179 protein-coding genes (2 of these 179 cut by a window edge) are annotated in these 230686 nt (G+C 60.7%); 92 read left to right on the top strand and 87 right to left on the bottom strand.

The genetic code is table 11. The features are described 5' to 3' along the window. Window positions 1–298, bottom strand: partial view of a LysR family transcriptional regulator gene (locus CLU80_RS01510; protein WP_099756564.1) — the start only. 596 nt of this gene lie to the left of the window's left edge; 298 of the gene's 894 nt are visible here — the first part of the coding sequence; it begins with the start codon at window positions 296–298; the stop codon falls past the left edge of the window. Window positions 299–395: 97 nt separating this feature from the next. Between CLU80_RS01510 and CLU80_RS01505 the strand changes: the two genes are divergently transcribed. Continuing rightward, the gene (locus CLU80_RS01505; RefSeq protein WP_099756563.1) at window positions 396–872 is read left to right on the top strand and encodes a (R)-mandelonitrile lyase; all 477 of its coding nucleotides are present in this window, start codon (window positions 396–398) and stop codon (window positions 870–872) included. A gap of 198 nt (window positions 873–1070) precedes the next feature. On the opposite strand, the gene paoC is transcribed toward CLU80_RS01505, so the two are convergent. From paoC to CLU80_RS01485, 4 genes are all read right to left on the bottom strand, one after another. Beyond that, complete coding sequence (gene paoC, locus CLU80_RS01500) at window positions 1071–3269, bottom strand: aldehyde oxidoreductase molybdenum-binding subunit PaoC (protein ID WP_099756562.1); 2199 nt, start codon at window positions 3267–3269, stop codon at window positions 1071–1073. Next, a complete protein-coding gene (locus CLU80_RS01495; RefSeq protein ID WP_099756561.1) occupies window positions 3266–4222 on the bottom strand; it encodes an FAD binding domain-containing protein in 957 nt (318 codons plus the stop codon). The genes paoC and CLU80_RS01495 overlap by 4 nt, the downstream gene beginning before the upstream one ends. Further along, window positions 4219–4842: an aldehyde dehydrogenase iron-sulfur subunit PaoA gene (paoA, locus tag CLU80_RS01490; RefSeq protein WP_093440843.1), complete on the bottom strand. Its 624-nt coding sequence runs from the start codon at window positions 4840–4842 to the stop codon at window positions 4219–4221. Before paoA ends, CLU80_RS01495 begins: the two co-directional genes overlap by 4 nt. Window positions 4843–5132: 290 nt before the next feature. After that, window positions 5133–6887: an L-lactate permease gene (locus tag CLU80_RS01485; RefSeq protein ID WP_099756560.1), complete on the bottom strand. Its 1755-nt coding sequence runs from the start codon at window positions 6885–6887 to the stop codon at window positions 5133–5135. Window positions 6888–7130: 243 nt separating this feature from the next. Between CLU80_RS01485 and CLU80_RS01480 the strand changes: the two genes are divergently transcribed. Then, on the top strand, window positions 7131–7334 hold the full coding sequence (locus CLU80_RS01480) for a hypothetical protein (RefSeq protein ID WP_095124556.1): 204 nt from the start codon (window positions 7131–7133) through the stop codon (window positions 7332–7334). Window positions 7335–7449: 115 nt separating this feature from the next. After that, window positions 7450–8514, top strand: a complete 1065-nt coding sequence (locus CLU80_RS01475) for a hypothetical protein (RefSeq protein WP_095047968.1) — start codon at window positions 7450–7452, stop codon at window positions 8512–8514. A gap of 71 nt (window positions 8515–8585) precedes the next feature. Here the strand turns inward: CLU80_RS01475 and CLU80_RS01470 are convergent, their stop codons facing one another. Further along, window positions 8586–8861: a hypothetical protein gene (locus CLU80_RS01470; protein ID WP_099756559.1), complete on the bottom strand. Its 276-nt coding sequence runs from the start codon at window positions 8859–8861 to the stop codon at window positions 8586–8588. A gap of 306 nt (window positions 8862–9167) precedes the next feature. Between CLU80_RS01470 and CLU80_RS01465 the strand changes: the two genes are divergently transcribed. Then, window positions 9168–10250, top strand: a complete 1083-nt coding sequence (locus CLU80_RS01465) for a hypothetical protein (protein ID WP_099756558.1) — start codon at window positions 9168–9170, stop codon at window positions 10248–10250. Window positions 10251–10252: 2 nt separating this feature from the next. Then, window positions 10253–10606 carry a DUF1428 domain-containing protein gene (locus tag CLU80_RS01460; RefSeq protein ID WP_093440829.1) on the top strand — a complete coding sequence of 118 codons (354 nt, stop codon included), beginning with the start codon at window positions 10253–10255 and terminating at the stop codon, window positions 10604–10606. Between the two features lie 116 nt (window positions 10607–10722). Here the strand turns inward: CLU80_RS01460 and CLU80_RS01455 are convergent, their stop codons facing one another. Then, the gene (locus CLU80_RS01455; protein WP_093440824.1) at window positions 10723–10914 is read right to left on the bottom strand and encodes a hypothetical protein; all 192 of its coding nucleotides are present in this window, start codon (window positions 10912–10914) and stop codon (window positions 10723–10725) included. A gap of 107 nt (window positions 10915–11021) precedes the next feature. On the opposite strand from CLU80_RS01455, the gene thpR reads away from it, so the two are divergent. Continuing rightward, complete coding sequence (thpR, locus tag CLU80_RS01450; RefSeq protein ID WP_099756557.1) at window positions 11022–11543, top strand: RNA 2',3'-cyclic phosphodiesterase; 522 nt, start codon at window positions 11022–11024, stop codon at window positions 11541–11543. A gap of 249 nt (window positions 11544–11792) precedes the next feature. On the opposite strand, the gene CLU80_RS01440 is transcribed toward thpR, so the two are convergent. From CLU80_RS01440 to CLU80_RS01420, 5 genes are all read right to left on the bottom strand, one after another. Continuing rightward, window positions 11793–12890 (bottom strand): polyamine ABC transporter substrate-binding protein, encoded by a 1098-nt coding sequence (locus CLU80_RS01440; protein ID WP_034155530.1) that lies wholly within the window; start codon window positions 12888–12890, stop codon window positions 11793–11795. A 98-nt stretch (window positions 12891–12988) separates the two neighbouring features. After that, window positions 12989–13864: an ABC transporter permease subunit gene (locus tag CLU80_RS01435; protein ID WP_038365610.1), complete on the bottom strand. Its 876-nt coding sequence runs from the start codon at window positions 13862–13864 to the stop codon at window positions 12989–12991. Next, window positions 13861–14775 (bottom strand): ABC transporter permease subunit, encoded by a 915-nt coding sequence (locus tag CLU80_RS01430; RefSeq protein ID WP_034155532.1) that lies wholly within the window; start codon window positions 14773–14775, stop codon window positions 13861–13863. Before CLU80_RS01430 ends, CLU80_RS01435 begins: the two co-directional genes overlap by 4 nt. Beyond that, window positions 14772–15914, bottom strand: coding sequence for an ABC transporter ATP-binding protein (locus tag CLU80_RS01425; protein ID WP_077572275.1), 1143 nt, complete (start codon window positions 15912–15914; stop codon window positions 14772–14774). The genes CLU80_RS01430 and CLU80_RS01425 overlap by 4 nt, the downstream gene beginning before the upstream one ends. A gap of 363 nt (window positions 15915–16277) precedes the next feature. Further along, window positions 16278–17039, bottom strand: coding sequence for a gamma-glutamyl-gamma-aminobutyrate hydrolase family protein (locus tag CLU80_RS01420; RefSeq protein WP_099756556.1), 762 nt, complete (start codon window positions 17037–17039; stop codon window positions 16278–16280). 282 nt (window positions 17040–17321) lie between these two features. Here CLU80_RS01420 and CLU80_RS01415 point away from each other — a divergent pair, with 282 nt between their 5' ends. The 6 genes from CLU80_RS01415 to CLU80_RS01390 all read left to right on the top strand — a co-directional run bounded on the left by CLU80_RS01415 (window position 17322) and on the right by CLU80_RS01390 (window position 24233). Then, window positions 17322–18698, top strand: a complete 1377-nt coding sequence (locus CLU80_RS01415) for a glutamine synthetase family protein (protein ID WP_093440801.1) — start codon at window positions 17322–17324, stop codon at window positions 18696–18698. A 268-nt stretch (window positions 18699–18966) separates the two neighbouring features. After that, window positions 18967–20457 (top strand): aldehyde dehydrogenase, encoded by a 1491-nt coding sequence (locus CLU80_RS01410; protein WP_099756555.1) that lies wholly within the window; start codon window positions 18967–18969, stop codon window positions 20455–20457. Window positions 20458–20506: 49 nt separating this feature from the next. Beyond that, window positions 20507–21790: an NAD(P)/FAD-dependent oxidoreductase gene (locus tag CLU80_RS01405; RefSeq protein WP_095124565.1), complete on the top strand. Its 1284-nt coding sequence runs from the start codon at window positions 20507–20509 to the stop codon at window positions 21788–21790. Between the two features lie 414 nt (window positions 21791–22204). After that, window positions 22205–22753 (top strand): cupin domain-containing protein, encoded by a 549-nt coding sequence (locus CLU80_RS01400; RefSeq protein ID WP_007950154.1) that lies wholly within the window; start codon window positions 22205–22207, stop codon window positions 22751–22753. A gap of 265 nt (window positions 22754–23018) precedes the next feature. Continuing rightward, window positions 23019–23561 carry a hypothetical protein gene (locus tag CLU80_RS01395; RefSeq protein WP_099756554.1) on the top strand — a complete coding sequence of 181 codons (543 nt, stop codon included), beginning with the start codon at window positions 23019–23021 and terminating at the stop codon, window positions 23559–23561. 75 nt (window positions 23562–23636) lie between these two features. After that, entirely contained in the window at window positions 23637–24233 is a 597-nt protein-coding gene (locus CLU80_RS01390) for a hypothetical protein (RefSeq protein ID WP_099756553.1), read from the top strand. 77 nt (window positions 24234–24310) lie between these two features. Here the strand turns inward: CLU80_RS01390 and CLU80_RS01385 are convergent, their stop codons facing one another. Next, the gene (locus CLU80_RS01385; RefSeq protein ID WP_099756552.1) at window positions 24311–24604 is read right to left on the bottom strand and encodes a fructose-bisphosphate aldolase; all 294 of its coding nucleotides are present in this window, start codon (window positions 24602–24604) and stop codon (window positions 24311–24313) included. 580 nt (window positions 24605–25184) lie between these two features. Between CLU80_RS01385 and CLU80_RS01380 the strand changes: the two genes are divergently transcribed. After that, on the top strand, window positions 25185–25469 hold the full coding sequence (locus CLU80_RS01380) for a hypothetical protein (RefSeq protein ID WP_095124568.1): 285 nt from the start codon (window positions 25185–25187) through the stop codon (window positions 25467–25469). 78 nt (window positions 25470–25547) lie between these two features. On the opposite strand, the gene CLU80_RS01375 is transcribed toward CLU80_RS01380, so the two are convergent. Further along, entirely contained in the window at window positions 25548–25979 is a 432-nt protein-coding gene (locus CLU80_RS01375; protein WP_099756551.1) for a hypothetical protein, read from the bottom strand. 164 nt (window positions 25980–26143) lie between these two features. Between CLU80_RS01375 and CLU80_RS01370 the strand changes: the two genes are divergently transcribed. The 3 genes from CLU80_RS01370 (at window position 26144) to CLU80_RS01360 (ending at window position 28156) form a co-directional block, all read left to right on the top strand. Beyond that, on the top strand, window positions 26144–26542 hold the full coding sequence (locus CLU80_RS01370) for a hypothetical protein (RefSeq protein ID WP_099756550.1): 399 nt from the start codon (window positions 26144–26146) through the stop codon (window positions 26540–26542). A 15-nt stretch (window positions 26543–26557) separates the two neighbouring features. Continuing rightward, window positions 26558–26980 (top strand): HD domain-containing protein, encoded by a 423-nt coding sequence (locus tag CLU80_RS01365; protein ID WP_093440765.1) that lies wholly within the window; start codon window positions 26558–26560, stop codon window positions 26978–26980. A gap of 153 nt (window positions 26981–27133) precedes the next feature. After that, window positions 27134–28156 carry an AbrB family transcriptional regulator gene (locus tag CLU80_RS01360; RefSeq protein ID WP_099756549.1) on the top strand — a complete coding sequence of 341 codons (1023 nt, stop codon included), beginning with the start codon at window positions 27134–27136 and terminating at the stop codon, window positions 28154–28156. Window positions 28157–28486: 330 nt separating this feature from the next. On the opposite strand, the gene CLU80_RS01355 is transcribed toward CLU80_RS01360, so the two are convergent. Then, a complete protein-coding gene (locus tag CLU80_RS01355) occupies window positions 28487–29263 on the bottom strand; it encodes an NAD(P)H-dependent oxidoreductase (RefSeq protein ID WP_099756548.1) in 777 nt (258 codons plus the stop codon). Window positions 29264–29348: 85 nt separating this feature from the next. On the opposite strand from CLU80_RS01355, the gene CLU80_RS01350 reads away from it, so the two are divergent. Next, entirely contained in the window at window positions 29349–30242 is an 894-nt protein-coding gene (locus tag CLU80_RS01350; RefSeq protein WP_286079689.1) for a LysR family transcriptional regulator, read from the top strand. 255 nt (window positions 30243–30497) lie between these two features. Next, entirely contained in the window at window positions 30498–31283 is a 786-nt protein-coding gene (locus CLU80_RS01345; protein WP_099756546.1) for a DeoR/GlpR family DNA-binding transcription regulator, read from the top strand. 133 nt (window positions 31284–31416) lie between these two features. On the opposite strand, the gene CLU80_RS01340 is transcribed toward CLU80_RS01345, so the two are convergent. From CLU80_RS01340 to CLU80_RS01320, 4 genes are all read right to left on the bottom strand, one after another. Beyond that, the gene (locus CLU80_RS01340) at window positions 31417–32700 is read right to left on the bottom strand and encodes an NAD(P)/FAD-dependent oxidoreductase (RefSeq protein ID WP_099756545.1); all 1284 of its coding nucleotides are present in this window, start codon (window positions 32698–32700) and stop codon (window positions 31417–31419) included. A gap of 149 nt (window positions 32701–32849) precedes the next feature. Continuing rightward, window positions 32850–34214 carry a glutamine synthetase family protein gene (locus tag CLU80_RS01330; RefSeq protein ID WP_099756544.1) on the bottom strand — a complete coding sequence of 455 codons (1365 nt, stop codon included), beginning with the start codon at window positions 34212–34214 and terminating at the stop codon, window positions 32850–32852. Window positions 34215–34623: 409 nt separating this feature from the next. After that, on the bottom strand, window positions 34624–35967 hold the full coding sequence (gene chrA / locus CLU80_RS01325) for a chromate efflux transporter (RefSeq protein ID WP_099756543.1): 1344 nt from the start codon (window positions 35965–35967) through the stop codon (window positions 34624–34626). 293 nt (window positions 35968–36260) lie between these two features. Then, window positions 36261–37196 (bottom strand): LysR family transcriptional regulator, encoded by a 936-nt coding sequence (locus tag CLU80_RS01320; RefSeq protein ID WP_099756542.1) that lies wholly within the window; start codon window positions 37194–37196, stop codon window positions 36261–36263. Between the two features lie 289 nt (window positions 37197–37485). On the opposite strand from CLU80_RS01320, the gene moaB reads away from it, so the two are divergent. Further along, entirely contained in the window at window positions 37486–38025 is a 540-nt protein-coding gene (gene moaB / locus CLU80_RS01315) for a molybdenum cofactor biosynthesis protein B (RefSeq protein ID WP_095047943.1), read from the top strand. Continuing rightward, complete coding sequence (locus CLU80_RS01310; RefSeq protein ID WP_099756541.1) at window positions 38022–39227, top strand: molybdopterin molybdotransferase MoeA; 1206 nt, start codon at window positions 38022–38024, stop codon at window positions 39225–39227. The genes moaB and CLU80_RS01310 overlap by 4 nt, the downstream gene beginning before the upstream one ends. Before the next feature lie 673 nt (window positions 39228–39900). Here the strand turns inward: CLU80_RS01310 and CLU80_RS01295 are convergent. The 3 genes from CLU80_RS01295 to CLU80_RS01285 all read right to left on the bottom strand — a co-directional run bounded on the left by CLU80_RS01295 (window position 39901) and on the right by CLU80_RS01285 (window position 43006). Further along, the gene (locus tag CLU80_RS01295; RefSeq protein ID WP_099756540.1) at window positions 39901–40797 is read right to left on the bottom strand and encodes a bestrophin family protein; all 897 of its coding nucleotides are present in this window, start codon (window positions 40795–40797) and stop codon (window positions 39901–39903) included. Window positions 40798–40833: 36 nt separating this feature from the next. After that, window positions 40834–41832, bottom strand: a complete 999-nt coding sequence (moaA, locus tag CLU80_RS01290; protein ID WP_099756539.1) for a GTP 3',8-cyclase MoaA — start codon at window positions 41830–41832, stop codon at window positions 40834–40836. Window positions 41833–42154: 322 nt separating this feature from the next. Continuing rightward, window positions 42155–43006, bottom strand: a complete 852-nt coding sequence (locus CLU80_RS01285; protein WP_099756538.1) for a CAP domain-containing protein — start codon at window positions 43004–43006, stop codon at window positions 42155–42157. Window positions 43007–43205: 199 nt separating this feature from the next. On the opposite strand from CLU80_RS01285, the gene CLU80_RS01280 reads away from it, so the two are divergent. Beyond that, complete coding sequence (locus CLU80_RS01280; RefSeq protein ID WP_034155563.1) at window positions 43206–43826, top strand: cell wall hydrolase; 621 nt, start codon at window positions 43206–43208, stop codon at window positions 43824–43826. Here CLU80_RS01280 and CLU80_RS01275 read toward each other — a convergent pair. Then, a complete protein-coding gene (locus tag CLU80_RS01275; RefSeq protein ID WP_099756537.1) occupies window positions 43823–44710 on the bottom strand; it encodes a LysR family transcriptional regulator in 888 nt (295 codons plus the stop codon). The two genes, CLU80_RS01280 and CLU80_RS01275, sit on opposite strands and share 4 nt — an antisense overlap. A gap of 103 nt (window positions 44711–44813) precedes the next feature. Here CLU80_RS01275 and CLU80_RS01270 point away from each other — a divergent pair, with 103 nt between their 5' ends. Beyond that, window positions 44814–46226: an MFS transporter gene (locus CLU80_RS01270; protein WP_099756536.1), complete on the top strand. Its 1413-nt coding sequence runs from the start codon at window positions 44814–44816 to the stop codon at window positions 46224–46226. A 1659-nt stretch (window positions 46227–47885) separates the two neighbouring features. Here CLU80_RS01270 and CLU80_RS01220 read toward each other — a convergent pair. Further along, window positions 47886–48599, bottom strand: coding sequence for a murein L,D-transpeptidase catalytic domain family protein (locus tag CLU80_RS01220; protein WP_093442598.1), 714 nt, complete (start codon window positions 48597–48599; stop codon window positions 47886–47888). A gap of 151 nt (window positions 48600–48750) precedes the next feature. On the opposite strand from CLU80_RS01220, the gene CLU80_RS01215 reads away from it, so the two are divergent. Further along, the gene (locus CLU80_RS01215; protein ID WP_099756534.1) at window positions 48751–50367 is read left to right on the top strand and encodes a L,D-transpeptidase family protein; all 1617 of its coding nucleotides are present in this window, start codon (window positions 48751–48753) and stop codon (window positions 50365–50367) included. Between the two features lie 3 nt (window positions 50368–50370). On the opposite strand, the gene CLU80_RS01210 is transcribed toward CLU80_RS01215, so the two are convergent. Continuing rightward, window positions 50371–50886 carry an HvfX family Cu-binding RiPP maturation protein gene (locus CLU80_RS01210; RefSeq protein ID WP_099756533.1) on the bottom strand — a complete coding sequence of 172 codons (516 nt, stop codon included), beginning with the start codon at window positions 50884–50886 and terminating at the stop codon, window positions 50371–50373. Window positions 50887–51278: 392 nt separating this feature from the next. Between CLU80_RS01210 and CLU80_RS01205 the strand changes: the two genes are divergently transcribed. From CLU80_RS01205 to CLU80_RS01195, 3 genes are all read left to right on the top strand, one after another. After that, a complete protein-coding gene (locus tag CLU80_RS01205; protein ID WP_034155572.1) occupies window positions 51279–52163 on the top strand; it encodes a LysR substrate-binding domain-containing protein in 885 nt (294 codons plus the stop codon). Between the two features lie 104 nt (window positions 52164–52267). Continuing rightward, the gene (gene aguA, locus CLU80_RS01200) at window positions 52268–53377 is read left to right on the top strand and encodes an agmatine deiminase (protein WP_099756532.1); all 1110 of its coding nucleotides are present in this window, start codon (window positions 52268–52270) and stop codon (window positions 53375–53377) included. 2 nt (window positions 53378–53379) lie between these two features. Continuing rightward, window positions 53380–54477, top strand: a complete 1098-nt coding sequence (locus tag CLU80_RS01195) for an extracellular solute-binding protein (RefSeq protein ID WP_099756531.1) — start codon at window positions 53380–53382, stop codon at window positions 54475–54477. 334 nt (window positions 54478–54811) lie between these two features. On the opposite strand, the gene CLU80_RS01190 is transcribed toward CLU80_RS01195, so the two are convergent. From CLU80_RS01190 to CLU80_RS01180, 3 genes are read right to left on the bottom strand one after another with little or no spacing between them, the layout of a single operon-like run. After that, entirely contained in the window at window positions 54812–55441 is a 630-nt protein-coding gene (locus CLU80_RS01190) for a DNA-3-methyladenine glycosylase family protein (RefSeq protein WP_099756530.1), read from the bottom strand. Beyond that, a complete protein-coding gene (locus tag CLU80_RS01185) occupies window positions 55442–56239 on the bottom strand; it encodes an isocitrate lyase/PEP mutase family protein (protein ID WP_099756529.1) in 798 nt (265 codons plus the stop codon). 32 nt (window positions 56240–56271) lie between these two features. Next, on the bottom strand, window positions 56272–57354 hold the full coding sequence (locus tag CLU80_RS01180) for a bifunctional transcriptional activator/DNA repair enzyme AdaA (protein WP_093442572.1): 1083 nt from the start codon (window positions 57352–57354) through the stop codon (window positions 56272–56274). Window positions 57355–57564: 210 nt separating this feature from the next. On the opposite strand from CLU80_RS01180, the gene CLU80_RS01175 reads away from it, so the two are divergent. Beyond that, entirely contained in the window at window positions 57565–57978 is a 414-nt protein-coding gene (locus tag CLU80_RS01175) for a VOC family protein (RefSeq protein ID WP_099756528.1), read from the top strand. On the opposite strand, the gene CLU80_RS01170 is transcribed toward CLU80_RS01175, so the two are convergent. Continuing rightward, window positions 57975–58595: a LysE family translocator gene (locus CLU80_RS01170; protein WP_099756527.1), complete on the bottom strand. Its 621-nt coding sequence runs from the start codon at window positions 58593–58595 to the stop codon at window positions 57975–57977. The genes CLU80_RS01175 and CLU80_RS01170 overlap by 4 nt on opposite strands. A 275-nt stretch (window positions 58596–58870) precedes the next feature. Between CLU80_RS01170 and CLU80_RS01165 the strand changes: the two genes are divergently transcribed. From CLU80_RS01165 to CLU80_RS01155, 3 genes are all read left to right on the top strand, one after another. After that, on the top strand, window positions 58871–59485 hold the full coding sequence (locus CLU80_RS01165; protein WP_099756526.1) for a biliverdin-producing heme oxygenase: 615 nt from the start codon (window positions 58871–58873) through the stop codon (window positions 59483–59485). Next, the gene (locus CLU80_RS01160; RefSeq protein WP_099756525.1) at window positions 59482–61719 is read left to right on the top strand and encodes an ATP-binding protein; all 2238 of its coding nucleotides are present in this window, start codon (window positions 59482–59484) and stop codon (window positions 61717–61719) included. The genes CLU80_RS01165 and CLU80_RS01160 overlap by 4 nt, the downstream gene beginning before the upstream one ends. A gap of 330 nt (window positions 61720–62049) precedes the next feature. Next, window positions 62050–62637, top strand: coding sequence for a LysE family translocator (locus CLU80_RS01155; protein ID WP_099756524.1), 588 nt, complete (start codon window positions 62050–62052; stop codon window positions 62635–62637). A 117-nt stretch (window positions 62638–62754) separates the two neighbouring features. On the opposite strand, the gene CLU80_RS01150 is transcribed toward CLU80_RS01155, so the two are convergent. The 5 genes from CLU80_RS01150 to CLU80_RS01125 form a co-directional block, all read right to left on the bottom strand. Further along, window positions 62755–63063 (bottom strand): antibiotic biosynthesis monooxygenase family protein, encoded by a 309-nt coding sequence (locus CLU80_RS01150; protein ID WP_099756523.1) that lies wholly within the window; start codon window positions 63061–63063, stop codon window positions 62755–62757. A 22-nt stretch (window positions 63064–63085) separates the two neighbouring features. Further along, window positions 63086–64069, bottom strand: coding sequence for a zinc-dependent alcohol dehydrogenase family protein (locus CLU80_RS01145; RefSeq protein ID WP_099756522.1), 984 nt, complete (start codon window positions 64067–64069; stop codon window positions 63086–63088). Window positions 64070–64130: 61 nt separating this feature from the next. Next, window positions 64131–64433, bottom strand: coding sequence for an ArsR/SmtB family transcription factor (locus CLU80_RS01140; RefSeq protein ID WP_077572353.1), 303 nt, complete (start codon window positions 64431–64433; stop codon window positions 64131–64133). A gap of 191 nt (window positions 64434–64624) precedes the next feature. Then, window positions 64625–65458, bottom strand: coding sequence for a helix-turn-helix transcriptional regulator (locus CLU80_RS01130; protein ID WP_099756521.1), 834 nt, complete (start codon window positions 65456–65458; stop codon window positions 64625–64627). A 35-nt stretch (window positions 65459–65493) separates the two neighbouring features. Beyond that, window positions 65494–65997 carry a VOC family protein gene (locus CLU80_RS01125; RefSeq protein WP_099756520.1) on the bottom strand — a complete coding sequence of 168 codons (504 nt, stop codon included), beginning with the start codon at window positions 65995–65997 and terminating at the stop codon, window positions 65494–65496. A gap of 313 nt (window positions 65998–66310) precedes the next feature. On the opposite strand from CLU80_RS01125, the gene CLU80_RS01120 reads away from it, so the two are divergent. After that, window positions 66311–66562, top strand: a complete 252-nt coding sequence (locus CLU80_RS01120) for a transmembrane sensor/regulator PpyR (RefSeq protein ID WP_099756519.1) — start codon at window positions 66311–66313, stop codon at window positions 66560–66562. 117 nt (window positions 66563–66679) lie between these two features. Here the strand turns inward: CLU80_RS01120 and CLU80_RS01110 are convergent, their stop codons facing one another. The 3 genes from CLU80_RS01110 to CLU80_RS01100 all read right to left on the bottom strand — a co-directional run bounded on the left by CLU80_RS01110 (window position 66680) and on the right by CLU80_RS01100 (window position 68900). After that, window positions 66680–67348: a class I SAM-dependent methyltransferase gene (locus CLU80_RS01110; protein WP_099756518.1), complete on the bottom strand. Its 669-nt coding sequence runs from the start codon at window positions 67346–67348 to the stop codon at window positions 66680–66682. Window positions 67349–67476: 128 nt separating this feature from the next. After that, window positions 67477–68388 (bottom strand): carboxymuconolactone decarboxylase family protein, encoded by a 912-nt coding sequence (locus tag CLU80_RS01105; RefSeq protein WP_286079688.1) that lies wholly within the window; start codon window positions 68386–68388, stop codon window positions 67477–67479. Between the two features lie 146 nt (window positions 68389–68534). Further along, complete coding sequence (locus CLU80_RS01100) at window positions 68535–68900, bottom strand: DUF6124 family protein (protein WP_093442511.1); 366 nt, start codon at window positions 68898–68900, stop codon at window positions 68535–68537. 558 nt (window positions 68901–69458) lie between these two features. Here CLU80_RS01100 and CLU80_RS30095 point away from each other — a divergent pair. From CLU80_RS30095 to CLU80_RS01090, 3 genes are read left to right on the top strand one after another with little or no spacing between them, the layout of a single operon-like run. Continuing rightward, window positions 69459–69605 carry a hypothetical protein gene (locus CLU80_RS30095; protein WP_163004822.1) on the top strand — a complete coding sequence of 49 codons (147 nt, stop codon included), beginning with the start codon at window positions 69459–69461 and terminating at the stop codon, window positions 69603–69605. 6 nt (window positions 69606–69611) lie between these two features. Then, complete coding sequence (locus tag CLU80_RS01095) at window positions 69612–70031, top strand: type II toxin-antitoxin system YafO family toxin (RefSeq protein WP_093442506.1); 420 nt, start codon at window positions 69612–69614, stop codon at window positions 70029–70031. A 27-nt stretch (window positions 70032–70058) separates the two neighbouring features. Next, complete coding sequence (locus tag CLU80_RS01090; protein WP_099756517.1) at window positions 70059–70451, top strand: GFA family protein; 393 nt, start codon at window positions 70059–70061, stop codon at window positions 70449–70451. A 170-nt stretch (window positions 70452–70621) separates the two neighbouring features. On the opposite strand, the gene CLU80_RS01085 is transcribed toward CLU80_RS01090, so the two are convergent. Beyond that, complete coding sequence (locus CLU80_RS01085; protein ID WP_099756516.1) at window positions 70622–71461, bottom strand: alpha/beta fold hydrolase; 840 nt, start codon at window positions 71459–71461, stop codon at window positions 70622–70624. A gap of 266 nt (window positions 71462–71727) precedes the next feature. Here CLU80_RS01085 and CLU80_RS01080 point away from each other — a divergent pair, with 266 nt between their 5' ends. From CLU80_RS01080 to CLU80_RS30090, 5 genes are all read left to right on the top strand, one after another. Next, window positions 71728–72183, top strand: coding sequence for a (2Fe-2S)-binding protein (locus tag CLU80_RS01080; protein ID WP_003224136.1), 456 nt, complete (start codon window positions 71728–71730; stop codon window positions 72181–72183). 22 nt (window positions 72184–72205) lie between these two features. Continuing rightward, a complete protein-coding gene (locus tag CLU80_RS01075) occupies window positions 72206–74368 on the top strand; it encodes a xanthine dehydrogenase family protein molybdopterin-binding subunit (RefSeq protein ID WP_099756515.1) in 2163 nt (720 codons plus the stop codon). A gap of 1 nt (window position 74369) precedes the next feature. Further along, window positions 74370–74948 carry a hypothetical protein gene (locus CLU80_RS01070; RefSeq protein WP_099756514.1) on the top strand — a complete coding sequence of 193 codons (579 nt, stop codon included), beginning with the start codon at window positions 74370–74372 and terminating at the stop codon, window positions 74946–74948. Between the two features lie 55 nt (window positions 74949–75003). Then, window positions 75004–75969 (top strand): GGDEF domain-containing protein, encoded by a 966-nt coding sequence (locus CLU80_RS01065; RefSeq protein ID WP_099756513.1) that lies wholly within the window; start codon window positions 75004–75006, stop codon window positions 75967–75969. A gap of 514 nt (window positions 75970–76483) precedes the next feature. Next, window positions 76484–77365, top strand: a complete 882-nt coding sequence (locus tag CLU80_RS30090; RefSeq protein ID WP_286079687.1) for a hypothetical protein — start codon at window positions 76484–76486, stop codon at window positions 77363–77365. 100 nt (window positions 77366–77465) lie between these two features. On the opposite strand, the gene fabI is transcribed toward CLU80_RS30090, so the two are convergent. The 8 genes from fabI to gloB form a co-directional block, all read right to left on the bottom strand. Further along, complete coding sequence (gene fabI / locus CLU80_RS01050; protein WP_007910591.1) at window positions 77466–78260, bottom strand: enoyl-ACP reductase FabI; 795 nt, start codon at window positions 78258–78260, stop codon at window positions 77466–77468. A gap of 19 nt (window positions 78261–78279) precedes the next feature. Beyond that, window positions 78280–79890 (bottom strand): ABC transporter ATP-binding protein, encoded by a 1611-nt coding sequence (locus CLU80_RS01045; RefSeq protein ID WP_007910589.1) that lies wholly within the window; start codon window positions 79888–79890, stop codon window positions 78280–78282. A 1-nt stretch (window position 79891) separates the two neighbouring features. Then, on the bottom strand, window positions 79892–80911 hold the full coding sequence (locus CLU80_RS01040) for an ABC transporter permease (RefSeq protein ID WP_093430714.1): 1020 nt from the start codon (window positions 80909–80911) through the stop codon (window positions 79892–79894). A gap of 1 nt (window position 80912) precedes the next feature. Beyond that, complete coding sequence (locus CLU80_RS01035; RefSeq protein ID WP_007910584.1) at window positions 80913–81986, bottom strand: microcin C ABC transporter permease YejB; 1074 nt, start codon at window positions 81984–81986, stop codon at window positions 80913–80915. A 4-nt stretch (window positions 81987–81990) separates the two neighbouring features. Continuing rightward, the gene (locus CLU80_RS01030; RefSeq protein WP_099756512.1) at window positions 81991–83832 is read right to left on the bottom strand and encodes an extracellular solute-binding protein; all 1842 of its coding nucleotides are present in this window, start codon (window positions 83830–83832) and stop codon (window positions 81991–81993) included. Further along, window positions 83829–85661, bottom strand: a complete 1833-nt coding sequence (locus CLU80_RS01025) for an extracellular solute-binding protein (protein WP_099756511.1) — start codon at window positions 85659–85661, stop codon at window positions 83829–83831. The genes CLU80_RS01030 and CLU80_RS01025 overlap by 4 nt, the downstream gene beginning before the upstream one ends. A 313-nt stretch (window positions 85662–85974) precedes the next feature. Next, window positions 85975–87438 (bottom strand): transglycosylase SLT domain-containing protein, encoded by a 1464-nt coding sequence (locus CLU80_RS01015; RefSeq protein ID WP_093430717.1) that lies wholly within the window; start codon window positions 87436–87438, stop codon window positions 85975–85977. A gap of 99 nt (window positions 87439–87537) precedes the next feature. Beyond that, window positions 87538–88305 (bottom strand): hydroxyacylglutathione hydrolase, encoded by a 768-nt coding sequence (gene gloB, locus CLU80_RS01010; protein ID WP_093431663.1) that lies wholly within the window; start codon window positions 88303–88305, stop codon window positions 87538–87540. A gap of 66 nt (window positions 88306–88371) precedes the next feature. On the opposite strand from gloB, the gene CLU80_RS01005 reads away from it, so the two are divergent. The 5 genes from CLU80_RS01005 (at window position 88372) to CLU80_RS00985 (ending at window position 93658) form a co-directional block, all read left to right on the top strand. Further along, window positions 88372–89130: a class I SAM-dependent methyltransferase gene (locus tag CLU80_RS01005; RefSeq protein WP_093430718.1), complete on the top strand. Its 759-nt coding sequence runs from the start codon at window positions 88372–88374 to the stop codon at window positions 89128–89130. A 91-nt stretch (window positions 89131–89221) separates the two neighbouring features. Next, window positions 89222–89692, top strand: coding sequence for a ribonuclease HI (rnhA, locus tag CLU80_RS01000; RefSeq protein ID WP_099756509.1), 471 nt, complete (start codon window positions 89222–89224; stop codon window positions 89690–89692). 190 nt (window positions 89693–89882) lie between these two features. Then, complete coding sequence (gene dnaQ / locus CLU80_RS00995; RefSeq protein WP_093430720.1) at window positions 89883–90641, top strand: DNA polymerase III subunit epsilon; 759 nt, start codon at window positions 89883–89885, stop codon at window positions 90639–90641. A 132-nt stretch (window positions 90642–90773) separates the two neighbouring features. Beyond that, window positions 90774–93029, top strand: coding sequence for an Orn/Lys/Arg family decarboxylase (locus CLU80_RS00990; protein ID WP_099756508.1), 2256 nt, complete (start codon window positions 90774–90776; stop codon window positions 93027–93029). 14 nt (window positions 93030–93043) lie between these two features. Further along, window positions 93044–93658 carry a GNAT family N-acetyltransferase gene (locus CLU80_RS00985; RefSeq protein ID WP_099756507.1) on the top strand — a complete coding sequence of 205 codons (615 nt, stop codon included), beginning with the start codon at window positions 93044–93046 and terminating at the stop codon, window positions 93656–93658. Here CLU80_RS00985 and CLU80_RS00980 read toward each other — a convergent pair. Further along, window positions 93624–94517, bottom strand: coding sequence for a LysR family transcriptional regulator (locus tag CLU80_RS00980; RefSeq protein WP_099756506.1), 894 nt, complete (start codon window positions 94515–94517; stop codon window positions 93624–93626). The two genes, CLU80_RS00985 and CLU80_RS00980, sit on opposite strands and share 35 nt — an antisense overlap. An 85-nt stretch (window positions 94518–94602) precedes the next feature. Further along, window positions 94603–94833, bottom strand: a complete 231-nt coding sequence (locus CLU80_RS00975; protein ID WP_093430724.1) for a hypothetical protein — start codon at window positions 94831–94833, stop codon at window positions 94603–94605. A gap of 185 nt (window positions 94834–95018) precedes the next feature. On the opposite strand from CLU80_RS00975, the gene CLU80_RS00970 reads away from it, so the two are divergent. Together CLU80_RS00970 and CLU80_RS00965 are read left to right on the top strand one after the other, a co-directional pair. Beyond that, the gene (locus tag CLU80_RS00970) at window positions 95019–95576 is read left to right on the top strand and encodes an NADPH-dependent FMN reductase (protein WP_038366013.1); all 558 of its coding nucleotides are present in this window, start codon (window positions 95019–95021) and stop codon (window positions 95574–95576) included. Window positions 95577–95741: 165 nt separating this feature from the next. Then, on the top strand, window positions 95742–97025 hold the full coding sequence (locus CLU80_RS00965; protein WP_099756505.1) for an arsenic transporter: 1284 nt from the start codon (window positions 95742–95744) through the stop codon (window positions 97023–97025). A 104-nt stretch (window positions 97026–97129) separates the two neighbouring features. Here CLU80_RS00965 and CLU80_RS00960 read toward each other — a convergent pair whose 3' ends face one another. Further along, window positions 97130–98080 (bottom strand): DUF1853 family protein, encoded by a 951-nt coding sequence (locus CLU80_RS00960; protein ID WP_099756504.1) that lies wholly within the window; start codon window positions 98078–98080, stop codon window positions 97130–97132. Window positions 98081–98195: 115 nt separating this feature from the next. Here CLU80_RS00960 and CLU80_RS00955 point away from each other — a divergent pair, with 115 nt between their 5' ends. Genes CLU80_RS00955 through pepN form a run of 6 tightly spaced genes read left to right on the top strand, consistent with a single transcriptional unit; the run spans window position 98196 to window position 104712 of the window. Continuing rightward, the gene (locus tag CLU80_RS00955) at window positions 98196–99086 is read left to right on the top strand and encodes an NAD(+) kinase (protein ID WP_003224174.1); all 891 of its coding nucleotides are present in this window, start codon (window positions 98196–98198) and stop codon (window positions 99084–99086) included. After that, window positions 99086–100057 carry a metallophosphoesterase gene (locus tag CLU80_RS00950; RefSeq protein WP_093430727.1) on the top strand — a complete coding sequence of 324 codons (972 nt, stop codon included), beginning with the start codon at window positions 99086–99088 and terminating at the stop codon, window positions 100055–100057. Before CLU80_RS00955 ends, CLU80_RS00950 begins: the two co-directional genes overlap by 1 nt. Next, window positions 100054–100923 (top strand): rhomboid family intramembrane serine protease, encoded by an 870-nt coding sequence (locus CLU80_RS00945; protein WP_099756503.1) that lies wholly within the window; start codon window positions 100054–100056, stop codon window positions 100921–100923. The genes CLU80_RS00950 and CLU80_RS00945 overlap by 4 nt, the downstream gene beginning before the upstream one ends. 33 nt (window positions 100924–100956) lie before the next feature. After that, entirely contained in the window at window positions 100957–101217 is a 261-nt protein-coding gene (locus tag CLU80_RS00940) for a YeaC family protein (protein ID WP_007919229.1), read from the top strand. Beyond that, window positions 101214–102044: a DUF2797 domain-containing protein gene (locus CLU80_RS00935; RefSeq protein WP_093430729.1), complete on the top strand. Its 831-nt coding sequence runs from the start codon at window positions 101214–101216 to the stop codon at window positions 102042–102044. Before CLU80_RS00940 ends, CLU80_RS00935 begins: the two co-directional genes overlap by 4 nt. Window positions 102045–102054: 10 nt before the next feature. Then, the gene (gene pepN / locus CLU80_RS00930) at window positions 102055–104712 is read left to right on the top strand and encodes an aminopeptidase N (RefSeq protein ID WP_099756502.1); all 2658 of its coding nucleotides are present in this window, start codon (window positions 102055–102057) and stop codon (window positions 104710–104712) included. Window positions 104713–104997: 285 nt separating this feature from the next. Here pepN and katG read toward each other — a convergent pair whose 3' ends face one another. Continuing rightward, the gene (gene katG, locus CLU80_RS00925) at window positions 104998–107268 is read right to left on the bottom strand and encodes a catalase/peroxidase HPI (RefSeq protein WP_099756501.1); all 2271 of its coding nucleotides are present in this window, start codon (window positions 107266–107268) and stop codon (window positions 104998–105000) included. A gap of 151 nt (window positions 107269–107419) precedes the next feature. After that, window positions 107420–109630: an LTA synthase family protein gene (locus tag CLU80_RS00920; protein ID WP_099756500.1), complete on the bottom strand. Its 2211-nt coding sequence runs from the start codon at window positions 109628–109630 to the stop codon at window positions 107420–107422. Between the two features lie 419 nt (window positions 109631–110049). Here CLU80_RS00920 and CLU80_RS00915 point away from each other — a divergent pair, with 419 nt between their 5' ends. After that, window positions 110050–111066, top strand: a complete 1017-nt coding sequence (locus CLU80_RS00915) for an ABC transporter substrate-binding protein (RefSeq protein WP_099756499.1) — start codon at window positions 110050–110052, stop codon at window positions 111064–111066. A gap of 104 nt (window positions 111067–111170) precedes the next feature. On the opposite strand, the gene CLU80_RS00910 is transcribed toward CLU80_RS00915, so the two are convergent. The 3 genes from CLU80_RS00910 to CLU80_RS00900 all read right to left on the bottom strand — a co-directional run bounded on the left by CLU80_RS00910 (window position 111171) and on the right by CLU80_RS00900 (window position 112241). Continuing rightward, on the bottom strand, window positions 111171–111491 hold the full coding sequence (locus CLU80_RS00910; RefSeq protein WP_099756498.1) for a hypothetical protein: 321 nt from the start codon (window positions 111489–111491) through the stop codon (window positions 111171–111173). A gap of 181 nt (window positions 111492–111672) precedes the next feature. Next, window positions 111673–111870: a helix-turn-helix transcriptional regulator gene (locus CLU80_RS00905; RefSeq protein WP_099756497.1), complete on the bottom strand. Its 198-nt coding sequence runs from the start codon at window positions 111868–111870 to the stop codon at window positions 111673–111675. Then, entirely contained in the window at window positions 111867–112241 is a 375-nt protein-coding gene (locus CLU80_RS00900; protein WP_099756496.1) for a hypothetical protein, read from the bottom strand. Before CLU80_RS00900 ends, CLU80_RS00905 begins: the two co-directional genes overlap by 4 nt. A gap of 221 nt (window positions 112242–112462) precedes the next feature. Here CLU80_RS00900 and CLU80_RS00895 point away from each other — a divergent pair, with 221 nt between their 5' ends. Then, window positions 112463–112960, top strand: coding sequence for a cupredoxin domain-containing protein (locus tag CLU80_RS00895; protein ID WP_099756495.1), 498 nt, complete (start codon window positions 112463–112465; stop codon window positions 112958–112960). Window positions 112961–113040: 80 nt separating this feature from the next. On the opposite strand, the gene CLU80_RS00890 is transcribed toward CLU80_RS00895, so the two are convergent. The 4 genes from CLU80_RS00890 to CLU80_RS00875 form a co-directional block, all read right to left on the bottom strand. Then, window positions 113041–113520: a copper chaperone PCu(A)C gene (locus tag CLU80_RS00890; protein WP_099756494.1), complete on the bottom strand. Its 480-nt coding sequence runs from the start codon at window positions 113518–113520 to the stop codon at window positions 113041–113043. Next, complete coding sequence (locus tag CLU80_RS00885) at window positions 113520–114125, bottom strand: SCO family protein (RefSeq protein WP_007915980.1); 606 nt, start codon at window positions 114123–114125, stop codon at window positions 113520–113522. The genes CLU80_RS00890 and CLU80_RS00885 overlap by 1 nt, the downstream gene beginning before the upstream one ends. Window positions 114126–114281: 156 nt before the next feature. Further along, window positions 114282–115676: an efflux transporter outer membrane subunit gene (locus tag CLU80_RS00880; RefSeq protein WP_099756493.1), complete on the bottom strand. Its 1395-nt coding sequence runs from the start codon at window positions 115674–115676 to the stop codon at window positions 114282–114284. A 33-nt stretch (window positions 115677–115709) separates the two neighbouring features. Further along, window positions 115710–116504, bottom strand: a complete 795-nt coding sequence (locus CLU80_RS00875; RefSeq protein WP_095047888.1) for a helix-turn-helix transcriptional regulator — start codon at window positions 116502–116504, stop codon at window positions 115710–115712. 486 nt (window positions 116505–116990) lie between these two features. On the opposite strand from CLU80_RS00875, the gene CLU80_RS00870 reads away from it, so the two are divergent. The 7 genes from CLU80_RS00870 to CLU80_RS00840 all read left to right on the top strand — a co-directional run bounded on the left by CLU80_RS00870 (window position 116991) and on the right by CLU80_RS00840 (window position 159075). Next, window positions 116991–123401 (top strand): non-ribosomal peptide synthetase, encoded by a 6411-nt coding sequence (locus tag CLU80_RS00870; RefSeq protein WP_099756492.1) that lies wholly within the window; start codon window positions 116991–116993, stop codon window positions 123399–123401. 259 nt (window positions 123402–123660) lie between these two features. Further along, entirely contained in the window at window positions 123661–136677 is a 13017-nt protein-coding gene (locus CLU80_RS00865) for a non-ribosomal peptide synthetase (RefSeq protein WP_099756491.1), read from the top strand. Then, window positions 136674–154517, top strand: coding sequence for a non-ribosomal peptide synthase/polyketide synthase (locus CLU80_RS00860; RefSeq protein WP_099756490.1), 17844 nt, complete (start codon window positions 136674–136676; stop codon window positions 154515–154517). Before CLU80_RS00865 ends, CLU80_RS00860 begins: the two co-directional genes overlap by 4 nt. A 66-nt stretch (window positions 154518–154583) precedes the next feature. Beyond that, on the top strand, window positions 154584–155732 hold the full coding sequence (gene macA / locus CLU80_RS00855; RefSeq protein WP_099756489.1) for a macrolide transporter subunit MacA: 1149 nt from the start codon (window positions 154584–154586) through the stop codon (window positions 155730–155732). Window positions 155733–155734: 2 nt separating this feature from the next. Beyond that, a complete protein-coding gene (locus tag CLU80_RS00850) occupies window positions 155735–157693 on the top strand; it encodes a MacB family efflux pump subunit (RefSeq protein WP_093430744.1) in 1959 nt (652 codons plus the stop codon). A gap of 675 nt (window positions 157694–158368) precedes the next feature. Next, window positions 158369–158734 (top strand): DUF6124 family protein, encoded by a 366-nt coding sequence (locus CLU80_RS00845; RefSeq protein WP_099756488.1) that lies wholly within the window; start codon window positions 158369–158371, stop codon window positions 158732–158734. Window positions 158735–158835: 101 nt separating this feature from the next. Then, window positions 158836–159075 (top strand): DUF6124 family protein, encoded by a 240-nt coding sequence (locus CLU80_RS00840; protein ID WP_460092239.1) that lies wholly within the window; start codon window positions 158836–158838, stop codon window positions 159073–159075. Between the two features lie 240 nt (window positions 159076–159315). Here the strand turns inward: CLU80_RS00840 and CLU80_RS00835 are convergent, their stop codons facing one another. After that, entirely contained in the window at window positions 159316–160062 is a 747-nt protein-coding gene (locus CLU80_RS00835) for a response regulator transcription factor (protein WP_099756486.1), read from the bottom strand. A gap of 320 nt (window positions 160063–160382) precedes the next feature. On the opposite strand from CLU80_RS00835, the gene ycaC (CLU80_RS00830) reads away from it, so the two are divergent. Next, window positions 160383–161015: an isochorismate family cysteine hydrolase YcaC gene (gene ycaC, locus CLU80_RS00830; RefSeq protein WP_007916011.1), complete on the top strand. Its 633-nt coding sequence runs from the start codon at window positions 160383–160385 to the stop codon at window positions 161013–161015. Window positions 161016–161100: 85 nt separating this feature from the next. On the opposite strand, the gene CLU80_RS00825 is transcribed toward ycaC (CLU80_RS00830), so the two are convergent. Beyond that, on the bottom strand, window positions 161101–162123 hold the full coding sequence (locus tag CLU80_RS00825; protein ID WP_099756485.1) for an alpha/beta hydrolase: 1023 nt from the start codon (window positions 162121–162123) through the stop codon (window positions 161101–161103). A 181-nt stretch (window positions 162124–162304) separates the two neighbouring features. Beyond that, window positions 162305–163561, bottom strand: coding sequence for an MFS transporter (locus tag CLU80_RS00820; protein ID WP_099756484.1), 1257 nt, complete (start codon window positions 163559–163561; stop codon window positions 162305–162307). A 265-nt stretch (window positions 163562–163826) separates the two neighbouring features. On the opposite strand from CLU80_RS00820, the gene CLU80_RS00815 reads away from it, so the two are divergent. Continuing rightward, entirely contained in the window at window positions 163827–165374 is a 1548-nt protein-coding gene (locus CLU80_RS00815) for a sensor domain-containing diguanylate cyclase (protein ID WP_099756483.1), read from the top strand. Here CLU80_RS00815 and CLU80_RS00810 read toward each other — a convergent pair. The 4 genes from CLU80_RS00810 to CLU80_RS00790 all read right to left on the bottom strand — a co-directional run bounded on the left by CLU80_RS00810 (window position 165336) and on the right by CLU80_RS00790 (window position 171667). After that, window positions 165336–167798, bottom strand: coding sequence for a hybrid sensor histidine kinase/response regulator (locus tag CLU80_RS00810; RefSeq protein ID WP_099756482.1), 2463 nt, complete (start codon window positions 167796–167798; stop codon window positions 165336–165338). The two genes, CLU80_RS00815 and CLU80_RS00810, sit on opposite strands and share 39 nt — an antisense overlap. A 136-nt stretch (window positions 167799–167934) precedes the next feature. Next, the gene (locus CLU80_RS00805; RefSeq protein WP_099756481.1) at window positions 167935–169473 is read right to left on the bottom strand and encodes a cryptochrome/photolyase family protein; all 1539 of its coding nucleotides are present in this window, start codon (window positions 169471–169473) and stop codon (window positions 167935–167937) included. Between the two features lie 288 nt (window positions 169474–169761). Continuing rightward, window positions 169762–170886 (bottom strand): alkene reductase, encoded by a 1125-nt coding sequence (locus tag CLU80_RS00795; protein WP_099756480.1) that lies wholly within the window; start codon window positions 170884–170886, stop codon window positions 169762–169764. 103 nt (window positions 170887–170989) lie between these two features. After that, entirely contained in the window at window positions 170990–171667 is a 678-nt protein-coding gene (locus tag CLU80_RS00790; protein WP_093430769.1) for a type 1 glutamine amidotransferase domain-containing protein, read from the bottom strand. A gap of 212 nt (window positions 171668–171879) precedes the next feature. On the opposite strand from CLU80_RS00790, the gene curR reads away from it, so the two are divergent. From curR to ycaC (CLU80_RS00775), 3 genes are all read left to right on the top strand, one after another. Further along, a complete protein-coding gene (gene curR, locus CLU80_RS00785) occupies window positions 171880–172464 on the top strand; it encodes a TetR family transcriptional repressor CurR (RefSeq protein WP_093430772.1) in 585 nt (194 codons plus the stop codon). Window positions 172465–172628: 164 nt separating this feature from the next. Further along, entirely contained in the window at window positions 172629–174755 is a 2127-nt protein-coding gene (locus CLU80_RS00780) for a TonB-dependent siderophore receptor (protein WP_099756479.1), read from the top strand. A 474-nt stretch (window positions 174756–175229) separates the two neighbouring features. Next, window positions 175230–175862 (top strand): isochorismate family cysteine hydrolase YcaC, encoded by a 633-nt coding sequence (gene ycaC / locus CLU80_RS00775; RefSeq protein WP_007916011.1) that lies wholly within the window; start codon window positions 175230–175232, stop codon window positions 175860–175862. A 73-nt stretch (window positions 175863–175935) separates the two neighbouring features. Here the strand turns inward: ycaC (CLU80_RS00775) and CLU80_RS00770 are convergent, their stop codons facing one another. The 6 genes from CLU80_RS00770 to CLU80_RS00745 form a co-directional block, all read right to left on the bottom strand. Then, window positions 175936–176856, bottom strand: a complete 921-nt coding sequence (locus tag CLU80_RS00770) for a LysR family transcriptional regulator (RefSeq protein ID WP_099756478.1) — start codon at window positions 176854–176856, stop codon at window positions 175936–175938. Between the two features lie 93 nt (window positions 176857–176949). Then, window positions 176950–177660, bottom strand: coding sequence for an SDR family NAD(P)-dependent oxidoreductase (locus tag CLU80_RS00765; protein WP_099756477.1), 711 nt, complete (start codon window positions 177658–177660; stop codon window positions 176950–176952). A 49-nt stretch (window positions 177661–177709) separates the two neighbouring features. Beyond that, window positions 177710–178366 (bottom strand): DsbA family oxidoreductase, encoded by a 657-nt coding sequence (locus CLU80_RS00760; protein ID WP_099756476.1) that lies wholly within the window; start codon window positions 178364–178366, stop codon window positions 177710–177712. After that, window positions 178363–178578, bottom strand: coding sequence for a tautomerase family protein (locus CLU80_RS00755; RefSeq protein ID WP_016987787.1), 216 nt, complete (start codon window positions 178576–178578; stop codon window positions 178363–178365). Before CLU80_RS00755 ends, CLU80_RS00760 begins: the two co-directional genes overlap by 4 nt. Before the next feature lie 168 nt (window positions 178579–178746). Then, on the bottom strand, window positions 178747–179442 hold the full coding sequence (locus CLU80_RS00750; RefSeq protein ID WP_286079813.1) for a tRNA (adenine(22)-N(1))-methyltransferase: 696 nt from the start codon (window positions 179440–179442) through the stop codon (window positions 178747–178749). Window positions 179443–179565: 123 nt separating this feature from the next. Beyond that, a complete protein-coding gene (locus CLU80_RS00745; RefSeq protein WP_093431666.1) occupies window positions 179566–180615 on the bottom strand; it encodes an NAD(P)-dependent alcohol dehydrogenase in 1050 nt (349 codons plus the stop codon). Between the two features lie 188 nt (window positions 180616–180803). Between CLU80_RS00745 and CLU80_RS00740 the strand changes: the two genes are divergently transcribed. After that, window positions 180804–181730 carry a Gfo/Idh/MocA family protein gene (locus CLU80_RS00740; RefSeq protein ID WP_099756474.1) on the top strand — a complete coding sequence of 309 codons (927 nt, stop codon included), beginning with the start codon at window positions 180804–180806 and terminating at the stop codon, window positions 181728–181730. A 78-nt stretch (window positions 181731–181808) separates the two neighbouring features. On the opposite strand, the gene CLU80_RS00735 is transcribed toward CLU80_RS00740, so the two are convergent. The 7 genes from CLU80_RS00735 to CLU80_RS00705 form a co-directional block, all read right to left on the bottom strand. Next, window positions 181809–182747 carry an AraC family transcriptional regulator gene (locus CLU80_RS00735; RefSeq protein WP_099756473.1) on the bottom strand — a complete coding sequence of 313 codons (939 nt, stop codon included), beginning with the start codon at window positions 182745–182747 and terminating at the stop codon, window positions 181809–181811. Between the two features lie 11 nt (window positions 182748–182758). After that, window positions 182759–183592, bottom strand: a complete 834-nt coding sequence (locus CLU80_RS00730) for an oxidoreductase (RefSeq protein WP_099756472.1) — start codon at window positions 183590–183592, stop codon at window positions 182759–182761. 172 nt (window positions 183593–183764) lie between these two features. Next, window positions 183765–185027 (bottom strand): NAD(P)/FAD-dependent oxidoreductase, encoded by a 1263-nt coding sequence (locus tag CLU80_RS00725; RefSeq protein ID WP_099756471.1) that lies wholly within the window; start codon window positions 185025–185027, stop codon window positions 183765–183767. Then, complete coding sequence (locus CLU80_RS00720; RefSeq protein ID WP_099756470.1) at window positions 185017–186609, bottom strand: aldehyde dehydrogenase (NADP(+)); 1593 nt, start codon at window positions 186607–186609, stop codon at window positions 185017–185019. The genes CLU80_RS00725 and CLU80_RS00720 overlap by 11 nt, the downstream gene beginning before the upstream one ends. Window positions 186610–186681: 72 nt before the next feature. Beyond that, window positions 186682–187629, bottom strand: a complete 948-nt coding sequence (locus CLU80_RS00715; RefSeq protein WP_007916052.1) for a dihydrodipicolinate synthase family protein — start codon at window positions 187627–187629, stop codon at window positions 186682–186684. Window positions 187630–187684: 55 nt separating this feature from the next. Beyond that, a complete protein-coding gene (locus tag CLU80_RS00710; protein WP_093431672.1) occupies window positions 187685–188611 on the bottom strand; it encodes a 4-hydroxyproline epimerase in 927 nt (308 codons plus the stop codon). Window positions 188612–188633: 22 nt separating this feature from the next. Then, a complete protein-coding gene (locus CLU80_RS00705) occupies window positions 188634–190259 on the bottom strand; it encodes an APC family permease (protein WP_099756469.1) in 1626 nt (541 codons plus the stop codon). A 231-nt stretch (window positions 190260–190490) separates the two neighbouring features. Here CLU80_RS00705 and CLU80_RS00700 point away from each other — a divergent pair, with 231 nt between their 5' ends. The 12 genes from CLU80_RS00700 to CLU80_RS00645 all read left to right on the top strand — a co-directional run bounded on the left by CLU80_RS00700 (window position 190491) and on the right by CLU80_RS00645 (window position 205318). Further along, window positions 190491–191261: an AraC family transcriptional regulator gene (locus CLU80_RS00700; RefSeq protein WP_093430807.1), complete on the top strand. Its 771-nt coding sequence runs from the start codon at window positions 190491–190493 to the stop codon at window positions 191259–191261. 108 nt (window positions 191262–191369) lie between these two features. Next, entirely contained in the window at window positions 191370–191987 is a 618-nt protein-coding gene (gene lexA, locus CLU80_RS00695) for a transcriptional repressor LexA (protein WP_093430810.1), read from the top strand. Further along, on the top strand, window positions 191987–192604 hold the full coding sequence (gene imuA / locus CLU80_RS00690; protein WP_093430813.1) for a translesion DNA synthesis-associated protein ImuA: 618 nt from the start codon (window positions 191987–191989) through the stop codon (window positions 192602–192604). Before lexA ends, imuA begins: the two co-directional genes overlap by 1 nt. Window positions 192605–192611: 7 nt before the next feature. Continuing rightward, complete coding sequence (locus CLU80_RS00685; RefSeq protein WP_099756468.1) at window positions 192612–194027, top strand: Y-family DNA polymerase; 1416 nt, start codon at window positions 192612–192614, stop codon at window positions 194025–194027. Next, window positions 194003–197101 carry an error-prone DNA polymerase gene (locus tag CLU80_RS00680; protein ID WP_218251728.1) on the top strand — a complete coding sequence of 1033 codons (3099 nt, stop codon included), beginning with the start codon at window positions 194003–194005 and terminating at the stop codon, window positions 197099–197101. Before CLU80_RS00685 ends, CLU80_RS00680 begins: the two co-directional genes overlap by 25 nt. 256 nt (window positions 197102–197357) lie before the next feature. Further along, a complete protein-coding gene (locus CLU80_RS00675; protein WP_161986630.1) occupies window positions 197358–198044 on the top strand; it encodes a CsgG/HfaB family protein in 687 nt (228 codons plus the stop codon). A gap of 28 nt (window positions 198045–198072) precedes the next feature. Further along, entirely contained in the window at window positions 198073–198444 is a 372-nt protein-coding gene (locus tag CLU80_RS00670; protein ID WP_093430820.1) for a DUF4810 domain-containing protein, read from the top strand. After that, a complete protein-coding gene (locus tag CLU80_RS00665) occupies window positions 198441–199100 on the top strand; it encodes a DUF799 domain-containing protein (protein WP_093430822.1) in 660 nt (219 codons plus the stop codon). Before CLU80_RS00670 ends, CLU80_RS00665 begins: the two co-directional genes overlap by 4 nt. A 229-nt stretch (window positions 199101–199329) precedes the next feature. Beyond that, on the top strand, window positions 199330–200019 hold the full coding sequence (locus tag CLU80_RS00660) for a GntR family transcriptional regulator (protein WP_095047854.1): 690 nt from the start codon (window positions 199330–199332) through the stop codon (window positions 200017–200019). Between the two features lie 134 nt (window positions 200020–200153). Further along, the gene (locus CLU80_RS00655) at window positions 200154–202265 is read left to right on the top strand and encodes a hybrid sensor histidine kinase/response regulator (protein ID WP_099756467.1); all 2112 of its coding nucleotides are present in this window, start codon (window positions 200154–200156) and stop codon (window positions 202263–202265) included. Window positions 202266–202296: 31 nt separating this feature from the next. Then, on the top strand, window positions 202297–204930 hold the full coding sequence (locus CLU80_RS00650; RefSeq protein ID WP_095126638.1) for an excinuclease ABC subunit UvrA: 2634 nt from the start codon (window positions 202297–202299) through the stop codon (window positions 204928–204930). Between the two features lie 124 nt (window positions 204931–205054). Beyond that, window positions 205055–205318 (top strand): hypothetical protein, encoded by a 264-nt coding sequence (locus CLU80_RS00645; protein WP_099756466.1) that lies wholly within the window; start codon window positions 205055–205057, stop codon window positions 205316–205318. Window positions 205319–205684: 366 nt separating this feature from the next. Here CLU80_RS00645 and CLU80_RS00640 read toward each other — a convergent pair whose 3' ends face one another. Then, window positions 205685–206206, bottom strand: coding sequence for a DUF4142 domain-containing protein (locus tag CLU80_RS00640; protein ID WP_099756465.1), 522 nt, complete (start codon window positions 206204–206206; stop codon window positions 205685–205687). A 205-nt stretch (window positions 206207–206411) separates the two neighbouring features. On the opposite strand from CLU80_RS00640, the gene CLU80_RS00635 reads away from it, so the two are divergent. Together CLU80_RS00635 and CLU80_RS30085 are read left to right on the top strand one after the other, a co-directional pair. Continuing rightward, on the top strand, window positions 206412–206654 hold the full coding sequence (locus CLU80_RS00635) for an HP1242/YdcH family protein (protein ID WP_099756464.1): 243 nt from the start codon (window positions 206412–206414) through the stop codon (window positions 206652–206654). A gap of 107 nt (window positions 206655–206761) precedes the next feature. After that, a complete protein-coding gene (locus CLU80_RS30085; RefSeq protein ID WP_007912545.1) occupies window positions 206762–206926 on the top strand; it encodes a hypothetical protein in 165 nt (54 codons plus the stop codon). 161 nt (window positions 206927–207087) lie between these two features. On the opposite strand, the gene CLU80_RS00630 is transcribed toward CLU80_RS30085, so the two are convergent. The 4 genes from CLU80_RS00630 to CLU80_RS00615 all read right to left on the bottom strand — a co-directional run bounded on the left by CLU80_RS00630 (window position 207088) and on the right by CLU80_RS00615 (window position 212247). Beyond that, a complete protein-coding gene (locus CLU80_RS00630; protein WP_099756463.1) occupies window positions 207088–208164 on the bottom strand; it encodes an SMP-30/gluconolactonase/LRE family protein in 1077 nt (358 codons plus the stop codon). Beyond that, entirely contained in the window at window positions 208161–209306 is a 1146-nt protein-coding gene (locus tag CLU80_RS00625) for a sterol desaturase/SRPBCC family protein (RefSeq protein ID WP_099756462.1), read from the bottom strand. The genes CLU80_RS00630 and CLU80_RS00625 overlap by 4 nt, the downstream gene beginning before the upstream one ends. Window positions 209307–209416: 110 nt before the next feature. Then, window positions 209417–210280: a LysR family transcriptional regulator gene (locus tag CLU80_RS00620; RefSeq protein ID WP_007912548.1), complete on the bottom strand. Its 864-nt coding sequence runs from the start codon at window positions 210278–210280 to the stop codon at window positions 209417–209419. A gap of 254 nt (window positions 210281–210534) precedes the next feature. After that, window positions 210535–212247 (bottom strand): hydrogenase maturation protein, encoded by a 1713-nt coding sequence (locus CLU80_RS00615; RefSeq protein ID WP_099756461.1) that lies wholly within the window; start codon window positions 212245–212247, stop codon window positions 210535–210537. 297 nt (window positions 212248–212544) lie between these two features. Here CLU80_RS00615 and CLU80_RS00610 point away from each other — a divergent pair, with 297 nt between their 5' ends. The 10 genes from CLU80_RS00610 to CLU80_RS00565 all read left to right on the top strand — a co-directional run bounded on the left by CLU80_RS00610 (window position 212545) and on the right by CLU80_RS00565 (window position 226823). Continuing rightward, entirely contained in the window at window positions 212545–213051 is a 507-nt protein-coding gene (locus tag CLU80_RS00610) for a sigma-70 family RNA polymerase sigma factor (protein ID WP_064120628.1), read from the top strand. Continuing rightward, window positions 213048–213995, top strand: a complete 948-nt coding sequence (locus tag CLU80_RS00605; protein ID WP_095126379.1) for a FecR domain-containing protein — start codon at window positions 213048–213050, stop codon at window positions 213993–213995. Before CLU80_RS00610 ends, CLU80_RS00605 begins: the two co-directional genes overlap by 4 nt. A 91-nt stretch (window positions 213996–214086) precedes the next feature. Beyond that, window positions 214087–216996 carry a TonB-dependent receptor gene (locus CLU80_RS00600; RefSeq protein WP_099756460.1) on the top strand — a complete coding sequence of 970 codons (2910 nt, stop codon included), beginning with the start codon at window positions 214087–214089 and terminating at the stop codon, window positions 216994–216996. A gap of 271 nt (window positions 216997–217267) precedes the next feature. Further along, on the top strand, window positions 217268–217744 hold the full coding sequence (locus CLU80_RS00595; protein ID WP_286079812.1) for an antitoxin Xre/MbcA/ParS toxin-binding domain-containing protein: 477 nt from the start codon (window positions 217268–217270) through the stop codon (window positions 217742–217744). Next, window positions 217741–218244 carry an RES family NAD+ phosphorylase gene (locus CLU80_RS00590; RefSeq protein WP_095047842.1) on the top strand — a complete coding sequence of 168 codons (504 nt, stop codon included), beginning with the start codon at window positions 217741–217743 and terminating at the stop codon, window positions 218242–218244. The genes CLU80_RS00595 and CLU80_RS00590 overlap by 4 nt, the downstream gene beginning before the upstream one ends. A gap of 119 nt (window positions 218245–218363) precedes the next feature. Beyond that, complete coding sequence (locus CLU80_RS00585; RefSeq protein ID WP_095047841.1) at window positions 218364–221018, top strand: TonB-dependent receptor; 2655 nt, start codon at window positions 218364–218366, stop codon at window positions 221016–221018. A 314-nt stretch (window positions 221019–221332) separates the two neighbouring features. Beyond that, window positions 221333–223174, top strand: a complete 1842-nt coding sequence (locus CLU80_RS00580) for an extracellular solute-binding protein (protein WP_099756459.1) — start codon at window positions 221333–221335, stop codon at window positions 223172–223174. After that, window positions 223161–224225, top strand: coding sequence for a microcin C ABC transporter permease YejB (locus tag CLU80_RS00575; RefSeq protein ID WP_099756458.1), 1065 nt, complete (start codon window positions 223161–223163; stop codon window positions 224223–224225). The genes CLU80_RS00580 and CLU80_RS00575 overlap by 14 nt, the downstream gene beginning before the upstream one ends. After that, window positions 224225–225247, top strand: coding sequence for an ABC transporter permease (locus CLU80_RS00570; RefSeq protein ID WP_099756457.1), 1023 nt, complete (start codon window positions 224225–224227; stop codon window positions 225245–225247). Before CLU80_RS00575 ends, CLU80_RS00570 begins: the two co-directional genes overlap by 1 nt. A gap of 1 nt (window position 225248) precedes the next feature. Then, window positions 225249–226823: an ABC transporter ATP-binding protein gene (locus CLU80_RS00565; protein WP_099756456.1), complete on the top strand. Its 1575-nt coding sequence runs from the start codon at window positions 225249–225251 to the stop codon at window positions 226821–226823. A 157-nt stretch (window positions 226824–226980) separates the two neighbouring features. On the opposite strand, the gene CLU80_RS00560 is transcribed toward CLU80_RS00565, so the two are convergent. Then, complete coding sequence (locus CLU80_RS00560; RefSeq protein WP_007912567.1) at window positions 226981–227298, bottom strand: SCP2 sterol-binding domain-containing protein; 318 nt, start codon at window positions 227296–227298, stop codon at window positions 226981–226983. Window positions 227299–227347: 49 nt separating this feature from the next. Next, window positions 227348–228058, bottom strand: coding sequence for a histidine phosphatase family protein (locus CLU80_RS00555; protein ID WP_095047836.1), 711 nt, complete (start codon window positions 228056–228058; stop codon window positions 227348–227350). A gap of 204 nt (window positions 228059–228262) precedes the next feature. On the opposite strand from CLU80_RS00555, the gene sohB reads away from it, so the two are divergent. Next, window positions 228263–229294: a protease SohB gene (gene sohB / locus CLU80_RS00550; protein WP_093430860.1), complete on the top strand. Its 1032-nt coding sequence runs from the start codon at window positions 228263–228265 to the stop codon at window positions 229292–229294. 62 nt (window positions 229295–229356) lie between these two features. Here sohB and CLU80_RS00545 read toward each other — a convergent pair whose 3' ends face one another. Continuing rightward, window positions 229357–229851 (bottom strand): DUF934 domain-containing protein, encoded by a 495-nt coding sequence (locus tag CLU80_RS00545; protein ID WP_093430863.1) that lies wholly within the window; start codon window positions 229849–229851, stop codon window positions 229357–229359. Beyond that, window positions 229835–230686, bottom strand: the 3' portion of a protein-coding gene (locus tag CLU80_RS00540; RefSeq protein WP_095126375.1) for a nitrite/sulfite reductase. The gene runs 807 nt beyond the window's last position; 852 of the gene's 1659 nt are visible here — the last part of the coding sequence; its start codon lies beyond the right edge, outside the window; the stop codon is at window positions 229835–229837. Before CLU80_RS00540 ends, CLU80_RS00545 begins: the two co-directional genes overlap by 17 nt.

The raw sequence follows: 230686 nt of genomic DNA, 5'->3' as shown, positions 1-230686 counted from the left end.
CGTTGAGGCGGATCTTGCCCGCCGGGGTGTCGCGCAGGTTGCTCAGGGCGGCGAGTTCCAGTTCGATCTCTTCAAAGCGCGGGCCGATGGTTTGCAGCAGGTGCTCGCCAGCCTCGGTGGGCGAGACGCTGCGGGTGGTACGGGTCAGCAGACGCAGACCCAAACGGGCTTCGAGTGCGCGGATGGTATGGCTCAACGCGGACTGCGAGACACCGAGCTTGGCCGCGGCCTTGGTGAAACTGCGCTCGCGGGCCACGGCGAGGAAGGCGAGCAGGTCGGTGGCATTTTCACGCAGCATTGATGAGGGTCCTGCATAAGTTTTTTCGAATTCTAGTCGATTATCTGAAGAGTTGGTGCCGTTAGAGTAGTGGCACTGTTTATTTGGAGACATTGCCATGAACCCGATCGCCGCTTCTGCGTTGACCCTTTCCCTGTTGGCGGGTGAGGTGCAGGCCAATGAAACGCCACGAGTGACCGTCACCCCGAATGGTTCGCAACCTTCGGCCAAGGGCCCGGCAGATTGGTTCACTGGCACTGTGCGGGTGGATGCGCCGTTCAAAGGCTCCGACGCGGCGCGGATCAGTGGCGCGACAGTGACGTTTGAGCCGGGCGCGCGTACCGCGTGGCATACGCATCCGTTGGGGCAGACATTGATCGTCACGGCCGGTTCCGGGTTTGTGCAGGAGTGGGGGCAGTCGGTTCGTGAGATTCGTCCAGGGGATACGGTGTGGATTGCGCCGGGGGCCAAGCATTGGCACGGTGCGGCGCCCGGTACGGCGATGACTCATATCGCGATTGCTGAAGTGCTCGATGGCAAAGTCGCGGATTGGATGGAGCAGGTGAGTGATGAGCAATATCCGTCAACCGAGTGAGGCTTTTCCCTCACCCCAGCCCTCTCCCGAAGGGAGAGGGGGCCGACCGAGGTGTCTGGCGTCATACATCGACCTGAGAGACCGAGACGATTATGGATTCACAGCAAAACGTTCAAGTCGGCGCAGCTCCCGAATATCCCCGGATCGGTCCCCTCTCCCTTTGGGAGAGGGCTAGGGTGAGGGGCTCTTTTCAGGCGTTTAGATCATCTCCGGCAGTGAAGAAAGGATTTTATCGAGGGTAATCGGATACTCCCGCACCCGCGCTCCGGTGGCGTTGTAGATCGCATTCGCCACCGCCGCACTGACCCCGCAAATCCCCAACTCACCGACACCCTTGGCCTTCATCGGCGAAGACACTGGATCAGTCTCATCAAGAAAAATCACCTCCTGATGCGGAATGTCGGCATGCACCGGCACCTCGTACCCGGCCAGATCATGGTTGACGAAAAAGCCCAGCTTCTTGTCCACCGCCAACTCTTCCATCAACGCGGCACCGACGCCCATGGTCATTGCGCCGATCACCTGACTGCGTGCCGAAGTCGGATTGAGAATCCGCCCTGCTGCACACACCGCCAACATGCGCCGCACGCGCACTTCACCGGTGGCCGCGTCGACGGCGACTTCGACGAAATGCGCACCGAAGGTCGACTGCTGATACTTCTCGGCCAGATCACCGAACTCGATGCTGTCCTCGCCGACCAGCGCGCCGCCTTCAGCCGCGTTGCGCAACGGTACGCTCTTGTTGCCGAGCCGCACCTGACCGTCGACAAACTCCGCCTGATCCGCCGCCATGCCCAGCTTGCCCGCCACCGCTTCACGCAGTTTTACGCACGCGGCATAGACCCCGGAGGTCGAGCAGTTACCGCCGAACTGGCCGCCGGAGCCGGCCGACACAGGGAAGTTCGAGTCACCCAGCCGCACCACCACCGCGTCGAGGCTTACGCCCATCATCTCGGCGGCAGTCTGCGCGATGATCGTATAGCTGCCGGTGCCGATATCGGTCATGTCGGTTTCCACAACAATCTTGCCGTCACGCTCCAAATGAACGCGGGCGCCGGACTTGACCAGCAGGTTGTTGCGAAACGCCGCCGCCACGCCCATGCCGATCAGCCAGCGACCTTCACGACGGCTAGCCGGTTGAGCCTTGCGCTGGTTCCAGCCGAATTTCTCGGCCCCGGTCTGCAGGCACTTGATCAATTGCCGCTGGGAAAACGGCCGTTCGGTCTTCACTGGATCAACCTGCGTATCGTTGAGAATGCGGAATTGCACCGGGTCCATCTTCAGTTGCTCGGCCATCTCATCCATGGCGATTTCCAGCACCATCAACCCCGGTGCTTCACCCGGTGCACGCATGGCGTTGCCTTCGGGCAAATCGAGCGGCGCGAGGCGCATGCTCACGCGACGGTTTTCGGCGGCGTACAGCAACTGGCTCGGTTGTGCGGCGAGCTCGACCTTGCCGTCGGCGAGGTTGCCCGACCAGCCCTCGTGGGCGATGGCGGTGAGCTTGCCGTCCGCCGTGGCGCCCATGCGGATGCGCTGAATTGTCGCCGGACGGTGCGTGGTGTTGTTGGCCATCTGCGGGCGGGCGAGGGCCACTTTCACCGGTCGGCCAGCCATGCGCGCACCGAGGGCGGCAAGAATCGCGTCGGCGCGGATGAACAGCTTGCCGCCGAAACCGCCACCGATATACGGCGAGACCAAACGAACTTTTTCCTTCGGTAAACCGAGGGTTTTCGCAATGTCGCCGACACTCCAGGCGACCATCTGGTTGGAGGTCCACAAGGTCAGTTGATCGCCTTTCCACGCTGCCAATGTCGCGTGGGGTTCCATCATCGCGTGGGACTGGTCCGGGGTGGTGTAAGTCTGATCGAACTGTACCGGCGCGGCGGCAAAGGCCTTGTCGAAGTCACCATGATTGACGTCGGGCAACTCGTCTTTCGGCTCGACGCCCAAGTCTTTCACGCTGGCCAGATCGAACTTGCCTTCGACGGCTTCGTAATCGACCTTGACCCGTTGCGCGGCGGCGCGGGCCTGTTCGAAGGTCTCAGCGACGACCAACGCGACGGCCTGCTGATAATGCTGCACTTCGGGACCGGCGAGCAGGTGGGCGGCGTTGTATTGACCCTTGTCGAGCTTGCCGGCATTGGCGGCGGTGACAATCGCCAGCACGCCCGGCGCGGCTTTCGCCTCGTCCAGATGAATGGCTTTGATCCGCCCTTTGGCGATGGCCGCATCGACCATGACACCGTAAGCCTGATTGGCGGCCGCTTCATGTTGCTCGTAGGCATACGTGGCCTGCCCGCAGGTTTTCAACGGGCCTTCGATGCGCTCGGTGGGTTGGCCGATGACCTTCAACTGGTCGATCGGGTTGGTGGTGGCGGGCGTGTCGAATTTCATGCCTCATCCCTCGCTTGCGCCAACACCGAGCCGAGCGTGCGCTCGACCAGGGTCAGTTTGAATTGGTTGTCGTGGGTCGGCGTGGCGCCGTCGAGCAGGCGTTCGCTGACGGCTTTGGCGCCTTTTGGCAGCAGCGCTTCGGCCTCTTCAATTCGCCACGGTTTCGGCGCGATACCGCCGACCGCAACGCGGCCACTGCCGTCCTTTTGCAGGATCAGACCAACCGAGACCAGCGCGAATGCGTAGGACGAACGATCACGCACCTTGTGATAAATGTGGGTGCCGCCGACGGGCGCGGGCAGTGTCACCGAGGTGATGAACTCGCCGGGCGTCAGGCTGGTTTCGATGTTCGGCGTGGTACCGGGCAACTGGTGAAAGTCGGCCATGGCGATGCTGCGGGTGCTGCCGTCGGGTTTCACCGTGTCAATCTGCGCATCGAGAGCACGCATGGCAATCGCCATGTCACTCGGGTGCGTAGCGATGCAGGCGTCGCTGACGCCGATGATGCCCAGTTGCCGACTGACCCCGCCAATCGCCGAGCAACCGCTGCCGGGATTGCGTTTGTTGCAGGCTTGATGGGTGTCGTAGAAATACGGGCAGCGCGTGCGTTGCAGCAGGTTGCCGGCGGTGCTCGCCATGTTGCGCAACTGTCCGGAAGCCCCGGCGAGCAAGGCGCGCGAGAGCAGGGCGTAGTCTTGCCGCACGCGCATATCGGCCGCCAGATCGGTGTTGCGCACCAGCGCGCCGATGCGCAAGCCGCCCTCGGGTGTGGCTTCGATCTGATCCAGGCCGAGGTGGTTGACGTCGATCAGGTGCAGCGGGGTTTCGATGTCGAGTTTCATCAAGTCCAGCAGGTTGGTGCCGCCAGCGATGAAGCGTGCGCCCTCGACCTGTGCGGCTTGCGCAGCGGCAGCGGCGGGGGAGTCGGCGCGGCTGTAATTGAACGGTCTCATGCCGGTACCTCCGCGACTTCGGTGATGGCTTCGATGATGTTCGAGTACGCACCGCAGCGGCAGATATTGCCGCTCATGCGTTCCTGAAACTCTCTGGCGATCAACTGCGGCGCCTCGGTGAGGCTCTCACTGACGTGGCTGGGGATGCCGTCGCGGATTTCCTTGATCACTGACACCGCCGAGCAGATCTGCCCCGGTGTGCAATAGCCGCACTGATAGCCGTCGTGCTTGATGAATGCGGCCTGCATCGGGTGCAGATTGTCCGGCATGCCGAGGCCTTCGATGGTGGTGATCTCGCTGCCTTCGTGCATCACCGCCAGGGTCAGGCAAGAGTTGATGCGTCGACCATCGGCGATCACCGTGCAGGCGCCGCACTGGCCGTGGTCGCAGCCTTTTTTGGTGCCGCTCAGGTGCAGGTGCTCGCGCAAGGCATCGAGCAGGGTGGTGCGGGTGTCGACGTCAAGCGCACGCGGCTTGCCGTTGACGTTGATCGTCACTTTGCTCATAGCCGGTTGCTCCAGATTGGCCGCGTAGGCCTTGAGGCTGATAAACGGCGGCATCGCGAACGCGGTGGCGGTCACGGCGCCGAGGATCAGAAATCCGCGTCGGGAAATCGTCATGGTTCGATTCCTTTTCTCTCTTCATCAGGGCAGCAGGGTCGTGAATGGCCCAAGCGGGCAGCCAGCGTCATCGCCGGTCTCGTAAAGGAGTGACTGCCGAAGAGAGGAAAAGGTTTTTGCGGATTTGCGCTATAGAGTTATGCGTGTGGTTCATCAATCGCCTGACTTGGCACAAATCCCTGTGGGAGCGAGCTTGCTCGCGAAGAGGCCGGCACATTCAACCTCTTCATCGACTGAACGGACGCCTTCGCGAGCAAGCTCGCTCCCACAGGGGAATGGGGTCTACCTGGCTAATGCGAGCCAACCACCATATGCGTAAACGGCGCCACATACGCCTGCAACGTCACCAGTCCGCCGACCAGAATCGCCAGCACAATCGAGTGGAAGAACACATAGCGCAAAATCTCGCCCTCATGCCCGTACCAGCGGGTCGCGGTGGAGGCGACCACGATCGATTGCGCATCGACCATTTTGCCCATCACCCCGCCGGAGCTGTTCGCCGCCGCCATCAGGATCGGACTGATCCCGAGCTGTTCCGACGTCACCCGCTGCAAGCCGCCAAACAGTACGTTCGATGCGGTATCGGAACCGGTCAGCGCGACGCCCAGCCAACCGAGCAACGTGCCGAACATCGGGTAGAAAATCCCCGTCGCGGCAAACGCCAGGCCCATGGTCGCGTCGAGTCCCGAGTAGCGCGTGAGAAACCCTAGCGCCAGCATCGCCGCAATGGTGATCAACGAAAACCGCACCACCCACAACGTGCGCAGGTATTGCTTGATCAGTTGCGGGATCGAATAGCCCATCAGCAAACCACCGACAATCGCCGCCAGCAGAATCCCGCTGCCGGTGGCGGTGAACCAGGTGAATTTGTACACCGCTTCCTCGGCTTTCGGGGCGGGTACCACCGGCGGGACTTTTTGCACTTGCAGGTGCAGGGTGGTGAAAGTCACGGCTGGGGCGAAGATCGGATTAGCCTCGTTCAGCGGCTTGCCAGTCGGGTCGAGTTTGGCCGAGTGGGTGACCGGATCGATCGCCGGCCGGACATCGAAGATGTTCTTGAAGCCCTGAGTGCCCCAGGCAAACACGAACACGGTGAGGATGATCCACGGCATCCACGCGCGCATCACCGCCGGGCGCGCCTGATCGCTGAACGCGGCGCTGGCAGTGATTTTTTCTTCCTCGACTTTGGAGTTGTCGACGCGCCCTGACAGCGCTGCTGAGGTGTGAATGGTCGCCGGTTTCCATACCTTCAAAAACAGCGTCAGACAGGCCATGGAAATCAGCGCGGCGATCACGTCCACCAACATTGGGCCGTGGTAGTTCGACACCAGAAATTGCGGGATCGCGAAGCTGACGCCGGCCACCAGAATCGCCGGCCAGATCTCCAGCATCTTGCGCCACCCGGCGAAGGCCCAGATCAGCCAGAACGGCACTAGCACCGAGAAAAACGGCAACTGCCGACCAACCATCATCGACAGTTCCATTTCATCCAGCCCGGTAACTTTGGCCAGCGTGATGATCGGCGTACCGAGTGCGCCGAATGCCACCGGCGCGGTGTTGGCGATCAGCGCCAGACCTGACGCGGCCAACGGCGAAAACCCCAGCCCGATCAGAATCGCCCCGGTCACCGCTACCGGCGTGCCGAACCCCGCCGCACCTTCGAAAAACGCACCGAAGCAGAACGCGATCAGCAACAACTGCAAACGGCGGTCATCAGTGATCCGCGCAAGGGAATCCTGCAGCACTTTGAACGAGCCGTTCTCGGTGGTCAGACGGTGCAGAAAGATGATGTTGAGGACGATCCAGCCGATTGGCAGCAAGCCATTCGCCGCACCGAACAACGCCGCAGAACCGGCCATGCTCGCCGGCATGCCGAAGGCAAAAATCGAAATCAGCAGGGCGGACGCCAGCGCCAGCAGCGCCGCGAGATGCGCCTTGACGTGGAAGAACGCCAGCGCCGCAAGCATCACCACCACCGGTACGGCGGCCATGAGCGTGGAGATCACCGGGTTGCCGAACGGGTCGTAAATTTGCTGCCAGACCATGGTCCACCTCTGCTTGTTGTTATTGAGGGCGCAGATCCATTGCGTGGTGCTTGGTTGCAAGGAGTATAGGTGGCGTTTCGCCGCCGCTCGGTCAGCGCGGGCTGGGCGACAAACGGTCGATAGTGGCCACTGAATCAAAGGCGTTTTGCCCGGTCGTATCTGCGGCTGCGCGCACCGCGTCCTGAAGGCGCGGGCAGCGTCGCCGATTCCGTCGTCAAGACCTTGGTTTTAGGGAAGTGTTGAATGAAGCGTGCAACAACAATACTGCTGACCGTGACCGCCGCCGTATTGCTCGGCGGCTGTGTCGCGGATTTTGATGATGACCACCGCCATGGCCGGCATTACGACCGCGATCATGGCCGCAATTACGACCACGACCGGCGCTGGGACGACCGCGATGATCGTCGCGACGGGCGTCGCTACTACCGCGATCGGGATGATGATTGACTGAGTTCTGCGCGCCCCATTAGTAGAACAGTCGCGCAGACGCGGGGGAGTGGACGCAATGATGGCAATTCAGTAGCATCGCCGTTTTTTTTCCCCTTCTCCCCCAAGGATGATCATGTCTGTGGCTTTGCTGTCGCGCCGTATACCCGTTGTTATCAGTGCAGTTCTGTCGGGCCTGCTGCTGTCGGGGTGCACCCAGTTGGGAACCTATCAGGATTCGGTCGCACCTGATGCCGCTAAGCTGCGCTTTGTCGCCAGCACCGATAACGCGTCGGTGGATTATTACGATGCAGAGCATTGCGATGGCCAGACCACCGGCTTGCTCAACAACCTGTTCATCGTCGACAGTGCGCGCCGGGTGGGCATGAGCGTGGCGCCCCCGGAAAAGGCCAAGAGCTACCTGGAAATCAAGCTGCCGCCCGACAAGGAAATGTACCTGAAGGTCAACACCCAGACCGGTTATGCCGTGTGCGGGTCGGGTTTCAGCTTCAAACCTCAGCGCGATACAGAATATGAGCTGACCTTCGACCTCAAGGGCCGCCAGTGTTCGACGCTGATGCAGCGCGTGCAGCGCATCGATGGCAAGGACGTACGCACGCCGCTCCCGATGAAACGCGAGGGGCTGGCGGCCTGTGCCGGGCGCAACCCGATCTTTCCCAAGCCGCCAGTGCTGCTGCCGGATACGCCGGAGCGGACGGTCATGATCGACCGCATCGTCAATGGCAGCCTCTTCGTGGTGTTGAAGTCCGACGCGAAGACGCGCGCCGCGACGACGTTTACGCCGGAAAAACTCGATTCGCTGGTCAGCGAGCGCAAGGCGAAAATGGGCTTTGAACTGCCAGACGATTACTGGGCGCTGTACCGTCAGAATCTAGACGCCTTCAACATTGAGGGTTCCGCGATTCCCAGCGAGGCGATCACCCGTTCCAGCGACGAGTATCGCAAACGTCTGCGCAGTATCGACGACAAGCGCTTGAAAGAATGGTCTGCCGTCGATGGTACTTCCGGCAAGCGTGGCAATGCGGTGCAGGCCGACATGGAAACCGGCATGATCACGTACTACTTCCAGTCGTCCAAGGAGGTCATGGGCGAAACCGTCATACGCCATCTCGACCGTATGGCCAAAATGGATGCGCAGTACAACGTCTGCTCGCGTTACGCCGAGTGCTGGAAGCGCTGAACGGCGCAATCCTGATGTGAAAAAGCCCGCTGCGCCGATACGGCCAGTGGGCTTTTTTGTGCCTGTTGCAATTAAAAATGAGCGCTCGCCCGGACGCTGGATCGCGCAGGCACAGAGGCCTCGATGTCCAGCAAATGGGTGGCGAGAATGTCGCTCAGAAAACGGAACTGATCGTTGATGCCGACCACTTCATTGTTGAAATGATTCGTGGCGGCGGGCATCAGCAGATCTTCGAAATCTTTGTTGAACACCAGCGCTTGAGCCTTATGCGACACGGCGTGCTGGTCGTAATAGTTGCTGCCGAACACCGGGAAACTCACGGAGAGTGTGACGTGGGTGTGAATCATGTTGTGAACTCCTCGTTGTGTTTCGGATGGGTCAATCGTGCCTTTGATGGGCGGTGGGCGGAAGGCAATCGTGGCGATGGTGAATATCGATGGCAGTGATGGTTAGAGTTTTTGGGGTGTTGCTGATGGCCTTATCGCTGGCAAGCCAGCTCCCACAAGTTCTGAGGCGATCACAAAATCTGCGGCTGCTGGAAATCCTTGTGGGAGCTGGCTTGCCAGCGATGAGGCCGGTACATCCAAAATCAGGCTCAATTGACACACCTATACTCAAATCTGCATCCCACTCATCTCAAGGACACCGCCACCGTGAACTCGCGTGCGCTGCTCGTCGCCGCACTGTTGCTGCTGGCCGGCTGCGCCACTTCGGCGCGGGCGCCGGTGTCAGCGCCGCAAGCCGTGTTTGTCTCGCCGCAGACCTGGCAGCAGATCGACCGCGAAATCGTCAGCGCTTCGCAGCAAGCCACCGAGCAAGTCAAAGTCTTTGCCCGTGGCTCGATGGAACATTGGCGTACTCGCGTCTATCAGCAAACTGAAGAAAATTTCATTCCGTGGTTCAGCAGCTACTGGACCCAGGAATGGCTGTCGATGAAAGTCAGTTGGTACACGATCAATGCCGGCGGTGAGCAGGACGCCTCGGCCAAGCGGCTGGCGGCGTATCTGCTTGAGCAATATCAGGAAAGGGTGCTGGCGCCGGTGGCGGTGGAGATCGATCCGGATGCAATTCTGGGGCAGGCGACGGCGTTCTATGCGCAGTTGATGGCGCAACAGATGCCGCTCATCGCCCAGCGTCATGGTGTGCCTGTCGCTCAGCTCAACGGGCGTTTGCAGAAAATCCCCGCCATTGCACTGGGTCCGCCGCCAGCGCGGGATGCTTCGTTGTTTCAAGTGATCAGCACGGAACCATTGAACACCTTGCCGGCCTATGCCGCGTTGATCGACAAGATTCACACTGACGGCGGCGCCAAGGGCATTGCCTCGACCGATGCCGGCATGGCCCCGGTGGCCAAGCGCGCCAGTCAGCGGATGGAAGCGGAAATGGCGCCGCGCGGGGCCGCCAGTGCTGTAGCGGCTGCGGCGGGGAAACTGGCTGGAGGGCTGATCTCGGTCGGTGTCGCCGGCATTCGCGCCATCCTCCAGGCCAATGACCGGCCCGACAGCGAAGCGCTGATTCGCAGCAGTCTGGGCAGCACCTTTGACAAGGCCTGGCTGAAACTGGTGCAAAACCCGACGACCGGGGTTATGGCCGGCACGTTGCACGTGGCCGGGCAGGTCGAGCGCAATCTGGGTGGGGGTGATGAACCGTCGGTCGGCTTGGGCGTGAATCCTGTCGAATGGCAGCCGCCGCAATCGACTAACCAGCAGATCGAACCCAACGTGCAAGGAGAGTGATCATGGCTTACATCGATATTTTTGTAGCGCCGGTGCCAACCGCCAATCGTGAGCAGTACAAAAAACACTGTGAAATCGCCGCGAAGCTGTTCAAGGAATACGGTGCACAGGATGTGATGCAGTGCTGGGGCGATGACGTGCCGGAGGGCAAGGTCACGTCATTTCCGATGGCGGTCAAACTCAAGGAAGGCGAGACGGTTTCATCCGGCTGGCTGATCTGGCCCGACAAGGCCACTCGCGACGCTGGCATGGGCAAAATGATGGAAGATCCGCGCATGCAACCGGACGTCAACCCGATGGGGTTTGATGGCCAGCGGATGATCTTTGGTGGCTTTAAAAATATCCTCGAACCCTGAAACCAGCGTAAATCTTTTGTAGGAGTGAGCCTGCTCGCGATCGCGGTGGGTCTGTCAATGAAGCATTGAATGTGCGAACGCCATCGCGAGCAGGCTCACTCCTACAGGTATTGTGTTCACTCCGAGGGGGTGATGCGACAGCTTTTACGGTTGCGGATCTGCTCGTCCGTCGGGCGTTCGCGGACGAATTCGAAGCGCGGCTCACCTTCGCTGTAATGCACCAGCCAGCCCCATTCCAGTTCACTTTCATCCTGCCCGGGATTGGGCGGGCGGGCCCACCACGGTTCTTTGCTGAGGATCGCGCGCATGGCGGCCTCCGGTTGATGGCAATCCTTGAACTATAGCTTCCTGTCACGAGTCGTCAGATCAGGCTGTGTAGAATCCGGCGGATCACTTTGAACAGGGGAGCAGGGCCATGACCGAAGAAGCGAAGCGACTGTTTTTCGCCCTCGATTGCCCGGCGGTGCAACGCAAGGCAATTGCTCAGTGGCGCGGGGAGTTGGGTTTACGCACCGGTAAGCCGGTGCCGGCGGACAATTTTCACCTGACGCTGCTGTTTCTCGGCGCCGTGCCCTTGGCGCAGATCAACGAAGTCTGTGAGGCCGCCGGACAAGTGCGTACGCCGGGAGAGGCCTTGAGAATTCCGCTTGATCGACTGCAGGTCTGGCATCGCCCCGGGGTGTTGTCGCTCGCGCCCGAGCAGGCACCGCCGGCGTTGCTGCGCCTGGTCTACGCGCTGGAACAGGTGATGTTGCCGTTCGGTTTTGAAGAGACGCCCCGCGAGTTTCGTCCGCATCTGACCCTGGCCCGAGACTACCGTGCGCCAGAGCCGGAATCTGCTACGCCGCCAGAGTTTTTCCTGCGCGCTGAACGTTTTGCCTTGTTCGAATCGCACAAAGGGCGCTATCGGATCCTGCAGGACTGGTCGCTGATCTGAGGCACAAAAAAAGGCGCCCGAGGGCGCCTGAAATTCACCTTGACCGAGGAAGCCAGGTGAGGCCGTTCATTGCAGGGTGCAGCGGTGGTAAGGCGCTGCGTGAACGGGAAATCATAAATTTCTTCGAGTCAGCCACTGACCCTGTGGGAGCGAGCTTGCTCGCGAAGGCGTCGGCACATCCAACATCTTTAGCGGTTGTTCACCCGCTTTCGCGAGCAAGCTCGCTCCCACATTTTGATTTTCGCTGGCTTATTTACCGAGTTTCACTCGGGTCCAGCCACGGGTCATGATTCGCTGTGTGGCAATCGGCTGATCCGGCACCGCATACAACGTCGCCATCACCGCTTGCGACGGGTACGAACCCGGGTCGTTGCGGATCGCTTCATCCACCAATGGCGTCGCCGCCGCATTGGCGTTGCTGTAGCCGTTGCTGTTGGTGATCTCGGCAATGATGTCCGGACGCATCAGAAAGTCCATGAACAGGTAGGCGTTCTCGACGTTCGCCGCATCGCGCGGGATCGCGACCATGTCGTAGAAGCTGCCGGCGCCTTCCTTGGGAATGCTGTAGTCGATCACCACGTTGTTGCCCGATTCCACCGCGCGGGCCTTGGCCTGCAGCACGTCGCCGGAGTAACCGACCGCGACGCAGATGTTGCCGTTGGCCAGATCCGAGATGTATTTCGAGGAGTGGAAGTACGCCACGTTCGGGCGGATTTTCATGAACAGCGCCTCGGCTTCCTTGATGTGCGCGGTGTCCTTGTCGTTCACCGGGTAGCCCAGGTAGTGCAGGGCGGCCGGGATCATTTCAGTCGGCGAATCGAGAAAACTGATGCCACAGGCTTTGAGTTTTTCAGCGTTTTCCGGTTTGAACAGCAGGTCCCAGGAATTGGTCGGGGCGTTGGCGCCGAGCACTTCCTTGACCTTGGCCGGGTTGAAGCCGATGCCGATCGAGCCCCACATGTACGGGAACGCGTGGGCGTTGTCCGGATCACTGGCGGCGGCGTTTTTCAGCAGCACCGGGTTGAGATTCTTCCAGTTCGGCAGCTTGGATTTGTCCAGCGTCTGATAGACGCCGGCCTTGATCTGCTTGGCCAGGAAACTGTTCGACGGCACGACCAGGTCGTAGCCGGATTTGCCCGCCAACAAACGCGCCTCAAGGGTTTCGTTGCTGTCGAAGACGTCGTAGGTCACGCGGATGCCGGTCTCGTCTTCGAACTTCTTGACCGTATCCGGCGCGATGTAATCGGACCAGTTGTAAACACGCAGCACCTTGTCGTTGGCCTGGGCGCCCATGACCATCGCGCCCATTAAGGACAGTGTCAGCAGAGTCCTGCCAAACATTTTCATCGGTACAACTCCATTCTTTTTATTCACGTTACGCAAAGCCCCCTCACCCTAACCCTCTACCAGGGGGAGAGGGGACTGACCGAGGGGCTGACTACAGGTTAAGCGGTTGCTGCGGATTGCTGAGGCTGCCACGACTCGTTTGCGGTCTGATCCATCGCTTCCTGAATCGCTCGTTTGCGATTGGCTTCTGCCTTGCGGCCGAAGTACCAGACCAGGAAGGTCACCAGCGACACCGCCAGCAGAATCAGGCTGGCCACGGCGTTGATCTCAGGCTTGACGCCCAGACGCACCGCCGAGAACACTTCCATCGGCAGGGTCGTCGAACCCGGCCCGGAAACGAAGCTTGCCAACACCAGGTCATCCAGCGACAGAGCGAACGACATCATCCCGCCCGCCGCCAGCGACGGCGCGATCATTGGAATGGTGATCAGGAAAAACACCTTGAACGGTTTCGCGCCGAGGTCCATCGCCGCTTCTTCGATCGACAGATCCAGTTCCCGCAAGCGCGCGGAGACTACCACCGCGACATAAGCGGCACAAAACGTGGTGTGGGCGATCCAGATCGTGACGATGCCACGCTCCTGTGGCCAGCCGATCAACTGCGCCATGGCCACGAACAGCAGCAACAGCGACAGACCGGTGATCACTTCAGGCATCACCAACGGCGCGGTGACCAGACCACCGAACAGCGTGCGACCCTTGAAGCGCGTGACGCGGGTCAGCACGAAAGCGGCGAGGGTGCCCAACGCTACAGCGGCGATCGCGGTGTAGCAGGCGATTTCCAGCGAGCGCACCACTGAGCCCATCAGTTGCGTGTTGTCGAGCAAACCGACGTACCACTTCACCGACCAGCCGCCCCAGACTGTCACCAGTTTGGATGCGTTGAACGAGTAGATCACCAGAATCAGCATCGGCAGATAAATGAACATCAGGCCGAAGATCAACATGAACTTGGAAAAACCGAAGCGTTTCATCCCCGTGCCTCCATCTCTTTGGCCTGGCTGCGGTTGAACAGCAGAATCGGCACAATCAGGATCAACAGCATCACCACCGCCAAGGCAGACGCCACCGGCCAGTCGCGGTTATTGAAGAACTCTTGCCACAGCACGCGACCGATCATCAGGGTCTCCGGGCCACCCAACAGTTCCGGAATCACGAACTCACCGACCACCGGAATGAACACCAGCATGCAGCCGGCAATAATCCCGTTCTTGGCCAGCGGCACGGTGATTTTCCAGAAGTTGTTGAAGTTGCTCGAACCCAAGTCCTGCGCGGCTTCCAGCAGACTGCCATCGTGCTTGACGAGGTTGGCGTACAGCGGCAACACCATGAACGGCAAGTAGGCGTAGACCACGCCGATATACACGGCCGTGTTGGTGTTGAGGATCTCGATCGGGTGATCGGTCAGCCCCGTCCACATCAGAAACGCGTTGAGCAGACCGTTGTTGCTGAGGATGCCCATCCACGCATAAACGCGGATCAGGATCGCGGTCCAGGTCGGCATCATGATCAACAGTAGCAGGACGTTTTGCGTTTCCTTGCCGGTCTTGGTGATCGCGTAGGCCATCGGGAAACCGATCAGCAGGCACATCATCGTGCTCAGTGCCGCCACCTTCAGCGAACCGAGGTAGGCCGACAGGTACAGCTCGTCTTCGCCGAGCATGGTGTAGTTGCCGATGTTGAGCATCAGCTGGAATTTCTGTTCGGCGTAGGTGTAGATCTCCGAGTACGGCGGGATCGACAGCGCGGCTTCCGAGAAACTGATCTTCATCACCAGAAAGAACGGCAGCATGAAGAACAGGAACAGCCAGATGAACGGAATGCCGATCACCAGTTTTCGCCCGCTGGGCACCAGGCGCAGGAATTGCTGATTGAAGGTTCTCATGAGCGCAGTACCACGCCGCTGTCGTCTTCCCACCAGACGTAAACCTTGTCGTCCCAGGTCGGACGCGCGCCACGGCGTTCGGCGTTGGCCATGAACGACTGGACGATTTTGCCGCCGGGCAATTCGACGTAGAACACCGAGTGACCGCCGAGGTAGGCGATGTCATGCACCTTGCCTTCGGACCAGTTGTAGCGGAATTCCGGTTTAGTGGTGCTGACGAGCATTTTTTCCGGACGGATCGCGTAGGTGACCGACTTGTCCTGCACCGAAGTGCTGACGCCGTGACCGACGTAGATCTTCTGCTGCAAGTCCGGGCTGTGGATGATCGCGTGACCTTCAAGGTCTTCCACCACGGTGCCATCGAAGGCGTTCACGTTACCGATGAACTCGCAGACCATGCGGCTGACCGGCGCTTCATAAATGTCGACCGGGCTGCCGATCTGGGCGATCCAGCCGAGGTGCATGATCGCGATGCGCTCGGCCATGGTCATGGCCTCTTCCTGGTCGTGGGTCACCATCACGCAGGTTACGCCGACGCGTTCGATGATCTGCACCAGTTCCAGTTGCATCTGCGAACGCAGCTTTTTATCCAGCGCGCCCATCGGCTCGTCGAGCAGCAACAGCTTCGGACGCTTGGCCAGCGAACGGGCGAGGGCGACGCGCTGACGCTGACCGCCGGACAACTGGTGCGGACGGCGTTTGGCGTATTGGGTCATATGCACCAGACGCAGCATTTCATCGACACGGGCATCGATTTCACTGGCCGGCAAACGGTCCTGCTTGAGGCCGAAGGCGATGTTCTGCGCGACGGTCATGTGTGGGAACAGCGCGTAGGACTGGAACATCATGTTGATCGGCCGCTCGTACGGCGGCATGTCGGTGATGTCCACGCCGTCGAGCAGAATCCGCCCTTCGGTCGGCCGCTCGAAACCGGCGAGCATGCGCAGCAGGGTCGATTTTCCCGAACCGGAGCCGCCGAGCAGGGCGAAGATTTCGCCCTGATGGATCTCCAGGGACACATCGTCCACTGCCACGGTTTCGTCGAACTTCTTGGTGACACGATCGACTTTCACCAGCACCTTTTTCGGTTGCTGATGACCTTCAAGTGCCTTCCTGTAAGTGCTGGAGGCGTTTGCCATGTGAAACTCCCAACAGGTTTCGTTCGCCTGGCCAATGTGGCCGGGCTTAAGTGGATTGCAAGCCTGCAGGTGCATTCCCGGTCGGATCACATCCCCCTGTGGGAGCGAGCTTGCTCGCGAAAACGTCGTGTCAGTCGACGTCGTTGTTGCCTGACACACCGCTTTCGCGAGCAAGCTCGCTCCCACAGGGTATTGCATTGATCTGAAGGTCTTGCTCCCGCCGTCCGGCTTGGTCGGCGCCGCCGTCCTGGCTGCCTGGGTCGTACTTGTTGTTATTACGGGTGTTGTTCACGAATGACGGATGCGCAAAGGCACACCCGACGTCCGTGGGGGCAGTAAATCGTTACGGATTCTTGGGTTGAGTCAGCGCTGGTTGCGCCGCGTCGCCCGTTGCCGGCAAGCCGCGCCGAAGGCCTGGAAAATCTTCAGGTAGTTCGGGTTGTCCAGTACTTGCCATTCCGGGTGCCATTGCACGCCGAGGGCGAAGGTCGGGCTGTGCTCGACCGAGATCGCCTCGATCAAGCTGTCCGGCGCCACCGCTTCGGCACGCAAGCCGGGAGCGAGGCGATCAATGCCCTGGCTGTGAATCGAGTTGACCTGGAACTCGCCGGGCAATCCCAGCGCCTCGAATACGCCGCCAGCAAGCACGGTCACCGCGTGAGCCGGCGCGTATTGCACGGCCACATCAGGGCTGTCGGCTTCACGGTGATCAAGCATGCCCGGCAACTCATGCACCCTCTGATGCAGGCTGCCGCCGAACGCCACGTTCATTTCCTGGAAGCCCCGGCAAATGCCGAGCACCGGAACGCCCGCCGCGATGGCTGCACGTAATAAAGGAAGGGTGGTGGCATCCCGCGCCGGATCATGATCCGTGCCGGGTTCGCTGGCCGGGCCTTGATAGTGGAAGGGCTCCACGTTCGAGGGCGAGCCGGTCAGCAGCAGACCGTCGAGTTGACCGAGCAGGTCTTCGATTTCAGTCAGCTTGCCAAGGGAAGGAATGACCACTGGCAGCCCGTTAGCGCCAACGCTGACAGCACGTACGTACTTGTCGCCGCTGATGTGATAGGGGTGCAGGCCAATCTGTTTGACGCACGCAGTAACGCCGATCAATGGCTTGAATGCCATTTTTATTCACCTCGAAGTTTGACACTTGAACGAGCTTTTCCGGAGCTTAGCCTCGTTGATTTTAATTAACAACTGCCATGTAAAAAATTCTAAACGCCGTTCATCAAATCTTCATGATTCTCGGGGCTGTGGCGCCTGAATTGGCACGCAGGTGTTAAAAAAAGCCCGAAAAATAAACCATGAGCGCCCATCTGTTCGCTATTGACTTCACTTTGCCGTTCGGGTTGACTGGCTCGGCGAAACAGTAGTGAACATAATAATTAACAGCTAAATAGGTGCATCATGTCGGTCCCTCTGCGTACCGTTCAACTCAACGAAGCAAACGCATTCCTTAAGAAATATCCTGAGGTTTTGTACGTCGACCTTCTGATTGCGGATATGAACGGTGTGGTGCGCGGCAAGCGTATCGAACGCACCAGTCTTCATAAGGTTTACGAAAAGGGCATCAACCTGCCGGCCTCGCTTTTCGCGCTCGACATCAACGGCTCCACGGTGGAAAGCACCGGTCTGGGTCTGGATATCGGCGACGCTGACCGCATCTGCTACCCGATCCCCGGCACCCTGAGCATCGAACCGTGGCAGAAGCGCCCAACCGCACAACTCTTGATGACCATGCACGAAATCGAAGGTCAGCCATTCTTCGCTGACCCGCGTGAAGTGCTGGCCAACGTCGTACGCAAATTCGATGACCTCGGGCTGACCATCTGCGCAGCATTCGAACTCGAGTTCTATCTGATCGATCAGGACAACGTGAACGGCCGTCCACAATCGCCACGTTCGCCGGTGTCCGGCAAGCGTCCGGTGTCGACTCAGGTGTATTTGATCGACGATCTCGACGAATACGTCGATTGCCTGCAAGACATCCTTGAAGGCGCGAAAGAGCAGGGCATCCCGGCTGACGCGATCGTCAAGGAAAGCGCCCCGGCGCAGTTCGAAGTCAACCTGCATCACGTCTCCGACCCGATCAAGGCGTGCGACTACGCCGTCCTGCTCAAGCGTCTGGTGAAGAACATCGCCTACGACCACGAGATGGACACTACCTTCATGGCCAAGCCGTATCCGGGCCAGGCGGGCAACGGTCTGCACGTGCACATTTCGATCCTGGACAAAGAGGGCAACAACATCTTTGCCAGCGAGGATCCCGAGCAGAACGCCGCACTGCGTCACGCGATCGGCGGTGTGCTGGAGACCCTGCCTGCGCAAATGGCGTTCCTCTGCCCGAACGTCAACTCGTACCGCCGCTTTGGCGCGCAGTTCTACGTACCGAACTCGCCGAGCTGGGGCATCGACAACCGCACCGTTGCGGTCCGTGTGCCAACCGGTTCGGCCGACGCTGTGCGTATCGAGCATCGCGTCGCCGGTGCCGATGCCAACCCGTACTTGCTGATGGCGTCGGTGCTGGCCGGTGTTCACCACGGTCTGACCAATCAGATCGAGCCGGGCGCCCCGGTGGAAGGCAACAGCTACGAGCAGAACGAACAGAGCCTGCCGAACAACCTGCGCGATGCACTGCGCGAGCTGGACGACAGCGAAGTCATGGCCCGCTACATCGACCCGATGTACATCGACGTGTTTGTCGCGTGTAAAGAGAGTGAGCTGGCCGAGTTTGAGAACTCGATTTCTGACCTTGAGTACAACTGGTATCTGCATACGGTGTGATTGGCTGAGGCCCTCAAAAGCTGAAGAGCCCCTCACCTTAACCCTCTCCCGGAGGGAGAGGGGACTGATCCGGGGATGCTCGGGCAATCCGCTGACCTGAACGATTTTTGCCGAATCCATATTCGACTCGGTCGTTCAGGTCGGTGCAGATCCCAAGGCACTTCGGTCGGTCCCCTCTACCCCCGGGAGAGGGCTAGGGTGAGGGCAGCCATCTCAACCCAGACACAGCAACCCGACACCCCCAATCCCCCCTTGTCGAGCCACAACAATGACAACGACCCGCAACGACTGGGAACAACGCTTCCAGTCCCTGACCATCGAAGCCCGCGCGTTCATCAACGGTGAATACCGCCCGGCCATCAGTGGCGACACGTTTGAATGCCTGAGCCCCGTCGACGGGCGTTACCTCGCCTCCGTGGCCAGCACCGATGAAGCCGACGCCAACCTCGCCGTTGAAGTCGCGCGTCAGTCTTTTGAATCCGGCGTGTGGGCAAAAAAAGCCCCGGCCGAGCGCAAGCGCATCCTGATTCGCTTCGCCGATCTGATCCTGCAGAACCAGGAAGAGCTGGCGCTGCTGGAAACCCTCGACATGGGTAAACCGATCAGCGATTCGATGAGCATCGACATCCCGGCGACCGCCAACGCGATCCGCTGGAGCGCCGAAGCCATCGACAAGATCTACGACGAAGTCGCCGCCACACCCCACGACCAACTCGGCCTCGTCACTCGCGAGCCGTCGGGCGTCGTTGCGGCGATCGTGCCGTGGAACTTCCCGCTGATCATGGCCAGCTGGAAATTCGCGCCGGCCCTGGCGGCGGGCAACTCGTTCATCCTCAAGCCTTCGGAAAAATCGCCGCTGACGGCGATCCGCATTGCTCAGCTTGCGCTGGATGCCGGCATTCCGAAAGGCGTGTTCAACGTGCTGCCAGGCTTCGGCCACACCGTCGGCAAGGCGCTGGCGTTGCACATGGACGTCGACGTGCTGGCCTTCACCGGCTCCACGGCGATTGCCAAGCAACTGATGATTTATGCCGGGCAAAGCAACATGAAACGCGTCTGGCTCGAAGCCGGGGGCAAGAGTCCGAATGTGGTGTTTGCCGACGCCCCGGACTTGCGCGCGGCAGCACAAGCAGCGGCCGGCGCCATTGCCTTCAATCAGGGCGAAGTCTGCACCGCTGGTTCGCGTTTGCTGGTCGAGCGTTCGATCCGCGAGCAGTTCATTCCGCTGTTGGTGGAAGCGTTGCAAGCGTGGAAACCGGGTCATTCACTCGATCCGGCGACCACCGTCGGTGCCGTGGTCGATCAGCGTCAACTCGACAATGTGCTGCGCTACATCAGCATCGGTCGCGAGCAGGGCGCCGAACTGATCGCCGGCGGCCAACGCACCCTCGAAGAAACCGGCGGCCTCTATGTGCAACCGGCGCTGTTCGACGGCGTGACCAACGCGATGACCATCGCCCAGGAAGAAATCTTTGGCCCAGTGCTGTCGCTGATCACCTTCGACACCGCCGAAGAAGCGCTGCAGATCGCCAACGACAGCATCTTCGGCCTCGCCGCCGGCGTCTGGACCAGCAACCTCAGCAAGGCGCACACCTTCGCCCGTGGCCTGCGTGCCGGCAGCGTCTGGGTCAACCAGTACGACGGTGGCGACATGACCGCACCGTTCGGTGGTTTCAAGCAGTCGGGCAACGGTCGCGATAAATCGCTGCACGCGTTCGACAAGTACACCGAGCTGAAAGCGACCTGGATCAAGCTCTGACTCTATTACAGCGGTGGTCGCCTTTGATTGGCGGCCCTCGGAGAAACGTATGAAACAGCAACACGTAAACAGCTACTACGCCGCCACTCGCAATGAAGTCATCGACTTTCCGGTTCTGGAAGAGTCGGTCGAGTGCGACGTCTGCATCATCGGCGCTGGCTACACCGGCCTGTCTTCGGCGCTGTTCCTCACCGAAGCCGGCTACAAAGTGACGGTGCTGGAAGCGGCGAAAGTCGGCTACGGCGCGAGCGGTCGCAACGGCGGTCAACTGGTCAACTCCTACAGCCGCGACGTCGACGTGATCGAAGAGCGCTACGGCGACAAGACTGCAGAAATTCTCGGCAGCATGATCTTCGAAGGCGCCGACATCATCCGTTCGCGCATCAAGGAATACGACATCCAATGCGACTACCGCCCGGGCGGTATCTTCGCAGCGATGAACAAGAAACAACTCAACGGTCTGGCCGAGCAGAAGCGCGGCTGGGAGCGTTATGGCAACCGCAATCTGAAGATGCTCGACGCGGCTGATATTCGTCGTGAAGTCGGCTCCGATGCTTACGTCGGTGGTCTGCTCGATATGCAGGGCGGCCACGTGCATCCGCTGAATCTGGCGCTCGGTGAAGCGGCTGCGATCACGCGTTTGGGCGGCAAGATTTACGAGCAATCAGCGGCTGTAGAAATCAAATACGGCGAGCCTAACGTCGTGCGCACCGCCAAAGGCCAGGTCCGCGCCAAGTACCTGCTGATCGCCGGCAACGCTTATCTGCCGCAAGGTCTCGACAACCGCGTGACCGCGAAAAGCATGCCGTGCGGTTCGCAGATCGTCGTCACCGAGCCGTTGACCGAAAAGCAGGCGCGCAGCCTGATCACCAACAACTACTGCGTCGAAGACTGTAACTATCTGCTGGATTACTACCGCCTCACCGCCGACAACCGTCTGCTGTACGGCGGCGGTGTGGTCTACGGCGCGCGGGAACCGGACGACATCGAACAACTGATCCGCCCGAAGATCCTCAAGACCTTCCCGCAGCTCAAAGACGTCAAGATCGACTACCGCTGGACCGGCAACTTCCTGCTGACCATGTCACGCATGCCGCAATTCGGCCGCATCGAGAAAAACGCCTACTACATGCAAGGCTACAGCGGCCACGGCGTCACCTGCTCGCACCTGGCCGGCAAACTGATCTCGGAAATGATCCGTGGCGACGCCGAACGTTTCGACGCTTTCGCATCGCTGCCGCACATGCCAATGCTCGGCGGCCGCACGTTCTCCGCGCCGCTCACCGCCCTCGGCGCCGTCTACTACTCGCTGCGCGACCGTTTCGGCATCTAAGTTACCTCCCCGGCGGCGGCCCCAAGACCCCGCCGGTTTTTTACCTGACACACCAAATATCAAAATGTAGGAGTGAGCCTGCTCGCGATGAGGCCAGCCCAGCCACCATCCCTCCCACAGAAACACCACAAACCCTGTGTGAGCGAGCTTGCTCGCGAAGGCGGTTATCCAGTCAAAAATAATGGTGAATGTGCCGCCCAATCGCGAGCAGGCTCACTCCTACAGGTCCGTATTACCAAGGCCAGAGGGACTTTTATCCCTCCGTCCATCGAACCTGCTGAGCAACACCGGCAAACGTGATTTAATAGCCGCCTTTCACGGTTCCGGGACACGGGAGCAACGTGATCCGCGCCCTCGGCGCGTCACCCGCCACCCACCCCCATCGCCCTTAAGTCGTTCTCACATAAGGCAGTCATGGATACGGGTTCTCGACTCAAACTAGTACGCGAAAGCTACAAACTCTCCCAGCGTGAGCTGGCCCGGCGTAGCGGCGTGACCAATGCCACCATCTCCCTGATCGAACAGAATCGCGTCAGCCCCTCCGTCAGCTCACTGAAAAAGCTGCTCGAAGGCATACCGATGTCCCTGGCCGACTTCTTCACCTTCGACCAACCCCCGCGCGAACACCAATACGTCTTCCGCGCCAACGAACAACCCGACCTCGGCCGCCACGGCCTGCGCCTGCTGCTCATCGGCGCCTCGGTGCCAAGTCGCCAGATGCGCTTGCTGCGTGAGCAATACGCACCGGGCGCGAGTTCCGGGGAAGAGCCGATTGTGCATGCTGAGGGCGAGGAGTGTGGGCTTGTCACCCGTGGCACGGTGGAGTTGACCGTGGATGGGTCGGTGAGTGTGTTGAATGCGGGGGATGGGTATTATTTTCCGACGACGCTACCGCATAAGTTTCGGAATATCGGGGCGGATGAGGCGGAGATTATTAGTGCGAATACGCCGGCGAATTTTTGAGGGATGCATTCTTTGATGTCTCATTGAAGATGAATTTATATGAAACCGCAGAGATGCGGTTTTTTTATTCCAATAATTCCTTTTGTCAATATAGTGTTTGGGTGATGCTTTTGTGCCATTATTGTCTGGTGCATGGATAAAGGATGGTGTGTTCCATGGCGGTGTAGGGTGTGGATTGAATTTTAGTAATCGATAGGTTCGATTTGTGCTCGTGTAAGAATATTTTTATTGGTAGTTCAATCGTGTTCGAATGGAGAGGTTTGAAATGAATTTGTTTCCTAGGGCGCTAGTTTTATATGCTGGTTTCTCATCGGTAGTGTTTACTTTCTTGGTTTTAATTGGCTGTGGATTTAACGTGGGATCGGCTTTTCAGTGGGTTTGCAATCTCAATGATTTCTTCATTAAAGAAGCTTTGGATGTAAGAGTTGCTATATTCTGGATTTTCTTTTGCCTACTGCCAGGTTTGTTTATAATGATAATATCCAACTGCTTGGCTTGTCGTGATAAGAAAGGTCGAGTCAGGTCTCGTAAGTTGGTAGCTAGCAATGTGTTTTTAAAATTTTCGAATGTTAAGTTGAGAAATGTTAAAGCTTGGGGTAAGTGGGTGTATGCAGTGGTTTTTCTATTCTGGCTTATGGATTTTTTGATTGCTAAAGCTGGGTCGGCTATTACGGGTGTCGCGCTGGGAGTTGTTCTTTATCTTCATTTTTTCTTTGAGCAAAATTATTCGTTGGTGATTGGGTGTCTTATTGTTGCTTACGGGGTTTCTGTTTTTCCTAATTATATTTATTGGAGGATTACTCGCTGAGATTGGAGTGTCTACAAACTCTAAGGGGTTGCGCGTGGGTGGCTTTAATTGTGTTTGGCTTCTGAGAAAATTTTAATGTTTCATAATGCTCTGTATCGTTTGGAACGTAATCAAAAGACAACCTTGCTTTGGTTGGGGTTGACGTTTCTTGCTTTGTCGGTTCTTTGGTTTTTTACAGAATTGCTTTGTTTTAAGTTTCCTATGGAACCCATTGTTGTTTTTGTGGGTGGAAGCGCAACGCTGTTTGCATCCTATTGGCCTTGGAAACCAAGTTATGCCAGTGAGAGATTAAGAGATAGGATCTCCTTTGATTATCAAAATAGTAACGATCATGAATTTGTAATAGGGCGTGGGAATATGAGGTTTACACTTCGGTTCTCGAAGGCTGACGGTGAGTCGATTTACATTTACAGGGACCCGCCTGATATCGAGAAAATTGCGATGGTTTTTGGGGCGGGAAACTTCTCTGAAGTGCGTGATGTTTCAGCTTTGGATTATGCTAGTCGCGAACTCATTCCCGCAGAGGGGCAGATTGTTTCTTTGATGAATTCCCACGGATGTTATGCATTGGTACATATCCACGATATTAAGGATGCCAAGCGATCAGATCATTGTGATGAGGTGACATTTTCTTATGTGATAAATCCTGTAGGGAAATTGGATTTTTCTTAGTCTACACATAAGTGTTTTGCGTGATTCGTATAAATAGAGCCGGCATAAGTGCCGGCTCTTTGCTAGCTCTACAATGGTTATATTTTGTCGGATACACCAAAACCTCGTTGCTCAATCACCCGAAACACATCACTCACGTCCTGCACCATGATTCTGGCGATGTTGGTGACGGTGTTGATGTCATGCTCGGCATGGTCGGGGAGGCGGATGCAGGCCATGAGGTCGAGATATTTGAGGACGGCGTTGAGTCGTTCGGCGGCGCACGCGTGAAGGTCGCGCAGTGGAGCGCTGGTGTCGATGAGGAGGACGGGGTGGTCGGTGGCGGGGTGGGACATTTTTGCGTAGTGGTGGAGCGGTTTGTCTGTAGGCATAAGTAAAACTTCCTCGTATCTGTGAGAGAAGCTACTGCCATTCGCTGCGAGTCGAAGGGTGGTAGCCATGTGCGGGTTCGCAGACCGAGGATACGAGGAACCCGGCAGACCCGAAGATCTCCCACACACAGCCACCATTGAACGGATTTCGGGCGCTAGTGCGACCGCCACCGTTTTTAGGGGGCGCTAGGTTACTACACGTATCGTCGGGGCTGCGAAACCCTGGTGCTGAATTTGCTCAGCGACAGACCCACTCTAGGCAGCAATTTCACCAGCCACAACCGACCTGTAGGACGTGAAACCCGTACCCGTGGCGAGACAGCTTGCTCCCGCTCGACTACACATCCGTCGTAATTCGGGGCGTGCGCTATGTCCGGGAGAAACGGACTATCCGGTTTTGGATCAGCTTCGCAGCTCAACGGTAGCAAGCCCCCTCGCCACATGGGGTGTTTTCCTACGAAGTTTTCAGACGTCGAAATTGCGCGAGCCTTTTGGGCGATAACCATTCGTCCGACGCACCGCACCTTCGCCGCACACCTTCTTCCAATGCTGTAACTCCCCACACAAAGGAAGAGCCACCATGCTGAACCATAAAATCGCGGTGTTAACCCTCGCGGCGTTGCTGTCCGGCAGTTCGCTGTACGCGATCGCGGCTGGCGAAACGCCGACTCCGACAGCGAACGACGGCAACAGCCAGACTCGTGAACCGGCGTCTCCAGCCACCAATGCCGACCCGGATGCCGATTCGCTGCCCAAGGGTGGTGATGGTGGCAAGACCGACAATGGGCCGGTGCCTTCTGCCTCCAAACCCAGCCCTGCGGGTCAACCGTCCGGTAGCAGCAGTGGTGGTAACGGCGGTGGTTAACGGATATTGCGCACTAAAAAGCCCGATCCTTTTGAGCCGGGCTTTTCTTTGTCTGTCGCAAGCATGGATATCAGTCGTTTACTTCATTTTCCAATGCCCGCCGCCATTCTCACAATCAATCCGCGCCTGCGCCAAATGTTCCACGTCGTAGTAATACGTGGTCACTTGTGCGTTGTCGGGGATGTTTAGGGCTTTGGCGTTTTTGTCTTTGCTGGTTGAGTGCGGGTTGGCCAGGGATTCCTGGGTGATCGTGGCGATACACGTGGCCTGGTAGTGATCGGCGCAATGTTCAACCTTGGTTTTTGTGCTGTTGAGCATGTCTTTGCTTTCGTTGCTGCACGACCAGTCGATGGAGTTGACGGGCATGCCTTCGTATTCATAACAACTGTGGGTTTCCACCGCTGGTACCGAGGCGCTGGAGGATTGGGTCTGGACGTCGCAGCCTTCGGCCATGACGCAGGTGGGGATGATGGCGAAGGTGGCGATCAGAAGCAGGAAGCGAATGTTCATCGGGGTTTCCTCTTCAATGGCGCCGTGTCTGATCGGTGATTTGGCGCTAATACAGATTCGAGATTCTGTGGAGGAGGGAGGTTCCATCGGGTTTTTGATTTGCTCCCGTCGCGTACACTGCGAAACAATCAGAAACATTAGCGCCCAAGGAATGGAGCATCACCATGATGGTCATCGGTAGCCGCAACAACGCTCCCACGACGCAACACAAAACCCACGACGTCTACATTTTCAGCATTGACCTGTCCCGGCCGGCCACGCCTTTGTGTTTCGAGCAGTCAATAGGTGGCGGGCATGCCGAGCAGGGCGGTGCGCGATGGTTGGCGCTGGATGAGCTGGATGAGCTGGACGCCTGGCCCGGCGATTGGCGCGAGCATCTGAAAAAGGCCGATTGCGCATGGGTTGCCGAGTTGATCGATGCCCGTCCAAAAGCCGATCAGGCCACATTGGTGTCGCTGATTCTTCAGCGGCATTCCGGGCCTGCGAAGCCCATCGGACGCCTGAGGGCAATCGGCAACTGGCTCAAACGCAACATCCACGTCGGCGGCCGCTACGGCGTTTAACCCACGGAGACTCCCATGACCCAGACCCTCGAACGCGCTATCGCCATCGCCGCCACGGCCCACGCCGGGCAGGTCGACAAGGGCGGTGCGCCGTACATTCTGCATCCGCTGAAAGTCATGTTACGGATGAGCACGCTGGAAGAACGCATCGTCGCCGTGCTGCACGATGTGGTTGAGGACTGTGGTGTCAGCCTCGATGATTTGCGCAAGGAAGGCTTCAGCGAGGAAGTTTTGAGCGCTATCGAATCGGTGACCAAAGTGCCGGGCGAATCCTATGAAGACTTCGTCGACCGCGCCGCACAGAACCCGATCGGTCGGGTGGTGAAGCTGGCGGATCTGGAAGAGAACAGTGACTTGTCGCGAATTGCCTCGCCGAGTTGGGAGGATCTGGAGCGAATCGAAAAATACCGCCGCGCGATTGCACGGTTGCGTATGTGAACGAAATCCCTGTGGGAGCGAGCCTGCTCGCGAAGGCGTCGAGTCAGTGACTTATCTGCGACTGGCAAGACGCTTTCGCGAGCAGGCTCGCTCCCACAGGGACTAATCATTATTGGGTGATGTTGGGTCAGTTTATTAGCCAGGAAGGCGACTATGAAATCCATTCTCTGTTTGTTGATGGCTGCCGGTTTCGGCGCGCTGTTGCAGTTCGAAGGCGTGCCGCATGGCCTGCTGTTAGGCTCGATTGTCGTTACCGCTTTGTTTGCCAGCAAAACTGGTATCGCGCCGGCAACTCCTTATGGACTGGGCTACATCCAGGTCACGCTGGGCATCGCCACCGGACTGATGTTCGAAGCGTGGGACGGCGCGACGGCCTCGACCATGTTGCCAAGCCTCGGCGTGTTGCTGATTTGCCTGACGGTGCAGATCGCGCTCGCCGGATGGTGGCTGACGCGCGGCGCAGGCTGGAATCGCACTGATGCGCTGTTGGCGGTTTATCCCGGTGCGCTGGCCGCAGTGTTCGATTTGCTCGAGTCGGAAAAGGCGTCAAGCAAGGTCATCATCGTGCACCTGATGCGGTTGCTGTTGATCACGGTGTTGGTGAGTTTCTTGATTCCCGGCCAGGCAGCAGCCGTGGCGGTTGCCGATGGCGACCCTTTGACGACAGGCATGGCGCTGACCGCGTTTTCGGTCATCGCGTTGAGCGTGCTGCTCGGGCGCTTGCTGCTGGTGATCGGCGTACCGGCGCCGTTCATGCTCACGGCGATCATCATTACGGCGGTGTTTGTGAAATCGGGATGGTTGCACGGGTTTCACATGCCGGACTGGAGTCTGAACCTGGCGGCGCTGATTCTCGGCGTGCGGATCGGCTCACGGTTTCAAGGTCTCGGCTTCGCGGAGCTGACGCGTCACGGCCGCACGGCGTTGGTCTCGGTTGGTTTGATGATCGTGGTCGCGGCGGTGTTTGCTGAAGTCGCGGCACGCTGGTTGGGCAGTGATCCGCTGTCGCTATGGCTGGCGTATATGCCGGGGGCGATTGAGACGATTGCGATTGTCGCGTTTGGTGGCGGGCTGAATGTGGTGTTTATTTTGACGCATCATTTGAGCCGGATGGTGTTGTTGCATTTCGCGCCGGCGTTGTTGGTGCAAGTGCGGCGGGCGCGCGAAGAGGCCTGACCGGAGCCACTGATGCCTGCATGTTGCGGCGTGTCAGTTAGATCCATCCCCCTCACCCCAGCCCTCTCCCCCAGGGGGGCGAGGGGGAAGGGAGCCGATCTCGATGCCTTTCAAAAGCTGAGTTCAACTCGAGATATCAGATCGGTGTGGCGCGAAAAAGCAACTCGGTCAGTCCCCTTTCTCCCAGGTGGGCGAGGGGGAAAGGGAGCCGATTGTGGGCTGTTCGAAATTTGAGTTCGGCTCGATATACCAGGTCGGCGTAACTCGAACATCCAACACGGTCGGCTCCCTCTCCCTCTGGGAGAGGGCTGGGGTGAGGGCAATGCGGCGCTAGCGGATGTGTGCTTGGAAGCCTTCGCTATCCGGCGCGATATCGCTCTTCAAGGTCAAAGCAGGAATCTCATATTCCCCACCATTCTGCTGCCGAAACCCAATCGGCCGCGCACTCCACAACTCATCCAGCCGCCGCCCCAGCTCATCACAAGTCTCGGCATACCGCGCCGCATCCATCCGACTCGTCCGATACACCACAAACGGTGGCACTACTTCAAAACCGGGGTAGTACAAAATCCCGTGTTGAATCGGAAACAACAAATCATCAATCGGCCCGTTAATCCCGCGCGGCGCGTAATGCGACTCCCAGCCGCCAGTGGTGACCATCAACATCGCCCGTTTGCCTTGCATTTTCCCTTCGCCATAACGCTCGCCCCAACGAATGTCGGAGTGTTCGCCAACACCGTAGGCAAAACCGTAGGCGTACACCCGATCGACCCAGCCTTTGAGAATCGCCGGCATGGTGAACCACCACAATGGAAACTGCAGGATCAGCGCGTCAGCCCATAGCAGTTTCTCCTGCTCACGGGCGATGTCGGCAGCCTGAGTGCCTTCGGCGTAGGCGACTTTCGAGTCGAGGGAGGCGTGGAACGGTTTCGTCGCGTCGCGCTGCGGGGCGTCGTCGGCGTCGAGGGTGGCTTTCCAGTTCATTGCATAAAGGTCGGAGACCTGCACGGTGTGACCGGCGGCTTGCAGGCGCTGGACGCTGAAGTCGCGCAGCGAGCCGTTGAGGGAGGTCGGTTCTGGATGGGCGTAAACGAGTAAGACGTTCATGTTGAAGCTCCGTTAGCTGAGTAACAGCAGGATCGGCGTTCAACCGGTATATTGGAAATGAATGTCTAACATGTCTGGTATAGCCATGAATAATTTGAGACGGCTGGATATCAACCTGCTGCTGACCCTCGATGTGTTGCTGTCGGAGCACAACGTCACCCGCGCGGCGCAACGCCTGAACCTGTCGCAGCCTTCGGTGAGTGTGCATCTGGCCAAGTTGCGCGACATCTTTGGTGATCCGCTGCTGTTGCCCGGGCCGCGCGGCATGCGCCCGACGGCGCGCGCCGATGAGTTGCGCGAGCCGTTGCGCGAAGCGTTGGAGGCGTTGGAGAGGGCGGTGGCGCCGGCCAGTGCGTTCGACCCGGCGCTGGCGACGCACACCTGGAAAATCGCCGCGACCGATTACGGCGAGTCGACGGTGGTGTTGCCGGCGCTGGGCGGCTTGCGCGAGCATGCGCCGGGCACGCGTCTGGCGGTGATCGATCTGACGCCGGCGCATTTGGTTAAACAGGCCGAGCAGGGCGTCTTCGATCTGGCGCTGCACATCAGCGAAGACGCACCGCCGGAGTTGCATCGACGACCGCTGTTCACCGAGCGTTATATGCTCGCCGGTAGAGTCGGGCATCCAGATTTGATGCATGCGCCGAGCCGCGAACAGTTCTGCGCGCTGGAGCACGTGATGGTGTCGCGCGAAGGCGGGGGCTTTTTCGGGGTGACCGACCGGGCGTTGGCCGATGTCGGGCTGATGCGCAAAGTGGTGTTGTCGGTGCCGCACTTTCTGATGGCGATGTCGGTGTTGGCGAGCACCGATCTGGTGGCGATGCTGCCGTCACGTCTGGTGCGCGGCAACCCTGCATTGCAAGTAATCGACGCACCGCTGGAAGTGCCCGGTTACGAGATGGCGATGTTCTGGGGTGAACGCTCGCATCGCGATCCGGCGCACAAATGGCTGCGCGAGCATTTGCTGGTGTCGGTCTGAGGCGCTGTCAGGCGTGGCCGAGGGCAATCGCAAACGACACGACGATCATGCACGCAAACGCAAAATTGAGATTCATGAGGTGTTCATCCTGAGCCTTTTAGAAGTGGGGCCATTCTGAACAGGCTGAAAGCAAAGAAAAAATTCGCCTTGTTGATTCCAATGATCGAAACAATTGATACCCCGTCGGTTTGTGTTTGTTGGGGCCTTTCGCTACTCTCGCAAAACCTGCAACTACAAGCATAAACAGGCATAACCATGCATGATCATTCCGCGGCTGAACTGCCTTCTCTGCGCCGGCAGAAAATCCTTTTGCTCCTCGAACGTGACGGCAAGGTCATGGCCTCCGAGTTGAGCCAGCACTTCGCAGTCTCCGAAGACACCATCCGCCGCGATCTCGCGGAACTGGACAACGCCGGGCTGGTGCAGCGCGTGCACGGCGGGGCGCTGCCGCGTCCGAAGGACTCCGGCAAGGACTACTTCACGCGGCTGGACGAGACGGATGAGGTGAAAATTCGCTTGGCGCAACGGGCCGCGCAGGAGATCGAGGACGGGCAGATTGTACTGTTCGACTCCGGCTCGACCACGCTGCAAGTGGCGCGCTCGTTGCGTGCAGATATCAGCATCACGGCGGTGACCGCTTCACCGATGACGGCGATTGCACTCTCGGAATTCAAGGGTGTGAAAGTGATTCTCGCCGGTGGCCAGTTGAATCCGCGAACGATGGCGGCGGGTGGGCATGAGGCGCTGCGGCTGTTGGCCGGGATCAGGGCGGATCTGGCGATCACTGGCGTCTGTGCGATTCATCCGGAAGTGGGGATTACCTCGCTGCATTTTGATGAAGTGCCGGTGAAGCAGGCGATGCTGGAGGGCGCGACGCGGGTGATAGCGGTGACTTCGGCGGACAAGTTGGGAGCGGTGGAGCCGTTTGTGGTGGCGCCTTGTACGCGCCTGCATACGCTGATTACCGAACGGCATGTGGCGTCGGGGAGTGTCGAGGATTATCGGCGGTTGGGGATTGTCGTCGAGCAGTTGCCGGATTGAGGTTTTGCGGTGGTTTTGATGGCCCCTTCGCGAGCAAGCTCGCTCCCACATTCGAACGCGTTTCTGAGATAGAACTCGATCAACTGTGGGAGCGAGCTTGCTCGCGAAGGGGCCGGTATATTCAACACATGTTTCAGCGCAGGCGCTCGAGCATCTGGTAATACCACATCCCCGCCGCCAGCAACGGGTTACCGAGCAAATCCCCCATCGGCACCCGAATGTGCTGACATGCGGCAAACGTATCGAACTGCTCCATCTGCCCGGTGATCGCGCGGCTCATGATTTCGCCCATGATGTGCGTCGTCGCGATGCCGTGCCCCGAATAGCCCTGGCAATACCAGACGTTGTCCGAGAGCTTGCCCAGTTGCGGAATGCGGTTGATGACGATGCCCATCGCGCAGCTCCACTGGTAATCGATCTGCACACCTTTGAGCGCCGGGAAGGTTTGCTCGATGCACGGGCGCAGTTCGGCGGCGATGTCCCGTGAATCCTTGCCGCTGTAGTTGGCGCCACCGCCGAACAACAAACGGCCGTCGGCGGTGAGGCGGTAGTAGTCGAGGACGAAGCGGCAGTCGTACACCGCGAGGTCTTCGGGGTTGATCTGTTTCGCCAGATCGCCCAGTGGCGCGGTGGTGACGATGCCGCCCATGGCCGGGAAAATCTTGCCCTTGAGCTGTCCCGGTTCGAGCTTGTGATAGACGTCGCCGGCGAGCATCACCTGCTTGGCGTCGATCTGGCCGTGGGCGGTTCTTACGCTAGGCGTAGCGCCGTGAATGATCTCCAGCACTTCGCTATTTTCGAAGATCAGCGCGCCAAGACTTTCCGCCGCTCGCGCTTCACCGATGCACAGGTTGAGCGGATGCAGATGCATGTTGCGGGTATTCTTGATTGCGCCGTGGTAGAGGTCGCTTTGCAGCAGATCACGCACCTGGCTGCGGTCGAGCAGGCTGACTTCATCGCCTAATCCGCGACGCACGGCTTCTTCATAATCCTTGCGCAAGTCGGTCATGTGGCTGGGTTTGTACGCGGCGTGTAAGTGGCCGTGTTTGAGATCGCATTGAATGCCGTACTTGTCGACGCGTTGCTGGATGATTTCATGTCCGCGCCAGCGCAGGTGCCAGATGAAATCATCGACGTCATCGCCGAGTTTCGGACGCATCTGTTTGCGCATCGCACCATCGCCGGAAAGGCTGCTGGTGACTTGGCCGCCATTGCGGCCGGTGGCGCCCCAGCCGATCTTGTGGCTTTCGACGATGGCGACTTTCAGGCCTTTTTCGGCGAGTTCGACGGCAGTGGCGACGCCAGTGAAGCCGCCGCCGATGATCACCACATCGACAGTGTGTCGGCCTTGCAGGGTCGGGTAGTCGGTGTCCTGGTTAAGGGTGGCGGTGTAGTAGGAATTGCAGCGTTCGGTCATGTCAGTGTCCACACAAAGTTCGGAAGTCGGAGTGCAGTCCCCTGTGGGAGCGAGCTTGCTCGCGAAAGCGATGTGTCAGTCACCCAAAATGTTGAATGTGACGACGCCTTCGCGAGCAAGCTCGCTCCCACAGGTTCGGTGTCGGATCGTTAAGCCTCGGTGAGATACCAGCGCCAATCCTGCTCACCCACCTCCGCCATGAACTGCCGGTACTCTGCACGCTTCACCGCCAGATACACCCCGAGAAATTCCCGCCCCAAGGCATCCCGCGCCCACACCGAATTCTCCAGTGCCTGCAGCGAGGTCAGCCAATCGGTCGGCAGCAATTCCTTCGCCTGCGCATAGCCATTGCCTTCAACCGGAGCGCCCGGATCAAGGTCTTCACGAATGCCACGATGAATCCCGGCAAGGATCGCCGCTGCCGCCAGATACGGGTTGGCATCGGCGCCGCAGATGCGGTGTTCAATGTGTCGGGTATTGGCCGGGCCACCGGGTACGCGCAGGCTGACGGTGCGGTTGTCGACACCCCAGGTCGGCGCCAGCGGTGCGTAACTGTTGGCCTGGAAGCGTCGATACGAGTTGGCGTTCGGGCAGAACAGCAGCAACGAGTCGAGCAAGGACGCGAGCATGCCGCCAATCGCCGTGCGCAGCAGCGGGGTGCCGGCCGGGTCTTCGGAGGCGAATAGATTGTGTCCCGCGCCATCGGCCAGACTCACATGCATGTGCATGCCGGTGCCGGCCAGATCATCGAACGGCTTGGCCATGAAGGTCGCCTGCATGCCGTGCTTGTGGGCGATGGCTTTGACCAGACGTTTGTAGCGCACGGCCTGATCCATCGCCTCCAGCGCGTCGCCATGTTCGAGGGTGATTTCCACCTGGCCCGGCGCGTATTCGGAGATCGCCGTGCGCGCCGGAATACCGTGCAGTTTGCAGGCGCTGTAGAGGTCGGCGAGGAATGGTTCGATCTGTTCCAGCTCGCGCAAACCATAAACCTGCGTATGTCGCGGTCGACCACCGTCAGCGTCCAGCGCCGGTTGCGGGCGACCGTTGTGATCGCGTTTGGCGTCGAGCAGATAGAACTCCAGTTCACACGCCATCACCGGGTGATAACCCTCGGCCTTGAGCCCGTCGATAACCTTGATCAGCAAGTGTCGCGGGTCGGCGATGCTCGCGGGCATGCCCTCGGTCGGGTGCATGCTGACCTGCACGGCGGCGGTCGGAATCTTGCGCCATGGCAGGCGCACCAGACTGCCTTCCAGCGGATAGGCGCGGCAGTCGATGTCGCCGACATCCCAGACCAGACCGGAGTTCTCGACGTCTTCACCCTGTACGGTCAGACCGAGGATGGTGCTGGGTAGTGGCCGACCGCTTTGGTACACGGCGAGCAGTTCTTCACGGTGCAACAGCTTGCCGCGCGGCACGCCGTTGGCGTCGAGGATAAACAGCTCGATCATGTCGATATCGGGGTTCTGTTCAAGGAACAGGCGTGCGTCTTCGATGGCTGCGAATTTCATAATCAATCACTCACGATGGCGCCGCGCAGGCGCGCAGATTCGGGCCGGACACGACGCGACAAAAAGGCGTAGGTGTCCTGGCAGGGATATCAAGAAGTAGGGGACTGTCGCGGTTCTTTAACGGACGCGATCAGACAGACCGGGCGATATCCGGCGGGCGTGCGGAGTGACGCAGCTTGGAACGGCGCAGGGCCATGGGGAGATTGACGATACGATTCATACGCCGCCCCTGTGGGAGAGGGCGCGCAGGGTAGAGACGTTCAACGATTTTCGTTGTTGTGGTGACGTACTCATAACGCGTGTTTCCGTTGGCGGAAAACGTCGGTGGCGGGCTGACCCGCCGACCGGTGTGCCCGGATAGTAAGGGGGAATTCGCGGGCGTGTAAACGGGAGATTCACAGGCCAAAGTTCAGCGCATCAGGTGAAAGCCCAGCCCGGCGAGGGCGCAAACGATCAACACGCTGATCACGCCGCGCTTGAAAACGAACAGCGCCAGCGCCGCTGCAACCGCCAACATCAGCGAAAACACATCCAGCGCCCCGGAAAAACCGTTCGGCCACAACACGTGATAAGCGAAAAAACACGCCAGATTCACAATCACCCCGACCACGGCGGCGGTGATTGCCGTCAGCGGTGCAGTGAACTTCAGTTCGTTGTGCGTCGATTCCACCAACGGTCCACCGGCGAGGATGAACAGAAACGAGGGCAGGAAGGTGAACCAGGTCACCAGCGTTGCCGCCAGCGCCCCGGCGGCAAAGGCATGTTCGGGCCCGAACGCCGGTTGCACGTAGGCACCGACGAAACCGACAAACGCCACCACCATGATCAGCGGGCCCGGGGTGGTTTCACCGAGGGCGAGACCGTCGATCATCTGCGTCGGCGTCAACCAGCCATAATGCCCGACGGCACCCTGATAGACGTAAGGCAGCACCGCGTAGGCGCCACCGAAGGTAAGCAGCGCGGCTTTGGTGAAGAACCAGGCCATTTGCGTGAACGTGCCGTCCCAGCCGAATAGCACCGTCAACAGCGCCATGGGCAAACACCACAGCGCGGCGCCGACCGACAGCAGCCGCAGCAACTTCGCCGGGCTGAAACGGACATGTTCGGGGGCCGGCGTATCGTCATCGATCAACGCCGGGCCGAAGGATTTCTCGCTGTTGCGCGCACCTGCGTTACTGAACCGCTGCGGCGCGAATCGGCCGCCCAGATAGCCGATCAACGCGGCCCCGAGGACGATCAAGGGGAAGGGCACATTGAAGGCGAAAATCGCCACGAACGACGCCCCCGCAATCGCCCACAGCCAGGCATTCTTCAACGCACGCGAACCGATGCGATGGGCGGCGTGCAGGACAATTGCGGTAATTGCCGGTTTGATTCCGTAAAACACCCCGGCTACTGCTGGCACATCACCGAAAGCGACGTATAGCCAGGACAAGCCAATCAGAATGAACAACGATGGCAGCACAAACAACGCACCGGCGATGACACCGCCCCAGGTGCGATGCAGCAGCCAGCCGATGTACGTCGCCAATTGCTGAGCCTCGGGGCCAGGCAGCAACATGCAGTAGTTGAGCGCGTGCAGAAAACGCTTTTCAGAGATCCAGCGCCGGCGCTCGACCAGTTCTTGATGCATGATCGCGATCTGCCCGGCCGGGCCGCCGAAACCGATGCAGCCGAGTTTCAGCCAGAAGCGCCAGGCCTGGCGCAGGGTGACGGGATCGGGGCGGGGCAGGTTGTTCGGCGCTGTGCTCAAGCGAGACTCCGGAGTTGAATCCTGGCGGAGTGGCTATCTAATCAGACTTTCAACCCTCACCCCAGCCCTCTCCCAGAGGGAGAGGGGGCCGACCGCGGTGTCTGGTGTTATCCATCGACCTGGAAGATCGAGTCGATTATGGATTTGGTTACCAGCCGCAGGGGCTGGCGCAGGCGTCTGGCATCGTCCATCGATCTGAAAGATCCCATCGATTATGGATTCACCACAATTCCTTCAGGTCGGAGTACTTCTGCAATATCCCCCAATCAGTCCCCTCTCCCTCGGGGAGAGGGCTAGGGTGAGGGGCTTTTGCTTTTCAGGCATGCGCCATACTCCAGCGCAACGCCACACCCAAACAACTTCCGCGCCTCGGCAAAACACTTCTCGGCAATCGCCGAGCGCGGTTCGGTCTTGCGCATCACCAGGCCCAGCGGCGCCAACACACTGGCATCGGGCAATTGCATGAACGACAGGTGTTCGATCGGCTCTTCCAGGCCACTGTCCAGCGGCATGATCGCGCAGCAGAAGCCTTGGTGAATCGCCTGCAATAGCTGATAGGTTGAGTCGCTTTCCATGATCGGCTGCGGGCTGAGGCCACGGCTGCGGAAGCTCAAGTCGATGGATTTACGGTAATGCATGCCGGCGGTGATCATCCCCAGCGGCAGTTCGGCGGCGTCTTCCCAGCTCATTTCCGAGCCTTCGAACTGGAAGTGGCGGTTGTCGTAGAGCAGACCGACGCGGGTTTCGCCGATCTCGAAAAATTCGAAATAGCTCGGGTTGACGTGGTCGAGATAGCAAACGCCCAAATCGAGCTGATTGTTGCCCAGCCGGGCGATGATCTCATCAGAACTGAGCGACGAAAGACTGAACTTCAACTCTGGATAAGTTCCTGACAAACCCTGAATGTAATTAACCGGGTTGAAGCTGCTCAGCGGCACCAGACCCAAACGCAGACTACCCACCAGTTGCCCGCGACACGCCGCCGCTTCGGCGAACAAACCGTCATGGGCCGCGAGCAAGGTGCGCGCCCACGCCAATACGCGCTCGCCGGCCTGGGTGAAACCTTCAAAACGCTGGCCACGGTTGACCAGCACCAGATCCAGCTCGTCTTCCAGATTGCGCAGGCGCATCGACAACGTCGGCTGGGTGATGTGGCAGCGTGCGGCGGCCTGGCCGAAGTGGCGGGTTTCGTCCAGCGCGATCAGGAACTTGAGTTGTTTGATGTCCACGATGGCACCTGCTTGAGGGGGACTTTCTGATTGAGTAGTGACGCAGATGCGCGGGGCGCACGAAAAGCGCAGGTTGCGACGATCTCATCTGAACGGTTGTTCGTCCAATCAGAAGTGCTTGAAGGACTATCGATCAGCTCTATCAGGCTCGGTTTTACTGGCACGGAACAACGTGAAAGGCACCGATAGAGGCGGTCGATAATGTGGTTGGCCAGAGTGATTAGACAGTACTCATAAGTGGCACTTAGGCTGCTCGGCAATGTTGATTGACTGCTGCCGGAGAACTGCCATGAGCGCCAAAGCCGATGCCCTGTTTGTCCCCCTGAATATTGCCGTGCTGACGGTCAGCGATACTCGCGATTACGCCAGCGATACCTCCGGCCAGTTGCTGGTCAGTCGTTTGCTGGAAGCCGGGCACACCTTGAGCGAGCGCAACTTGCTCAAGGATGATCTGTACAAGATTCGCGCGCAGGTCGCCCAGTGGATCGCCGACGAAGGTATTCAGGTCGTGCTGATCACCGGTGGCACCGGATTTACCGGTCGCGACAGCACGCCGGAAGCGGTGGCCTGTCTGTTCGATAAACACATCGACGGCTTCGGCGAACTGTTCCGGGCGATTTCGATTCTGGATATCGGCACCTCCACCGTGCAAAGCCGTGCGCTGGCCGGGCTGTCGAACGGTACGCTGGTGTGCTGCCTGCCGGGTTCGACTGGCGCTTGCCGCACCGCGTGGGAAGGCATTCTTGCCGAGCAACTCGATAACCGTCATCGCCCGTGCAACTTCGTCCCGCACCTGAAAGCCGTGCAAGCCTGTGGGCCACGCGGATGAGCAAGGCACCGTTGATGCCGGTCGAGGACGCCCTCGACCAATTGCTCGGCATGGCCAATGAGCAACGTCTGGCCGACAGCGAACTGCTGGCGCTTGACGATGCGCGTGGGCGGGTGCTGGCCAGTGATCTGCTGGCGACACTCGACTTGCCGCCGTGGCCGAACAGCGCCATGGATGGTTACGCGCTCAATCTCGCCGATCTGCACCGACAGCCGCTGAAGGTCTCGCAGAGGGTTTACGCCGGGCTGACGCCGGACACGTTGCTGCCCGGCACCTGCGCACGGATTTTTACCGGCGCACCGCTGCCGCCCGGCGCCACCTGCGTCGAAATGCAGGAGAACGTCGAAGTGCTGGAGGACGGCCGCGTGCGCTTCTTGCAGCCGCTGAAGTCGGGGCAGAACATCCGCGCGCAAGGTCAGGAAAATCGCGTCGGCGACATCCTGCTGCGCGCCGGCAAGCGCCTTGGACCGTTCGAACTGGCGGTCGCCGCCGGGCAAGGGCTGGCGCACCTGCACGTGGTGCGTCGCCCGCGTGTGGCGCTGCTATCGACCGGTGACGAACTGGTCGAACCGGGTCAGCCGTTGCGCCCCGGCAGCATCTACAACAGCAACCGCGTATTGCTCGGCCACTGGTTGCGTGAGCTGGGCTGCGAAGTGATCGACGCCGGCATCCTCCCGGATCGCCCGGCGCAGACGCGGCTCAAACTTGAGCAATTGCAAGTGGCGACCGACCTGATTCTGACCACGGGCGGGGTGTCTGCCGGCGATGCCGATTGCCTCGGGCAGGTGCTGCGCGACAACGGCAAACCGCTGTTGTGGAAACTCGCGATCAAGCCTGGCAAACCGCTGACCGTGGGCCATTTCGGCACGGTGCCGGTGATTGGCCTGCCGGGTAATCCGACCTCAGCACTGGTGACGTTTGGCTTGTTGGCGCGGCCGTATCTGCTGCGCATTCAAGGCGTGGAAGATGTCATGCCGCTGAGTTTTACGGTCAGCGCGGGCTTCGATTGGCACAAGGCTGGCGGCCGCCGTGAATACCTGCGGGTGAAGCTGGAGGCGGGGCGTGCGGTGCTTTATCCGAATCAAAGCTCCGGCGTCCTGCTCGGCGCAACCTGGGCCGACGGCCTGGTGGAAATCCCCGAGAACAGCACGCACAACCTCGGCGACCCGCTGCGTTTCATCCCCTTCAACGAACTGTTCTGACCTCACCACCAATCAAACTGTGGGAGCGAGCCTGCTCGCGAAGGCGGTGGCACAGTCAACATCTGCGTTGGCTGGTCAACCGCTATCGCGAGCAGGCGAAGGCCTACAATGGTTTTGTGGTGCTCAACAATATCCGCGGTGTACGCAAAACCTGTGGGAGCGAGCTTGCTCGCGAAGGCGGAGTGTCAGTCGACATTGATGTTGGCTGATACGGCCTCTTCGCGAGCAAGCTCGCTCCCACATTGGTTTTGTGGTGGTCATCAATATTCGCGGTGTACGCAAAACCTGTGGGAGCGAGCCTGCTCGCGAAGGCGGAGTGTCAGTCGACATTGATGTTGGCTGATACGGCCTCTTCGCGAGCAAGCTCGCTCCCACATTGGTTTTATGGCGCTCATCAATATCCGTGGTATACGCAAAACCTGTGTGAGCGAGCTTGCTCGCGAAGGCGGAGTGTCAGTCGACATTGATGTTGGCTGATACGGCCTCTTCGCGAGCAGGCTCGCTCCCACATTGGTTTTGTGGTGGTCATCAATATTCGTGGTGTACGCAAAACCTGTGGGAGCGAGCTTGCTCGCGAAGGCGGAGTGTCAGTCGACATTGATGTTGGCTGATACGGCCTCTTCGCGAGCAAGCTCGCTCCCACAGGGTTTTGAGGTGTCTGCAGAGCTAAGGATCAGCTCAGCACATAGTCCACAGGCTTCAACGCTGGCGGCACCTCTGCGCCAAGCTCGGCGAGGATGTCGCGCTCGATGGTGCGCACCAGCGCATCGGTCGGCAGGTCGTTTTCGTCGCGGCCGAACGGGTCTTCCAGTTCATCGGCTATCGCATCCAGGCCAAAGAACGTGTAGCTGACAATCGCCGTGAACAGCGGCGTCAGCCAGCCCAGCGGTTCAGCCATGGCAAACGGCAGCAGGATGCAGAAGAGATAAATCGTCCGGTGCAACAACAGCGTGTAAGGAAACGGCAGCGGCGTGGTCTTGATCCTTTCGCACACCGCTTGCGCCTGGGTCAGGCTGGTCAGGTGATTGGCCAATAGCATGTAGCGCCATTCAGTCAGCTCACCGTTCTGATGCAGATCGGAACACTGCTGGCCGACCGTTTGCAAAATGCGCCCGCTGTAATCCGGCGTCTGCGGATCAGGTTTCGGCATGATCCATTGGCTACTGGCGTCCGCTTCACTTTCCTTGCGCAAGCGCGCGTTCAACGCATGGGCAAAGCCGCACAGGTTGAGCAACAACGGCTTGCGCTCAGCCGATTCACGAATCACATGGGTTTCGCGAATCACCGAGCGAATGTGCACGATCACCTCGCCCCAGGCTTTACGGGCTTCATACCAGCGGTCATAGCAGGCGTTGTTGCGAAAACTCATGAAGATCGACAGCGACAAACCGAGCAAGGTAAACGGCGTGGCGTTGACCTTGGTGAAGTTGCTCGGATGGAGGATTTCCACCAGCACGATGGCCGAGGCGAGCAGGGTGACCATCAACGTGCGCAGGGCGATGCGCTTGGCAATTGAGCCTTTGAGGGTGAAAAGAATGGCGAACTGGTTGACCTTGGGTCTGATGATCATGCTTTGCGGTTCCGATAACCGATGAAACTGGCGGGATCAGCCGCCGGTCATGTTCATGAAGCGCACGACCTGAACATCATCGTTCACTTCGAAATTATGTCGATACGGCTTGAGTTTCATCGCCTCGACGATGGCTTTTTCCAGCCGCTGCGGTTGCCCCGGATGCGCACGCAGCACCGCTTTCAGATCCACCGAATGCTCGTTACCCAGACACAGTAGCAGGCGCCCTTCAACGGTGAGCCGTACGCGGTTGCAGGTGCCACAAAAGTTGTGGCTGTGCGGCGAGATAAAGCCCAGACGAATCTCCGGCGCCTCGGCCAGCCGCCAGTAGCGTGACGGGCCTTGCGTCGACTCGGCAGAGTCAATCAGGGTATAGCGCTCGGCGATCTTTTCGCGCACCTGTGCGCTGGAGAAAAATGACTCGGCGCGGCTGTGTTCACTGATGATCCCCAGCGGCATCTCTTCGATGAAAGAGACGTCGAGTTGACGGTCGATCGCGAAGCTGACCAGATCGTTGATCTCCTCATCGTTACGGCCCTGCATCACCACGACGTTGAGTTTAGTGCGGGTAAAACCGGCCTTGCGCGCGGCATCGATGCCGTTGATCACCTGCGCCAGATCGCCCGTGCGGGTCATCTGTTTAAAGCGCTGCGGATCGAGGCTGTCGAGGCTGATGTTCAGGCGTTTGACCCCGGCGTCGAACAGCGGCGCGGCGAGTCTGCCCAGTTGTGAACCGTTGGTGGTCATGCACAACTCGCGCAGGCCGGGCAGGGCGGCGATCTGCTCGCACAGCTTGACCACGCCCGGACGGATCAGCGGCTCACCACCCGTGAGACGAATCTTGCGTGTGCCGAGGGCAACGAAGCTCTGCGCCAGTTGATAGATCTCTTCCAGCGTCAGCACTTGTTGGCGTGGCAGAAACTGCATGTCTTCGGCCATGCAATAGACGCAGCGGAAGTCGCAGCGGTCGGTCACTGACATGCGCAGGTAGTCGACGCGGCGGTTGTAACCATCGATCAAGACACGCTCTGACAAGGAAGCCTCGCAGGAATGAAAACCGCTGTGGAAAGAGTGGGGGCAACGTAGGTTATGGGCAGCGTTCCATGGCGTCCAATCACTGTTAGTGACTGATCGATTGACGCCATCGATGACCCGATTTTTGAGTATCGCAGATCATGGATACACCGCTTGGCACTGAGGGAGCTGTGTTGGCCGAGAATGACGGGGATTGCACCGATCACTGTGGGAGCGAGCTTGCTCGCGAAGGCGTCAGGTCAGACAACGTTGATGTTGAATGTACTGGCCTCTTCGCGAGCAAGCTCGCTCCCACAGGGGGGGGGGTGAACTTGAGAGCGGCTTATTGGGCGCCGAACATCGCGGTCCAGTAGATGCCGGCGCTGCTTTTCGGGTCGGTCGCGTAGGCGGCGCCGAGTTCCTGGTATTGCGGGTTCATCAGGTTGGCGCAGTGGCCGGGACTGGCGAGCCAGCCTTCGACGACTTTGTGCACGGTGTCTTGGCCGGCGGCGATGTTTTCGCCGACCTGTTGCCCGCTGTAACCGGCGAGTTCCGCGCGATCGCCCGGGGTGCGGCCGTCGCGGTCCTTGTGGTCAAAATAATTGTTATTGGCCATGTCGCGGCTGTGATCCTGGGCGATCGTGCCCAGCGTCGCGTTCCAGGCCAGCGGTGCGGCAGCGGCGAATGCCTGACCGCCACACTGACGTGCCTGGCTGCGCGCGGCGTTGAGTTCACTAAGCAACTTCTGCCCCTCACTTTGCGCATCCCCCAGTTTGGCCGACAGCAGCGGCCGCGCCAACACGATGCGCCAGTCACGATCATCGCGGCTGACACCGACATCGACGAACTGCGGATCAAGCACCACCTGACAGAAACTTTCCTGAATCGCCTTCATCGCCGACGCCGCATCGCGCGGGCCGTTAAGCGTGATTGCCTGCACATTGACCATCGGGTAACTGGCGCTGGCCATGGCTTGTTGCAGATCGACAGCACCGGTGGCGCGTAATCTCAGCCGGGGATCAGCCGACAGCGGTGGCAGTTCATTCGATGCCTGCGACCCGCAACGCTGCGGCTGGCTGCGGTAGCTGTTGATCGACTCGATCAATTGCGACTCATCGCCAGCCAGCGCGGGAATGGCAGACATAACGCCCACGGACAAAGCGGCAAGACGCAAAACGAACGGCATGAAGCGCATGGAAATCTCCCTTGAGCTGAATGCGCCCATGATGCGCGAAAGGCACCCTGTGAGTGCAATGTCTTTTTTCTTCATTCAGCGGTTTTTCTGCGCAACTTTGTCTCTGGGTTTGCCGTCTACACTCACCGAAGACCCCGGGATACGGGTGTCTCCCCGACGTAACACCTTGCCCGACTCGGGCGCTGCCGGAAGAACAGACATGGGATTGAAAGGCTGGGCGGGTTGTCTCGTATTCACCCTGTTGGCAGGCTCTGCATGGGCCACCGATCAGGCCCCGATCAAAGCGAAGGCTGAAGAAAAAGCCCAAGTGCTGGAAGAGAAAGCGGCGGACAAGGTCAGCGCCGCACCGGCACCGAAAGCCGAAGCCATCACCCCGACCGAAGTGCAAGCGGTCGACCCGGCCGGCGCTGCGCCGCTGGACGATCCGATCACTTGCCTGGCGCGCAGTATCTATTGGGAAGCCAAAGGCAAAGACACGCCGGAAATGGAAGCGGTGGCCAGTGTGGTGATGAATCGCCTCGGCCACGAAGGTTTCCCCGACACGGTCTGCGCTGTCGTCAAACAAGGCTCGGAAACCAAGAGCTGCCAGTTTTCCTGGTGGTGCGACGGGCGTCCGGATCAGGTCAAGGAAGATGCCGAATACACGCTGGCCAAGGATATCGCCCGCAAAGCGCTGAACCGCCAGCTCAAGGATCGCACCAACGGCGCGCTGTATTTCCACGACCGCAATGTGCATCCGAGCTGGGCCAAGGAATATCGCAAGACCGCGGAAACGAAAAAATTTCTCTTCTACAAACCTGCCGGTGGTGACGCGCGTTAGGCGCAGACCTGCCGCACACAATCACGCAACCAGCGATGCGCCGGGTCAGCGTCCATGCGCGGGTGCCAGAGCATCGACACACTGATGTCCGGCATCGCGAAGGGCAGGGCGAAACTGTGCAGGCCTGTGCGCAGTTTGCTGGTATGACGCTGCGGGACTGTGGCGATCAGGTCTGACTCACGCACCAGCGTCAGCGCCGCCGAGAATCCACCGAATGAGGTGACGATGTCCCGTGTCAGCCCTAGCGCAAGTAACGCTTCGTCGACCGGGCCACTGCTGCGCCCGCGTCGTGAAATGAGAATGTGCTCGCCGCCGGCAAAGCGCTTGCTAGTGATTTTTCCCGTGCTCAAAGGATGCCCCTCACGCACCACACCAATCCATTGATCCTGAAACAGGATGCGGCTGTGCAGTGTCGGGTCGGTGCTGTCATCGACCACGCCGGTTTCCAGATCGACGCGGCCTTCGCGCAGCGGCGTGCTGTCCTTGTCGGCTTTCTGCACAAAGCGCAGGCGTACATCCGGCGCTTCTTCAGCGATGCGTGCGAGCAGGGCGGCGGCGAAGGTTTCAACAAAGCCGTCGGTGTTGCGCAGGGTGAAGGTGCGTTGCAAGCGGCTCGGGTCGAGCACCTCAGCAGGGCGTAAAACCGCCTCGGCTTCCTGCACCAGATGACTGACCCGCTCGCGCAATTCGAGTGCACGCGGTGTCGGCACCAGGCCACGACCTGCTCGCACCAGCAAGGGATCCCCGGTGGTTTCGCGCAAACGGGCGAGGGCGCGACTCATGGCCGACGGGCTCAACCGCAGGCATTTGGCGGCGCGGGCGACGCTGCCTTCACGCAGTAACACGTCGAGGGTGATCAGCAGGTTCAGATCCGGGGTGGTCATGACATGGCGTTCCATGCAGGTATTGAGTGCAAAGCATGCGTCTTGCGCCGTGTGTTGTCGAGGCTCAGGCTATGACGCATCACCTTTGCGCTGTGAGCCTGCCATGCCCCAAGAACCTCTGAGCACTCCCGCCCGCTGGGCGCTGACCAGTCTGGCCTTGTCGATGTTGATGCCTTCCCTGGACACCAGCATCGCCAACGCCGGGCTGCCGATTCTGGCGGCGGCGTTCGAGGCGACGTTTCAACAGGTGCAATGGATCGTGCTCGCTTACCTGTTGGCGATCACCACGTTGATCGTCAGCGTCGGGCGTCTGGGCGATGGTTTTGGTCGACGTCGACTGCTGTTGATCGGGATCGGCATTTTCACCAGCGCTTCGTTGGCCTGTGCGCTGGCTCCCGGACTGGGTTGGCTGATCGGCGCACGGGCGGTGCAAGGCGTCGGCGCGGCGATCATGTTCGCTTTGACAGTGGCGTTGGTGGCCGATGCGGTGCCGAAGACACGGGCTGGTAGTGCGATGGGCTTGCTGGCGACGATGTCGGCGACGGGCACCAGTCTTGGGCCGTCGCTGGGTGGGTTGTTGATGACGCATGTCGGCTGGCAGGCGATTTTCCTGCTCAACGTGCCGCTGGGTTTGCTCAATGTCTGGCTGGTGTATCGCTTTCTGCCGGCGGATCGCGCAGCTGGGCCGCGAATGACGTTCGATTATTCTGGCAGCGCGGTGCTGGTCTTCACGCTGGCGGCCTATGCGCTGGCAATGACGCTCGACGGTTTCATGTTGCCGTTGCTGCTGGCCAGCCTGGGTGGCGCTGGCTTGTTCTTCATGACCGAGAAGAAGGCCAAGGCGCCGCTGATTCGCTTGTCACTGTTCGCTGACCGGCGATTGAGCAGCAGCCTGGCGCTGACCTTGCTGGTGACGACCGTGATGATGACCACGCTGGTGGTGGGACCGTTTTACCTGAGTCGCGGATTGGGCCTCAGCAGTGCCGTGGTCGGCTTGGCGTTATCGGTCGGGCCGTTGTTGTCTGCGTTTGGCGGTGTGCCGGCCGGGCGTCTGGTGGACCGCTTCGGCGCGCGGCGCATCGTGCCGGGCGCGTTGCTCGCCATGGCCTGCGGTTGTGGCTTGTTGGCGCTGTTGCCGATGAGTCTGGGGTTGCCCGCCTATTTGCTGCCGATTGCAGTGGTCGCCGTCGGCTATGCGCTGTTTCAGGCGGCGAACAACACCGGGTTGATGGCCGGAGTTCGTCAGGAGCAACGCGGTGTGGTTTCGGCGATGCTCGGACTGGCACGTAATCTGGGGTTGATCACTGGGGCGGCGGTGATGGGCGCAGTGTTTGCGCTGGCGGCGGGCGATCCGACGCAGGCGCCGGCAACATCGATTGCCAGCGGTTTGCACATCACTTTTGGCGTCGCGGTGGCATTGATGGCTATGGCTTTGATCATCAGCCGAGCGCAGTTCAACTGTAGGAGCAAGCCTGCTCGCGAAGAGGTCGGCACAGCCAATATCTTCAGAGACTGACACTCCGCTTTCGCGAGCAGGCTCGCTCCCACAGGGAATCGAGTTGATCAGAGATCTTCGGCCGAACCGAGATCAAATGTGGGAGTGAGCCTGCTCGCGAAGGGGCCGGCACAGCCAATATTTCCAGAGACTGACACTCCGCTTTCGCGAGCAAGCTCGCTCCCACAGGGAATCGAGTTGATCAGAGATCTTCGACCGAACCGAGATCAAATGTGGGAGCGAGCCTGCTCGCGAAGGGGCCGGCACAGCCAATATCTTCAGAGACTGACACTCCGCTTTCGCGAGCAAGCTCGCTCCCACAGGTGATCGAGTTGATCAGAGATCTTCGACCGAACCGAGATCAAATGTGGGAGCGAGCTTGCTCGCGAAGGGGCCGGCACAGCCAATATCTTCAGAGACTGACACACCGCTTTCGCGAGCAGGCTCGCTCCCACAGGGAATCGAGTTGATCAGAGATCTTCAACCGAACCGAGATCAAATGTGGGAGCGAGCCTGCTCGCGAAGGGGCCGGCACAGCCAATATTTCCAGAGACTGACACTCCGTTTTCGCGAGCAAGCTCGCTCCCACAGGGAATCGAGTTGATCAGAGATCTTCAACCGAACCGAGATCAAATGTGGGAGCGAGCCTGCTCGCGAAGGGGGCGGCACAGCCAATATCTTCAGAGACTGACACTCCGCTTTCGCGAGCAGGCTCGCTCCCACAGGGAATCGAGTTGATCAGAGATCTTCAACCGAACCGAGATCAAATGTGGGAGCGAGCCTGCTCGCGAAGGGGCCGGCACAGCCAATATTTCCAGAGACTGACACTCCGCTTTCGCGAGCAAGCTCGCTCCCACAGGGAATCGAGTTGATCAGAGATCTTCAACCGATCCGAGATCAAATGTGGGAGCGAGCTTGCTCGCGAAGGGGCCGGCACAGCCAATATTTCCAGAGACTGACACTCCGCTTTCGCGAGCAGGCTCGCTCCCACAGGGAATCGAGTTGATCAGAGATCTTCAACCGAACCGAGATCAAATGTGGGAGCGAGCCTGCTCGCGAAGAGGTCGGCACAGCCAATATCTCCAGAGACTGACACACCGCTTTCGCGAGCAGGCTCGCTCCCACAGGGAATCGAGTTGATCAGAGATCTTCAACCGAACCGAGATCAAATGTGGGAGCGAGCCTGCTCGCGAAGAGGTCGGCACAGCCAATATTTCCAGAGACTGACACTCCGCTTTCGCGAGCAAGCTCGCTCCCACAGGGAATCGAGTTGATCAGAGATCTTCAACCGAACCGAGATCAAATGTGGGAGCGAGCCTGCTCGCGAAGGGGCCGGCACAGCCAATATCTTCAGAGACTGACACTCCGCTATCGCGAGCAAGCTCGCTCCCACAGGGAATCGAGTTGATCAGAGATCTTCAACCGAACCGAGATCAAATGTGGGAGCGAGCTTGCTCGCGAAGGGGCCGGCACAGCCAATATCTCCAGAGACTGACACACCGCTTTCGCGAGCAGGCTCGCTCCCACAGGGAATCGAGTTGATCAGAGATCTTCAACCGAACCGAGATCAAATGTGGGAGCGAGCTTGCTCGCGAAGGGGCCGGCACAGCCAATATCTTCAGAGACTGACACACCGCTATCGCGAGCAGGCTCGCTCCTACAGGGGATTTGTGGTGGCCGTCAGCTCGCGTGGGTGTTGAGGATGCTCGCCACCTGCTGCGGCTGGCAGTTCAGGTACGGCGACGACTTCAGCCAGCGCTGATCCGGGTACCACGAAAACATGAACTGGCCATTCTTCAGGCGATCAATCACTTGCTTGGCAATCTGCGGCCGCACTGCCGGGCAGCCTTGGCTGCGGCCGATGCGTCCCTGTTTCTTGCTCCACAACGGATTCACATAACTGGCGGCGTGAATGACGATCGCGCGATCGCGGGCCATGTCATTGAAACCCGGCTCCAGACCGTCCATGCGCAGCGAATAACCGTGGGTGCCACTGTAGCTTTCCTGCGTGCGGAACAGGCCAAGGCTCGACTGGTAACTGCCTTCGACATTGGAAAACTGCGTAGCGAAGTTTTCCCCGGAGTTGGAACCATGAGCAACCAGGTCACGCAGCACCAGTTTCTTTTTGTTGAGGTCGAAGATCCACAGACGGCGTTCGGTGGACGGCTGCGAATAGTCGATGATCGCCAGGTGACGCGACGGTTTCGCACCGCTGTTGACCGCGCATTGCATGGCGTTCAGGGCACCTTTCAGCGCCTGGGGATTGAGTTCTGGCGCGGCGTGCGCGAGGCTGGTGTAGAGAACCGGCGATGGTTTGCCGGCGGCAAAAACGGGACTGGACACGGCGACAAGGGTCGCGGTGGTCAACAGCAGTCGGCGCAAAAACGTCAACATTTTATAAAGTGTCCTCACTTGCTACTTATTTGGCACTTTGGCTCCTGACTCCCAGTCAATACCGGCAAGCCCGTTGATCGAGCCTGACTGTTCAGCGCACCTGATGTAAGGTTGGCCATCATCTAGACGGCCATGGATTGGAGTAAAGCAGTTGTTCAAAAAGTACGCATGCTACTTGAGCATTTGTTTGCTCGCTGCGCCGTTTGTCGCTTGTGCCGATGAACCGCTGCCGCCGCTGGAAACACTGCCGACGCCACCGGCAGAAATGCCGGTCGAGCCGCAAAGTCCGTTGCAGGCGGTTTTGATCAGTCTGGCGCAGTCATGCCCGGCGATTGCCGCGCATCTCAATGGCCCGGCGCTGACGCAATTGCAGGCCTTCTACCAGCAGCAGGACTGGATGCCGGTGTGGGCCGGTGACTCGGCACGATTGCCGGCCTTGCAGGCGCAATTGCAGCTGTTGGCCGATGATGGTCTCAATCCAAAACGCTATCCGGTCGCAACCACGGCGCCTCAGGATGGCGAGTTGTGTGCCGACATCGACATCAGCCGCAACTACCTCCAGGCCCTGCAGGATCTGCATTACGGAAGCCTGTTGCAATCGCACTTCGAACCGCTGTGGCATGCCGACGCCACCCCACGCGACCGTCAGGCGGAATTGTTGGCCATCGCGGTACCGGGCATGCACGACATTCCCGCCGCGTTCGATCTGGCCCGGCCGCGTCTGGCGCAATATCAGGACCTGCGTCAGCTCTACGCCGCGCAACGGCTTAAAGCCTTGCCGCAATGGCAGTCGGTGGGCAGCGGGCCGCTGTTGCGCCCGGCCATGGAAGACAAACGCGTGCCGGAACTGGCCCAGCGTCTTTACAACGAAGGTTATCTGACTCAGATCATTGGTACGCCCGGCAATGCTTATGACGGCGTGCTGGTCGACGCGGTGAAGAGTTTTCAGGCCAACCACTCGCTGCAGGCTGACGGTGTAGTCGGGCCGGGAACGATTGCCGAACTCAACATCAGTCCGCTGAGCCGCCGCGAACAACTGCGGGTCAACCTCGAGCGTTTCCGCTGGATGGCCCAGGATCTGGAGCCCAATGGCTTGCTGGTCAACGTCGCCGCTGCCGAGCTGACGCTGTATCAGGGCGGTGTTCCGGTGTGGCAAACGCGCACTCAGGTCGGCCGCGCCGAACGCCAGACACCGCTGCTGAAATCGCGGGTGACACGCCTGACCCTGAACCCGACGTGGACCGTGCCGCCGACCATCTGGAAAGAAGACAAGCTGCCGGAAATCCGCAAGGACCAGACCTTCCTCAGCCGGCAGAACCTGCAAGTGCTCGACGCCAACGGGCAGCCGCTGGCGGCGGCGGAGATCGATTGGGATAACCCCGGCAACATCATGCTGCGTCAGGACGCCGGACCGCGTAATCCGTTGGGGCAAATGGTCATCCGCTTCCCCAACCCGTTCTCGGTGTACCTGCACGACACACCAAGTAAGGCGCTGTTCGAAAAAGGTCCGCGCGCCTTCAGCTCCGGCTGCGTGCGGGTCGAGCACCCAATGCAACTGCGTGATCTGCTGCTCACCCCGGCGGAAAAGGCCCGCACCGAAACCTTGCTTGCTACCGGCACCACCCACGAATTTCGCTTGTCGGAACCGGTGCCGATCCTGATGACTTACTGGACGGCACAGGTCGACAGCAGTGGCCGCGTGCGTTACTCACCGGACATCTACAGTCGCGACAGCGCATTGCTGGTGGGGCTTGATCGAGCGCATTGAGCCTCAGCGGGTGCTTCGGTTCCAGAACACCCGCGCCAGCCACGCATCGACACTCAACTTGCCAGCCCCGGCGAACACCAGTGGCAGTAGCGCCGCCAGGTAAATTGCCGGCAGCTTGAAGTTGCCGAAGCCTTTGTTAGTGATCGCATACCCCTGCGCCAGCTCGCTCAGTGACGACCAGTCCGCGGGCCAGTGCACGGCGGCGGTCGCGACGACGGTGACCACGATCAGCGAAACCGCCGAAATTCGCGTGCCGAAGCCAAGCAGAATCGCCAGTGCGCAGATCAGTTCCGCCCACATCGACAGTTCCCAGTTCAACGTTGCCGGCAGTTGGTCGAAGGGGAAGGGGAATCGCTCCTGAATGTCTTCGAACCAGTTCTGCCCGTTGAATTTCTCCAGCCCGGACTCGAAGAATTCCCAGGCGATGAACAGGCGCAGCGTCATAGGGGCGAGCCAGGTGCCGGCGCGGTCGAGGTTCAGGTGCAGGGTTTTGACGGCGGTTGAAAGGGTGGCAGTCATGATGCAGCTCCGGTGAGTTGAGTGAAATCGACCGGGGTATTTCAGCGTTGGGGTGTATCGGGGATGTGTCGGCGGGGTGGGGGATTGTGCTTTTGGTGTGTCTGCGGCTTCGGGGTATACAGAGCGATACAGTCAAAAGCCCCTCACCCTAACCCTCCCGAAACGTCGGACCGCCCAGAGGGAGAGGGGACTGACCGTGGGATATTGAAGAGGTACGCTGACGTGAACCTGTTTTGTTGAATCCATAATCGACTGGATTTTTCAGGTCGATGGATGACGTAAGACACCTCGGTCAGCTCCCTCTCCCTCCGGGAGAGGGCTGGGGTGAGGGTGACAAGGCTGGACGCGCCCCCAAAGCCCAGTCAGCATGACCAAAAAAACGGACCACCCCCATGCGACGACTTCCCTCTCTGGCCGCCCTGCGCACCTTCGAATGCGCCGCCCGCCACGCGCATTTCGGCCGTGCAGCCGCCGAACTGTGCGTCACCGACAGCGCCGTCAGCCATCAGATCCGCCAGCTCGAAGAGCAACTCGGCGTCTCGCTGTTCATCCGCGAAGGTCGACAAATCCGCCCGACCATCGCCGCCGGCCGCCTGATGCAAAGCCTGCAACAGGCCTTCGAACTGATTGGCGATGCCTGCGATGAGTTGCGCGATCCGTCCTCACTGGCCGTGCTCAGACTGGCCGTCACTGCCGAACTCGCGCAGAAGTGGCTGATGAGTCGTCTCACCGATTTCTACGCGCGCTATCCGCACATCACCCTGCACCTCTACGAACAACCGATCGATGCCACGGCGCCCGGCGAAGACATCGACCTGGCGATCACCTACGGCACCGGCCCGGTGGACAGCAGTGCTTACTTCGTTCGGCCGCTGCCAGCCTTGCAGTTCTTCCCGGTGTGCAGCCCCGGCCTGTTCAACCAGGGCACTTTGAAAACCCCGAAGGATCTGGCCCGCCACTGCCTGTTGCACGACGATCAGGACGGCAAGACCTGGACCGCTTGGCTGACCAGCCACGCCGGCGATCTACGCCCGCAGCGTCAGTTGTATTTCGCCCACGCCGGGTTGGCGCTGGAAGCAGCGGCGCAAGGGCAGGGTGTGGCCATGGGCGACAACCTCACGGCGCAGGAAGATCTGCAAAGTGGTCGACTGGTGCGTCCCTTCGCATCGAGCATGACCGCGCTCGGCCAATATGCGTTGGTCTGCGAGCGGCTGCGGCTAGAGCGTCCGGCGGTGGCGCAGATGCTCGAATGGTTCAACGATCAACTGGCCGATTGATGAGTTGAATTCAACTGTTCCGTAATAATCATCGTTGGCAGGCGCAGTGCGCGCGCCCTTAGCCTGTGGTCATTCCAATCCCATCGCGAAGACGAGGTTTGACCATGGCACGTTTGCTCGACTCCACCCCCAAACACGACGGCTTTCGTCTGCCCGGCGAATTCGAAGCCAAATCCGGCTGCTGGCTGGGCTGGCCGGAGCGCACCGACGTCTGGCGCAACGGCGCAAAACCGGCGCAGAAAGTCTGGGTGCAAATCGTCACCGCGATCTCCCACAGCGAGCCGGTCACCGTCTGTGCCTCCGCCGCGCAATTCGCCACGGCCCGCCGGCAGTTGCCACCGCAGGTGCGCGTGGTCGAGATGACCTGCAATGACACTTGGTTTCGCGACAGCGGCCCGTGCTTTGTGGTCAACGACCAGAGCGGTGAAGTGCGCGGCGTCGACTTCGAGTTCAACGCCTATGGCGGCCTCGACGGTGGTCTCTATTACCCGTGGGACAAGGACGATCAGATCGCCAGCAAAATCCTCGAGATCGAGCGTTTCGACCGCTACCGCGTGCCATTGATTGCCGAACTGGGCGGCATCCAGAGCGATGGCCAGGGCAGCATCCTCACCACCGAACAATGCTTGCTCAACCGCAATCGCAACCAGCATCTGGGCAAGGACGAAGTGACCCGGCGCCTGACCGATTACCTCGGTGCCGAACAAGTGATCTGGCTGCCACGCGGCTGCAAGTTCGACGAAACCGATGGCCATGTCGATGACCTCGCCTGTTTCGTCCGTCCCGGCGAAGTGGTGCTGCAATGGACCGATAACCGCGACGATCCGCAGTGGGAAATCTACCAAGAGGCCTTCGACATCCTGCGCAGCACCCGCGACAGCCGTGGTCGTGAGCTGATCGTGCACAAATTGCCGCAACCGGATGTGCTCGAGTGGACCGCCGAAGAAGCCGAAGGCCTTGATCAGCAGGACAGCACTCACACCCGTCAGGCCGGCACGAAAATCTGCGCGTCGTACATCAACTACTACGCAGGCAACAGCTCGATCGTGGTGCCGCTGTTCGGTGATCGTAACGACAAGGTTGCCATGGCGACGCTGGCCGAACTGTTCCCGCAGCACAAGATCGTCGGCATCGAAAACTCCCGGGAAATCCTCCTTGGCGGCGGCAACGTTGCGTGCATCACCATGCCGCAATACGCCGGCAAAGGAGTCTAATCATGGGCCTGCACAAACTGACTCAAGCGTTATTGCTGGTGCTTGCACCCCTATGTGTGCAGGCCGCTGACACCGCGAAACCGGTGGTCAATCTGTACATCTGGGGCGAGTACCTGGCGCCGGATACGCTGAAGAATTTCGAGGCGAAGACCGGTATTCATGTGGTCGCCGATCACTTCGATTCGCTGGAAACCGTCGAGACCAAATTGCTGACCGGGCGCAGTGGATACGACCTGGTGCTGACCGCCGGCCAGTATCTGTCGCGGGCCATCGAAAGCGGCGCGATCCAGCCGCTCGACAAGGCCCGGGTGCCGCACTTTGCCGGGGTTGGCGAGGAGTTTCGCCAGCACATGGCGGTGTTCGATCCGGGTAATCGCTATGCCGGGATTTACGCCTGGGGCACCACCGGTGTGGGCTATCAGGAACAGGCGATCAAGCAGCGTTTGCCGGATGCGCCGACGGACAGTTGGGCGATGTTGTTCGATCCGGCAGTAGTTTCGAAATTCGCTGACTGCGGGGTGAGTCTGCTCAACGATCCCAACGAAGTATTTGCCGCCGTCATGAAGTACATGGGGCTGGACATCAATCGGCAAAATCTTGATGACTTGAAGCTCGCTGAGCAGCAACTGGCGAAGATCCGGCCGTACATTCGTTACTTCGATAACGACCTGAATATCAGCGATCTGGCCAACGGCAACACCTGCGTGGCGATGTCGTGGAATGGCAATGTGGCGATCGCGGCGGGGCAGGCTGAGGCGGCGAAGAAACCGTTCACGCTGAGTTACCGGATTCCGAAGGAGGGTACGTTGATCTGGTTTGATGCCATGGTCGTGCCCAAGGACGCGCCGCATCCACAGGCCGGGTTGGCGTTGATGGATTATTTGATGACGCCGCAGGTGATTGCGCCGATCACTGACACCATTCATTACGCCAATGCGATCACGGCGGCGGATGGTTTGGTCGATGCATCGATTCGCAATGATCCGGGGACGTATCCGTCCGCGCAGGTCAGGGCTTCGCTGTACAGCAAGAATGACAATGGCAAAGCGTTCAATCGGGCTTTGATTCGGGCGTTCAGCCGATTGAAGTCCGGGCTGTGAAAAGCTGACCCTCACCCCAGCCCTCTCCCATAGGGAGAGGGGGCCGACCGAGGTGTCTTGCGTTAAACATCGACCTGAAAACCCGAGTTGATTATGGATTTAAGTCCTGACGGTCATGGATTCACAGGCGTTATTTCAAGTCGGCGTAAATCCCCAATCTCCCCCAATCAGTCCCCTCTCCCTACGGGCGGTCCGACGTTTCGGGAGGGCTAGGGTGAGGGCGGTCGATTATGGGTTTGAAAAGTCTTGGCAATCATGGATTCACAGACGTTATTTCAGGTCGGTGTAGATCTCCAATCTCCCCCAATCAGTCCCCTCTACCTCTGGGAGAGGGCTAGGGTGAGGGCAACGGTTTAGGCACCCGCCACAAATACCAAGCCGCCACCGTCCGATACGGGCTCCACGCCAAACCAATCTCGACCATCTGCCTGCGCGTCGGCTGCACCTCCAACCCCTTCAAGCGCCGATAACCCTCACGCACACCAAAGTCATCCGCCGGCAAAATATCCATGCGTTCCAGGCTGTAAATCAGCAACATCTCCACCGTCCAGCGACCGACCCCGCGCAAACTGACCAAACGTTCGGTCAGTGCCTCGTCATCCATCGCCAACGCCGTGGCGTAATCCGGCACCACGCCATCCAGCGTCGCCTGAGCAATCCCCTGAATCGTCGCAATCTTGCTCGCCGAAAACCCGCAACCGCGCATGCGATCAAACTCCGTCGCCAGAATCTGCTCGGGACGAGGAAACGTCTGACCGGGAAACAATCCCAACAGGCGCCCGACAATCGCATCCCCGGCCTTGGCATGCAGCTGCTGATAAGCAATCGCCCGCACCAATGACTCGTACGGATCACGCGCCGGATGCGGCTGATGCAGGCACGGGCCGACCGCTGCAACATGGCGCTGCCAGTCCGGATCAAGCGCGGCGAGAAACACGCTGGCCGCTTGATAGTCGTCAGCCATTTATTTCAGCAAGCCGTTGACTTCGCCGTAGGTGAACGCCTTGAGGTCATGGCTGTCGAGTTTGCCGCTGGCCAGAAAGCTTTTCACCAGCCCGCCCATCGCGCCATAGAGGAATTCAGCGATGCCGGAGCCGGCGCTCAAGCGGCGTACGCCCAGTGCTTGCAGTTCTTCGGGCGAAGGCAGGCAAGCGAAACCAAGCACGTTGACTGGCAGCGCAGAGCCTTTGCAGATGGCCTCGATTTCATAGGCCGACGTCACGCCCGCCGCGAACAACCCATCCGCTCCGGCCGCTTGATAGAGCGCCGCGCGGTGCAGAGTTTCGGCGACGCGATCCTCGGCCGGCACAAGGCTTTTCAGATAAACGTCAGTGCGCGCATTGATGAATAGCTGCACTTCGCGCTTGTTGGCCACCCGTCGCGCCACTTCGATCTTGCGCGCGAGCAACTCGGGATCCGCAGAACCGTCCTCGATATTGATTCCGACGGCACCCGCCGCGATCACCGCATCCAGCACTTCGGCCACGCGTCCGAGGTCATCGGAGTAACCGGCTTCAACGTCCACAGTCAACGGCACGCTGATCACCCGGGCGATCGATTCCACGGTCGATACCAGCCGTTCGAGCGGCAGAGCGTTGCCGTCCGGATAACCGTGGGCCCAGGCCACCGCCGCACTGCTGGTGGCCACGGCTTTACCGCCCAGGTGCTCGACCAGTCGCGCACCGGTGGCGTCGCCGACATTGGTCAGCATCAACAGGCCTTGCTGGTGCAACTGGTGAAACTGCGTAGCGAGCGCGTTCATCAAAAATCCTTCTTGTCAGTTCATTCGATTCGTCAGAATGCCAGTTGTTGGGTGAGCTGCACTGCGGCGTTTTCCAGTCGCAGCAGAAACGCTTTGCGCGGCTGCCCACCACCATAGCCGGTCAGCGAGCCATCCGCGCCGATCACGCGATGACAAGGCACCACAATCGACAGCCGATTGTGCCCGTTGGCCAGGCCGACCGCGCGACTGGCGCCGGGTTTGCCCAAACCGGCGGCGATGGCGCCGTAGGTGCTGGTGTGGCCGTAAGGGATTTGCAGCAGCGCCGACCAGACCTGCCGGGCGAACTCGCTGCCGGGCAGGTGCAATGGCACGGTAAAGGTATTCAGCTGGCCGGCGAAATACTGCGCCAGTTGCGCCTCGATCTGCTGCAAATGCGCGTTGTGCCCCGGCGCGACCGCATAGCCGTAGCGGTGTTGCAGTTCTTCGACTTCGCGGGTCAGCGCCGGGCGATCAAGAAATTCCAGCAACACCAGGCCGCGGCGTTCGGCCATGGCGATCATCGGCCCCAGCGGCGTGGTCAACCGGGTGAACAGCAGCGGCTCGCTGTGTTCGGCGCGACCGGGGGTGATGTGGAAGGACTTCTGAAAGGCATCGCGAAAACCGCTGAGCGATTCATAACCCGAATCAAACGCGGCGTGATCAATCGAGATGCCTTGCTTGATCCCGCCCAGCGCCATGCCCAAGCGGCGCGTACGCAGCCACGCATGGAAGGTCATGCCGAAATGCTGCTTGAACCAGCGCCGCAGCTTCAGCGGCTCGATGCCTTCAGCGAGCAATTGTGCGTCGCTCCAGCGCACCTCCGGATCGGCGTCCACGGCGTTGAGCAGCCGTTGCACCCAGTCCGGGGCGATGGCTGCGGCATCCAGTGGTTTGCAGCGCAGGCAGGCGCGATAGCCCGCCGACAGGCAGTCGTCGGCGTGGGCGAAGAACTCGACGTTCTCCGGTTTCGGTTTGCGCGCCGTGCAACTGGGGCGGCAGAAGATCCCGGTGGTTTTCACGGCCGTGAAGAACACGCCCTCGTAGGCAGTGTCGCGTTCGAGCATGGCGCGAACCATCTCGGCGTGGGGCGGCAGGACAGCGGTTTGTATGTTCATGGTTCGAGAGTAAAACCAGATTCTCGATGGCTCCACCGAAAAATCGACAGTGAATTTTCAAATCCCCTGAACTACCGTGTAGGAGCTGCCGCAGGCTGCGATCTTGATCGCTCCCACGCTCTGCGTGGGAATGCAGCCCGGGACGCTCCGCGTCCCAAAATCCCAGATCGCCGCTATCGGCAGCTCCTACCGTTTGTTGAGGTGTGCCCGATGCATCCGTTTTCCATCCAACACATTGATCACATCGTCTTGCGCGTCGCCGACCTGCAACGCAGCATCGACTTCTACGGCCAGGTGTTCGGCGCCGAAGTGGTCAAGCGCAACGAACCGTTGGGCCTGATACACCTGCGCGCCGGCACCTCGATGATCGACCTCGTCGACCTGCAAGGCGAACTCGGCCGCAAGGGCGGCGGGGCGGCCGGCAGCGAACGGCGTAACGTCGATCACTTCTGCCTGCGCATCGAGCCGTTCGACGAAGAAGTACTGCGCGCGCACTTGCAATCCTTCGGCTTGAGCGTGGCCAAAGCCGAGTCACGCTTCGGCGCCGAGGGCAAAGGGCTGTCGCTGTACTGCTTCGACCCGGACGGCAATCAGGTCGAGCTCAAAGGCCCGTCCGAGGCTTAAGCGCGTTTGGCCAGCAACAGCACCGAAGCCGCTGCCGACAGCAGGCCTGCGCAGCAACGATTGAAGATCCGTTTGCCGCGCGGCTCGGCGAACCAGCGGCGCATGTGCAGGCCCATCCACGCGTAGGCGCTGATGGCGATCCACTCCAATAAAAGGAACAGCACGCCGAGTACGGCGAATTGCGCCGCCACCGGGCGCGCCGGGTCGACGAATTGCGGCAGAAACGCGGTGAACAGCAAAATCGCCTTCGGATTGCCCGCCGCCACCAGAAACTCCTGTCGTGCTAAAGCAAAGAAGCCAACGGTCCCGCCTGTTACTTGCTGCTCGGCCTCGGGATTGGCCCGCCACAACTGCCAGGCCAGGTACAACAGATACGCCGCGCCGACGATCTTGATCGCATGGAACAACCATTCCGAAGTCTGCAACACCACTGAGAGACCGGCACCGGCCAGTGCGATCATCCCGGCGAACGCCAGAATCCGCCCGATACCCGCCGTGCAGGCACGGCGAAAGCCATAACGCGTGGCGTTGCTGACCGACAGCAGATTGTTTGGCCCGGGGGCCATGTTCAGGGCGAAGCAGGCCGGGAGAAACAGGATGAGCGTGGCGAGATCCATGACGGCACTCCAGAAACGAGAGCGATATTTTTAGCACAGCCTCCGGGCGCTCAGACCCATACAGTCACGCGGCGCTGTCGCGGTACAGCGCCCGGCGCCGTTGGGCAACGCGGTCGAACTTTTTGCAGATGCCTTCACTCTGAAAGACTCAGAGGGTGATGGTTTCGGCAGAAATATCTATCCGGCCGGTCAGAAACCGCGATAGCCGTGTAAAATTTCACCGACGTTGCATTCACCCCGTTTGGCCCCCGGCGGCCCCACCAAGAGCGATCTACATGCAAGCAAAGGCCCGTGAAGTTTATGTGCCACCGGTGCTGCAAGATCTGCGAGCCGGCACTGCCGAACTGCACATCGCACTGGAAAAACGCCTTCCTTTTTTCTCCGATACCCTCGATACCCAGGCTTTTGTGCGGTTGATGCAGGCTTATTACGGCTTCTATCTGCCGCTGGAAAACGCCTTGCTCCGCAGTGATGCAATTCCTGCCGATTTTGATCTGACGCCTCGACTCAAAGCGCTAACCTTGCGCACTGATCTGCACGCGCTGGGCGTATCTGCCGAAGTGCTGCAAAACCTGCCGCAGTGCGAGCAGTTGCCGGGCATCGACTCAAGCGCTGCCTGCCTTGGCGTGCTCTACGTCCTCGAGGGGGCGACGCTGGGCGGGCAGATTCTGCGCCGGGAAATCTCGACGCGGTTAGGCCTGGAAGCCGATAACGGCGCGGCTTTTCTCGATATCTACGGCGCCGCCACGGGCCGGCGCTGGCGTGACTTTATCGAATACCTCGGCAGTCGGCCAATGAGCGCCGCCGAGCGCGGCGCTGTCGTCACCGCCGCACAAACCACATTCAGCTGTTTCGAGCGCTGGCTCGAAAGCCGGGAGGTACTGGCATGAACCCGCAAGACAAACAAGACTTTGAAGAACTGCTGGCCAACTGTGCCGACGAGCCCATTCGTTTCCCTGGTGCGATCCAGCCCCACGGTTTGCTGTTGACCCTGAGCGAACCTGCATTGGCGATCATTCAGGTCAGCGCCAACGTCGAAAGCCTGCTGGCCCGGGTGCCGCAAAGCCTGATCGGCCAGCCACTGGAAAGCCTGATCGGCGACGCCGAAGCGGCGCAAGTGCGCGAAGCTTTACTGCAACCGTCGCTGTCCGGTGTGCAGCCGCTGCGCTTCAGGCTCAACGGCACGGCATTCGAGGGTTTGCTGCACCGTCATCAAGGTGTGCTGATTCTGGAGCTGGAAGTCCACGTGGAAAATTTCCAGCCGCGCAATATCGCCGGCAATCAAACGCATCTGGGGCGCATGCTCCAGCGTCTGCAAGGGGCCACCACGTTGCAGGCGCTGTATGACATCAGCGTCAAGGAAATTCAGGCTATGACCGGTTACGACCGGGTGTTGATCTATCGTTTTGAGGAGGAGGGCCACGGTCAGGTGATCGCCGAAGCCTCCGACCCGTCGATGGAAGTGTTCAATGGCCTGTTTTTCCCGGCGTCGGACATTCCCGAACAGGCGCGCGAGCTGTATCGCACCAACTGGCTGCGGATCATCCCCAATGCCGACTACCAACCGGTGCCGCTGGTGCCGAAGTTGCGCCCGGACACGAACACGCCGCTGGACCTGAGTTTTGCCACCCTGCGCAGTGTGTCGCCGATCCACTGCCAGTACATGAAAAACATGGGCGTGTTGTCGTCGATGAGCATTTCCCTGCTCAAGGGTGACAAGCTTTGGGGCCTTATCAGCTGCGGCAATCGTCAGCCACTGCACGTGCCGCACGAATTGCGTGCGGCGTGTCAGACCATCGGCCAGGTACTGTCGCTGCAGATCAGCGCCATGGAAGCACTGGAGATCAGCCGTCAGCGTGAAGAAAAAGTCGAAGCCTTGGCGCTGCTCAATCAGGCAATGATCGATTCGCCTCAGAACGTCTTCGACGGCTTGGCCAATCAACCGCAGACGTTGATGGCGCTGACCAATGCCGGCGGCATCGCGATCATCGAAGACAAACAACTGCACCGTTACGGCAACTGCCCGGAACCGGAAGACATTCGCGCCTTGCACAAGTGGCTGCAGGACAGCGGCGAGCCAGTGTTTGCCAGTCATCACCTGGCCAGCGTCTACCCGCCGGCCGCGCAGTATCAACAGGTGGCCAGCGGCGTGCTCGCCATGAGCTTGCCGAAACCGGTGGACAACGGTGTGTTCTGGTTCCGTCCGGAGGTCAAGGAAAACATCAATTGGAGCGGCGATCCGCGCAAGCCGCTGGACCTGGAAAACTCCGACGCCGGCCTGCGCTTGCGCCCGCGCACCTCGTTCGAAATCTGGAAGGTCGAGATGGCCGGGATCTCCACCAAGTGGAGCCACGGTGATCTTTTCGCCGCCAATGATCTGCGCCGTTCGGCACTGGAAAACGATCTGGCACGCCAGGTGCGCCGTGAGCAGGAAGCGGTGCGCGCCCGCGATGAGCTGGTGGCGGTGGTGTCGCACGATCTGCGTAACCCGATGACCGTGATCTCGATGCTCTGCGGCATGATGCAGAAGGCTTTCAGCTCCGACGGCCCGCACACTTCGCGCAGGATCTCCACGGCGATCGACACCATGCAGCAGGCCGCCGGGCGCATGAACACGCTGTTGGAGGACTTGCTCGATACCTCGAAAATCGACGCCGGGCGTTACTCCATCACCCCGCAGAAACTCGACGTCGGGCAGATGTTCGAGGAGGCGCAGGCGTTGCTCGCGCCGCTGGCGCTGGACAAGGACATCAGCATTTCCTTCGCCGCTGACCCCGATCTGCGTATCCATGCTGACCCCGAGCGGCTGTTTCAGGTGCTGTCCAATCTGGTCGGCAACGCGATCAAGTTCACCCCGCGCCTGGGCACGGTGGGCGTGCATGCCACGTCGGTCGGCGATGATATCGTTTTCACCGTGCGCGACAGCGGCGAGGGCATTCCCAAGGAACATCTGCCGCACGTCTTTGACCGTTACTGGACGGTGAAAGAGGGCAATCCGACCGGCACCGGTCTGGGCTTGTACATCACCCAAGGTATCGTCGAAGCTCATGGCGGGCGGATCTTCGCCGAGAGCGAACCGGGGCAGGGCAGCGAGTTCCGCTTCACCGTGCCGCGTTTGGACTGAATATCGATTTTTTGTGGGAGCGAGCCTGCTCGCGAATGGGGTCGTCCTGGCAATGCAGTGCTGAATGACCCACCGCATTCGTCGGAACGCCGCCCGGAGCAGGCTCGCTCCCACAGGGGATTTGTGTCGTTTGATCGTTCCCACACTCTGCGTGGGAATGCCTCAACGGACGCTCTGCGTTCGGCTCTGGAAGGGACGCGGAGCGTCCCGGGCTACATTCCCACGCAGAGCGTGGGAGCGATCAGGATCACAGGGGCATTTTCTTCAATACCGAGGACCGGGTGCTCGCTACCGTGAGCACCTTGTTCCTCGATTTGAAGCAGGTGTGCGATGAGTCTGATTGTTTCCATGGCGGCGTTTGCGCTGGCGGCGTCCATCACGCCGGGGCCGGTGAATGTCGTGGCGTTGAGCTCCGGGGCGCAGTTCGGTTTTCGCGCCAGTCAGCGGCATGTTGCCGGAGCGACGCTGGGGTTTGTGCTGTTGCTGGTGTTGATGGGCCTGGGTCTGCACGAGGTGCTGAAACTCTGGCCATTCATGACCCGCGTGGTGCAACTGGCCGGCGTGGCGTTTCTGCTGTTCATGGCGTGGAAACTGGCCATGGATGACGGGCAGTTGAATGCCGGTGAGTCAGGGCGGGCGCCATCGATGCTGTATGGCGCCGTGATGCAATGGCTCAACCCGAAAGCCTGGCTGGCATGCGTCGCGGGTATGGGCGCGTTTGTCGCCGATGGCGAGGCGCGGCTGGTGTGGCAGTTTGCAGCGGTGTATCTGGTGATCTGTTATCTGTCGGTCGGCTGCTGGGTGTATGCCGGGACGTTTTTGCGTGGGTATCTGAGCAATGCGGCGGGGATGCGCTGGTTCAATCGGGTGATGGCGGGGTTGTTGGCCGTCAGCGCAATTTACTTGTTGTTCACTTGACCCTGTGGGAGCGAGCTTGCTCGCGAAAGCGGTGTGTCAGTTAATGGATGTGCTGACTGTTCCACCGCATTCGCGAGCAAGCTCGCTCCCACATTGATCGGGCGTCACTGCCGCAGATTAGTTGAACGGCTGCTGAAAGGCACCGCCTTCAATGTGATAAACCTTCGGCTCCTCGGAAAAATAGTTCTCCAGACCCAGCATGAACAACCGATGGTCCTCACTCGCTTCAAACCCCGGCGTGTGATCCTCAAGCGATTGCCAGCGCACAATCAAATTGAACACCTCAGGCGTTTCTATCCCTGACGCGAGCATGTGGCCGCCGTAACCCTGCGCGCGCATGAGCAGTGGCTCGACCTCGGTAAACGCACGCCGAAACGCTTCAGTTTGTTCTTTGTGAACGGGTAGCAGAGCGATCTCGTAAACCATGATGTTCTCCTCGGGACTGAATTCAGCGATTGGCGAGTTCGGGCGACGGCGCGACGGCAATCGCGATCTTCCCTTGAACGCCGTTGTTGGGCGTCTCCAGCCGGGTGTGGGCGAGGCCGATGTCGGCCAGCGCATAGACTGCGCCAACGTGTGGGCGCAACTGCCCGTTCGCAATCAACGCACTCAACTCGTCGAGCTTGCCGCGATTCTGTCGGGTGAACACGAAGTGGTAACTGGCGTTCTTGCCCCAGGCCTGCATCAGGTTCTGTGGCTGGGCAAGGTCTACGATTGATACCACGCGGCCAAGCTGTGCGAGGGCGTCGGGGCTGCGCGTCAAGGTGTTGCCGCCGATGGTGTCGAACACCACATCGACGCCGCGGCCAGCGGTTTCCCGCAGGATCGCTTCGACGTAATCTTCCTTTTCGTAATCGATCAGCACATCGGCGCCCATCTGCTTGGCGAACTCGAAATTGCCTTCACGCACGGTAGTGAAGACCTTCGCGCCGATGGCTTTGGCCAGTTGAATTGCGACATGACCGACACCGCCCGCACCGCCATGAATCAGAATGTTCTCACCGACTCTGAGCGCCGCCCGCACGACCAGCGCTTCCCACGCCGTGCCGCCAACCAGACTCAGGCTTGCCGCTTCAAGGTGGCTCAACGTGGCAGGCTTTTTCCCGACAATGGTTTCGGCCGCCACGTGGTACTCGGCGTAACTGCCCGGACCGTCGAATATTTGCGGGGTGTACCAGACTTCGTCACCCGGCACGAACGCCGTCACCCCCGGGCCGACCGCTTCGACAACGCCAGAGACGTCGTGCCCGGTGATGGCGGGGAGGGGCACCAGACCGGCATAGTCGCCACGGCGCACCTGATAATCCAGCGGGTTGATGGAGGTCGCGTGCACCCGTACCAGTACTTCTCCGGCTTGTGGCTCTGGTTTGGGCACGTCGCACAGTTCGAACGATTGCGCGCCGCCAAATGATGTAAGGATCATCGCTTTCATTGCATTGCCTCGTTTCGGTAAAAAGGGATATCGGGAAATCTCGATATCATGGGGTAAAAAATTACAGCTCGCTGCCGATGATCTCGGCCAGCGCGCTGATCGCAGCTTCGTTGCGTTTGTAATAGGTCCACTGCCCAATACGCCTGACTTCGACCAGGCCGGCGCGTTGCAGCGTCGCCAGGTAATCGGACACCGTCGACTGCGACAGCCCGACGCCTTCCTGAATACTGCTGACGCAAACGCCCACCGTATGCACGTCACCTTCGTCCTGGGGAGGAAAGTGTTTCTCGGGATCCTTCAAGCCTTTGAGGATTTCCAGGCGCGTACGGTTCGAGAGGGCTTTGAAGATTTCGAGTAGTTCCATGCCGCGACGATATCGGAATTTACCGATATGTCAATATCTGAATGTGTTGGCCAGCGACGTGTCATCTGACCCTGTGGGAGCGAGCTTGCTCGCGAAGGCGCTGTGTCAGTCAATGGATGTGCTGACTGTTCAACCGCATTCGCGAGCAAGCTCGCTCCCACAGGGGGCAGTGTTGAGTTTCAGATGAGGTGTCAGCCGCGATATTGCCCGGGTGTTGCCGCCAGATGTTGTTTGAACGCCCGCTGAAAATGCGCCTGATCGGCAAACCCGGCTTCCAGCGCCACATCCGCAATCAACTGCCCGCCGCGCAAACGCTCGCGGGCGAACTGGATGCGTTGGTTGACCAGAAACGCGTGGGGCGTCATGCCGTAATGCTGTTTGAAGGCGCGGATCAGGTAGGACGGTGACAGTTGTGCTGCTGCACAGATGTCGTCGAGGTTCAGTACCTCGGTGCAGTGCTCGCGGATGAAATCGGCAGCGCGTTCCAGTTTGAAATTGGGTTCGCGCAACGAAGGTCCGGCAGGGTTGAGGAGCAGTTGCAGATCACTGAAAAACTCTACTGCTGCACTCTGTTTGCGTAGCACATCCTGTTGCGGGTCGACTAACGTTTGATACAGCCCGTTCAGTTCGTTGAACAGCGCAGTGTCATCAAGGTGTGTGGTGGAAAAACGCCGCAACTCAAGATCACCGGCAAAGCCCAACTGATGCTGCAAATCCGTCAGCCACGGCGTCTCGACGTACAGCATCACATACGACCACGGCTGATCATCGATCGGATTACACGCATGTACATCGCCGGGATTCATCAGCACCACGGTGCCCGCCGCGACCTCGAACTGCGCCTGTTCATGCACATAAGTACTGCGCCCGGCGGTGATCGCGCCAATGGAAAAATGCGCATGGGAATGCCGGGCGTAGCAGACCTCGCGGCCATCGGCGATGGCCCGCGCTTCAATGAACGGCAGCGCCGCGTCACGCCAGAAGCGCGGGGCTTTTTCAGGGTGTTTGGCGGCAGCGTGTTTCATCGTTGTTATTCCCGGCAGGCCAGGGCGCCAGTGTATTAGCTCTGGCCGGCAAAGGCCCGTTCGAGTTCGGCAATGTCGAGTTTTTTCATCGTGAACATGGCCTGCATCGCTCGCTGCGATTTGCTGGTGTCGGCATCCAGCATCATCTGCATGAACGCCACCGGCACGATCTGCCACGACACGCCGAACTTGTCCTTGAGCCAACCGCATTGCTGGGCTTCGACGGGGCCACCCTCCGACAAATTGCCCCAGAAATGGTCGACTTCTTCCTGGTTCTGGCAGTTGACCTGAAAGGAGATCGCCTCGCTGAACTTAAACATCGGCCCACCGTTGAGGCCGGTGAAGGTCTGGCCATCGAGTTCGAAACTGACGGTCATCACCGCACCTTCCGGCTTGCCGTGAAATTCCTGGCCGACCTTGCTGTAGTGGGTCAGGCCGGTGATTTTCGAGTGATCGAAGATCGAGCAATAGAACTTCGCGGCGGCTTCGGCCTGATCGTCGAACCACAGGCAGGGCGTGAGCTTTTGAAAGCGTTGCATGGCAGTCATCCTCGGCAGGTTAGACACGCAGGATTTACAGCGTAGTCAGTCCTTGGTCGATTGCCGATGCCGTAGATCGACAATTGCCGAGCATTGGAAATCCCGACGACGGAGACACCGAGCCGCAGATCGGCGTTTCCTTTCGTGCCTTGCTGTAGTCGTAATGACAAGGTTTCAGGTCGAATTGACTATGTCTGGCTTGTGTCAAATTGACTTGTTATCGTGCAACTAACTGATTCTATTGAATTAAAAATTTGGCACGAGACTTGATGTACTCAACTGACCTAAACGAACCGCTCAGGAGTACGCCACCATGCTCACTTTCTTTGAAAGCCCGCTGAACGTTCTGCACCTTTCGAGCAAAATCCTCGTTGCTGGTCTGCTCATGTTGCTGGCCGGCATCTACGGCGCATATCTCTACAACGGCCACATGCCGATTGCGCTGCTGGTGGCGATGCATTCGCTGACCATCCTCGGCCCGACCCTGATCAAGATCGGCTACGTCATGCGCCTGCTGGCGCAATACCGCATCCGTGGTCCGCAGGTGATCCCGCAAACCGCATAGTTCCCTGTGGGAGCGAGCTTGCTCGCGAAGGCGTCGGCAAAGTCGGAATCTGCGTTGCCTGACACACCGCTTTCGCGAGCAAGCTCGCTCCCACAGTGTGGTGGTGTTTCTGAAATTTCAGCGGCGCTCGGCAACCATCAGCAATGACTGCGGCAGCGGACTTTGTGGGTGTTGTGGCTCTTGCAGGCTGACGAGTTGGACCCCGGCCATATCCAGCGCATTCAGCCAACTCGATAACGTGCGGAAATACCACGGCATCGGCTGCCACTGGCCTTTGAACCCGGCGAAGGATTCTTCGCGCCAGCCATCCTGATAATCGCCTGCCGCCACAGCCCACGGATGCAAGGTCTGAATGACCAGCGCGCCGCCGGGAACCAGCAATGTATGCATCGCCGCAAGCAGCGGAATAATGTCCTGATGCAGCAGCGAGAAGTTGGCGCAAACCAGATCGTAGTCGCGACCGATGTCGACCGTCTCATCGACCAGCGTGTCATAGCTGGCGACATGCACCCGCGCCGCCCCCGCCAAACGCGCCGCTTCAATAAGCCGCGCATCGCCATCCACACCGACTGCCTCAATCCCGCGATCCGCCAGCGCCCGCAACAACCAGCCTTCACCACAGCCGAGGTCGAGCACACGCTGCGGCTGCCGGCTCATGATCGCCAGCAGAATCGCCTGATCGGTCACCTGCTGACGGCTTTCGATAGCACCACTGCGGATCACTTCGATCCAGGCATCAGCGTTGTCGTGCCAGCTCTGCAAAAGGCTGGTTTCGGGGGAAGGCATGGCGGTGTCCCGACTTCTGAAAAACCACAGTATGGACGCTGATCGCAAGCCAGGGTTTGTAGATCAGCGCACCCACACAACTCCGAACGCCGATTTTTTGAGAAATCGATATCAGGCTCATTTTTCGGTCATTTTTTCGAAGCCGCCAAAGCCTCTTTGAGCGCTGCATTTGCACGCTCGGCGGTTTGCGCATCACCGTGCTTTTTCAGCAGCTCAGTGACCTCGGCCAACTGTGCCGCGCTGAGCCCGACGCGCAGGCTTGCCGCCATATGTGCGCGCAGTTGCGATTCCACGCCCGGCGTCGCTGCCAGGGCCCCGACAGTCGCCAGTTCACGGCTTTGCCAGTCAAGGTTGTCGCGCTCGAAGATGTCGCCGAACAGGTGGGTTTGCAGGAACCGGTTGATAACCGGGGCGAACTCGAACACCGGGCCTTTGACCGGGGCGCCCGAAATTTTCGTTTGATTCGCGGTGCCGCTGGCCAGCAGTTCATCCCCAACTGGAATCGCCCGGCCCGGCTCACGCCCCGGCGCATCTTCGATGCCGCGTTGTTTGCGTGCCTGCACCACGGTCATCAGCTCGTTCAAGGCATTGAGGCTGCGCGGGAAACCCACATAGGCGTAGAGCTGCACGAGAATTTCCCGGGTTTCGCTGATGGTCAGGCCGGCGTCGAGTGCCTGGTTGAGCGTCGAGTTGAGGTTGGGCATGTCGCTGGTCGCCATGAACGCGGCAATCAGTGGAATCGTCTGTTGTTTGCTCGACAGGGCCTGTGCGGTGGTTTGCGGAGTAGTCATGGATTGCGGTGCCTCGGCTGCTTGAGTGGTAGCGCTGAACATCGACCCAACGCTCAGGCAGAACGCCATGAGTGCGGGGAGGGCAGCGCTGCTGCGTGTGTCAGTGGCCATCGTGAAAGGCTCCATGCTTTGCGGTGCTGCGATGTCCTGAGTATCCGTGGTCGGGCCATAACCATGGTTCAGGCCCATGCAGCCAAGGCCGAGTGCGGATACTTCGAGTGAACGGTTGCCGAGTGTGCGCTTGTGCATGTCGATCTCCCGTTGGGCGTGGGGAGCACAGTAAGCGAGGTGGCTGGTGAGGACTAGACGGGTAAATCGGGATGGCTTGATGAATTCTGCTCATCAATCCACGGAATGAGTGAAGGGGGTAACCCTGCACTCATTCGTTTGGGTGACTACTTTGGTACGCGCAGCTTGTCCAGCAGGCGATTGACCAGCAGCTCGTTCAGCATGATCACCTGTTGCAGCGCCAGCAGCGGTTTGCGCTCCGGGCCGCCTATAGAGTTGGCGATGTTGCCGGCCATGGAGTGGGCGTAGGAAAGCGACTCACAGGCTTCGACCAGCAGGGTTTCTTCATCCAGCGTGGGGTCGACCAAATAGACCGGGCGAAACTTGGGTGAGCTTGGCGGCGCCCCTAGTGCTTCGGGCCGGAGGTAGTAGTCGAGGGCGCGGTTGGTGGCCTCTTTGACCTTTTGCGGGTCAAGTGACGGATCGTGGGGAATTGGATCGGTTTGTGGTGGGTTGGGCGTAATTTTGAACATAGATGAAGTCTCGTATCGATATAAATAGGAGCCATCACTCTCGCTACCAAACGAAGGGTGGCGGCCATGCGCGGGTTGGTAGACCGGTCGATACGGAAACCCGGCGCTCACGAATGAGCCCCACGCATGTCCACCATATAAAACACAGCCGCGAATAAAGAGACTGAATAAGGTGGCGCCATACGGCGGTACCGACGCGGGCTACCAAACCCGATCACTGTTTTGCAGTGACAGGCAAACGATATAGCCCGGCCCATAGCCGTGTAAGCCGGCGGATTCTGGCGTACGCGTAGGTAACGACGCAAGGTGTTGTAGGGAGGATGGCGTAACGGTTTGTGTGCTTTAAACGCGATAACCGGATGACGTTTAAACATGTGCATTGCCGAGCAATGAGATCCAAATTCAGGAGTTTTACGGACTACAATTTTGGGTGTAATGACCTACAGATCTGCAAGAATCCGCCGACTTGTCTGCCTTGAAACAAGATCCTATCGTTTGCCGGTCAAAACTTAATCACTTAAGCTGGTCAGCATGAATACACATCCTTCGGAGGCTCCGATGGCCACCACCAGAAAGACCGACAAACCTAACAAAAAGGAAGTTCGTGATGAGCTGACATTCCTTGATGTTCGGCAAGCCGCGCGTGATGGGCAGAAAGTGTTCGATAAATTTGTGATCACTGGCAGGCTACCTATTACAAAGTAGGCCTGAATGCCAGCCATCAAGATTTCTGCGCTTTTTGAACAAATCACTAACTGGCAAAACTTCGCTGCACATTTTTATAACTACAAGGTGTGCGGTGAATTACCCGGGATTTTCGGGCGTGACGAACGACTCGATCTGACCGATATGCACCATATCCACCTTGCCAGTACTTCGTCACTGCAAGCTCGATGGGCAAAAATAAATCGTCAGTATTACCGCACTGTGTTGGTTGACGATGCTGATAATGACTTTTGGCTGATCTATGCCTATGACGCGTTTCGGGATGAATATCTGTTACTGACGGTCACCGGCCCGGATGCGCATAACCGAAGCGAGTGGGGCTCATTTCTGCGCAATGTGCATTGCCAGATTGTTGGTCCTTGGACGTTGGGCAGGATTGCCTTTCCCGATTTGGACGATCTGTAATTCGAGGTCGAGCAGAGGAGGTGCGACATGGATCGATTGACCGGCGGTTGCCTATGCGGCGATGTCCGTTTCGAAGTGACGGGTCAGCCCTACCGAGTCGGCATCTGCCACTGCCTCGACTGCCGCAAACGCCACGGCGCGCTCTTTCACACCTCGGCCATATTTCCCGAGGATGCGCTGAAAGTCACCGGCGAAACCCGCGACTATAACGGGCGCTTTTTCTGTCCGCGCTGCGGCTCTCCGGTGTTCGCGCGTTCGGAAGATGAAGTAGAGGTCAACGTCGGATCGCTCGATGAGCCTAATCAGTTCAAACCCACCTACGAACTCTGGACCATCCGCCGCGAGTCGTGGCTGCCGGCGCTGCCACTGGCTCACCACTACGAGCGTGATCGCGAGAGCACGGAGCGTACAGAGGAGTAGAGGGGGCAGAAAACTTCTGGGACTTGGAATGGAGTGAGGATTTTTGGCATGTCACATAGTCCCTGTGGGAGCGAGCTTGCTCGCGAAGGCGTCGTGTCAGTCGACATCAATATTGAAAGTAATGACGCTTTCGCGAGCAAGCTCGCTCCCACAGGGTGCAGTGCATAAACTTACAGATCTTCACCGCAAATAAACGCCAGCAGATCGGCGTTAATCGTCTCGGCCTCCGTCGTCGGCATCCCGTGCGGGAATCCCGGATAAGACTTCAGCGTGCCATTGGGCAGCAACTTCGCCGACAACGGCCCCGAATCCGCATACGGCACAATCTGATCATCCTCGCCATGCATCACCAGCACCGGCACGGTGACCTTCTTCAAGTCCTCGGTGAAATCCGTCTGTGAAAACGCGACGATCCCGTCGTAATGCGCTTTCGCCCCACCAATCATGCCCTGACGCCACCAGTTGGCAATAATCCCCTCCGATGGCGTGGCACCCGGCCGGTTGTAGCCATAAAACGGCCCCGTCGGAATGTCCCGATAGAACTGCGCCCGGTTCGCCGCTAGTTGCGCCTGAAAATCATCGAACACCGATTTCGGCAGCCCACCCGGATTGCTCTCGGTCTGCACCATCAACGGTGGCACCGCACTGATCAACACACCTTTGGCGACGTTGGCCTGACCATGCCGGGCAATGTAATGGATCACCTCACCGCCACCGGTCGAGTGGCCGACGTGCACGACGTTCTTCAGACCCAGATGGTTGACCACGGCCAGCGTGTCGTCGGCGTAATGATCCATATCGTGGCCATCCCAGACCTGACTCGAACGCCCATGCCCACGCCGATCATGGGCAACCACCCGAAAGCCTTTGCCCTGGAAGAACAGCATCTGCGCATCCCAATCGTCGGAACTGAGCGGCCAGCCGTGGTGGAAGTGGATCACTGGCGCGTCTTTCGGGCCCCAGTCTTTGTAGAAAATCTCGACGCCGTCTTTGCTGGTGACAAATCCCATGTTCGCAACTCCAGACCAATCTGATGGATAACCCGCGCGGTGATCGCGGACCGGTTTCGCTCATGACGAGTTTTCTACTGTGCAGGCTCGGTGAGAGCCGTTATCAACTGTAGGTATAAAGCCGACATCTGCATGACCGGTGGTCGCAACGTCTGGCTTCGTACGCAAATTAGGCTTTGCTGAAAGGGATAAGCCGAGGCGCGCGTAGGCATCGATGGCCACAGCGGCGCCCCTTCAGAACACCGTGAGTCTGAGGAATTTCCCCGATGCTGACCTTGAATATCAATGGCAAGGATCAGGAGCTCGATGTCCCCGCGGACATGCCGTTGCTCTGGGTCCTGCGCGATGTCGCGCACCTGACCGGTACCAAATTCGGCTGCGGCATGGCCCAGTGCGGGGCCTGCACCGTGCACGTTGACGGGGCGCCGTTGCGCGCCTGCATTACGCCCGCGACCGCCGTGGCCCATGGCCAGAAAATTCTCACCATCGAAGGGCTGTCCACCGACGGTTCGCACCCGGTGCAGCAAGCCTGGGCCGAACTCGACGTGGTGCAGTGCGGTTACTGCCAGTCGGGGCAGATCATGTCTGCGGCGGCACTGCTGGCGAAAATCCCCAAACCCACCGACAGCGATATCGATCAGGCGCTCTCCGGCAATATCTGCCGTTGCGGCACCTATCCCCGCATTCGCGCAGCGGTTAAGCGTGCATCGGAAATCGGCTGATTCAATCTGTGGGAGATAGGCGATGAACAGTCCTGTATCGCGTCGGGGTTTTCTCAAGGGCAGCGCCGTGTTGGGCGGCGGTCTGGTGGTGGCGTTTGTCGTCCCTGGCGGCCACAAGTTTGCCTATGCGGCCGAGAATGAAGGCAAGGTTTTCGCGCCGAATGCGTTTTTGCGCATCGCAGCAGACAACAGCGTCACCGTTTTGCTGGGGCATTCGGAGATGGGCCAAGGCATCTGGACCGGCCTGACCATGTTGATTGCCGAAGAGCTGGACGCCGATTGGTCGAAGATCCGCGTCGAGCACTCACCCGCGTCGGCGGCGGATTACGGCATGCCCGGTTTTGGCGGCATGCAGATTACCGGCGGCTCGACGTCGACGTGGATGGAATTTGACCGCTATCGACTGGCAGGCGCGACCGCGCGGCAGATGCTGGTTGAGGCGGCGGCGAAACGCTTCGAGGTGGCACCATCGGCCATTCGCACTGAATCGGGCGTGGTGATTGCCGGTGACAAACGTGCAACTTATGGCGAGCTGGCGGATGCCGCCGGGCAACTGCCGGTGCCGGATCCGAAGTCGATTACCTTCAAGGAAGCCAAGGACTGGAAAGTCATTGGCAAACCGACCAAACGCCTCGACACACCGGAGAAAATCACCGGCCGCGCCAAGTTCGGCATGGACGTGCAGTTTGAAGGCTTGATGACCGCAATGGTCGCGCGCCCACCGGTATTCGGTGCCACTGTTAAATCTTTCGAAGGCGCTGAAGCGCTGGCGGTGCCGGGCGTACACAAAGTGGTGCAGGTACCGACGGGCGTGGCGGTGATTGCCGAGCATTACTGGGCGGCGAAACTGGGTCGCGATGCGCTGAAGATCGATTGGGATCTGGGTCCGCATGCCGATCTGAGCAGCGAGAGATTGCTGGCGAGTTTCCGCAAACTGGCCGCCACGCAAGGCACGTCAGCCAGTCAGGCCGGTGATGCCAAGGGCAGTTTTGGCAAAGCGGCGAAGAAGATCGATGTCGAATACAGCGTGCCTTATCTGGCTCATGCGCCGATGGAACCGCTCAATTGCACGGTGAAAATCAGCGCCGAGAAATGCGAAATCTGGACCGGCACACAATTCCAGACGCTGGATCAAATGGTCGCTGGCAAGATCACCGGACTGAAACCGGAGCAGGTGGAAATCCACACCGAATTCCTTGGCGGTGGTTTTGGGCGCCGGGCCAACCCGACATCAGACTTCGTCGCCGAGGCGGTGCAAGTGGCGAAAGCCGCCGCGATGCCGGTGAAAACCGTGTGGTCGCGCGAAGACGATATCCGTGGTGGTTATTACCGTTCGATGTTCCTGCATCAGGCGAAGATCGGCCTCGGTGCTGATGGCTTGGCGTCGAGCTGGCAGCACGTGCTGGTCGGTCAGTCGATCATGACCGGCACGTTGATGGAGGCGACGATGGTCAAAAACGGCATCGACCCGACCTCGGTCGAAGGCGTTGCCGACAGTCCTTACGTCAAAGGCTTGGCCAATCATCAGGTCGATCTGCATTCGCCGCAAACAGGCATCAATGTGTTGTGGCTGCGCTCGGTTGGCCATAGCCATACCGGTTTTGTCATGGAATCGCTGATCGATGAAATGGCCACGGCGGCGGGCAAGGATCCGGTCGAGTACCGACGAACCTTGCTCAAGGATCATCCTCGGCATTTGGGCGTGCTCAATCTGGCGGTGGAAAAGGCTAACTGGAAAGCCCCGTTGCCGGACGGCCATGCGCTGGGCGTGGCGGTGCATGAGTCATTCGGCAGTTACGTGGCGCAGGTCGCGGAGGTGTCGCAGGACAATCTGGCAATTCGCGTGCATCGCGTGGTCTGTGCGGTGGACTGCGGGATTGCGGTGAACCCGCAGAGCATCGCGGCGCAGATGGAATCGTGCATCACTTTCGGTCTGGGCATGGCGCTGCACAGCAAGCTGACGCTCAAGGACGGCGCGGTGGTGCAGTCCAACTATCACGATTATCAGGTGCTGCGGCTCAACGAGATGCCGGTAGTCGAGGTGCACATCGTGCCCAGCAGCGACAAACCCGGCGGCATCGGCGAGGCCGGTGTGCCGCCGACCGCGCCAGCCGTGGCCAACGCGGTGTTCGCCCTGACCGGGCAACGTCTGCGCGAGTTGCCGCTGCAACTGTCGGGGGTGTGAGATGAAACGACATCTAGTGTTGGGCACGGTGGTTCTACTGGGGCTGGGCGGTTATGCCTCGGATCTGTTTGCCGATGATCAGGAAGCCTTGAAAGCCTTCACCACCGTACAGAAAGTCTTCCAGAGTCCGCGCTGCCAGAACTGCCACATTCCCGGTGATTCGCCGTTGCAGTTCGACGCCGGCATTCCCCATGCGATGAACGTGGTGCGCGGCATGGACGGCAAGGGCGCTGCCGGTTTGCCTTGCGCGACCTGCCACGCGGAAAACAATCCGCCGGCCAGTTACGGCCCGCATGCACCACCGGGTGCGCCGCACTGGAGCCTGCCGCCGGCGTCGCACAAAATGGCCTGGATCGGCCTGCCGCCGGACAAGCTATGCGCGATGATCAAGGACCGTTCGAGCAATGGCGATCGCGATTTTGCTGCACTGATCAAGCACGTCAGCGAAGACAAATTGGTGCTGTGGGGCTGGAATCCCGGGGCAGGGCGCGCGCCGGTGCCAGTACCGCACGATATTTTTGTCACGCAATTCAAGCTCTGGGCCGATGCGGGCGGGCCATGCCCGGTGGCGCAAATGTGAGCCATTGCCAAATTAGCGCTACGCTTGGAAGCATTGTTGCCAATGGAGTGTGCTGATGCTGGTTCCAGGAAAACCTGCGAATGAAACGGCGCGCGTTCAAGCGTTGCACGGTCTTGAGCTGCTCGATTCCGCCCCTGAAGAACGTTTCGACCGACTGACGCGGTTGGCCAAACGCCTGTTCAATGTGCCGATTGCACTGGTGACGCTGGTCGACACCAATCGGCAGTGGTTCAAGTCGTGCGTGGGCCTGGATGTCAGCGAGACACCGAGGGATGTCTCGTTCTGCGGTCATGCGATTCTTAACGACGGCCTGCTGTTGGTGCCGGACGCTCGCGAGGATGTGCGCTTCCATGACAACCCGTTGGTGACGGGCGCGCCGAACATTCGCTTCTATGCCGGTTACCCGCTGACTGTGCCCAATGGCAACAAAATGGGCACGCTGTGCCTGATCGACACCAAGCCCCGCGACCTCGACGAGGAAGAGCGCGCGTTGTTGCGTGATCTGGCGGAAATGGCCGAGCAAGAGTTGGCCGCTGTGCAGATCGCGAGCATGGATGAATTGACGTTGCTGTCCAATCGCCGTGGTTTCAAACAACTGGCGCAGCATGCGCTGGACGCCTGCGCACGGCTGGAACGGCCGGCGACCTTGCTGTTTTTTGATCTTAACGACTTCAAGCAGATCAACGATCTGTATGGGCATGCCGAGGGTGACAGTGCGCTGAAGACTTTTGCCGACGTGCTGCGCATCGCCTTCCGCGAGAGTGATGTGGTCGGGCGGCTCGGTGGCGATGAGTTCGTTGCGCTGCTGACCGGCTCCAGCCATATTGAAACGACGGCGATCATGGCGCGGCTCAAGGATATTCTCGAAGAGCGCAATGCCACTTTGCACCGGGGCTATGCGATTCGCTTTAGCGTGGGTCAGATCGAATATGACGCCAAGCGCCATGAGACCGTGGATCGGCTGCTGGCGGATGCCGATAGCGCGATGTATGTGCACAAGCAGGCCTTGAAGCGTTGTTAGCGAATGCACCGTAGATCGCTTGTAGGCGTGAGCCTGCTCGCGATAGTGTCCGGCCATCAACCTCTTCATTGCCTGACCCAGCGCTATCGCGAGCAGGCTCACTCCTACAGGGGTGTCGGGTGTTCTCAAATCCCGGTTCACCACAAATCCATGTGGGAGCGAGCTTGCTCGCGAAGGCGTCCGGTCAGGCAACATCTCCGTTGAACGTGCTGGCCTCTTCGTGAGCAAGCTCACTCCCACGGGTCCTTCGGTGTTCAAAACATCCCGGTTCACCACAAATCCATGTGGGAGCGAGCTTGCTCGCGAAGGCGTCCGGTCAGGCAACATCTCCGTTGAACGTGCTGGCCTCTTCGTGAGCAAGCTCACTCCCACAGGTCCTTCGGTGTTCAAAACATCCCGGTTTACCACGAATCCATGTGGGAGCGAGCTTGCTCGCGAAGGCGTCCGGTCAGGCAACATCTCCGTTGAACGTGCTGGCCTCTTCGTGAGCAAGCTCACTCCCACGGGTCCTTCGGTGTTCAAAACATCCCGGTTCACCACAAATCCATGTGGGAGCGAGCTTGCTCGCGAAGGCGGAGTGTCAGGCAACATCTCCGTTGAACGTGCTGGCCTCTTCGTGAGCAAGCTCACTCCCACGGGTCCTTCGGTGTTCAAAACATCCCGGTTCACCACAAATCCATGTGGGAGCGAGCTTGCTCGCGAAGGCGTCCGGTCAGGCAACATCTCCGTTGAACGTGCTGGCCTCTTCGTGAGCAAGCTCACTCCCACGGGTCCTTCGGTGTTCAAAACATCCCGGTTCACCACAAATCCATGTGGGAGCGAGCTTGCTCGCGAAGGCGTCCGGTCAGGCAACATCTCGGTTGAACGTGCTGGCTTCTTCGTGAGCAAGCTCACTCCCACAGGTCTTTCGGTGTTCAAAACATCCCGGTTCACCACAAATCCATGTGGGAGCGAGCTTGCTCGCGAAGGCGTCCGGTCAGGCAACATCTCCGTTGAACGTGCTGGCCTCTTCGTGAGCAAGCTCACTCCCACGGGTCCTTCGGTGTTCAAAACATCCCGGTTCACCACAAATCCATGTGGGAGCGAGCTTGCTCGCGAAGGCGTCCGGTCAGGCAACATCTCGGTTGAACGTGCTGGCTTCTTCGTGAGCAAGCTCACTCCCACAGGTCTTTCGGTGTTCAAAACATCCCGGTTCACCACAAATCCATGTGGGAGCGAGCTTGCTCGCGAAGGCGTCCGGTCAGGCAACATCTCCGTTGAACGTGCTGGCCTCTTCGTGAGCAAGCTCGCTCCCACAGGTCCTTCGGTGTGCAAAACATCCCGGTTCACCACAAATCCATGTGGGAGCGAGCCTGCTCGCGAAGAGGCCGGCACAGGCATTATCTCCGGTGACTGACACACCGTCTTCGCGAGCAGGCTCGCTCCCACAGGGGGCAGTGTTGCAGGCATAAAAAAACCCGCCTGAAGAGGCGGGTTTTTTATTGGCTAACCGAAGATCACTCTTCGATGTTGCCCATGGCGGTGGTGTTGAAGCCGCCGTCGACGTACATGATTTCGCCGCTGATGCCCGACGCCAGGTCGGAGCACAGGAAGGCGCCGGCGTTGCCGACTTCGTCGATGGTGACGTTGCGACGCAGTGGGGTTTGCGCTTCGTTGGCGGCCAGCATCTTGCGGAAGTTCTTGATGCCCGAGGCTGCCAGGGTACGGATCGGGCCAGCCGATACGCAGTTGACGCGGGTGCCGTCCGGGCCCAGGGAGCCGGCCAGGTAACGTACGCCAGCTTCCAGCGAAGCCTTGGCCATGCCCATCACGTTGTAGTTCGGCATGGTGCGCTCGGCGCCCAGGTACGACAGGGTCAGCAGGCTGCCGTTGCGGCCTTTCATCATTTCGCGGCCGGCTTTGGCCAGGGCCACGAAGCTGTAGGCGCTGATGTCGTGCGCGATGCGGAAACCGTCACGGGTGGTGGCTTCGGTGAAGTCGCCGTCCAGTTGGTCGCCCGGAGCGAAACCAACGGAGTGAACGATGCAGTCCAGGCCGTCCCACTTCTTGCTCAGTGCTTCGAAGACCTTGGCGATTTCTTCATCGCTGGCCACGTCGCACGGGAAGCACAGCTCAGGGCTCGAACCCCAGCCTTGGGCGAATTCTTCAACACGACCTTTCAGTTTGTCGTTCTGATAAGTGAAGGCAAGCTCAGCGCCCTCGCGATGCATGGCGGCAGCGATGCCGGATGCGATGGACAGCTTGCTGGCGACACCGACGATCAGTACGCGCTTACCGGCGAGAAAACCCATGTGTTGCTCCTCTTTCAGGTTATTGCGCAGTGGCTGGTGCCAAAAAAGCGGCTTCCAGCAACTGCTGTGTATACGGATGTTGGGGGGCGGCAAAAATACTTTGCGCGTCTCCCTGTTCGACCACTTGGCCATGCTTGACCACCATCAGCTGGTGGCTCAGCGCTTTGACGACAGCCAAATCATGGCTGATAAACAAATACGTCAGGTTGTACTTGGCTTGCAGTGAACGCAACAGCTCCACCACTTGCCGCTGCACCGTCCGGTCGAGGGCCGACGTCGGCTCGTCCAGCAGGATCAGCGCCGGTTTCAGCACCAAAGCCCGGGCAATGGCGATTCGCTGCCGTTGCCCACCGGAAAATTCGTGGGGGTAGCGGTGCCGGGTTTCCGGATCCAGACCTACCTCCTTCAATGCCGCAATAATCGCCGCCTCTTGTTCCTCGGCGCTGCCCATCTTGTGAATCCGCAGGCCTTCGCCAACGATATCGCTGACACACATGCGCGGGCTCAGGCTGCCAAACGGGTCCTGAAACACCACCTGCATTTCCCGCCGCAACGGGCGAACCTCGTTCTGCGTCAGGCAGTCTAGCTGCTTGCCTTCAAAACGGATCGCGCCTTTGCTGCCAATCAGCCGCAAAATCGCCAGACCCAGTGTGGATTTGCCGGAACCGCTTTCGCCCACGATCCCCAGGGTCTGGCCCTGAGGCAGGCTGAAATTGATACCGTCCACTGCCTTGACGTGATCCACCGTGCGCTTGAGCAGGCCTTTCTTGATCGGGAACCAGACTTTCAGGTCCTCGACCTCAAGCAGCGGCGCGCCGATTTTATTGCTCGCCGGGCCTCCGCTGGGTTCCGCGCCGAGCAATTCCCGAGTGTACGGATGCTGCGGCGAACGGAACAGCTCTGCGCACGATGCCTGTTCGACGATGCAACCGCGCTGCATGACACATACGCGATGCGCAATTCTTCGCACCAGGTTCAAATCGTGACTGATCAGTAACAGCGACATGCCCAATCTGGCCTGTAATTCCTTGAGTAAATCGAGGATTTTCAGCTGAACGGTCACATCCAGCGCCGTGGTCGGTTCGTCGGCAATCAACAATTCCGGCTCGTTGGCCAGGGCCATGGCGATCATCACACGCTGGCGCTGGCCACCGGACAGCTCGTGGGGCAGAGCCTTGAGGCGCTTGTGCGGCTCGGGGATGCCGACCATCTCCAGCAGCTCCAGCGTGCGCTTGGTCGCGACTTTGCCGGTCAGGCCCTTGTGGATGCCGAGCACTTCGTTGATCTGCTTCTCGATCGAATGCAGCGGATTCAGCGAGGTCATCGGCTCCTGAAAGATCATCGCGATGCGATTACCACGAATGTGGCGAATCGTCTTCTCGCTCAGGCCCAGCAGGTTTTGCCCGGCATAGTTGATGCTGCCGGCCGGATGGCGGGCCATCGGGTAGGGCAGCAGGCGCAGGATTGAGTGCGCGGTCACCGATTTGCCCGAGCCGGATTCGCCGACCAGCGCCAGGGTTTCGCCACGCTTGATGTCGAAACTCACGCCTTCGACGACCCGGTGCACGCGCTCGCCGAAACCGAATTCGACGGCGAGGTCACGCACTTCGATCAGATTGTCCTGATTCATTTCACTTCCTCGGGTCGAAGGCATCGCGAGCGGACTCGCCGATAAACACCAGCAAACTCAACATCAACGCCAGCACGGCAAAGGCACTCATGCCCAGCCACGGCGCTTGCAGGTTGGATTTGCCCTGCGCGACGAGCTCACCCAGCGACGGACTGCCGGCCGGCAAGCCGAAACCGAGGAAGTCCAAAGCGGTGAGGGTGCCGATGGCGCCGGTGAGGATGAACGGCATAAACGTCATGGTCGAGACCATCGCGTTGGGCAGGATGTGGCGGAACATGATCGCGCCGTTCTGCATGCCCAGCGCCCGTGCGGCGCGCACGTATTCGAGGTTGCGGCCACGGAGAAACTCGGCGCGCACCACGTCGACCAGGCTCATCCACGAGAACAGCAGCATGATCCCCAGCAGCCACCAGAAATTCGGCTGGACGAAACTGGCGAGAATGATCAGCAAGTACAGCACCGGCAGCCCTGACCAGATTTCCAGAAATCGCTGCCCGGCCAGATCGACCCAGCCGCCATAGAAACCCTGCAAAGCACCGGCAATCACGCCGATGATCGAACTCAGCACGGTCAACGTCAGCGCGAACAGCACCGAGATGCGGAAACCGTAGATCACCCGCGCCAGCACATCGCGGCCCTGATCGTCGGTGCCCAGCAGGTTATCCGCCGAGGGCGGCGCCGGGGCTGGGACTTTCAGGTCGTAGTTGATGCTCTGGTAGCTGTAGGGAATCGGCGCCCACAACACCCACGCATCCTTGGCCTTGAGCAGTTCGCGGATGTACGGGCTCTTGTAGTTGGCTTCCAGCGGGAATTCGCCGCCGAAGGTGGTTTCCGGGTAGCGCTTGATCGCCGGGAAGTACCAGTTGTTGTCGTAATGCACCACCAGCGGCTTGTCGTTGGCGATCAGCTCGGCGCCCAGGCTCAGGCCGAACAGCACCAGAAACAGCCACAGCGACCACCAGCCACGCTTGTTGGCCTTGAACAGTTCGAAGCGGCGGCGGTTGAGAGGGGACAGGTTCATCTCAATGCTCCCGGCTTTCGAAGTCGATGCGCGGATCGACCAGGGTATAGGTGAGGTCGCCGATCAGTTTCACCACCAGCCCCAGCAGGGTGAAGATGAACAGGGTGCCGAACACCACAGGGTAATCGCGGTTGATCGCCGCTTCGAAACTCATCAGGCCGAGGCCGTCGAGGGAGAAAATCACTTCCACCAGCAAGGATCCTGTGAAAAAGATGCCGATGAACGCCGACGGGAATCCGGCAATCACCAGCAGCATGGCGTTGCGGAACACATGGCCGTACAACACGCGATGACGCGTCAGGCCTTTGGCCTTGGCGGTGACCACGTACTGTTTGTTGATCTCATCGAGGAAGCTGTTTTTGGTCAGCAGGGTCATGGTCGCGAAGTTGCCGATCACCAGTGCGGTCACCGGCAGCGCCAGGTGCCAGAAGTAATCGAGGATCTTGCCGCCGAAGCTCAGTTCATCGAAGTTGTTTGAGGTCAGGCCCCTTAGCGGGAACCAGTCGAGATAACTGCCGCCGGCAAACACCACGATCAGCAGGATCGCGAAGAGAAACGCCGGGATCGCATAGCCGACGATGATCGCCGAACTGGTCCAGACGTCGAAATGGCTGCCGTGCCGCGTGGCTTTGGCGATCCCCAGCGGGATCGACACCAGGTACATGATCAGCGTGCTCCACAGCCCCAGCGAGATCGACACCGGCATCTTTTCCTTGATCAGGTCGATGACCTTGGCGTCGCGGAAGAAACTGTCGCCGAAATCCAGCTGCGCGTAGTTCTTGACCATGATCCACAGACGTTCCGGGGCCGATTTGTCGAACCCGTACATGTGCTCGATTTCCTTGATCAGCGCTGGGTCCAGACCCTGCGCGCCGCGATAGGACGAGCCGGCCACCGACACCTCGGCACCGCCGCCGGCAATCCGGCTGGTGGCGCCTTCGAAGCCTTCGAGCTTGGCGATCATCTGTTCCACCGGGCCACCGGGCGCGGCCTGGATGATCACGAAGTTGATCAGCAGAATGCCGAACAGGGTCGGGATGATCAGCAGCAGTCGCCGAAAAATATACGCCAGCATCTGATTACTCCGTGCCCACAGGGTCGGCTTGCAGTTTGGTTTCGACTTCTATTGCCGGTTTTGCGTCGGGCTTGACCCACCAGGTGTTAATCCCGATGTCGTACTTGGGCGAGACTTTCGGGTGGCCGATGTGGTTCCAGTAGGCCACGCGCCAGGTCTTGATGTGCCAGTTCGGCACCACGTAGTAACCCCATTGCAGCACGCGATCCAGTGCGCGGGCGTGGGCCACCAGGCTTTTGCGTGAGTCGGCGTTGATCAGGTTTTCGACCAGTTGATCGACAATCGGATCCTTCAGGCCAATGGTGTTGCGGCTGCTCGGTTTGTCGGCAGCGGCGCTCATCCAGAATTCGCGCTGTTCGTTACCCGGTGAGTTGGACTGCGGGAAGCTGCCGACCATCATGTCGAAGTCCCGCGAACGCACGCGGTTGATGTACTGCGAAACGTCGACGCGGCGGATTACCAGATCGATGCCAAGGTCGCTGAGGTTGCGCTTGAATGGCAGCAGTACGCGTTCGAATTCGGTCTGCGCGAGCAGGAACTCGATCACCACCGGTTTGCCCGTGGCGTCGACCATTTTGTCGTCGACGATCTTCCAGCCGGCCTCTTGCAGCAGTTGATAGGCCTCGCGCTGCTGCGCGCGGATCATGCCGCTGGCATCGGTCTTCGGATTCTCGAACGCTTCGCTGAACACCTGCGCCGGCAGTTTGCTGCGGAACGGCTCGAGGATCGCCACTTGATCGGCGTCGGGCAGGCCGGTGGCGGCCATTTCCGAGTTTTCGAAATAGCTGCGGGTGCGGAAGTAGGCGCTGTTGAACAGTTGTTTGTTGGTCCACTCGAAATCGAACAGCAGACCGAGTGCCTGACGCACCCGCACATCCTGAAACACCGGGCGACGCAGGTTGAAGACGAAGCCCTGCATGCCGGTCGGGTTGCTGTTGGCGATCTGTTCCTTGATCAAGCGGCCTTCGGTAACCGCCGGGATGTTGTAGGCGTTGGCCCAGTTCTTTGCGGTCATTTCCAGCCAGTAATCGAATTGTCCGGCCTTCAGCGCTTCGAGGGCGACGGTGTTGTCGCGGTAGTAATCGGTGGTCATCGTGTCGAAGTTGTAGAAGCCACGGTTGACTGGCAGGTCCTTGCCCCAGTAATCCTTGACCCGCTCGTAACGCACTGAACGTCCGGCCTTCACTTCGGCAACCTTGTAAGGGCCGCTGCCCAGCGGAATTTCCAGGTTGCCCTTGGTGAAGTCGCGATCGGCCCACCAGTGCTTGGGCAGCACCGGTAACTGGCCGAGGATCAGCGGTAGTTCACGGTTATTGGTGTGCTTGAACTTGAAGAGCACTTTCAGCGGATCTTCGGCGATCACTTCGGAAACGTCGCTGTAGTAGCCGCGAAACAGCGGTGAGCCTTCCTTGGTCAGCGTGTTGAAGCTGAACACCACGTCCTCGGCGCGTACCGGGTGGCCGTCGTGGAAGCGCGCTTCGGGGCGCAGGTAGAAACGCACCCAGCTGTTGTCCGGGGCTCTTTCGATCTGCCGGGCGATCAGGCCGTATTCGGTGAACGGTTCGTCGAGGCTGTGTTTGGTCAAGGTGTCGTAGATCTGCCCGACATCGTCGGCCGGCACGCCTTTGCTGATAAACGGGTTGAGGCTGTCGAAGCCGCCGAAACCGGCCTGACGGAAGATGCCGCCCTTGGGCGCGTCGGGGTTCACATAATCGAAATGCTTGAAATCGGCTGGGTATTTCGGCGGCTCGTTGTACAGGGTCACGGCGTGTTGCGGAGCGGCAAAGGCCAGCCCGGCGAACAGCAAACCGCTGGCCTGGACGAGCAGGGCGCGGATCGGTTTCATTGATCTTTCTCCGAAGACTTCAGCCACCACGCGCTCAGGCCCAGGGTGTAGGGCGGCGTGGTGACGAAGGCCAACCGGTTGCGGTAGGCCAGACGGTGATAATTGAGGTACCAATTGGGAATGCTGTAGTGCTGCCAGAGCAGCACGCGGTCGAGCGCCTTGCCGGCGGCGACCTGCTCGTCGCGGGTGCGCGCGGCGAGCAATTGTTCGAGCAGGTGATCCACTACCGGGTTGGCAATGCCTGCGTAATTCTTGCTGCCCTTGACCCCGACCTGACTGGAGTGGAAGTACTGCCACTGCTCAAGCCCCGGACTGAGGGTCTGGTTGAGCGTCATCGAGATCATGTCGAAATCAAATTGATCGAGGCGCTGTTTGTACTGCGCCCGATCCACGGTGCGCAGGCGCGCGTCGATGCCGATGCTGTTGAGGTTCTCGATATAGGGCTGGTAGAGGCGCTCAAGGTTCGGATTGACCAGCAACAGCTCGAACCGCAGCGGTTGGCCGTCAGCGTTTTGCAGGCGCTGACCGTTGAGCTTCCAGCCGGCTTCGGCGAGCAATGCCAATGCCTTGCGCATGGTTTCCCGGGGGATGCCGCGACCGTCGGTTTGCGGCAGGGTGAACGGCTCGGTGAACAGCTTGGCCGGCAGTTGTTCCTTGTACGGCTTGAGCATCAGCCATTCATGCCCGACCGGCAGGCCGGAGGTTGTGAACTCACTGTTGGGGTAGTAACTGGTGGTGCGTTTGTAGGCATCGCTGAACAGCGCGCGGTTGGTCCACTCGAAGTCGAACATCAGGCCCAGCGCTTCACGGGTCTTAACGTCCGAGAACGTCGCACGGCGGGTGTTCATGAACAGGCCCTGAGTCTGGGTCGGGATCTGATGCGGGATCTGCGCCTTGATCACGTCGCCACGGCGCACGGCGGGGAAGTTGTAGCCGTTGGCCCAGTTCTTCGCCTGATGCTCGATGTAAATGTCGAACTCGCCAGCCTTGAACGCTTCGAAGGCCACGTCGCTGTCGCGGTAAAACTCGACTTCCATGCGATCGAAGTTGTACTTGCCGCGATTGACCGCCAAGTCCTTGCCCCAGTAATCCTTGACCCGCTCGAAGATCAACTGCCGGCCCGGCGTCACCGAAGTAATGCGATACGGGCCGCTGCCCAACGGTGGTTCGAAGGTAGTGGCCTTGAAGTCGCGGTCTTTCCAGTAATGCTGCGGCAGCACCGGCAATTCGCCAAGGCGCAGGATCAGTAGCGGATTGCCCGAGCGCTTGAGCACGAAGCGAATGCGCTGCTTGTTGAGAATGTCGACCCGCAGCACTTCCTGCAACGCGGTACGGTACAGCGGATGGCCGTCCTTGAGCAGCGTTCGATAGGAGAAGGCGACGTCATAGGCGGTGATCGGCGTGCCGTCGTGGAAACGCGCTTCCGGGCGCAGGTTGAAGACTACCCAGCTGCGATCTTCGCTGTACTCCACCGATTGCGCGATCAAACCATAGCTCGACGCCGGCTCGTCGCCGGACGGCGAATATTGACCGGTACCGACCATCAGCGGCTCGTTCAGCTCATTGATGCCGTACTGGAGGAAATTCGCGGTGGTCACCGGGCTGGTGCCTTTGAACGTGTACGGATTGACCGTATCGAAGGTGCCGAACGCCATCACCCGCAACGTACCGCCCTTGGGCGCTTGCGGGTTGACCCAGTCGAAGTGGGTAAATCTGGCCGGGTACTTGAGCGTGCCGAACTGCGCATAACCGTGACTTTCGGTAATCGTCGCGCTTGCGGTTGAGCTCAAGGCCAGGCTGATCAGGAGCAGGAGGAGGGGACGCTTCAAGTCAGATCCGATCCAGGCGGCTTGGGCTTAGTGGGCCGTACAGTAACAGCTTGTCTGGACAGGAAAAAGATGTGGGTTAAAGAGCCCCTCACCCTAACCCTCTCCCGGGGGGAGAGGGGACTGACTGTGGTGTTTGCGAGAGCTGCGCCGACGTGCGATACCGCGCCGAACTCGGATGTTGAACAGCACGGAGATCGGCTCCCTTTCCCCCTCGCCCCCGTGGGGGAGAGGGCTGGGGTGAGGGGGATCGATCTAAAGCACGCCACAAAATCCGGACGAAAAAAAAGCCCCTGAAAACTCAGGGGCTCTTCTGTCAGTGCGGCTGATAAACCGTGAGCATCTGCCCCGGCTTCAGTGCTTTGCCCGCACCCGGATTCCAGCGCTTGAGATGCTGCATCTCAACGTTGAAGCGCTTGGCCACGACGTACAGCGTGTCGCCGCGTTTGACCTTGTACTGGGTTTGCTGCGCGCTGTCGTCCTTGCCTTTGCTCTTGCTATTGGCCGCAATCACCGTGTTGACCCGGCCGGATTTGCGCGCCGGCGCACGCTTGGTGGTGTCTTGCATCACCAGGGTCTGACCAACCTTGAGGTTCTTGCCGGTCAGCTTGTTCCAGCGCTGCAGATCCTTGACTTCGACCTTGTTGGCCTTGGCGATGGAACCGAGGTTGTCGCCACGCTTCACCCGATAGGCACGCTTGAGCTGCGCCACTTCCGACGGATCGGCGCCTTCGAAGACTGGTTTCAGCGAACGCGGGCTGATCAGCTCTTCCGGACGCATGGTCTGCAAACTGGCCGTAAGCAATTGCGCCTTCGACGTCGGCACCAGCAAATGCTGAGGGCCGTCGATGGTGGTGCGTTGCTTGAAGGCCGGGTTGAGCTGGAACAGTTCGTCTTCGTCGATGTTGGCCACCGCAGCGACCTTGGACAGGTCCATGCGCTGGTTGATTTCGACGACCTGGAAGTACGGTTCGTTGGCGATCGGGTTGAGGTTCACGCCGTAGGCTTCCGGCGCCAGCACCACTTGCGACAGCGCCAGCAGCTTCGGCACGTAGGCCTGGGTTTCCGCCGGCAACGGCAGGTTCCAGTAGTCGGTGGGCAGACCGAGCTTTTCGTTACGTTCGATGGCACGGCTGACCGTGCCTTCACCGGCGTTGTACGCCGCCAGGGCCAGCAACCAGTCGCCGTTGAACATGTCGTGCAGGCGGGTCAGGTAATCCATCGCTGCCGTGGTCGAGGCGGTGATGTCGCGACGGCCATCGTAGAAGCGCGTCTGACGCAGATTGAAATAACGCCCGGTGGACGGAATGAATTGCCACAGCCCGACTGCATCGGCCCGGGAATAGGCCATCGGGTTGTAGGCGCTTTCAATCACTGGCAGCAGGGCCAGTTCCAGCGGCATGTTGCGTTCTTCGAGGCGTTCGACGATGTAGTGAATATAGAGACTGCCGCGTTCGCCGGCGTTCTCGAGGAAAGAGGGATTGCTGGCGAACCACAGGCGCTGTTGCTCGATGCGCGGGTTGACGCCGAGACCTTCCTGCAGCTGAAAGCCCTGGCGCATCCGTTCCCAGATGTCCTGGGGAACCTGTGGGCTGGGCTTTTCGGACAGCCAGATAGGCTTCTGCTTGGCTCGCGCAGCAATGTTCGGCGTATGGGTCGCTTCAGTCTGCGGAGCATGGCTGGAACAGCCCGCCAGCGTGGCGGACACAGCCACCGCGATGGCTTGCGCCAGGCGGGTCAATGCGTCTGAATTGACGGACTTACGTATGGATGACGACATTGGCTGGAAGTAAGTTCCGGGCAAAAATGTCGGGCGATTCTAGAAAGCGCACCCCCTGCGGTCAACCATTCAGAATTTTTGTACCAAGTGGTGGGGGGCTTAGAACTTATCTTTCCAAGCCCGCAGAGCCGCAAATACCTCACTCGGCGCCCGGTTTTGAGCGCCTGCCCGTTCGTCCACTTTTTGTGTAACTAATGTTTCAGAGGTACGCAAGAACGGGTTTGTGAGCTTTTCCAGTGCCAGGGTCGAAGGCAGGGTCATGACGCCGTTTTGCCGCTGCTGAGTGACTTTTTCCAGACGGGCGGCGATGTCCGGATTGCCCGGCTCGACGGCAGCGGCAAACTTCAGATTGCTCAGGGTGTATTCATGGGTGCAGTAGACCAGGGTATCTTCCGGTAGAGCAGCGAGGCGGCTGAGCGAGTGGTGCATTTGCTCCGGCGTGCCCTCGAACAGGCGACCGCAACCGGCGGCGAACAGGGTGTCGCCGCAAAACAGCAGGCCGTGGTGGTAATAGGCAATGTGTCCCAAGGTGTGACCGGGCACCGCATAGACGTCGAAGTCCCAGCCGAGCACGCTGACCGTGTCGTTGTCCTCGAGCGCCACGTCGCGCCCCGGGATGCTTTCGCTGGCCGGGCCGTAGACTTTTGCGCCGCTCAGCGCTTTCAGGCGTTCGACGCCGCCGACATGATCATGATGGTGGTGGGTGATCAGAATGTCGCTCAACACCCAGCCCGGATGCGCTGCAAGCCACGCCTGCACCGGCGCGGCATCGCCCGGGTCGACCACGGCGCAGCGCTGGGTGCGGTGATCCTGTAACAACCAGATGTAGTTGTCGGTGAACGCGGGCAGGGCACTGATCTGTATCATCGTCGGAATTCGCCAAGCGGAAAACATTGGCGCATCTTAGTAGTTCCTGGCGCTTTGGAGAATGCGATGAGTGATAAAGCGTTCGCACAGGCTGATCCTGACTGGCTGGCCCTGATCGGTGCAGCCCGTGAATGGCTGTCCGGCCCGCTCGGGCAATTTCTGCTCGATGAAGAGCGGCGCATGCTCGAAGACGAGTTGGGCCGTTTCTTTGGCGGTTATCTGGTGCACTACGGGCCATCGGCCGAAACCCCGCCGTCTGCACCGCAAGTGCAGCGCAATGTGCGCCTCGGTGCGCCGTTGCCCGGGGTCGAGATCGTCTGCGAGGAGCAGGCCTGGCCGCTGAGCGAGCATGCCGCCGATGTGGTGGTGATGCAGCACGGTCTGGATTTCTGCCTGTCGCCCCACGGTTTGCTGCGTGAAGCAGCGAGCAGCGTGCGTCCCGGTGGGCATTTGCTGATCATCGGCATTAACCCCTGGAGCACCTGGGGCCTGCGCCATGTGTTCGCCCACGACGCCTTGCGCCAGGCGCGCTGCATCTCGCCGTCGCGGGTCGCCGACTGGCTCAATCTGCTGGGCTTCGCGCTGGAGAAACGCCGCTTCGGGTGCTATCGTCCGCCGCTCGCGTCACCCAAGTGGCAGGCCCGTCTGGCCGGCTGGGAACGCAAGGCCGGTGACTGGCAACTGTCGGGTGGCGGCTTCTATTTACTGGTCGCGCGCAAGATTGTGGTCGGACTGCGACCGTTGCGTCAGGAACGGCGCGAGCCGATGGGCAAGCTGATTCCGCTGCCGATGGCCAAGGTCAACCGCCGCCGCATCGAACCGTAAAACTTTCTTTTATTTGTGGCCGGGTGTGTCCCGGCCTCGGTCATTGTCGATCCGTGATCGGCAGGACAGGCATTTTTCTGGATAGATTGGCATGAGCGAAAGCGTTGAAAGCGTCGACACCGTAGAGCTGTTCACTGACGGCGCCTGCAAAGGCAACCCCGGCCCCGGCGGCTGGGGCGCCTTGCTGGTGTGCAAGGGCGTCGAAAAGGAACTGTGGGGTGGCGAAACCAACACCACCAACAACCGCATGGAACTGCTCGGCGCGATCCGTGGCCTCGAAGCCTTGAAGCGCCCCTGTGAAGTGCTGCTGGTGACCGACTCGCAATACGTGATGAAGGGCATCAACGAGTGGATGGCCAACTGGAAGAAGCGCGGCTGGAAAACCGCAGCGAAGGAGTCGGTGAAAAACGCTGATCTTTGGAAGGCGCTGGATGAGCAGGTCAACCGCCACAAGGTCACCTGGAAGTGGGTGCGTGGGCATATTGGCCATCACGGTAACGAGCGGGCCGACCAGTTGGCTAACCGTGGCGTTGACGAAGTGCGCGGCTACAAGCAAAGCTGATTTCGCTTCTGAGCCGTGGTGCGGCCATTCGCGAGCAGGCTCGCTCCCACACTGGATCGTGCTCACAACACATTCAATGTGGGAGCGAGCCTGCTCGCGAAGGGCACGCCACGGTCTGACTGAAACACCCCGCCGAGCGTGTTAACATCCGCGTTTTTTGCAAGATCGACCCGTTGAGAGCTGAACACTGATGGCCACCAGATCCGTTGTACTCGATACCGAAACCACCGGCATGCCGGTGACCGATGGTCACCGGATCATTGAAATCGGTTGTGTCGAACTGATCGGGCGGCGCCTGACGGGCCGGCATTTTCACGTTTACCTGCAGCCGGATCGCGAGAGTGATGAAGGCGCCATCGGCGTCCACGGCATCACCAACGAATTCCTCGTCGGCAAGCCGCGCTTTGCCGAAGTGGCCGATGAGTTCTTCGAGTTCATCAAAGGCGCGCAGCTGATCATCCACAACGCGGCGTTCGACGTTGGCTTCATCAACAACGAATTCGCCCTGATGGGGCAGCACGATCGCGCTGACATCACCCAGCACTGCTCAATCCTCGACACCCTGATGATGGCCCGGGAACGTCACCCGGGGCAGCGCAACAGCCTCGATGCGTTGTGCAAGCGCTATGGCGTCGACAACTCCGGCCGTGAACTGCACGGCGCCTTGCTCGACTCGGAGATTCTCGCCGACGTCTACCTGACCATGACCGGTGGCCAGACCAGCCTGTCGCTGGCCGGCAACGCTTCCGACGGCAATGGCACGGGCGAGGGCGCGGACAACTCGGCGACCGAGATTCGCCGCTTGCCGGCTGATCGTCAGCCAGCGCGGATCATTCGTGCAACCGAAGAGGAACTGGCGGCGCATCTGGTGCGGCTGGAAATTATTGCCAAGTCCGCCGGTGGCCCGGCGATGTGGACGCAGATCGCGGAAGCTGACGCCCAGGCTTGAAGATCAACGGATCGGACGATCTTTGCTTTTGGCGGCATGAAGCCAACTGGCCACCCTCGCCACTTTCGCTGCAACCCTCTACCCTGAGTGCATTGGCCGATTCAATTCGGCCGCCTCAGGACACTGAGCCTCATGTACAAAGATTTGAAGTTTCCGGTGTTGATCGTTCATCGCGACATCAAGGCCGACACGGTCGCCGGTGACCGTGTCCGTGGCATCGCCCAAGAGTTGGAGCAGGAAGGTTTCAGTATCGTGTCGGCCACCGACTACGCCGAAGGGCGGTTGGTCGCGTCGACCCATCATGGTCTGGCGTGCATGCTGATTGCCGCCGAGGACGCCAGCACCCACTCGCATCTGTTGCAGAACATGGCCGAGCTGATCGGTCTGGCGCGGGTACGCGCACCGGATCTGCCGATCTTTGCCCTGGGCGAGCAAGTCACCCTGGAAAATGCGCCGGCCGATGCCATGGCCGAGCTCAATCAACTGCGCGGCATTCTCTATCTGTTCGAAGACACCGTACCGTTCCTCGCCCGGCAAGTGGCCCGCGCGGCGCGCAAGTACCTCGATGGCTTGTTGCCGCCGTTTTTCAAGGCGCTGGTGCAGCACACCGCCGACTCCAATTATTCCTGGCACACCCCCGGCCATGGCGGCGGTGTGGCGTATCACAAGAGTCCGGTCGGGCAGGCGTTTCACCAGTTCTTCGGTGAAAATACCCTGCGTTCGGATTTGTCGGTGTCGGTGCCGGAGCTCGGTTCGCTGCTCGATCACACCGGGCCGCTCGCCGAAGCCGAAGCGCGCGCCGCGCGCAATTTCGGCGCCGATCACACCTTTTTCGTGATCAATGGCACCTCGACCGCCAACAAGATTGTCTGGCATTCGATGGTCGCGCGCGACGATCTAGTGCTGGTTGACCGCAATTGCCACAAGTCGGTGTTGCACGCGATCATCATGACCGGGGCGATCCCGCTGTATCTGTGCCCGGAGCGTAATGAGCTGGGGATCATCGGCCCGATCCCGCTGAGCGAATTCAGCCGCGAGTCGATTCAGGCCAAGATCGACGCCAGCCCGCTGACCAAGGGCCGCGCGCCGAAAGTCAAACTCGCCGTGGTCACCAATTCGACTTACGACGGCCTCTGTTACAACGCCGAGCTGATCAAGCAAAGTCTCGGCAACAGCGTCGAGGTGCTGCATTTCGACGAGGCCTGGTACGCCTATGCGGCGTTTCACGAATTCTTCGCCGGGCGCTACGGCATGGCCACCTCGCGCAGCGAAGACAGCCCGCTGGTATTCACCACGCATTCCACGCACAAGCTACTCGCCGCCTTCAGTCAGGCCTCGATGATTCATGTGCAGGACGGCGGTGCGCGGCAACTGGACCGTGACCGTTTCAATGAAGCGTTCATGATGCACATCTCGACTTCACCGCAGTACAGCATCATCGCCTCGCTCGACGTTGCCTCGGCAATGATGGAAGGCCCGGCCGGGCGTTCGCTGTTGCAGGAAACCTTTGACGAAGCGCTGAGCTTCCGTCGCGCGCTGGCCAATCTGCGGCAGCACATCGCCGCTGATGACTGGTGGTTTTCAATCTGGCAGCCGCCGGGTGTCGAGGGCATCGACCGCGTGCAGACCGAAGACTGGTTATTGCAACCGGATGCCGAGTGGCATGGTTTTGGGGAGGTCAGCGACGATTACGTGTTGCTCGATCCGATCAAAGTCACGCTGGTCATGCCGGGGTTGAACGCCGGCGGCGCGCTGAGCGAGAAGGGCATCCCGGCGGCGGTGGTCAGTAAATTCCTTTGGGAGCGGGGGCTGGTGGTGGAAAAGACCGGTCTGTATTCATTTCTGGTGCTGTTCTCCATGGGCATTACCAAAGGCAAATGGAGCACGCTGCTCACCGAGTTGCTGGAATTCAAACGCAGCTACGACGCCAATGTGCGCCTCGACACCTGCCTGCCGTGTGTTGCCCAGCAAGATATCGTGCGTTATCGCGGCATGGGCCTGCGGGATTTGTGTGATCAACTGCACGCCTGTTATCGCAGCAATGCCACGGCCAAACACCTCAAGCGCATGTACACCGTGCTCCCGGAAATTGCCATGAAACCGGCGCACGCCTACGATCATCTGGTGCGTGGCGAAGTCGAGGCGGTGCCGATCGATGAGCTGGAAGGGCGCATCGCCGCGGTGATGCTGGTGCCGTATCCGCCGGGGATTCCGCTGATCATGCCCGGCGAACGCTTTACCGAGTCGACACGCTCGATCATTGATTACCTGAAATTTGCTCGCACGTTCGATAGCAGCTTCCCCGGTTTTGTCGCGGATGTGCATGGATTGCAGCACGAAGATGAAGGCAATGGGCGGCAATACACCGTCGATTGCGTCAAGGAATGAGGACTTTTCCCAGTATGCAACCGGTCATGAATCCGAAATACCCAGGGCTGTCGGTGCGTGTCGCCGATGAAGGCTTTGCGCCGTATATCTGGGGCAGCGACTTCAGTTTCGAGGTCACCGCCTATGGCGCTGCCGTGATCGGCCAGCCTGTCGAGCAATGGCGGGTGACGCCGATCGTGCCGTACCGCAAGTGCTACGGCATCGATCCGGAAGAGTTCAGCGCCTTTCATAACGCGCCGGACAGCGCGATTTTCATGGCGTATCTGGATGATCAGCCGGTCGGCCATCTGGTGATCAGTACCAACTGGAACGGCTTCGCCCATATCGATGAGCTGGCGGTGCATGCGCCGGCGCGGCGCCATGGCGTGGCCAAGGCGTTGCTCGATGTCGCGCAGTTCTGGAGTCGCAAGAAAAAACTGCCGGGGATCATGCTCGAAACCCAGAACAACAACCTCGGCGCTTGTCGGTTGTATGAGCGTTGCGGCTACGTGATTGGCGGCGTGGACCAGTTGCGCTATCGCGGCATTGATCCGAACACCGCCGAAGTGGCGCTGTTCTGGTATCGATTGTTCGATAACCCGCTGGAAAACCCGCTCAGCTCGCCAGCATCGCCTCGGCTTGTTCCGTGATGATCGCCAGTAACGTCTGAATCGCCGATGCCGGCGCGGTGTGCTTGAACGTCAGGGCATAGAGGCTGATCGGCACCGCCGGCGACAGTGGGCAGACATCCAACCCTGCCGGACGCGCGCCCAGTGCGGTGAACGGATCGACGATGGCCAGGCCTTCGCCGGCCTCGACCATGCTGCGCATCATTTGATGGGTTTGTACGCGGGTCTGGATGCTCGGTGCCGGGCGCAACGCCTGGAGTTTGTTTTCCAGCGCCGGGCTCAGCGGGTCCTGGCCTTCGAGGCCGACCATGGCCTGGCCGGCGAGATCCTGCAGGGAAATGTATTTCTGTTTCGGTTGCAGCCAGCCATGGGGGGCGAGCAGTTGCAGCTTGCCCTGGGCCAATGGCCGGCAATCAATGTCGGGGTGTTCGGGATCGTGCAGGCTCAAGCCGAGATCGCTTTCACGTAACAACAGGCTGCGGACGATATCGCGGGTTGGCGCGCTGAGCAGGCTGCACGGTGCATCGGGCAGGCGTCGGCGCAGGGCGGCAAGGCTTTGTGGCAGTAATTGTTGCGCCAGCGGCGGGGTGCCGATGATGCGCAAGGGTGGGGCGAGGTATTGCTTGAGGCTGCTGGCCAGACGCTGCACCGGCTCCAGCGCTTCATAAACGTGGGCGATTTCGACCTGCAATGCCCGCGCCTCGGGCGTCGATTGCAGGCGCCCGCGCACGCTGGCAAACAGCATGAACCCCAACTGACTCTCGGCTTCGCGCAAACGCTCTTCGACCTCGGCCAGCGGCAACTCCAGCCATTCGGCGGCAGTGCCCAGGTGACCGGTCTGCAAGAGCGCCTGAATCACTTCGATATGACGTAAACGCATGCGTGAAGTCCATGTTCAGCAGGTGGGGTCAGTGGCTGAATCCTACCCCAACTCTGCGCATATGACTTCTGCTCATAACGGCCAGTTATGAAGCGACGGTGGTCTCAGGCTCACGGGTCAGGGTGATGCCTGACTGAACCAGGAGAAACTCGTTGTCGTTGACCTTGTTGACGCGATCGCCAATGGCCAGTTTGTAAATCGGCTCCGAGCCAGTGGAACCGTCTGCCGACGGGTTGGATTCCTGGAACTCATGCACGGAATAAACGCGGCCTTCCGCATCTCTTGCATGGAACTGACCGACCAGTACTGCTGCCATCTGCTTAGAACCTCTGGAGATAAAACGCTTGATTTGCGGCTTGGTAGACCGCCATCAAGGCCTGTAAGTTTTCCTACAGGAAAAAAATAATCAGCGCGCGGGAATTTCCCATTGTGTGCTGGTGGAATCGTCACCGGATCATCTATAACTAGTGGCTCCTCCCACGGACCATCGAGAGTTCTTCCATGAGCAATGTCTACAACGTCGCTGTAGTGGTCGGTAGCCTGCGCAAAGCTTCGATCAATCGCAAAGTCGCCCTGGCACTGGCGGAGCTGGCCCCGGCGAACCTCAAGCTTGAGATTGTCGAAATTGGCGATCTGCCACTGTATAACGAAGACATCGACGGCGATTCTCCGCCGGCAGCCTACAGCACTTTCAGGCAAAAAGTGGGTTCTTCCGACGCGGTGCTGTTTGTCACGCCCGAGTACAACCGTTCGGTGCCGGCGCCACTGAAGAATGCCATCGATGTTGGCTCGCGGCCTTATGGCAAGGCTGTCTGGAGTGGCAAACCGGGGGCGGTGATCAGTGTATCGCCGGGTGCGATCGGTGGTTTCGGCGCGAATCAGCATCTGCGCCAGTCGTTCGTATTCCTCAATGTGCCGTGCATGCAGCAACCGGAAGCGTATCTGGGCGGCGCGGGTTCGGCGTTTGACGAGGCGGGCAAGTTGAGCGAGTCGGTGAAACCTTTTCTGCAAAGCTTTATCAATGCCTACGGACAATTCGTAGAGCAACACAAAAAATAAGCTCACCGAAATCCCTGGCACAACAGACATCCTGTGGGAGCGAGCTTGCTCGCGAAGAGGCCATCAGCCACACATCATGGGTGACTGACAGTCCGTCTTCGCGAGCAAGCTCGCTCCCACAGGTTTTAGTGTTTAGCTCTTCTACTTAATTTAAGGCTGTTGCGGATGCTCGCTGCGTCACTGATTTTCCTGCTGACCATTACCCTTGTCATCTGGCAACCCAAAGGCCTCGGCGTCGGCTGGAGTGCGACGCTTGGCGCGGTGCTGGCGCTGATCTTCGGCGTCGTTCACCTCAGCGACATTCCGCTGGTGTGGCAGATCATCTGGAACGCCACCGGCACCTTTGTCGCGCTGATCATCATCAGCCTGCTGCTCGACGAAGCCGGGTTCTTCAACTGGGCCGCGTTGCACGTGGCGCGTTGGGGGCGAGGCAGTGGGCGCAAGCTGTTTGCCTTTATGGTGCTGCTTGGCGCATTGGTGTCGGCGTTGTTTGCCAATGACGGTGCAGCGCTGATCCTCACGCCGATCGTGATTTCGATGTTGCTGGCGCTACGGTTTTCCCCGGCGGCGACGTTGGCGTTCGTCATGGGCGCGGGGTTTATCGCCGACACGGCGAGCCTGCCGCTGGTGGTATCGAACCTGGTCAACATTGTTTCGGCAGACTTCTTCCACATCGGCTTCAACCGCTACGCAGCGGTGATGGTGCCGGTCAACTTCGTCAGCGTGGCGGCGACGCTGGGCATGCTGCTGTGGTTTTTCCGCCGCGATATTCCCTCGGCGTACGACCCTGAGCAACTCGAACATCCTGAAACCGCGATCCACGATAAAGCCACGTTCTACGCTGGTTGGGCGGTGTTGGTGATTCTGCTGATCGGCTGCTTTGCGCTGGAGCCGCTGGGCATTCCGATCAGTGCGATATCTGCCGTGTGCGCCGCGCTGTTGCTGGGCATCGCCGCCCGCGGCCACAAGATTTCCACGCGCAAGGTGATGAAAGAGGCACCGTGGCAGATCGTGATTTTCTCGTTGGGCATGTATCTGGTCGTGTATGGCCTGCGCAATGCCGGGCTGACCGGGTATCTGGCCGGTTGGCTGGATGTCTTTGCCGGTCATGGCGTTTGGGGCGCGGCAATGGGCACGGGTGTGCTGACCGCGTTGCTGTCATCGATCATGAACAATTTGCCGACGGTGTTGATTGGTTTGTTGTCGATTGATGCCAGTCAGGCCAGCGGAGTGGTCAAGGAAGCGATGATCTATGCCAACGTGATTGGCAGTGACTTGGGGCCGAAGATCACGCCGATTGGCAGCCTGGCCACGTTGTTGTGGCTGCATGTGCTGGAGCGCAAGGGGATTCATATTGGCTGGGGCTATTACTTCCGGGTCGGAATTGTGTTGACGGTGCCGGTGTTGTTGGTGACGTTGGCGGCTTTGGCTTTGCGGCTTTCACTTTAGACCGAGGTGACCCCATCGCGAGCAGGCTCACTCCTACAGGGGAATGCATTCCAAATGTGGGAGCGAGCTTGCTCGCGAAGGCGTCATACCAAACACCAACAAACTCAGGCCTGGCCCGGGACATTCGGCCAAAGATCCGACACCAGAAACAACCGCTCAGCCTCTTCCCATTCCCCCTGCGCGTTCTCGGTCAGGCGCACCATCAGCTGTGCCGGGGCCAGCGGCGCAAGATCCTCCAGCCACATGCGTAAATGCTCCATGGTCCACGTCTGGTCCGCCGGATAATGCGCCGGTGCCAGCCAGGCGTGGCGGGGCAGGGGTTGCCAGCGTCCCGCCGGACGTTGAGCGACGAATGCCGGCCAATCCTTCTGATGCAACCAACTGCCGCGCAAATGCTGCGGGTGCGCACCGCTCGGTGATCCAGCCGGCCCGGGCCACGGATACAACAAGTAACCACCGAGCCACAGCTGCGCGCTGAACACCTCGATATCCAGCGCCGCCAGCACTTCGCGACTTTCCGGGCGCGCCGAGATCGGCAATTGATGCTCGGCCAGATGCGCCAGTTTGCGATCCAGCCGATCATGACAACCCGGGCCTAGCCACTGCGCGGGATCACGACCGTCGCCATTTTGCGGGCCCAGATAAAGCTTGATCGCCAGTTCCAGGTGATGCACGCCGTCGCGGTCACGCAACAGCATGTCCAGCTCGCCGAGGGTGTGGCCCTCGCGGCGGATCGGCAGGTTGGCGGCGATCAGCTCAATGCCCGGCGCATGCTCCACGGCAAACTGCCACAGCCGTTCGTAATACAGGCCCAGACGCCGCGTGCGCGCCTGCGACAGCCAATGCAACAAGCCATAACTGTCGCGGTCGAGCTGGCGCAACCAGTGCTCCAGCCGCTGCGGGTCATGCACCCAATCGCTGCCCGCCAGCGGATGACGCTGCGGCCATGGCGTGGTGGCGAGCATCGGCGGGGCGAGGATCACCCACGCCAGATCCCGCACTTCCGGGTGGCGTAATTGGTGGGGCAACTGAAGCAAATCGGGAAACAGGATCATCTTGCGAGCATAGCCTGAAACATGAGCGCACCCTTGAGGCTGAAAGGATTTTGTCTAACCGGCGCTTTCGCCCATAATCGTGCTTTTCGCGTTTTCGATTGTCCGCAGAGGTCCCATGGAGCAATTTCGTAATATCGGCATCATCGGTCGCCTGGGCAGTTCCCAGGTGCTGGATACCGTCCGCCGACTGAAACGGTTTCTGCTCGATCGTCACCTGCATGTGATCCTCGAAGACACCATCGCCGAAGTCCTGCCGGGCCACGGTTTGCAAACCTCGTCGCGCAAAATGCTCGGCGAAGTCTGCGACATGGTCATCGTCGTCGGCGGTGACGGCAGCCTGCTCGGCGCCGCACGAGCGCTGGCCAAACACAATATTCCGGTGCTGGGGATCAACCGTGGCAGCCTCGGTTTCCTCACCGACATTCGCCCGGACGAGCTGGAAGTCGAAGTCGCCAAGGTGCTCGACGGCCACTATCTGGTGGAAAACCGCTTCCTGCTGCAAGCCGAAGTGCGCCGCCACGCCGAGGCCATTGGTCAGGGCGACGCGCTCAACGATGTGGTGCTGCACCCCGGCAAATCAACGCGGATGATCGAGTTCGAGCTGTACATCGACGGTCAGTTCGTCTGCAGCCAGAAAGCCGACGGCCTGATTGTCGCGACGCCGACCGGTTCCACCGCGTATGCGCTGTCTGCCGGCGGGCCGATCATGCATCCCAAGCTCGATGCCATTGTGATTGTGCCGATGTACCCCCATATGTTGTCGAGCAGGCCAATTGTGGTCGATGGCAACAGTGAGCTGAAAATCGTCGTGTCGAAAAACATGCAGATTTACCCGCAAGTCTCCTGCGATGGGCAGAACCACTTCACCTGCGCGCCGGGCGACACCATCACCGTCAGCAAGAAAGCACAGAAGCTGCGGCTGATTCATCCGCTCGACCACAACTACTACGAAGTCTGCCGCACCAAGCTCGGCTGGGGCAGCAAGTTGGGTGGTGGAGGCGACTGATGCTCGATCCCGCGCGCAGTTATGACCTGATTGGTGACGTGCACGGATGCGCCCTGACCCTTGAACACTTGCTGGACCGTCTCGGTTATCACAAGCAGGGCGGGGTCTGGCGGCATCCATCGCGCATGGCCGTGTTCGTCGGCGACATCATCGACCGTGGCCCGCGCATCCGCGAGGCGTTGCACATCGTCCACGACATGGTCGAGGCCGGTCAGGCCTTGTGCATCATGGGCAACCACGAATTCAACGCATTGGGCTGGAGCACGCCGGCGCCGCCAGGCAGCGGCAAGCAGTTCGTTCGCGAACACACGCCGCGCCACGCGCGTCTGCTGCACGAAACCCTGACCCAGTTCGAAGACCACCCCGGTGACTGGCACGATTTCCAGCGCTGGTTCTATGAGTTGCCGCTGTTTGTCGACGCCGGCCGCTTCCGCGTCGTGCATGCCTGTTGGGATGCCGGCCTGATCGAGCCGTTACGCGCGCTGTTCCCCAATGGCTGCATCGATGAACACTTCCTCCAGGCCTCGGCCGTGCCGGACAGCTTTGCCTGCACCGTGTTCGACCGTCTGTTGCGCGGCACCGACATGCGCCTGCCGGATGGTCTGACCATGACCAGCGGCGATGGTCTGGTGCGTTCGTTCTTCCGCACCAAGTTCTGGGAAGACGATCCGAAGACTTACGGCGATATCGTTTTCCAGCCTGATGCACTGCCGGATCCGGTGGCGCAGAAGCCACTGACGTCCAGCGAAAAAAACAACCTGCTGCGCTACGGCGTCGACGAGCCACTGCTGTTCGTCGGCCATTACTGGCGCAGCGGCAAACCAGCGCCGATCCGTCCGAACCTCGCGTGCCTGGATTACAGCGCGGTGCTCTACGGCAAACTCGTCGCCTATCGTCTGGATCAGGAAACACGTCTGGATCCGCATAAATTTGTCTGGGTCGATGTCGAGCGGCCGGAGGTGCTGCAATGAGTGCGGTAGCGGTATTGCGTCTGCCGATGGCGGTGGACTTGAGTGGTTTCGTCAAACTGCTGCAACGCATGCAGGTCCCGCATCGGGTCAGCGAAGAGGCCGGCGAACAAGTGCTGTGGGCACCGGCGGAAATCAGCGAAGACGTGCGCTCCTTGTACGAGCGCTTTCCGGCGGGTGATCCCGACCAGCAAATGGACATTCCCGTCGCGCCAACCTTCAAGCGGCCGAGCTTCGCCGAGCAACTGAAATACGCCAAGGCCACCGGGTTCATCCTGTTGTTGTGCCTGATCGTTGGCGGGCTGACGTACCTCGGCGAGAACCTGCAAACGCTGCGCTGGCTGACCTTCCTCGACTTTCAGGTGGTCGGCGAGTACATCCATTTCACGCCATTGGCCGACAGCCTGGCGGCAGGGCAGTGGTGGCGTCTGGTCACGCCGATGCTGATCCACTTCGGCATCCTCCATCTGGCCATGAACGGCATGTGGTATTGGGAGCTGGGCCGGCGTATCGAGTCGCGTCAGGGCAGTATCAACCTGATCGGCCTGACGCTGCTGTTCAGCCTGGTGTCCAACTACGCGCAATTTGCCTGGAGCGGCGCGACGTTGTTCGGCGGTCTGTCCGGCGTGCTGTACGGTTTGCTTGGACATTGCTGGATCTTCCAGCTGCTGGCGCCGAACCCGGCCTATCGCCTGCCGCGTGGCGTGCTGGTGATGATGCTGGTGTGGTTGCTGGTGTGCATGTCCGGGCTGATCTCGATGATCGGTTTCGGCGAAATCGCCAACGCCGCCCACGTCGGCGGGTTACTCATCGGATGCTTCACCGGTTTGTTGGGCGGTTTGTATAACCGCCGTAAACTGGCCGCCTGAAATTTTCAGTAGATAAAGAGCACGGAGACCCTGATGTCCTCTTTTAACGACATGATCAACAACATCACCCCGGACATCTACGAGAGCCTGAAACTGGCCGTGGAAATCGGTAAGTGGTCCGACGGTGGCAAACTCACCGCCGAACAGCGCGAGCTGTCGTTGCAGGCGATGATCGCCTGGGAAATCCAGAACCTGCCTGAAGACCAGCGCACCGGTTACATGGGCCCGCAGGAATGTGCATCGAAGTCGATCGAAGTGCCGAACATTCTGTTCAAATCGGATGCCATCCATTGATCGAGATTGGCCGCGGTGCAATCAGCAAAATGTCGGCGCGCCTGGACGGGCCGAACGTGCAATACGCGTTTCGTCTGGATGACGTCGAGGTGCCGGTCAATCCGTTGATTGGCAGCACGGTGCGTCTGGAATACCTGGGGGCGATTCACTGCACCCATTGCGGGCGCAAGACCAAAACCAGTTTCAGTCAGGGTTACTGCTACCCGTGCATGACCAAACTGGCGCAGTGCGACCTGTGCATCATGAGCCCGGAGCGCTGCCACTATGACGCCGGCACCTGCCGCGAGCCGGAGTGGGGCGAAAAATTCTGCATGACCGACCATGTGGTTTACCTGTCCAATTCGTCGGGGATCAAGGTTGGCATCACTCGTGCTACGCAACTGCCGACTCGCTGGATCGATCAGGGCGCATGTCAGGCATTGCCGATCATGCGCGTCTCGACACGGCAGCAATCGGGCTTCGTTGAAGACCTGTTCCGCAGTCAGGTCGCGGATAAAACCAACTGGCGCGCGCTGCTCAAGGGCGATGCGGCGGCGGTCGATCTGGCGCAGGTACGTGACCAGTTATTCGAAAGCTGCGCCGAAGGCCTGCAAGGTTTGCAGGAGCGATTCGGCCTACAGGCTATTCAGACGATTGCCGATGTCGAACCGCTGGAAATCCGCTATCCGGTCGAGCAATACCCGGCCAAAATCGTCAGCTTCAACCTGGACAAGAACCCGATTGCCGAAGGCACGCTGCTGGGGATCAAGGGCCAGTACCTGATCTTCGACACCGGCGTGATCAATATTCGCAAGTACACGGCTTATCAGCTCGCCGTGCATCAATAAGGACGCCAGCATGCGCACCGAACAACCGAAGATGATTTACCTGAAGGACTATCAGGCGCCCGAGTACCTGATCGACGAAACACACCTGACCTTCGAGTTGTTCGAGGATCACAGCCTGGTGCACGCGCAGTTGGTCATGCGCCGCAACCCGGCGCGTGGCCCGGGCCTGCCGCCGCTGGTGCTCGATGGCCAGCAGCTGGAGTTGCTCTCGGTAACGCTGGCGGATCAGGAACTGTCTGACGGCGACTACCAGCTCACCGAAAACCACCTGACCCTGCAGCCGACCAGCGAAAGCTTCACGGTCGACACCAGCGTGAAGATCCATCCGGAAACCAACACCGCACTGGAAGGCCTGTACAAGTCCGGCACGATGTTCTGCACCCAGTGCGAGGCCGAAGGTTTCCGCAAGATCACTTATTACCTCGACCGCCCGGACGTGATGAGCAAGTTCACCACCACCGTGGTCGCCGAACAGCACAGCTATCCGGTGCTGCTCTCCAACGGCAACCCGATTGCCTCGGGCCCGGGCGAAGATGGCCGGCACTGGGCAACCTGGGAAGACCCGTTCATGAAACCGGCGTACCTGTTCGCGCTGGTGGCCGGTGATTTGTGGTGCGTTGAAGACAGCTTCACCACCATGACCAACCGCGATGTTGCACTGCGCATTTATGTCGAGCCGGAAAACATCGACAAGTGCCAGCACGCGATGAACAGCCTGAAGAAGTCGATGCGCTGGGACGAAGAGGTTTACGGTCGCGAGTACGATCTGGACATCTTCATGATCGTCGCCGTCAACGACTTCAACATGGGCGCGATGGAGAACAAGGGCCTCAACATCTTCAACTCCAGCGCCGTACTGGCCCGCGCCGAAACCGCGACCGACGCCGCGCATCAGCGCGTTGAAGCAATCGTCGCCCACGAATATTTCCACAACTGGTCGGGCAACCGCGTGACTTGCCGCGACTGGTTCCAGCTGTCGCTGAAAGAAGGTTTCACCGTATTCCGTGACTCGGGCTTCTCTGCTGACATGAACTCGGCCACGGTCAAGCGCATTCAGGACGTGGCTTATCTGCGCACCCACCAGTTCGCCGAAGATGCCGGCCCGATGGCCCACGCTGTGCGCCCGGACAGCTTTATCGAAATCTCCAACTTCTACACCCTGACCGTGTACGAGAAGGGTTCGGAAGTGGTTGGCATGATCCACACCTTGCTCGGTGCCGAAGGCTTCCGTAAGGGCAGCGATCTGTACTTCGAACGCCATGACGGTCAGGCAGTGACATGCGACGACTTCATCAAGGCCATGGAAGATGCCAACGGCGTCGATCTGAGCCAGTTCAAGCGCTGGTACAGCCAGGCCGGCACGCCGCGTCTGGCGGTGAGCGAGTCTTACGACGCTGCCGCAAAAACCTACAGCCTGACCTTCCGCCAGAGCTGCCCGGAAACCCCGGATAAAGTTGAAAAACTGCCGTTCGTGATTCCGGTCGAACTCGGCCTGCTCGACAGCCAAGGTAACGAAATTGCCTTGCGTCTGGGCGGCGAAGCGTCGGCGCAAGGTACCACCCGCGTGATCTCGGTGACCGAAGCCGAGCAGACCTTCACCTTCGTCGACATCGCCGAACAGCCGCTGCCCTCGCTGCTGCGCGGTTTCTCCGCGCCGGTCAAGCTGAGCTTCCCGTACAACCGCGATCAGCTGATGTTCCTGATGCAGCACGACAGCGACGGCTTCAACCGCTGGGATGCCGGTCAGCAACTGTCGGTGCAAGTGCTGCAAGAATTGATCGGCCAGCAACAGAAAGGCGAGAGCCTGAAGCTCGACCCGCGTCTGGTGTCGGCGCTGCGTACGGTGCTGTCGGATGAAACGCTGGACCAGGCCATGGTCGCCGAAATGCTCTCGTTGCCGGGTGAGGCGTACCTCACTGAAATCAGCGAAGTGGCTGACGTCGACGCGATCCATATCGCCCGAGAGTTCGCTCGCCAGCAATTGGCGGAAGGTCTGTTCGAAGCGCTGTGGCTGCGGTATCAGGCCAACCGTGATTTGTCGAAGAAAACCCCGTACGTGGCCGAAGCCGAGCACTTCGCCCGTCGTGCGCTGCAGAACATTGCGCTGTCGTACCTGATGCTCAGCGGCAAGCCGGAAGTACTTGCGGCGGCGCTGGAACAGTTCGAAACAGCCGACAACATGACCGAGCGCCTGACCGCGCTGGCGGTGTTGGTCAATTCGCCGTTCGAAGAGCAGAAAGCCTTGGCGCTGGCCAGTTTCGCCGAGCACTTCAAGGACAACCCGCTGGTGATGGATCAGTGGTTCAGCGTGCAGGCCGGCAGCACCTTGCCGGGCGGTCTGGAACGGGTGAAAGCGTTGATGCAACACCCGGCGTTCAACATCAAGAACCCGAACAAGGTGCGTGCACTGGTCGGCGCGTTTGCCGGGCAGAACCTGATTAACTTCCACGCTACGGACGGCTCGGGTTATCGCTTCCTCGCGGATCTGGTGATTGAGTTGAACGGCTTCAACCCGCAGATCGCTTCGCGCCAATTGGCGCCGCTGACTCGCTGGCGTAAATACGACGATGCGCGGCAGGCGCTGATGAAGGCTGAGCTGGAGCGGATTCGGGCGTCTGGGCAGTTGTCGAGTGATGTGTATGAGGTGGTGAGCAAGAGCCTGGCTTGATGGTGTGTTGGCGTCGGTGTTCCAGCGTTGGACCGGCCCTCACCCTAACCCTCTCCCAGAGGGAGAGGGGACTGACTGAGGTGTTTTTGCGCTATACGCCGACCTGAAAGTCCGGAGCCGAACTCAGGACTTGAAAAGCACGAAGATCGGCTCCCTTTCCCCCTCGCCCCCCTGGGGGGAGAGGGCTGGGGTGAGGGGGTAGGATTCACGCATCACCACAAACCCCAAGCCGTACACATAAAAAAACGCCGCATTAACCAATGCGGCGTTTTTTTTGACTAAAAGTTACTTCAGGTCGAAACGATCCAGGTTGGTGACCTTCGTCCACGCCGCAACAAAGTCCTTAACAAACTGCTCCTTCGCATCCGAACTGGCATACACCTCAGCCAACGCCCTTAATTGCGCATTGGAACCAAACACCAGATCAACCCGCGTCGCCGTCCACTTCACGCTGCCGGTTTTACGGTCACGCCCCTCGAACTCATCCGCATCCCTCGAAGTAGGCTTCCACTCCACACCCATGTCTAGCAGGTTAGTGAAGAAGTCGTTGGTCAGCGCCTCGGTCTGCGAAGTGAACACACCATGCCGGGTTTGCCCGACGTTGGTGTTCAACACCCGCAAACCGCCCAGCAGCACAGTCATCTCCGGCGCGGTAAGGGTCAGCAGTTGCGCCTTGTCAATCAGCAACGCCTCGGCCGAGACGGTGTATTTGCCTTTGCTGTAGTTGCGGAAGCCATCGGCAATCGGTTCAAGGAAGCCGAAGGAATCAACATCGGTTTGCTCTTGGGTTGCATCCGTACGCCCCGGGGTGAACGGCACCGTGACCGAATGGCCGGCGTTTTTCGCTGCTTGTTCGACTCCGGCATTGCCCGCCAACACGATCAGGTCCGCCAGCGAGACTTTCTTGCCAGCAGCGCCGCTGTTGAAGTCGTTCTGAATGCCCTCAAGGGTTTGCAGCACTTTGGCCAGTTGCTCAGGCTGGTTGGCCTGCCAGAACTTTTGCGGTGCCAGACGCAGACGGCCACCATTGGCGCCGCCGCGCTTGTCGGAGCCACGGAACGTCGAGGCAGCGGCCCATGCGGTCGAGACCAGTTGCGACACCGAAAGGCCTGACGCGAGGATTTTGCCTTTCAGCGCAGCCGCGTCGCTGTCGTCGATCAGCGGATGAGTGACATCCGGAATCGGATCCTGCCACAGCAATTCTTCGCTCGGCAGTTCCGGGCCGAGATAGCGCGACAGCGGGCCCATGTCGCGGTGGATCAGTTTGTACCAGGCACGGGCGAAGGCGTCGGCCAGTTGATCCGGGTTGGCGAGGAAGCGCCGCGAGATCTGCTCGTAAGCCGGGTCGAAACGCAGCGCCAGGTCGGAGGTGAGCATGGTCGGCGAAAGCTTTTTGCTCGGATCATGGGCATGCGGAACGGTGCCGGCACCGGCGCCGTTTTTCGGAATCCACTGATGCGCGCCAGCCGGGCTTTTGGTCAGTTCCCACTCGAAACCGAACAGGTTTTCCAGGTAGTTATTGCTCCACTTCGTCGGTGTGGTGGTCCAGGTCACTTCCAGACCGCTGGTAATGGTGTCGCCACCCTTGCCGGTACCGAACGCGTTGCGCCAACCGAGGCCTTGTTCTTCGAGGCCGGCCGCTTCCGGCTCAGGCCCGACGTTATCGGCTGGGCCGGCGCCGTGGGTTTTACCGAAGGCGTGACCGCCAGCGATCAACGCGACGGTTTCTTCATCGTTCATGGCCATGCGGCCGAAGGTTTCGCGAATGTCGTGGGCTGAAGCGACCGGGTCTGGATTGCCTTCCGGACCTTCGGGGTTCACGTAGATCAGGCCCATTTGCACGGCGGCGAGCGGGTTTTCCAGATTGCGTTCGCCTTGATCGGTGCGGCTCTCTTCTTTGCCATGCAAATCCGGCTCGGCGACCAACGTACCGTCACCGGGTTCCTGCATGGCGGACTTGTCTTTGCCGTAACGGCTGTCGCCGCCCAGCCATTCGTGCTCCGAACCCCAGTAAACGTCTTCGTCCGGCTCCCACACATCTGGACGGCCACCAGAGAACCCGAAGGTTTTGAAACCCATGGACTCCAGCGCGACGTTCCCGGTGAGAACGATCAGGTCAGCCCAGGAAATATTGCGGCCATATTTCTGTTTGATCGGCCACAGCAGGCGGCGGGCCTTGTCGAGGCTGACGTTGTCCGGCCAGCTGTTCAGCGGCGCAAAACGCTGCTGGCCGGAGCCGGCGCCACCACGGCCATCGGCGGTGCGATAAGTGCCGGCGCTGTGCCAGGCCATGCGGATGAAGAGGGGGCCGTAGTGGCCAAAGTCGGCCGGCCACCAGTCCTGAGAGTCGGTCATCAGCGCATTGAGGTCTTGTTTCAGCGCTTGGAAGTCCAGGCTTTTGAAGGCTTTGGCGTAGTCGAAATCCTTGCCCAACGGATCGGACTTTGGCGAATGCTGACTGAGGATTTTCAGGTTGAGTTGATTCGGCCACCAGTCACGGTTCGTCGTGCCACCACCGGCGGCGTGGTTGAACGGGCATTTCGATTCGTTTGCCATGTTCGGGTCCTTATCAGGTCTGCTACGGCCGGCTCGTGCCGACTTCGGACTAGTAAGGCTAGACCCGACTGGGGAAGTCAGCTAATAGGCCGACTATTGGACGTTGATAGTCAGAACCTTTTACTGCGCGCTCGCCCCTATATGACCTTGATCAGGTGGATTGGGCCGTGTCGTCCTCCGGCACGTCGTCAAGGATGTCCTCTTGCCCTGGCAACTCGGTAATCACACTGAAATCCGTCACCTCAACCGCGCCCAATCCATACCCCAGCAAATGGAAAGAAAACGCTTTGCGCTCTTGCGGGTTGTCGAAGCTGAAGTTCATTTCCAGTGGCTGCTCGGCGGTTGCCACCATCTCCTGCGGCAGGCCAATCTGCACGTCCTGTTCAAACTCTTTGGCCTTGAGCTTAATGTACGCCGCTTGTTGCGGATCGACCGAGCGCACGGTCAGGCGCACGCGGGTGTGCGAGCCTTTGGGCATTTCCAGGTACTGCGCGCCGATCAGGTTGTCGGCCCAGTCATCCTTGATTTGCGCTTGCAGCGGGATGACGTTGGTGCTGCCGAACTGATAGCGATGATTGAGCGGCGTGCGCAGCAGCGACAGGTCGAGAGCGTTGGCGCGGGCGGCGATCTGCCGGGCCGGGTGACCGCTGTAGTTGCCTTTGTACGTGGCGCTTTCAGCGATGAACCCGGCGCTTTCGTAATAGCGGCAGCGGCGCGGCATGTCGCACTCGGAAAAAATCCCCTGACCGTTGTGATAGCGCAGCTTGCCGTTGGTGAACGACATGATTTCGCGGCCGCTGTCGTAGTCGCGAAACAGCGAGCGGCCGCTCAGCGCGGAAGGCACCGGCAGGTCGAAGTAGTCGAGGATGGAAGTGCTCAGATCGACGTGGCCATACACGCCTTTGTTGAGCCTTGGCAGTTGTTCATGCTCCGGCGCCAGGGTCAGGTTGAAGCCCCATGAAGAGGCCAGGCGCACGCCGTCAATGCCATGGGATTCGTCCGAGGTGATCACCACCAGCGTATCTTTCAGGACGCCCTGGCGCTCGAGGCCGCTGAGGAATTGCTCCAGCGCATCGTCGAGATAACCGACGGCGGCCTGTTTCGGCGTTTCGTAGCGCTCCAGGTATTCCTCGGGCGCGGAGTAGGGCTGATGGGTGCCGACGGTCAGCAATGTCAGCATCCACGGCTTCTTCTGCTTTTTCAGTTGGCCGACATAATCCAGTGCGCCTTCGAAAAACGCCTTGTCATCCTTGCCCCACGGGAATTCCAGATAATTGCTGTTGCTGAACCATTCCAGACCGTGCGTCGCATCGAAACCAATGTGCGGCATGATCTTGTCTTTGGCCATGAAGCGCAGCCCGGCACCTTGCAGATAGTGGGTGCTGAAGCCGTGTTCGCGCAGCTGCGCCGGCAGGCAGGCCTGATTGCGCTCGTTGAGGGTGAGCATTTCCACGCCTTTGGGCGTGCCGTTGTTGAGTTTGTCGTAATCGCCGCAGAGCATCGCGTACAGACCGCGAATGGTCTGGTGCGTATGCAGCACGTAGTCCGGGGTGTTCATGCCGCGCTCGGCCCAGCGGCTGAGGTTGGGCATCAGGTCTTCCTGATAATGGCTGCCGATCGCCTCGCGGTTGGCGCGGATGTAAGCCCCGGGAATGCCTTCCAGCGCGATGATCAGCACGTTGCGTGCTTGTCCCGGCGCGGCCAGCAGTTTCTGCCCGTTGAGGTCGACGTCGGTGAGCCCGGCCATCGCCGGCGCGGGTTCTTCGACATCGCCGTCCAGCCATTCCTCGGCCTGGATCTGCAGATCGGCGACCTCGCTGGCCAGCAATTGGTGCGGCAGGTTGTACTGGCGCCACGGATCCGCTTCGTTCGGCCACAGGTTCTGCGCGCCCCAGTGGGCGGCGAACAATACCAGCGGCGCGCTCCAGGCTGCGCGGGGCAGGGGCGGACGTGGCAGGTTGCGGTTGGCAAACCGGGTCAGCAGCCAGAACAGCAGGGCCAGTAGCAAAGTGATGCCCAGCGCAGGATGGGCCAGACCGCCACCCGTGGAGTTTTCCACGAACTGCGGATCGATCAGGTAATGAATGTCCGAAGGCGTCGGCAGCCGACCGACCGCGCTGACCAGTTCAGCGGTCGCCACCGCCAGCAATCCCCAGAACAGCAACACCGGCAAGGCCAGCCACCACGCCCGGCGATGCAGCAACACCACCAACAGGCTGCCGATGGCCAGATCCGACAAATAGCCCAGCGGTGCCGACCAACCCAGCGCCGCACGCAGGCACAGCGGCACCACCAGCACCAGAACAATCAGGGAAAAGAGGCGGGCATGCGGCTGCCGCAACCGATTAAAAAGAGCGCTCACAAAAAAGACCTTCCAGCCATTAAACCGTCATAAAAGTGTGCGCGATGATACCAAGGGTGAGCTGTCTGATCGCCCTTTTAAACCCTCAGCTGATGCGCTGGTGCGGTGGCCTCTGAAGGTGATGGAGTGTCTGCAGGCCTGACCCGCCTTCGCGTGGCACGGCAATCGACGATATTGAGGCTGGTGGATTTATTGTTTCAGGCTGTTTAACCCGTCGAGCCGCCACCGGATTCCAATGTAGGAGTTGCGGCACGCTGCGATCTTTTGATCTTGTTATCGAAACCCGGAATCAAAAGATTGCAGCCTCCTTTCGCTCGACAACCCGTGCTATCGATATGCGATAAAGGTATTTAATTTCTGTTTTTTATAGCGATAAAGTCAGGCCTTTCAGCACACCACTCCCATGCTGCGAGGTTGTCATGGCCACACCGTTCAAACGTTCTGCACTGACTCTGTTGGCCGCCTCCCTGGCCGCGAGTGCGTTGTTCAGCACCGGCGCCCAGGCTGAAGGCAAGATCAGCATCGCCCAGCAATTCGGCATCGGTTACCTGATTCTCGATGTAGTGCGCGACCAGAACCTCATCGAAAAACACGGTAAGGCGCAGGGCCTCGACATCAAGGTCGACTGGAACAGCATCTCCGGCGCCACCGCGATGAACGAAGCGTTGCTCACCGGATCGCTCGACGTGGTTTCTGCCGGTGTGCCGCCGATGCTCACCGTGTGGGATCGCACCAAAGGCAAACAGAACGTCAAAGCCATCGCCGCGCTGGGTTCGATGCCCAACTATCTGCTGACCAACAATCCAAACATCAAGACGCTCAAGGACTTCACCGACAAGGACCGCATTGCCGTGCCGGCCGCCGGTGTCGGTTTCCAGTCACGCACCTTGCAGATCGAAACCGCCAAGGAATTCGGTGACGCGCAGTACAAGAAATTCGATGACATCTCAGTCAGCCTTCCGCATCCCGATGCAACGGCCGCGCTGATCGCCGGCGGCTCTGAGATCAACTCGCACTTCTCCAGCCCGCCGTTCCAGTACCAGGCTTTGCAGAATCCCAACGTGCACAAAGTGCTGAGCTCCTATGACGTGCTCGGCGGTCAGGCAACGTTCAACGTGCTCTACACCACAGAAAAATTCCACGACGAAAACCCGAAAACCTACAAGGCGTTCTACGACGCTTTGGCTGAGGCTGAGAAAATCATCAAGGCCGACAAACCGGCGGCGGCTCAGGCTTATATCCGTGTCGAGCAGTCGAAGTTGCCGCTGGCCCTGGTCGAGCAAATCGTCAAAGACCCGGAAATCGACTTCACCGTGGTGCCACAGCGCACCTTTATTTATGCCGAGAAATTGCAGGAACTGGGCGTGCTGAAGAACAAGGCCGACAGCTGGAAGGATTACTTTTTTGAAGAGGCGCATGGTGCTGCGGGGAGTTGAAAGTCAGTAGCGTGCGCGAGCTTTATTCACGATCGCGTTTGCTTCGCGCTTCGTACTGCTGAACCAGAGTGGCCTGGTCATCACAGGCCACTCCGGTTCAGCGGTCAATCAACTACATTGAATTTTTCACTGAACTGGTTATCGCCTGGCCACCAGCGGAAAAGACAGTTAACTGTTTTGCCTTTGCTGAGTTCCAGTCCCCAACGGGGGGCGATTGCATACGATTTGCCAGTTTCTAGGCTTGAGATATTGGTATCCAGCGAACTGCCATTCGCAAATGAGAGGGCTAGATTAAAGCGCGTCATGTCTTGCTCCGGCGTGACTTTGGCGCCTATATCTCCGATTTTCGACAATGAGATCGTGTTGCTTTGAAGATCCAGTCCCTGGAATTCAAAAGGAAAATTTTCGTTTCTGTTTGCATTCATCGTTCATTGCTCCAGTTCGTTGCGATAGGCTGCAGTCATTGCAGGCAAGGCATAGCGTAAAGAGCAAAGAAAATTTGAGTAACTGTAAAAAATGACAGTTTTTTATAGCTAAAGGAAATTGACCTGCGCGTTTGAAGTAATATTGGTAATCGTGGCAAAGCAACGCTTCCGTCGGTTCAAATCAACGCTCGCCATCATCAAAAATGCTTTCGATTGATAACTCGAACGCCCGAGCAATCTGAAAGGCCAGTGGCAGGCTCGGGTCGTAGCGTTCGTTTTCAATCGCGTTAATCGTCTGACGCGACACGCTCAGGCGTTCAGCCAGATCGACCTGCGACCATTTGCGCTCGGCGCGCAATTCCTTGAGGCGGTTTTTCATTGGTAGCGGCGTCGCGCAATGTGCAGACCGACAATCCACATCAGCCCCATCACCGGCCACACACACGTCCACGGAATGTGCGGAGCGCCGACGTTTTCCAGAAAACCGTAGCTGAAGGTCAGCAGTGCCGAGGCGGCGAAGGCAAAACCCAACGCCTCAAACTGGATGCGCAGATGCATCTCATCCATACGCCGCATGTTGCGCACGATCGCCCAGCACATCAGTCCCGCCGGAATGATCGGCGTCAGTGCGACGGCCGAGCGCAGCACGATGGGGGCGTCCATCAGGTATTGCGAGGCAATCAATGAGGCTGTCAGCACCAGCATGTAGATGATTAATGCTGCGCCCAATTCGAGGTAGTACCGGTTCATTCTTCACTTCCTATGTAAAAGACCCTTTACATGGTCGCCGAAGATTTATCCGATGTAAAGCACGCTTTCCATCACGCTGGTCGCCTCGAACATGCTGGTGTCGGAGCAGTTGCAGCGTAGGGGCACGCGTTCTGGACAGCGTAATAACCACTCAGTAGCATTCGAACTCAACGGATTATCCCTTCGCACGTCGTCCGACGTGCAACGCTCAAGGAATCGACATGCGCGAGACCCCCAATGACCCACAACGAACCGTCGTGACCTTGGTCAACGGCGAGATTCACCATGAAACCAAGATCAGTTTCAGCTCCATGTCGCTCGTCGATGGCGAAATTCGCGTGCATCGTGCTGAAGGCAATCAGCTAGACATTCCGGTGGCCGGGGCGGACTTCGCTTGGCGCATTGATCTGGATGGGGTGCACAGAGTACCGGTGACGCAGGCAGCGGTTGAACCGGTTGAACCGGTGCGTGCCGATGACAGCTTGAAGTTGTTCACCTCGAAAAACGTGTGGATCACCCTCGGGCTGTGGTTCTTCGTCAGTTCGGTTTTCGGTTGGCTGGGGATTGTGGCGGCAGGCGGATATCTCGGTTACCAGTGGCGTGAGGTGGAAAAGCGCAAGGGACAGTTGGCCAAGGCGCCCGTAGATAAGGCCGTGCCCCGTTCCGGCTCGGGAATGTCACGGGAAAGTGTGCGCAAGGCATTGGCCCGCAGGCGTTAATGCGGCGCCCATCAAAGACAAAAAAAGGGGCGGCCTGATCATCGATCAGGCCGCCCCTTTTTTATTGCCGCTCAGTCAGATCAGTGCATTTTGCTGTGATCGTGACCTTCCATGTTGGTCAGCGCACGAACCGGTGCCTTCACTTCGATGGTTTCTTTCTCGCCCTTGGCGTTTTCCAAGGTCAGGGTCAGCGGTACGCTTTCGCCTTCCTTCAGCTGACCGGTCAGGCCCATCAGCATCACGTGGTAGCCGTTCGGATCAAGCTTGACGGCTTTGCCGGCCGGCAGCTCGACGAACTTCGCCGGGCCCATGCTCATGACGTCGTTCTTCATGGTCATTTCGTGGATCTGCACGTCTTTGGCCGCTGGCGTCGCGACGCTGAGCAACTTGCTGTCGCTGTCGGCGGTGAGGGTCATGAACGCGCCGCTGGCGGACTGGGTCGGCACGGTGGCACGGACCCAGGCGTCGTCGACTTTGGTCTGCGCGGACACCTGGAACGCCAGGCCCAGTAGAGACAGACCGATGACAGCGCGTTTGATGTGGTTCAGAACAGGTTGCATCAGCAAACCTCCATAACAGTAAGCAAATCTTCCGTGCATTGTTCTGCCGAAAGCGAGGTGGACAGACCCAGGCGCAAGCCGCCGTTGGAGTCGTAAACGTAACTGGTGGCAGTGTGCGAGATGGTATAGGTGTCGCCGGCCGGGACTTTCTCGTAGAACACGTCGAATTCCTTGGCGGTGGCCGCGGTTTCCTCGAGTGTGCCGTACAGCGCAACGAACGTCGGGTCGAAGGCCTTCATGTAGGCGTCGAGGATTTCCGGGGTATCGCGCTCGGGATCGAGGGTGATGAAGATCACCTGCAAACGATCGCCATCGGCGCCCATCAGTTTCTTGATTTTCGCCGCGCGGGCGAGGGTGGTCGGGCAGACTGCCGGGCACTGGGTGAAGCCGAAGAAGACCATCGGCATCATGCCGCGAAAGCTCGACAGCGTCATGGTTTCGCCATCGGTGTTCTTCAGTTTGAAGGTGCGCCCCATGATCTTGTTACTCAGATCCTTGCCGTACTTGTACGACAGTTGGCCGCGGGTGTCGCAGCCGGCGAGCAGGCCGAGCCCGAGTACGCCCATTCCCGCAAGCACCTTGCGGCGAGTCAACAAAGCCGTCATCTAATACCGCCTTTTGCAGCCCGTCAGTCAGCAGGACTGGCGGGGGGTTAACCGTAAAAGCGGCGCATGATACCAAACTGCAGGCAGACGCCGGCCACGGATCGCCGCACGGCAGAGGATCGCGCGACAAAAGGTGTAAGAAAAAGTGACTACAGCTTACTGCACGCTTGATTCAGCGGCGCTCCAGCCCCCGCCCAGCGCGGTGTAAAGGTTGACCTCGGCGACCAGTTGCGCGAGGCGATCGGTGATCAGGCCTTGCTGCGAACTGAACAGCGAACGCTGCGCATCGAGGAACGTCAGGCTGCTGTCGACGCCATTCTGATAACGGTTTTGCGCCAGGTTGTAGTAAGTCTGTGTGGCCGCGACCAGATCGCGCTGCGCCTGCAATTGCTGCTGATACGTGCTGCGCGCAGCGAGGCCGTCGGCGACTTCCTGAAATGCGGTTTGAATCGATTTTTCGTATTCGGCCACCGCCACATCTTTCTGTAGCTTCGAATAATCCAGGCTGGCGCGCAGGCTGCCGGCGTTAAAAATCGGCAGGCTGATCTGCGGCTGGAAGGTCCAGGCGCCAGAGCCACCGCCGAACAGCCCGGACAGATCGCGGCTCGACGTCCCGGCATTCGCCGTCAGGCTGACACTGGGAAAAAACGCCGCCCGTGCCGCACCGATATTGGCGTTGGCTGCTTTCAGTTTGTACTCCGCCTGAAGGATGTCCGGACGCCGTTGCAGCAGATCCGAGGGCAGGCCGGCGGGCAGTTGCCGCACCAGCTCGCTGGCCAGTGGGCGGGCGGGCAGTGACTCGGGCACGGGCGCGCCGACCAGCAAGGTCAGGCTGTTCAAGTCCTGGGCGACCTGACGCTGATAGCGCGCCAGATTGGCCCGGGAACTGTCGACGCTGGTCTTCGCCTGCGCCTGCTCCAGCGCTGACGATTTGCCGGCCTCACGGTTGCGGGTGGTCAGGTGCAGGCTCTGTTCATCGGCAGCAAGGGTGTCGCGGGTCAGCTCCAGCAGCTCCTGATCGGCGCGCCAGGTCAGGTAGGCGCTGGCGACGTTGGCCACCAGACTCAGCTCGGCACTGCGCCGCGCTTCTTCAGTCGAGAGCCAGGTTTGCAAGGCCTCCTCGCTGAGGCTGCGCACGCGACCGAAGAAGTCCAGCTCATAAGCGCTGATGCCGAGGTTGACCGAGTACGTCGAATTGATCAGCGCTTTGCCTAGGGTCACGCTCGGCGGCATGCGCTGGCGCAATTCATTGGCATTGGCCGACACCGCCGGCAGCAGGTCGGCGCGCTGGATGCGGTATTGCGCCTGAAAGGCTTCGACGTTGAGTGCCGCCACGCGCAGGTCGCGGTTGTTGACCAGCGCGCTTTCGATCAGTTGTTGCAGCGCCGGATCGGTGAACAGCGTGCGCCAGTCCTCGGCGCTCGTGGCTGGCTGCGTTGCTGTCGGATACTGCGCGGCGGTGGGGGAAGCGGGGCGCTGATACTCGGGAATCAATGAACAACCGCCCATCAGCACCGCGATGGACAGCAGGGAAAGTCGCAACGTCAACATCGAACTGCCTCATGCATATAAAGAGCGTTGTGCTCAGGCCCCGGCCATCCATTTCGCCAGGCCATGGCGGCCACTCACGCCGAGTTTGGCCGTGGCGCGTTTCAGGTACGTCTCGATCGAGCTGTTTTTGACCCGCAGCTTTTCCGCCATTTGCGGCACGGTGCCGCCGGTCAACAGGCCGAGGCAGACTTCTTTCTCCCGCACCGACAGGGCGATGTCGCTTAATGCCAGGCGCTCATCGAACACCTGCGCCAGCGGCGCCTGATCCAGCTCGGCCAACGGTTGGCGCGGTTGCCGGGCGAGGATTTGCCGACTGATCTGCGCGTGACGTTCGATCAGCGGCAGCAGGGTGTCGGACAGGCTCTTGAGAAACGACAGCTCCGGCAGGGAAAACACCCGTTGGGTATGCGGTCGGTAAAACGAAATCACGCAACGGCGGTTGGACGTACGCGAAACCAGATTGCATTGATGGGCACTGTGTTGCGGATGGCGAGGCTGGAGCGAGGCTTTCAGTTGAATCAGCAGCGAGTCGTTCATCTCGATCATCTTCTGCAGCAGCGGATGATCGTCGGGGCTTTCCAGCGGATCGGGCGCTGCACAGGTCTGCGTCAAACCGGCGCTGCCCAACGGTTTGATGTCGACCACACTGGCCTGACGTTCATCCAGCGTCCACTCACTGAGATCCACGCGGTTGACCGGCACCAAGGTGTCGACCAACTGGAACATGTTCGTGGCGAAGTGATCATCGCCGGTGCTGGCAATCAACTCACCCAGTTGCCAGTAGAAGTGTGGGTTTTCCATATTACGAATGCTGCCGGTCAGATTCATATCCTTCATCCTTGGTTCAGAGCCATCACTGAATCGTCTGCCGTCTCTGTAAAAGCCGCCCACGCAGTCATTTCTCCTTGAACATGATCTGGAGCGGGATTTAAGCCTATGGATTTGTCCTACGTCTGTAGGGGAAAACAGGGACACAAAGTGCCACTATTTCTGAATATTGGCGCCGGGGTTCTGACGCTGTTAAACGCCGGCGTAGCGGCGAGAGTGACTGTTCAGTCACGCTCAAGCCCCGGAAAACCTGGCGAAGGGGAATTCTGATCGGCAGCGCTCGGGTAAATGGCGGCGTTGCTATGTGGTTTTTTTCCTACAAGCTTTTCAGTATTTCCTCTCCGAACTTTTCGACAGTGCCTACGGTAAACACGCCCACAAGGTCAGACAGGGGTGTACGAGCCTGGTGGTTGTCCGGGTTTCAGGTGTCATGTCGGCGCCGGGGCCGATGCTTGAATACCGGCAAAATTTCATGAGATGGATCTTATGCAGCCTACTTCTGCCAACGTGGCGGACGATGTGTCCGTGCCTGTCGAGACATTTGCGCTGACTGCCGCCCAACGGGATATCTGGCTGGACCAACTGAGCCGCGGCGATTCGCCGCTGTACAACATTGGCGGTTACGTGGAGCTGAGCGGGCCGCTGGATCCGGCATTGCTGCAATCGGCGCTTGAGTCTCTGGTGGCAGCGAATGATGCCTTGCGCATTGTGCTGCTCGCGGACGTGGGTCACGACGGACTGCCGTTGCAAGGGTTTGCGCCGGCACTGCCGGTGGCCATGCCGCTGTTTGATCTCAGCGGCCAAGCCGATCCGCAGTCGGCGGCCCGGGCGCTGGTTGAAGCACAGATGGCGCAGGCTTTCGTGTTGAGCGGGCAGGCGTTGTTCCGCTTCAGTCTGATTCGCCTCGATCGCCATCGTCACTGGCTGGCAGCCCAGGCCCATCACTTGATCATTGATGGCTGGGCTTTCGCGCTGCTGTTTAAGTCGGTGGGCGAGATCTACAGCGCGTTGTGCCGTGGCGAGCATCCGCGCAGGGCGGCACCGTCCTATGTCGGCTTTATCGAAGAAGACGCGCGCTACCATCAGTCACCTCGCTATGAGCGCGATCAACGTTACTGGCTGGACAAGTACCGTAGCTTGCCCGAGCCCTTGTTGACGCCCCGTCATCGCGAATTCCTTGATGTTGAAGCAGCGCCAAGTCGCATCCACGTCGAGGCTTTTCCAGCCGTGCTGCACGAGCGCATGAAAGACACTGCGCGGCACCTCGGCGGTTCGGCCTTTCATGTATTGCTGGCGGCGCTGCACGTGTATTTCAGTCGTACCGCGCAACGTGACGAGTGGGTGGTCGGTCTGCCGATTCTCAATCGCTCCGGTGCCCGCTTCAAAAGCACCTTGGGCTTGTTCACCCAGGTCAGTGCAATGCGCATGGGCTTCGGTCGAACGTTGTCATTCGCTGAACTGATCAAGGCAATCGGCGATAGCCTGAAGCAGGATTTCCGCCATCAACGCTACCCGCTGAGCGAGATGAACCGCGCGCTGGGGCTGTTGCGTGAAGATCGTGCGCAACTGTTCGAGCTGTCGCTGTCCTACGAGCAGGACGACCATGACTACCGTTACGGTGAGGCGTCGGGACACTCGGTAAAGGTCTCCAACCAGCACGAGGCGACTCCGCTGGCCATTCACCTGCGCAGCAACCGTTACACCGACAAAGCCTGGCTGCATCTGGTGTACTCGCCAGCCTATTTCACGGCTGACGAGATCGCGGCGTTGACCGAGCGCTTGCTGCTGATTCTGCAGCAAGGTCTGGAATGCCCGGCGCTGGCGATCGCCGATTTCAACCTCAATAGCCCGGCAGAACTGGCCCTGTTCAATGAGTGGAACGACACCCGGGTCAGTTATCCGCAAGGCCGACTGATTCATCAGCGCTTCGAATCGCGAGTGGCCGAAGAGCCGGACGCTGTGGTCGCGACGTATCAGGGGCGAACCCTGAGTTATGCCGATCTGAATCGGCAAGCCAATGCGTTGGCCCACCATCTGATCGGCCTCGGCGTGCTTCCTGACGATCGTGTGGCAATCGTTGCCCGCCGCGGCCTGGACACGCTGGTCGGGTTGCTGGCGATTCTCAAGGCTGGCGCTGCTTATGTGCCGATTGATCCGGCGCATCCGCCCGAGCGCCTGAGTTATCTGCTCAGCGACAGTGCGCCGGTGGCGCTGCTGACGCAAAGCGATCTGCGTGAGCGTCTGCCCGCCACAACGCTGCCGGTGATCGAGCTGGATCGGCGCGAATGGTCGCTCGACAACACGACCGATCCCGACGTGACGGGGTTGAACAGCCGCCACCTCGCCTATGTGATTTACACCTCCGGCTCCACCGGGTTGCCCAAAGGCGTGATGGTCGAGCACCGCACGCTGGGCAATCTGGTCGACTGGCACTGCGCGGCGTTTGGACTTGGCCCTGGGCAGCACGCCTCGAGCCTGGCCGGCTTCGGTTTTGACGCGATGGCCTGGGAGGTGTGGCCGGCGCTGTGTGCCGGGGCAACGCTGCATTTTGCGCCCGCGAGCGACGGCAGCGAAGACATCGATACGCTGCTCGCCTGGTGGCGGGCGCAGCCGCTGGACGTCAGCTTTCTGCCGACGCCGATTGCCGAATACGCCTTCAGCCAACAGGCCGATCATCCGACCTTGCGCACCTTGCTGATCGGCGGCGATCGTCTGCGCCAGTTCAACCGCGCGCAGTCGTTCGCGGTGGTCAACAACTACGGCCCGACCGAGGCCACGGTGGTCGCCACCTCGGGGCTAATCACTCCGGGGCAGGCGTTGCACATCGGCAAACCCGTCAGCAATGCCACGACTTATCTGCTCGATGATCAGCAGCGTCCGGTGCCGATCGGCATCATGGGCGAGTTGTATGTCGGCGGCGCCGGGGTGGCCCGGGGTTATCTGAATCGTCCGGACCTGACGGCCGAGCGCTTTCTCGACGACCCGTTCAGTGCGCAGACTGATGCGCGCATGTACCGCACCGGGGACCTCGCGCGGTGGCGCGCCGACGGCAATCTTGAGTACATCGGTCGCAACGATGACCAGGTGAAAGTTCGCGGGGTGCGTGTCGAGCTGGGCGAAATCGAAGCCGCACTCGCCAGCCATGACGCGGTGCAGGAAGCCGTGGTGCTGGTGCGCGACGGTCAATTGTTGGCATGGTTCACCGAGCGCGCAGTACTGGACATCCAGCAACTGCATGCGCACCTGACATCGCGTTTGCCAGCCGCCATGCTGCCGGCCGCCTACATTCAATTGGCGAGTTTGCCGCTGACGGCCAACGGCAAGCTCGATCGCCAGGCGTTGCCGGCGCCGGGGCCGGACGCGGTGATCCGTCGTCAATACGAGGCGCCACAAGGTGACGTCGAAATCGCCTTGGCGCAGATCTGGGCCGAGGTCCTGCAGGTCGACCGGGTAGGGCGTCACGACCATTTCTTCGAGCTGGGCGGCCACTCCTTGTTGGCCGTGGGCCTGATCGAACGCATGCGCCAGATTGGCATGAGCAGCGATGTTCGCGTGCTGTTCAATCAACCGACACTGGCGGCGTTAGCGGCGGCAGAGGGCAGCGGCCGCGAAGTCGAGGTGCCGGCTAACCGCATTGCGCCCGATTGCACGTACATCACGCCGGACCTGTTGCCATTGGTGCAACTGGATCAGGCGATGATCGAGCGTATCGTCGCGACAGTGCCGGGCGGTGCCGCCAATGTGCAGGACATCTACCCGTTGGCCCCGTTGCAGGAAGGCATTCTCTATCACCACATCACCGCTGCGCAGGGCGATCCGTATCTGCTGCAATCGCTGCTGGCGTTCGACAGCCTCGAGCGGGTCGAGGCCTTTGCCGCTGCGCTGCGTCAGGTCATGGCGCGGCACGACATCCTGCGTACGGCGGTGGTTTGGGAAGGGCTGACGTCGCCGGTTCAGGTCGTTTGGCGCGAGGCGATTTTGCCGGTGCAGGAGGTCGAATTTGATCCTGCCCGTGGCGCGATCATCGATCAGTTGCACGAGCGTTTCGACGCGCGGCGTTATCGCCTCGATGTCAGTCAGGCGCCGCTGCTGCGCCTGATGTATGCCCGTGATCCCGCGCACAATCGGGTGGTCGGCATCTTGTTGTTCCATCACCTGGCGATGGATCACATTGCGCTGGAGGCGATGCGCGAAGAAATCCACGCCAGCCTGTCCGGGCACTCGGAGACGCTGGCGCCGCCAGTGCCGTACCGCAACTATGTGGCGCAGACGCGCCTGGGTGTCAGCGAGCAGGAGCATGAAGCGTTCTTCCGGCAGATGCTCGGCGACATCGACGAGCCGACCTTGCCGTTCGCTTTGCAGAACGTGCAGGGCGACGGCAGCAACATCGAAGAAGCCGAGCAGGCGCTGGCCAGCGATCTGTATCAGCGCCTGCAGCAGCAGGCACGCCTGGCGGGCGTGAGCATCGCCAGCCTGATCCACCTCGCCTGGGCGCAAGTATTGGCGGCGACCTCCGCGCAGCAGAGTGTCGTATTTGGCACGGTGTTGATGGGCCGCATGCAGGGTGGCGCGGGTGCCGACCGGGCGCTCGGGGTGTTCATCAACACCTTGCCGCTGCGGGTCGATGTCGGCGAGGGTGCGCGCGCAGCGCTGAAGTCCACCCATGCGCGCCTGAGTGCGTTGCTTGCCCATGAACACGCTTCGTTGGCGCTTGCCCAGCGTTGCAGCGGCGTTGCTGCGCCGGCACCGCTGTTCAGCGCCTTGCTCAACTATCGGCACAGCGATGATGTCGGGCAAAAAACCTCCCGGCAAACCTGGCAGGGCATCGAGACCCTGGCTAACGAGGAGCGAACCAATTATCCGTTTACCCTGAGTGTCGATGACCTCGGCACAGGCTTGCGCTTGACCACCCGAACCCTGTCGAGCATCGGCGCAGAGCGGATTTGCAGTTATGTACAGTCAGCGCTGAGCGTGTTGGTCGAAGCGCTGGAGAATACGCCGCAGCGACCGCTGAATAGCCTGCCGTTGTTACCGCAGGAGGAACTGCAACGGCTGCTGATCGAGTTCAACGATACGGCAGTCGACTGCCCGCTGGATCAGCCACTTCAGGCGCTGTTTGAACAACAGGTGCAGCGCAAGCCGCATGCCATCGCCGTGCAGTTCGCCGAGCAACGCCTGAGCTATCGCGAGTTGAACGAGCAGGCCAACCGCCTGGCCCATCATCTGCGCGGGCTCGGCGTGCAACCGGATTCGCGGGTCGCGATCTGCGTCGAGCGCGGGCCGGAACTGGTGATCGGTCTGTTGGGCATTCTCAAGGCCGGCGGTGCTTATGTGCCGCTCGATCCCGATTATCCGCAGCAACGGCTCAACTACATGTTGCAGGACAGCGCCCCGGTCGCGCTGCTGGTGCATGCCGCAACGCGTGATTTGCTCGGCGAATCCCGCGTGCCGCTGATCGATCTCGATCTCGGTGTATGGCGGGACCAACCGCACGAGAATCCGCAGGTGCCTGGTCTCGGTGCGACGAATCTGGCCTACATGATCTACACCTCCGGCTCCACGGGCACGCCGAAAGGCGTGATGATCGAGCACCGCAGCGCGTGCAACATGGTGCATTGGGGTTCGCAGTTGTCGCCGCCGACTGAACACGGTGCGTTGCTGCAAAAGGCCCCGTACAGTTTCGACAGTTCGGTGTGGGAGATCTTCTGGCCACTGTGCTCGGGCATGCGCCTGGTGCTGGCGCGGGCCGATGGCAATCGCGATTCGGCGTATGTCACGCAAGTGATCCGTGAGCAGAACATCACCGTGGTCAAGTTTGTGCCGGCGTTGTTGCAGCAGTTCATTGAACAGGACGATGTCAGCCAGTGCACCAGCCTGACCGACGTGCTCAACGGTGGCGGCGAGTTGACCGTTGCGCTGGCCCGGCAAGTGCGCGAACGCCTGCCGTGGGTGCGCCTGCACAACGTTTACGGGCCGACCGAAACCACGGTCGATAGCAGTGGCTGGACGCTGCAACCCGGCGAACCGGTGCCGCAGACACTGGTGCCGATCGGCAAGGCCCTGAGCAACACGCGGCTATACGTCCTCGATGCCTTTGATCAGCCTGTGCCGTTTGGCGTCAGTGGGCATTTGCACATTGGCGGAGTGGGCGTGGCGCGGGGCTATCTGGGACTGCCGCAATTGCAGGCCGAACGCTTTATCGACAGTCCGTTCGTACCTGGTGATCGCTTGTATCGCACCGGTGATCTGGTGCGTTACGGCGCCGATGGCAACCTCGAATTCCTCGGTCGCAACGACTTTCAGGTCAAGCTGCGCGGAGTGCGCCTTGAGCTGGGCGAGATTGAAGCGCGCCTGCTGGAACACCCGGCCATCCGCGAGGCGGTGGTGCTGGTACGCGATGAGCGACTGGTGGCTTATTACACCCTGCGCGCCGAACTGGCTGCACCGACGCTGGAAGCATTGCGAGCGCATGTCTTGGCGCAGTTGCCGGAGTTCATGGTGCCTGGCGCCTACGTGAGGCTGGCGGCGTTGCCGTTGACGCCGAACGACAAAATCGACCGCAAGGCGTTGCCGGAACCGGGGGCGGAGGCGCTGCTCAGCCGTCCTTACGAGGCCCCCGCAGGCGACGTGGAAACCGCGTTGGCGCAGATCTGGGCGCAGGTGCTCAAGGTCGAGCAGGTGGGCCGGCACGACAACTTCTTCGAGCTGGGCGGGCATTCGTTGCTGGCGGTCAGTCTGGTCGCGCGCATGCGTCTGGCCGGTCTGCATGTCGACGCGCGCACGCTGTTCAGCCAGCCGACGCTGGCGGCGCTGGCGGCTCAGACCTCGCGGCAGGCCAGGCAGGTCGAAATCGCCCAGACCACCATCCCGAGCCTCAACCGCAAACGCCGGCTCTGACGGCGACCACAATCCCTGTAGGAGTGAGCCTGCTCGCGATTGCGGTGGGTCAGTCACGAACATATCGCCTGACCTGACGCCATCGCGAGCAGGCTCACTCCTACAGGGGAGGTTGTGTGGCCCCTGTCCGGTATGGCTTGTCCCCGCTTCCCATGTCAGACACCCACGCCCCGATGTTTTAGTTTTTCCAGGCTGCGCGCTGCCTGCATGGACTCGCTGCTGCGCGCTCTTTTTTTTCGTATTTACAGCAGGTTACCTCATGCATTTCAGCGAACTGATGGCTGCCATTTCCACCCGTGCGATCCGCCTTCAACAGGAAGATGAAGACCTGGTCATTCTGGGCAGCGACGACGCGCTGGATGACGCGTTGTGGGACAGCCTCGCGGCGCACAAGGCGCAACTGCTGGAGCTGGTCGCCCAACACGGCGGCGACTGGCTGAGCCCGGCCTTTCGCATCACCCCGGACATGCTGCCGCTGGTGCAACTGAATCAGGAAACCCTCGACCGCATCGTCGCCACGGTGCCGGGTGGCGCCGCCAACGTGCAGGACATCTATCCGTTGTCCGCGTTGCAGGAAGGCATGCTCTATCACCACCTCTCGGCCGCTGCCGGAGACCCTTACATCTCGCAGGCGCGCTTCGTATTCGACAGTCAGGAACGGCTGGATGCCTTCGCCGACGCGCTGCGCTGGGTGGTAAACCGTCACGACATCCTGCGCACCTCGTTCGTCTGGGAATACCTCGACGAAGCGCTGCAAGTGGTCTGGCGCGAGGCGCCGCTGGTGTGTGAGGAAGTCCCCGTCGACAGTGGCGCCGACGTGCTCACGCAACTGCTCGCACGCCACGACCCGCAGCACTTCCGTCTCGACATGCAGCAAGCGCCTTTGCTGCGTCTGGTGTATGCGCAGGATCCCGCGCAGGGCCGCGTGGTCGCGCTGTTGCTGTTTCATCACATGATCATGGATCACGTGGCGCTGGATGTGCTGCGCCGGGAAATTCAGGCCTGTCTGCTCGGGCAGACCGCGCAAGTGCCTGCCGCTGTGCCGTATCGCGATCACTTGGCCAGGGCACGCAATGCCGGTAACGAGCAGGCACAGGAAGCGTTTTTCCGCGACATGCTCGCGGATATCGACGAGCCGACGCTGCCCTGTGGTTTGCAGGATGTGCAGGGCGATGGCCACGCCATTGAGGAAGCCTCGCTGATGCTCGACAGCCGCTTGAGCCGGCAGTTGCGCGAGCAGGCGCGGCAGCTCGGCGTCAGCGTCGCGAGCCTGACGCATCTGGCGCTGGCGCGGGTGCTCGGGCAATTGTCCGGGCGCACGGCGGTGGTGTTCGGCACCGTGCTGCTGGGGCGGATGGACGCGGGCGAGGGCGGCGAGCAAGCGTTGGGCATGTTCATCAACACTTTGCCGCTGCGCGTTGATGTTGGCGAGCAAAGCGTGCGCGCCGGCGTGCTGGCGACCCATCGGCGCCTGACCGCACTGCTGGCGCACGAGCAGGCTTCGCTAGCCCTGGCGCAACGCTGCAGCGCCGTTGCGGTGCCGACGCCGCTGTTCAGCGCGATCCTCAACTACCGACACAGCAGCGTTGAGGAAGTGGCGGAGGTGATCGACATCGCCCCCGGTGTGCAGGTGTTGGGTGCCCGCGAGCGCACCAACTATCCGCTGACCATCAACATCGATGACCTCGGCGCCGACTTGCGCATCACCGCGCTGGCGGATGCAGCGCTGGGGGCCGAGCGCATGGCCGCGTACCTGAACACGGCGCTGGAGAGTCTGCTCGCAGCCTTGCAAACCAGCGCCGATGTGCCGCTGCAAACGCTGCGCATCCTCCCGGCCAGCGAACGCGAACACTTGCTGTACGGCGTCAATTCGCCGCTGGCACAGTTCCCGGAAACCCTGTTGATTCACCAGCAATTCGAAACCCATGCCCAAGCCCAGCCTGAGGCCACGGCGCTGATATTCGACGGACAAACCCTCAGTTACGGCGAACTCAACCGGCGCGCCAACCAGGTGGCGCATCATCTGCTGGCCCTGAACATTCGTCCCGACGACCGCGTGGCGATCTGCGTTGAGCGTGGCGCGCCAATGATCATCGGCCTGCTTGGGGTGCTCAAGGCCGGTGCCGGTTACGTGCCGATCGATCCGGCCTATCCGCTCGACAGAATCAGCTTCACCTTGCAGGACAGCGCCCCGGCAGCGCTGCTGATGCAGGCGGCGACGCGCGAGCGCGTGGCCGCTCTCGAAGTGCCGCAGATCGACCTCGACAGCGCTCACCTCAAGGCCGAACTCGACAGCAACCCGCAGATCCCCGAGCTGACCCCGGCGCATCTGGCGTACGTGATCTACACCTCCGGTTCCACCGGTTTACCCAAAGGCGTGATGGTCGAGCACTGCAACGTGGCGCGGTTGTTTTCCGCCACCCACGATTGGTTCCAGTTCAACCCGCAAGACATCGGGGTGTTGTTCCATTCCTTCGCGTTCGACTTCTCGGTCTGGGAAATCTGGGCCGCGCTGGCGTTCGGCGGGCAACTGCTGCTGATCCCGCAAGCCGTCAGCCGTTCGCCGGACGACTGCTATGCATTGCTCTGCCAGACCGGCGTGACCGTACTCAACCAGACGCCGAGCGCCTTCCGCCAACTGATCGCCGCGCAGGGCCGCAGTCAGCTGCAACACTCGTTGCGGGAAGTGGTGTTCGGCGGCGAAGCGCTGGAGCCGGGCTTGCTCAAGCCGTGGTATGCGCGGGTCGGCAATGCCGGCACGCGGTTGGTGAACATGTACGGCATCACCGAAACCACCGTGCACGTGACCTATCGGCCGCTGCAAGCCGCCGACGCGCAGTTGCTCGGCGTCAGCCCGATTGGCGTGCGCATTCCCGATCTGCAACTGTATATCCTCGATGCTCAGCGCGAACCGGTTCCGGTCGGCGTGATTGGCGAGTTGTACGTCGGCGGGGCCGGGGTGGCGCGCGGTTATCTGAATCGTGAAGCGCTGACGGCCGAGCGTTTTATCAATGATCCGTTCACTGAAAATGTCGATGCGCGGCTGTACAAAACCGGCGACCTCGCGCGCTGGGCGGCGGATGGCAGCCTCGAATACCTCGGCCGCAATGACGATCAGGTGAAAATTCGCGGTTTCCGCATTGAGCTGGGCGAGATCGAGGCACGTCTGTCTAGTTGCGAAGGTGTGCGCGAAGCCGTGGTCATCGCCCGTGAGGACAGCCCCGGCGATCAGCGGCTGGTCGCGTACTGGTTGGCCGATGAAGTTGCGGCGCCGGATGTGGCGCAATTGCGTGATCAGCTGTTGGCGGGGTTGGCTGACTACATGGTGCCGAGCGCCTTCGTGCGCCTGGAAGCCTTCCCGCTGACCACCAACGGCAAGCTCGACCGCAAAGCCTTGCCGGCACCGGACAGCGATGCATTCGCGCGGCGCGGTTTCGAAGCGCCGGTCGGAGCGGTAGAGAATCTGATCGCTGGTCTCTGGCAGACATTGCTTGGTGTCGAGCAGGTCGGCCGCCATGACAATTTCTTCGAGCTCGGCGGTCATTCGCTGCTGGCAGTGAAGCTGATCGAACGCATGCGCCAACAAGATCTGCACTGTGATGTGCGCGTGTTGTTCGGTCAGCCGAGTGTGGCAGCACTGGCAGCGACCCTTAGCAGCGAACGCGGCATCGTCGTCCCGGACAATCTGATCGAGCCGGGCTGCACGCGCATTACCCCGGCCATGCTGCCGCTGAGCAATCTCGATCAAGCCGCGATCGACCGTGTCGTAGCAACCGTGCCGGGCGGCAGCGCCAATGTGCAGGATATCTATGGCCTGGCGCCTTTGCAGGCAGGGATTCTCTATCATCATCTGGCAACCAGTGCCGGTGATCCGTATGTGTTGCAGGCGCAATTTGCCTTCGACGGTCTGGCGCAGATCAAAACCTTCGTTCGCGCCTTGAACGGCGTCATCCAACGCCACGACATTCTGCGCACCGGTATCTTCTGGGAGGGGCTTGAAGAGGCGGTGCAAGTGGTCTGGCGCGAGGCGCCGCTGGCGCTGGAACGCGTCGATGCCGACGAACTCGACGGCGACGTGCTCGAGCAGATGCAGGCGCGTTTCGATCCACGCCACTATCGTCTGGACCTCAACCGCGCGCCGCTGATGCGTTTTGTCTATACCGAAGATCAGCCAAACCAGCGCTGGATCGGCATTCTCCTGATGCACCATATCGTCCTCGACCACACCGCACTGGACGTGCTGGTCGCGGAAATGAATGACGTCATGCTTGGCCGCAGCGAGGATCTGCCGCCGCCGGTGCAATACCGCCACTTTGTCGCCCAGGCGCGGCTCGGCGTTGATGATCAGGCCCATGAGGCGTTCTTCCGCGAGATGCTTGGCGATATCGACGAGCCGACCGTGGCCTTCGGTCTGCAGGACGTGCACGGCGACGGCAGCGACATTCTCGACAGTCATTCCGAACTCGATGCCGACCTCGGTAAACGTCTGCGTGAGCAGGCGCGGCGGCTCGGTGTCAGTGTGGCCAGTCTGGTGCATCAGGCCTGGGCTCAGGTGTTGTCGCAGGTGTCCGGCCAGCAGGACGTGGTGTTCGGCACGGTATTGCTCGGGCGCATGCAGGGCGGCGAAGGCGCAGATCGGGCGTTGGGCATGTTCATCAACACCTTGCCGCTGCGCGTCAGCGTCGGGGCGGATTCGGTAGAGAGCGGCGTGCGGGGTACCCATGCGCGTCTGGCGCAATTGCTCGGCCATGAGCAGGCTTCGTTGGCGCTGGCCCAGCGTTGCAGTGGTGTCGCCGGGTCGCAGGCGCTGTTCAGCACCTTGCTCAACTACCGCCACAGTGCGCCGGAGTCGGCCGCTGTAACGTGGGACGGCGTGCAGATTCTCAGCTCCCGCGAGCGCAGTAACTATCCGTTGGTGGTCAGTGTCGACGACCTCGGCGACGGGTTCCGCCTGAACGTGCAAGCCGTGCCGCAAGTGGATGGCGCGCGGGTCTGCGATTTCTTGCAAACCGCGTTGCACAGCCTGGTCACGGCACTTGAGTACACGCCAACGGCGCCGTTGCAGCAACTGTCGATCGTGTCGCCGAGTGAGCGGCAGCGCGTGCTGGTCGGCTTCAACATCAGCGGTCGTGAATTCCCGCCGGCGCAGACCGTGCCGCGCCTGTTCGAAGCGCAAGTGGCGGCGCACCCCGAGGCGCTGGCGGTGGTGCAGGGCGAGCAACAGCTCAGCTACCGCGAACTGAATCAGCGCGCCAATCGTCTCGCCCATCACCTGATTGGTCTCGGCGTGCAAGTCGACGACCGTGTTGCGCTGTGCCTGCGTCGTGGGCCTGACATGCTCGTCGCGCTGCTGGCGATTCTCAAGGCCGGCGCCGGTTACGTGCCGATCGATGCGGATTACCCGGCAGAGCGCATCGCCTACCTGTTGCAGGACAGCGACCCGATCGCGGTGCTCGCGCAGGCGTCGACGCGCGAGCTGCTTGGCGTTGTTTCCGTGATCGATCTGGATGCCGGCGACTGGCAGCACTTGCCTGACACCGACCCAGCGCTGTCGAGGCTGACCCCGGCGAATCTGGCCTACGTGATCTACACCTCCGGTTCCACCGGGCAGCCGAAAGGCGTGATGGTCGAGCACCGCACCCTGGAAAACCTCGTGCACTGGCACGCCGAAGCCTTCGATCTGCATGCCGGCAGCCACACCGCCAGCGTCGCCGGTTGCGGTTTCGATGCCATGGCCTGGGAAGTCTGGCCGGCGTTGTGCGTTGGCGCGACCGTGCATCTGCCACCGTCTTCGATCAAAAACGAACATCTTGATGAACTGCTCGAATGGTGGCGCGCGCAGCCGTTGCAGGTGAGCTTTCTGCCAACCCCGGTGGCCGAATATGCCTTCAGTCGTGAATTGGGTCATCCGACCCTGCGCACATTGCTGATCGGTGGCGATAAATTGCGCCAGTTCCCGCGAGATCAGACGTTCGATGTGATCAACAACTATGGCCCGACCGAAGCCACGGTGGTGGCGACGTCCGGGCGCATCGAACCCGGGCGGGTTTTGCACATTGGCCGGCCGATTGCCAATGCCAAAGTCTATTTGCTGGACCGTCAGCAACAACCAGTGCCGACCGGTGTGCAAGGCGAGTTGTATGTCGGCGGCGCCGGGGTTGCGCGCGGCTATCTGAATCGTCCGGAACTGACCTCAGCACAATTCCTTGACGACCCGTTCAGCGATGAACCGCATGCGCGGATGTACCGCACCGGCGACCTCGCTCGCTGGATGGCGGACGGCAATATCGAATACCTGGGGCGCAACGATGATCAGGTAAAACTGCGCGGCGTGCGTATAGAACTCGGGGAAATCGAAGCGGCGCTGAGCGCTCACGCCGCGGTGCGCGAATGCGTGGTGCTGGTGCGCGACGGCCGTCTGGTCGCCTGGTTTACCGCAATCGAGTCTGTCGAGATCGGCGATTTGCACCAGTATCTGCACGCGCGGCTGCCGGACACTTTGGTCCCGGCCGCTTACGTGCGACTGGACAGCCTGCCGCTCACGGCTCACGGCAAACTCGACCGCAAGGCCTTGCCCGAACCGGATCAGGACGCCTGGCTCAGCCGTGAATATGAAGCGCCACAAGGCCCGGTCGAAATGGCGCTGGCGCAGATCTGGGCCGACGTCCTCAACATCGAGCAGATCGGCCGTCACGACAATTTCTTCGAACTCGGCGGCCATTCGCTGTTGGCGGTGAGCCTGATCGAGCGCATGCGTCAGGCCGGTCTGAGCGCCGATGTGCGCGTGCTGTTCAACCAACCGAGCCTGGCCGCGCTGGCGCGGGCCTTGGGCAGTGGCCGGGAAATCGCAGTGCCGGCCAATCTGATTGCGGCCGATTGCACGCACATCACCCCGGACATGCTGACCCTGACCACGCTAGATCAGGCCAGCATTGATCGTATCGTCGCGACGGTGCCGGGCGGTGCTGCGAATGTGCAGGATATCTATCCGCTGGCACCGTTGCAGGAAGGCATTCTTTATCACCACCTCAGTGCCGAACAGGGCGATCCGTACCTGCTGCAATCGCGTCTGGCCTTCGACAGCCTTGAACGTCTGCACAGCTTCGCCGAGCACTTGCAGCAGGTCATCGCCCGTCACGACATTCTGCGCACCAGCGTGGTCTGGCAAGGCTTGCCGAGCCCGCAGCAAGTAGTCTGGCGGCAGGCGCAGATGGTCGTCCAGCAGGTGCTGCTGGATGCGCAGGACGGCGACATTCTCGAACAGCTGCACGCGCGTTTCGATGCCCGGCATTTCCGCCTCGACCTGAGCGTTGCGCCGCTGATCCGCATGGTCTACGCCGAGGATCCGGCGCAACAGCAAGTGGTCGCCATCGTGCTGTTCCATCACTCGATTCTCGACCACACCGCCATGGACGTGATCGGCCGGGAAATGCACGCGTTGATGTTCGATCAGCTCGACACACTGACGCCGCCGATGCCGTACCGCAATTACGTAGCGCAGGCACGCCTCGGCGCCGATGAGCAGGAACATGAAGCGTTCTTCCGCGAGATGCTCGGCGACATCGACGAGCCGACTTTGCCCTTCGGTCTGCAGGATGTTCAGGGCGACGGGCGTGGTATCGAAGAAGCGCTGCAAGCGGTCGATGCCGCGCTCAATCGGCGCCTGCGCGAACAGGCCCGGCAGTTGGGCGTCAGCCCGGCGAGCCTGATGCACATGGCCTGGGCGCAAGTGTTGGGCGTCGTTTCCGGCCGTCGCGACGTGGTCTTCGGCACCGTGTTGATGGGGCGTATGCAGGGCGGTGAGGGCGCCGACCGCACGTTGGGGGTTTTTATCAATACCCTTCCGCTGCGGGTGGGTCTCGCTGAAAGCGTGCGCGCCGGGGTGAAAACCACCCACGCGCGGCTGACGGCGCTGCTCGCTCATGAACACGCGTCACTGGCGCTGGCTCAACGCTGCAGCGGCACGCCGGGTTCTGCGCCGCTGTTCAGCGCCTTGCTCAATTACCGGCACAGCGCCGCCGCACAACAGCCGCGCGACGGCCAGGGGATCTGGCAAGGCGTGCGCATGCTCGGTGGCGAGGAGCGCAGCAACTATCCGCTGACCCTGTCGGTGGATGATCTGGGCGACGGTTTTGCCTTGGACGTGCTGGCGCTCGCCGAGATCGGTGCGCAGCGGATCTGCAGTTACATGCACACCGCACTGGAGCAACTGGTGCAAGCGCTGGAGCAGCAGCCCCAGACGCCACTCAATCAGTTGCCGATTCTGTCGCTGCCGGAGCAGACGCGACTGCTGGTCGATTTCAATCGGAGTGCCGTCGCGTTTCGCCGTGGCGCAACCCTTCATGCGCTGGTCGAGACTCAGGCGGCACAACGGGCGGAGGCGCTGGCGGTGTTGCAGGGCGGGCAAGCGTTGACCTATGGCCAGCTCAATCAACGCGCCAACCGCCTGGCTCACCATCTGCTCAGCCTTGGCGTGCAGCCTGACGACCGCATCGCCGTGTGCGTGCGGCGCAGCCCGCAGATGCTGGTGGCGCTGCTGGCGATCCTCAAGTCGGGCGCCGGTTATGTGCCGGTCGACCCGGCCTACCCGGCGGAACGCATTGCCTACTTGCTTGAGGACAGCGCTCCATTGGCGGTTCTGGCCGAGGCTTCGACGCGTGATTTGCTCGGTGCTGCGTCTGTGATCGATCTCGATGGCAGTGACTGGGCGCATCTGCCGGACCGCAATCCGCAGGTGCCGACGCTGACCCCGGCGCATCTGGCCTACGTGATCTACACCTCGGGCTCCACCGGCCAGCCGAAAGGCGTGATGGTCGAACACGCGACGCTGGAAAACCTCGTGCACTGGCACAACGGGGCCTTTGACCTGCACGCCGGCAGTCACACGTCGAGTGTCGCCGGGTTTGGTTTCGATGCCATGGCGTGGGAGGTCTGGCCAGCGCTGTGCATCGGCGCGACCGTGCATCTGCCACCGCAATCGGTGAGCAACGAGCACCTCGACGAGTTGCTGGCGTGGTGGCGCGCGCAGCCGTTGCAGGTGAGTTTCCTGCCCACGCCTGTCGCCGAATACGCCTTCAGTCGTGACCTCGGCCACCCGACCTTGCGCACGCTGCTGATCGGTGGCGACAAATTGCGCCAGTTCCCGCGTCAGCAGACGTTCGCGGTGATCAACAACTACGGCCCGACCGAAGCCACGGTGGTTGCCACCTGCGGCGCGGTCGAGGCCGGGCAGGTGCTGCACATCGGTCGGCCGATGGCCAACGCGAAGATTTACCTGCTCGATGACCAGCAGCGCCCCGTACCAGTTGGCGTCGCTGGCGAGTTGTATGTCGGCGGTGCCGGCGTGGCGCGCGGTTATCTGCATCGCCCCGAGCTGACTGCCGAACGCTTCCTCGACGATCCGTTCAGCGATGAACCGCAGGCGCGCATGTACCGCACCGGCGACCTCGCACGCTGGCTGGCTGACGGCAACGTCGAATACCTGGGGCGCAACGATGATCAGGTCAAACTGCGCGGCGTGCGCATCGAATTGGGCGAAATCGAAGCGGCGTTGAGCGCTCACGAAGCCGTGCAGGATTGCGTGGTGCTGGTACGCGACGGCCAGTTGCTGGCTTGGTTTACCGAACGCCTGAACGTCGAGATCGAGGATTTGCGCAGTCATTTGCAAGCACAGTTGCCGCAAGCCCTGGTGCCTGCCGCTTACGTGCGCCTGCAAGCACTGCCGCTGACCGCCAACGGCAAACTCGATCGCAAGGCGTTGCCAGAACCGGATCAAATGGCGTGGCTGAGCCGCGAATATGCCGCGCCACAAGGTTCGGTGGAAATCGCCTTGGCGCAGATCTGGTCGGACGTCCTCAAGGTCGAACAGATCGGCCGTCACGACAACTTCTTCGAACTGGGCGGGCATTCATTACTGGCGGTGACGCTGATCGAGCGCATGCGTCAGGTCGATCTGAGCACCGACGTGCGTGTGCTGTTCAGCCAACCGACCCTGGCCGCGCTGGCGGCGGCGGTGGGCAGTGGCCGCGAGGTCGCCGTGCCGGACAATCTGATTCCTGCCGATTGCACGCACATCACTGCGGACATGCTGACGCTGGTGCAACTGGATCAGGCCAGTATCGAGCGCATCGTCGCCACGGTGCCGGGCGGCGCGGCCAACGTGCAGGACATTTACCCGCTGGCACCGTTGCAGGAAGGGATTCTGTATCACCACCTCAGTGCGGCTCAGGGCGATCCGTACCTGCTGCAATCGTGTCTGGCGTTCGACAGCATTGAACGGTTTCAAGGGTTCGCGGCGGCGTTGCGTCAGGTCATGACGCGCCACGATATCCTGCGCACATCGATTGTCTGGCAAGGCTTGGCGGCGCCGGTACAAGTGGTCTGGCGCCGTGCGGAGTTGCCGGTCCAAGTGGTGGCGCTGGAACCCGCGCAGGGCGAAGCCATCGATCAACTACGTGCACGCTTCGATGCGCGGCACTGGCGTCTGGAACTTGATCAGGCACCGTTGCTGCGTTTGGTGTATGCCCTCGATCCGGACAATCAGCGTGTCGTCGCCATGCTGTTGTTCCATCACATTGCCATGGACCACACCGCGCTGGCGGTGGTCAGCGCAGAAATGCAGGCGATTTTGCAGGGCGATGAGCGACTGCCTGTATCCGCCGTGCCATACCGCAATTATGTCGCGCAAACCCGCCTCGGCGTCAGCGAACAAGAGCACGAAGCGTTCTTCCGCGAGATGCTCGGCGACATCGACGAGCCGACACTGCCGTTCGGTTTGCAGGATGTGCATGGCGACGGGAATGACATCGAGGAAGTCTGCCAGCCACTGCCTGCCGCGGTGGCGCAGCGTTTGCGCAGTCAGGCGCGGTTGCTCGGCGTCAGCGTCGCCAGTCTGTTTCATCTCGCTTGGGCGCAGGTGCTGGCGGCAACGTCGGCTCAGGAGCGCGTTGTCTTCGGCACGGTGCTGCTGGGCCGCATGCAGGGCGGCGCGGGCGCAGATCACGGGCTGGGCATGTTCATCAACACTTTGCCATTGCGCGTGGATGTCGACGAAACCGCCGTGCGCGCCGGGGTCAAGGCAACGCATGCGCGGCTCAGTGCTCTGTTGGCACACGAACATGCTTCGCTGGCATTGGCCCAGCGTTGCAGCGGTGTCGCGGCGCCGTCACCACTGTTTAGCGCGATGCTCAATTACCGCCATAGCGACAGCGAAGCTCAGCAAACTACCAAGCGTGAGGCCTGGCAGGGCATCGAATCCCTTGCTGGCGAGGAACGCACCAACTACCCGTTGACCCTCAACGTCGACGATCTGGGCAGCGGTTTTGAACTGACGGTGATGACGCCGTCGCGCATTGGCGCGGCACGTCTCGGCCAGTACATGGAGAACGCGCTGACTGCGCTGGTTGAAGCCTTGGAGCACACACCGCAGCAAGCGTTGAATCGCCTGACGGTGTTGTCAGACGAGGAGCGGCAGGCGTTGCTGTTCGGCCTCAATGCCACGGACGTCGATTACGATTTGCAGCAGACGCTGCACGGCTTGTTCGAAGCGCAGGTGCAGCGTACGCCGCAGGCTGTGGCCGTCGTCGCCGGCGAACAGGCATTGAGCTACACGCAGCTGAACGAGCGCGCCAATCGCCTGGCCGGGCACTTGCTCAGTCTCGGCGTGCAAGTGGATTCGCGGGTGGCGATCTGCGTCGAGCGCAGCCTGGAAATGGTCATCGGCCTGCTGGCAATCAACAAGGCCGGCGCTGGTTATGTGCCGCTCGATCCGGCTTATCCGCCGGAGCGCCTGGCCTACATGCTCAAGGACAGCGCGCCGGCCGTGGTGCTGGTGCACGGGGCTACCAGCGAGTTGCCGGGAGATATCACGGCGGCAGTGGTCGATCTTGACCAGAACAGCTGGCAATCCTTGTCCGCCGAAAATCCGCAAATCCCGACGTTGACACCACAGCACAGCGCCTACGTGATCTACACCTCCGGCTCGACCGGCCAACCCAAAGGCGTGGTCAACGAGCATGCCGGGGTGGTCAACCGCTTGTTGTGGATGCAGGACGCCTATCGCCTGACCGCTGCCGATTCGGTGTTGCAGAAAACCCCGTTCAGTTTTGACGTCTCGGTGTGGGAGTTCTTCTGGCCGCTGATGACCGGCGCGCGCCTGGTCATGGCGCAGCCCGGCGGGCATAAGGATCCGCAGTACCTGAGCGAAGTGATCGAGCGCGAACACATCACCACGCTGCACTTTGTGCCGTCGATGCTTGATGTGTTCCTCGCCAACAGCGACACCACACGCTGCGACAGCGTGCGGCAGGTAATGTGCAGCGGTGAGGCGTTGCCGGGCAGTGTGGTGCGGCGTTTCAAACTGCAATTGCCGGGCAGCGCGTTGCATAACCTGTACGGCCCGACCGAAGCCGCCGTCGATGTCACCGCGTGGGACTGCGCGGGAACGATCGAGCAAACCCCGGACAACACACCAATCGGCAAGCCGATCGCCAACACCCGTATGTACATCCTCGATGCGCAACAGCAGCCCGTGCCGCAAGGCGTGATCGGCGAGCTGTACATCGCTGGCGTGCAGGTGGCGCGTGGTTATCTCAATCGGCCGCAACTGACGGCCGAACGCTTCCTCGAGGATCCGTTTCATCCGCATGGGCGGATGTATCGCACCGGTGACGTCGCCCGCTATCTGGCGGACGGCAATATCGAGTACCTGGGGCGTAACGATGATCAGGTGAAGATCCGCGGTCTGCGTATTGAGCTGGGCGAAATCCAGGCGCGCCTGGCCCAGATCGAAGGTGTGCAGGAAGCCGTGGTGGTGGCCCGCGAAGACGTGCCAGGCGACAAACGTCTGGTCGCCTATTACACCGGTGAGCGTTTGGAAATCGACCTGCTGCGCAGTCACTTGCTCGAGCACTTGCCGGATTACATGGTGCCTACGGTGTTTGTGCATCTCGATAGTTTGCCGCTGAGCCCCAACGGCAAGCTCGACCGCAAGGCGCTGCCGGCGCCGGATCAGCAATCGCTGAAAACCCGCGAATACGAAGCCCCGGTCGGCGACGTCGAAATCACCCTGGCACGGCTCTGGGCCGAACTGCTCAACGTCGAACGGGTAGGGCGTCACGACCATTTCTTTGAACTGGGTGGTCACTCATTACTGGCGGTCAGTCTGATCGGCCGGTTACGTCAGGAAGGCATGGAAGCCGATGTCAGGGCGTTGTTCGAACAACCGACCCTGGCCGGCTACGCCGCAATTACGGAAAGAATGGAGATCGTCCTGTGAATGTGCTCGAACTGTTGGCAACCCTGAAGACAAAAGACATTCAGTTGGCGGTGACCGATGAGCAATTGCGCGTCAACGGCAACAAACAGGCGTTGAGCGATCCGGCGCTGCTGGCCGCGCTGCGCGAGCACAAACCGGCGCTGATCGAACTGATCAAGGCCGGCCAATACTCGGCCACCCGCGTCGGCCAGATCGACGTTCCGGCCAACGGCATCCTCCCCGGCACCACGCGCATCACGCCAGCGATGGTGACCCTGGCTGACGTGGATCAGGCGACCCTCGACCGCTTGCTCGCCGAGGTACCAGGCGGCGCCGCCAATGTGCAGGACATCTACCCACTGGCGCCGTTGCAGGAAGGCATCCTCTATCACCACGCGAGCAACGAGCAGGGCGATCCGTACGTCATGCAATCGTACTTTGCGTTCAGCAGCCGCGAGCGTCTGCAGGACTTCGCTCAAGCCTTGCAAAAGGTCATCGATCGCCACGACATCTTGCGTACGGCGGTGCATTGGGAAGGGCTGGACGTACCGCTGCAAGTGGTCTGGCGTCAGGCACCGTTGCCGATGGAAGAGATCGTGCTGGCAAACGGCGCAAGTGATGCGCTGCAGCAACTGCACGAACGTTTCGATGCGCGGCATTTCCGTCTGGACGTCCGGTGTGCGCCGATGATGCGTCTGGCCTACGCGTGGGATGAGGGCGGTCAGCGCGTGGTCGCGACGTTGTTGTTCCATCACATGGCGCTGGACCACTCGGCGCTCGACGTGGTGCGTCACGAACTGCTCGCCTGCCTCACTGGCCAGGCTGAATCGCTCGGGCGGCCGGTGCCGTTTCGCAATTACGTGGCGCAAGCGCGACTGGGCATCAGCGAAGCCGAACACGAGGTTTTTTTTCGCGAGATGCTCGGCGACATAGCCGAGCCGACCCTGCCCTACGGTTTGCAGGACGTGCAGGGTGACGGCCTCGGTATCGCTGAGCTGAGCCTGCCGGTCAATCCGTTGCTCGGCCAGCGTTTGCGCGCACAGGCGCGGCAGCTTGGCGTGAGTGTCGCGAGCCTGTTTCATCTGGGCTGGGCGCAGGTACTGGCGGTGCTCACCGGCAAACAAAACGTAGTGTTCGGCACGGTGCTGATGGGGCGTATGCAAGGTGCCGAAGCCACCGAGCGGGCGCTGGGGATTTTCATCAACACCTTGCCGCTGCGGGTTGATGTCGATGCGCAGGGCGTGCGTGCGGCGGTGGAGGCGACCCACAAACGCCTGACCACGCTGATGCGCCACGAACACGCACCACTGGCGCTGGCCCAGCGTTGCAGTGGCGTGGTCGCACCGACACCGTTGTTCAGTGCCTTGCTCAATTACCGCCACAGCCACACGGCGGCGACGGCGAGTGCCGAGACCCTGGCGGCCTGGGAAGGCATCAGCACGATCAGCTCCGAAGAACGCACCAACTATCCGCTGACCCTGAGCATCGACGATTTCGGCGATGCCTTCAGCCTGACGTTGTTGGCCACCACCGAGGTCGATCCACAGCGCATCTGCGATTACTTGCACTGCGCCCTGGAAAGTCTGGTGCTGGCGCTGGAGCAGGCGCCGGACACCGCGCTCAACCAATTGCCGATTCTGCCGGTGGCCGAGCGCGAGCAGGTTTTGCTGGCGTTCAATGCCAGTCACGCGGATTTCCCCGCGACGTTGACCATTGCCCAGCGTTTCGAGGCCCAAGTGGCGCAGCGGCCCGAAGCCGTGGCCGCGCAATACCTCGGTGAGCAATTGAGTTACGCCGAACTCAACCGGCATGCCAACGCCTTGGCTCATCATCTGATCGCACTGGGTGTGAAACCCGATGATCGCGTCGCCATCGTCGCCCGACGTGGCCTCGATACGCTGGTCGGGCTGGTCGCCATTCTCAAGGCCGGTGCCGGTTATGTGCCGGTCGACCCGGCGCACCCGGCCGAACGTCTGCACTACTTGCTCAGCGACAGCGGCCCCGTTGCGGTGCTGACCCAAAATAATCTGCGGGAGCGCTTGCCGACGCTGGCGGTGCCGGTGATCGATCTTGACCCGCGCACCTGGCCGCTGAGCGAGACCCTTGATCCGCAGGTGCCGGGCCTGACCGCCGCGCATCTGGCCTACGTGATCTACACCTCCGGCTCCACCGGCCTGCCCAAAGGCGTGATGGTCGAACACCGCACCTTGTCGAATCTGGTCGATTGGCATTGCTCAACGTTTGATCTGTGCGCCGGTCGCCACACTTCAAGCCTTGCCGGGTTCGGTTTCGACGCCATGGCCTGGGAAGTCTGGCCGGCGCTGTGTGCCGGCGCGACCCTGCATCTGGCACCGACTCACGAGGGCACCGAGGACATCGATGCGTTGCTCGAGTGGTGGCGCGCGCAGCCACTGGACGTGAGTTTTCTGCCGACGCCCGTCGCCGAATACGCCTTCAGCCAGAACCTTGAACACCCGACGCTGCGCACACTGCTGATCGGTGGCGACCGCTTGCGCCAGTTCAGCCGCAACCAGCAATTCGACGTGATCAACAACTACGGCCCAACCGAAGCCACCGTGGTCGCGACCTCTGGGCGAATCGAGGCTGGCGATGCCTTGCACATCGGCAAACCGGTGACCAATGCCACGGTGTATCTGCTCGACGAACAGCAGCGTCCGGTGCCGATTGGCGTCATGGGCGAGTTGTATGTTGGCGGTGCCGGGGTCGCTCGCGGCTATTTGAACCGTGCCGACCTGAGCGCCGAGCGCTTCCTTCATGACCCGTTCAGCCCTTTGCCGAACCCGCGCATGTATCGCACCGGCGATCTCGCCCGCTGGCGCGCGGACGGCACGATCGAGTACCTGGGGCGTAACGACGATCAGGTGAAAATCCGTGGCGTGCGCATCGAACTCGGTGAAATCGAAACCCGCCTCAATCAGTTGCCCGGCATTCAGGAAGCCGTACTGCTGGCGCGTGAAGATGAGCCCGGCCAGCCGCGACTGGTGGCGTATTTCACCGAGCAGAGCCAGGTCGAACCGTTGGCCGTGGCCGAGTTGCGCGCGCACCTGCTGACCCAGTTACCGGAGTACATGGTGCCGGTGGCCTTCGTCAGACTCGACGCGCTGCCGTTGACCGCCAATGGCAAGGTCGACCGCAAGACCCTGCCGAAACCCGAGCGAGCGGCGCTGTTCACCCGCGAATACGAGGCGCCGCACAACGAACTGGAAAGCGCCTTGGCGCAGATCTGGGCGCAGGTGCTGCAAGTCGAGCGAGTCGGGCGTCAGGATCATTTTTTCGAACTCGGTGGTCACTCGCTGTTGGCCATGCGCATGGTGTCCCAGGTTCGCCAGCGTCTTGGTGTCGAGCTGGCGCTGGGCGACCTGTTTGCCAACGCCGAACTGGCAGCGGTTGCCGAGGCGGTGGCGCAAGCCGGGCGCAGCACGCAACCGGAGATTGTCGCGGTGGCTCGTGACGGCGCGTTGCCGCTGTCGTTCGCCCAGCAACGCTTGTGGTTTCTCGCACAAATGGAAGGCGCCAACACCGCGTACAACATTCCCATCGGCCTGCGCCTGCGTGGGCAACTGAATGAGCATGCGCTGCAACAAGCCTTGGCGCGTATCGTTGCGCGTCACGAAACCCTGCGCAGCCGTTTCGCCCAGTTCAATGACCAGGCGCAAGTGCTGATCGCCCCGGTCGACAGCGGTCTGCTGCTGCGCGTTGAAGACCTGCGCCAGCATCCGCAAGCCGACCAGACCTTGGCGGCGCTGATTCAGGGCGAGGCCTCGGGACCGTTTGACTTGCAGGATGATGCACTGATTCGCGGACGCCTGGTGCGGCTGGCCGACGATCATCATGTGCTGTTGCTGACCCTGCACCACATCATCTCCGATGGCTGGTCGATGGGTGTTCTGACCCGTGAACTGATGGCGTTGTATCAGGCGTTCAGCCACGGTCAACCAGATCCACTGCCGCCGCTGGCGCTGCAATACACCGACTACGCAGTGTGGCAGCGGCGCTGGCTCAGTGGCGAGGTTCTGGAGCGTCAAAGCGAGTATTGGCAACAAACGTTGGCGGGCGCTCCGGCACTGTTGACGCTGCCGACTGATCGCGTGCGCCCGGCGCAGCAGGATTACGCCGGCAACACCGTCGAGGTGGTGCTCGACGAACGCCTGAGCGCCGGGCTCAAGGCTTTGGCCCAGCGTCACGGCGTGACGATGTACATGCTCATGCTCGGCGCATGGGCGAGCCTGTTGAGTCGGTTGTCCGGGCAATCGGAAGTGGTCGTCGGTTCGCCCGTGGCCAACCGCAGTCGGGCCGAGATCGAAGGCCTGATCGGCATGTTCGTCAATACCCTGGCCCTGCGTATCGATACCTCGGGCGCTTTGAGCACCGAGGCGCTGCTGGCGCGGGTCAAGGCGCGGACGCTGGATGCGCAGACGCATCAGGACCTGCCGTTCGAACAAGTGGTGGAAATCACCAGGCCTGCACGCAGCATGGCGCACAGCCCGTTGTTTCAAGCGATGTTCAGTTGGGACAGTGGCCACGGTGCCAGCCTGAGTCTCGGCGAGCTGACGCTGGAAAGCGTTGCCGAACCGAGCCACTTTGCCAAATTCGATGTGTCGCTGACGCTGGCAGATGCGCCGGACGGCATTCGCGGTGTGCTGGAGTACGCCGTTGCCTTGTTCGATGAGTCGACTATTCAACGTTACGTCGGCTACTTCCAGCGCCTGTTGCAGGCCATGGTCAGCAACGATCAAGCGGTGCTGGAGCAGGTGGCGTTGTTGGCGGACGATGAGCGTCAGCATCTGCTGGTCGATCTGAACGCAACCACTGTCACCCACGATCTTGAGCAGACTGTTCATGCTCGCTTCGAGACGCAGGTGTTGCGCACGCCAGACGCGGATGCCGTGGTGGCCGGTGAATTGCGTTTGAGTTACGCCGAGTTGAACCGTCGCGCCAACCAGCTCGCCCATCACCTGCGCCAGTGCGGCGTGGGCCGCGATTCGCGGGTGGCGATCTGCGTCGAGCGCGGGCCGCAGTTGCTGGTCGGTCTGTTGGCGATTCTCAAGGCCGGCGGCGCTTATGTGCCGCTGGACCCGGGGTATCCTGCTGAGCGTCTGGCCTACATGCTTGAGGACAGCGCGCCAGTGGCGGTCCTGGTGCATGCGCCGACGCGTGCGCTGATCGGCGAGTGGGCCGGCGTGTTGGTCGATTTCGACCAGTGCACCTGGCAAGACCTTGCGCAAAGCAATCCGCAGGTGCCAGACCTGAGCGCCGCGAACCTGGCCTATGTGATTTACACCTCCGGCTCCACCGGCACGCCGAAGGGCGTGATGGTCGAGCACCGCAACCTGGGCAATCTGCTGCACTGGAGCGCCAGCCTGTGTCCGCTTTCTACCGGTGCCGCGCTGTTGCAGAAAACCCCGCTGAGTTTCGACGCCTCGGTATGGGAGCTGTTCTGGCCGTTGAGCTGCGGCATGCGTCTGATCCTCGCTGGCCCGGACGACCACCGCGATCCGGCCGCGCTGGTGCAGCTGATTCGTGAGCAACAGGTCAACGTCGTCCAGTTTGTGCCGGCGCTGTTGCAGCAATTCCTTGAAGTGGCAGAGGTGGGCGAGTGCAGCAGCCTTACCGATGTGTTCTGTGGTGGCGGTGCGCTGACGGCCGCGTTGGTGCGCAGCGTGCGCGAACATCTGCCGCAGGTACGCCTGCACAACGTTTATGGCCCGACCGAAGCCACCGTCGACAGCACCGTATGGACGCTGGAGGCGAATTCGCCGGTACCGCAAGGCGCGCCACCGATTGGCAAACCGCTGTGCAACACCCGCGTGTACATCCTTGATACTCACCAACAACCGACGCCATTGGGTGTGGTCGGCGAGATGTATCTCGGCGGCGTGCAGGTAGCGCGGGGTTATCTGAATCGGCCTGAGCTGAGCGCCGAACGTTTCCTCGACGATCCGTTCAGTGATCAGCCCGGCGCACGTTTGTACCGCACGGGTGACGTCGCACGGTATCTGGCCGATGGCAATATCGAGTACCTGGGGCGTAATGACGATCAGGTCAAAATCCGTGGTTTACGCATCGAACTGGGCGAGATTCAGGCGCATCTGGCGCAGGTCGACGGTGTCCGCGAAGCGGCCGTGCTGGCCCGTGAAGACGTGCCGGGCGATCAGCGTCTGGTCGCGTACTACAGCGGCGAACTCGTCGAAACAGATCAGCTACGCAGCCAATTGCTCAAGCATCTGCCGGCCTACATGGTGCCTGCCGTGTTTGTGAATCTGCCGGCGTTGCCACTGAGCCCCAACGGCAAACTGGATCGCCAGGCCTTGCCGGCTCCCGACCAGACTGCGCTGCTGAGCCGGGAATACGAAGCTCCGATCGGTGAAGTCGAAACCGTGATTGCCGGGATTTGGGCCGAGTTGCTGAAGGTCGAGCGGGTCGGGCGCTTCGATCATTTCTTCGAACTGGGCGGCCACTCGTTGCTGGCAGTCAATCTGGTTGCGCGCATGCGTCGGGCCGGCCTGTCGGCGGATATTCGTGTGCTCTTTGGCCAGCCGACATTGGCCGCGCTCGCTGCGGCTGTGGGCGGCGAACCTGATGCGGCGGTGCCGGCAAACCTCATTGCGGCCGATTGCCCGCGCATCACCCCCGAATTGTTGCCGCTGGTAGCGCTGGACCAAGCGACGATCGACCGTATCGTTGCAAGCGTCCCCGGCGGTGTGCGCAATGTTCAGGACATCTACCCGCTGGCACCTTTGCAAACCGGCATCCTGTTCCATCATCTGTCGGCCGCGCAGGGCGATCCATATGTGCTGCAGGCGCAGTTTGCCTTCGCCGACGAGCAGCGTTTGCAAGTGTTCACTGATGCCCTGCAACGGGTAATCGAACGCCATGACATTCTGCGCACGTCGCTGTTCTGGGAGGGGCTGGAAGAGCCGGTGCAAGTGGTCTGGCGTCAGGCTTCGCTGGGCTGCGAGGCCTTGCCGCTAGACGCCGAAGCGGGCGATGCGCTGAGCCAGTTGCGCAGACGCTTCACCATCGATAACTACCGTATGCCCGTCACCGAGGCGCCGCTGATGCGCGTGGTGCACGGCCGCGATGAGGCCAATCAACGCGTGGTGGCGTTGCTGCTGTTCCATCACCTGGTGATGGATCACGTGGCGCTGGAGGTGTTGCAGCACGAGATGCAGGCGTTTCTGCTGGGCAACGACGGGCTGCTGAGCGAACCGGTGCCGTACCGCAATTACGTGGCGCACACCCGTTCCGGCCTGACCGCGCAAGCGCACGCCAGTTTCTTCGGCGAGATGCTCGGCGCTGTTGATGAGCCGACCTTGCCTTACGGGCAGAATCTGGCCAGCGACGGCCCTGCACAAGAGGCGCAACTGGACCTGGAAAACGCGCTGAGCCACAGCATCCGTCAGCAGGCCCGGCGTTTGGGGGTCAGCGCCGCCAGCCTGATGCACCTCGCCTGGGGGCAGGTGCTGGGGCAATTGTCCGGACGCGACGCCGTGGTGTTTGGCACGGTGTTGCTCGGGCGATTGCAGGGCGGTGAAGGATCGGAGCGGGCACTCGGTGTGTTCATCAATACCTTGCCGCTGTGCATCGAGCTGAACGCCCATAGCGTCAAAGGCGCCGCACTGGCGACCCACGAACGCCTGAGTCAGTTGCTGGCCCATGAACATGCACAACTGGCGCAGGTGCAGCAATGCAGCGCCATGCCGGCGGGCACGCCGCTGTTCAGCACGCTGCTCAACTATCGTCACAGCGTGCCGGTCGGGCCGATATCCGCTGAGGTGCAAGCGGCGTGGCACGGCATGCAATTGCTCGCTGCCGAGGAACACACCAACTATCGCCTGACTCTCAGCGTTGATGATCTCGGTGAAGACTTCCGCCTGAAGGTATTGGCCGGGGCCGGCATTGATGCGCAGCGTATCTGCGGGTACATGCAGGGAGCGTTGATGACGTTGCTGGAGGCACTGGAGCACACGCCGCACGTGGGCTTTGACCGGTTGTCGATCCTGCCGGCAGATGAGCGCGAACAGTTGCTGGTGGATTTCAATGCGACCGAGGCTGACTACCCGCGTGGGCTGACGATTGCCCGGCGCTTCGAGTCGCAGGTCACCGAGCGTCCGCAGGCTATTGCAGCGGTGTTTGCCGGACAGCCACTGACTTACTTGCAGCTCAATCGCCAGGCCAATGCCTTGGCGCATCACTTGATCGCCATCGGGGTGAAAGCCGATGACCGCGTGGCCATCGTCGCCCGCCGGGGCCTGGATACATTGGTCGGGCTGGTCGCCATCCTCAAGGCCGGCGCCGGCTATGTGCCGATCGATCCAGCGCATCCTGCCGAGCGGATCAGTTATTTGCTGAGCGACAGCGCACCGGTCGCGGTGCTCACGCAAAGCGATCTGCACCAGAGACTGCCGCTGTTGAGCGTGCCAGTGATTGATGTCGATCTGTGCGCATGGCCGGCGCAGGCGCAGCACAACCCTGCAGTGCCGGGCCTGAGCGCTACGCATCTGGCGTACGTGATCTACACCTCGGGTTCGACCGGTCTGCCCAAAGGGGTCATGGTCGAACATCAAACGTTGTCCAATCTGGTCGACTGGCACTGTGAAGCGTTCGATTTACGCGCCGGCAGCCACACCTCAAGCCTTGCCGGATTCGGTTTCGATGCGATGGCGTGGGAAGTCTGGCCGGCCCTGTGCGCGGGCGCGACCCTGCACCTGGCCCCATCCCATGACGGCGCTGAAGACATCGATGGGTTGCTCGACTGGTGGCGTGCGCAGCCGCTGGACGTGAGCTTTTTGCCAACACCGGTCGCCGAATATGCGTTCAGCCAGAACCTCGATCATCCGACCTTGCGCACCTTGCTGATCGGTGGCGATCGCTTGCGCCAGTTCAGCCGTCAGCAGCGCTTCGCCGTGATCAACAACTACGGCCCGACCGAGGCCACCGTGGTCGCGACTTCCGGGCGTATCGACGTTGGCGCGGCGTTGCACATTGGTAAACCGGTGGCGAATGCGGCGGTTTATTTGCTCGACGAGCAGCAACGGCCAGTGCCAATGGGCGCCATGGGCGAGTTGTACGTCGGTGGCGCGGGCGTGGCGCGGGGTTATCTGAACCGCGCCGATCTGACCGCTGAGCGCTTTCTGCACGACCCGTTCAGCCCCTTGCCGAATGCGCGCATGTACCGCACCGGTGACCTTGCCCGTTGGCGCGAAGACGGCTCGCTCGACTACCTGGGGCGTAACGACGACCAGGTGAAAATCCGTGGCATGCGCATTGAATTGGGCGAAATCGAGACTCGCCTCAATCAGCTCCCTGGTATCAACGAAGCGGTGTTGCTGGCCCGCGAGGACCAACCCGGCCAGCCGCGACTGGTGGCCTATTTCACCGAACAGGCGGGGGCCGAGCCACTGGCAGTGGGCGAGTTGCGCGAGCATCTGCTGACGCAGTTGCCGGACTACATGGTGCCGGCAGCGTTTGTCCGGCTCGAGGCTTTGCCGCTGACCGCCAATGGCAAGGTCGACCGCAAGGCATTGCCGAAACCGGACCTGGCCGCGCTGCCGACCCGCGAATACGAGGCTCCGCAAGGCGAGCTGGAAACAGCACTGGCGCAGATCTGGACCGAAGTGCTGCAAGTCGGGCAGGTCGGCCGTCACGACCACTTCTTTGAACTGGGCGGTCATTCGCTGTTGGCGATGCGCATGGTCTCGCTGATCCGTCAGCGCCTCGGCGTCGAACTGGCGCTGAGTGATCTGTTTGCCGATGCGCAATTGAGCGCAATCGCTGCAGTATTGAACCGCGCCGGGCGCAGCGCGTTACCGCAGATCTTGCCGGCACCGCGTGATCAGGCGCTGCCGATGTCCTTCGCCCAACAACGCCTGTGGTTTCTCGCGCAAATGGCGGGTGGCAACTCGGCGTACAACATTCCTCTCGGCTTGCGCCTGCGCGGTCACCTCGACGTCGATGCCCTGCAATCGGCGCTGGCGCGGATCGTCGCCCGCCACGAAACCCTGCGCAGCCGTTTCATCCGCCTCGACGACAGCGCGCAGGTGTCGATTGCCCCGGTCGATAACGGTTGGCTGCTGCGCGTAGAAGATCTGCGCCAACAGCCGCAGGCCGAGCACACCTTGCAAATATTGCTGGCGCAGGAAGCCTCGACAACGTTTGATTTGCAGAACGATTCGTTGATTCGTGGACGGTTGGTGCGTCTGGCTGACGATCATCATGTGCTGCTGTTGACCGTGCATCACATCGTTGCCGACGGCTGGTCGATGGGCGTGCTGACCGGCGAGTTGATGGCGTTGTATCAGGCGTTCAGCCAGGGACAGCCTGACCCGTTGCCAGTCCTGACTTTGCAATACGGCGACTATGCCGTGTGGCAACGGCGCTGGCTCAGCGGTGAAGTGCTGCAGCAGCAAAGCCAATATTGGCAGCAGACCCTCGACGGTGCGCCGGCCTTGTTGACGCTGCCCACCGATCGCCCGCGACCGGCGCAGCAGGATTACACCGGCGGCAACGTCGAGGTGTTGCTGGACGAGCGCCTGAGTACTGGCCTCAAAGCGTTGAGCCAGCGTCATGGCGCGACCCTGTTCATGACCCTGATGAGTGCCTGGGCGTTGCTGATGAGTCGGCTGTCCGGGCAATCCGATGTGGTGATCGGCGCGCCGGTGGCCAACCGCAGCCGCGCTGAAACCGAAGGCCTGATCGGTATGTTCGTCAATACGCTCGCCGTGCGCATCGACACCTCGGGCGCGCCCAGCGTCGAAGCGCTGCTGGCACAGGTCAAGGCGCGGACACTGGAAGCGCAGGCGCATCAGGATCTGCCGTTCGAGCAAGTGGTGGAAATCGCCCGCCCGGTGCGCAGCCTGGCGCACAGCCCGTTGTTCCAGACCACGTTAAGCTGGGACGGCAGCGTTGGCCCGCAACTGGCCTTGGGCGAGCTGACGCTGGAGGGTGTTGCCGGGACCGGCAATGTCGCCAAGTTTGACCTGACGCTGACACTGGGCGAGGTCAACGGAGTGCTTCGCGGCACGCTGAACTACGCCACGGCGCTGTTCGATGCGCTGACGATCAAGCGGTACATCGGCTACTTCGAACGTCTGCTCGAAGCGATGATTGCCGATGATCAAACGGTGCTGGAACGTGTGCCATTGCTGGCAAATGATGAGCGCCAGCGCTTGCTGTACGACTTCAACGCCACGGCGCGAGGCTACCCGCAAACACTGACCGTACACGGGGTTTTCCAACAGCAGGCAGCCGCGCATCCCAAAGCTGTGGCGGCCGTGCATGGTGCGCATTCGCTGAGCTACTTTGAACTCAACGCGCAAGCCAACCGCCTGGCCCATCACCTGATCGCGCACGGCGTGCAGCCGGGCGATCACGTGGCGATCCTGCTGCCGCGTTCGCTGGAGTTGCTGGTCGCGCAACTGGCCATTGCCAAATGCGCGGCCGCTTATGTGCCGCTGGACATCAATGCACCGAGCGAGCGCCAGGCGTTCATGGTCGAGGATTGCCGCGCGGTGGCGTTGTTGACCTTGAGCGGCGAAGTCATCGACTACGCCGCGCCGCGTATCGACCTCGACAGGCTGACCCTCAACGGCCAGCCGACGCACAACCCGAACCTGCTGCAGTCGTCCGAGTCGCTGGCGTACATCATGTACACCTCCGGTTCCACCGGCACGCCGAAAGGGGTGATGGTGCCGCACCGGGGCATCGGCCGCTTGGTGCTCAACAACGGTTACGCCGATTTCAATGCGCAGGATCGTGTGGTCTTCGCCTCGAACCCGGCGTTCGATGCGAGCACCATGGACATCTGGGGGCCGCTGCTCAATGGCGGTCGCGTGGTGATCATCGACCATCAAACCTTGCTCGATCCGCATGCTTTCGGCCGTGAACTGAGCAGCAGTGGCGCAACGATCCTGTTCGTCACCACCGCGCTGTTCAATCAATACGTGCAACTGATCCCGCAGGCGCTCAAAGGTTTGCGCATCCTCCTGTGCGGCGGTGAGCGTGGCGATCCGGCGGCGTTTCGTCGAATGTTGGCCGAGGCGCCAACACTGCGCATCGTGCATTGCTACGGACCGACTGAAACTACCACCTACGCCACAACCTTTGAAGTGCGCGAAGTGGCAGAAAACGCCGAGAGCGTACCGATTGGCGGGCCGATCGCTAACACGCAGGTTTATGTGCTTGATGCGTATCAGCAGCCAGTGCCGATGGGCGTCACCGGCGAGCTGTATATCGGTGGGCAGGGCGTGGCGCTGGGGTATCTGAACCGGGCGGATCTGACTGCCGAGAAGTTCCTCCGCGATCCGTTCAGCGATACTCCGGGCGCGCTGCTTTATCGCACCGGCGACCTCGCGCGCTGGCTGGCGCCGGGGCAACTCGATTGCATCGGGCGTAACGACGATCAGGTGAAGATTCGCGGTTTCCGCATCGAACTGGGAGAAATCGAAAACCGCCTGCTGAATTGCCAGGGGATCAAGGAAGCGGTGGTGCTGGCGCGCCGCGACGGACAGGACTCCCCGCGTCTGGTGGCGTACTACACGGCGCACGATGAACACTTGGACAGCGCTGAGCTGCACGCGCAAATGCACGCGCGACTGCCGGAATACATGGTGCCCACCGCGTGGGTGCAACTCGATGTATTGCCGTTGAACAACAACGGCAAGGTCGATCGCAAGGCGCTGCCGGCACCGACGCAGGAGGCACTGCTCAGTCGGGCCTACGAGGCACCGGCCAATCCTCTGGAAGCAAGCCTGGCGCAGGTCTGGGCCGAGGTGTTGCAGGTCGGGCAGGTCGGTCGCTATGACAACTTCTTCGAGCTCGGCGGCCATTCATTGCTGGCCATGCGCATGCTCTCTCAGGTGCGCCAGCAATTGGGCGTGGAGCTGGCGCTGGCCGATCTGTTTGCCAACCCGGAACTGGCGGCGGTCGCCGAAGTGTTGAGTCAGGCCGAACGCAGCAGCTTGCCGCCGATTCTGCCGGCGCCGCGCGATCAGGCACTGCCGTTGTCGTTCGCCCAGCAACGCTTGTGGTTCCTCGCGCAAATGGATGGCGGCAACACCGCCTACAACATTCCTCTGGGCTTGCACCTGCGTGGCCGACTCGACGCCGTGGCACTGCAACGGGCATTGGCGCGAATCGTCGCTCGTCACGAAACCCTGCGTAGTCGGTTCACCCAATTGAATGACGAAGCACAGGTGTTGATTGCCCCGGACGACAGTGGCCTGACGCTGATTGTGGAAGATTGGCGGCAACAGCCGCAGACCGAGGAGGCCTTGCGTGCTTTGGTCGACGCTGAAGCGCGCGGGCCGTTCAACTTGCAGGACGATCCGTTGATTCGCGGTCGGCTGGTGCGTCTGGCCGATGATCACCATGTGCTGTTGCTGACGATGCACCACATCATCTCCGACGGTTGGTCGATGGGCGTGCTGACCCATGAATTGATGGCGCTGTATCAGGCGTTCAGCCGTGGCGAGGACGATCCGCTGCCACCGCTGGCCTTGCAGTACACCGACTACGCGGTATGGCAACGGCGCTGGCTGAGCGGCGAGGTGTTGCAGCGCCAGAGTGATTACTGGCAGCAGACTCTGGCCGGCGCCCCGGCATTGTTGAGCCTGCCGACTGACCGACCACGGCCGGCGCAACAGGATCACCGCGGCGGCAGTGTCGAGATCGTACTGGACGCGCAGACCAGTGCCGGTCTCAAGGCGTTGTGTCAGCGCCACAGCGTGACGCCGTACATGGTGATCATGAGCGCTTGGGCGATGCTGCTTACGCGTCTGTCCGGGCAGTCCGATGTGGTCATCGGCTCGCCCGTCGCCAACCGTACCCGCGCCGAAATCGAAGGGTTGATCGGCATGTTCGTCAACACCCTGGCGCTGCGCATCGATACCTCGGGTGATCTGACGGGGGCAGCGCTGCTGGCGCGGGTCAAGGCCCAGACTCTGGCCGCGCAGGCGCATCAGGATCTGCCGTTCGAACACGTGGTGGAAGTCACCCGACCGCTGCGCAGCCTTTCCCACACACCGTTGTTCCAGACTTTGCTGAGCTGGGACAGCAGCGTGGCGCCAGCCCTGGCACTCGGCGAGCTGACGCTGGAAGGCCTGGCCGGGGAAAATCACTTTGTGAAGTTCGACCTGTCGCTGAGCCTGGGCGAAAGCGAGCACGGGGTTCGTGGCTCGCTGCGCTACGCCACCGCGCTGTTCGATGAGTCGACCGTGCAGCGTTTTGTCGGTTACTTCCAGCGCTTGCTGGCGGCGCTGGTCAGTGATGACCAGGCGGTGTTGGCGCAAGTCGAGTTGCTTGCGGCGGATGAGCAGCAACGCCTGCTCGGCGACTTCAACGCGACGGCGCTTGATTGCCCGGTCGAGCAACCGGTGCAGAGCCTGTTCGAAGCACAGGTGCGGCGTCAGCCGGACGCCATCGCCGTGCAGTCGGGCGAACACAGCCTGACCTATCGCGAGCTGAATGCCCGTGCCAACCGCCTCGCGCATCACCTGCGTGAGCAAGGCGTCGGGCCGGATGCGCGGGTGGCGCTGTGCGTCGAGCGTGGGCTTGATCTGGTGGTGGGGCTGCTCGGCATTCTCAAGGCCGGTGGCGCGTACGTGCCGCTGGATCCGGCTTATCCTGCGGAGCGCCTGGACTTTATGCTCAGGGATTGCGCGCCGGTGGCGGTGCTGGTGCAGACGGCCACGCGATCGCTGTTTGCCGAGGCTGGGGCAGTGCTGATCGACTTTGACCAATGCACCTGGCACGACCAGTCAGAATACGATCCGCAAGTGCCAGGCCTGAGTCCTTCGAATCTGGCGTACATGATCTACACCTCAGGTTCGACTGGCACACCCAAAGGCGTGATGCTCGAACATCGTGGCTTGTGCAATCTGGTGCATTGGGGCTCGCAGATTTGCCCGCCAGCTCCAGAGGGCGCGTTGTTGCAGAAAGCCCCATTCAGTTTCGATGGTTCGGTGTGGGAATTCTTCTGGCCACTGACGGCCGGTGTGCGTCTGGTGCTGGCACGGCCGGGCGGCCATCGGGAACCGGCGTACCTGGCGCAAGTGATTCGTCAACAGCGGGTTACGGTGGTCAAGTTCGTGCCGGCGCTGTTGCAGCAATTTCTCGAGCTGCAAGACGTCAGTGAATGCACCAGCCTCACCGATGTGTTCTGCGGTGGCGGCGAACTCACGGCGGCCCTGGCCCGCGAAGTGCGCCAGCAACTGCCGTGGGTGCGCCTGCATAACGTGTATGGCCCGACCGAAGCCACGGTCGACAGCACCGCGTGGACACTGGAACCGCACATGCCTGTGCCATCCACCGAATTACCGATTGGCAAGGCCATCTGTAACACCCGTTTGTACGTGCTTGATGCGCATGACCAAGCGGTACCGCTCGGCGTCATTGGCCAGTTGCACATCGGCGGCATCGGCGTGGCGCGAGGGTATATGGGACTGCCACAGATGCAGGCCGAGCGCTTTATCGACAGTCCGTTTGTGCCCGGGGACCGCTTGTACCGCACCGGCGATCTGGTGCGGTACCGCGCGGACGGTAACCTCGAATTCCTCGGGCGCAATGACTTCCAGGTCAAGCTGCACGGCTTGCGCCTGGAACTCGGTGAAATCGAAGCGCGTTTGATCCAGCACCCGGGTGTGCACGAGGTGGTCGTGCTGATGCGCGACGAGCGTCTGGTCGCGTATTTCACAGTGCGCGAGGGCAGCGCTTCTCCGGCTATCGACATGCTGCGCGCGTTCATTCTTGAGCAGTTACCCGAGTACATGGTGCCGGGTGCGTTTGTTGCGCTCGACGTCCTGCCCTTGAGTCCCAACGGCAAGATCGACCGTCAGGCGTTGCCGGCGCCGGGCCTCGACGCGGTACTCAGCCGACATTACGAAGCACCTCAAGGCGAACTCGAAACCTTGCTGGCGCGGGTCTGGGGTGAAGTGTTGAATGTCGAGCAGGTCGGACGCCACGACAACTTCTTCGAATTGGGCGGGCATTCGCTGCTGGCGATTCGTCTGGTCAACCTGCTGCAGCGTGCGGGGCAACAGGTGACGCTGGCGGAGCTGTTCCAGCGTCCGAGTGTCGAGTCGCTGGCCGCGCTGCTCAGTCAACGCCATGCCGCGCCCGAACAGCCGGAAGGACTGGTTGTGGTGCGGCCGGGCGAGGGCGGCGATGCGCTGTTCCTGATCCATGAGTTCAGCGGCAGGGAGGTGTATTTTCCGGCATTGGCGATGCACATCGAGGGGCAGTTTGCGATTTACGGTTTGCCCGGTGTGCCGTTGGGGCAGCCGCAGCTGCGCACGCTTGAGTGCATGGCCACGCGGATGGTCGGGATTATCCGGGCGGTACAACCGCATGGGCCGTATCGTCTGGCCGGGTGGTCGTTTGGTGGCTTGCTGGCGTATGAAATCGCTCAGCAGTTGCTGGGTCTCGATGAGACGGTGGCGTTTGTCGGCCTGCTCGATACTTACGCGCCGCATCCGGCCAGTCAGGATAAAACCCGCTGGAGCGGCGCGCATCGCGACAAGCATCAGTTGCTGGAGCACTGCCGCGCGCGTTCGCAGATGCGCGGTGCAGAAGGGCTGCCGGCGTTGGCTGAGGTCGAGCGGCTGAAGGCTGAAGTCGAACGCATTGCGTTCGATGAGCTGTTCCAGCGCTGCTGCGAACAGCAATTGCCTGACCCGGAACTGGCCGCACTGAGTGCAGCGGATGCCTGGAGTTACTTTGATCGTGAGGCCGCTCATGGCCTGGCGCTGGCGCATTACCGGGTCAGCCCGGCCAGTCAGCCGGTGCACTTGTTCCGCGCTCAGGCACTGATGCCGGGGCAGGCGCAGCCGAGTCCGACCCGTGGTTGGGAAAACAAGATCAGTACAGGTTTGCTGCGCTGCATCGATGTCCCGGGTGATCACCGCAGCATGATGAAAGCTCCGGATATTCAGGCGCTCGGTCAGGCCTTGAGTCAGGCTATGGCCGCTGCGCAGGTTCCGGAGCCAGAGGCCTATCAGCCGCTGTTGACCATTCAGAGCGGGCACGCCGGGCATGCGCCGATCTTCTGCGTGCCGGGGGCGGGCGACAGTGTCACCGGGTTCATTCACCTGACCGAGGCCTTGGGCCCGGAGTGGCCGATCATCGGCCTGCAACCGCGCGGGCTCGATGGCAGCGGCGTGCCGCACAGCCAGGTTGAAGCGGCAGCGAAGTGCTATCTGCAAGCGGTCGAGCAGTTGTATCCGCAAGGTGCGGTGCACCTGATCGGCCATTCCTTCGGCGGCTGGGTCGCGCATGCCATGGCCGCGCAGTTGCAGGCGGCGGGGCGTGAGGTGGCGTCATTGACCCTGATCGACAGCGAATCGCCCGGCGGCAACGGTACGGCGGGCAAGCCGTACACCACGACTGCCGCACTGGAACGCTTGATCGAGACGCTGCAACTGTCCAGCGGCAAGTCGTTGGGCATCGACCCGCTGGCGTTCGCCGAGGCTGACGACACCACGCAAATGCGCCTGTTGCACGAGGGCATGGTGCGCGCCGGTGTGTTGTCTGCGCGTTCGTCAGCGCAGGCCATGCACGGCCCGGTCCGCACCTTCGCCACAGCCTTGCGCACGGTCTATCAACCGCAGTTGGCCTACACCGGGCCGGTGCGGCTGGCGCTGGTCGATGACCCGACGCTGGATGCGTGGGGCAATCAGCGTGAGCAAGCGGCGATGGTCGAAGGCTGGCAACGTCAGGTGACGGATCTGGCGGTGTGGTACGGGCCGGGCAACCACTTCACGATTCTCAAGGCGCCCAACGTTTTCAGTCTCGCGGCGTGGTGGCATGACGGCCTGAAAGTGCCGGCCGGCCAAGTGGTTTCCTGATTGTTGTTTATCTACCAGAGCCCGGCCGCTGGCCGGGTTCACCCCTGAACGGACTTGTGGTTATTTATGGAAAAGTCGAAGTTGCGCAAAGTCGGTATGGGTTTAGCGTTAGTGGCAGTAGCGGGATTGGCTTTCTACACGGTGCAGGCACCGGCCGAGGCGCCGCAATACCTGACCGCCCCGGTGGAACGCGGTGACATTGAAAACGCGGTGCTCGCCACCGGGTTGCTCGAAGGCATCAAGCAAGTGGACGTCGGCGCGCAAGTGTCGGGGCAATTGAAGTCGCTCAAGGTCAAGGTTGGCGACAAGGTGAAGAAAGGGCAGTGGCTGGCGGAAATCGATCCGCTGGTGTTGCAGAACACTTTGCGTCAGGCCCAGGTTGATGAGGAAAACCTGCAAGCGCAAAAACGCGCGACCCAGGCTCAGCTCAGGCAAACCAAAGCGATTTACGAGCGCTACAAGAACTTGCAGGACGACGCGTCGATCTCGCGCCAGGATTTTGAAACCGCCGAGTCGGACTATCAGGTGCAGCAGGCCAACCTGATGTCGCTGGATGCGCAGATCAAAAGTGCGCATATCCAGATCGACACGGCCAAGGTCAATCTGGCGTACACGCGGATTGTCGCGCCGATTGATGGCGACGTGGTCGGCGTGGTCACGCAGGAAGGGCAAACGGTGATTGCCAGCCAACTGGCGCCGGTCCTGCTGAAACTGGCAGATCTGGACACCATGACGGTCAAGGCGCAGGTGTCCGAGGCCGATGTAATTCACATCGCCCCGGGGCAAGAGGTGTATTTCACCATTCTCGGCGAGGACAAACGCTACTACGCGAAACTGCGCGGCACGGACCCGGCGCCGCAGAACTTTCTTGAAACACCGCCCGCCGGCACGCCTAAGCAAAGCAGCGCGGTGTTTTACAACGCGTTGTTCGAGGTGCCCAATCCCGACCATCGCCTGCGCATCTCGATGACCGCGCAGGTGCGCATTATCCTCGACACCGCCAAGTCGGTGCTGACCGTGCCGGTGGCGGCGCTCGGCCCGCGCAATGCCGACGGCAGTTTCCCGGTACGCGTACTCGACGCCAAGGGCCACGCGCAGTCGCGCAACGTGCAGACCGGGATCAACAACAACGTCAAAGTGCAGATCAACGCCGGTCTGGCAGAAGGCGACCGCGTGGTGATCGGTGATCCGCTGACCAATGTGGCGGGGGCCTGAGCATGACTGAGCCACTGCTACAGCTGAGCGGCATCACCCGCAGTTTCACCGCTGGCGACCGCGAGTTTCTCGCGTTGAACAACATCAATCTGACGATCAATGCCGGGGAAATGGTGGCGATCATTGGTGCCTCCGGTTCCGGCAAATCGACGCTGATGAACATTCTCGGTTGCCTCGATTACGCCACCGCCGGCAGCTACAGGATCAACGGCCAGGAAACCCGCGATCTGGACAATCAGGCCCTGGCCGAGCTGCGTCGCGACTACTTTGGTTTCATCTTCCAGCGTTACCACTTGCTGCCGCATTTGAGCGCAATGCACAACGTCGAGATGCCGGCGATTTACGCCGGTACGCCGCAGCTTCAACGCCATGCCCGTGCCCGTGAGTTGTTGGCGCGACTGGGTCTGGAAGGCCATTTGACGCATCGGCCGAGCCAGCTCTCCGGCGGTCAGCAACAGCGCGTTAGTATCGCCCGCGCCTTGATGAACGGCGGCGAAGTGATCCTCGCCGACGAACCGACCGGTGCCCTCGACACGGCCAGCGGCAAGGAGGTCATGCGCATCCTGCTGGAGCTGCACGCGGCGGGGCACACGGTGATTCTGGTCACTCACGACCCGAAAGTGGCGGCCAATGCCGAGCGCATCATCGAAGTCAGCGACGGCGAAATCCTCAGCGACCGCAGCAACGAACGCGATACCACGCACCTGCTCAGCGAAGAACCGGTGGCACCGAAAGCCACCGCTTCGCGTCGCCTGGTCGCCAGTCTCGGGTTGTTCAAAGAAGCGTTCGCCATGGCGTGGGTGGCGTTGATCTCGCACCGCATGCGTACCTTGCTGACCATGCTCGGCATCGTCATTGGCATCACGTCGGTGGTGTCGATTTCGGCGGTCGGGGAGGGCGCGAAAAACTACGTGCTCAAGGACATCGCCGCGATTGGCAGCAATACCATCGATGTCTACCCCGGCAGCAGTTATGGCGACAAACGTGCCGCCGCCATTGAAACCCTGACGCCGGCCGACGTCACCGCGCTGAATCAGTTGTACTACGTCGACAGCGCCACGCCGATGATCGGCCGCAGTCTGTTGTTGCGTTATCGCAATATCGATCTGGATGCGCAGGTCAACGGCGTCAGCGATCAGTACTTCAAGGTGCGCGGGATCAAAATGGCCGCGGGCATCCCGTTCAGCGAAAGCGATGCGCGGCGCCAGGCGCAGGTGGTGGTCATCGATCACAACACCCGGCAGCGCCTGTTCGGCCAGGATGTCGACCCGTTGGGCCAGGTGATCCTGATCGGCAACCTGCCATGCACAGTGATCGGCGTGGCCGCGCAGGATAAAAGCCTGTTTGCCTCGGGCAAGACCCTCAACGTCTGGGTGCCCTACGAAACGGCGGCCGGGCGGGTGTTGGGCCAGCGTTATCTGGACAGCATCAGCGTGCGCATGAAGGACGGCCAGCCGAGCAAAGTGGTGGAAGAGCACGTCACCCAACTGCTGCTGCAACGCCACGGTACCAAGGATTTCTTCACCAACAACCTCGACAGCGTCCTGCAGACCGTGCAGAAAACCAGCCGCTCGCTGGCGTTGCTGCTGTCGCTGATTGCGGTGATTTCTCTGGTGGTCGGCGGTATCGGGGTGATGAACATCATGCTGGTGTCGGTGACCGAGCGTACACGGGAGATCGGTATTCGCATGGCAGTGGGGGCGCGGCAGTCGGACATTCGTCAGCAGTTTCTGGTGGAGGCGGTGATGGTTTGTCTGTTGGGCGGGGCGATCGGCATTTCCCTGTCGTATGCCATCGGGCATTTGTTTTCGGTGTTTATCAAGGAGTGGGAGATGGTGTTCTCGCTGGCGTCGGTGTTGACGGCGGTGGTGTGCTCGACGTTGATCGGGATTGTGTTTGGCTTTGTGCCGGCGCGGAATGCTTCGCGGCTTGATCCGATCGAGGCGTTGGCGCGGGATTAAAAGCGGCCCCTCATCAAACCTGCTGGGCATTGCACAGGTCGTGATGTTGGGGGGATTGCCGGTGAATCAGGCATCGGAGCACGTCGCGGGATTGCCCTCACCCTAACCCTCTCCCAGAGGGAGAGGGGACTGATCTCGGTGTTCTTTCGAGGTACACCGACGTGAGATATCGAGTCGAACTCAGGTTTTGAACAGCACAAAGATCGGCTCCCTTTCCCCCTCGCCCCCCTGGGGGAGAGGGCTTGGGTGAGGGGGTAGATCCAACTGACACACCGCAAAACCTCGAATCACCGCCATCCAGAATTTCCATCAATAAACACAACGCCGATTGCGCGTTTAAATTACACGAACCGTTACGTCATACCGCCTACAACACCTTGCGTCGTTACCTACGCGTACGCCAGAATCCGCCGGCTTGTGCGCTTATCCCATGGGCTCTATCGTTTCCCTGCCACTGCCTATCAGTGGTCGGGTTTAGTAGCCCGATTGGTATTAGTAAGTGCATGAGTTCCATTTAGTCAGGTGCGTCTCTGCCTGCACTCAATGGTGGTTGTGCGCAGGGCGCCCTCGGGCGCGCCGGTCTTGCTAATTCCACCGGTCTACTAACCTGTGCACAGCCGCCACCCTTCTTTTAGTAGAGAACGGTCGCGGCCCTATTTCAGGAATTAGATGAATATGTTCAAAGTTACGCCGAACCCTCCGGACACCGACCCGATCCCCTACGACGCCGCACTGGAACCTCAAAACATCAAAGAGGCCACAGAACGGGCGATCAATTTCTACCTCAATCCGTCCGCGCTCAAAACCTCAAAGCCCACCCGCAAAACCGGCAAGATCTACCTGATCGACCCCACCGTCGACGACGAAACCCTGCTGGTTGAAGCCTACGAATCGCTGTCATCGGCAAGTGACATGGCCCGCGACCTTGCCGACTCGAACGACAGCCCGCACCGCAAGAAGATGCTGATCCTGCAACAGGTGATCATGTTGAGTGAATTGGTGGTGAGTCGGGTCCTCGACAATCAGCGCTTGCCCAATTAATTGCGAAACGGCCGCGTGAGGGAGCCTGCTCCCTCGCTGCGCAGAAGGAGTTTGAGCTGATGTCCAAGACACCCGATCCGCCGGTGACTGCGGCCAACATCATGGCCACGCCTTACACGCCCAACGCTATGTTCCGGGTCAATCCGCAAACCGATACCGAATCCCTGCTGGCAAACGCCTGTGAATCGCTGGCATCCGCCTCGGTCATGTTGTCTGATTTTGCCGGGATGCTGGAGGGGCCGCATCGCAATACCTTGCTGGGTATTGCGCAAGTGGTGATGTTGGGGGAATTGGCGGTGAATCAGGCATTGGAGCACGTCGCGGGATTGCCCTCACCCTAACCCTCTCCCAGTGGGAGAGGGGACTGACCGCGGTGTTTGCTGAAGATGCACCGACGTGAACTACCGAGCCGAACTCAGGTTTTGAAAAGCACAATGATCGGCTCCCAAGTCGAACTCAGGTTTTGAAAACCACAATGATCGGCTCCCTTTCCCCCTCGCCCCCTTGGGGGAGAGGGCTGGGGTGAGGGGGTAGATCCAACTGACCCACCCAAATACCGAAGGCGTTGCAATCCCTGCGTATCACGCCGCACTCGACGCCAACGTCTCCAACGGCGAATACATCCAGCGCATCAACGAATGCCGCCCGCTGATGCCCAACTTGATCGCCGCGCGTTTCAGATAACTCTCCACGGTGTTGACCTTCAACGCCAATTGCTCCGCCAGTTCCGGCGCCGTGCGACCGGCGAGCAGGCCGACGCAGACTTCAGTTTCGCGGTTGGACAGGCTCAGCCCCAGTTGCTCCAGGCGCTCATCAAAGCGCAGGCGCAAGGTTTCCAGGCCGCTGCCTTCGGCTGCTTCGGACGGAATTTGTGGATCAGGGGTGGCCGGTTGCAGGGCGTTGATGTGTTTTTCCACCATCGGCAGCAGCACCGGGGAGATGTCCTGCAACAGGCTGCGCTCCTGCGCGGAGAAACGCTGCGACTCGCCGTTGCGGTACACCGAAATCACGTAGCGATAGCCGTCCTTGCGTCGGGTCAGGTGCAGTTGCGAAGCGTCCGCGCTGGTCGCGGCCGGCGGATTCTGTAAATGGTGAGCCGCCGCACTGTGTTCGGAAAACACCGTTTCGGCGAGCAGGGCCGGCTCTTTCAGCGGCTCCGGCTCACTGCGGCTCGACGCGCGGCTCACCGGTTCGACACGCATCTGCCGGATGTGCGTGGCGTCGACCGCCAGTTGCGTCAGGATCAGGTCATGCAGCATGCGCGGAAAGTGCCGGCTGCCGGTGCTGGCGATGACCTTGCCGATGTGGGGGAACAAGTGTGAATTCATATGCGTGTCATCCCTGAGAGGCGTTAATTCAAAAACGTCTGCAGTCCTGTCGACGATCTCCTTGGTCGACGAAAAACCGCAGACTTGGATCCTATCCTAGTACAACGTTTGAGCGACGGTTTAATGAAGGTGTTATTAGCTAATAACCCTGAATTTGCTGGCTTCAATGCGGGAACGAAGAGAATACCCTCGTTGAATTGTCCTGCTCAGGTTGACGGTGAAACCCATTTCAACCGATTTATCCCTTTTCGATGCGTCAGTAACCTGTACACAACTTGAACGCAACAACAACTTTCCAACATTGAAAAGGGACGCACACCATGACCACTCCAACCTACAACCGCCTGAACAAAGACGACGCTATCGTGCTGCTGGTCGACCACCAGACCGGCCTGATTTCGCTGGTGCAGGACTTCTCGCCAAACGAGTTCAAGAACAACGTGCTGGCCCTGGCGGATCTGGCCAAGTTCTTCGAACTGCCAACCATCCTCACCACCAGTTTCGAACAAGGCCCGAACGGCCCGCTGGTACCGGAGTTGAAAGAGATGTTCCCGGACGCGCCGTACATCGCTCGTCCAGGCCAGATCAACGCCTGGGACAACGAAGATTTTGTGAAAGCGATCAAAGCCACCGGTCGCAAGCAGATCATCATTGCCGGTGTGGTAACGGATGTCTGCGTAGCGTTCCCGACCTTGTCGGCGCTGGCAGAAGGGTTTGATGTGTTTGTGGTGACCGACGCTTCCGGCACTTTCAACACCACCGTGCAACAGGCTGCGTGGAGCCGCATGACCCAAGCCGGTGCGCAGATGATGAACTGGTTCTCGGTGGCCTGTGAGCTGCACCGCGACTGGCGCAACGATATTGAAGGCTTGGGTAACCTGCTGTCGCAGCGCATCCCCAACTACCGCAACCTGATGAACAGCTACTCGGCGCTGACGGCTCAGCAGAAGTAAGCCGACGCGACCGAACAAAAGCCTGCTCTGAAAGCAGGCTTTTGTCGTGTCTGCGCTTTAACGTGCTAGCAGCGTTTCGATGACGTTACTTCAGGTTATGGCTGAAGAACGTGGTCAATTTGGCGAAGGGAATCAGGTTGACCCGGTCGTACAAGTCGACATGGCCGGCCCCTGGAATGATCAGCAGCTCTTTGGGCTCGGCCGCGCGCTGGTACGCGTCTTCACTGAACTCGCGGGAGTGCGCTTGAGCGCCGGCAATGAACAGCAGCGGGCGCGGAGAGATGCTCTCGATGTCATTGAACGGGTAGAAGTTCATGAACTTCACGTTGCTGATCAGCGTCGGCATGGTGGTGGTCTGCGGCGAAGCACCGGCCGGGGTGACCTGGCCACGCGGGGTGCGGTAGAAATCGTAGAACTCGTCACCCACGGCATTGCCAGTGAGTTTGAGCGGTGTGCCGCCGGTGTAGCGGACCGGGCCGCCCCAGGACTGCGCGTCACGCTGCTGCGCCGCCTGTTCAATGATCGATTGGCGTTGCGCTGGCGTGAGCGAATGTTTGAGACCGTTACGGTTGGCAGCACCCATGTCGTACATGCTGACGGTGGCAATCGCCTTCAAACGTGGGTCGATCTTGGCGGCGCTGATGGCGAAGCTGCCGCTGCCGCAAATACCGATAACGCCGATACGCTCGCGATCGACCAGTGGGCGAGTGCCGAGAAAGTCCACCGCCGCGCTGAAGTCTTCGGCATAAATGTCCGGCGCAACCGATTGGCGTGGCAGGCCCTCGCTTTCGCCCCAGAAGGACAGGTCGAACGACAGCGTGACAAAGCCTTGTTCGGCCATTTTGGTCGCGTAGAGATTGGCGCTCTGCTCTTTCACCGCACCCATCGGGTGGCCGACGATGATCGCGGCATTTTTTGACTGTGGGTCAAGGTTCTTCAGGCTGAACAGATTGCCTGCGACCTTCATTCCGTACTGGTTCTTGAAGGTGACCTTTTCCACGGTCACTTTATCGCTGGTGTAGAAGTTGTCTGCGCCGTTCGACATATCGGCTCCCATGGCTGAAAAAGTACTGAAGAGCAGCCCGAAGGCCAAGCAAAAACCTTTCACTGGAATGTCCTTGCGATTGAGGGTTTATTCGTCTGAGCCTGTGCACGAACATTCTCTCGATCAGCGCCTCGGCGCCGAAGTGCATTCCTCTGGATTGCTTGCCTGATCCACTGAGTCCTGGATTTTTAATGCCGCGCAAACACGATTTGGCGGCGATGAGAGGGCAGGGACGCGATATGGATTACGCTGAGGATTCAGCGCTGGCCTCGACCACCCCGGTCTCAGCCCGCCCGCCACTGCGCTGAGTTTCCGGAACACCGATCGCGAGCAACACAACCGCCACCGCCGCAATAGCGGCCAGGGTCAGAAACGCCGCGTTGTAACCGGCCTCTTGCACCACGAGTCCGGCGAGGCCGTTGCTCAGCGCCGCGCCCAGCCCGAACACCGTGGTCAGTGCGCCGAGGCTGACGTTGAAGTGGCCGGTGCCCTGGGTGAGGTCTTTGACCATGATCGGAAACAAGGCGCCGAACAGGCCTGCGCCGACGCCGTCGAGCAGTTGCACTGCGACCAGCCAGTAGGCGTCGTCCGACAGCGTATAAAGCACGCCGCGCAAGGGCAGGATCAGAAAACCGGCCAGCAGCAGCGGCTTGCGTCCCCACAGATCGGCTTTTGCCCCGACCAGCAATGCCGCCGGCACCATCACCAATTGCGCCGCGACGATGCAGGCCGAAGTCAACGGGGTGGCCATCTGCAAATTGGCTTGCGCGAGTTTTTGACTCACCAACGGCAACATCGCCGCATTGGCGAGGTGGAACAGCGCACAGCAAATGGCGAACAGCAACAGCGGCCGGTTGCTCAGCAGCACCGACAAACCGGAAGGCTGGCGGTGGCTGGCGTCGGCCGGATCCAGTCCGCGCGCCAGATCATGGTCGATGGCGGCTGGCGAAACGCAGGCGATGGCAATGACACTGGCCAAAGCCATGGCCGCCATCAGATAGAACACCGCCACCGGGCCGAACAGGAAGGCAAATATACCGGCCAGCAGTGCGGCGCAGGCATTGCCGGCATGATTGAAGGTTTCGTTGCGCCCGGTTCGCCGAGTGAACGCCCGTGGCCCGGTCATGCCCAGGGTAATCGCACAAATGGCCGGGGCGAATATCGAGGCGGCCATTGCGCTCAAGGTTTGCGTCAGCGCCACCCAAGTGAACGACGTCACGAACGGCAGCACCAGGCAGCTTCCGGTCACCACCAGCGCGGCGATCGCAATCAACGCACGTTTGCGCCGGCTGTTGTCGACCCAGGCACCGGCGGGTGTCTGGGTGATCAGCGCGGCGACCCCGGCGATGGTCATCACCAGACCAATGCTGGCCGGCTCCCAGTGATGCACCGCCAACAGATAGATGGCCAGATAGGGGCCGAGGCCGTCGCGCACGTCGGCGAGGAAAAAGTTCAGGCTGTCCAGGGACAGGTTGTTGCGGCGATCGAGGTCAGCGGCCACGGCGGTGTCTTCAATGTTCGAGGTCTGCGGATGGATTCAACCTCAGCAAGCCTAATGACCTGCGCCCGTGAATATAAGTTGCAGGCCGCTGCCGTGTCGTTGCGAAACAACACCAAGGGGCTGAAAACGACGTTCCGTCATACGGTTGCTGCACGTTCGACGCGCTACTTGTATCCTTGCGCCGGTCGAGGACATACGACCGCTGTTATTGCCTTGAATCAGTAACGGCCGGAACCGGAAACCGGACTTTCCATTAGGTACTTTCGTGAAGCGTGATACACACCTCGTCATCCTCTTGCTGCTGGTCATCGGCTGCTCCCTGGCGTCGCTGACCATCTGGAAAGTGCTGTCTTCGCGCGATCGCGCGCTGGAGGAAGTCAACGTGCACGGGTTGAACCTGACCCAAGCACTCGAGACCTATTCCGAAGGCATTGTCCGGCAAAGTTCGCTGCTGTTGCTCGGGCTGGTCGAACGCCTGGAGACCGAAGGCAGTGGCCCCGCGCAGATTCAGCGCCTGAGTGCCCTGATCAACCGCCAGCAACCGCTGATGCCACAACTGAGCGGTATCACCATCTATGACCGCCATGGCCATTGGCTGATGTCGTCGAACCGGCCGATTCCGGTCGGTGCCAACAGCAGTGATCGAGCCTATTTCATTCATCATCGCGCCGATCCGAGCCGCGAACCCTTTATCGGGCCACCGATCCGCAGCCGTTCCAATCAGGAGTGGGTGATCACCGTCAGCCGCCGTTTCAATAATGATCGCGGCGAGTTCGCCGGGGTTGTGGCCGTGACCCTGGGCGTGGAAAACTTTCTGCGCCTGTTCGGCAAACTCGACATCGGCCAGGACGGCGCCATCGGCTTGTCCTATACCGACGGCACGTTGCTGGTGCGCTATCCCTTCCGCGAGCAGGACATGGGCCGCAACTTTTCCAAATCGCCGATCTACGCCAAGTACCTGGTCGATCAATCGGTCGGCACCGCGTCTTATACCTCCAGCCTGGATGGCGTCGAACGCCTCTACGCCTTCCGCAAAAGTGAGAAATTGCCACTGATCACCACGGTCGCCATCGGCAAGCGTGAAGCGCTCAAGGCGTGGCGAACCGAGGCACTGCTGTCGGCGGTGGTGGTGGCGGGGCTGTTGGGGCTCACCGGTCTGATCGGCTGGTTCTTGATCCTCGACATCCGCCGTCGGACCCAGGTTGAAGGCGAACTGCGCATCGCTCAGCAGCAGTTGCTCGGCTCCAATCGGCAACTCGAGTTGTTGGCCATGAAGGATGCGCTGACCGGGCTGGCGAATCGGCGCTGCTTCGACCAGACCCTGGCCACAGAGGCGCGTCGGGCAAAGCGCGACGGTTCGTCACTGGCCTTGCTGATGATCGATATCGACTATTTCAAGCGCTTCAATGATGCCTTCGGGCATGTTGCCGGCGACGCTTGTCTGCAAACCGTCGGTAGCGTGCTGGATGAGTGTGTGCGGCGACCGTCGGACCTGGTGGCGCGCTACGGCGGCGAAGAGTTCGCCGTGATCATGCCCGACACCGATATGGGCGGCGCTGCGGTGGTGGCGCAGCTGATTATCGAGCGCCTGCAGCAAGCCAACATTGCCCACCCCACCAGTCCGGTGGCTCGTGTGAGCCTGAGCATCGGCATCGCCGCTGCGCGCGGTGCGCACCTGGAGCCGGTGAGCGCTCTGATCGAGTGCGCCGACCAAGCGCTGTATCAAGCGAAAACGGCAGGGCGCAACAGGTTCATGACATCCGCTGCGCAACCCTCACTCAACGTCGATGGACAGCAGGCCACCGACCCTTGACACCAGCGTGTCGACGGCAAACGGTTTGGTCAGTACCTGCATGCCCGGGCCGAGCTGACCGTTGCCGATCACTGAGTTTTCCGCGTACCCGGTGATGAACAAAGTCTTCAGCCTCGGCCTGATTTCCCGGCCCGCATCGGCCATCTGCCGGCCGTTCATGCCGCCCGGCAAGCCGACATCGGTGATGAGCAAATCGATGTGCGCGCTGGAGCGCAATACTTCCAGTCCCTCAACGCTGTCGGCCGCTTCGAGCAGGTTGTAGCCGAGGTCGTTCAGCACGTCTTTGAGCAGCGTTCGAACGGTGGGTTCGTCGTCGACAATCAGGATGGTCTCACCGGCCTTTGCCGGCAGGGTTGCCGAGTTTTGCGTGTCATCGTGATTGCGCTGCGTTTCGCCGCGGTAGCGCGGCAGGTAAATGCAGATGATGGTGCCTTGCCCCACGGTCGACTGCACCCGCACCTGGCCACCGGATTGCTTGGTGAAACCGTAGATCATCGACAGCCCCAGCCCGGTGCCCTGGCCCAGCGGTTTGGTGGTGAAAAACGGGTCGAAGGCTTTGGCCATGACCTCCGCACTCATACCGGTACCGGTGTCGGCAACCGACAGGCACAGGTATTGCCCTTCGGGCATCTCCCTGATGCGCGCCGATTCAGCATCGAAGGTTCGATTGGCGGTTTCAACGGTAATGCTGCCGCCATCGGGCATCGCATCACGGGCGTTGATGCACAGGTTGAGCAAAGCGTTTTCCAGTTGGCTGGCATCGACCAGCGCCGGCCACAGATCGGCGGCAACGACCGTCTTCAGGCGAATGCTCGGGCCGACGGTGCGCTGGATCAGTTCGGTCATGCCGGCAATCAGCGCGTTGACTTCAGTCGGCCGAGGATCGAGGGTCTGCCGGCGGGAGAACGCCAGCAGGCGATGGGTCAGGGCGGTCGCGCGTTTGGCGGCGTCCTGGGCGATCAGCATGTATTTGTCGATGTCCTTCAGACGACCTTGTGCGATGCGTTTTTCCATCAGCTCCAGAGAGGCACAGATCCCCGCCAGCAGGTTGTTGAAGTCATGGGCCAGACCGCCAGTGAGTTGCCCGACGGCTTCCATTTTCTGCGATTGCCGTAGCTTCTCTTCGGCCTGCATCAGTTCTGCGGTGCGCGCCGAGACCCGTTGTTCCAGTGTGTCGTTGAGCGCTTTTAAAGCGGCGGTGACCCGGTCACGTTCGTCTTCGACATTGCGCCGGTCTTCGACATCGATCAGCACGCCGGGAAAGCGTAAAGGCGTGCCGTCCTCGGCGCATTCGACGCGTCCGTTGGCTTCGATCCAGGTGTATTTGCCATCCGCACCGCGCACTCGGTACTGGTGCGAATAGGCGCCACCGCGGGCAAGGGCGTCATTGATTGCCACTGTCAGCCCCTCGCGGTCATCGGGGTGCACGGTGACTACCACTTGCTCCAGGCTCAGACCGTCGCGGCCAAGTGCCGGGTCAAGGTTGAAGACCCGGGCGAAAGCTTCGTCGACGTAGAAACGATCGGTGGGCAAGTGCCAGTGCCAAGTGCCGATAATGGCGCCGGCGGCCAAGGCCAGTTGGACCCGTTCGACGTTTTCCCGAGCGATCGCCTCGCTGACGCGCAAGCGTTCCTGCGCGTCGCGGCGCTCGGTGACGTCGCTGAAGAAGATCGCAATCTGCCGATCGGCCGGGTCACCGACACGGACGGCGCGTACGTCGAACCAGCGTTCGAAGGTGTTGGCGTAGTTCTCGAAGTTGGCCGGCTCGCCGGTCTTGGCGACGTGGCCGTAGGTCTCGAACCAGAATTTCTCCAGGTTGGGCGCAAACTCGGTGACCCACTTGCCCCGCAGGTTGACCCCGGCCTGACGCTCGAACGCCGGGTTGGCCTCAACGAAGCAATAATCGATGGGGTAGTCGTCGGCGTCGAATTTGACTTTGACGATGGCGAACGCGGCTTCGATGGTTTCCAGAATGGTGCTGAAGCGCTCTTCACTTTTGCGCAGTGCGGTTTCGGCACTTCGCGAACGGGTCAGGTCGAGCATGGCCCCGATCATGCGTTCGGCTTTGCCATCGGCATTGCGGATCAGATGCCCGCGGTCGAGCACCTCGGCGTAGGATCCGTCCTGACAGCGGAAGCGGTACTCGGCACTCCAGGTGGTGCCTGTGCCCGCCATCGCCGCCCGAATCGAAGTCTCGACCCGCGCGCGATCCTGCTGGTGGATCTGCGCAAAGCGCCAGTCACACGTCGGTTCGATGGCGCTGGGGGCATAGCCGTACGCCTGTTCCAACGCGTCGTTCCAGACAATCTGATGGGTTGTCAGATTCCAGTCCCAGACGGCGTCGCAGGTCGCTTTGACGGCCAGGCGCAGGCGCGTGACCTCGGACTCAAGCTCCTCGCGAGTAAGCTGTTTCAGGATATCCACCCCTCATGCCTTGATTATTGGTCTGCGTTCAATAGGCGTGTTTCAAGCGAACACCCAGGTTGCTTCGTAAGCTTTGTGAGCCATTGACCCGGGGCGCCCTGTTTAAGTTGCACGCGGGGCACGGGCGCGTGCGTTTTCATAACGCGTCGCCGTTATCCAGCGTGTCGAGCAACTGTTGGCCGCGTTGCCACAGTGCCTGTTGTTTGGCTGGCGGCATGCGGTCGAGGTTTTTGTACATCATCGCCATGCGCTGATTGCCCCGTAGAAGGTCGGCGTGGCGCATCAGGAAATGCCAGTACAGGGCGTTGAACGGGCAGGCGTTGTCGGCCGTGGTTTCGCGCACCGAGTAAGCACAATCGCGACAGTAGTCGGACATCCGGTTGATGTACTGGCCGCTGGCGCAATAAGGCTTGGAACCGAGGTAACCGCCATCGGCGTGCATGACCATGCCGAGGGTGTTGGGCAGTTCGACCCAATCGAACGCGTCCATGTAGATCGCCAGATACCATTCACAGATCTGCTTCGGCGCGATGCCGGCGAGCAGGGCGAAATTACCGGTGACCATCAGGCGCTGGATGTGATGGGCGTAGGCGTGTTTGAGACTTTGGCCGATGGCCTGGCGCATGCAATTCATTTTGGTTGCAGCGGTCCAGTAGAACTCCGGCAATGGCCGCTGGTTGGCAAATGCATTGCCTTCGGCGTACTCGGGCATGTGCAGCCAGTAAACGCCTCGGACATATTCGCGCCAGCCGATCAGTTGGCGGATGAAACCTTCGGCAGCATTCAGCGCAATGCTGCCGGACCAATAGGCCGACTCCACATCAGCGCAGAGCTGGCGCAGGTCGAGCAAGCCAATGTTCAGCGCCGCGCTGATGCGCGCATGGAACAGAAACGGCTCGTCGCTGGCCATGGCGTCCTGATAGTCGCCGAAGCCGGCCAAGGCGTAGTCGAGAAAGTACGCCCAGAGCGCCTGCGCATCGGCGTGCGTCACCGGATAGTTGAAGTCCTCCAGACTGCCGTAATGACTGGCGAAACGGTGTTTTACCAAGGCGAGGACTTCGACGGTGATTGCATCGTTGGCAAAACCGGCCGGGTAGGGTGCCTTGACGGTTTTCGGCAAAGCTTTGCGATTCTCGGCGTCAAAGTTCCACGCGCCGCCGACCGGCGTGCCGTCACCGTTGAGCAACAGGCGACTTTTGCGGCGCATCTCGCGGTAGAAGAATTCCATGCGCAACTGTTTTTTGCCTGCGGCCCAAGCGCGAAACTCATCGCGGCTGCACAGGAAGCGGCCGTCCGCGTGCCAGTGGATCGGCACACCACATGCTTTTAGCGATTGCTCCAGGCGCCAGTCTCCGCACTCCGTCACGTGCAACTCGCTGGCCTGCAACAAAGCCTGCCAGCGCTTCAGCTCGCCGGGCACCGAGCCGCTGTTCTGCGGGTCGTCGAGGGCCACGTAATGCACGTGGATGCCCTGGTTCTCCAGCGCCTGAGCAAAGTGACGCATGGCACTGAAAATCAGCGCGATCTTCTGCGGGTGATGGGCGACATGGGTGGCTTCTTCCATGACCTCGACCATCAGCACACGGTCGTGTTCGCTATCCAGTCCGGCCAATGACGCCAGATCAAACGATAACTGGTCACCCAGCACCAGGCACAACCGACGGGTTTTGTTCATTTCACGAATTCAGCGTAAGGGCAGCAGGCTGCCGCGTGGACGTTTAAGTGCTAAATCCAGATAGTTGTACAGATTGTAGTTTGTGTATAGGTTTTTGTGCGGTGAATTGCGTGATATTCAGATCTCCCCTGTGGGAGCGAGCCTGCTCGCGAAGGCGTCGTCATATTCAACATTTTGGCTGACTGACATGCCGCTTTCGCGAGCAGGCTCGCTCCCACAAGGGCTTGCACTGCGACTCGGATCAACGTTCCCGCTGTTGCGGGAGCGCTTGACGCCGCGTGGAAAGGGTTAGCCGGGATAAACGGGGTAATCCACATAGCCCTCGGCGGTGCCGCCATACACCGTCGCCGGGTTCAGCGCGTTCAACGGCCAGTCATTGGCAATGCGCGCCGGCAGGTCGGGGTTGGCCATGAACGGGCGGCCGAAAGCGATCAGATCCGCCAGCCCGGAGTCGAGCAGTTGCGCCCCGGATTCGGCGGTGTAGCGCCCGGCGTAAATGATCGCGCCGCTGAAGGTTGCGCGTACTGCCTGACGAAACGTCAATGGCATCGCCGGGGCGTTGTCCCAATCGGCTTCGGCGATCGACAGATAGGCGATGCCCACGTCCTGCAGCACTTTGATCGCTTCGATGTAAGTCGTGTGTGGGTCTTCCTCGACCATGCCCAAATAGGTCCGCGCTTCATCAGTGGTGGTGAACAGCGGGGCGAAGCGCACGCCGACTTTTTCCTTGCCGATGCATTCGGCAACACCGGCCACCACTTCGCGCAGAAAACGCAGGCGATTGTCCAGCGAGCCGCCGTACTGATCGGTGCGCAGGTTGCTGTGGGCCGAGATGAACTGGTTGACCAGATAGCCGTTGGCGCAATGCAGTTCGATGCCGTCGAAACCGGCATCCATCGCGTTGCGCGCAGCCTGGATATACAGCTGAACCAGCTCCTGAACTTCATCAGTGCTCAGTGCGCGAGGTGCCGACGGTGGAACCAGTTCACCGGCGCCGGGCGCGGTTTCGATAAACACGCTGACGCGGTCGGTGGCCACGGCGGAGGCTGAAACCGGAGCTGCGCCGTTGGGCTGCAACGCGGTGTGCGAGACACGGCCAACGTGCCACAACTGGGCGAAAATCACCCCGTCCACGGCATGCACGGCGTCGGTGACTTTGCGCCAACCGGCGATTTGCTCAGGCGTATGAATGCCCGGCGTCCACGCATAACCCTGGCCACGAGGTTCGATTTGTGTGCCTTCGGTGACCAGCAGACCGGCGCCGGCGCGCTGTTGGTAATACTCGGCCATCAGCTCGTTGGCGATATTGCCCGGTTGCGTGCTGCGCTGGCGGGTGAGGGGCGGCAGGACGATACGGTTTTTCAGGGTGTGATGACCCAGTTTGGCGGGGGTGAAGAAACTGCTGTGGTTCATGGATGACCTTGTTTGTGACTTATTAGACCAGTCGTCTATTGGCTGGGCGAAAAAATAACGCCGGGCAAGACGCACCCGGCGTTTGGAAGGGTTGTTCGAGGTTTTAGCCGAGCATCTTCAGCAGTTTCTCGGCGACGGCGGCGGAACTGGCCGGATTCTGGCCAGTGACCAGTTGCCCGTCGGCGACCACATGAACCTGCCAGTCAGCGACTTTCGAGTAATAACCACCGAGACGCTGGAATTCGTCCTCGATCAGGAACGGCACCACTTTTGTCAGGCCGACTGCTTCTTCTTCGGCGTTGGTGAAACCGGTGACCTGGCGATGCTGCACCAGCGGTTTGCCGTCAGCGGCAAGGACATGACGCAATACACCCGGTGCATGGCAGACGAAACCGTGGGGTTTGTTGGCGCGGTCAAACGCTTCGATCAACGCGATCGACTGCTTGTCTTCGGCCAGATCCCACAGCGGGCCATGGCCACCCGGGTAAAACACGGCATCAAAGTCATCAGCGTTGACGTCGGCCAAGCGGCCGGTGTTGGCCAGTGCCTGTTGTGCGGCCGGATCCTGGCGGAAGCGATCGGTCTCGGCGGTTTGAGCATCAGGCTCATCGCTTTTCGGGTCGAGCGGCGGCTGGCCACCGGCTGGCGAAACCAGGGTGACGTCGGCGCCGGCGTCCTTGAACGCGTAGTAGGGCGCGGCGAACTCTTCCAGCCAGAAGCCGGTTTTCTTGCCGGTGTCGCCGAGTTGATCGTGGGAAGTCAGAACCATCAGGATTTTCATAGAGCACCTTGCGTAGGTTGGGCGTCTTCGATTGGGCGAAACATTCGCGCATCGGCCACACCGGTCAGAAAACGTTTGTCGGGGCGCAGCATAGATTCCAATTAGACCAGTCGTCTAGTAATTTTTTATCCGAAGGTTTTTCATCGACAGGTATGGCAAACTTCCGTTCCTCCGAAAATACGACTGGTCTATTGCCTGGTAATTCGCGCCCCATGAAACCGACCTACGACGACACCCGCCAACACTTGCTCGACACCGGCCACCGGATGATGGCCGAAAAGGGCTTCACCAGTGTCGGCCTCAACGAGATCCTGCAAACCGCCGGTGTGCCCAAGGGTTCGTTCTATCACTACTTCAAATCCAAAGAACTGTACGGCCAAGCATTGCTGGCGGATTACTTCGTCGATTACCTCGCCGACATGGAGCGGCGCCTGACGCTGCCAGGGCTGAGCGCGTACGAGCGGCTGATGGATTACTGGCAGGGCTGGCAGAACCGCTGCACCCTCGAAGGCCACGGCGATGAATGTCTGGTGGTAAAGCTCAGTGCCGAAGTCGCCGACCTGTCGGAGTCGATGCGCCTCACCTTGCGCGATGGCGCCGAGCAAGTGGTGGCGCGCATTGCGCTATGCATCGAACAGGGTCAGGCCGAAGACAGCCTGCCCAAAGGCGATGCCCGGCATCTGGCGGAAACCTTGTATCAGCTGTGGTTGGGCGCGAGTTTGCTGAACAAGTTGCAGCGTACCGGGCAGTCGCTGGAGACCTCGATGGCGATGACGAAACAACTATTACACGTTTGACCAAGGTTTTTGTGCGACGCAATGGGTGACCTACCTGTCGGCACTCGATCGGTTAAATATACGAATGGGAATAAGTTTCAATAACGGAACGCTTGGTATACCATCGCCGCGTTTTGCTGGCGGTTTTACCCTTCGTTCTGGCCTATTCGTAAGGTTTTCATTTCATGCGTCGTACTCTGCTTTCAATTTGCGTGCTGCAGGCGTTGTCCCCTTCCTCATGGGCCGAACAGGCCGAATCAACACCCGCAGCGCTAGAGCTGGAGGCCACCGATGTGGTTGGTACAGCGGATTACGAACGGGCCGACGGCCCGGTGCAGGGTTACCGCGCCACACGTTCCGCCAGTGCTACCCGTACCGACACCTCGATTCATGAAACCCCGCAATCGATCAGCGTGGTCACCAAGGATGCTGTCGAAGACCTCGGCGCCACGCGTCTGCAAGATGCGCTGGACTATGCCGGTGGTGTGGGCCGGGCGAACAATTTCGGCGGGCAGGGTCTGACGACGTTCACTGTGCGTGGCTTTACTACCGGCGAGTTCTATCGCAACGGTTTCCCGATCAATCGTGGCTACCCGAACATGCCCGACGCCAACACCATCGAGCGTCTGGAAGTGCTGCGCGGGCCGGCAACCATGCTCTACGGCCGTGGCGATCCCGGCGGCACCTTCAATGTCGTGTCCAAACAACCGTTGGCCGAGCGCACGGTCACGTTGGGCAGTCAGTTGAATGATCAAGGCATGAAGCGCGGCACCCTGGACGCCTCCGGCCCGCTGGATGAAGACGGGCGTCTGGCCTATCGACTGAACGTGGTAGGTGAGGGCGGCGATACCTTCCGCGATCACGTCGAGACTGAGCGCTACGGCATCACGCCAGTGCTGACCTGGCAGGCCAGCGATGCCACCCGGGTGATCTTCGAAGGCGATTTCATGCGCAACAATCATCCGCTGGATCGCGGCGTGACGCGTTACCCCAAGCAGATCGGCACCGCCTCGCGTGACACGTTTTTCGGCGAAAAAGACGCCGGCAAATTGCACAACGACAACAACATGGCGCAACTGCGCTTCGAACATCTGCTCAACGATGACTGGACCCTGGGCGGTGGTTTCCAGTGGCTCGACGGCTCGCTTGAGGGCAATGCGATCGAGGCCAACGGCATTGCCGCTGACGGTCGAACCCTGGGGCGCAACTTCAACTACCGCAAACTGGAGTGGACCGACAAGGACACCCAGCTCAATCTGACCGGGCATTTCAGCACTGGTGGTTTGCAGCACACCTTGTTGACCGGCATTGAGTATGAAGATTATGACTACAAGTCGATCATTCAGCGCTCCAGCGGAGCGGTCGGCGCCTACCCGATCGACATCTTCGATCCGGTCTACGGCCAGCCGCGTCCGGCACTGACGCGCACGCCGACCCATGACAAGGAAAATCTCAAGACTTACGCCGCGTTTGTGCAGGATCAGGTCGCGTTGACCGAGCGTCTGAAGGTCTTGGCCGGCGCACGTTTCGAGCGTTTCGAGCACGACTATGAAACCTATGTGCCGGGCGGCAAAAACTGGCAGGCCAGTGACAACGCGGTGACTCCACGCCTCGGCGTGACCTACGACCTGACCGAGACCCTGGCGATCTATGCCGACACCGCGCGCTCGTTCAAGCCCAATACCGGCGCGAGTCGTACGGGCGGAGGCTTCGCACCGGAGAAGGGCAAGTCCTACGAAATGGGCATCAAGTGGGAAGCGCTGGACCATCAGTTGAGCGTGGATGCGGCGATCTATCAGATCGAAAAACGCAATGTGCTGACCACCGACCCGGTGGACTCGACCTTCAGCGTCGCCGCCGGGGAAGTGCGCAGCCGTGGTTTTGACCTGAACGTCGCCGGCAACCTGACACCCGAATGGCGGGTGATCGGCGGCTACGCCTACGTCGATGCCGAGGTGACCAAGGACAACGTGATCCGCTCTGGCACGCGCCTGATGAACATTCCGCAGAATAGCTTCAGTCTGCTCAACGTCTACGAGTTTCAGGACGGTGCGCTAAAAGGCCTGGGCCTGGGCACCGGACTCAAGTACGTCGACCAGCGTGCCGGGCAAACCGCCAATACCGCATTCTCGATGGACAGTTACACCGTTGTCGACCTGCTCGGCTTCTACAAGGTCAACGAGAAAGTGCGGCTCAACCTTGACCTGAAAAACCTGTTTGACCGCGATTATGAAGAGGGCGCGTTCGGTAACGTCTACGCCTATCCAGGTGCACCAAGAACCGTGCAGGTGGGGATTTCCTACACCTTGTAAGCCGAGCTCGACGCTGCAACCACAGCCCCTCACCCCAGCCCTCTCCCGGAGGGAGAGGGAGCCGACCGAGGTGTCTTGCGTTATGCATCGACCTGAAAGGTCGCGTCGATTACGCGGGCATCGGCAATGCTTGGCGGTATTGGATCCACCGGCGCTATTGCACGTCGGCGTTCATCGCCAATCTCCCCCAATCGGTCCCCTCTCCTGAGGGAGAGGGCTAGGGTGAGGGCACCAGCTTCGGCACATGCCCGTTAGTGAGCGAGTGCTCGAAATCAGGATGCACGCGGCGCGCAATTTTTTGCTCAACAGCACGCGCTCGTGGGCGAAGTGGCGCGATTGTGGTCGCTAGAGATTGTCCTTTTTGAGTTGACGGATAAACGCTTTTCAGCCGATTTATCCCGTCCCTGTGCGTCAGTAATCTGTACCCAACTTGAACGCAACAACAACTTCAAAAACTCAAAAGGGAAGCAAATCATGACCACTCCAACCTACAACCGCCTCAACAAAGATGACGCCATTGTGCTGCTGGTCGACCACCAGACCGGTCTGATTTCTCTGGTGCAGGACTTCTCGCCAAACGAGTTCAAGAACAACGTGCTGGCCCTGGCCGATCTGGCGAAGTTCTTCGAACTGCCAACCATCCTCACCACCAGTTTCGAACAAGGCCCGAACGGCCCGCTGGTGCCAGAGCTGAAAGAGATGTTCCCGGACGCGCCGTACATCGCCCGTCCAGGCCAGATCAACGCCTGGGACAACGAAGATTTTGTGAAAGCGATCAAAGCCACCGGTCGCAAGCAGATCATCATTGCCGGTGTGGTAACGGATGTCTGCGTAGCGTTCCCGACCTTGTCGGCGCTGGCAGAAGGGTTTGACGTGTTTGTGGTGACCGACGCTTCCGGCACCTTTAACACCACCGTGCAGCAAGCCGCATGGAGCCGCATGACCCAGGCCGGTGCGCAGATGATGAACTGGTTCTCGGTGGCCTGTGAGCTGCACCGCGACTGGCGCAACGATATTGAAGGCTTGGGTAATCTGCTGTCGCAGCGCATCCCCAACTACCGCAACCTGATGAACAGCTACTCGGCGCTGACCGCTCAGCAGAAGTAAGCCTGCGCGATCCGGACAAAAGCCTGCCCTGAAAAGCAGGCTTTTGTCATTTGTTGCGCCGATTTAATCCGCGTTAACCGGCCCACTCATCACGAAACTGCAGCAGAAAATCGACAAACGCCCTGACCCGTTGCGGCACATACCGGCCGTGCGGGTAGAGCAAGGTGTAAGGTCGCGAGCGCCCGGCGTAAGGTTGCAGAACCTCGACGAGGCTGCCGTCGGCCAGTTCTTTTTCGACAATGAATTTGTAGGTCTGAAAGACCCCGGCGCCATGCTTGGCCAAGGTCACGCCACCGAGCACATCATCGGAACAGGAGTAGCCGCCGTCGGAATACACTTCACGGTCGTGGCCGTTTTCCTCGAACAGCCAGGAGATCCGCCGTCCGCTGCTCGGCAGTTCGAACTGAATGCATTCATGTTGCACCAGGTCTTCCAGCGTCTGCGGTGTGCCAGCCTTTTTCAGATAGTCGGGAGACGCGACCACCACCAGTTTTGCATCCTCCAACAGGCGCGCGACCATGGTCGAGTCCGGTTGGGCGCGGACGCGGATCGCCAGATCGTAGCCTTCGCCGACGAAGTCGATATTGCGGTTGCCCAAGTGGATGTCGACGGTGACGTCGGGATAGAGCGCACGGAATTTCGGCAGCAGCGGCAGGATGCGGTGATGGCCGTAAGTGGTGGGAAGGCTGATGCGCAACTGACCGGACGGTGAGGTCTGTGCGCCCATGACTTCTTGTTGCGCTTCGACCAGTTGAGTCAGGGCCTGGCTGCACTGCAGGAAAAAGTTTCTACCGGCCTCGGTCAAGCGAATGCTGCGGGTAGTGCGGGCAAACAAGCGTGAACCCAAGCGCTTTTCCAGACGCAGAATCGACCGGCTCACAGCGGCCGGCGTAACGCCTGCAAGCTGGGCGGCAGCGGTGAAACTGCCGGCTTCAGCGGCGAGGCAAAAGAGTTCGATGCTGCCTAACTGCAAGTCTTCAAAGTGGCGCTTCATGGGATAAGCCTGAGGATCAACTGACGGTTCATCTTCAGGCTTATCTCATGAAGCGGCACCGCCGGTACACACCGACGATGCAGCAGGGAGGAGTCAATGGCCAGCGCTTTGACCACCGTCGACATGGAGGATTTCGCCAGTGACGAAGTTCGCGCCGTCCAGGTACAGGATCGCCTGCACGATGTCATCGATCTCGCCCATATGCCCGACCGGGTGCAGGCTGCCGAGGGCGGCGTGAGTTTCTTCGCCGTGCATCGGCGTTTTGATGATGCCGGGCGATACCGCGTTTACCCGAATGCCGCGCTTGGCGTACTCGATGGCCAGAGACTTGGTCGCCGCGTTGATGCCACCCTTGGTCAGCGAAGCGAGCACCGATGGCACGCCGTCAATCGCGTGGTCGACCAAGCTGGTGGTGACGCTGACAATATGGCCGCTGGCGTTTTTCTCCATTTCGGCAATCGCCAGTTGCGAGATATGGAAGAAGCCGCTCATGTTGGTCGCCACCACTTGTGCGTAGTCTTCCTGGCTGTATTCAGTGAAAGGCTTGGCGACGAAGATCCCGGCGTTGTTGACCAACGTGTCGATACGTCCGAAACGTGCAACGGCTTCGCGGATCACGCGCTCGGCGGTCTGCGGGTCGGCGATGTCACCGGCGACGGCGAGAATGTCCGGGTCAGTGGACGGTTTGATCGAGCGGGATGTCGCGACAACCTGATAGCCGCGCTCACGGAATCCCTTGACCAGGCCTGCGCCAATGCCTTGCGAGGCGCCGGTAATCACTACAACTTTCTTGGACGTGCTCATGATGTCTCCTCATGCAATCTGGATGGTTTGAATAAACGGATTTCGAAGGTCAGGCGTGAGCCGCAACCTGTGCTGCCTGACGTAGCGCTTGCTCGTAATAAGCAACGGATTGGGAACCGGGGATGACCTGTTTGTCGTCGATCACCATGGCCGGAACCGAATCGATGCCGCGTTGCTGATAAAACCGTTCGAGTTCGCGTACTGGCTGGCTGAACTCAGCGGTGGCCAGCAGCGCTTGCGCACGCGGGCCGTCGAGTCCGACTGCTTCTGCCAGCGTCACCAGCGTGGCGTGGCCATTCGGGTTCTTGCCGTCAGTGAAGTAAGCCTTGAGCAAGGCCTGCTTCAACTCACGCTGACGTCCTTGGGTGGCGGCCCAGAACAGCAGTCGATGGGCGTCGAAGGTGTTGTGGAAATGGCTGCGTTTTTCCAGGTCGAAGTGAAAACCGATCTGCTTGCCGCGCTCGACGATCATCGCGTTGCGGTCCGCCACTTGCTCGGCGCTGCGTCCGTATTTGCGCATCATGTGCTCGATGGCGTGTTCACCTTCGGCGGACATGTCCGGATTCAGTTCGAACGGTTTGTAGGTCAAATCCACGTCGACTTCGCCTGCCAGGTTGCGGATCGCTTGCTCCAGAGCGGTGGCGCCCAACGCACACCAGGGGCAAACGACATCCGAGACGAAATCGATTTTCACGGCCCGGCTCATGACTGCGAGTCCGCCAACTGCTGGCGATATTCGGTGGTGGTAATGCCGGCATAACCCCAGTTATCGGTGTCGACTTCTTCGATCACGATGTGGGTGAGTTTCGGATCCTTGTGCAGCACCCGCTGCATCGTTTCGGTGATTTCCTTGATGACCTGGGCTTTCTGCTCCCGGGTCACGCCGTCACGGGTGATACGTACGCTGATGAAAGGCATTTGGGGTATCTCCAGTCGCTGGCCCGTCGGAGTGATGGGCGGCTGTTGGAGAGGACTTTAGGGGGAGGGCTGGAATTGATAAATGGGGCTTGAGGTACATCATTTGTGATGTGGTGTATCAAATGAGGGCGTGAGGACTCAGGTGATCCTGGCGCGAAACGCTGGCGCTCAGGCCAGCAGTTCGTTGATCCAGCGTGCTTGTCGGGTGATGTCCTGCAGCTTTTGCTCAGGCAGATTGTGCTGCACGCGAGCGAGATGGCTCAGGGTCTTTTGCTTGTGGCGGAGTTTGTGCTGCCACTTGGTCAGGAATGCGGGGCTGCGGGTCTGCAGGTGCAAGGGGCCGAAGTACAGTTCCTGGTCGGAATAGCTCACCGGTTCGGCGCGTTCGGCGACGATGATTTCGTAGTCGAAGCGGTTTTCCCGCAGCACTTCTTCGCTGAGGATGCGGTAGCCGTTTTCCATCAGCCACTGGCGCAGGGGTTGTTCACCGCCGTTGGGCTGCAGGATCAGACGTTCCTGGCCGCTGAGGTGAGCCTTGCCGCTGTCGAGGATGTCGCGGATGGTTTCGCCGCCCATGCCGCAGACGCTGACGGCGGTGATGCCATCGCAGGCTTTGATCGCCGCCAAACCATCAGCCAGGCGCACGCTGATGTGCTGTTGCAGATCGTTCTCGCGCACGGTGCGTTCGGCCGCGTGGAACGGCGTCGCCGCAACCTCGCCAGCCACTGCCGCAGTGATCGAGCCACGACGCATCAGCGCCACCGGCAGATAGCCGTGATCCGAGCCGATATCGGCCAGTCGCGCACCGGCCGGCACGTGGGCGGCCACGCGTTCAAGGCGCATGGACAATGTCTGTTCGTTCAACGGCAACCCCTTGATGGCAGGCAAAGGGGTGCGACTCTGGCGAGCAACGTCGGGCCTGTCAAATCCCGGCGACGGAATTCAATGGCCCATTGGCCGCACTTAATGGCCAATGGGCGCTGAGGCTTAGCCGGCCAACGTTGCGTTATCGATCACGAAACGATACTTCACATCACCCTTGAGCATGCGCTCGTAGGCGTCGTTGATCTGGTCGGCGCGGATCAGTTCGATGTCGGAAACGATGCCGTGCTCGGCGCAGAAATCCAGCATCTCCTGGGTTTCCGGAATGCCGCCGATCATCGAGCCGGCAATCGTGCGGCGCTTCATGATCAGATTGAACACGTTCGGCGAAGGGTGCGAGGTGGCCGGCGCACCCACCAGCGTCAAGGCCCCGTCACGCTTGAGCAGCACGAGGAATGCATCGAGATCGTGCGGCGCGGCGACGGTGTTGAGGATCAAGTCGAAACTCTTGGCGTGGGCGGCCATTTCTTCGGCATTGCGCGATACCACTACTTCATCGGCACCCAAGGCTTTGGCCGCTTCGCGTTTGGATTCGGAGGTGGTGAACGCCACAACGTGGGCGCCCAAGGCGTGGGCCAGTTTGATGCCCATGTGGCCGAGGCCGCCGATGCCGACCACACCGACTTTTTTGCCCGGGCCAGCGTTCCAGTGGCGCAACGGCGAGTAGGTGGTGATGCCGGCACACAGCAGCGGTGCGACGGCGGCCAGTTGCGCTTCGGGATGACGGATGCGCAGCACGTAGCGTTCATGCACGACGATGTTTTGCGAGTAGCCGCCCAGCGTCCAGCCCGGTGCATCCGGGGTCGGGAAGTTGTAGGTGCCGATCATGCCGTCGCAGTAGTTTTCCAGCCCGCTTTCGCAGTCATCGCAATGTTTGCAGCTGTCGACGATGCAACCGACGCCGACCAGATCACCAACCTTGAAATCCGCGACGTGCGCGCCGACGGCCGAAACACGACCGACAATTTCGTGCCCCGGTACGCACGGGAACTGCGTACCGGCCCATTCCGCCCGTACCTGGTGCAGGTCGGAATGGCAGATGCCACAGAACGCGATGTCGATCTGCACATCATGGGCGGCCGGCGCGCGGCGGTTGATCTGCATCGGCTCAAGGGGTTTGTCGCCAGCGTGGGCACCGTAGGCTTGAACAAGCATGGGAACATCCTCAATCGGTTTGTCGTAAGGCATTGTTGCTTGTTCAGCGCTGCGGGCAGTAGTGCATTCCTGTGCAATCCTTGCCTGATCCTGTGCGTCGTTGTGACATTGCGCGGACAGACGCTCGTGGCGTTTGCAGGTAATCTCCCGGTTCACTGACGACAACAAAATCAAAACAGGAGTCATTGATGCAACCAATCCGTCTCGGTCTGGTGGGCTACGGCAAGATCGCCCAGGATCAACACGTCCCGGCGATCAACGCCAATCCCGCTTTCCACTTGGTCTCCGTCGCCACTCAAGGCAAACCCTGCGCGGGCGTGGAGAACTTCCAGTCCTTGAGCGAGTTGCTCGAAAACGGTCCGCCGGTGGATGCGATTGCCTTCTGCACGCCGCCGCAAGGTCGTTTTGCGCTGGTGCAGCAAGCACTGGCCGCCGGCAAACACGTGCTGGTGGAAAAACCGCCGTGTGCCACCTTGGGCGAGGCGCTGGCGCTGGTCGATCAGGCTGCCGGGCAGGGCGTCAGCGCCTTGTTTGCCTGGCACTCACGCTACGCGCCCGGCGTCGAAGCCGCCCGCGACTGGCTCGCCTCGCGCACCCTGCAAAGCGTGCAGATCGACTGGAAAGAAGACGTGCGCAAATGGCACCCTGGTCAGGCCTGGATCTGGCAACCCGGCGGCCTCGGCGTATTCGATCCGGGCATCAATGCCTTGTCGATCGTCACTCATTTGCTGGCGCTGCCGTTGTTTGTCGAATCGGCTGAACTGCGCGTGCCAAGCAACTGCCAGTCGCCAATTGCCGCGTCGATCAAAATGTCCGACCCGCGCTGCCTCGATGTGCGCGCAGAGTTTGATTTTGACCATGGGCATGATGAGCTGTGGAGCATTGAGGTGCGTTGCGCTGAAGGCGTGTTGCGCCTGGATAACGGCGGCGCGCTGTTGAGCATTGACGGTGTGCGCCAAGCGGTGTCGGAGGAGGGTGAGTACGCAGCGGTGTATCGGCATTTTCAGCAGTTGATTGGCGACAAGGCCAGTGACCTGGATGTGCAGCCGTTGCGCTTGGTGGCGGACAGTTTTTTTGTCGGCAGTCGGGTGTTGGTTGAGGCGTTTTACGACTAGTGCACCTTCAGCGCTCACCGCTACACACAACGAAAAAAGCCTGCCCTGAAAAGCAGGTTTTCGTTTGTGGCGTGACCGTCAATGCGACGAAACATACTCCGACGGTGTGGTTGGCAATGGCAGTGCATACGTTGCCTTCATCCACTCGATCTCTGCCTGTGGCGTCCTGCCGAAGAAGCGTTTGAACTCGCGACTGAATTGCGAAGCACTTTCATAGCCAACGTTGAAGGCGGCTGCCGAGGCACTCATGGCCTGGCGCAACATCAACAGGCGCGCCTGATGCAAACGCGTCGACTTCAAATACTGCATGGGTGAGGTGTCGGTCACGCTGCGAAAGTGCAGGTGGAAGTTCGGCACGCTCATGCTCGCTTCATGGGCCAGTTGCTCGACGTCGAGTCGCTGCTGATAACAACTATGGATCTTGCGGATCGCACGACTCACTTTGCCGAAATGTCCCTGCCGGTTGAGCGCGGCGCGCATGGAGCCACCTTGCTCGCCGGTCAGGATGCGGTAATAGATTTCCCGCAACAGTGCCGGCCCGAGGATTTGCGCTTCGCCGGCAACGCTCATCGCTTCCAGAAAACGCAGGGTGGTTGCCCGCAGTGAAGCGTCCATCGGCGAGGCATACATACCTTTGGGCGGGGCATCGCTTGGGCCATGCACGTCATCCACTTGCAGCATCAACTCGCTGGCCAACTGGAAATCGAGGTGCATGTAGATCGCGAGCATCGGCTCGGTCTCAGTGGCATCGGTCTCCATGGTGAAGGGGATCGGCACCGAGACCACCAGATAGTGCTGGGCGTCATAGACGTAGGTGTCCTCTCCCAGATAGCCGCGTTTGCGGCCCTGGCAGAGAATCACGATGCCGGGGTCATACAGCACCGGGGTGCGCGTCAGGGGGCGATTCGAACGCAGGAAGCGCACGCCTTCGAGGGCGCTGAGGTTGTAGCCCTCGATCGGTGCGAGGGCTTTCATGAGCTGCACCATGCGCGCGGTGCCTGCATCGACCTGCGTCATCACATCCTCTCTCAATGATCGGTGGACCGGCTCAGCGTTTCCCATTGGTCAATCTCGCTGGCAGCATTTTTCAGTTTGTCACGGACCAGACGCAAGGCGTCACTGCCCAATAGCAAATGGGCCGGTGGTGTCGGGCTGGCGATGATCTGCAGCATCGCTTGGGCAGCCTTTTGCGGGTCGCCGAGTTGCTTGCCGCTTTTCTCTTCGCGGGCTTTGCGGATCGGATCGAAACTGGCGTCATAGTCGGCAATGCTGCGCGCGGTGCGTTGCATCGAACGGCCCGCCCAATCCGTGCGGAACGAACCCGGTGCGACGGCAGTGACGAAGATGTTGAACGGCTGCAGCTCCTTGCTCAGGGTATCGGAGATCCCTTCGAGCGCAAATTTGCTACCGCAGTAGTAAGCGATGCCCGGCATGGTAATGGTGCCACCCATGGAGGTGATATTGAGGATGTGCCCCGCACGACGCTGGCGAAAGAAGGGCAGAAACGCTTTGATCACCGCCACCGCGCCGAACACGTTGACGTCGAATTGACGACGCATGTCTTGCAGCGGTGATTCTTCGCAAATGCCTTCGTGGCCATATCCGGCGTTGTTGACCAAAACGTCGACGGGGCCGTGAGTGGCTTCGACTTGCGCAACGACGCTGTCGATCCGCTCGAAATCAGTGACGTCCAGCACCACCCCGTAAGCGTTGTCCGGGGACAGTGCCTGGAAGTTTTTCAGGTCGGTTTCATTGCGCACAGTGCCGATGACACGGTGGCCGTTGGCAATGGCTTCATTGGCCAGCGCATGGCCGAAACCGCTGCTGACGCCGGTGATGAACAGGGTTTTAGTGTGAGTCATGTCGAGCTCCCATTGGGTCAGGTCTGAGTCCATGGTAGCGATCAGCAAACGGGGCACCTATGCCGGTTTATCTTCGAGCATTGCCTATTCCTATCGGGCGCTCTTGATGTTGAAAAAAAACGGCGGCAACGCAGCTACGCTCGCTCACCGTCGAACTTGCAGATCAGTGCCGTCAGAAACGCGCCAACCTATAGGGCTCGCCACTCGGCAATGCCGTTGCCGGGAAGGCGTACAGGCCCGCCATCCGCACCACCATCTCCGCCGTCACCGCCGCCTGCGTCAGCCCCAGATGCTGATGCCCAAAAGCAAGCAACACCTTGCCCCCGCACACCTGATCGATCACCGGTAATGAATCGGGCAATGACGGTCGAAAACCCATCCACGGCGTCGCTGCTTCAGCATTCAGATCCTGGCGAAACAAGCCCTGACTCAACCGATGCAATTGCCACGCGCGCTCCATGTTCGGTGGTTTCTCCAGTCCGGCGAATTCAACCGTGCCAGCCAGGCGCAACCCTTCGGACATTGGCGTCATGATGAATTTGCGCTCCAGCGAGGTCACGGGGAAGGGCAGTCGGTCGTGTTCCTGCGGCAGCATCAGGTGATAGCCGCGCTCGGTGTCCAGTGGGACTTTTTTGCCGGTGAGGGCGGCGGTGAGTTTTGCTGAATGTGCGCCGCAGGCGATCAGGACGCGGCTGGCAGTCAGGCCGCCATTGCCAGTGGTCAGCGTAACCCCGTGCTCCTGCACGTAGCCGCCCTGAACCTGTTGCTGGACAAAACTCACGCCGCTGGCCTTGGCCGCTTCGACCAGTTCGCACACCACGCGGTAGGGATCGATAAAGTGCCCGGTGCGTGGAAAGAACAAACCGCCCTGGATCTGTTCACTGAGTTGCGGCGCGGTTTCGCGGATGGCACCGGCCTGCCAGTAATCGACCGGTACCTGCTGCTGATGCAGGCGAGCCTGTAATGCCTGGATGGCCTGACGCGATTCGGGGCGTTCGAACACCAGCAGCGAACCATCGATCTTCAGCAAGTCCGGCCTCTGGATGTCGGCGAGCAAGCGCTGCCAGGCGTCCAGGCTGTTTTCATTGAGCGCGCGCAAACCCGCCACGGTGTTCTGAAAAGACACCGGGCGCAGATTCAGCAGCAGGCGGGTGAACCATGGCAGGGCGCGCGGCAGGTATTTCCAGTCCAGTCGCAACGGCCCCATCGGGTCCATCAGCATGGCCGGCAGGCGCTTGAGGATGGACACGTCGGCAATCGGAAATACCTGCTCGGTCGCCAGATGCCCGGCGTTGCCGAACGAGGCGCCGTGGCCGGGTTGCTGCTGATCGATCACGACCACGCGCAACCCTTGGCGAGCCAGACGCAGTGCGCAGGCGACGCCGATGATGCCGGCGCCGACCACGGCGATGTCGTGGGAGCCGTTATTCGCCATGGTGCTGCGCTTCCCTTTGGCCATCGAGCAGACGGCGCAATTGCAGCGGATTGGCCTGTTTCAGTGCGGTAGGCAACAAGCTGTCCGGGAAGTCCTGATAGCACACCGGGCGCAGGAACCGCAGGATCGCCGCAGTACCGACCGAAGTCGTGCGGGCGTCGGAGGTGGCCGGGAAAGGCCCGCCATGCACCATCGCGTCACACACCTCGACGCCGGTTGGCCAGCCGTTGACCAGCAACCGGCCGGCCTTGCGTTCCAGCGTCGGCAGCAGAGCGCGGGCCTGTTGCAGGTCTGGCTCATCCAGGTGCAACGTCGCGGTCAACTGGCCTTCCAGGTGTTCCGCGACCTGGCGTATTTCCGCTTCACTGCCGCATTGCACGATCAGCGCCGCCGCACCGAACGCTTCGGCTTGCAGGCGCTGATCGGCGAGAAAGTCGGCGGCTTCGGTCACGAATACATGGGCCTGGCATTGATTCGGGCCGTTGCCGGTCTGACCGATGCCGGTGATGCGTGCAGCGGCATTTTCGGCCAGCGCATTCACGGCAGATTCGTAAGCACTGAAGATGCCGGGTGTCAGCATCGTCTGCGCGGGGCTGCGTTGAATCACCTCGGCGGTGGCGGCGATGAACTTGTCCAACGCCGGTCCTTTCAAGGCAATCACCAAGCCCGGATTGGTGCAAAACTGGCCCGCGCCTAATGTCAGCGAAGCCACAAACCCTTCCGCCAATGCTTGCGTGCGTTTATCCAGCGCCGCCGGAAACAGCAACACCGGATTGATCGAACTCATTTCCGCGTACACCGGAATCGGCTCGGGCCGCGCTTGCGCCGCTTGCATCAGCGCCAGACCACCGCTACGCGAGCCGGTGAAACCCACTGCGTTAATCCGTGGATCCGTGACCAGCGCAATGCCCACTTCGCGGCCGGAACCGTACAGCAACGAGAACACGCCTTCCGGCAAACCACAGTTTTTTACCGCCCGAGCGACGGCGCGGCCGACCAGTTCGCTGGTGCCGGGATGCGCACTGTGGGCCTTGACGATCACTGGGCAACCGGCGGCCAGCGCCGATGCGGTGTCACCGCCGGCCACGGAGAACGCCAGGGGGAAATTGCTCGCGCCAAACACCGCGACCGGCCCCAGCGCGATCTGCCGTTGACGCAGATCGGCGCGCGGCAACGGCTGGCGTTGCGGCTGCGCGCTATCGACACGCACATCCAGCCATTCACCGGCGCGGACCGTGCGAGCGAACATTCTCAGTTGTTGGCAAGTACGCCCGCGTTCACCTAGCAGACGCGCGTGCGGCAGGCCGGTTTCGGCGTGGGCACGGTCGATCAGTTCATCGCCGAGGCCTTCGATTTCTTCGGCAATGCATTGCAGGAATTCAGCGCGGACATTCAGGGTTGTCTCGCGATAAACATCGAACGCTGCCCAGGCCAGCGCGCAGGCCTGTTCGACATGCTCGGCCGCTCCACCGGCGTACGCCGGTTCCAGCGTTTCATTCGTAGCCGGATTGATCCCGCGAATGGCGCTGCGATTGCCGGCAATCATGTGTTGCCCGATCAGCATGTGGCCCGTCAAAGTCATGGTGTCTTCCTGATAAAAAGAGGGAGGCCTGCCGCGAATCACAAGGCTTCGCGGCAGGTGAGGGGGACGTGATCAGGCGAAGTTCTGTTCCGCCGACCAGTTCTCGTACCAGTGACGGAACAGCGAATACTGCTTCTCGGCATACCGCCGCTGCGAGTCGCTCAACGCATCGGTTTCGTTGAAGTGCAGGGTGTATTCCTTGTCGCCGTTGAGCACCATCAGGTGTTTGTAATACAGCACCAGGTCGCAGCCTTCATCGAACGACGACAGCACCGCCAGCGCCGATTCCAGTTCCCGCGCCTGACGCCGGGCCTTGGCGTCACCTTTGGCCGCTTGCTTGCTCAGGGCGACCAGTTGCAGCACCTCGCGGGGCAGGGCGTTGCCGATGCCGGTGATGGCGCCGGTGGCGTTGCAGTTGACGAAACCGTGCACCACTTGCGTGTCGACGCCGACCATCAAGGTCACGTCATCGTCCTTGGAGGTGATGTTTTCGGCGGCGTAACGCAGGTCGGCGCCACCGCCGAATTCCTTGAAGCCGATCAGATTCGGGTACTCGCGGCGCAGTTCGAAGAACAGGTCAGCGCGGGTGGCAAAGCCGTAGTAAGGGCTGTTGTAGATCACCGCCGGCAAATTTGGCGCGGCTTGCAGAATCGCGGCGAAATGGGCCTTTTGCGCGGTGACCGAAGCGCCGCGAGACAGGACGCGGGGAATCACCATCAAACCCTGCGCGCCGACTTTCGCCGCATGGGCCGCGTGGGAAACCGCTTCGCGTGAGTTCACCGCGCCAGTGCCCACGATCGTCGGAATGCCTGCCGCGACCAGACGCGCCACGCCTTCCTGACGCTCGGCCTCGGTCAGCAGCGGCCAGTCCCCCATCGAGCCGCAATAAACCACGGCGCTCATGCCGATATCGATCAGCTCGCGACCCTTGGCCACCAAGGCATCGAAGTCCGGTTTGCGCTGGGCGGTGCACGGGGTCATCAGGGCCGGCATGCAACCGGTGAAGATGTTGTCGCTCATTGTTTTAACTCCTTGGCACATCATTCAAATTGAGGTGAAAAGTCAGCGTGGCGGTTCAGATGCCCCACGCGAACGGGTCTGCTTCGTCGATCAGCAAGGTGCTGTCGGCGGTCATGTAAGCGCGGCCGGTGATGTACGGGCGGATGCGTTCGCCTTGCCATTCGAAGCGACCTTCAAACTGGCTGCCGGTGATGCTTGCCTGCACCCAGGTTGCGCCGGGTTGCAGCTTGTCGTCGGCGGCCAGACAGGCGAGTTTGGCGCTGGTGCCGGTGCCGCACGGGGAGCGGTCGTAGGCTTTGCCGGGGCACATGACGAAGTTGCGGCTGTCGGCCTGATCGTCATCGGCGAACAGTTCGATGTGATCGATCACCGCGCCGTCCTCGCCGTAAATGCCTTGGTCTTCGAGGGCCTTGAGCATGGCCCAGGTGTACGCCGTGAGGTGTTCGACGTTGTCCATGGTCAGCGTCTGACCGTGCTCGGAAACGAGGAAAAACCAGTTGCCGCCGTAGGCGATGTCGCCCAACACGCGGCCGTAACCCGGCACATCCACCGGCACCTGTTGGCGATGGCGATAAGCGGGGACGTTGCCCAGGGTGACGGTTCCGTCGTCATGCAACGTGGCGCTGACCGGGCCGACCGGGGTGTCGATTTTGTGCTCGCCCGGTTCGATTTGCCCCAGGTACTGCAGCGAGTTGATCAGGCCGATGGTGCCGTGGCCGCACATGCCGAGGTAGCCGGCGTTGTTGAAGAAGATCACCCCGCAAGTGGCGTCCGCCGAGACCGGTTCGCAATACAACGCGCCGACCAGCACATCATTGCCGCGCGGTTCCAGCAGGCAGGCGCGGCGCCATTGATCATGTTGAGTGCGCAGCGCATCGCGCTTCTCGACCATGCTGTTGCCGGGCAGCTCGGGGAAGCCGTTCATTACCAAGCGCGTCGGTTCACCGCCGGTGTGGGAATCAATCACGTGTACTCGTTTCATGAACATGTCCCGTTGGATGATTTCAGTAGGCGCCGGCAGGGCGCGCAGAGACGGTCGAGGCGGGGGCAGCGATTTCGCTTTCCTCGTCGTCCTCTTCCAGGCGCAGCAGATGCGCCGGTACACCGGTCGCCGCGCCCCAGTAGTAAATGCCGGTGGCACACGCCGCGACGACAAGGGTGTCGAATGGATGGGCGAGGATGCCGAGGCCGCCGAAGGTGCCGAGTTTCGACAGCACGATGGTCACCGCGTAGAAGGCGATCAGCCACGCCGAGGAACGCACTTGGCTGGCCAGATTCAGGTGAGCGGTTGGCACAAATCGACCGCACAGCAGATACACCACGAACATCAGGATCTGCAGACCGAGCAGCCACGACACGGTGCTCCAGCCCGACCAGTAGACGATCAGCGCGGCGATGATGAACGACACCGGCCCGAGCACGCCCATGCACTTGACCCGGAACGGCCGAGGCATGTCCGGCGCATTGCGGCGCAGCGCAGCCACCGACACCGGCGCCACGGCGTAGCTCAACACCAGCGCAGCGGAGACCACGTTGATCAGCGCCTCCCACGACGGGAACGGCAACGTCCAGAACACCGACAGGGCGAAGGTCAGCCACAGCGCCGGGCGCGGGATGCCGGACTTTTCATCGATGTGGGTGAAGACCTTGAAGAAGGTCCCGGTCTGCGCCCAGCCATAGATCACTCGCGGGGTCGCGTTCATGTAGATGTTGCCGCAGCCGCTCGGCGAGATCACCGCGTCGGCGACCACCAGATACGCCAGCCAGCCCACGCCCAGCGCCAGCGCGATATCGCGATACGGCAGGGCAAATTCCTTGCTGATTCCGGCCCAGCCGTTGGCGAGCATTTCCGTCGGGATGCTGCCAAGAAAGGCCATTTGCAGCAGCACGTAAATTAGTGTCGACAGCAGCACCGAGAGGATCAACGCAATGGGAATGGTGCGCTGCGGATTCTTCACTTCACTGGCCACCGAGATGATCGGCGTCAGGCCCAGATACGCGAAAATGATGCCACCCGCCGACACGGCCATCTCGACGCCGGACAGGCCAAACGGGGCAAAGCCTTGCACCTCGAAGTTGGCCGGTTTGAAGAAGGTGAACAGCACCCCGATCACCAGCAACGGCACGATGAATTTGAACACGCTGACCAGATTGTTGGCCTTGGCGAAGGTTTTCACGCTGCGGTAGTTGAGCAGGAAGAACACGCACAACAGCCCGAACTGCACCAGCCAGCCGAGAATCGTCGGATCGCCGGTGCCAGCTTTGGACAGGCCGGGAAACCACGCCGCTGCGTATTGGCGCGAAGCGACCACTTCGATGGCGACCAGACTGGAAAACGCAATCAGGGTGATGAAGCCCATCAAGTAGCCGAGCAGCGGCCCGTGGGAGTAAACCGGATAACGCACCACGCCGCCGGCACGCGGCAGTGCAGCGCCGAGTTCGCAATAGACGATGCCCAGCAACAACACGGCGAAGCCGCCCAGCAGCCAGGAAAAAATCCCCGCCGGGCCGGCAATGGCGGACACATGACTGGCCGCGAACAACCAGCCGGAACCGAAGATCGCCCCCAGCCCGATAAATGTGAGGTCGATCAGTGAAAGCTGTTTTTTGAACTTGCCTTGGCCTGACATGGCATCGCCTTCTTGTGAGTTATTGGATAGGCAGTTGTGTCACTGGGACGGCCAGACTTTGAACTCATCGACCTCGCGGCGATTGATGTTTTTTGCTGGCTTCGATGACGAAATCAGCACAATGACGCCGATAAAACATGGCCCTCGACACGCCGCGAACGATGCTGCAATCTGCGGGCGAACGGCGCATGGCGGGCATTTGGTCTGTCCACGTTACGAGGGGAATCTTTGATGCAGCAGGCGTTTTCGATCCTGGCTCAAGGCATGAATGGCCAGCGTCCGCAGACACTGGAGGAACTCTTGGCCGGCGCAGCGCTGTTGTTGCCGATGCTTGATGTGATCCCCAATGCGGCGATTTTCATCAAGGATGTGCAGGCCCGTTACGTGCTTGCCAACCGCACACTGGTGCAGCGCTGTGGCTTGAAGGATTTGCGTCCGTTACTGGGCAAGACCAGCGCGCAGGTGTTTCCGGCGCAACTCGGGCCGGGCTACACCGAGCAGGATCGCAAGGTGCTGGAGGAGGGTTTTGTGCTGGAGGATCAGCTCGAACTGCATCTGTACGGCAGCCGCGAACCGGGGTGGTGCCTGACGCACAAGCAGCCACTGTATAACCGTGACGGGGTGATTATCGGTCTGGCGGGGATTTCGGTGGACCTGCAATCGGCCAGCGAAACCCACCCGGCATTCGAGCGGCTGGCGGCTGTCGATGAGCATATTCGCGCGAATTTCAATCGCCGCGTGACCCTCGGTGAACTGACCCGCATCGCCGGTATTTCCGTGGCGCAACTGGAGCGTTACTGCAAACGGGTATTCCACCTGACGCCACGGCAGATGATCCAGAAAGTACGCCTGGAGCATGCGCATCGATTGCTGCACACCGACCTGCCGATAACGGACGTGGCGCTGCAATGCGGCTACACCGATCACAGCGCGTTCACGCGCCAGTTCAAGGCGTCGACCGGGTTTACGCCACGCGAGTATCGGCAGGCCACTTCACCCTGATCAAGTGACCATTGAAGATCAATGCAGGCGCTGCCGAACCTTCGGCAACTCCTGCGTCGGCCTGGGCCGACCTGCGGTGCTTGTCAGGAAAATCCTACAGGAGTACAAATGTACTCCATGACGAACCTGACTCCCCGCCGTACTGCCATTCTGACTTTTATCCGCGATCGAATCGCCGAACACGGTCAGCCCCCAAGCCTCGCTGAAATCAGCGAGGCTTTTGGTTTTGCCTCGCGCAGCGTGGCGCGTAAGCATGTACTCGCGCTCACCGAAGCCGGTTTTATCGAGGTCAATCCGCATCAGGCCCGGGGTATTCGCCTGCTCGGGCAGCCGGCGCGCCCGGAATTGCTCGACATTCCCGTACTCGGCCGCGTCGCTGCCGGTGCGCCGATTGGCGCCGATGCCGACATCCATAGCCGCTTGCTGCTCGACCCGGCGCTGTTCTCCCGCACGCCCGATTACATGCTGCGGGTGCAGGGCGATTCGATGATCGAGGACGGCATTCTTGACGGCGATCTGGTCGGCGTGAAGCGCAATCCCGAGGCGCTCAACGGCCAGATCGTCGTAGCGCGCCTCGACGGTGAAGTCACCATCAAACGTTTCGAACGGCTGGGCGATGCCGTGCGGCTGTTGCCGCGCAACCCGGCGTATCAGCCGATTGTCGTGCGTGACGATCAGGATCTGGCCATCGAAGGGGTGTTTTGCGGTCTGGTGAGGCAAGGCTGATGGGCGCCGTCGTTGCGTTGGATACGCTGTTCAATGGCGGCCAGGTCTGGAAAGGCCGGCCTGCGCCACCGGCCGCCAGCCCGCAGCCGACCGGCCACGCCGCGCTGGACGCGGCACTGCCCAGCGGTGGCTGGCCGGAAGCGGCGTTGAGCGAAATCCTCCTGGCCGGTCCCGGTGTCGGCGAACTGCAGCTGGTCTGGCCGACGCTGGCGCGATTGTCGGCGGCGGGCGAGCGCATCGTGCTGGTGGCGCCGCCGTTCGTGCCGTACCCGCAGGCGTGGGCAAGCGCCGGGGTCGATCTGCGCCAGTTGTCGGTGATCCAGGCCACCGAGCGCGATGCCTTGTGGGCGGCGGAACAATGTTTACGTTCGGGCAGTTGCGGCGCGGTGCTGTGCTGGCCGCACAAGGCTGATGATCGCGCGTTGCGCCGTTTGCAGGTGGCGGCGGAAACCGGTCAGACCCTGGCGTTTGCCTGGCGGCCGTTGAGCGAAGCGATCAACCCGTCACCGGCGGCGTTACGCATTGCCATCGACGCCAGACCTGCACAGTTGCGCGTACTCAAGTGCCGTGGCGGGCTGGCGCGTACGGCACCGATTGCCTTTGCTGTGGGGCACTGAGGTCACCATGCGCTGGGTGTGTATCCTGTTTCCGCAATTGGCTCTGGACGCCGTGCTGCGTCAGCGTCCCGATCCCGATGAACCGTTGGTGCTGCTTAACGGCCCGGCCCAGCGCCGGGTGTTGCAAGCGGTCAACCCGGCGGCGCGCAAGCTTGGTTTGCGCGCAGGCCAGTCGATGACCGCTGCGCAGGCGATGAGCAAAGACTTTGCCACGGCTGATTACGAGGCCGCCGAGGTCGAACACTGGCAGCAGTTTCTCGCTGCGTGGGCCTACCGTTTCAGTTCGCAGGTCAGCGTGCATTACCCACGCACCGTGGTGTTCGAAATCGAATCCAGCCTGGGTCTGTTCGGTTCGTGGGCGCAGTTCGAAGCACGACTGCGCCGGGAACTGACCGACCTGGGCTTCCGCCATCGCATCGTCGCGGCACCGAATCCCGTGGCGGCGCGGGTGCTGGCCAACGCCTATGACGGCTTGGTGGTGCCGGACGGCGAGGCCTTGCAGCATCACCTCGGTCAGTTGCCGGTCGACCGTGTCGGTCTGGAGCCAGCGGTGGCCACGGCGTTGTCGCGCATGGGCCTGCGCAATCTCAGTCAGGTGCAGAGCCTGCCGCGTCAGGCACTGGCACGACGGTTCGAAGCGCAGATGCTCAAGCATCTCGACACGCTGTTCGGCGCGCGGCCATTGGCGCTGGCGTTTTACCTGCCGCCGGATCGTTTCGACGTACGCATCGAACTCAACTTTGACGTGCAGTCCCATCAGGCACTGTTGTTCCCGTTACGCCGTTTGACCGGCGATCTGTCGGCGTTCCTCTGCGGGCGTGACAGCGGCGTGCAGCGTTTCGATCTGCACCTGGAACACGCCGGGCTGCCGGACAGCATCATCAAGGTCGGCCTGCTCAGCGCCGAACGTGATCCGGCGATGCTCTTCGAACTGGCCCGTGGCCGGCTGGAACAAGTGCAAGTCGAGGCGCCCGTGCGCGGCTTTCGTCTGCGCGCCGAGGACCTGCCGAGTTTCGTGCCGCAGTTTCAGCAACTGTTCGACGACCGTCCGCAGCAGACCTTGCCGTGGGAGCAGTTGCGCGAACGCCTGCGTGCGCGCTTGGGAGATGACGCCGTGCAGGGGTTGCGTTTTCAGGCCGATCATCGTCCCGAGTGCGCGTGGCAGCACGGCGTTGATAAACAACGCTGCGCAGGCTTGCCGAACGTGCATCGTCCGGGCTGGTTGCTCGGCGAGCCACAAAGCGTGGCGGAAGGTTCGGCGCGGATTCTCATGGGCCCGGAGCGCATCGAATCCGGCTGGTGGGACGGTGACGACGTGCGCCGTGATTATTACCTGATCCAGAATCGCGCCGGTCAGCAGGGCTGGGCTTATCGGGCGGTGGGTGAGGGCGGTCCGCTGTGGCTGCAGGGCTGGTTTGCATGAACGACGGTTATGCCGAACTGCACTGCCTGTCGAACTTCAGTTTTCAACGCGGTGCGTCCAGTGCGCTGGAACTGTTCCAGCGCGCAAAAAAGCACGGCTATCAGGCACTGGCGATCACCGATGAATGCACGCTGGCCGGGATCGTTCGGGCCTGGCAAGCGGCGAAATCGGTGGAGCTGCCGCTGGTCATCGGCAGCGAAGTGCGTATCGAAAACGGCCCGAAACTGGTGCTGCTGGTGGAGAATCTGGCGGGCTATCAAGCGCTGTGCGGCCTGATCACCCGCGCCCGACGGCGCACGCAGAAAGGCCAGTATCAGGTGCTGCGCGAAGACTTCGCCGAGCCGTTGCCGGGGTTGCTGGTGTTGTGGGTGCCGGACTCGCTTGATGACGTGGAGGAGGGGCGATGGCTGCAGCAGACCTTTGGCGAACGGTTGTGGCTGGCGGTGCAATTGCATCGTGGCCAGGACGATCAGCAGCGGTTGGCGGCGATGTTGGGGCTGGCCGCCGAGTTGCAGATTCCTGCCGTGGCCAGCGGCGATGTGCACATGCACGCCCGTGGCCGGCGTGCCTTGCAGGACACCATGACTGCGATCCGTCATCACGTGCCGGTGGCCGAGGCGGGGTTACGTTTGCACCCCAATGGCGAACGGCATTTACGCAGTGTCGAGGTCGTGCGCGAGTTGTATCCGCAGGCCTTGCTCGATGAGTCGGTGAGCCTGGCCCGGCGCTGCACCTTCGACCTGGGCGAGTTGCGTTATCAGTATCCGAAAGAACTGGTGCCGGAAGGGCACAGCGCCAGTTCCTGGCTACGGCATCTGACCGAAGAGGGCATCGCCTGGCGCTGGCCACAGGGGCCTCAAGCCAAAGTGCTCAAGCAGATCGACGATGAACTGAAGCTGATCGCCGAACTCGGTTACGAAAGCTACTTTCTCACCGTGCACGATGTGGTGCACTTCGCCCGCCAGCAGAAGATTCTGTGTCAGGGCCGTGGCTCTGCGGCCAACTCGGCGGTGTGTTTTGCCTTGGGCATCACCGAAATCGACCCGGATCGCACCACGCTGCTGTTCGAACGCTTCATGTCCAAGGAGCGCAACGAGCCGCCGGACATCGACGTCGACTTCGAGCACGAGCGCCGCGAAGAAGTCCTGCAATACGTGTTTCGCCGTTACGGCCGTGGTCGTGCGGCGCTGACGGCGGTGGTCAGCACCTACCACGCTGCCGGCGCGGTGCGCGACGTGGCCAAGGCCTTGGGCCTGCCGCCGGATCAGATCAACGCACTGGCTGATTGCTGCGGCCACTGGAGCGATGAAACACCGCCGGTCGCGCGTTTGCTCGAAGGCGGTTTCGACCCGGACAGCCCGGTGCTGCGCCGAGTGCTGAGCCTGACCGGGCAGTTGATCGGTTTCCCCCGGCACCTGTCGCAGCATCCCGGCGGCTTTGTGATTTCCGAGCAGCCGCTGGACACGCTGGTGCCGGTGGAGAACGCCGCCATGGCCGAGCGCACGATCATTCAGTGGGACAAGGATGACCTCGATGCAGTCGGCCTGCTCAAGGTGGATATTCTCGCCCTCGGCATGCTCAGCGCGATTCGCCGCTGCTTCGACCTGCTGCGCCACCATCGCAATCTGGATCTGAGCCTGGCGACGATTCCAGCCGAAGACAAACCGACCTACGACATGATCAGCCGCGCTGACACCATCGGCGTGTTCCAGATCGAGTCGCGGGCGCAGATGTCGATGCTGCCGCGCCTGAGACCGGCGAAGTTCTACGATCTGGTGATTGAGGTGGCCATCGTCCGCCCGGGACCGATTCAGGGCGGGATGGTGCATCCGTATCTGCGTCGCCGGAACAAGGAAGAAGAGGAAACCTACCCGTCACCAGAGCTCAAGGTTGTTCTGGAAAGAACCCTCGGCGTGCCGCTGTTTCAGGAACAGGTGATGCAGATCGCCATCGTCGCCGCCGATTACAGCCCCGGCGAGGCTGATCAGTTGCGTCGCTCGATGGCTGCGTGGAAACGCCACGGTGGACTGGAACCGCACAAGGAACGCCTCGCCGCCGGCATGAAGAAGAACGGCTACACGCCGGAGTTCGCCGCGCAGATTTTCGAGCAGATCAAAGGCTTCGGCAGCTACGGTTTTCCCGAGTCCCACGCCGCCAGTTTTGCCTTGCTGACTTACGCCAGTTGCTGGCTCAAGTGCCACGAACCGGCGGCGTTCGCCTGCGCGTTGATCAATAGCTGGCCAATGGGCTTCTACAGCCCGGACCAGATTCTCCAGGATGCGCGCCGCCATCAGTTGCAGATCCGCCCGGTCGACGTGCGCGCCAGTGACTGGGATTGCAGCCTGGAAACCACCACGACGGCGCAACCGGCGATTCGCATGGGCCTGCGGATGATCAAGGGTTTTCGCGAGGACGATGCCCGGCGCATCGAAGCGGCGCGCGCGCGCGGGGCATTTGCCGATGTCGCCGACCTGGGCGAGCGGGCGGCGCTCGACAGTCGGGCGCAGGCGTTGCTCGCCGATTCCGGGGCGTTGCGTGGCCTGGCCGGACATCGGCATCGGGCGCGCTGGGAAGTCGCCGGGGTGCAGAAACAGCTGGGCCTGTTTGCCGGGTTGCCGAGTCAGGAGGAGCCTGAGGTGGTACTACCCAAACCCAGCGTTGGCGAGGATCTGCACGCCGATTACAGCACCGTCGGCACCACGTTGGGGCCGCATCCGCTGGCACTGTTGCGCGGCGAACTCAAAGCCCGGCGCTGCCGCAGTTCGCAGGAGTTGCTTGAAGTCGAACATGGCCGACCGGTGAGCATCGCCGGGCTGGTGACGGGACGGCAACGACCGGGCACCGCCAGTGGCGTGACCTTTGTGACGCTGGAAGATGAGTTCGGCAACGTCAACGTGGTGGTCTGGCGGGATCTGGCCGAGCGTCAACGGCAAGTGCTGGTGGGCTCGCAACTGCTGAAAGTCGACGGCCGCTGGGAGCGCGAAGGCGAAGTGCGCCACCTGATCGCCGGCCGCCTGAGCGACCTCAGCTCGCTGCTCAATGGCATCCGCGTGCAGAGCCGCGATTTCCATTGATCAACACAACCCTTGTAGGAGTGAGCCTGCTCGCGATAGCGGTGTGTCAGACAACATCAACGTGAATGACACACCGCTATCGCGAGCAGGCTCACTCCTACAGGGGTTTTGCTTATGTTCAAGACGGCCAATTCATTGGCGTCAAAAAAGCCTGTCGTGAATGATGGCACTTTGTCATAATGCCGCCCCTTTTCAGCTCCCGAGCGCCTTGCCGTGTCGGGGCATCCCCGTTTTTCAAAAGGAATACTCAGTGAGAATGATCTCCCGGATGCTGGTCTCAGGCGTTGCGATTGCCGTGCTCGGCACGATTGCCGGCACACTCGCCGGTTGCGCCACTGAAAGCTCCCGCGCGCTGCCGGTGGCCAAGGTTGAAAGCGCCACACAAGTCTGGACCGGCGTTCGTGTGCCGATGGCCGTGGGCAAGTTCGACAACCGCTCCAGCTATATGCGCGGGATTTTCTCCGACGGCGTCGACCGTCTCGGCGGTCAGGCCAAGACCATCCTGATCACCCATTTGCAGCAGACCAACCGCTTCAGCGTGCTGGATCGCGACAACATGGGTGAAATCCAGCAGGAAGCGGCGATCAAGGGCCAGGCTCAGCGTCTGAAAGGTGCTGATTACGTGGTGACCGGCGACGTCACCGAGTTTGGCCGCAAAGAGACCGGCGATCACCAACTGTTCGGCATCCTCGGCCGTGGCAAGACTCAGGTGGCCTACGCCAAGGTCAACCTGAATATCGTCAATATCAGTACCTCCGAAGTGGTCTATTCGACCCAGGGCGCCGGCGAATACGCCTTGTCCAACCGCGAAATCATCGGTTTCGGCGGCACCGCTGCCTACGACTCCACCCTCAACGGCAAAGTACTGGATCTGGCCATGCGCGAGGCGATCAATCGTCTGGTCGATGGCATGAACGCCGGTGCCTGGAAACCGGGCAACTGATCGACGCCCATTGCAAGGAGCAACACCCATGAATCTGACTTTGTCGCGCGCGCTGATGGCGCTGACGCTGGCCGCCAGCGCCTTGTTGGCCGGTTGTGCCTCCGGCCCGCAAACCCTGTACCAGTGGGAAGGTTACGAGCCCCAGGTCTACGAATACTTCAAAGGCGAAGAGCCGAAAGAAGCCCAGGCCGAAGCGCTGGAACGTGACTTGCAGAAAATCCGCTCCACCGGCAAGGCTGTACCGCCGGGTTACCACGCGCACCTTGGCCTGCTCTATCTGAGCATGGGCAAGGACGACCAGATGGTGCAGCAGTTCAAAACCGAGAAAACCCTGTTCCCTGAGTCTGGGACGTACATGGATTTCCTGCTCAAAAACGCCAAGACCGGAGACGCGAAATGATCGCGCGCACCTTGAAACTGCTGGTCGCCGGTCTGGCCCTGACCGTGCTGGGCGGCTGCGTTGCGCCCAAGACCGTGGATTACTCGGCCTACAAACAGGCGCGGCCGAAAACCATTCTGGTGCTGCCTCCGCTGAACACTTCGCCGGATGTGAAGGCGTCCTACAGCCTGTTGTCGCAGGTGACCTTCCCACTGGCCGAAGCCGGTTACTACGTGCTGCCGATTGCGCTGGTTGATGAGACGTTCCGCCAGAACGGTCTGAGCACCCCGGACGACATCCACCAGGCACCGCCAGGCAAATTGAAGGAAATCTTCGGTGCGGACGCTGCGCTGTACATCACCGTGACCGAATACGGTACGCGCTACATGGTGATCAGCAGCGAAACAGCAGTGACCGCGACGGCGAAACTGGTCGACCTGAAAAGTGGCACGACGCTGTGGACCGGTTCGGCCCGGGCGTCGAGCGAAGAGGGCGGCAATAGCAATGCCGGCGGTATCGTCGGCATGCTGATCTCGGCGGCAGTGAAGCAGATCATCAACAGCTCCACCGATGCCGGCTACCCGATTGCCGGTGTGGCGAGCAATCGTCTGCTCTCGGCCGGACACCGGGCAGGCCTGCTATACGGCCCGCGCTCGCCGAAGTACGGCACTGACTGAGCCCGGTAAGATCTTTCCCACGCACTGCGTGGGAAAGATCAAATGTACGCGTGAGCCTGCTCACCGCCCCCTCCCGGCACATATGTCCTGCTTGCAACGAGCAGACAAGTAGCGCGACGCCGCCTCGATGGGTGATCCGCACTCAACGTGCAATCAAGACCCTGCATCTCGAAGCCGAAGGCTATATCCTGCGTGGCACTCAGTTGCTCGACGTTAAAGGAGTGCCCAAATGACCGAAAAGAAACCGGAAACCACGGTCGACCGCGTCTACCAAGGGGTTTACGAGGCGATCAGCAAGCGTTCGTTGCGCCCGGGGATGAAACTGGGTGAGGCCTCGCTGGCCGAATTATTCAATGTCAGCCGCACGTCGGTGCGCGCGGCATTGAAGCAATTGGAGGCCGATGGACTGGTCACCACCGAGCCGAATAAAGGGGCATCGGTGTCGCTGCCGAGCAATGAAGAGCTCCGCTCGCTGTTTGAAACCCGCCGGCTGATCGAGATCGGCATCGTTACCGAACTGTGCCGGCGCAAGGACAGCGCGGCGATGCAGGATTTGCGCGAACACCTGCTGCTGGAAGATGAAGCCCACGCGGCGGGCGATCACGAACGGCTGATCCATCTGCTCGGTGAGTTCCACATCAAACTGGCGTGCAGCCTGAATAACCCGGTGCTGCTCGACTGGTTCCAGAAACTGATCTCCCGCGCTTCGCTGTACGCTGCAGCGCTGGACGACGACAGCCATGAAGTCTGCCGCGACAACGAACACCTGCGCCTGATCGAATACATCGAGGCCGGCAATCAGAGCGCCGCCATCGAGCTGACCTGCACGCATCTGAACGGCATCGAGAAGGCCATTCTCGACGCCGCCGCCAAAATGAAAACCGGCTACCACCCGCTCAAGCACCTGATCGGGGTTTAGGTTCCGGGCGCGGATGAAATCGGCTATATATCATATGAAACCAATGCGACTGGAGGCGCTCGAAACAGACGGGCGTCGCGTCGTTATGGCGTCGCGATTTATCGGGCAATCACCACAGGACACTGAGTCAGTCGATGCAGTTTTTATCCGATAGCCATGGTTGTGACGGCTGGAAAGGCGAAATGGCCGGGCGCATCAGTGCGTTCGACTGGAGCCATACTGAACTCGGTCCGCTGAACAGCTGGCCGGCCAGCCTGTGCAGCGCTGTGCAACTGATGCTGGCGTCGCCGCTGCCGATGGTCATGCTCTGGGGCTATGCCGGGTACATGATCTACAACGATGCCTATTCGAAATTTGCCGGTGGTCGGCACCCGTATCTACTCGGTGCGCCGGTGGAGCTGGGCTGGCCGGAAGTCGCCGATTTCAACCGGCATGTGGTCGATACCTGCCTGGCCGGCGGCACCTTGTCGTTTCGCAATAAAGAGTTGGTGCTGTTGCGCGATGGCGTCCCCGAAGACGTCTGGATGGACCTGTATTACAGCCCGGTGGCCAATGATGACGGCAAGCCGGCCGGGGTGATGGCGATGGTGGTGGAAACCACCGAGTTCATGCACTCCGAACGCCGGCGGCAGGAAGCTGAAAGCGCTTACCGCGCCGACAACGAGCGGGTGCGTCTGGCGTTGAATGCCGGGGCCTTGCTCGGCTCGTTTGTCTGGGACGTGAAAAACAACACGTTGTCGGCAGACGAGCGATTCGCTCGCACGTTCTCCTATCCGCCGGATCAGGATCTTAGCGACCTCCCGCAGGACATCGCCGAGTCGCGCATTCATCCCGATGACGCCGCCTGGGTGCAGGAACGGGTCGTCCATTCCGTGCAGACCGGTGAACCGTATAACGCCGAATATCGCGTGCGGCGCAGTGACGGCAGTTATTCCTGGGTGTTGGCCAGTGGCGCTTGCGAGTTCGACGAACACGGCGCGCCGTTGCGCTTTCCCGGCGTGCTGATCGACATTCATGAACGCAAGATCGCCGAAGAATCCCTGCTCAAATTTACCCGCAACCTCGAACAGCGCGTAGGCGAAGAAGTCGAGGCGCGGCTGGCGGCTGAAGAGCAGTTGCGCCAGTCACAGAAGCTTGAAGCGATTGGTGGCCTGACCGGCGGCGTCGCCCACGATTTCAATAATCTGTTGCAAGTGATCGCCGGCAATCTGCATCTGCTCGCGCGCCATGAACCGAACAATGCCAACGTGCAGCGCCGCGTCAGCGCCTCGCTGGCAGCAGTCGAGCGCGGCGCCAAGCTGTCCTCGCAATTGCTTGCGTTCGCCCGGCGCCAGCCTCTGTCGCCGGCGGTGTGCAACCCGCAGCAGATTTTCGAAGGTGTCGGCGAATTACTGCAGCGTGCGCTGGGTGAGACTATTCAGATCGACGTGCAACTGCCGCAAAAGCCGTGGCACATCAACGTCGACCGCAACCAGTTGGAAAACGCCATTCTCAACCTGGCGATCAATGCTCGCGATGCGATGAAGGGCGAGGGCACCATTGCGCTCAGCGCTGCCAACGTGCGACTCGAACGCGAGTTCTGTGCCGGTAAAGGCATCGTTCCCGGTGAGTTTGTCCGCGTCGCGGTCAGTGACTCCGGCGCCGGCATCCCGCCAGATATTCTTGAGCAAGTGTTTGAGCCGTTCTTCACCACCAAGGCTGACGGTCAGGGCACCGGGCTGGGCTTGAGCATGGTGTTTGGCTTCGTCAAACAGAGCGGCGGGCATGTCGAGATCACCAGCACCCTCGGCGAGGGCACGCGGGTGCAGTTGTACTTCCCGCGCAGTCTGCGGCCGATCCTTGATGAGGCGCCCAGTCTGCAAAGGCAGCAGAGCGGCGGCCACGAAACGATTCTGGTGGTCGAGGACAACGACGCCGTGCGCGCTTCGGCGGTCGAATTGTTGCGCGAGGAGGGTTATCGCGTGCTGACCGCCGGTCATGGCGATGCGGCCATGCAAATGCTCCTCGAAGGTGTCGAGGTGGACCTGATCTTCACTGACGTGGTCATGCCGGGGCTGATCAAAAGCTCCGACCTGTTCGCTTGGGCCAAGGTGCAGACACCGCCGGTGGCCGTGCTGTTCACCTCCGGGCACACCCGCGACATCATTTCACGCAATCACCAGTTAAGCCCTGACACGCACTTGCTTGGCAAACCGTACAGCCCGGAAGCCATGTTGCAGATGATTCGGGTGGTGCTCGGTAGCTGAGCGTAGAACATTCCTTCACCAAGGCAGGTCGATGACTTCCAAACGCACCTCCAAAGCGCCCACCGGCATGGTTCGGGTACGTGGCGCCCGTGAACACAACCTGAAGAACGTTGATGTCGACATTCCCCGCGATGCGCTGGTGGTATTCACCGGGGTGTCCGGGTCTGGCAAGTCGTCACTGGCGTTCTCGACCTTGTATGCCGAGGCCCAGCGCCGTTACTTTGAGTCGGTGGCGCCGTACGCGCGACGGCTGATCGATCAGGTCGGCGTGCCGGATGTCGACTCCATTGAAGGCCTGCCGCCGGCCGTGGCCCTGCAACAGCAACGCGGCACGCCGAGTACGCGCTCGTCAGTGGGCAGCGTGACCACGCTGTCGAGCCTGATCCGCATGCTCTATTCGCGCGCCGGCAGTTATCCGCCGGGGCAACCGATGTTGTATGCCGAGGACTTCTCGCCGAACACCCCGCAAGGCGCGTGCCCCGAATGCCATGGCCTCGGCCGGGTGTACGAGGTCACCGAAGCGCTGATGGTGCCGGACCCGAACCTGACCATCCGCCAGCGCGCGGTGGCGTCCTGGCCGCTGGCGTGGCAGGGGCAGAACCTGCGCGACATCCTCGTGACCATGGGCATCGACGTCGACATCCCGTGGAAAAAACTGCCGAAAAAGCAGCGCGACTGGATTCTCTTCACCGAAGAAACCCCGACCGTGCCGGTGTACGCCGGGCTGACCCCGGAAGAAACCCGCGTCGCCCTCAAACGCAAGATGGAGCCGAGTTACCAGGGCACCTTCACTGGCGCCCGGCGCTACATTCTCCACACGTTTACTCACTCGCAAAGTGCGCTGATGAAAAAGCGCGTTTCGCAGTTCATGCTCGGCAGCCCTTGCCCGTTATGCGATGGCAAACGCCTGAAACGTGAAGCGTTGTCGGTGACGTTTGCCGGGTATGACATCGGTGAGCTGTCGCAGATGCCATTGCTGCAAGTGGCCGAGGTGCTGCGGCCGGTGGCGGCGGCCAGCTACCTCGAACACGCAGAAGAAACCGGCGAGACCTTAAGCCACGCGCAAACCCGCGAGGCCCGCCAGCAGCGCGTGGCCCACGGCGCCAGCGGGCACGGCAGTGCGCCGGATGTGCGACATACGCCCAACCTGTCATTGGAAAAACGCCTGGCGGCGCAGCGCATTGCCGAGGATCTGCTGGAGCGGGTCAGCACCCTGACCGATCTGGGCCTCGGTTATCTGGCGCTGGAGCGCAGCACCCCGACGCTGTCGTCCGGTGAGTTGCAGCGCTTGCGCTTGGCGACGCAACTGGGCTCGCAATTGTTCGGGGTGATCTACGTGCTCGACGAACCCTCCGCCGGTTTGCACCCGGCCGATGGCGAGGCGTTGTTCGAGGCGTTGCAGCGCTTGAAGGCGGACGGCAACACGCTGTTTGTGGTCGAGCACGACGTGGAAACCATGCGCCGCGCCGACTGGCTGATCGACGTCGGCCCGGCGGCGGGCGAGCAGGGTGGGCAGGTGCTGTACAGCGGCCCGCCGGCAGGTCTGGCCGAGATCGAGCAATCGCAGACTCGCGCCTACCTGTTTGCCGAAGCGCAGCGCCAGGCACGCACCGCGCGCAAACCGACGGCGTGGCTGAAGCTCGACGGGATCACCCGCAATAACCTGAATAATCTCAGTGCTGAATTTCCGCTGGGCTGCTTTACCTCGGTGACCGGCGTGTCTGGCTCGGGCAAATCGAGTCTGGTCAGTCAGGCCTTGCTGGAACTGGTCGGCGCGCAGTTAGGGCGGCCGACGGTAGACAGTGAGCCGGAAGAACTCAGCCTCGAGGACGCCGCGCCGCAGGTCAGCAGCGGCCAGGTGACGTCGGGGCTGGAGTCGATCAAGCGACTGGTGCAGGTCGACCAGAAACCCATCGGCCGCACGCCACGCTCCAATCTGGCCACTTACACAGGGCTGTTCGACAACGTGCGCAAGCTCTACGCCGCGACCGACGCGGCACGGGCTGCCGGCTACGACGCCGGACAGTTTTCCTTCAACGTCGCCAAGGGCCGTTGCGCCACCTGCGAGGGTGAAGGCTTTGTCAGTGTCGAGTTGTTATTCATGCCCAGTGTTTATGCGCCGTGCCCGACCTGCCATGGCGCGCGCTACAACCCGCAGACCCTGGCGATTCTCTGGGAGGGTTTGAGCATTGCGCAGGTGCTGCAATTGACCGTCGAGGAAGCGGTGACGGTGTTTGCCGAGCAAGCGGGGATTCGCCGGTCACTCGAAGTGCTGCGCGATATTGGCCTGGGTTATCTGCGCCTGGGGCAACCGGCCACGGAGTTGTCCGGTGGCGAAGCGCAGCGGATCAAACTGGCCACCGAATTGCAACGCAACCAGCGCGGCGCGACCTTGTACGTGCTGGACGAACCGACCACCGGGCTGCATCCGCGTGATGTCGATCGGTTGCTGGAGCAGTTGGATACGCTGGTGACGGCTGGGCACACGGTGATTGTCGTTGAGCACGAAATGCGCGTGGTCGCGCAGAGTGACTGGGTGATCGACATCGGGCCGGGCGCGGGGGATCAGGGCGGTCGAATCGTGGTGGCGGGTACACCGCAGAAGGTTGCGGCGAGCAAGAAGAGCAAAACCGCGCCGTTTCTGGCTCGGGCCTTGAGCCGGTAATTGCGGCGTTCCGATTGGCACCATCAAGCGGGCGGCGAAGTTTTGAACGTTGGCGCGGGCCAGGCTTCGAATCTTTAACACCCGGCGGATGTGTGTCGGGGGTGTTTTGACCAACGAGGTGGCCATGAACGAGCAAACGAAGCAGAGTCAATCTGGCGAACCGATTAACCGCAATGATCCAGCGATTGACCCGCAGGTGCCGGGGCAACCGTCGCCGACACAGCAGCAGGGCGAGGATGGTCAGGCGCAGAGCGCAGACCCGGCAGTGGATCAGAAGAACAAGCACACGGACAACGACAACGAGTTCAGCCCGGGTTTCAAACCACAGCCGGATCGGGCGAAGCCGGGGGAGGAGACGGATGCTGATATTGATACGGATGGCGGTTGATTTCGGCGGATATGACAAGGCCGCATCTATCTGGATGCGGCCTTTTTTTGCTTTGGGTTTGTGGTGTTGCTGACATCGATCCCCCTCACCCCAGCCCTCTCCCCCAAGGGGGCGAGGGGAAAGGGAGCCGATCTCGGTGCCTTTCAAAACCCAGGTTCAACTCTGGATTTCAGGTCGGTGTGACTCGAACATTCAACACGATCGGCTCCGTCTCGCTCTCCGGAAAGGCGAGGGGGAAAGGGAGCCGATCGGGGTCTATTCAGAACCTGAGCTCGACGCAAGACTTTCAGGTCGATGTAACTCGAACATTCACCTCGATCGGCTCCCTCTCCCTCAGGGAGAGGGCTGGGGTGAGGGTAAAGCTTTTTACTTGCTCGGATGCTTGGCCTGCAGCTCTTTCGCCACTGCCAGATGTTTCTCCAGCGCCGGCAACATTTTCTGTGCAAATGCCTTCAGTTCAGGGGCGCCTTTGACCTTGTCATCCGTCACGGTATTGGCTTGTTTCTTGAACAGCTCGATGGTCTCTTCATGAGCCTTCACCTGATTATTGGCGTAAGCGGCGTCGAAGGACTCATCGCGCATATCGAGGATCTTTTCCTTGGCCTGTTTGACCAGCGTCGTTTCGTCCGGCACTTCGATGTCATTGGCCTTGGCAATAGTCGCCAGCTCATCGTTGGCCTTGCCGTGATCGGTGATCATCATGTTGGCGAACGCTTTGATGTCAGCCGATTGGCTTTTTTCCAAAGCGAGGCGGCTGGTTTCGATTTCGGCAATACCACCGGCCGCGGCGTTATCGACGAAGTCATTGTCAGTCGCAGCGAAAGCGCTGCCCATGCCGCTGCTCAACGCGACAGCCAGAACCAGATGACGCAGGTTGAATCCGTCCATTGGTGTATCTCCACGCAGTTTTTGTTGGTGTTAACCAATGGAGGGAACACGGCGAGCAAAGGTTTGATCGCATTTGCGACAGGGCGACGAACGGGCACCGCTGGTCTGACAGGTGGTCGACAGAACCGTGCAACCGAGGCCATTCTGATAACTGGCCAGCGCAATCGGTCGCGTTGGCCAGCCGATCAACTGACGGAGGTGTTCCATGCCGGTTCCCCATGACCTGTTTCAGGACTTGAAGCTTACAAAGGAAGAGATCCAGCAAAAACGCACCGCGGATCCACATCTGGACGCACTGATCAACAAGTATTCCCAGGCGGACGCCGACGTAGTCAAGGCCGAGACTGCCACCTCGGATGCTCCCAGCGACGACACGCTGAAAAAACTCAAAGAGAAGCGCTTGCAGGTCAAAGACAAGATCGTCGAGCAATTACAGGCGCGATCCTGAAGCCCGGTTGATCCGCCGACCTGCGGTTGCGGATTGACGGGAACGACTGCCACGACCGGCACCTCGAATGTACAGAGTCTTCCATCCGACTCATTGCGAGGTGCCTTATGAACGATCCCAAATTCCCCAGTGAAGAGCAGGGCGCATTCGACCCGGTTCCCACGCATCCCGAACCGAACAGCCCGGCACATACCACGGCCAATCCCGAAGAGCCGGATGAGGATCTGCCCGAAGACGAAGATCCGGACAAGTTCGACAAGTCCAGCAACTGACAGACCGCCTTCGTCGGAACGCCGCCCGGAGCAGGCTCGCTCCCACAGGGTTATTTGCTGACCACAGCATTTGGGCTCAACACAATCCACTGTGGGAGCGAGCCTGCTCCGGGCGGCGTTCCGACGAAGGCGTCAGCGCACTCACCACAAAGTTGCCAGATTCACTTCAGGGCCACATCCAATGGCATCCGCGCCATATGCGTCGCCTTCAACGAGCCGAAATACAACCACGGCCCATACTCGCGCACCGTGGTAATCGGCGAATAGTTGCCACTGCTGGCATCCTGCAAATTGGCAATTACCTTGCCCTCCAGATCCAGCCCCAGGACAAACCCGCGCTTCTCCACCGGCTTAGGCAAAACCGCCAACGCCCGCACGATCATCTTGCGCACGAATGGATACCCTGCGGTGGTGTCTAGCAGCTTGTTGCGCGGCGCATACAACGCCACCCAAAACCGATTGCTGCCATTGAACGCCAGGTTGTCCGGCAGCCCCGGCAGGTTATCGATAAACAGGTCGTGAGTGCCGGCTTTCGGCCCGGTCAGCCAATAGCGGCTGATGCGATAGGCACCGGTTTCGTTGACCAGCACATAGGCGTCATCCGGGCCGAGGGTCACGCCATTGGCGAACTCCAGCTTGTCCAGCAGGACACTGGTTTTGCCGCTCTGGAAGTCATAGCGCAGCAGGCGTCCATCGCCGCCGTGCTCGATGATTGCTTCGCCGTCATGGCCGTAGCCCCAGCGGCTGGAGGCATCGCTGAAATAGGCGTAGTGCCCGGACTTGTCGATGGCGACGTCATCGGTGAACCCGAACGCCAGACCATTGGCCGCCGTGGTCAAAGGCACCAACTGACCCTGCGCATCAAGAGACAGCAAACCCTTGACCGCGTCGGCAATCACCAGCATGCCGTTCGGATGCCGGGCCAGGCCCAGCGGGCGGCCACCGGTGTCGGCGAGTACTTTGCGTTGCTGGCCGTCGAGGCTGGTGCGGATCAGTCGGCCGTCGTGCAGCCCGGTGATCAGGAAGTCACTTTCCAGCAGCAAGGCTTCCGGCCCTTCGATGTCGCTCGGCCCGACCTGCGCTGCGCCTTTGAGTTTCTGGTTCTCGGCGTAGAGACCTTCTGTCAGCGATGGCGCTGGCGGCGGCGTCCAGGCCACGGGTTCGACCTTGGTGGGCATCAACAATAAAAAGCCGATGACGATGAGGACCAGCAACAACAGCAGATGTCTCAGCTTCACGCGCTGGCCCTCGCCGAGGCCAGGTAGCGGGCGGCCATGTCGCGCAGCGCCAGCATCGATGCGGCGGATTCGCGCTCGATGCGCCGTTTGAGCAGCAAGCGATTGGCGATGCGCATGCCCAGTCCGTCGAAGCGATAATCCAGCGTGCGCACAAACCGTGTGCCGCTGCCCTCGGGGCTGCATTCATAGGTCAGCAGCAGCGACAAACCATGATCGCCCTGCGCCCGCGCGCACCAGCGGCGGCCGGGCAGGTATTCGGTGACTTCCCAGCGCAAATGGCCCGCGCGCCCGCCGGCATGAATGTCCTCTTCGAAGCGCGCGCCGGCATGCAACGGGCCTTGCGCACCGTCGATTTTCAGCGACGAGGGGTGCCACTCCGGCCAGCGACTGACACTGGCGGCATAGGCCAGCACGGCGATGGGTTCACCAGCGATATCGATCGGGTGTTGCAGGCGGGTCATGGGCATTTTCGAATGGCTCAAAGGGGTGGTTTCCGGCTCCCGGTAAAGGGTGCCGAACAGGTAATCCATCAGCGGCAGGACGATGTTGAAATTGCGCTCCTGCATGCGCTCGCGGCGGTGATGCAGCTCGTGCAAGTGGCGCATCTGGCGGATCCACGGCAGGCGGGTCAGCGGGTTGTGCGGCGGCAGGTGTTCGCAGGCGTGGAATATCTCGTAAGTCAGATAACCGAGGACCATGCAGCCGCCAAACAACCCGGCCACGTTGGCGTCTACCTGTGCGAGCAGCCACCACAACGGTAGGGTGATCAGCAGTGTGTGCAGCACGATCAGCCACGCGGGGAACAGAATCACTCGCCAGTCGCGGGCGCTGTCGTAGGTCATGTGGCCGGGGGTGAAGAAGCTGTGATGATCGCCGGCATGCCGGGCGTAGAACATTTTCGCGAAGGTCTTTTTGTGGTGGCCGAAATGACGATGGACCATGTACACGGCGAAATTGAAAAACAACAGGGTCAACGGCACCGTCAGCCATTCCAGCAGGCTGACCTGCTGCACGCTGCTCCAGAAACCACCAATGGCCAACACACCGAACAGCAGCACGAAGGCGCCGTGCAACCACGGGTTGTACAGCGGATGAATGGCCGCACGATAGCGGCTGCGAAATGCCTCGGTGGTCTGCCTCACTGCATCACCTGCTGGATTGTTGTTATACCCGGCAGATTAGCCGATCCGGCCGTATGTGCAGGCCGGACCTCCATGGCACATGCGCCATGATCGGCTGTGAAGCCGCCGCTTCAGCTCAGCGGGTTCCAGCGTTGCGACCAGTCATCATCGGTGCGGATCACTTCGCGCAGCAGGTGGAAGGCTTGTTGCAGCGTCGCCGAATCGCGATCGCGTGAGTACACGAGGTAAGTCGGATAGCCGAACTCCGGGGCTTTGGTCACCGCTTCCAGGGCGCCGCTTTCCAGGTAAGTGCGCACGACTCGGGTGCGGAAGTAGCCGCTGCCGCCGTGTTCGAGAATGTACTGCAGGGCCAGCGGGCCGAGGTTGAAACTCAGTGCGGCTTTGGCTTTTTCCGGCAGGGCCGCGTCATGCTGGCGGCGGAAGTCCGGGCCCCAGTCGATGTAGACGTAGGGATCGGGACGATCGGGGGCTCGCACCAGGATCAGTTTTTCTTCCAGCACTTGCTCGACCTGCAAGCCTGGCCAGTATTCCGGCTGGTAGACCAGTGCGGCGTCGAGCACACCGAGTTCGAGTTGGCGCAGGAGGTTTTCGCCGTCGCGAATTTCCATGCGCAGGGCATGCCCGGGAATCTTCTCGCGCAGTTCCGCCGCCCAACTGAGCATCAACGGGTTGCACAGGCTGACTTCGCCGCCGATGTGCAGCACGTTGTGATAGCCCTCGGGCAGCGGCAGGTCGCGGCGCGCGGCTTCCCAGGTTTGCACCAGTTGATTGGCGTAAACCACAAAAGCCTCGCCATTGGGCGTCAGTTTCGCCCCGGCGCGGTTACGCACGAACAGCGTGCTGCCCAGCTGACTTTCGAGTTTCTGCACGCGAGCGGTGATCGCCGTTTGCGTGACGAACAGCTTCTGCGCCGCCGCGGCGAGGCTGCCGTGGCGGACGATTTCCAGAAAGGTGCGAGCGAGATCGATGTCCATGGGCGGGCCGGTGTTTGAGGTGGCGGGCATTGTAAAGGCAAAAGCCCCTCATCGGATCGCCGCCCGCCTAACCCTCTCCCGGAGGGAGAGGGGACTGACCGAGGTGTCTGGCGTCGTACATCGACCTGAAAGATCGCGTCGATTATGGATTCAGTAGAGATCGTTCATGTCGGCGAACCTCTACAGCATCCCCCAATCAGTTCCCTCTCCCTTGGGAGAGGGCTAGGGTGAGGGGAAAGCAGTCACCGCCAAAATCAACTGGCCAACTCGGTCAACCGCGCCCACTCTTCAATCAACCGCGCCGGCGTGCCACACACCTTGCGCTTGAAGACAAAATTTCGGCACTTCTCGGCAAACTGATTACGGTTGTAGAGCATGTCTTCCTGCATCTCCCGCAGCTCGGTTTCGCGGCATTGCTGGATCAATACCTGATCAACCCGCACCTTGCGCTCGCGTACCGCCGCGTAAGTCGGATCGCTCACCACGCTGTTGGCCCGTTGCAGCAACCACAGGTCAAACTCGTCCGGGCAGCGCGGGCCGATTTCCTGAACCATGCCCAGTTGCCACGCCTGCACCGCGCTTACCGGCAGGCACGCCTGAGTCAATTGCTCGGCCATTGCCGGGCCGACGGCGCGGGGCAGGCTGTAGGTCCAGTATTCGGAGCCGTATAAGCCCATGCTCTTGTAATGCGGATTGAGCACGACATCGGCGCGGGCAAAGACGATGTCGGCCGCCAGTGCGAGCATCACGCCACCGGCGCCGGCGTTGCCAGTAACGCCACTGACCACCAGTTGCCGGGCCGTCAGCAGTTCTGCGCAGACATCGTCGATTGCCTGAATATTCGCCCAGGCTTCGGCGCCAGGATCCTGCGCGGCCTGAATCACGTTCAAATGCACGCCGTTGGAAAAACTGCCGCGCCCACCCTTGATCAACAACACCTGGGTATCACGGGATTTGGCCCAGCGCAGCGCGGCGACCATGCGCTGGCACTGCTCGGTGCTCATGGCGCCGTTGTAGAACTCGAAGGTCAGCTCACCGACGATGCCGGATTCCCGGTAGCGGATCGGTTGATAGGCTTCGTTACTGAACGGCTGCGTGGCGATCGACCAGTCCAGCACAGGCACCTCGGCCAGTTGCCCGGCCAGCACGTGCCGCGCCGGTTGCTTGAAGGTCTCTTCGCCAGGTTGCGGTTTGCGCCGTAGCGCGCCGATCCACAGGCTTTGATCACCGGCGGCGACCAGCACCGCATCGTCATGCACCGCGAGAATCTCGCCGGGCACGCCGCTGCGCGAATCCAGGTGCGCGTCGTAGACGTAATACTGACCGCCAGCGAGGCTCGCCAACACGCCGGGCTGGCCGTCGGCAGCATCGATGCAGCGTTTGATGAAGCGTGCGCAATCGTGCCAGCTGAAGCTGCGGTCGACCTGCTTCATGTTCGGCTGCAAGCGTCCGCGTACTTTCGTATCGGCATAGTCGAGGACAACCGGTTCAAACCCTTCGATGAATTTCTCCACCACTTCGCGAATACAACGAATCGCCGCATCACTGACCTGGCCGTTGTACAGCTCGGATTTGCGCAGGCCCGCCGGCAGGTTGAATTCGCAGGTGGCCCACACCGGGCCGGCGTCCATTTCTTCGACCGCTTGTAGCGCAGTGACGCCCCAGTTCGGCAGCTCGTTGGTAATCGCCCAGTCGAGGGCACTGGCGCCTCGATCGCCGACGATACCCGGATGGATGATCACCACCGGCCGTTCGGTGTTGCTCCACAGCGCCTGCGGCACGCGGTCCTTGAGGAACGGGCAGATCACCAGATCCGCGCCGCTGTGTTCGATCTGTTCGCACACGGCCTGTTCATCGGTAAACAGCACGACGCTGGGCGAGTGCCCGGCCTCGCGCAGTTCCAGCCAGGCGCGTTGGGTCAGGCCGTTGAAGGCCGACGACAGCAGAATGATGTTGAGTGGTCGCATGCTTGCTCTTCCTTGAGTGGATTCGGCTGTGGGCTCTCGCTGAGCCGTCCCTGGCCTTCGATTGAGCCGCGAGATTAATCAGTGACCACCCACGCGCCAGTGATCGAGGTCAACGTTCTGTCAGCCAATGTTTCTGCGGCGACCAAGCGCCTTATGCTCAATGGTTTGCTTGTGCTGATTTTTTATTACTTCAAATGTCTTCGAGGCTATTGCACAGTCGCGCCTGATCAGAGCCGGACGATCCCGGCAGAACGATGGTTTTTCGCAGCGGGTGGGACCCGTTTCAGGGAGCAAGGCATGGGTGGGCACAACCCGCATTACCAGATCATCGGGCAGATGTTCCAAAAGGACTATCGCTGGCTGTGCGCTGCCGTTGGCCGCACGCTCGGTTGTCCGCACAGTGCGCAAGACATTGCATCGGAAACCTTTCTGCGGGTGTTGGCGCTGCCGGATCCCACAGCCATTCGCGAGCCACGCGCGCTATTGACCACCATCGCCCGGCGGCTGGTTTACGAAGGCTGGCGGCGCCAGGACCTTGAGCGCGCCTATCTGGAAAGCCTGGCGCTGGCGCCCGAGCCGGTGCACCCGTCTCCGGAAGAACGGGCGCTGGTGATCGAAGCGCTGCTGGCGGTCGATCGCTTGCTCAATGGGCTGTCAGCCAAAGCCAAAGCGGCGTTTCTCTACCATCAACTCGACGGCTTGACCTACAGCGAGATCGGCGAGCGCCTCGGGGTGTCCACCAGTCGCGTGCAGCAATACATGGTCGAAGCGTTCAAGCGCTGCTATCAGGCGATGCAAGCATGAGGCCGGACGAGGCAGTGATCGACGAGGCGGCACAATGGCTGGCGTTGTTGCAGTCGGGCGAGGCGGGCACGGCTGAGCGCGCCGCGTTCGAGGCCTGGCGGGGCGCCGATCCACGCCATCAGCAAGTCATCGAGCAAATGGGCGGCGGCCTGAATTTGCTGCGCAACCCGAGCTTGCGCAGCGTGCCGCGCGGCAGTTTGTTGCACAGCCTCAATGCACCGTCGAGTCGTCGACGCTTTATCAGCGGCAGTTTGAGTGTGCTGGGTATTGCGCTGTTGGCCGGGTTGCTAGGGCGGCGTTACGGCTGGCTGCCGGAGGCGGGGGAGTTGTCGACCGGGACCGGCGAGCGACGTGACTTCACCCTCGCGGACGGCAGTGCGCTGACGCTCAATGCGCGCAGTCGTGTGGTGCCTTTGTTTGACAGTCAACAACGGTTGCTCGCATTGCGCAGCGGTGAGTTGCTGGTCGATGTAGCGAAAGAGCCGACGCGACCCTTTGTGGTCGAGACCGAGCACGGTCGCATGCGGGCGCTGGGGACGAAGTTTCTCGTTCAGTACAGCGAGGAGGCGACGCGATTGGTGATGCTTCATTCACAGGTCGAGGTGGTCACTACCGGTGGCGCGCGGCAAGTGGTGCAGGCAGGCGAAAGTCTGTTGTTCAACGGCGCCGGACTGTTGTCGCTGGAACGCAGCAACGGTCAGGAAAGTGCCTGGGTGCAAGGTCGCCTGGAAGTGCGCGACCGGCCTCTGCGCGAGGTCATCGACAGCCTGCGCCGCTACCGGCGCGGCATCTTGCACCTGAGTTCCGATGTTGCGGATCTGCGCCTCAGCGGCCTCTATCCGCTCGACGACAGCGACCGCACGTTGCAACTGCTGGAGCGCTCGCTGCCAATTCGCGTCACGTGGCACAACCCGTACTGGGTCAGCATCGACGCGCGGTTATAAACCCATAACTTCTTGGCCTAATCGCCGCCCTATAAAAAGCGCCGGCCCACTGCTCATTCCCTGCAGATGCCTCCAACAGGGAAACCCTTCGATGTTCTCAATCAAACAACAATTACCTCGATTGACCCTCGCCGCTGCGTTGGCGATGGGCCTCAGCCCATTGCTGGCGATTGCCCAGGAGCCGGCAGCTGCACTGTTCAGCTTCGACATTGCCAGCGGGCCGCTCGACGAAGTGCTGCTGGACATCTCGCGGCAGAGCGGCGTACCGATTTCCTTCAGTCAGCAACTGGTGCAAGGCAAACGCAGTGCGGCGGTGCGCGGCGCGTTGGGCGGGCGTCAGGCGGTGGAGAAGGCCCTGCTCGGCAGCGGTCTGCAAGTCCAGCAAAGCGCTCAGGGCCTGACCGTTCGCGCAGCCGATGCGCCGGCGAAAGTCACTGCCGTGGCACCGGTCACCAGCGCCGATTACCGCATGGAAAAAGTCACCGTGACCGGTTCGCGCATCGCCCGCGCGCAGAGCGATGGCGCCACGCCGGTCAACGTTATCACCCACGAAGAAATGGAAGCGCGCGGCTATAAAAACGTCTACGACGCCCTGGCGACGCAGACGCAAAACACCGGCATGACCCAAGGTGAAGACTACGGCAACACCTGGCAACCGGCGGCCAGCGCGCTCAACCTGCGCGGCCTCGGACCCAACCATACGCTGGTGCTGATCAATGGCCGTCGCGTCGCCGACTACCCGACGCCGTACGACGGCAAGGTCAACTTCACCAACCTGGCAAACATTCCGTCGGCGGTCATCGAACGCATCGAAATCCTCAGCAGCGGCGCCTCGGCGATTTATGGCTCGGACGCGATTGCCGGGGTGGTCAACATCATCCTCAAGGACAAGATCAACGGTGTCGACGTCAATCTCAAGGGTGGCACCAGCGAACGCGGCGGTGGCGACAATCAGCGTTTGCAGATCAGCGGCGGCGGCAGTTGGGGGGATTTTGACGGCTTGTTCGGTCTGGAGCTGACTAACCGCGATCCGATCTGGGCCGATGACCGTGGCTTTATGCAAAACGGCCCGCTGGCGGACGTCGGTTACCGCCGCGACCTGAGCAACAGTCGTTATCTGGGACCGGGTTGCGGTGCTTATCAGGGCACCTTCGACAACAAACTGGTCAACAGCGGCGGGCGCTGCCGCACCGACCAGATGTACAACGATTACTGGACCGTGCAGACCCAGAAGGAAAACTACGACGGCTACACCCGTGGCACCTGGCATTTCAGCGACAGCGGCCAGGTCTTCGCCGACTTGATGTACGGCCTCGACCACATCCAGAACAACACGCGCGGGCCGACCTTCACCTCACCGGACTTCATCAACCAGAACAGCGGCAATCTGGAGCGCTGGTATCGCCGTTTCGGTGAGGAAGAAATTGGCGGGCGCACCAGCAACAACAGCAAGTGGCGCGATACCTCGTGGACCGGCACCCTCGGCGTCTCGGACAAGATCGCCGAAACCGGTTGGAGCTACGATCTGGCGGCCAATCGTTCGGAATATCGCAGCGTCAGGACCACGCGTTATACGCCACTGTCGTCGATTCAGGATTTCTACCTTGGCCCTCAACTCGGTGTCAGCGGCGGTTACCCGGTGTTTGCTCCGGATGCCTCGCGTCTCGACCGGCCGCTGACACCGCAGGAATGGCAACAGTTTCGCGGCAACCTGACCCAGAGCAGCAAATCGGTGTCGACCAGTTACAACGCCTCGGTCAACGGTGATCTGTTCGATCTGCCGGCCGGGCCCGTGGGATTCGCCGGGGTGCTGGAGGCGGGCAAGCAGGAGTATCGCGTTGACCCGGACGATGGTCTTAACGACGGCACTTTTTACGGCGTGAGCCCACAGCAAAGTTCCGGCGGCTCGCGCAAACGCTATGCGGCGGGCGGCGAGTTCAGCATTCCGGTCACCGACACGATTCTGGCTACCGCCGCCGGGCGCTGGGACCAATACAAATTCAGCGGCCGCACCGAACAACAGAAGACCTACAACCTCGGGCTGGAATGGCGCCCGGTGACCAGCCTGTTGCTGCGCGGCAGTTATGGCACCAGTTTCCGTGCGCCGGACCTGAACTACATCTATCAATCCGACAGCAACGGCTACTATCCGGCGCAGATCGATTACTACGGTTGCAGCCAGGGCGTGGAGGGCGCGTGTGATCGTGGACGGGTCGATTACACCCAGAGCGGCACCGCTAATCTGGAGTCCGAACGTGGCAAATCGTGGACCTACGGGTTCGTCTGGTCACCGTCGCGCAATTTCGATTTCTCCACCGATTTCTGGCGCGTCGAGATCGATGATCTGCTGACCACCGTCGATGAAAACCGCTTGCTGCAACAAGAGAACGAATGCCGCAATGGCACGCAGGACATCAACTCGGCCAATTGCCAATCGACCCTGGCGCGCATCGATCGCAACGCTGGCAATGCCGCGGTCGATCCCAACCAGTTGCAGCGCGTTCGGGTCAATGCGATCAACGCCGCCAGCGAGCGGGTCAGTGGTCTGGACTTCAAGAGCAATATCCGCTGGGGTGCCGGGCAGTACGGCGCGTTCAGTTCGGCGCTGGGCTATACCCTGGTGCTGTCGCACTACTACAAGGAATCGGAAGAGGCGCCAACGCAAGACTGGCGCACTTCACGCACCAACTACGACTGGCGCAGCAAGGTCAACGCCAGCCTGACCTGGGATTACCAGAAAGCCACGGCGACACTGATGGGCATTCGTTACGGCTCGGTCACTAACGGCGCGGGTGACGGACGTCTGTCGCCGTGGACGGTGTTCAACGCCAGTGCGCGTTACAAACTCAATGACCGGGCGAGTGTCGGGCTGACCGTGAACAACGTGCTCAATCAGATCAAACACGATGACTCGGCGGGTTGGCCGTATTACCCGACCGGCAACTATGACCCGTACGGACGGCAGTGGTGGCTGGATGTGAGTTATCACTTCGGCGGATGATGGCAGGCATTTCGCGTTTTACGTCCTACGGAAAACGGCGGGTTTTGCGGCAAACAGGGGATATTTCCGACGACCTTTTCAGGTTGGTCGTCGGAAGCGCGATCTATAGCATCGGACCTGACATTGAAGTCGCTGAGCGGCTTGAACGCTCAGGCTCCCAGATCAAGGATCTATTATGCGTACCCCACACATCGAACATGAAACCCCTGTTTATTCCCTGCGCAACTTCTGGATCGACGATCGCGCCAGATGCCCCATGGAGGATGTCGCGATGCCCACATCAAAAGCACCCCGGCTGACGGTGCTGAAGAAGGCCGAGGGAAAACCTGTCGATTTGCTCGTGCACGGCCAGGACCTCGGTGATGATGCCATGCTGATTGTCCGCCTTACCGACGAGGGCTTTGAGCTGAGCGACGTCGTCAACATGCTTTCAACTTCCGAAATGTACCTGCGCGAAGACATGGTCAAACGCATCACCGGCAAATCTGTCAGAACCGTGCAGCGGCTGTTGAAGGAAGGCAAACCGGTACGGCTTGACTCGCAACAGAGTGTCGTCGCCTACCAATATGCGCTGGTGCTGGAGATGGCCACTTGGGCGTTCGGGGGGCTGCCACAGGCGGAAATATGGATGCAGAAGTCGACCCCTTACCTTAACGGCTACGTGCCGTTGGAATTGACCCGTCATCCACTGGGCTTCCAGATGGTCGAGCAATACTTGTGTCGGGTCCTGTACGGGGGTTACCCATGAATCCCTTGCCCTGGGAAGGACATTGGTATGGCTGGCGCCTGGATCAGGAGGCCTACGGAGACACGTGGGACAGCGGGATGGGTCCAAAACTGAAGGGCGGTCGATGGAATGCGCCTGGCCGGCGAGTCGTCTATGCATCTGTCGACCCGTCCTCGGCCATTCTGGAGGTGGCAGCCAATAACAGTTTTGATGCACTGGACAGAGAGCCTTATGTGCTGACGTGCTTTGAGGTCATCGGCGATGCACGGGTCAAAGTCGTTCAGCCCGAAGAGGTGCCGAATCCGTACTGGTTGAGTCCCGCGTGGCCGTCGCCCAATCAACAGCGGTTTGCCGACGCATTACTGGATGAACATCCGTTTGTCCTGATTCCCTCGGCGGCAACTCGCCACTCGTGGAATCTGCTGGTGAGCTGCGACCTCGCAGAGGGGCAGTTCAAAATGGTCTCTCAAGAACGTTTTGGTCTGGATACACGGTTGCTGAGGGACATGGCATCGGCTTGATATCGAGGCATGGCTTTTTTTTGCATAACCTCAGCACCCAACAGTCTAAATCGCCCTCTATAAATCCTTATTCGTCATCGCACATCCCTGCATAAACCAAAACGCAGGGATGGCTGTTCATGATTCAGTTTTCACCCGTCAAATCACCTTTGAGCCTGGCCTTGCTGCTGGCAATCAATACGCTGCCGGCCATCGCCGCCGATAGCACGGCAACCGAACCGACCACTCAACTGCAGCGTGTCGAAGTCACGGGTACGGCAATCCGCCGGGTCGATGCAGAAACGGCGGTGCCGGTGACCATCCTGCGCGTCGAAGAGCTGCGCGAGCAGGGCGTCACCACCACCGAGGAGCTGGTTAGTCGCATTTCTGCCAACCAGTCTTCGGTTGGCTCGGGGCGTTCGGTGGGGTCGAGCAGTGGCGGGGCGTCCTATGCCGATCTGCGTGGCATCGGCGCGAACAAGACCTTGGTGCTGCTCAACGGCCGGCGTCTGAGCAACAACGCCACCAATGCGATCAACGGCTCCGGTGTCGACCTCAACACCATTCCGTTCGCCGCCATTGACCGCGTGGAAGTGCTGCGTGATGGCGCCTCGGCGCTGTACGGCACCGATGCGATTGGCGGGGTGATCAACTTCATCACCAAGACCAGCCTGACCGAAGGGCAGATCAGCACCAACTACGACACGCCAACCCATTCGGGTGGCGGTGAAAGTCGTAACTTCAGCGGCAGTTGGGGCTTCGGTGATTTGCAGGATGATCGTTTCAACGTGTTCGGCGTGGTCAGTTATGACAAACAGCAACGCCTGGCCGCTGAAGACCGGGGTTACACCTACAACTATCAGCCGAACCGCGGACTCGATTACACCTCCGGCACCGCCTCGCCGGCCAACTGGAGTCAGGGCAGTAACGCTACCAATCCTTTGGCAGGCTCCGGCTGCAACGCACCGGGATTGCTGACGCGCAACGGCATCTGCCGGCAGAGCCTGTGGAATTACCTCGATCTGGTGCCGGAAACGGAGAAGACTTCGGCCTTCGCCAAAGCCACCGGCAAGCTGTCCGACGATCACAATGTCAGTCTCGAATACTTTTGGGCGCGTAACGAAAACCGCACGCAAATCGGCCCCGGCACGTTGATGGGCAATCAGGTCAACCCCGGCACGGCGTTCTATCCAGGTAACGGCATCACCCCCGGGCCGAACGGTTTCGCCCTCGATCCGACGCAACCGGTCGACGTGAACTGGCGCGAAACCGCCGTCGGCGCGCGTCAGCACGAAGACGACAACACCAGTCAGCGCTTGCTGCTGAATTTTGACGGCACGCTGGTCGGCTGGGATTACAACCTCGGCGCCTCATACAATCAGAACAAAGTGATCAACAGCATTCAGGACGGCTACGTCAATGACCGTGCCGTCAGCACCGGTATTGCCAATGGCGTAATCAACCCGTTCGGCCCGCAGACGGCTGCCGGTTCGGCGCTGTTGGCGGCCAACGCGGTGGACGGCGATTACGCCACGGCGGTAGGGCGGGTGAAGGCCATCGACGGGCGCATCAGTCGTGAAATCGGCGACTGGTTCGGTGCCGGCCCTTCGGCGTTGGCGCTGGGCGGCGAGTATCGCAAGGAAGACTTCCATCAGGATTTCGCAGCATTTGCCGGCGATGTGCAAAGCCTCGGCGTTGATCCGAATGGCAGCGTCGCCGGGGATCGCAGCGTCTCGGCCGAGTACGCCGAGGTCAACGTGCCGGTGCTCGACAGCCTCGAATTGTCTGCGGCCGTACGCCATGACAAGTACAGCGACTTCGGCAGCACCACCAACCCGAAATACTCGTTCCGCTTCCAGCCATTCAAGGAATTGGTAGTGCGCGGTGCCTACAGCGAAGGGTTCCGCGCACCGTCGTTGTATGAGTTGTACAACCCGACCTTTACCAGTTTTACCAACGCCAACTACAACGATCCGCGTTTGTGCGCGGGCGGTAATCCGAGCAATGGCGGCATTGCCAACCGCGACTGCGCACAGCAGTTCAATCGCACCAGCGGCGGCAATACCGACCTGAGCCCGGAAACCGCGCGCAACGTCACCCTTGGGTTTGTTTACCAGCCGTTCGAACGCCTGACTGCCGGGCTGGATTTCTGGTGGATCGACATCGCCAACCAGATTGCCGAGTTCCCGGAATCGGCGGTGTTCGAGAATCCTGAGCTGTACCCCGATCGCCTGGTGCGCAAGCCGGATGGCTCCATCGATCATATCGTCACCGGCCTGGCCAACCTCGGCAAGATCAAGACCAATGGCGTCGATGTCAGCTTCGACTATCGCTTGCCGAGCACGCCGTACGGTAATTTCGGCATTGGCCTGCAAGGCACTTACGTCACCCGCTATGACTATCAGCAACAACTCAAGGGCGATTACATCGACAAGCTGGGTGATTTCCGTGGCGGCGACTTTGCTTCGGCGGGCGCCGTGGCGCGCTGGCGGCACAGCCTCACCGGCAGCTGGAATTACGGCCCATTCGGCGCGGCCCTGACCAACCGCTACACCAGCGGTTACCACGACTCCGATCGCGACACCCACGATTACGTCGGCTCGTACAACGTCTGGGATCTGGCTGGCACCTACACCTGGCGCAAGACCTTAAGCGTGACCCTCGGCGCGAAAAACCTGTTTGACCGCGAACCACCGTTCAGCAATCAGACCTACACGTTCCAGAGCGGCTACGACCCCAAATATGGCGATCCGTTTGGGCGGACGCTGTACACGCGGGTCAGTTACAAGTTCTGAATCGAGCCCTGTAGGAGCTGCCGAAGGCTGCGATCTGATGATCTTCCAACGGCAAAAAATCGCAGCCTTCGGGAGCTCCTACAGACCAGGTTTTCGCAGTTGGTGCGGATTTTAGTCAGTTATTGATCTAAAGCCTGCTCTATAAAAATCGCCGGCCTGTTGCACATCACAGGTAGGCAGGATGTGTGTTGACTGTTCTGGTGCTATCGCGAGCAGGCTCACTCCTACATTGGATTTGTGTTCACCGCAGACCCTGTAGGAGTGAGCCTGCTCGCGAAGAGGCCAGTAGCAGCACCGTGTAAAAGGATCTGCCCATGTTCTCAAGGCTTATTTTGTTCAGCGCATGTGCGCTTTTAACGCCGTTCAGTTTGGCCGCCCCGCAAGTGGCGTTGACCGTCTACGGCGAAGCCGCCAAATACGCCCCCGACTTCCAGCACCTGGCCTACGCCAACCCCGACGCACCGAAGGGCGGCAGCCTGCGCCGGTCTTCCCTGGAAAGCGGCCCGTTCGATCACCTGATTCCTTACACCGACAAAGGCACTGGTGTGGCCGACATCGATGGCTGGCTCTACGCGCCACTGGCCTATCGCAGCAAGGACGAACCCTACAGCGTCTATGGTCTGGTGGCGCAGCAGATGGAGCTCGATCCGGATCGCCGCTGGCTGCGTTTTTACCTGAACCCAAAGGCACGTTTCGACGACGGTACACCGATCACCGCCGAAGACGTGCGCTACACCTTCAACCTGTTCATCACCCAGGGCAGCCTCAAATACCGCCAGCAGTTTCGCGATGTCGCCGAGGTCATCGTCGAGTCGCCGACGCAAGTGCGCTTCCTCTTCAAGAACAACGACAGCCGCACCTTGCCGCTGGACCTGGCGACACTGCCGGTGCTGCCCGAACATTGGTGGCGGACACGTGATTTCGCCGAGGGCGGCGGTTTCGAGATTCCGCCGGGCAGTGGCCCGTATCGCATCAGCGCGGTAGATGCCGGGCGCAGCGTGAAATTTCAACGGGTACAGGATTGGTGGGCCAAGGATCTGCCGATCACTCGCGGCCTCTACAACTTCGATCAACTGAGTGTGGAGTTCTTCGCCGACACCGACGTGTCACGGCAGGTGCTCAAGGCCGGCGGCTTCGATTACAACCGCGAGTTTTCCGCCACCAGTTTCACCATCGGCTACGCGGGCGCTGCACTCGAGCAAGGCAAATTGCTTCGTGAACACCTCGCACCCGGTGCTGCGCAAGGCGCGCAGGGCTTTGTGTTCAACCTGCAGAAACCGCCGTTTCAGGATCGTCGCGTGCGCCAGGCAATCGCCATGCTCTGGGATTTCGAATGGAGCAACCGGCAGATGATGCGCAGCATGTACCTGCGTCAGCGCAGCTACTTCTCCCACAGCGCGCTGGCGGCCACTGCATTGCCGGATGCCGAAGAGCTGAAGATTCTGGAACCGTTGCGCGGACAGATTCCCGATGAAGTTTTCACCACGGTGTTTGAAGTACCGAAAACCGACGGCAGCGGCAACGTCCGCAGCGAACAGTTGCAGGCACTGAAGCTACTCGAAGCCGCTGGCTGGAAACCTCAGGGCGATCAGTTGGTGAACGTCAATGGCGAACCTCTGCACTTTACCTTTCTCAATGGCCAGAAAGGTTTCGAACGGCTGTTATTGCCGTTCAAACGCAACCTGGCGCAGATCGGCATCGGCTTTGATATCCGCCAGGTCGACACCGCGCAATACACCAACCGCGTGCGCAATCGCGACTACGACATGATCGTCGCCGGTTACCCGGTGAGTCAGGCGCCAGGGCGCGAGATGTTCAATTACTTCGGCTCCGATGGCGCCGCTGACCCCGGCTCGAACAATTACATGGTGCTGTGCGATCCGGCAGTCGATGCACTGCTCGAAGGGCTGGTGCAGGCCGACAATCGCCAGAGTCTGCTGCGCCACGCTCATGCACTGGATCGGGTGTTGCAGTGGGGCTATTACTGGGTACCCAACTATTACCCGCCGGGAATTTCCACAGTGTGGTGGAACCGCTTCGGCCGACCGGCGATTGCCCCGCTCTACGACGCCGGTCTCGACACCTGGTGGGAAATCAGCCCGACTGCACTGACATCAGCGCAGATGCCCAAGGAGTACAGCCATGTGGGGCTATAGCCTGCGGCGTCTGCTGCTGATCGTGCCGACCTTGCTCGCGATCCTGTTGGTCAATTTCGTTATCGTGCAAGCCGCGCCCGGTGGCCCGGTCGAGCAGGCCATCGCGCGCTTGCAGGGCATTGGCGTCGGCGCGGCGGTGGGTTCCAGCCATGTCGAAACTGTTGGTGGCGAGTCTCGTGCCACCCGGGGGCTGGACACGAAACTGGTGGCCGATATCGAGCGTCAGTACGGCTTCGACAAACCCGCCAGCGAGCGCTTGTGGCTGATGCTCAAAAGCTATGCGCGACTGGATTTCGGGCAGAGTTTCTTTCGCGGTGCCAGCGTCACGGAACTGATCTGGCAGAAGCTGCCGGTGACTTTGTCGCTGGGCCTGTGGGCGACGTTGATCACCTATCTGGTGTCAATTCCGCTGGGCATTCGCAAGGCTGTGCATAACGGCTCGGCGTTCGATGTCTGGAGCAGCGTGGCGATCATCATCGGCTATGCGTTGCCGGGATTCCTTTTCGCTCTGCTGCTGATCGTGGTGTTTGCCGGTGGCACGGCGCTGGACTGGTTTCCGGTGCGCGGGCTGGTCTCGGACAACTTCGCCGAGCTGTCGCCGTGGGCCAAAGTGGCCGACTATTTCTGGCATTTGGTGCTGCCGGTGATTGCCTTGGTCATTGGGGGGTTCGCCACGTTGACGATCCTGACCAAGAACAGCTTTCTCAACGAGATCTCGCGACTGTACGTGGTGACCGCGCGCGCCAAAGGGCTGAGCCAAAGGCAGGTGTTGTACGGCCATGTGTTTCGCAACGCGATGCTTCTGGTCGTCGCCGGTTTGCCGCAAGCGTTGGTGACGGTGTTCTTCGGCGGCTCGTTGCTGATCGAAGTGATCTTTTCCCTCGATGGTCTCGGCCGCCTCAGTTACGAAGCGGCAGTCGCGCGCGATTATCCGGTGGTGTTCGGCTCGCTGTTTATCTTCACCCTGTTTGGCCTGCTGATAAAACTGCTCGGCGACCTTTGCTACACGCTGGTCGACCCGCGCATCGACTTCACCGCGAGGGCTGCCTGATGCTGACATTATCTCCCATCGGCCAGCGCCGCTGGGCGCGCTTCAAGGCGCATCGCCGTGGTTGGTGGTCGTTGTGGCTGTTTCTCGCGCTGTTCGGCCTGAGCCTCGGCGGTGAGTTGGTGGCCAATGACAAACCGCTGCTGGTGACGTATCAGGGCGAATGGTATTTCCCGGCGTTCAAGCGTTACACCGAGCAGGATTTCGGCGGCGAGTTGCCGTTTCAACCGGACTATCGTAGCGCGCAGGTGCGGCAATTGATCGAGGGGCAGGGCGGGCGGTTGTGGTTTGCGCCGATCCCGTTCGCGTTCGACACGGTCAATTACGACCTCACGGAGCCGGCACCGAGTCCGCCCAGTGGCTACAACTGGCTGGGCACTGATGATCAGGCGCGCGACGTGCTGGCGCGGGTGATTTTCGGCACACGTGTATCGCTGCTGTTTGCCTTGGCGCTGACCGCGGCGAGTGCGCTGATCGGCATCGCCGCCGGGGCATTGCAGGGCTACTACGGTGGGTGGGTCGACCTGATCGGTCAGCGCTTGCTGGAGGTCTGGTCGGGGCTGCCGGTGTTGTACCTGCTGATCATTCTGTCCGGGTTCGTCGAGCCGAATTTCTGGTGGTTGCTGGGGATCATGGCGCTGTTTTCCTGGTTGAGCCTGGTCGATGTGGTGCGGGCCGAGTTTCTGCGCAGCCGTGGCCTGGAATATGTGAAAGCGGCACGCGCGCTGGGGGTGGGCGATGCGCAGGTGATCGTTCGGCACATCCTGCCCAATGCCATGAGCGCGACGCTGACCTACCTGCCGTTCATTCTTACCGGGGCGATCGCGACGTTATCGGCGTTGGATTTTCTCGGTTTCGGCATGCCGGCCGGCAGCGCTTCGCTGGGCGAGTTGATCGGTCAGGGCAAAAGCAATCTGCAAGCACCGTGGCTTGGCCTGACCGCGTTCTTTGCCTTGGCGCTGATCCTTTCACTGCTGGTATTCATCGGCGAAGCCTGCCGCGATGCGTTTGATCCGAGGACTTGATATGCCCGAACATCTGATCGAAATACGCGACCTGCGCGTCGCCTTCAATGGCCAGTCTGTGGTGCACGGCATCGACCTTGATATCCGCCCCGGCGAATGTCTTGCGCTGGTCGGGGAATCCGGCTCCGGTAAATCGGTGACGGCGCACAGCATTCTGCAATTGCTTGACCCGGCCATCACGCAGATTGATGGCAGCATCCGCTATGTTGGCGAGGAGTTGCTTGGCGTACATGAGCGCTACTTGCGCCAATTGCGTGGCAACCGCATCGCGATGATTTTTCAGGAGCCGATGAGCTCACTGAACCCTTTGCACACGATTGAGCGGCAACTGGGCGAAAGCCTCGCGCTGCACAAGGGGCTGGCCGGGGCGGCGGCGCGTCAGCGAATTGTGCAATTGCTCGAACTGGTGGGCATTCAACGTCCGCGCGAACGGCTCAAGGCTTATCCGCATCAATTGTCGGGCGGTCAGCGACAACGGGTGATGATCGCCATGGCGCTGGCCTGCGAGCCACAGTTGTTGATTGCCGACGAGCCGACCACTGCGCTGGACGTGACCGTGCAACGCAAGATTTTGTTGCTGCTCAAAGAACTGCAGGAGCGCCTGGGAATGGCGCTGTTGATCATCAGTCATGATCTGAATCTGGTGCGCAATATCGCTCAGCGGGTGGCAGTCATGCGTGGAGGATTGATCGTCGAGCAGGCGCCTTGTGAACAGTTGTTCAGCACGCCGCAGCATCCTTACAGCATTGAGTTGCTCAACGCCGAGCCGGGTGGCGAGGCGTTGTGTCGGGAACCCGCTGAGGATTTGCTGGAGGTGCGCGATCTCAATGTGCGCTTCCGTTTGGGCGGTGGCTGGCTGCGCGCGAAGTCTTGGTTGCACGCGGTCAACGGCATTGATTTGAATCTTCAGCGCGGCAAAACCCTGGGCATTGTTGGCGAGTCCGGTTCCGGCAAGTCGACGCTGGGCCAAGCGATTCTGCGTTTGCTGGATGCCCAGGGCAGCATCCGCTTTCAGGGCGAGGCGCTGGAGCACTTGAGCGGCAAGCAACTCAGGCCGCTGCGCAAACGTCTGCAAGTGGTGTTTCAGGATCCGTTCGGCAGCCTCAGTCCACGTTTGTGCGTGGAGCAGATCATCGCCGAAGGTTTACAGGTGCACAGTGATTTGAACGCCGATGAGCGTGAGAGGGCGGTGATCGAAGTGCTGCGTGAAGTCGGTCTTGATCCGGCCACCCGCCATCGCTATCCCCACGAGTTTTCCGGTGGTCAGCGGCAACGCATCGCCATTGCCCGGGCGCTGGTGCTCAAGCCTGACTTGATCCTGCTGGATGAGCCGACCTCGGCACTGGATCGCACGGTGCAAAAACAGATAGTCGCGTTATTGCGGCGTTTGCAGGCGGAACACGGCTTGACCTATCTGTTCATCAGCCACGACCTGGCGGTGGTGCGCGCGTTGGCCCATGACTTGATTGTGATGAAGGACGGTGAGGTGGTGGAGCGTGGCGAGACGAATGCGCTGTTTCATGCCGCGCAGCATCCGTATACCCGAGAGTTGCTGGCCGCTTCGTTCACCGGGTAACCCTGTAGGAGCTGTCGAGTGAAACGAGGCTGCGATCTTTTGACTTTGCGTTCTAAAAAGCCAGATCAAAAGATCGCAGCGTGCCGCAGTTCCTACAGGGCCGAAACGCAAAAATCCCGCCACTGGGGGCGGGATTCTTGTGTCACTGAACGCGCTATTACGACGGGAACAGCTCGGACAGTTTCATCGACAGCATCATGTCGCCTTCAACGCGCAGCTTGCCGCCCATGAAAGCCTGCATGCCGTCGGTTTCGCCGCTGACGATACCTTTCAGGGTTTCGCTATCCAGTACCAGCGTGCAGTTGGCGTCCGGGTTCTCGCCTTCCTGGATATCGCAGGTGCCGTCTTTGACGATCAGCGAGTACTGCTTGTCTTCGTCAGTGATGTTGAAACCGAAAACCAGATCCAGACCGGCAGCAGCGGCTGGGTTGAACTTGGCTTGCATTGCTTTTACGGCATCGGCTACGGAGGTCATGGTTCGATCCTTATGGGTTGATTACAGCAAGGTTCACAGTTAACCGGACTCAGCGGAAAGTGATGAGTTCCGGTGCCTTCAACAGCTGCAGGTGTGCATGACTGTTGAAGGAGGCCAAAGCCACCTCGCGACCGCGGAACTTCAGCTGGTTGAGCGAGGTGTTGACGATTTGCCAGTTCAATTCAAAGGCCTGTCTGGCAGGCATTTGCGTAATGAGGTGGAGCAGGGCGGTGATGGTGCCGCCGGAGGTGAACACGGCGATTTTCTGTTTGTCGCCGGCCTGTTCAAGGATTCGGTGTAACCCGGCCTGAACCCGTTCGACGAAACCCAGCCAGCTTTCCAGCCCCGGGGTGTCAAAAGTGCCGGCCAGCCAGCGCTCGATGATCAAGGCGAAAATCCGTTGGAATTCGCCACGGTTCTGTGCGGCGTTGCGCAGGATGTCGAGGGCTTCCGGCTCGTCCGCCAGCATGTCCGGGAGCAGCGCACGAATGACCGCGTCGGCATCGAATTCGTTGAACGCAGAATCGGTTTCCAGGGTCGGCACCGGCAGGCCTTTGGCGGCGTATTGCGCCAGCGCGCTGGTGGCCGTGTGCTGTTGGCGACGCAGGTCACCGGCGAGGCAGCGATCGAAGCTGATGCCCAGTTCAGCGAGGTGCTGACCGAGGATTTCTGCCTGACGCACACCGGTCGGCGACAGGACGTCATAGTCGTCTGCACCAAAGGAGGCCTGGCCATGTCGTATCAAGTAGATGCTGCCCACGTCCGCGTCATCCCGGTACGTTGAAGGTTGTGGCGAGGTTATGAGGATGACGGGTAGCTGTCAATGAAAAAACATACGCTTGTTTGAAATGCCTGTTACAGGGGTGTTGCCAGAGGTTTCACGGCTGGCCGACAAGCCGACGCATGGGTATGCTGGAGCCATCCCGCGTGTGTCTCACATCCGCGCATCGTTTAAGGAGTCTTTGTGGAGTTTTTCACCGAATACGCCAGCTTCCTGGCCAAGACCGTCACCCTGGTAGTTGCCATTCTGGTGGTGCTTGCCAGTTTTGCCGCATTGCGCAGCAAGGGCCGGCGCAAATCGGCCGGTCAGTTGCAGGTCAGCAAACTCAATGATTTCTACAAGGGCCTGCGTGAGCGCCTGGAGCAGACGTTGCTCGACAAGGATCAGCTCAAGGCTTTGCGCAAAGGCGAAGCCAAGTCCGAAAAAAGCGCGAAAAAGCAGAAGAAACAACCTGACGCCAAATCCCGCGTATTCGTCCTCGATTTCGACGGCGACATCAAAGCTTCCGCCACCGAAAGCCTGCGCCACGAAATCACTGCGTTGCTGACGCTCGCCACGCCAAAGGACGAAGTGGTCCTGCGTCTGGAAAGCGGCGGCGGCATGGTTCACAGCTATGGTCTGGCATCATCGCAACTGGCGCGTATCCGCGAGGCCGGCGTACCGTTGACCGTGTGCATCGACAAGGTCGCGGCCAGCGGCGGCTACATGATGGCGTGCATCGGCGAAAAGATCATCAGCGCGCCGTTCGCGATTCTCGGCTCGATCGGCGTGGTTGCACAGCTGCCCAACGTCAACCGCTTGCTGAAGAAACACGACATCGACTTTGAAGTCCTCACCGCCGGTGAATACAAGCGCACCCTGACCGTGTTTGGCGAAAACACCGAGAAGGGCCGGGAGAAGTTTCAGGAAGACCTGGACATCACCCATCAACTGTTCAAGAACTTCGTGGCCCGCTATCGCCCGCAACTGGCGATTGACGACGTGGCTACCGGTGAAGTCTGGCTCGGCGTCGCGGCGCTGGATAAACAACTGGTCGATGAACTAAAGACCAGTGATGAATACCTGGCCGACCGGGCGAAAAAGGCTGAGGTCTACCACCTGCACTACGCCGAGCGCAAAAGCTTGCAGGAACGTATTGGCATGGCCGCCAGCGGCTCGGTCGACCGCGTACTGCTGAGCTGGTGGAGTCGTCTGACCCAGCAGCGCTTCTGGTAATTCGAGCAGGCATAAAAAAACGCCGGTCACATGACCGGCGTTTTTTTGTCCGCAGCAAACCTTCAGCGGCGACGGAACAGCGGCAGCGGTTCGTCGGTGGCGGCCTGATAGGTCACCGAAAAGTCCTTGAGACCTTCCAAAGCTTCGTACGGGTCTTTGTCCGCACGCACGGCAAAGGCGTCGAAACCACAGCGGTGCATGTAGAACAGCTGATCGCGCAGCACGTCACCAATCGCCCGCAGTTCACCTTTGAAACCGTAACGGTCGCGCAGCAGGCGGGCGTTGGAGTAGTTGCGGCCGTCAGTGAAAGCCGGGAAGTTCAGGGCAATCACCTGGAACTCGGCGACGTCTTCACCGATTTCCTCGGCTTCTTCGTCGGCGTCCAGCCACACACCCAGACCACCGTCGCGAGCCTTGAGCATGCGACTGTGTTCACGCCACAGTTGCAGCGGCACGATCAGGTCGTCGCAGTTGCTGATCTCGTCGATGTTGAAATCCTTGGGCAGCAAGTGCCAGGTTTCGTCGACGACCGCGTTGTTCTTAATGATTCGCTGCATAGACGCGTTCCTTGAAGAGGTCGATGCCAATACGCTGGTAGGTGTCAATGAAGCGCTCGTCTTCGGTACGTTGTTCAACGTACACGTCGATCAGCTTCGAGATCACGTCCGGCATGGCTTCCTGGGCGAAGGACGGGCCGAGGATCTTGCCCAGGCTCGCATCACGGCTGGCACTGCCGCCGAGGGAGACCTGATAGAACTCTTCGCCTTTCTTGTCCACCCCGAGGATGCCGATGTGGCCGACGTGGTGGTGACCACAAGCGTTCATGCAACCAGAGATGTTCAGGTCCAGTTCACCGATGTCGAACAGGTAGTCGAGGTCGTCGAAGCGACGCTGGATCGACTCGGCAATCGGGATCGACTTGGCGTTGGCCAGCGAGCAGAAATCACCGCCAGGGCAGCAGATGATGTCGGTCAGCAAACCGATGTTAGGCGTGGCGAAACCGCCTTCACGCAGCTCACCCCACAGGGCAAACAACTGGCTTTGCTCGACGTCGGCAAGAATGATGTTCTGCTCGTGCGAGGTGCGCAGTTGACCAAAGCTGTAGCGGTCGGCCAGATCGGCGACGGCGTCGAGCTGTTTGTCAGTGATATCGCCCGGGGCAACGCCGGTTGGTTTCAGCGACAGGGTCACGGCCACGTAACCCGGCTTTTTGTGCGCCAGGGTGTTGCGGGTGCGCCAGCGAGCGAAGCCTGGATGTTCTTTGTCCAGCTCGGCCAGTTGCGCGGTCTGGTTGTCCAGCGCCTTGTAGTCCGGGTCGACGAAGTGCTTGGCGACGCGATGCAGTTCAGCCTCGGTCAAAGTGGTCTGGCCACCGCGCAGGTGTTCCATTTC

Source organism: Pseudomonas sp. 29, assembly GCF_002754355.1.
Taxonomy (GTDB): Bacteria; Pseudomonadota; Gammaproteobacteria; order Pseudomonadales; family Pseudomonadaceae; genus Aquipseudomonas; species Aquipseudomonas neuropathica.
This window is presented reverse-complemented; position numbering and strand designations above follow the sequence as displayed.

Excerpts from the sequence above, each read along its gene's own strand:
- CLU80_RS01505 (WP_099756563.1), top strand. The coding sequence starts at position 396 with ATGAACCCGATCGCCGCTTCTGCGTTGACCCTTTCCCTGTTGGCGGGT.
- paoC (WP_099756562.1), bottom strand. The coding sequence starts at position 3,269 with ATGAAATTCGACACGCCCGCCACCACCAACCCGATCGACCAGTTGAAG.
- CLU80_RS01495 (WP_099756561.1), bottom strand. The coding sequence starts at position 4,222 with ATGAGACCGTTCAATTACAGCCGCGCCGACTCCCCCGCCGCTGCCGCT.
- paoA (WP_093440843.1), bottom strand. The coding sequence starts at position 4,842 with ATGACGATTTCCCGACGCGGATTTCTGATCCTCGGCGCCGTGACCGCC.
- CLU80_RS01485 (WP_099756560.1), bottom strand. The coding sequence starts at position 6,887 with ATGGTCTGGCAGCAAATTTACGACCCGTTCGGCAACCCGGTGATCTCC.
- CLU80_RS01480 (WP_095124556.1), top strand. The coding sequence starts at position 7,131 with ATGAAGCGTGCAACAACAATACTGCTGACCGTGACCGCCGCCGTATTG.
- CLU80_RS01475 (WP_095047968.1), top strand. The coding sequence starts at position 7,450 with ATGTCTGTGGCTTTGCTGTCGCGCCGTATACCCGTTGTTATCAGTGCA.
- CLU80_RS01470 (WP_099756559.1), bottom strand. The coding sequence starts at position 8,861 with ATGATTCACACCCACGTCACACTCTCCGTGAGTTTCCCGGTGTTCGGC.
- CLU80_RS01460 (WP_093440829.1), top strand. The coding sequence starts at position 10,253 with ATGGCTTACATCGATATTTTTGTAGCGCCGGTGCCAACCGCCAATCGT.
- CLU80_RS01455 (WP_093440824.1), bottom strand. The coding sequence starts at position 10,914 with ATGCGCGCGATCCTCAGCAAAGAACCGTGGTGGGCCCGCCCGCCCAAT.
- thpR (WP_099756557.1), top strand. The coding sequence starts at position 11,022 with ATGACCGAAGAAGCGAAGCGACTGTTTTTCGCCCTCGATTGCCCGGCG.
- CLU80_RS01440 (WP_034155530.1), bottom strand. The coding sequence starts at position 12,890 with ATGAAAATGTTTGGCAGGACTCTGCTGACACTGTCCTTAATGGGCGCG.
- CLU80_RS01435 (WP_038365610.1), bottom strand. The coding sequence starts at position 13,864 with ATGAAACGCTTCGGTTTTTCCAAGTTCATGTTGATCTTCGGCCTGATG.
- CLU80_RS01430 (WP_034155532.1), bottom strand. The coding sequence starts at position 14,775 with ATGAGAACCTTCAATCAGCAATTCCTGCGCCTGGTGCCCAGCGGGCGA.
- CLU80_RS01425 (WP_077572275.1), bottom strand. The coding sequence starts at position 15,914 with ATGGCAAACGCCTCCAGCACTTACAGGAAGGCACTTGAAGGTCATCAG.
- CLU80_RS01420 (WP_099756556.1), bottom strand. The coding sequence starts at position 17,039 with ATGGCATTCAAGCCATTGATCGGCGTTACTGCGTGCGTCAAACAGATT.
- CLU80_RS01415 (WP_093440801.1), top strand. The coding sequence starts at position 17,322 with ATGTCGGTCCCTCTGCGTACCGTTCAACTCAACGAAGCAAACGCATTC.
- CLU80_RS01410 (WP_099756555.1), top strand. The coding sequence starts at position 18,967 with ATGACAACGACCCGCAACGACTGGGAACAACGCTTCCAGTCCCTGACC.
- CLU80_RS01405 (WP_095124565.1), top strand. The coding sequence starts at position 20,507 with ATGAAACAGCAACACGTAAACAGCTACTACGCCGCCACTCGCAATGAA.
- CLU80_RS01400 (WP_007950154.1), top strand. The coding sequence starts at position 22,205 with ATGGATACGGGTTCTCGACTCAAACTAGTACGCGAAAGCTACAAACTC.
- CLU80_RS01395 (WP_099756554.1), top strand. The coding sequence starts at position 23,019 with ATGAATTTGTTTCCTAGGGCGCTAGTTTTATATGCTGGTTTCTCATCG.
- CLU80_RS01390 (WP_099756553.1), top strand. The coding sequence starts at position 23,637 with ATGTTTCATAATGCTCTGTATCGTTTGGAACGTAATCAAAAGACAACC.
- CLU80_RS01385 (WP_099756552.1), bottom strand. The coding sequence starts at position 24,604 with ATGCCTACAGACAAACCGCTCCACCACTACGCAAAAATGTCCCACCCC.
- CLU80_RS01380 (WP_095124568.1), top strand. The coding sequence starts at position 25,185 with ATGCTGAACCATAAAATCGCGGTGTTAACCCTCGCGGCGTTGCTGTCC.
- CLU80_RS01375 (WP_099756551.1), bottom strand. The coding sequence starts at position 25,979 with ATGAACATTCGCTTCCTGCTTCTGATCGCCACCTTCGCCATCATCCCC.
- CLU80_RS01370 (WP_099756550.1), top strand. The coding sequence starts at position 26,144 with ATGATGGTCATCGGTAGCCGCAACAACGCTCCCACGACGCAACACAAA.
- CLU80_RS01365 (WP_093440765.1), top strand. The coding sequence starts at position 26,558 with ATGACCCAGACCCTCGAACGCGCTATCGCCATCGCCGCCACGGCCCAC.
- CLU80_RS01360 (WP_099756549.1), top strand. The coding sequence starts at position 27,134 with ATGAAATCCATTCTCTGTTTGTTGATGGCTGCCGGTTTCGGCGCGCTG.
- CLU80_RS01355 (WP_099756548.1), bottom strand. The coding sequence starts at position 29,263 with ATGAACGTCTTACTCGTTTACGCCCATCCAGAACCGACCTCCCTCAAC.
- CLU80_RS01350 (WP_286079689.1), top strand. The coding sequence starts at position 29,349 with ATGAATAATTTGAGACGGCTGGATATCAACCTGCTGCTGACCCTCGAT.
- CLU80_RS01345 (WP_099756546.1), top strand. The coding sequence starts at position 30,498 with ATGCATGATCATTCCGCGGCTGAACTGCCTTCTCTGCGCCGGCAGAAA.
- CLU80_RS01340 (WP_099756545.1), bottom strand. The coding sequence starts at position 32,700 with ATGACCGAACGCTGCAATTCCTACTACACCGCCACCCTTAACCAGGAC.
- CLU80_RS01330 (WP_099756544.1), bottom strand. The coding sequence starts at position 34,214 with ATGAAATTCGCAGCCATCGAAGACGCACGCCTGTTCCTTGAACAGAAC.
- moaB (WP_095047943.1), top strand. The coding sequence starts at position 37,486 with ATGAGCGCCAAAGCCGATGCCCTGTTTGTCCCCCTGAATATTGCCGTG.
- CLU80_RS01310 (WP_099756541.1), top strand. The coding sequence starts at position 38,022 with ATGAGCAAGGCACCGTTGATGCCGGTCGAGGACGCCCTCGACCAATTG.
- CLU80_RS01295 (WP_099756540.1), bottom strand. The coding sequence starts at position 40,797 with ATGATCATCAGACCCAAGGTCAACCAGTTCGCCATTCTTTTCACCCTC.
- CLU80_RS01285 (WP_099756538.1), bottom strand. The coding sequence starts at position 43,006 with ATGCGCTTCATGCCGTTCGTTTTGCGTCTTGCCGCTTTGTCCGTGGGC.
- CLU80_RS01280 (WP_034155563.1), top strand. The coding sequence starts at position 43,206 with ATGGGATTGAAAGGCTGGGCGGGTTGTCTCGTATTCACCCTGTTGGCA.
- CLU80_RS01275 (WP_099756537.1), bottom strand. The coding sequence starts at position 44,710 with ATGACCACCCCGGATCTGAACCTGCTGATCACCCTCGACGTGTTACTG.
- CLU80_RS01270 (WP_099756536.1), top strand. The coding sequence starts at position 44,814 with ATGCCCCAAGAACCTCTGAGCACTCCCGCCCGCTGGGCGCTGACCAGT.
- CLU80_RS01220 (WP_093442598.1), bottom strand. The coding sequence starts at position 48,599 with ATGTTGACGTTTTTGCGCCGACTGCTGTTGACCACCGCGACCCTTGTC.
- CLU80_RS01210 (WP_099756533.1), bottom strand. The coding sequence starts at position 50,886 with ATGACTGCCACCCTTTCAACCGCCGTCAAAACCCTGCACCTGAACCTC.
- CLU80_RS01205 (WP_034155572.1), top strand. The coding sequence starts at position 51,279 with ATGCGACGACTTCCCTCTCTGGCCGCCCTGCGCACCTTCGAATGCGCC.
- aguA (WP_099756532.1), top strand. The coding sequence starts at position 52,268 with ATGGCACGTTTGCTCGACTCCACCCCCAAACACGACGGCTTTCGTCTG.
- CLU80_RS01195 (WP_099756531.1), top strand. The coding sequence starts at position 53,380 with ATGGGCCTGCACAAACTGACTCAAGCGTTATTGCTGGTGCTTGCACCC.
- CLU80_RS01190 (WP_099756530.1), bottom strand. The coding sequence starts at position 55,441 with ATGGCTGACGACTATCAAGCGGCCAGCGTGTTTCTCGCCGCGCTTGAT.
- CLU80_RS01185 (WP_099756529.1), bottom strand. The coding sequence starts at position 56,239 with ATGAACGCGCTCGCTACGCAGTTTCACCAGTTGCACCAGCAAGGCCTG.
- CLU80_RS01180 (WP_093442572.1), bottom strand. The coding sequence starts at position 57,354 with ATGAACATACAAACCGCTGTCCTGCCGCCCCACGCCGAGATGGTTCGC.
- CLU80_RS01175 (WP_099756528.1), top strand. The coding sequence starts at position 57,565 with ATGCATCCGTTTTCCATCCAACACATTGATCACATCGTCTTGCGCGTC.
- CLU80_RS01170 (WP_099756527.1), bottom strand. The coding sequence starts at position 58,595 with ATGGATCTCGCCACGCTCATCCTGTTTCTCCCGGCCTGCTTCGCCCTG.
- CLU80_RS01165 (WP_099756526.1), top strand. The coding sequence starts at position 58,871 with ATGCAAGCAAAGGCCCGTGAAGTTTATGTGCCACCGGTGCTGCAAGAT.
- CLU80_RS01160 (WP_099756525.1), top strand. The coding sequence starts at position 59,482 with ATGAACCCGCAAGACAAACAAGACTTTGAAGAACTGCTGGCCAACTGT.
- CLU80_RS01155 (WP_099756524.1), top strand. The coding sequence starts at position 62,050 with ATGAGTCTGATTGTTTCCATGGCGGCGTTTGCGCTGGCGGCGTCCATC.
- CLU80_RS01150 (WP_099756523.1), bottom strand. The coding sequence starts at position 63,063 with ATGGTTTACGAGATCGCTCTGCTACCCGTTCACAAAGAACAAACTGAA.
- CLU80_RS01145 (WP_099756522.1), bottom strand. The coding sequence starts at position 64,069 with ATGAAAGCGATGATCCTTACATCATTTGGCGGCGCGCAATCGTTCGAA.
- CLU80_RS01140 (WP_077572353.1), bottom strand. The coding sequence starts at position 64,433 with ATGGAACTACTCGAAATCTTCAAAGCCCTCTCGAACCGTACGCGCCTG.
- CLU80_RS01130 (WP_099756521.1), bottom strand. The coding sequence starts at position 65,458 with ATGAAACACGCTGCCGCCAAACACCCTGAAAAAGCCCCGCGCTTCTGG.
- CLU80_RS01125 (WP_099756520.1), bottom strand. The coding sequence starts at position 65,997 with ATGCAACGCTTTCAAAAGCTCACGCCCTGCCTGTGGTTCGACGATCAG.
- CLU80_RS01120 (WP_099756519.1), top strand. The coding sequence starts at position 66,311 with ATGCTCACTTTCTTTGAAAGCCCGCTGAACGTTCTGCACCTTTCGAGC.
- CLU80_RS01110 (WP_099756518.1), bottom strand. The coding sequence starts at position 67,348 with ATGCCTTCCCCCGAAACCAGCCTTTTGCAGAGCTGGCACGACAACGCT.
- CLU80_RS01105 (WP_286079688.1), bottom strand. The coding sequence starts at position 68,388 with ATGCACAAGCGCACACTCGGCAACCGTTCACTCGAAGTATCCGCACTC.
- CLU80_RS01100 (WP_093442511.1), bottom strand. The coding sequence starts at position 68,900 with ATGTTCAAAATTACGCCCAACCCACCACAAACCGATCCAATTCCCCAC.
- CLU80_RS30095 (WP_163004822.1), top strand. The coding sequence starts at position 69,459 with ATGGCCACCACCAGAAAGACCGACAAACCTAACAAAAAGGAAGTTCGT.
- CLU80_RS01095 (WP_093442506.1), top strand. The coding sequence starts at position 69,612 with ATGCCAGCCATCAAGATTTCTGCGCTTTTTGAACAAATCACTAACTGG.
- CLU80_RS01090 (WP_099756517.1), top strand. The coding sequence starts at position 70,059 with ATGGATCGATTGACCGGCGGTTGCCTATGCGGCGATGTCCGTTTCGAA.
- CLU80_RS01085 (WP_099756516.1), bottom strand. The coding sequence starts at position 71,461 with ATGGGATTTGTCACCAGCAAAGACGGCGTCGAGATTTTCTACAAAGAC.
- CLU80_RS01080 (WP_003224136.1), top strand. The coding sequence starts at position 71,728 with ATGCTGACCTTGAATATCAATGGCAAGGATCAGGAGCTCGATGTCCCC.
- CLU80_RS01075 (WP_099756515.1), top strand. The coding sequence starts at position 72,206 with ATGAACAGTCCTGTATCGCGTCGGGGTTTTCTCAAGGGCAGCGCCGTG.
- CLU80_RS01070 (WP_099756514.1), top strand. The coding sequence starts at position 74,370 with ATGAAACGACATCTAGTGTTGGGCACGGTGGTTCTACTGGGGCTGGGC.
- CLU80_RS01065 (WP_099756513.1), top strand. The coding sequence starts at position 75,004 with ATGCTGGTTCCAGGAAAACCTGCGAATGAAACGGCGCGCGTTCAAGCG.
- fabI (WP_007910591.1), bottom strand. The coding sequence starts at position 78,260 with ATGGGTTTTCTCGCCGGTAAGCGCGTACTGATCGTCGGTGTCGCCAGC.
- CLU80_RS01045 (WP_007910589.1), bottom strand. The coding sequence starts at position 79,890 with ATGAATCAGGACAATCTGATCGAAGTGCGTGACCTCGCCGTCGAATTC.
- CLU80_RS01040 (WP_093430714.1), bottom strand. The coding sequence starts at position 80,911 with ATGAACCTGTCCCCTCTCAACCGCCGCCGCTTCGAACTGTTCAAGGCC.
- CLU80_RS01035 (WP_007910584.1), bottom strand. The coding sequence starts at position 81,986 with ATGCTGGCGTATATTTTTCGGCGACTGCTGCTGATCATCCCGACCCTG.
- CLU80_RS01030 (WP_099756512.1), bottom strand. The coding sequence starts at position 83,832 with ATGAAACCGATCCGCGCCCTGCTCGTCCAGGCCAGCGGTTTGCTGTTC.
- CLU80_RS01015 (WP_093430717.1), bottom strand. The coding sequence starts at position 87,438 with ATGTCGTCATCCATACGTAAGTCCGTCAATTCAGACGCATTGACCCGC.
- gloB (WP_093431663.1), bottom strand. The coding sequence starts at position 88,305 with ATGATACAGATCAGTGCCCTGCCCGCGTTCACCGACAACTACATCTGG.
- CLU80_RS01005 (WP_093430718.1), top strand. The coding sequence starts at position 88,372 with ATGAGTGATAAAGCGTTCGCACAGGCTGATCCTGACTGGCTGGCCCTG.
- rnhA (WP_099756509.1), top strand. The coding sequence starts at position 89,222 with ATGAGCGAAAGCGTTGAAAGCGTCGACACCGTAGAGCTGTTCACTGAC.
- dnaQ (WP_093430720.1), top strand. The coding sequence starts at position 89,883 with ATGGCCACCAGATCCGTTGTACTCGATACCGAAACCACCGGCATGCCG.
- CLU80_RS00990 (WP_099756508.1), top strand. The coding sequence starts at position 90,774 with ATGTACAAAGATTTGAAGTTTCCGGTGTTGATCGTTCATCGCGACATC.
- CLU80_RS00985 (WP_099756507.1), top strand. The coding sequence starts at position 93,044 with ATGCAACCGGTCATGAATCCGAAATACCCAGGGCTGTCGGTGCGTGTC.
- CLU80_RS00980 (WP_099756506.1), bottom strand. The coding sequence starts at position 94,517 with ATGCGTTTACGTCATATCGAAGTGATTCAGGCGCTCTTGCAGACCGGT.
- CLU80_RS00975 (WP_093430724.1), bottom strand. The coding sequence starts at position 94,833 with ATGGCAGCAGTACTGGTCGGTCAGTTCCATGCAAGAGATGCGGAAGGC.
- CLU80_RS00970 (WP_038366013.1), top strand. The coding sequence starts at position 95,019 with ATGAGCAATGTCTACAACGTCGCTGTAGTGGTCGGTAGCCTGCGCAAA.
- CLU80_RS00965 (WP_099756505.1), top strand. The coding sequence starts at position 95,742 with ATGCTCGCTGCGTCACTGATTTTCCTGCTGACCATTACCCTTGTCATC.
- CLU80_RS00960 (WP_099756504.1), bottom strand. The coding sequence starts at position 98,080 with ATGATCCTGTTTCCCGATTTGCTTCAGTTGCCCCACCAATTACGCCAC.
- CLU80_RS00955 (WP_003224174.1), top strand. The coding sequence starts at position 98,196 with ATGGAGCAATTTCGTAATATCGGCATCATCGGTCGCCTGGGCAGTTCC.
- CLU80_RS00950 (WP_093430727.1), top strand. The coding sequence starts at position 99,086 with ATGCTCGATCCCGCGCGCAGTTATGACCTGATTGGTGACGTGCACGGA.
- CLU80_RS00945 (WP_099756503.1), top strand. The coding sequence starts at position 100,054 with ATGAGTGCGGTAGCGGTATTGCGTCTGCCGATGGCGGTGGACTTGAGT.
- CLU80_RS00940 (WP_007919229.1), top strand. The coding sequence starts at position 100,957 with ATGTCCTCTTTTAACGACATGATCAACAACATCACCCCGGACATCTAC.
- pepN (WP_099756502.1), top strand. The coding sequence starts at position 102,055 with ATGCGCACCGAACAACCGAAGATGATTTACCTGAAGGACTATCAGGCG.
- katG (WP_099756501.1), bottom strand. The coding sequence starts at position 107,268 with ATGGCAAACGAATCGAAATGCCCGTTCAACCACGCCGCCGGTGGTGGC.
- CLU80_RS00915 (WP_099756499.1), top strand. The coding sequence starts at position 110,050 with ATGGCCACACCGTTCAAACGTTCTGCACTGACTCTGTTGGCCGCCTCC.
- CLU80_RS00910 (WP_099756498.1), bottom strand. The coding sequence starts at position 111,491 with ATGAATGCAAACAGAAACGAAAATTTTCCTTTTGAATTCCAGGGACTG.
- CLU80_RS00905 (WP_099756497.1), bottom strand. The coding sequence starts at position 111,870 with ATGAAAAACCGCCTCAAGGAATTGCGCGCCGAGCGCAAATGGTCGCAG.
- CLU80_RS00900 (WP_099756496.1), bottom strand. The coding sequence starts at position 112,241 with ATGAACCGGTACTACCTCGAATTGGGCGCAGCATTAATCATCTACATG.
- CLU80_RS00895 (WP_099756495.1), top strand. The coding sequence starts at position 112,463 with ATGCGCGAGACCCCCAATGACCCACAACGAACCGTCGTGACCTTGGTC.
- CLU80_RS00890 (WP_099756494.1), bottom strand. The coding sequence starts at position 113,520 with ATGCAACCTGTTCTGAACCACATCAAACGCGCTGTCATCGGTCTGTCT.
- CLU80_RS00885 (WP_007915980.1), bottom strand. The coding sequence starts at position 114,125 with ATGACGGCTTTGTTGACTCGCCGCAAGGTGCTTGCGGGAATGGGCGTA.
- CLU80_RS00880 (WP_099756493.1), bottom strand. The coding sequence starts at position 115,676 with ATGTTGACGTTGCGACTTTCCCTGCTGTCCATCGCGGTGCTGATGGGC.
- CLU80_RS00875 (WP_095047888.1), bottom strand. The coding sequence starts at position 116,504 with ATGAATCTGACCGGCAGCATTCGTAATATGGAAAACCCACACTTCTAC.
- CLU80_RS00870 (WP_099756492.1), top strand. The coding sequence starts at position 116,991 with ATGCAGCCTACTTCTGCCAACGTGGCGGACGATGTGTCCGTGCCTGTC.
- CLU80_RS00865 (WP_099756491.1), top strand. The coding sequence starts at position 123,661 with ATGCATTTCAGCGAACTGATGGCTGCCATTTCCACCCGTGCGATCCGC.
- macA (WP_099756489.1), top strand. The coding sequence starts at position 154,584 with ATGGAAAAGTCGAAGTTGCGCAAAGTCGGTATGGGTTTAGCGTTAGTG.
- CLU80_RS00850 (WP_093430744.1), top strand. The coding sequence starts at position 155,735 with ATGACTGAGCCACTGCTACAGCTGAGCGGCATCACCCGCAGTTTCACC.
- CLU80_RS00845 (WP_099756488.1), top strand. The coding sequence starts at position 158,369 with ATGTTCAAAGTTACGCCGAACCCTCCGGACACCGACCCGATCCCCTAC.
- CLU80_RS00840 (WP_460092239.1), top strand. The coding sequence starts at position 158,836 with ATGGCCACGCCTTACACGCCCAACGCTATGTTCCGGGTCAATCCGCAA.
- CLU80_RS00835 (WP_099756486.1), bottom strand. The coding sequence starts at position 160,062 with ATGAATTCACACTTGTTCCCCCACATCGGCAAGGTCATCGCCAGCACC.
- ycaC (WP_007916011.1), top strand. The coding sequence starts at position 160,383 with ATGACCACTCCAACCTACAACCGCCTGAACAAAGACGACGCTATCGTG.
- CLU80_RS00805 (WP_099756481.1), bottom strand. The coding sequence starts at position 169,473 with ATGAACAAAACCCGTCGGTTGTGCCTGGTGCTGGGTGACCAGTTATCG.
- CLU80_RS00795 (WP_099756480.1), bottom strand. The coding sequence starts at position 170,886 with ATGAACCACAGCAGTTTCTTCACCCCCGCCAAACTGGGTCATCACACC.
- CLU80_RS00790 (WP_093430769.1), bottom strand. The coding sequence starts at position 171,667 with ATGAAAATCCTGATGGTTCTGACTTCCCACGATCAACTCGGCGACACC.
- curR (WP_093430772.1), top strand. The coding sequence starts at position 171,880 with ATGAAACCGACCTACGACGACACCCGCCAACACTTGCTCGACACCGGC.
- CLU80_RS00780 (WP_099756479.1), top strand. The coding sequence starts at position 172,629 with ATGCGTCGTACTCTGCTTTCAATTTGCGTGCTGCAGGCGTTGTCCCCT.
- ycaC (WP_007916011.1), top strand. The coding sequence starts at position 175,230 with ATGACCACTCCAACCTACAACCGCCTCAACAAAGATGACGCCATTGTG.
- CLU80_RS00770 (WP_099756478.1), bottom strand. The coding sequence starts at position 176,856 with ATGAAGCGCCACTTTGAAGACTTGCAGTTAGGCAGCATCGAACTCTTT.
- CLU80_RS00765 (WP_099756477.1), bottom strand. The coding sequence starts at position 177,660 with ATGAGCACGTCCAAGAAAGTTGTAGTGATTACCGGCGCCTCGCAAGGC.
- CLU80_RS00760 (WP_099756476.1), bottom strand. The coding sequence starts at position 178,366 with ATGAGCCGGGCCGTGAAAATCGATTTCGTCTCGGATGTCGTTTGCCCC.
- CLU80_RS00755 (WP_016987787.1), bottom strand. The coding sequence starts at position 178,578 with ATGCCTTTCATCAGCGTACGTATCACCCGTGACGGCGTGACCCGGGAG.
- CLU80_RS00745 (WP_093431666.1), bottom strand. The coding sequence starts at position 180,615 with ATGCTTGTTCAAGCCTACGGTGCCCACGCTGGCGACAAACCCCTTGAG.
- CLU80_RS00740 (WP_099756474.1), top strand. The coding sequence starts at position 180,804 with ATGCAACCAATCCGTCTCGGTCTGGTGGGCTACGGCAAGATCGCCCAG.
- CLU80_RS00735 (WP_099756473.1), bottom strand. The coding sequence starts at position 182,747 with ATGACGCAGGTCGATGCAGGCACCGCGCGCATGGTGCAGCTCATGAAA.
- CLU80_RS00730 (WP_099756472.1), bottom strand. The coding sequence starts at position 183,592 with ATGACTCACACTAAAACCCTGTTCATCACCGGCGTCAGCAGCGGTTTC.
- CLU80_RS00725 (WP_099756471.1), bottom strand. The coding sequence starts at position 185,027 with ATGGCGAATAACGGCTCCCACGACATCGCCGTGGTCGGCGCCGGCATC.
- CLU80_RS00720 (WP_099756470.1), bottom strand. The coding sequence starts at position 186,609 with ATGACTTTGACGGGCCACATGCTGATCGGGCAACACATGATTGCCGGC.
- CLU80_RS00715 (WP_007916052.1), bottom strand. The coding sequence starts at position 187,629 with ATGAGCGACAACATCTTCACCGGTTGCATGCCGGCCCTGATGACCCCG.
- CLU80_RS00710 (WP_093431672.1), bottom strand. The coding sequence starts at position 188,611 with ATGAAACGAGTACACGTGATTGATTCCCACACCGGCGGTGAACCGACG.
- CLU80_RS00705 (WP_099756469.1), bottom strand. The coding sequence starts at position 190,259 with ATGTCAGGCCAAGGCAAGTTCAAAAAACAGCTTTCACTGATCGACCTC.
- CLU80_RS00700 (WP_093430807.1), top strand. The coding sequence starts at position 190,491 with ATGCAGCAGGCGTTTTCGATCCTGGCTCAAGGCATGAATGGCCAGCGT.
- lexA (WP_093430810.1), top strand. The coding sequence starts at position 191,370 with ATGTACTCCATGACGAACCTGACTCCCCGCCGTACTGCCATTCTGACT.
- imuA (WP_093430813.1), top strand. The coding sequence starts at position 191,987 with ATGGGCGCCGTCGTTGCGTTGGATACGCTGTTCAATGGCGGCCAGGTC.
- CLU80_RS00685 (WP_099756468.1), top strand. The coding sequence starts at position 192,612 with ATGCGCTGGGTGTGTATCCTGTTTCCGCAATTGGCTCTGGACGCCGTG.
- CLU80_RS00675 (WP_161986630.1), top strand. The coding sequence starts at position 197,358 with ATGATCTCCCGGATGCTGGTCTCAGGCGTTGCGATTGCCGTGCTCGGC.
- CLU80_RS00670 (WP_093430820.1), top strand. The coding sequence starts at position 198,073 with ATGAATCTGACTTTGTCGCGCGCGCTGATGGCGCTGACGCTGGCCGCC.
- CLU80_RS00665 (WP_093430822.1), top strand. The coding sequence starts at position 198,441 with ATGATCGCGCGCACCTTGAAACTGCTGGTCGCCGGTCTGGCCCTGACC.
- CLU80_RS00660 (WP_095047854.1), top strand. The coding sequence starts at position 199,330 with ATGACCGAAAAGAAACCGGAAACCACGGTCGACCGCGTCTACCAAGGG.
- CLU80_RS00655 (WP_099756467.1), top strand. The coding sequence starts at position 200,154 with ATGCAGTTTTTATCCGATAGCCATGGTTGTGACGGCTGGAAAGGCGAA.
- CLU80_RS00650 (WP_095126638.1), top strand. The coding sequence starts at position 202,297 with ATGACTTCCAAACGCACCTCCAAAGCGCCCACCGGCATGGTTCGGGTA.
- CLU80_RS00645 (WP_099756466.1), top strand. The coding sequence starts at position 205,055 with ATGAACGAGCAAACGAAGCAGAGTCAATCTGGCGAACCGATTAACCGC.
- CLU80_RS00640 (WP_099756465.1), bottom strand. The coding sequence starts at position 206,206 with ATGGACGGATTCAACCTGCGTCATCTGGTTCTGGCTGTCGCGTTGAGC.
- CLU80_RS00635 (WP_099756464.1), top strand. The coding sequence starts at position 206,412 with ATGCCGGTTCCCCATGACCTGTTTCAGGACTTGAAGCTTACAAAGGAA.
- CLU80_RS30085 (WP_007912545.1), top strand. The coding sequence starts at position 206,762 with ATGAACGATCCCAAATTCCCCAGTGAAGAGCAGGGCGCATTCGACCCG.
- CLU80_RS00620 (WP_007912548.1), bottom strand. The coding sequence starts at position 210,280 with ATGGACATCGATCTCGCTCGCACCTTTCTGGAAATCGTCCGCCACGGC.
- CLU80_RS00615 (WP_099756461.1), bottom strand. The coding sequence starts at position 212,247 with ATGCGACCACTCAACATCATTCTGCTGTCGTCGGCCTTCAACGGCCTG.
- CLU80_RS00610 (WP_064120628.1), top strand. The coding sequence starts at position 212,545 with ATGGGTGGGCACAACCCGCATTACCAGATCATCGGGCAGATGTTCCAA.
- CLU80_RS00605 (WP_095126379.1), top strand. The coding sequence starts at position 213,048 with ATGAGGCCGGACGAGGCAGTGATCGACGAGGCGGCACAATGGCTGGCG.
- CLU80_RS00600 (WP_099756460.1), top strand. The coding sequence starts at position 214,087 with ATGTTCTCAATCAAACAACAATTACCTCGATTGACCCTCGCCGCTGCG.
- CLU80_RS00595 (WP_286079812.1), top strand. The coding sequence starts at position 217,268 with ATGCCCACATCAAAAGCACCCCGGCTGACGGTGCTGAAGAAGGCCGAG.
- CLU80_RS00590 (WP_095047842.1), top strand. The coding sequence starts at position 217,741 with ATGAATCCCTTGCCCTGGGAAGGACATTGGTATGGCTGGCGCCTGGAT.
- CLU80_RS00585 (WP_095047841.1), top strand. The coding sequence starts at position 218,364 with ATGATTCAGTTTTCACCCGTCAAATCACCTTTGAGCCTGGCCTTGCTG.
- CLU80_RS00580 (WP_099756459.1), top strand. The coding sequence starts at position 221,333 with ATGTTCTCAAGGCTTATTTTGTTCAGCGCATGTGCGCTTTTAACGCCG.
- CLU80_RS00575 (WP_099756458.1), top strand. The coding sequence starts at position 223,161 with ATGTGGGGCTATAGCCTGCGGCGTCTGCTGCTGATCGTGCCGACCTTG.
- CLU80_RS00570 (WP_099756457.1), top strand. The coding sequence starts at position 224,225 with ATGCTGACATTATCTCCCATCGGCCAGCGCCGCTGGGCGCGCTTCAAG.
- CLU80_RS00565 (WP_099756456.1), top strand. The coding sequence starts at position 225,249 with ATGCCCGAACATCTGATCGAAATACGCGACCTGCGCGTCGCCTTCAAT.
- CLU80_RS00560 (WP_007912567.1), bottom strand. The coding sequence starts at position 227,298 with ATGACCTCCGTAGCCGATGCCGTAAAAGCAATGCAAGCCAAGTTCAAC.
- CLU80_RS00545 (WP_093430863.1), bottom strand. The coding sequence starts at position 229,851 with ATGCAGCGAATCATTAAGAACAACGCGGTCGTCGACGAAACCTGGCAC.